This is a genomic window from Umezawaea beigongshangensis (assembly GCF_016464305.1).
Lineage (GTDB): Bacteria > Actinomycetota > Actinomycetes > Mycobacteriales > Pseudonocardiaceae > Umezawaea_A > Umezawaea_A beigongshangensis.
This window is the reverse complement of the sequence record NZ_JAEIOJ010000006.1, coordinates 1-230,686: the sequence shown is the minus strand read 5'-3', so window position 1 is coordinate 230,686 and position 230,686 is coordinate 1. Positions and strand designations below refer to the sequence as shown.

Sequence of the window (230,686 nt, the reverse complement as noted above, 5' to 3'; positions counted from 1 at the left end):
CTGATGGACCAGCAGCGGTGGGGCACGCACCTGCCGCACTACTACCGCAGCAAGGCCGCCGTCGAGCGGGCCGTGCGCGACGCGGGCTTCCCGCGCTGGACCGTGCTGCGTCCGGCCACGTTCATGGAGAACTTCGTCCGGCCCTCGTTCTACTTCGCCGGCGGAACCTCCGACCGGCTCCTCGTCGCCGTCGATCCCGACGTCCGGCTCCCCTTCGTGGCGCTGGACGACATCGGGGCGGCGGCCGCGGCCGCGTTCGCCGACCCGGAGCGCTTCCACCGCGTGGAACTCGAACTGGCCGGCGACGTCCTGAGCTTCCGCGACGCGGCGGTGGTCCTGTCCGAGGTGCTCGGCACGACCGTCGAACTGCCCGCCAGCCCGGAGCACGCTCGCGCGGAGGGGTTGATGGCCGAGTTCTCCCTGTCGCAGCAGCACATGAGCGCGCACCCGGCTCCCGCGCAGCCCGAGATGGCGACCGCGCTGGGACTGCCCACCACCAGCTTCCGCGAGTGGGCGAGGGCGACTCCGCTGAACTGAGAGAGCGGCCCGGCGTCGCACTCCGGCGGCGACCGTTCTCCTCCCGGCGCACGGCGACCGGGACGCCTCGGGAGGGGAACGCCGGACGGCTGAACGGTCGCGACCGCACGTCGCCGCGGCGCTGGACCACCTGGCGCACCTGCGCACGCGCTGCTGGGACTTCCCGGCGCGCGAGCCGACGGGCACGCGACCGCCCTCCTGCCCGTCGCCCTCGATCCCGAGGTGCTCGGGGAGCTGTTCGCCCGAGCACGGGGGAAGCACGACGTTCATGTCTCAATGTTGACATCAGGACATCGCGTGGTGCACGGTGGCGTCGTCACCGATCCGAGGGAGCGCTCCATGACCACCGGCCCCGCCGCCGACCACTCCGGCGCCGAAGACCCCCGTCCGAGGAGGGGGGTGCTGGTCACGGGCGCGTCGCGCGGGATCGGTCGCGCGGTCGCGGTGGCGTTCGCCGCACGCGGCGACCGCGTCGCGGTCCACCACGCGACCAACCGCGCGGACGCCGAGGAGACGCTGCGGCGGCTGAGCGGGGACGGACACGCGCTGGTCGCCGGAGACCTCGGCGACCCCGACGTGGCGCGGCGCGTCGTCGACGACGCCGTGCGGGCGCTGGGCGGGATCGACGTCCTGGTCAACAACGCCGCCGTCGCCCCCGGCCCGGCCAACCGGCACGACGTCGCGGAGGTGTCCTACTCAGACTGGCAGGATGCCTGGCACCACGCGGTGCGGGTCAACCTCCTCGGCGCGGTGAACGTGACCCACGGCGTCGCCCAGCACCTCGTCGCCCGCGGCGCGGCGGGCAGCATCGTCAACATCGGTTCCCGCGGCGCCTTCCGGGGCGAGCCCGACTTCCCCGCCTACGGCGCGACCAAGGCCGCGCTGCACGCCTTCGGCCAGTCGGTGGCGGTGGCGCTGGCGCCCCACGGGATCGCGGTGACGTCCGTGGCCCCCGGTTTCGTCGCGACCGAGCGGCAGGCCGACAAGCTGGCGGGCGCGGCGGGTGAGGAACTGCGGAGCCAGAGCCCCTTCGGCCGGGTGGGGACACCGGAGGAGGTGGCGTCCGCGGTGCTCCACCTGGCCTCGCCGGAGGCCGTGTGGTCGTCGGGCGCGGTGCTCGACCTCAACGGCGCGTCTCACCTGCGGACCTGACGGGGCCTGCGCGCCGCGACCGCACGACGCCGGACGGCGTGCTGCCGCGCCGGGAGCGGGTGTTCGTCCGGTTGTCCGCCGCGCACCGGTGAGCGACGGTCTCCGGACGGCAGCGGGTGTCGGACTCGGCCGGGCCGTCGGGCTCACGCGGCGCAGGAGCGCTCCTCCCGCACCGCCCGAGACCGGCCCCTCGTCAGGTCAGGGCGCGCAGAGCTGCCGCGGCATCGGCGACGCAGGCGGCGAAGTCGCGCGGCTCCTCCCCCTCGATCCAGCGCGCGAACGCGACGCGGAAGACCGTCACCGCGCTGTGGGCGGCGAGAGCGTCGGCGGGTTCGGCCACCCCTCGCGCGCGCAGCGCCCCGGTCGTCGTGTCGGCCAGTGCGGCGAGCTTGAGCAGTTCGCGCTCCTGGAGGCCGGGGTTGGCCGCGACGATCCGGGAGCGGCGCACGGCGTGGTCGCGCTGGTCCGCCAGCAGGCCGCCCGCCGCGACCATCCCGGCCAGTGCCGCGTCGAGCGGCGAGGAGTCGGCGGGTGCGGCCAGGATCGCGTCGTGCGCCGTCCGCTCCATGACCCCGGCCCCGTCGAAGAGGACCTCGCGCTTGTCGGCGAAGTGCCGGAAGAAGGTCCGCTCGGTCACGCCGGCACGCGCGGCGACGTCACCGGCGGTGGTCGGCTCGAAGCCGCGCTCGGCGAAGAGGTCCATCGCGGCGCGGATCATCCGCCCCCGTGCGTCCGGCTCCCAGCGACCCATGCCGAGAAGTGTAGTGATAACAGTCGCTGACATGCAGTGCTACTGTCGATGTCAGTCACTGACACAACCAGGAGGGCAGACCGCAATGCGCGTCTTCGTCACCGGTGCCTCCGGCTGGATCGGCTCGGCCGTCACCGACGAACTGCTCGCCCACGGCCACGAGGTCGTCGGCCTCGCCCGCTCCGACGCGGCGGCCGCCGCGCTGGAGGCCGCCGGCGCCACCGCTCACCGCGGCAGCCTCGACGACCCCGACGGCCTGGCCGCGGCGGCCGGGGCCGCCGAGGGCGTCGTCCACCTCGCCTTCAAGCACGACTTCTCCGACTACGCCGGTGCGAGCCGCACCGAGCACGCGGCCGTCAGCGCGATGCTCGACGCGCTGCGGGACAGCGGCCGACCGTTCCTGCTCGCCTCCGGGCTGGTGGTCGGCGTGACCGGACGCCCGGTGACCGAGGACGACCCGTCACCGCACCACGGCGTCGACTCGGTCCGCGGCGGCAGCGAGAACCTGGCCCTGGAGCACGCCGACCGCGGGGTCCGCCCGGTGGCGGTGCGCTTCGCCCCGACCGTGCACGGCGCGGGCGATCCGGGTTTCACCGCGACGCTGACGAGGATCGCGAAGGAGCGCGGAGCGTCCGGGTACGTCGGCGACGGCTCGACCCGCTGGGCGGCCGTGCACCGCTCCGACGCCGCACGGCTGGTCCGGCTCGCGCTGGAGGGGGCACCGGCGGGCGCTCGGGTGCACGCCGCGGCCGAGGAGGGCCTGCTCTCCCGCGACATCGCCGCCGCCATCGGCGAGCACCTGGGCCTGGACGCGGTGTCGGTCGCACCGGAGGACGCCGAGGCCCACTTCGGCTGGATCGGCCACTTCTTCGGCTCGGACGCCGCGGCGTCGAGCGCTCGCACGAGGGAGCTGCTCGGCTGGACGCCGTCCGGCCCGACCCCCTTCGAGGACATCGCCGCCGGGGCCTACCCGCTGCTCGGATGACGACGATCTTCTCGATCGTCCCGATACCCGGCTGCCGACCGTGTTCGCGAACCGGTCAGAACGACGAGGCGGCGTTCTCGGCACCGGGGACCACCCGCACCCGTCGGCCCGGCGGGGCTCGTCGGTCGCGTTCGCCACGTGGCAGTGGCACGGGAAGGGCTCTCCCCGGTTCTCGTGCGTCGTCGTGACGTGTCCTCACGCGTCGGCGGAGCGATCTCCGGAGCACGACGGCGTGACGAGCGTGACGCACCGCACTGACCGAACCGGTCGGTTTACCGACCGGTTCGGTCAGTGGCGCGGGTAGGCTCGAACCATGGCACGACCGATGCGGCAGCAGGTCGACGAGCAGATCCTCGACCACGCCGCCGGACTCTTCGCCCGGCACGGGTTCGACCACACGTCGCTCAAGAACGTCGCCGACGCCGTCGGCCTGTCCAAAGCGGGGCTGCTGCACCACTTCCCGAGCAAGGAAGCGCTCTTCGAGGCCGCCCGCGAGGCGTGCCACGCGCAGGGCGTGCGGGTGCTGGAGCAGGTGGACTCCCTGCCCCCCGGCCCGGCACGCGACCGGCGGGCGCTGGAACTGCTGACCGACGTCGCCCTGGACCGGCCGGGCCTGGTGTCCCTGGCGTTCGGGGCGGTCACCGCCCCGGAGCAGGACGTCCTCGGCGTCGGTGAGGTCATCGTGTCCCGCGTGTTCGCCTCCGGCCAGGACACCGGCGACGTCGAGCGGTCCATCCGCATCGTCGGCGCGCTGAGCGCGCTGGCCGTGCTCAGCCTGACCGCCGGTCACGCGGGCGAGAAGACCGCCTGGCGTCCCCACATCATCACCACCTGTCTCGACGCGCTCGGCCACGGCCGTCCGGGCCCGTCCTCGTCCGATTCCGCCCACGTGGAGGCTTGATCCTCATGGCTCGTCTGCTCTACCGGCTCGGCGCCGGGGCCCACCGGCACCGGCTCGCCGTCGTCCTGCTGTGGTTGCTGGTCCTGACCGGAACGGGCGTGGGGGCCGTCACGCTGTCCGGCGAGACCTCGGACTCCTTCTCCATCCCCGGACAGGAGTCCACCACGGCCCTGGACAAGATCGAGGAGCAGTTCGGTTCCAGCGGCGGCGCGACCGCCCGCGTGGTGATCGCGGCCCCCGACGGCCAGACGCTCACCACGCCGGAGAACGCGCAGACCCTCGGCGGCCTGGTCGGCGAGCTGGGCACGCTGCCCGGCGTGTCCTCGGCGAGCGACCCGCTCTCCCCGCAGGCGCCGACGGTCAACGCGGAGCAGAACACCGCCTACAGCACCGTCACCTACTCCGCGGGGGTGGGCGAGGTGACCGAGGAGCAGCGCACCGCGCTGCTGAACGCCGTCGACGAGGCGAAGAGCACCGGCCTCACCGTCGAGGTCACCGGTGAGGCCGTGCAGGCGCCGCCGCACGTCGGTGGTGTGACCGAGGTGATCGGTGTCGTCGTCGCGCTGCTGATCCTCGCGCTGACCTACGGGTCGCTGGTCACCGCCGGGATGAACCTGCTGACCGCCTCGATCGGCGTGGGCATCGGCGCACTGGGCGTCACCGTCGCCACCGGCTTCCTGGACCTCCAGTCCACCACCCCGATCCTGGCCACCATGCTGGGCCTGGCCGTCGGCATCGACTACGCGCTGTTCATCATCAACCGCTACCGCCAGGAGCTGCGGCGGGGCTCGGACGTGGGCACCGCCATCGGCACCGCCGTGGGCACGGCGGGCTCGGCCGTGGTCACCGCCGGCATCACCGTGGTCATCGCACTGGCGGGCCTGGCCGTCGTCGGCATCCCGTTCCTCACGCAGATGGGCGTCGCGGCCGCCGCGACGATCGTCGTGTCCGTCCTGATCGCCATCACCCTCGTCCCGGCCGTGCTGAGCTACCTGGGCCGCCGCGTCCTCCCGCGCGGGCAGCGCAACGCCCCCGCCGGTCCGGCGGACGCGCACGAGCGCGGCTTCCACCGCGGCTGGATCGGCGGGATCACCCGCAACCGCGTCGCGGCCCTGCTGCTGTCGGTCGTCGCCCTGGGCGTGATCGCGGTGCCCGCGGCCTCCATGCAGACCACGCTGGTGCAGACCCCGGCGGAGAACAGCACCCAGGCCCGCGCGGACCAGCTGATCGCGGACGGCTTCGGCGAGGGCTTCAACGGGCCCATCGTCGTGCTGTTCGAGGGCAGCGGCTCGGTCCAGGCGGCCACCGCGGCGAGCGGGTCGATCACCGGCCTGGACGACGTCGCACTCGTCACCCCGCCCGTCCCGAACCCCGGCGGCACCGCCGCCATGCTCACGGTGATCCCGGAGTCCGGGCCCACCAGCGAGGCCACCGTGGAGCTCGTCGGCGCCCTGCGCGCCCAGCTGGCCGACGTGGACGGCGCCGAGGCGTTCGTCACCGGCGCCACCGCGGTCAGCGTCGACGTGGCCGTGGCGCTCGACGACGCCCTGCCCGTCTACCTGGCGCTGGTCGTGGGCCTCGCCCTGGTGCTGCTGATCCTGGTGTTCCGGTCGCTGCTGGTGCCGGTGGTCGGCGTGCTGGGCTTCCTGCTCACCATCGGCGCGTCGCTCGGCGCGACGGTCGCGGTGTTCCAGTGGGGCTGGCTGGCCGGTGCGGTCAACCTCGACACCACGGGTCCGCTGATCAGCCTCACCCCGATCCTGGTGATCGGCATCCTGTTCGGCCTGGCCATGGACTACCAGATCTTCCTGGTGTCCCGGATGCACGAGGCGCACCACAGCGGCAGCTCGCCGCGCGACGCCATCACCACCGGTTTCCGGCAGGCCGCCCCGGTCGTCGTGGCCGCCGCGCTGATCATGTTCTCGGTGTTCGCGGGCTTCGTCCCGGCTGGCGAGCCGACCATCAAGTCCATCGCCTTCGCGCTGGCGATCGGCATCCTGGTGGACGCCTTCGTCGTCCGCATGGTCCTCGTCCCGGCGGCGCTGGCGCTGCTCGGCGAGAGGGCCTGGTGGCTGCCGGCGTGGCTGCGCTGGCTGCCCTCCCTCGACGTCGAGGGCACCGCGCTCGCCCCCACCTCGCACGACACCCCCGAGGTGCGGGAGGAGAAGGTCTCGGTGAACGCCGCGTCCTGAGCCGATCCGACCACGACGCCCGCCGCCCCGGTCGTACCGGGCGGCGGGCGTCGTGCTGTCCGGAGGGCGATCAGCTCGCGGGGAGGACGAACCCCTCGTCCCGCACGTACTGGTAGCCGACGCTCGTCTGGGCCGCGGCGCACGCGTCGGTCACGCACGTCGCGTTGTCCCCGCGCCCCCCGTGCCAGAACAGCCGCAGCGGGACCGTGCCGCCGCGCCGCGCGGGGTAGACGAAGCCCTCCTCGCGGAGCGGGGTGTAGCCCACCTCCAACTGCGACTGGACGCACTCCGGCGTCCCGCAGCTCACGACGTCGCCGCGCGCCTCGTTCCAGTAGATCTTCAGCGGCACCGCGCCGTCCGCGCCGGAGGTCGGCACCCTGCCCTCCACGCGGACCGGGGTGTACCCGGCACGGTGCGTTCCGAGACAGGTCTCGGTGACGCAGGTGGCGTTGTCCTGGAGGTCCGGGTTCCAGTACAACCCCAGGTCCGCGAACTCGGGCGGAGTCGTGGTCGTCGTCGTGGTGGTCGTGGTCGTCGTCGTGGTCGCCGTCGTCGTCGTGGTCCTGGGCGCGTTCGGGGTCGACGTGATCCCCGGCGTGCTCCCGCTCGCGGTGCCGGACGTCGGCCACCGCGACCAGACGACCGCCGCCGCGCCCACGAGCGCGACGACGGCCGCGCCCGCGACCACCGGCGCCACCCACCCCCGGCGCGCGGGCGGCGCAGCCGGGTCGTCGTCCCACGGCTGCCCGACTGCGGGGAGGATCGCGGTGGAGTGCGGCCCGGCCGCGGGAACCGCCTGCCGCACCGGCGGTGCGCCCTCGTGCGGGACTCCCGCGAACCGGGCGACCGCGGCGCGCTGGTCGTCGATCATCCGGTGCACCGCCGCGCTCCACGGGCGCACGGCGGGCGGGATCGGACGGGCCAGGTCGAGGACCTGTTCGGGGCTGGGCCGCCTGCGCGGGTCCTTCTCCAGGCACCGCTCCACGATCTGGCGCACGCGCGGCGGGAGCGGCGCGAGGTCGGGGCGGACGCCGACCACGTTGTAGAGCGTCTGCACCGTCGACGCGCCCGCGAACGGGCTGCGTCCCGTGCAGGCCGCGGCGAGCACCGACCCCAGGGAGAACACGTCACCGGCCGGTCCGGGCGTGCCGGAGTCGATCTGCTCCGGCGACATGAACCCCGGCGAACCGACCACCGAGCCCGCCGAGGTGACCTGACCGGCGTCGTCCACCGCCTTGGCGATGCCGAAGTCGATCACGCGGAGACCGTCGTCGGTCAGCAGCACGTTGGAGGGCTTGAGGTCCCGGTGGACCAGACCGGCCCGGTGGATCTCCAGCAGGGCCGTCGCGAGCCCGGCGGCCAGGCGCAGCGCCGACGCCTCGGGCAGCGGCCCGGCCGCCGTCACGGCCTCGTGCAGCGAGGGGCCGGGCACGAACACCGACGCCAGCCACGGCACCTCGGCGTCCGCGGCGGCCTCGACGACGGCAGCGGTGTAGGCCCCGGACACCCGCCGCGACGCCGCGACCTCGCGGCTGAATCGGGCACGGGACTCCTCGTCCCGCACCAGCGCGGCGCTGACGAGCTTGACCGCGACCAGCCGTCCGTCCGGACCGGCTCCGAGCAGCACCCGGCCCATGCCGCCGCGGCCCAGCTCCGCCAGGACCCGGTAGCGGCCGATGGTGACCGGGTCGGACGCCGCGAGCGGTTTCAAGGCAACCCCTTCGACGATCACCCCGCGGAATCCGCTCCGCCGAGATCGTGGATCACCCTATCGGCCGACCCGTTCCGTCCGGAGCACGGGCGGTGGGCCGATGAACCGGGCGCACCCGCCCCGCAGCACGTGGCCGGGCACCGCCTTCGCCGCGCTCGACCGTGCCGACGAGCCGACTCCGCACCTGACCGGCGCACTGTCCTCTCAGGACTGGCGGGAACGGGAGCGGCACCTCCCGCGCCTGCGAGACCGTCGCCGAGCCGCTGGACGGGACGGTCCGCCCCTGCCACGACCGGCCGTTCCTGGTCCTGGACGCCGCCCGGTTCGCCGACGCCCTCGTGGAGACGACCGGTGACCCGGACGTCCGGGCCCCGCCCCCGGTCGGCGCGGTCGACCAGTACGTCGACAGCACCGACCTCACCGACCGGGTGCACGCTGCTCGGCGTCGCCGCTGCATCGCGGGTCCGGCCTCGGCGACTGATGCGGCACGGCCGCGCTCACGCCAGTGAACCCGCCCGTCTGCCGAACACCGCGCCCGAGGTCAGGCCCGTGCCACCGGGGTAGTTCCCGCTGAACAGCCCGCCCAGCATCTCCCCGCACACGAACAGGCCGGGCAGCGGAGCGCCCGCGGTGTCCAGGACGCGGCCGGAGGCGTCCGCGTGCAGGCCGCCGAAGGTGAAGGTGATGCCGCAGGTGACCGGGAACGCGTGGTAGGGCGCGGTCTCCAGCGGGGAGGCCCAGTTCGACTTGGGCGGGTCGACCGCGGCGGAACGGCCGTCGAGCACCGCGAGGTCGAGCGGGACGTCGCGGTCGATCGAGGCGTTGAACTCCTCGACGGTGCGGCGCAGCGCCACCGGGTCGATCTTCGCGCCCTCCGCCAGTTCCTCCAGGGTGTCGGCGACGACGACCGACGCGCCGGGGAGGTCGTACTCCTCGGCGCGCAGCAGCGGCCTGGTGGTGGCGTCGAAGATCTGGAACGCGAGCCCGCCCGGCTGGGCGAGGATGCGCGCGCCGTACTTCGCGTAGGTGTGGTTGCGGAAGTCGGCGCCCTCGTCGAGGAAGCGCTCACCGCGCTCGTTGACCACGACGCCCAGCGGGTAGCCGCCGCGCGTGAGCTGGTTGGTGACCTCGCGGTTGCTCTCGTTGCCGGGGAACCAGGCGTCCCAGGCGACGCTGTGGCAGGTGCCCCAGTCGCCGTGGGTGGCAGCGCCTACCGCGATGGCGGCGGTGAGCATGTCCCCGGTGTTGAGCGGGGTGCCGCGCACCTTCGCCAGTTCCCAGCCCTCCCCCAGGTGCTCGCGGCGCAGCGCGGGGTCGGCCTCGAAGCCGCCCGCCGCGAGGACCACCGAGTCCGCGCGCACGACCCCGGTCCGGCCGCCGGTGTCGCGCCAGCTCACCCCGGTGATCGCCGAGCCGTCGCGCACCAGGTCGACCGCGCGGGTGCCGCGGCGGATCGTCACGCCCGCCTTCCGCGCCGCCTCGGTGTGCTGCTCGACCAGTCCTCTGCCGCCGCCGGTGCTGCCCACGGCCAGGCCGCCCCAGAACACCTGACGCCCCTCGGCGTCGCGGTAGGCCTGCCGCTCGTACATCAGCCGGAAGCGCAGCCCCTTGCCGTGCAGCCAGCGCAGCGCGTCCCGGCTGTCGGCGACGAGCACCTCGGTGAGCACCGGGTCGTTGCGGCCGGAGGTCACCCTGGCCACGTCCGCGGCGAACTCGGCGGGCGGGTAGGGGGGCAGCACGCTGCGGGCGTGCCGCTCGTCCGGGTCGAGCAGGCCGAGGAGGTCGGGCAGGCCGTCGTGCGCGATCCGGAACGCGCCCGCGGTGTAGTAGCTGTTGCCCCCGGCCTGCTCCGGTTCGCCCTTCTCCAGCAGCAGGACGCGACGTCCGCGCTCCGCGGCGGCGTGCGCCGCGCTGAACCCGGCGTTGCCACCGCCGGTCACGACGACGTCGAAGTGTTCGGTACCCGGCATCGGCCCTCCAGTGGTGCGCACGTCTGCATACCACTGTATACAACGCGGCACGTCCGACCTCGCCGGTCTCTCGGCGTGGTCGCCGCCAGCGGCTGCGAGCACGAGCGGTCGCGTCAGCGCACCGCCACCAGGACGTGGTCGTCCCCGCTCTGCCACACGACGCCGACCTCGCGGAAACCGGCCTGGCGCAGCACGTCCACGTGCTGTCGCCGGCTCAGCTGGTTGCCGCGGCCGCTGCCCTCGGCCGCCAGATCGGCTGGGGTGAACGCGCGCGCGAGTTCGGGGTCGGCGCGGGCTGCGGTCCACCAGGAGCCCCAGTCCTCGTGGGCCGTGACGCCCGCGCGTTCGGCACGCCGGTCGCGGACGGCGGCGGCCAGGTCGCGCAGCGCGGGCTGCTCGTCGTAGAGGTGGTCGCCGTTGACCAGCACGCCGCCGGGACGCAGAGCGGCGGCGACGTCGGCGTACACGGTGGCCAGCCGGTCGGGGTCCAGCCAGTGCAGGGCGGTGGTGGACACGGCCGCGTCCCACGCCCCGCCGGTGCCCAGCGACTCCGACCAGCCGGGCACGCCCAGGTCGCCGCGCACGTACTCGACCCGCTCCGGCCCCGTCGTGCGGGCCAGGCCCAGCAGGAACGGATCGGTGTCGACGCCGACGACGCGCGCGGTGGGGATGCGGGCGCTCAGCCGGGTCGTCAGCGAGCCGGGACCGCAACCCAGGTCGACGACGACGGGTTCGGCGACGGACCGGCACACGTGCTCCACGACGTCGCCGACGACCTGGAACCGCTCCTCGCGGTCGGCGATGTACCGCTCCTGCTGGCGGTCCCAGCGCTCGATCCACGTCGCCGCGGTCTCGCGGTCCAGTTCACGCACGTCCACCCGGATCTCCTCCTCCTGCTCCGACAACGCTGCGCAGAGCCGCGGCGTCGACCAGGGCCGCCGCGGCCGGCGAGCCCGGTGCGGACACCGGGTCGGCGGGACGGCCCCGGCCGGCGACGCGCCCGCGGTCGAGGACCACGATCTCGTGCGCCCGCGCGCAGACCGCGCGCAGGTCGTGGCTGACGAGCAGCACGGCGCGCCGGGTCGCGCGAGCAGCGCCCGCGGCGGGGCGGCGCGGCGCGGCTCAGCCCCTCGGGCGGCGGCTGCGCGACGGAGGTGTCGACGCCCGGCGCGACGCGAGCAGGTCCAGGGCGGCGGTGGCGATCAGCGGGTGGTGCAGAGGGTGCCGTCGAGGAAGTACGCCACCGGGCGCACGTTCGGTCCCTGGTAGGAACCCACGAACCCGGCCGTGGTCGACTCCCCCGGAGCCAGTGCCGCGTCGCTGGTCACCGTCACCAGGGCGCCGGTCTGGGACCAGGTGGCGTTCCAGCCGCTGGAGACCTGCTGCCAGGTGGTCGGCCAGGTGAAGGTCAGGGACCATCCCTCCACGGGTGCCGCGCCCGTGTTGGTGATCTCCAGGTCGGCGACGAAGCCGTTGCCCCAGTTGCCGCTCTCCCGGTGGCTCACCGCGCAGGACGACGTGGCGGGAGTGCCGGTGGTGAAGACCAGCGGCGGCGACGACCACGACTGCCCGCCCGCGTCGTCGCGGGCGATCAGGTTGACCGTGTACTCGGTGGCGGGGGCGAGGTTGGCCGCGGTGAAGGTGGTGCCGGTGGTCTCTCCCCACTGCTGACCGCCCGCGCCGTCGATCCGGTGCACCTCGTACTTCACCCCGGCGGGCGGAGCGGGCCAGCTCAGCACGGCCGAGCGGTCGGTGATCCGGTCCGCGGCCGGGCGAGCGGGTGCGGCCGGGCCGGTGGTCCCGGTCTCGGGTCGGAGCACGAGGGTGGTGATCGAGTACGGCGGCAGCGTCACCGCGGACGACGATCCCGCGGTCGTGGAGATGTCGGTGTCACCGTTGGCGTGCGTCAGCACGGTCGCACCGGCGGCGGCGGTGTAGCCGGTGTAGCGCAGGCCGGTGGTCCTGGCGGCGTCCGGGTGCTGGTTGACCAGCATCACCGCCAGGCCGCCGTCGGGGCGGCGGGCCGCGTGGGCGCGGACCAGCGGGTCGCTGGACGCGGCCGTGACGAACTGGTCGCCGGGGCGGACGAAGCGGGACAGCATCCGCAGGGCGTGGTACGGCGCGAACGGGGTGTTCAGCGCGGGCTCGCAGACGGTGCCGTCCTCGGTGCAGGTACCGCTGGAGAGCAGGCCGTAGTCGTCGTAGTCGAGGTGTCCCGCGATCTCCCGCACCCGGCCGACGCCGTTGTGGACGTTCCACCAGTCGACGGTGAACACGCCCCGGCCCAGCGCCGTCGCGTAGGCGTCGGCGGCGAACAGGGCGCCCGGCTGGGTGTTGCGGCCGTAGGAGGTGTTGACCTCGGTCAGGGCGATGTCCAGGTCCTTGCCGGCCAGCCGGCGCGACTGCTCGCGCACCAGGGCGATCTGGTCGGGCATTCGGTCGGTCTTGGCCAGCACCTGCGCGGCGGTGTCACCGGTGGGGTACCAGTGGACGATGCCGAAGTCGACCACGGGTCCGGCGATCGACAGCACGGTCTCGTTCCACGTCCCGGAGTCGCCCGCCGCGGTGATGCCGTCCGGCCACTCGCCGGGAGTGGTGAGCACCGCGCCGATCTTGACGGTGGGGTCGACGGCCTTCATGGCGGTGGCGTAGTCGCGGACCAGGGTGGCGTACTGGGCGGGGCTCTTGTCCGGGTGGTCGTCGGCTTCCCACGGCGAGCCGTAGTGGCCGTTGCCGTAGTTCTCGTTGCCGATCTCCCAGTGCTCGACGCCGTAGCCCTTCTCCACGTTGGCGTAGCGCACCCAGGCGGCGGCCTCCTCCGGCGTGCCCGTGCCGTAGTTGGCGGTGACGATCGCCCGTCCGCCCGCACGCCGCACGCCGCTCATGAAGGTGTCGAAGTCGGTGTCGGGAGCCACGTAGCCGCCGGGCGCGGTGTGGTCCTCCCAGTGGTAGATGTCGGAGTACGACCCGCCCGGGTAGCGCATGGCCCGCACACCGGCGTCGCCGAGCAGGTCGGCGACGGAGGCGGTGCCGAGCTGGGAGTCCCAGATGGCGTGGTTCACCCCGATCGCGGTGTCCCGCACGACCTCCAGGCCCGCCCTGGTGTTCACGGTGACGGCGACGGCCGGTTCCGCCTGCGCGGAGGAGCCGGTGGCGGGCACGGCCTGGACCACCAGCAGCGCGGCGAGCGCGGGCAGCACGACGAGACGCGATCTCATGGGACTCCTCATCGACGCCGACGAACGGGAGCGCTCCCAGAACTGTGCGCGGAGCCCGGCACCGCGTCAATCAGCGTGGCCGCGGGTGGCCATCGGACGGCGGCTGCCGGAAGCCGTGCCGGTAGCGCTGCGGGCTGGTGCCCAGCTCGCGGGCGAAGTGGGCGCGCAGGGCGTTGGCCGAACCGTGGCCGCTGCGCTCGGCCACCCGCGGCACGGACAGGTCGGTGGTCTCCAGCAGCTGCCGGGCCAGCAGCAGCCGGTGGTGGTGCAGCCAGCGCTGCGGGCTGACGCCCAGCTCGTCGGAGAACCGGCGGGACAGCGTGCGCACGCTCAGCGAGGCGTGCCGGGCGACGTCGGCCAGGGTCAGGGGTTCGGCGGCGTGCGCCTGCATCCAGGCGAGCGTGCCCGCCAGCGAGCCGCGCCCGTCGGGCACGCCGGTGGCGGCGAACTGCGCCTGATCGCCCTCGCGCACCGGCGCCATGACCACGGCGCGGGACGCGGCGGCGGCCACCGCCGCGCCGTGGTCGCGCGCCACCAGGTGCAGGCACAGGTCGAGCCCGGCGGCGACCCCGGCCGAGGTGAACACGCGGCCGTCCCCCACGAACAGCGCCTTCGCGTCCACCACGACCTCCGGGTGCCGCGCGGCCAGCTCGCGGGCCGCCGCCCAGTGGGTGGTGGCCCGCCGCCCGTCGAGCAGTCCGGCCAGCGCGAGCACGAACGCGCCGGTGCAGATCGACACGATGCGCGCGCCCCGCTCCGCCGCCCGGCGCAGGGTCGCGAGCACCTCCTCGTCGGCGCGGCCCGTGCGGGCGACGCCGGGAACCAGCACGGTGTCCGCGTCGTCGGCGTCGGCCAGGCCGTACGGCGCGCGCAGCTCGAAGTAGGTGCTGCCGCCCGCGGTCGCGTCCACCGACGGGCGGCTCCCGCACACCAGCACCCGGTAGGGCCGCGTGCCGTCGGCGAACTGCGCGGTGCCGAACACCTGGCACGGCGTCGCCAGGTCGAACCCGACGACGCCGTCCGGCGCGAGCACGGCCACGGTGTGCCGCTCAGACACCCGCACCCCCGGCCGGAGCACGCGCGCCGCGCCGGACGCAGCTCCAGTGGCACTCCCGCACGGGGCACGCGCACAGCGGGCGCAGGGCGAGCCGGGGCCGGCCGGTCGCGTCGACGTCCACCGCGGAGTCCACGCCGAACGTGGAGCGCAGGACGTCCTGCGTGAGCACGTCGCGCGGCGTGCCGGACGCGGTGACCCGGCCGCCGTCGAGCACGACCACGGTGTCGGCATAGGCGGCGGCCAGCTCCAGGCCGTGCAGCGCCGCCACGACCGTGACGCCCAGGCCCCGCACCAGTTCCAGGAACTCCAGCTGGTGCCGCACGTCCAGGTGGTTGGTCGGCTCGTCGAGCACCAGCAGCCGGGGCCGCTGCGCGAGGGCGCGCGCCAGCAGCACCCGCTGCCGCTCGCCGCCGGACAGCTCGGCCAGCGGCCGGGCGGCCAGCGGCGCCAGGCCGGTGCGGTCGAGCACCTCGGCCACCACCAGCCGGTCCTCGCGGTCGAGCCGGTCGAAGCCGCTCAGGTGCGGGGTGCGGCCCTGCGCGACGGTCTCCTCCACGGTGAACTCGAACCCGTCGTGCTGCTCCTGCAACAGCACCCCGGTCAGCCGGGCGGCCCGTCCCGCCGTCAGCCGCCACACGTCGGCGCCGTCGACCAGCACGCGCCCGGTCTCGGGTCTGCGGGCGCGGAACACCGTGCGCAGCAGGCTCGACTTGCCGCTGCCGTTCGGGCCGACCAGCGCGGCGAACGCGCCGTCGGCCACCGTCAGCGACACGTCGTGCAGCACCCGGCGCCCGCCCACCGACAGGGACACCCCATCCACCACCAGGCTCACGCGTCGCCTCCCAGCCGGTGCCCGCGGCCGCGCACGACCAGCAGGAACAGCGGGACGCCGAGGAACGCCGTCACCACGCCGATCGGCAGCTCGGCCGGTGCGATCAGCACTCGCGCCAGCACGTCCGCCCACACCAGGAACACCGCGCCGAGGACGGCCGCCAGCGGCAGGACCCGCCGGTGGTCCGCCCCGACGACCATGCGCGCCACGTGGCCGACGACCAGCCCGACGAAGCCGATGCCGCCGGACACCGCCACCGCCGTCCCGGTGAGCAGGGTCGCCAGCACGAGCAGCCACCGGCGCAGCCGGGGCGCGTGCACGCCGAGCGCCGCGCACGCGTCGTCGCCCAGCACCAGCACGTTGAGCCGCCGCGCCCTGGCCACCAGGACCGCGCACGTGCCGAGGACCACCGCGGCGGGCACGGGCAGCGCCGACCACTGCGTGCCGGACAGGCCGCCGAGCAACCAGAACACGATCTGCTGCTGCGCCGCCGCGTTGTTGGTGCGCGCCAGCAGGTAGGAGGTGACGCCGCTGAACAGGTGCGCGCACGCCACGCCGACGAGCACCAGGCGCAACGGGTGCAGCCGGCCGCGGTGGCGGGCGAGCGCGAGGACGAGGACCATCGCGACGGCCGCGCCGAGGAACGCCGCCGCGGGCACGGTCACCACGCCCAGCAGCGCGCCGCCGGAGGTCAGGGCGAGCACCGCGCCGACCGAGGCGCCGGACGACAGGCCCAGCAGGTGGGGGTCGGCGACCGGGTTGCGCACCACCCCCTGCACGACCGCGCCGGCGAGCGCGAGGCCCGCGCCGACCACGGCCCCGAGCAGCACGCGCGGGAAGCGGAAGCGCCAGACCACCAGGTCCGCCGTTCCCGGCGTGCCGCCGCCGCCGGTGAGCCGGTCGGCGAGGATGGCCGCCACCTGCCCGGCGGGCACGCCGACCGGGCCGATGCCGGTCGCGACGAGCACCGACACCGCGAGCACCGCGCACGCCGCCGCGAGCACGGCGAGGTGGGCCGGTGCGGCGCGGCGGTCCGCGGCGAGCGGCGCGGGAGCGCTGGTGGTCGTCACGGCGTCGTGGGGTGCAGCGCGGCGGCGAGCTGCTCCAGCCCGTCGACGTTGAGCGGGCCGGGGAAGCCGACGACGTACTGCGAGGTCGACACGATCCGGCCCTCCCGGACCGCCGTCGTGCTGGCGAGCAGCGGGTTGGCGCGCACCCGCTCGGCCAGCTCGGGGCCGGTGCTGCGGGCGAAGCTGAAGTCGGAGACGACCCAGATCAGCTCCGGGTCCAGCTCGACGACCTTCTCCGGCGAGACGTCGGCGTGCATGGAGGTGACGTCGTCGAAGACGTTGTCGCCCCCGGCCAGGTGGACGATCGCGTTGGGGATCGTGCCGCCGCCCAGCGCCTTCACCGGCTGCCCGGCCACCGGGTCGTCGGCCAGAGCCAGCACTCGTGGCCGTCGCCCGGTCCCGACCGCCGCGCCGACCGCGTCGACCCGTGCCCGCAGGTCGCGCACGGCGTTCTCCGCGCGCTCGGCGACGCCGAAGGCCCGGCCGGTGCGGGTGAGGAAGTCGTAGGTGGGGGTGAGGTCGGTGAGCAGCCGGTCGTCGGTGGTGCCGGGCAGGCACGCGGCCAGCCCCGTCGCCCCCATCGTCGCCAGGTCCGCGTCGGTGGGCGTGCCGGGCGCTCCGCCGAACGCGGGGAACCCGGTCACCACCACGTCGGGCCGCTGGGCGGCGACGACCTCCGTGCTCGGCAGGCGTTCGGCCAGCACCGGCACGCTCTCGGCGGCGGCCGCGTACGGCTCCGTGCCCACCCGCAGCGGTCCGGCGAACCCCGTGCCCACGATCCGGTCGGAGAGCCCGAGGTGCACCAGCGTCTGCGCCGCCCACCCGTCGACGGTCACGACCCGTCGCGGGTCGGCGGGGAACACCACGTCGCGGCCAGCGCAGTCGGCCACGACGGCACCCGCGGCGGCTCCGTCCCCGGCGGCCGCGCCGGTGCCGCACCCGGTCGGCACGAGCAGTGCCACCGCCGCGACCGCCACCAGCGACCACGTCCTGCGCGGGCTCATCGCGGCGACACCCCGTCACCGGCGCTCGCGGGCGCGTCGCGGCGCTCGTGCTCCATCACCCGCGCGACGCCCGCCGCGGTCTCGGCCCCGGCGTACCGCTCGACCAGGTGCAGGCCGAGGTCGAGGCCGGAGGTCACACCACCGGAGGTGACCCGGTCGCCGTCGTCGACCACCCGGCCCGGCACGACGCGCCCACCGGCGGCCTCCAGCTCGGCCAGTGCGAGGTGGTGCGTGGTGCACGGCCGCCCGTCGAGCAGCCCGGCCGCCGCCAGCAGCAGCGCTCCGGTGCAGACCGAGGCGAACACCAGTCCCGGCCGCTCGGCGGCGCGCAGCGCGCCGGGCAGCCGTCCCGACTCGATCTCGGCCCGCACTCCGGTGGCCGCGCCCCCGGCGAAGCCGCCGCCCGGCACGAGGACCACGTCGGCCTCCCCCGGTTCCCACCGGTGCACCGGACCGAGCGTCAGGCCCGCGCGGGTGTGCACACCGGGCCCCGGTTCGAGCGCCACGAGACGCGCCACGACGCCGGAACCCGCGCGGCGGCTCAGGTCGAGCACCTCCAGCGGTCCCACCACGTCCAGGTCGTCCACCCCGTCGAAGACGAGCACGTCCACCTTCGTCATGGCGTCGATGGTGGTCGGACGCGGCTGGCGGAAGAAGTGGCCAGCGGGTCAGCGTTCACCCGTTTCGCGCCACCGCTCGGGACGGATCTCAGGCTGTTGGAGGTCACGCACCAGTGGTCGGACGCGCACCGCGATCGGTTCCCGGCGGTTTCCGCACCGGTCGCCGACGGTCCACTGCGGACTCCCCCGCGGCGGACCTCTCCACCGCGCGACGGCCGACTCGCGGACGACGCCGGGCCGGCGCGACCGCCGGTGAGACGGTTCGTCCCGCGGGGTCGGCGGTGGCGTCGAGGGTGCTCGGCGATCCCGCGGACGAACGGCCCCGCCCTTCTCGACCACGTCGACGGGGCCCCTCACCACTCGCGGACGAGTGGTGAGGGGCCCCGCAGCGGTGCTCGATCAGCCGAACGAGCAGGTGGACCGGTACTCCTCGACCGTGAGACCGCGGCTCGGACCGGGGCACAGGAACTGCTCGTAGCGGGTGTCGTCGTCGACGAACCTCTTGAGCCAGGAGATGGTGTACTTGGCGATGGTGGTGTTCGACGAGTTCGGCGCGAAGTGGTCGGCCGAGTTCAGCTCCAGGTAGGCCTTGTCCAGAGTGGACGGCAGACCCGCGTAGAACGGCTCGGAGTGCGAGCTGACCGAGGCCACGGAGTCGTTCTCGGCGCCCACGACGAGCGTGGGGACCTGCACGTTCGACCAGGACTTCCTGGTGTTCCAGCCCGTCAGCGGGATCGCGGCCTGCAACGACGGCCGGTCGGCCGCGGCTTCCAGCGTGCCGCCGCCACCCATCGAGTGCCCCACGACGCTCAGCCGCGAGGGGTCGATCCGGGAGCGGACGCTGCTGGAGGTCGTCAGGTGGTCCAGCGCGGCCAGGAGCTGGTCGCCCCGGCTGGCGGGCTGGTCGTAGCGGGACAGGGTGTCGATCGTGAAGACCACGAAGCCCTGGGAGGCCAGGCGCGGGCCGAGCCACGCCATGCTCGACTGGCTCGCGGTGTAGCCGGGCGCGACGGCCACCGCGCCGAAGGTGCCGTCGGAGGTGCTGGTGGGGTAGTAGATCGTGCCACCGCCGAAGCCGCGGGCGGCCAGGGACGAGACGGTCGTCTGGGAGGTCGCGAACGGCCCCCTGGTCGCCTCGATGCTCGCCGTGGTGGGCGCGGGACCGCGCTCGTAGGGGTTGTCGGCGGCCGAGGCGGCGGGAGCGGACAGGGCCGTCGCGGTGACGAGGGCGCAGGCCGTTGCCCAGCGGAGGGCCACGGATGATCTCTTCACGCTGTTCTCCTGATTGTCACGGGGCGTGATGATGCGATTGCGGCGGCGGGTGTACTCCACAGTAGGAAGCGCCCGTTCGGTCGTCAATCCCCAGGGCCGTCCGGTCTCAGACGTGCCACCGTGTAGCGCAATTCGTTCTGCGGCACCGGTTTCGCTGACACTCGCTCGAGTGATGCCCGGCCCAGCGCGGACGGCCGCGCGCTCCGCTCTACCAGGACGGCGGGAGGACCGAACCGCTGAGCTTGCCGCCGGGACGGTGGACCACGCACATGACGTCTCGGTCGCCGTCGGCCCAGGTCTCCTCGGTCGGCAGCACGGGGTAGAAGTCCAGGCCGGACGTCGCGCGGTCGCCCCAGCGGCGGGTGAACTCCGCACCGCAGCCGGCACGGGCGAACTCGACCAGGCCCGTGCGGTCCCAGGGTCCGTCCTCGGCGTGCGCGAAGAGGTAGGACTGGTTGTCCGCCTGCTCGGCGCACGGCTTGTAGAGCACCACGGGTTCCCCGGCGGAGGGCAGGTAGGCCGGGTCGTCGAAGCACTCCCCGCCCTCGATGTCGAGGATTCCGGTGGTGGCGGCGGTGAGGAACGCGTCGTCCTTGACCGGCGGCGCGGCCGGTGGCGCGGCGACCGGGGTGAGCGCGGCCAGGCAGAGCAGCAGCACGCCCGTCAGCAGCGTCCCGCGGTGGCGCGCGGCCCGCCGGATCTCCGTCATCGACAGCCCCTCGCCTCGTCGGGTGCCCGGACGGGCGCGACATCGTAGGCAGCCCCGGACCAACGCACGACGCCCGCGGCGGCACGGCGGGGCGGACACCCGGTGAACGGACGGCGCTCCGGCGCGCGATGTCGTGCGAGGTCACGTGTTCACCTCCCGGCCAGCGGGCGGTCCGCTCCGCGCCCTCGGTGTTTCGTGTGCCGGTGCAGTAATTCGACCGCTTCCGCGCGTTCGCCGGCAGCGTGATCGAGTGTTCGAGGAGAGAACTCGACGTGAGCGACTTCGACAGACGCGGGTCCCTCCTCGGGTCCCGGCGAGGTGTGGTGACGGCGCTCGGCGCGGCCGTCCTGCTCGCCGGTGGCCTGGTGGTGGGTCCGGTCGCCCTGGGCGCGGACGACGTTCCGCCCGTGAAGCACCCGGCGGCTGAGCTGTACCGGCCCTCGCCGGTGCCCGACCGCCTCGTCCTCACCCCCACGACCACCCCGCACAGCACGCAGAAGGTGACGTGGCGCGCCGCGACCACGGCCCAGCACGCACAGGCGCAGATCCTGAAGGCTCCGCGCGCGCTCGGTGACGTGAAGCCGGCGGCGGGCGCGGTCAGCACGGTCAGGGCGGCATCGACGACCGCGGTGAACACGTCGCTGGGCTACCCGTCGACCTACCACACGGTGGAGTTCACCGGTCTCGAACCGGCCACCCGCTACACCTACCGCGTCGGCGACGGCGTCAACTGGAGCGAGTTCGCGGACTTCACCACCGCGGCGAGCGGCTTCCAGCCGTTCTCGTTCCTCTACTTCGGCGACGCGCAGAACTACATCGACTCCGCAGTGCCTCGCGTGTTCCGGCAGGCGTTCGCCGACCGCCCGCAGGCGAAGGCGATCGTGCACGCCGGCGACCTCATCGACTCCGCGAACAGCGAGGAGCAGTGGGGCCAGTGGCACGCGGCTGACGGCTTCGTCAACAGTCAGATCAACAACATCGCCGTGCCGGGCAACCACGAGTACAGCGGTGGCCTGTCCTCCTTCTGGCGTCCCCAGTTCCCCTACCCGGACAACGGTCCGGGCAACGCGCAGCTGAAGCAGACCGCGTACACGGTGGACTACCAGGGCGTGCGGTTCATCGGCCTGGACACCAACCACCAGAGCAACGCCGAGCTGATGGCGGCCCAGACCCGCTGGCTGGAGGGCCTGCTCGCGAGCAACCCCAACAAGTGGACCGTGGTGACGCTGCACCACCCCGTCTACTCCACGACGGGCACCCGCAACAACCCGAACGTGCGCGGGCAGTGGGCGCCGCTGTTCGAGGAGTACGGCGTGGACCTGGTGCTCCAGGGCCACGACCACAGCTACGGCCGGGGCAACCGGGTCGACAACCGCGAGTCCACCTCGGTGCACAACGGCGTCGCCTACGTCGTCTCGGTGTCCGGCGGCAAGATGTACCAGCTCAACGACGGGTCGAACTGGACGGGCAACGACGCGGAACTGCGCAGCAGCGCGCAGAACGCGCAGCTGTACCAGATGATCGACGTCGAGGCGGACACCATCCGCTTCGAGGCCCGCTACGCCGACGGCCAGCGCCACGACGGCTTCACCATCCGCAAGAACGACCGCGGTGAGCGGACCGTCAACGACGACCGCACGCCCGAGAACACCGTCGGTCAGCAGGTCGTGCTCGACCGCACGGAGGTGGAGCGCACGGGCGAGGTGGCGGTCTCCGCCCACGGCTACGACCCCGGCGAGCGGGTGGCGGTGCACCTCCGCGAGGAGGGCGACACCCGCGGCGGCCACCGCGACTTCCTGGGGTACCTCCAGGCCGACGAGCTGGGCCGTCTCCTCCACACGCTGCGACTGCCGCCGACCGCGAAGAAGAACGGCCGGTACGTGGTGCACCTGGAGAGCGAGCACCAGAAGATCACCAGCCCGGTCATCACGGTGACGAAGTAGCAGCCGAACCGGTCACGACCGGGTGCGGGCGCACGCCGCCCGCACCCGGTCCGCCCACCTGGAGAACCCGTGCTCATCCCGTTCCGACTCCTGGCCGGTACCGCGGTCGCCGCGCTCGCGGCGCTCCACGCCCCCGCCGCGGCCCTCGCGCACCCCTTCGGGCCGCCCTCCACGGCGCGCATCACCGTCGACGGCTCCGTGCTGTCGCTGACCTGGCTGGCCGCGGAGGACGACTGGGTGGCGCTCGGTCAGTCGCTAGGCGCGTTCGAGGACCCCGCCGCCGAGCGGGTGTCGACGGAGTTGACCGGCGAGCAGAAGCTGCGGCGCTCCGCCGCCGTGCACGACTACCTGCTGGAGCGGATCGCCGTGGCCCAGCGGGAACTCCCGTGCCCCGGTGAACTGGCCCCGCTCGACGGCCTGCTGTCCGCCGGAGCGCGGTTCACCTTCGAGTGCCCCGCGCCGGTGGTGGACGTGGACGTCACCCTGAGCGCACTGACCGACCTGAACGAGTCCTACCGCACGGTCCTGACGCCGGACACCCCCGCCACCCCGGCGCAGGCGCTGTTCACCGGCGAGCAGAGCACCGCGCGCCTGACCTTCTCGGGCACGTCCGGCGGTCTGCCGGCCCAGTTCGTGCCGCTGGCGGTCGGCACCGGTGCCGCCGCGCTGCTGGGCGCGGCGGTCCTGCTGGTCCGGCGGGCGCGTCGCACGGCGGTGACGTCGTGAGCGGGTTCGAGGACCGGCTGATCGCCCTGTTCGACAGCGGCGCGGTGTTCTGGGTGGCGCTCGTCGCCGCGCTGGCCGTGGGAGCCGCGCACGCGGTGGCGCCGGGTCACGGCAAGAGCGTCACCGCCGCGTACCTGGTCGGCACCAGGGGCCGCTACCCCGACGCCGTGCGCCTCGGCGTGATCGTCGCGATCATGCACACCTTCTCGGTGCTGGTGCTGGCCCTGCTCTGGGTGGGCGTGAGCGCGGGCATCGGCACGCAGACCGTCACCGCCTGGATGCAGGTGCTGGCCGGTGTCGTGGTGATCGGGGTGGGCGTGCACCTGGCGAGCACCCGCCTGCGCCGCCGCGTTCCCGCGGGCCACGGCCACGGACACGGGCACGGACACGGGCACGGGCACGGGCACGGCGATCCGGTGGACCCGTGGTCGCGCCGGGGCCTGACCGCGCTGGCCCTGTCCGGCGGCCTGCTCCCGTCCCCCTCGGCGTTCCTGGTGCTGGTGAGCGGCCTGCTGACCGGCCGGGCGGTGCACGCGGTGGTGCTGGTGCTGGCCTTCGGCGTCGGCATGGCGGCCACCCTGACCGCCGTGGGCGTCGTGACGATCAGGGGCTTCTCGGCGCTGACCACCCGCGCGGCGACCGGAGCGCGCATCGCCGCGTGGACCCCGGTGCTGGCCGGTTTCGCGGTCACGATCGGCGGCTGCGTCCACCTGTTCAGCGCGGTCGCGGTCCTGACGGCCTGATCGGTCGCGGGAACGCGGCCGAGCGCGGCCCATACGATCTGACCCCATGACGACTCTGGAGCCCGGTGCGGTGTTCCGCGGCGACCCGCCTCCGCGCGACGGGCCCTACCTGCTGGGACAGCGGGTGCGCTTCGACGAGCGGTCCTGGACGTCGCACCTGCCGGACGCCTCGCTGTGGCCCCGCGAGCTGGCCGGGCGGGACGAGGTGAGCCGCCGGACGCTGTTCACCGTGGCCCGCGACGCCGTGAACGAGCCGGGGGCGGCCAGGACCCTCGTGGCCGCGGCGGTGTGGCAGCACGCGCCGAAGTCGCGGTTCGCGGCCGTGCTCGGCCGGCTGGTGCGCGAGCCGGTCGGCCAGCACCTCGCCGCAGCCGTCCGCACGGCGCGCACGAGCCCGGCCGACGCGTTCGCCCAGCTCACCCGGAAGGGCGAGCTGGCGCTGCCGGAACTGACGGCCGACCTGTTCACGCCGGTGCTGCACTTCGCGGTGTACGGGGAGAGCGGGCCGCTGGTCCTGGACCGGTACGTCGTGACGGCGCTCAACGCGCTGCGCGGCACCGACTGGAGCCCCGACGGGCCGTGGTCGCCGGAGCAGTACGGCGACTACCTCGCGGTGGCGGCCGAGTGGGCCGCGGCGTGGGGTTCGGGAACCACGACGGACGTCGTGGAACGCACGTTGTCCGCGGCCGGACGGGCACTCGGCAGTGCGTTCGGGTGAGTGCGACCACCCGGTGCGGCAGTGGGCCGCCGACATCGTCGGCCGGCGCGACCGACCGATCTTCGGAGGTGGCCTCGACCGGCCTCGTCCGAGCAGGAGGAGACGCGATGAGCACGACGCGGCGCAGAGCACTGGTGACCGGTGAAGGTCGTGGCATCGGTGCGGCGGTCGCCGGGGCGCTGGCCGCGGACGGGCACGTCGTGGCGGTGCACTGCCGCGGCGACGTCGCGGCGGCGAAGGCCGTCGTGGCCGGGCTGCCGGGTGACGGGCACGTCGTGGTCAGCGGTGACGTCGCCGACCCGGTGGCCGTGCGGGAGTTCACCACCGCCGCGGTGGACGCGCTCGGCGGGATCGACGTGCTGGTCAACAACGCGGGCGTCTACACCGAGACGCCGCTGACCACCACGGACCACGAGCGGTGGCAGGAGGACTGGCGGCACGTCGTGGGCGTGAACCTGCTCGGCACGGCCAACGTCACCTGGTGCGTGGTGGACCACCTGCTGCACCGGCCGAAGGGCCCGGAGGGCGGGCGGATCATCACCGTCGGCTCCCGCGGGGCGTACCGGGGCGAGCCGGACGCGCCCGCGTACGGGGCGAGCAAGGCCGGTGCGCACGCGCTGACGCAGTCGCTGGCCGTGTCGCTCGCGCCGCACGGCATCGGCGTCGCCGCGGTGGCGCCGGGCTTCGTGGCCACGGACCTCGTGGGGCCGCTGCTGGCCGGGCCGCGCGGGGACGCGATCCGCGCGCAGAGCCCCTTCGGCCGGGTGGGCGAGCCGGACGACGTCGCCTCGGCGGTCGCGTGGCTCGCCTCGCCCGGCGCGCTCTGGGCCAGCGGGACGGTGATCGACCTCAACGGCGCGAGCCACCTCCGCTGAGCGGTCCTACTGGAGGTACTTCTCCACCTGCTCGACCGGCCGACTGTGCGCCTCGTCGGGGTTCTCGCCGAACTCGCTCTGGGCACGGCGCTGGCGCAGCAGGTCCCAGCACTGGTCCAGCGCCGCCTCGACACCCCGGAGCTGCTCCTTCTCGGTGGCCGGGTCGAGTTCGCCCGCCGTGGTGCGCGCCCGCAGGTCGCGCTCCAGCTCCACCAGTTCCCGGACTCGTCCGAGGATGTCCTGCTCGTTCACCCGCTGCTCCTCTCGTGCGGTCTGCTGCTCGCGCGCTCCGACGGCGACGAGTCGCAGCACCCCACCTTGCCGCAGGTCGGGCACATCCGCAGGCGGACGCGGTGGCGAGGCGTCCGCGCAGCTCCGCGGCGTGCGGAGTTCGACCGGTGCGAGATCGCGCGTGGTGCCGGAGCACCGCGGTGGAGCCGTCCCGCCCGTTTGAGGACGACGCCGCAGCGGGTATCGCAGCACCCGAGCGAACAACACTGCGGAGGGTGCGCGATGACGGGATCGGCGGCCGGGGCGGCGGAGGCCGGGAAGCGGGCCGCGCACAGCGCTCCCGTGAGACTGGCCGGACGGGTGGGCCTCGTGGCCTACGGGGTGGTTCACCTGCTGGTGGCCTGGCTGGCCGCGCAGGTCGCGCTGGGCGACTCGACCAAGGCGGACAAGACCGGCGCGTTGCAGACGGTGGCCGCGACCCCGCTGGGCGAGGTGCTGATGTGGGTGATCGCGATCGGCCTGGGCGCGCTGGTGCTGTGGCAGCTCGTCGAGGCCGGGTGGGGACACCGCGGGGTCAGCGGCGGGCGGCGGACGCTGCGCCGGGTGGTCAGCGCCGGTGAGGCCCTGCTCTACGGCGTGCTCGCCCACAGCGCGTGGGCCCTCGCGACCGGCTCGAAGGGGCCGTCGGACAGCGCGCAGTCCTCGCTGGTCGCGCGGGTGCTGGCGCAGCCGTGGGGCACGACCGCGATCACGCTGCTCGGGCTGTGCGTGGTCGGCGCGGGCGCCTTCCTCGTCTACCGCGGGGTGACCCGCGAGTTCACCAGGGAGCTGGACCTGCGGGACGCGAGCGCGTCGCTGCGCCGCACGGTCGTGCGGCTCGGCCAGATCGGCTGGATCGCCCTCGGCGTCGTCTACGGCACCGCCGGGGTGCTCGTGGTGGTGGCCGCCGTGAACTCCGACCCGGCGCAGGCCACCGGTCTGGACAAGGCGCTCAAGACGCTGGCGGGCCAGCCCGGCGGCGGACCGCTGCTGCTGGCCGTCGCCGCCGGACTGGCCGCGTTCGGCGCGTACGCGCTGCTGGACGCCCGCTTCCGCAAGGCGTGAGCCGATGACGAACCGGAGCGGCAACGAGGACGTCATCGGCACGTTCCACCACGACCTGGTGAACGACGTGTGGGAGTGGTCGGACGTGACCGCGACGATCCACGGCTACCGGCCGGGCGCGGTCACGCCGAGCACCGATCTGGTGCTGTCGCACAAGCACCCCGAGGACCGCGAGGACGCGGAGCAGCGGCTCGCGCGGGTGCGCGAGGACGGTGCGCCGTTCGGGCACCACCACCGCATCGTCGACGCGATGGGCAGGCAGCGGCGGATCGTCGTGGTCGGCGGTGGTCACCACGACGAGGCCGGGCGGCTGGTCGGCGTGCGCGGCTACGTCGTCGACCTGACCGAGGCGGCCGACCGGCTGGTGCAGGAGGAGATCACCGCGCGGGTGGAGGGCATCGTGGCCGACCGCGCGGTGGTCGAGCAGGCCAAGGGCGCGCTGATGCTCGTCTACGGCATCGGTCCGGACCTCGCGTTCGGCCTGCTGCGATGGCGTTCGCAGGAGAGCAACGTGAAGCTGCGCGAGCTGGCCGAGCAGCTCGTGCGGGACCTCCAGGACGGCGGGGCCGCGACGCACGACGCGCGGAAGAAGGTCAGCGACCTGTTGCTGACGCTGCACCGGCGCATGGCTCGCTGACCCGGCGTCCCCCGGCCACCACAAGTGTGGTCGCGCTCTCACGATTCGTCAAGAGTCCGGCTCTGGCACCTCCGGAAACACCGCTCGACCATCCACTTCGGACGGAGCTGTTGTCCGGTTCCTGTCCGGTCCCGTTCGCGTGCGGAAAGACTTCGGTCCGAACAGGATGTGCCGACTTCTGGTGGTACGTCCTCGATTCTCCGTCTCCCTAGCCTCGGGAGCGGGAGACCCTGACGGACCGGAACCCCGACGTCGCCGCCGCACGGCCGTGGCTCCGGCCGTTCTCCCGCGCCCTGCACAGGACAAGAAGGAGAACGACCGTGAAGCGCAGAACTGTTGTGCGGCTGAGCGCCCTGGCGGTGTTCGCGGCCGGTGTCGGCACCACCGCGGGCGTCACGAACGCGTCCGCCGGGCCGCTCGCCGATCCGGGCACCGAGCTCACCGCGGCGATGCAGCGCGACCTGGGACTCACCCCCGAGCAGACGCGGACGCGCCTGGCGCAGGAGGGCACCGCGATGCGGGTGTCCGCCGCGGCGACCGGGGCCGCGGGCGACGCGTTCGGCGGCACCTGGTTCGACGACACCAGGGGCGTCCTCGTCGTCGGCCTCACCGACACGTCGAAGGCGGACGCGGTGCGCGCGGCGGGAGCCGAGGTCGTCCCGGTCGCGGTGAGCGCCGCGACCCTGGACGCCGTCAAGGCCGGGATCGACGCGAGGACGGAGTCGGCACCGTCCGGCGTGCACAGCTGGCGCGTGGACCACAGGAGCAACAGCGTCGTCGTCACGGTCGGCGCGGACGCGAACGAGGCGGAGGTCCGAGCGTTCGTCGGCGACGCCGCCGAGACCGGCCCGGTCGTGGTCGAGAGGACCTCGCAGTCTGCGCCCAGGACGTTCGCGCCCGGCACGGTCGGCGGCGATCCCTACTACATCAACGGCAACACCCGCTGCTCGATCGGCTTCTCCGTCGGCGGCGGCTTCGTGACCGCGGGGCACTGCGGCGGCGTCGGCAGCAGCACCGTCGGCTGGGACGGCTCCGCGCAGGGCACGTTCGCCGGATCGTCCTTCCCCGGCAACGACTACGCCTTCGTCCGCACCGGCAACGGCTGGTGGCAGGCGCCCGTCGTGCTCGGCTGGGGCACCGTGTCCGACGTGATCGTGCGCGGCTCCAACGAAGCCCCCGTCGGCTCGTCGATCTGCCGGTCCGGTTCCACGACGCGCTGGCACTGCGGCACCGTGCAGGCCAAGAACGTGACCGTGAACTACGCGCAGGGCGCGGTGCACCAGACCACGCAGACCAGCGTGTGCGCCGAGCCGGGCGACTCCGGCGGCTCCTTCGTCACCGGCGACCAGGCGCAGGGCGTCACCTCGGGCGGATCGGGCAACTGCTCCAGCGGCGGCAGGACGTTCTTCCAGCCCGTCAACGAGATCCTGTCGGTGTACGGCCTGCGGCTGACCACCGGCTGACCTCGGGACGGCGCGCGGCCCGGCCCCTCGGCGCGAGGGACCGGGCCGCGCGTCGCGCGTGCCGGACCGTCAGCAGGAGCCGACGTCGTCGCGGTGGGTCACACCGCTCGCGCGGAGCTCGGCGGCGCGCTCGGCCGCCACGCCCGCGGTGACGACCTCGTTCTCGGCGTAGTACACCCAGTCGACCTGCTGCTCGTAGGTGCTCGTGCCACCGGTGTGCGAGGCGAGGTCGATGAACCACTGGTTGAAGTTCAGCGACATGTCCTGACGCGGGTACACGTCGAACTCACCGCTGCGGTCGTGGTCGGCCACCAGCTCGCCGTCGACGTAGTACCTGATGTGGCCGTCGGCGACCGTGGCGGACACGACGTGCCAGCCCGCCATCGATCCGGGCCTGCTGTCGGACTTGTTCTTCGCTGCCCACTCGGGGTTGTTCTGGTAGGTGTTGTAGGAGGTGAAGAAGTTCGTCGCGTCCGTCGTGCCCCAGCCACCGTTGGGCAGGTACTCGGAGAAGTCCAGCTCGCTGTAGATCGGGTCGTTGTCGTAGCGCAGCGGGCTGATCGTGTAGAAGGTCTGGTTCACCAGGTCCCCGTCGACACCGGTGACCGGCGCGTCGGAGAAGTGGATGCGGCTCGCGTAGGTGCCCTCGAAGAAGCGCTGCTCGCGCTGGCTGAACTCGGTCTGCGTGGTGCCCTCCGGCGTGCCGTCGGTGGAGGCGGCCAGTTGGGCGACGGGCTCGCCGTCGACCCTGGGGAACGTCAGGTTGTCCGCCTCCCAGCGGGCACCCGGGACACCGGGGCCGCCCTGGTAGTCGCGCACCGACCAGCCGTTGGCCGCGAACGCGGGATCGTCGTGCGCGGTGTAGGCGAAGTCGTCGAACAGCACACCACAGGCAGCGGTCGGCTGCGGGTCGCTGGCGGACGCGGCGGTCACTCCTGCCGCGGCGGTCGCCGCGGCGACGGCGGCGACCGCGACGGCGGCGGCCGTCGCTCGTGACTTGCGCATGGGGGACATCGTCTGCACTTCCTCGACTAGGGAACGGTTCTGCCGATCGACCGCCGCGCGCACGGCGTCGCGCACCGGGGCGATCACTGGTTCGTCGACGAACCGCCGTCCACAGTGGTCGGACGGTCCGGTGAAGTCAAGAGAACCGGATCACGGCACGAAGATCGGCGCGCGGCCCGCCGGACTCCCGGCCGGTCACGCAGGGTGTGCGAAGATTGCGCCGATGGCGGGTGTTCCGGCGGCGGCGAGGTGGCTAACCTGGGAGGTCGCACGTCCCGGCGTCGACCTCGGAGGGTGAGCGGCAGGTGGAGAACACCCACGCGGACCTGGACACGGCTCCCGACGTCCCCCCGGCCAGGATCAGCTCTTCGCGCAAGCGACTGCTGGCGGTCACCGGTGTGCTGGTCGTGCTGCTCGCGGCGGTGTTCTTCGTCGCCACGTCGGGCCCCGACGAGGGCACGCCGTTCCGCATGGTCGGGTCGGTCCAGCTCTTCGAGCCCGACCACGTCGAGCTGACGCCCTCGGGGTGCCGCGGCACCGGCGAGTTCGCCGACGTCGTGGAGAACACCCCGGTGACCGTGTACGACGACGCCGGCTCCCCGGTCGCCACCGGCCGCCTGGACTCCAGCGAGCCGGTGAGGGCCGACCGCGACGACCCGGCCTCCCCGGTGATCGAGTGCAGCTTCACGTTCGTGGTGGAGGACGTGCCGGGCGGCACGGGCGCGAAGGGCGGGCACTCCGGTCACGCCGCGCACGCGGCGCACGAGGGCGGTGACGCGGTCCTCCAGGTCGAGGTGGCCCGGCGCGGGAAGGTCGTCGTGGACACCTACACGGCCGAGGCCGGCCTGGTGTGCCTGACCGTGGTCGGCGACCCGGTGACCTGAGCGGACGTGAACGCCGTACGGGGCTCCCCGCCGTCCGTCGTGCGAAACGCGCGCAGATCTGGTGAGATGTGTGCCGTCGCGCTCTCCGAGCAGACGGGTGAGCGTCGGACGCGGAGCTGACGGCCTCCCGCTCGGGCGAGCGGGGCACCCGGACGGCACCGTCGTGGTGGTGGGGTCCGGCGATCGACCGGTGATGTGCACCGTCTGCGCCTCGGTGCGAATATCGAGCGGCGAGTTCGGGTACCACTGGGGAACAGGGCTGCGCCACGACGCCGATGATGTCTTGGGGATGTTGCGATGAGCGCGATCGACACCGGGTCCACCGGCGAGAGACGGTTCGGACTGGCCTCGTCGGTCCAGCACGTGTGGGACGAGTTCCCCGACGGCATCGAGTCCGGCCCGGCGTCGCGCATGCGCGCGCAGCTCGCCGAGGTGCTCGCTGGCTGCCACCCGGAGCAGGTCATGGACGCCCAGCTGGTGCTGTCCGAGCTGGTGGAGAACGCCTACGAGCACGGTCGGCGCCCCCTGTTCGCGAAGGTGACGGTGTCGCGGGGGCTGGCGCGGTTCGACGTGGCCGACACCTCCACGCGCACGCCGTGCGCGACCTGCGCGGAGCGTGCCCAGCACAACCACACGGGCGGCCGCGGGATGCTGCTGATCAGCAGCATGTGCCGCCGCTGGGGCGTCACCGTGACTCCGGGTGAGGGCAAGACGGTGTGGGCGGAGCTGGTCCTCGGCGACGGCGACGCCCGGTAGGCGTCCGCGCCGGTCCCGCCCCCGCGAGCCGCCGGGACGGGACCGGCGCGTCGGGCGAGGTGCAGCGAGGCGGTGAGGAGCAGCCCGCCGATCGCCACGAGCCCCGGCACGGCGGGACCGGGCAGATCCCGCCGGAGACCGGCCCCCGCCACACCGGCGCACGGACCGCAGTCGTCGGACGGACCCCGGGGCGAGCACGACCGGCGCAGCGGCGACGTCGAACGGCCGGCACGGGGGCCTCGGCGCCCGGTGGCGTCGTGGTCATCAGCCCGTGGAGCACTCCCGCAGCGCCCGCGGTACTCGATCGGGGTGGAGGCGACGCCGATCACCAGGGATTCCGTCTCGGCGGGGCCGTCGCCAGCGCGCGGACGGCACGGGGTCCGCTACTCGGCCAGCCAGGTGATCTGGCGGATCTTGTTCATCGCGTCGAGCGCGGCGACCTTGTAGGACTCCGCCAGCGTCGGGTAGTTGAACACCGCGTCCACGAGGTAGTCCACCGTGCCGCCGCAGCTCATCACGGCCTGTCCGATGTGGACCAGCTCGGTCGCGCCGGTGCCGAAGACGTGCACGCCCAGCAGGGAGTGGTCCTCGGGCGAGACCAGCAGCTTCAGCATCCCGTAGGAGTCGCCGATGATCTGGCCGCGCGCCAGCTCCCGGTAGCGGGAGATGCCGACCTCGAAGGGAATCCTGGCCTTCGTCAGCTCGTCCTCGGTGCGGCCGATGAAGCTGATCTCCGGGATGGTGTAGATGCCGATGGGCTGGGTCTCGCTCATCGCGCGCACCGGTTCGCCGCACGCGTGGTAGGCCGCGAGCCTGCCCTGCTCCATCGACGTCGCCGCGAGCGCGGGGAAGCCGATCACGTCGCCCACCGCGTAGACGTGCGGCGCGGACGTGCGGAAGTGCTCGTCCACCGGGATGCGGCCCCGGTCGTCGGCCACGATGCCCGCGCGCTCCAGGTCCAGGCCCTCGGTCATGCCCTGCCTGCCCGCCGAGTACATGACGGTCTCGGCCGGGATCTTCTTGCCGCTCTCCAGGACGGCCAGCGCGCCGCGCGAGTAGCGCTCCACCGACGCGACGGACTCCCCGAACCGGAACGTCACGGCGAGGTCCCGCAGCTGGTGCTTGAGCGCTTCGACCACCTCCTGGTCGCAGAACTCCAGCATCCGCTCGCGACGCTCCACCACGGTGACCTTCGTGCCGAGCGCGGCGAACATCGAGGCGTACTCGATGCCGATGACCCCGGCGCCCACGACCACCATCGACTGCGGCACCTGCTCCAGCTGCACGATGCCGTCGGAGTCGATCACGGTGCGGTCGTCGAACTCGACGGTGGCCGGACGGGCGGGTCGCGTGCCGGTGGCGATGACGATCTTCTCCGCGGTGACCTGCTTGGCCTGCCCGGTGCCGTCGTCGATCACGATGGTGTGCGGGTCGAGGAAGCGGCCGAGGCCGGGCAGCAGGGCCACCCGGTTGCGGGAGAGCTGGTTGCGGATGACGTCGATCTCCCGGCCCACGACGTGCTGCGTGCGCGCCGAGAGGTCGGCGATGGTGATGTCCTCCTTGACGCGGTAGCTCTGCCCGTACAGCTCGCGCTGGTTGAGCCCGGTGAGGTAGAGGACGGCCTCCCGGAGCGTCTTCGACGGCAGGGTGCCCGTGTTGACGCACACGCCGCCGATCATGTCCCTGCGCTCGACGACGGCGGCCCGCCTGCCGAGCTTGGCCGCGCCGATCGCGGCCTTCTGACCACCTGGGCCTGATCCGAGCACGAGAACGTCGAAGTCGTACATGGCGTCAGTGTGCACGGCCGGTGCGAGGAAGACACGCGTTCGGCGCGAACACGAACGCGGGGTGACCGGCACGTGACGTGCCGGTCACCCCGCGGTGCGGTGCTGCGTGCGTGCGCGTCAGCTCAGCGGGGGCTGCTGCTGCGGAGCCGCGTCCACGTCGCCGCGCCACGAGCCGGTCTCCTGACCGCGGCGCTCGTCCTCGATGAACTTCTTGAAGCGGTCGAGGTCGCCCTTGAGCTGGCCTCCGACCACACCGACGGCGGCACCGGCCTTCTCGAGGAGACTGTCGGGCTCGTAGTCCATCTGGAGGTGGACCCTGGTGGTGCGGTCGTCGAGGCGGTGGAACGTGACGACACCGGCGTGCTGCGGCCCGGTGGTGGAACGCCAGGCGACGCGCTCGTCGGGGTGCTGCTCGGTGATCTCGGCGTCGAACTCGCGCTCGACCCCGGCGACCGAGGTCTTCCAGTGGGTGTGCGTCGCGTCCGTCTGGGTGATGCTGTCCACTCCGGACATGAAGTGCGGGAACGACTCGAACTGCGTCCACTGGTTGTACGCGGTGGTCACCGGCACGGCAACGTCGACGGACTTCTCATAGGTGGGCACTGAACTACTCTCCTTCGAGGGTCGGACGATCTCGTGCTGGTCTTGCTGCACAACGGCTACCCGTGCTTCGGGGCAGCAAACCACTCCTCCCCCGTTCGTGGCCCGCGGACCGGAGGAGCGCCGCCGTGACGCGGAGTGGTCGATCTCGATCGCCGGGAGGTGAAAACCAGTCCACCTCTGACCGGTCCGTCTCCGTTAGGTTCGGACGATGTTCGCCGCTGAGCGTCGTCAGGTGATCCTGGAGCTGGTCCGCTCCAACGGTGCCGTGTCGTTGCGGGAGCTGGCCCGGATCGTGCAGGCGAGCGAGGTCACGGTCCGGCGCGACCTGCGACGACTGTCCGAGGAGGGTCTGCTCGCGCGCAAGCACGGCGGCGCGGTGGCGACCAACCGGACGTCGTACGAGCCGAGCTACACGGAGAAGGCGCAGGTCGCGAGCGACGAGAAGGACGCCATCGCGAGCCTGGCCGCCACCCTGGTCTCCGCTGGTGACGCTCTGGTCATCGGCGCGGGGACCACCACCCAGACGCTGGCCCGCAGACTCGTCCGGACGGGTGACCTGACGGTGGTGACCAACTCGCTGCTGGTCGCGCAGATCATGGCGCGGGCGCCGGGGGTCGAGGTGATGATGTCGGGCGGGATGCTGCGGGCGTCGATCTTCGCGATGGTCGGCAGCGTGGCCGAGGCGGGGATGGCCTCGCTGCGGGTGCAGCGGGCGTTCCTGTCGGGCAACGGCCTGACCGCGGCCCGCGGGCTGTCCACGCCCAACAGCATCGTGGCCGGGGTGGACCGGGTCATGGCCTCGATCGCCGACGAGGTGGTCGTGCTGGCCGATCACACGAAGATCGGTGTGGACACGATGCTCCAGACCGTGCCGGTGGACCGGATCACGCACGTCGTGACCGACGGCCACGCCGATCCGGCCGAACTGGAGGGCTTCAGGTCCAGGGGAGTGCGCGTCCTGGTGGCCGAGGTCGGTTAGTCCGGACAGCCCCGTCGACCGGGCGGACCCGATCGTTTTGCGAGTGCAAACCGGTCGGAAACGATCATTTCCCGACACTTTCTTGCAATGTCCGGTGGGACAGGACTCAAATGAGGTGCAGGTCACGCGGCCCGCCAGTCGCGTCGCACAGCCCCGAAGGAGTGGCTCATGCCAGCGCCTGCCCTGCTCCCCGCGCCCTCCCCGATCCCCTCCACCGGACCCGCCCCGGTCGTCGCCGGCTGCGCGAACCCCGAGGGCTGAGGGTGCGCCGCGCGACGCGGCGGCCCACGACCACGACCATCCGCCGATCGTGATCCGGGGCGCCCGCGACGAGGACCGGCCGGGGTCGCCGTCCGGCCTCACCGCACTCCAGCCCCGACGTCCGGCGAGCACCGCCGCACGCCCCGCAGCACCGGAGGAGAACGCATGAGATCACGCACGTCCGGCGCCGCGCTGCTCGCCGCAGCGCTCGCCCTGTCCACCGCGCAGGCGACGGCGCAGGCGGCTCCCCCGCCGCGGGCCTCGTGGACCGTCACCGCGCCGTCGACGACCGGGATCGCGGCCGTGGTGGAACTGGACCAGAGCACGGGCGTGCCCGCGCTGTCGGTGCAGCGGCGCGGGCGGGTGCTGCTGTCCCCGGCTCCGGTCGGCCTGCGCACCGCGGAGGCCGACCTGACCGCCGGGCTGCGCCTGGTGGGGCAGAGCAGGCGGACGATCTCCGAGCGCTACACGATGACGACGGGCAAGCAGCGCGAGCGGACGGTGCTCGCGGCGGAGGCGCGGTTCTCCTTCGCCACCGCGGCCGGCGCCCGGCTGGACCTGCTGGTGCGGGCCGCCGAGGACGGCGTCGCCTACCGCTACGCGCTGCCCGCGGCGGCGACCGTGCTGGAGGAGACCTCGGCGTTCACGCTGCCCGCCGACTCGACGGCGTGGCTGCTGCCCTACAACGTCAACTACGAGAACCGGCGCATCCGCACCACGGCCGCGGCGGCCGACACGGCCACCGACGACTTCGCCTACCCGGCGCTGTTCCAGGTGGGCGAGGACCACGTGCTCATCACCGAGTCCGACGTGGACGGACGCCACTCGGGCAGCAAGCTGCTGCACACCACCGGATCGGGCACCTACCGGGTGGCGCTGTCCGACGCGTCCGTGCGTTCGGACGGGCCGCTGGAGACTCCGTGGCGCACGATCGTCGCCGGGTCGCTGGCCACCGTGACCGAGTCGACGATGGTCGACGACCTCGCGTCGCCCGCGAAGTTCACCGACACGTCCTGGATCGCGCCGGGCAAGGTGGCGTGGTCGTGGCTCAGCGAGCACGACAGCCCGCGGGACTTCGAGCGGCAGAAGGACTACGTGGACTTCGCCGCCCGCCACGGCTGGCCCTACGTGCTCGTGGACGAGGGCTGGAGCGACACGTGGGTGCCGGAGCTGACCCGCTACGCGCGGGCCCGCGGCGTGGACGTGCTGCTGTGGTACCACTGGACCCGCCTGGACACTCCGCAGGAGCGCGACGCGGAGCTGTCGAGGGTCGTGGGCTGGGGCGTGAAGGGCGTCAAGGTCGACTTCATGGACTCCGACTCGCAGGAGCGCTACCGCTGGTACGACGCGATCCTCGCCGACACGGCGCGGATGCGCCTGATGATCAACTTCCACGGTTCGACCATCCCGCACGGCCTCGCCAGGACGTGGCCGCACGTGATGACGATGGAGGCGATCCACGGCGCCGAGCAGATGCCGCACCCGGACAACGACACCGTGCACCCGTTCACCCGCAACGTGGTCGGGTCGATGGACTTCACGCCGGTGTCGCTGGAGGTGGGTCCGAAGGTGTCCAGCGTGGCGCACGAGGTCGCGCTGCCCGTGGCCTACGAGTCGGGGTGGACGCACTTCGCCGACATGCCGGAGGCGTACGAGAAGTACCCGAACGCGCTGCGGTTCCTCGACCAGGTGCCGACGGTGTGGGACGAGACGCGGCTGGTGTCCGGCGACGTGAGCGGCACCGCGGTCCTCGCGCGCCGCGCCGGTGAGCGCTGGTTCGTCGGCGGCCTGTCGTCCGGGGACGCGCGCACGCTGTCCGCGCCGCTGAGCTTCCTCGGCGGCGGCCGGTGGCTGGTGGAGCTGGTGCGCGATCCGGTGTCCGGCGTGCGCGGCGACGTGCGGCGCACCTCGTCGGTGGAGACCTCGCGCTCGACGCTGTCGATCGGCGTGCCGCGCAACGGCGGGTTCGCCGCCGTCGCCTGTCCCGCACGACCGGGCCGGCAGACGTGCGACGAGCCGATCCCGCGGGTGGCCGAGACCTCGCTGACGCTCACGCCGCGTTCCGCGGACGTCGAGCGGGGAGGCGGCGTCGAGGTGACCGCCGAGTTCTCGGTGACCTCGGCGAGCACCGTGCAGGACGTCGTGCTGGCGCCCGCGGCCCCCGCGGGCTGGACGGTGAGCGGCCCGCCCGTCACCGCCGCGCGGTTGGGGCAGGGCGAGACGCTGCGCGGCACGTGGACCGCGACGGTTCCCGCCGACGCGCGCTTCGGTCCGGCGGAGCTGCCGGTCGCGGCGGACTTCCGCGATCCGGGGATGCCAGCGGGCAGGCAGGCCGTGCACGTCGCGGACGCCGTGGACGTGTTCGTGCCGCCCAGCGGGCAGGTCCACGTCAGCGACCTGTCGTTCGAGTCGGAGGTCAACGGCTACGGCCCGGTGGAGCGCGACAGGTCGAACAACGACCTGATCGGCGGCGACGGCAACCCGATCACGATCGCGGGCGTGACCTACGCCAGGGGTCTGGGCGCGCACGCGCCGTCGGAGGTGACCCTGCGGCTGGGCGAGAACTGCACGCGGTTCACCGCGGCGGTGGGCATGGACGACGAGACCACGGCGCAGGGCTCGGCGGTGTTCCAGGTGGTCGGGGACGGCGACGTGCTGCACGACACCGGCGTGCTGCGCACCGGCACGGCCGCGGTGCCGCTGGACGTGGACGTGACCGGGGTCGGGTCGCTGACGCTGAGGGTGACCGACGGCGGTGACGGCAAGAACCACGACCACGCCGACTGGGCCGACGCCCTGCTCACCTGCTGAGACCGAGCTGCCCGCGGGCCGAGGAGCCTCCGCCCGCGGGCAGCCGGTGAGCTGGCGCGTGCGGACCGGAGACGGCCGTGAACTCCGTGCCCGCCGCGTCCGCGCGCCCGCCCTCCGGTTCGACACCGCCGAACTGCCCGAGCAGGTCCGGTTGGGCGGAGTGCGGGTCGGCCGCGTTCGCCGTCACCCCGCCGGAACGGGCGTGGCGCTGGACGAGGCGCGGCCCGCGTCAGCGGGTCGGGAATCGTGGCTGCGGGCGTGCGGGGGTACAGCGGTGCGGGGCGCTCTCGCGCCGGGGGAGGTCAGGCCGCGCGGCCGCGCGGACGGCTCTGCGCGCCGGAACCGTTGCGCCACGGGGAACTCGTGGCCCAGCGTCGGCGGGGACGACGCGCGGCGCCGGTGGAGCGCGGAACGCCCACGAGGCGCGGACCGCCGCACACGTGTTCTGCGCTGCCGTCCTCGAAGTCCTCGGACGACCGGTTCTCGTGGTTCGCGTTCACGTTCTCGTCGGCCATGAACCGCGATTACCCGACCTCCCCGCGGCCGAAACGACGATTTTTCAGATCCTCGGCCGGACCGCCGTCAGCGGCGGTGCACGCTCGCCTCCCACGGACGCAGCACGCCCACGCGGCCGGGCGGCAGGTTGCCGAGGAGCAGTTCGGCGTCCTCCCAGCCCTCCGGCACCTCCACCGTCACGTCCTCGCCGGTGAAGTTGCCCAGGACCAGCAGCTCCACGCCCTCGTGGGCGCGGGTGAAGGCGTAGACGCGCTCGTCGTCGGGCAGCAGCAGCGTGAAGTCGCCGTGCACGACGACGGGCTCGGTGTGCCGCAGCTCGATCAGCCTGCGGTAGTGGTGGAACACCGAGTCGGGGTCCTCGCGCGCAGCGCGGGCGTTGATCTCCACGTGGTTCGGGTTCACCGCGATCCACGGCTCCCCCGCGGTGAACCCGGCGTGCGGGGAGTCGTCCCACTGCACGGGCGTGCGCGCGTTGTCGCGGCCCATCGCCCGCAGACCGGCCAGGACGACCTGCGGGTCCTTGCCGCCCGCGTCGACGGCATCGGCGTAGTGGTTGAGGCTCTCGATGTCGCGGAAGTCCTCCAGCGTCTCCAGCGGCGCGTTCGTCATGCCCAGTTCCTCGCCCTGGTACACGTAGGGCGTGCCCCGGTGCAGGTGCAGGACGGTGGCGAGCATCTTCGCCGAGCGCACGCGGTGCTCGCCGTCGTCGCCGAAGCGGGACACGATGCGCGGCTGGTCGTGGTTGTTCCAGTAGAGGCTGTTCCAGCCGACGTCGGCGAGCCCGGCCTGCCAGCGCGCGAGGGACGCCTTGAGGTCGGTCAGCCGCAGCGTCCGGACGTCGAACTTGTCCGCGCCGTGGTCGAGACCGACGTGCTCGAACTGGAACACCATGTCCACCTCGCCGCGCTCCGGGTCGGTGAACAGCCTGGCCTGCTCGACGGTGACGCCGGGCATCTCGCCGACGGTCAGCAGCTTCTCCTCGCGGCCGGCGAACACCTCGCGGTGCATCTCCTGGAGGAACTCGTGGACGCGCGGCCCGCACACGTAGTGCGGCGAGCCGTCGCCGAGCGGGCCGCCGCCCATGACCAGCCCGTCGGGCAGGTCCGGGTCCTTCGAGATCAGGTTGATCACGTCCATGCGGAAGCCGTCCACACCGCGGTCCAGCCACCAGCGCATCATCTCGTACACGGCACGCCGCACCTCGGGGTTCTCCCAGTTGAGGTCCGGCTGCTTGCGGGAGAACAGGTGCAGGTAGTACTCGTCGGTGCTCTCGTCGTGCTCCCACGCCGGGCCGGAGAAGAACGAGCGCCAGTTGTTGGGTTCACCGGCCGGTCCGCCCGACTCGACGCCCTCGCGCCCCGGCCGCCACCAGTACCAGTCGCGCTTGGGGTTGTCGCGGGAGCCGCGGGACTCCACGAACCACGGGTGCTCGTCGGAGGTGTGGTTGACCACGAGGTCCATGACGAGCTTCATGTCGCGCTCGTGCACCGCGGCGAGCAGCGCGTCGAAGTCGGCGAGCGTGCCGAACACCGGGTCGACGGCGGTGTAGTCGCTGATGTCGTAGCCGTTGTCGTCCTGCGGGGACGGGTAGATCGGCGACAGCCACACGACGTCCACGCCCAGCGCGGACAGGTGGTCCAGGTGCGCGACGATCCCCGGCAGGTCGCCGACGCCGTCCCCGTTCGAGTCGGCGAAGCTGCGGGGGTAGATCTGGTAGACGACAGCACTCTTCCACCAGGCGTCGGCGGTCATGGCTCTCCTCGTCGGCTCGGGGTCGATCTCCACGATCCTGCCACCGCGCGCCCACCGGCACGCACCACGCCGAGTTGAGCGTTCGGGCACCGCGAGTGGAGCGTTCGGGCACCGCGAGTGGAGCGTTCGAGCACCGCGGGGTCGTCGGACGGTCCCGCTGGAGTGGCGGCCGTGGCCGTCGACCTGTTCGCGGGAACACCCGTCAGCGACCACCCCGCGGCGCTGACCTGGTACGAGAAGCTGCTGGGCTCCCCTCCGACGTTCGTGCCCAACGACACGGAGGCGGTGTGGGAGCTCGCCGAGCACCGGTACGTCTTCGTCGAACTGCGTCCCGAGCACGCCGGGCACGCCCTGCACACGGTCTTCGTCGACGACCTGGACGCCCGCGTGGCCGGGGCGGCCGAGCGGGGCGTGGAGCCCGCGAAGCGGGAGACGTACTCCAACGGCGTGCGCAAGACCACCCACGTCGACCCGGAGGGCAACGAGATCGGGTTCGGCGGAGCCCCGCTCTGAGCTGGACCGCGGTCCAGCCCGGAGCGGGCTCGCGTCAGGGGCGGGCCGTGCAGTAGACGATCCGCTTCCCCTTGTGCTCGGTGACGGTCCACAACTGCTCGCGCCCCGGCCAGTAGGACAGGTCCTCGACCCCGATCGCCACGGCGTACTGCCAGCCGTCCACGGTCAGGACCCCGTTGCCCACCGCCGCTTGCAGGTAGCCCGGCCCGGAATCGCCGTTGCCCGTGCTGTTGAGGTACCAGCGGCCGTCTGTCGACACCGCGCCCTGCACCCTCGGTTTGGGCAGCCGGTGCGCGTCCGACGCCTGCCAGAAACCGAGGCCGTCGGTGTCCGGAGTGCCCACTTCCGAGTTGAGCGGCCACCGCGCCACCCGCCCGTTGAGATTCGTGTCGTTCTGGTTCGCGCAGTACTCACCGGAGATGAGGGCGTCCGGCTCGCGGCTGCGGTCCAGGGAGATGTAGGAGAACTTCTGCGGTCCGGAGGCGTTGCACTTGTAGTCCGGCGGGAACGTCGCCAGGCCACCGGGGTTCGTCCAGCCGTGGACCTGGGGCATCACGTAGCGGTAGCCGTAGCTGTAGTACGTGCCGTCGTGCCTGCCCACCTTGCCGGACGTGTCCACGTCGCCGTTGGACGCGGACTTGATGTCGAAGATGTAGCGCATGTCGAACACCCGGATGCCCCGGTTGGTGTCGGCCATGTAGAGGTAGTTGCCGTACCAGACGATGCCGCCAGCGTGCACGCTGGCGCCGTCACCGGCCTGCGGCGCGGTCACCGCCTCGTAGGACGGGTTGCCGGACGCGTTGGTGTAGGGGTAGACCAGCAGGACGTGCTGGTAGTTTCCCGTGTCGGTGTCCAAGAAGGACACCCGGACGCCCTTGGCGGGCGAGCTGCCCTTGTTGTACCAGCTCACGAGAATGGCCTGCTTCTCGCCCCAGAACTGGTCCGCCTGAGCGTCGGCGACCGTGGTGATGCCCTGCGGCACCCACTCCTCGGTGGCGACGTCACCGCTGTTGAAGCAGTACTTGTCCTCCACCGCGAGCTCGCTGGTGTCCAGTGCGACCGAGTCGCACTCCGAGCCCTTGGGCGCGTCGTCCCTGTTCGCCTGGAGCAGGATGTTCTGCACTCCCAGCTTGGGCAGCTGCGCGTCGAGCTCGGCGGTGACGACGCCCTGGTCGGCGTTGGTCGGCACCAGGCGGAAGTCCGTCAGCGACGGCGCGGTGGCCGCCGCCGCGGTGCCGGAGGTGACCACGCTCAGCAGGGACGCGGCCAGCAGGCCGCACAGCGCGAGCCGGGGCACGGCGTTCTTCTTCCTCATGCGTCTCCTCGTGTTCGAGCCGGAGCGGGTCCGGCCAGCCGACGCTAGTGAGGACGCCTGACGTCCGGCTGACACCGGGGAAGCGCGTTCCGCTCGTGCGCCGTGTCGATCTCGCGGTAGAAGGACAGGAGCGCGGCGGCGAGCCGGTCGGGCGCCTCCACCGCCACGTAGTGCCCGATGCCGTCGAACGTCGCGGTGCTCACGTCCGCGGCGACCTGTCGCAGCGCGCTCGCGGTGAACTCCCCCGAGCCGCCTCCGACGGCGAGCACGGGCACGTCGAGCGGGCGGGCCGCCAGGGCGCGGACGTCGGCTCCGTCGCGGAGCATCGACCGGTACAGCCCCGCCGCGCCTCGAAAGGCGCCCGGTCGCCGGTAGGAGCGGACGATCTCGTCCACGTCCTCGTCGGTGAACGCGCCGGGCGTCGCGCAGAGGGAGGGGATCGCGTACTCGGCGACGAACTCCCGCTCCCGTCCGGTGAGCAGCATCTCCGGCACGCCGGGCGCGGCGAGGACGCCGATGTGCCACGCGCCGCCGCGGGTGACGTCGCCCAGCACCTCCACGCCGAACCCGGGAAGACCGGTCTCGATCGCCGTGAAGCTGGCGACGAGTCCGGGGTGCTCGGCCGCGACGCGGAACGCGGTGGGACCGCTGACGTCCTGTCCGGTCAGGTGCACGGGGCCGAGGTCCAGCCGGGCGATCAGCTCGCCGAGGTCGGCCGCCGCGGTCGCGCTGTCGTGGTCCTCCTCCGCGGTGGCGGAGTCGCCGAAGCCGCGGAGGTCGACCGCGATCACGCGGTGGTGCGGGCTCAGCAGCGGGATCAGCCGGTGGAAGACCCACCAGGTCTCGGGAAAGCCGTGCACCAGCAGGACGGGCGAACCGGTGGTCCCGGCGGTGACGCAGTGCAGTTCGGTGCCGTTCAGGCTGATCAGGTGGTGCTCGATACCGGGAACGGTGGCACCGCGGGGTTCGACGTGCACGACATCTCCTCGCACAGGTGGACAAGCTACTTGTCGAATTGTAGAGGTAGACAAGCTACTTGTCCAATCACTGGTCGCCTACGATCCGGCCATGGCGCGATCCCGCGGTGCCGAGCTCGCCGTGCTCCTGCTCGGCGGCTTCCACACGATGGTGGACGACGTGCAGCTCGAACTGGCGCGTCGCGGACACGCCGGTGTCCGCCCGGTCCACGAGTTCGCCCTCCGCGCCGTCGACGCGGGAGCGGACACCGCCTCGGAGCTGGGCCGCCGGCTGTCGGTCACCAAGCAGGCCGCGGCGCAGACGCTCGCCGTCCTGGAGCAGCTCGGCTACGTGAGCCGGGAGACCGACCCCGAGGACGCGCGCCGCAAGCGGGTGCGGGTGACACCCCGCGGCCACGAGCTGATGACGGTGGGCGGCGCGCTCTTCGACGAGGTGCGCGACCGCTGGGCGGCGCAGGTGGGCGCCCCGGAGCTGGACGCGCTCCAGGCGCACCTGACCGCGCTCGTGCAGCGCCGGTCCTTCAGCGCCGACGACCTCGCGCGGTTCGACCGGGAGAGCTGACGACCCGGGCCAGCAGTGCCAGGGCTCGCGCGAGGCGGGCACTGGTCCCGGGGAAGTCCTCCAGCGCCCCGCTGATCCCGGCCAGCGCGATGCCGGTGCGCGCGCACGGGTGCCCCGCCGCGATGCGTGCCGTCGGCCGAGCACCACACGCCGGCACGGCCGGGGTGCGGGGTCCGGGCCCGGCTACCCGGTCCGGCAGACCAGTCGGGCGTCGCGCGGCGGGACACCGCTGCCCTGGAGACCGAAGCTCGTGGTGCCCGCAGCGGCGATCGTGCGGTTGTGCTCGACGTTCTCGGCGTGCACGGTCCGGCCGTTCTGCGTGATCTGGGCGTTCCAGGAGTTGCGCACCTCCTGCTCGTCGGAGAAGGTCCACTCCACGCTCCACCCCCTCACCGGCCGCTCCCCCGCGTTGGTCACGACGATCGTGGCGATGAAGCCGTCGTCCCACCGCTGGTGCACGGCCAGTTCCGCGGTGCACGTGGACGGCCCCACCGGAGGGGGCGTCACCAGGGGTGTCGTCCCGACGAGCGTGGGCGGGGGATCGGCACGCGCCTCCTGCCGGGGCAGCACGGCCAGCAGCACCCACCCCACGACGGCGGCGACGACCGCGCCCGCGACGCCGACGACCGCCAGCACCAGGGAGACCTTGAAGGCGAGCTGCGCTAGCGGTTGGCTCATGGAGGCGCTCCTCGTGGACGACCGGTACGGCGGTCACGTCCTGGATACGGAGCGGCGAGGCGGGCGGTTCAGTCCCCGCGGGCCTCCGGCGCGTCGTGCCGGAACTCCGTCACCGCCGGAGGGACCGGCCGTGATCGGGTCGCCGGGCGGCTCACGGGACCACCGGGTCGCGGTGAGCGTCCTCGCGCGGAGCGGCGCTCCACACCGTGGACGGTGAACGTCACCGGTCCGGTGGTCACCTCCAGGTCATCACCCAGTTGTTCATCTCATCGTGTGCTTCACCCGGTCACCACCTTGCGCGAGGTCCGCGCATCCGATCTCCGAGGTGGTGCAGCGGGGGCGCGGTTCGACCACGGACGAGGCTCGAAATAGCCCGAACGTGGTGCGCACCGATGCCTTGAACACCTCGTGAAGGGGTATCCCCAGCTGGAGCGACACCGTGTGCACCACGATCAACCAGACGAACGGCGGACCCCCCGATCACCCGCCGTCGCGTTCCCACCGGAGATCGGACTCCAACGACCACGCTGAGTATCAGTGCGGCGCAGGACACAGCTATCACTGTCCGCAACCACCACGGATGCCGGCGTCACTTTGGATTAATCGAGCACCCGGACGATGTAGCCCAAAGTGGTCAAGTCGGGTACAGAAGACCCACAGGCACCACGCTCGACTAGACCGTTAGAGTGACAAGGGCGCACGGTAGCTTGATAACGCGTCACGATCGCTCGGCGATTGCATCCCTTAGTAGGAAGCCTTCGTTGACACGTGAACGTCGTCACTGTGGGCAATCATGACAGTATGCCGGGAACGAACGGAGCAATCCGGGCGTTGCACACGGTGAGCACGAAGCCTGGGCCCCGGCCCTGAGCCGAGCGAAAGGACACCGCCATGGCCGACCGCGTTCTACGTGGGAGCCGGCTCGGAGCAGTCAGCTACGAGACCGACCGCAATCACGATCTCGCCCCGCGCCGGTCGGTGCGGTACGCCTGCCCCAAGGGGCACGACTTCGAGGTCCCCTTCTCCGACGACGCCGAGGTGCCCCCCACCTGGGAGTGCCGTCTGCACGGTGCCGAGTCGAAGATCATCGACGGTGTCGAGCCGGAGGCCAAGAAGGCCAAGCCGCCGCGCACGCACTGGGACATGCTCCTCGAACGCCGCTCCATCCCGGAGCTCGAAGAACTCCTCGACGAGCGCCTCGAAGTACTGCGGGGACGGCGCACACGCACCGCCTGAGCGCACCGAACGCACGAGACCGCCCGCCCGGACGCCACCGGGCGGGCGGTCTCGCGTCGTGCGCGACCGTCCGGTTCACCGCCGCCGGGCACGAACGGCAGCGGGCACGAACGGCAGCGGGCACGAACGGCAGCGGGCACGAACGGCAGCGGGGCCGTCGCCATGACGGTCTCCCGTCACCGCGACGGCCCCGGCCGCACGACCCCCGTCAGGACCCGACGGTCGTCTTCGGCTTCGACACCAGATCGCGCAACTGCGTCAGCCGTCGCCGGGCACCCCACTTGGTGACGCGCCACAGCGCCTCGCGCACGATGTTCCCGCTCATCTTCGACTGACCGATCTCCCGCTCCGTGAACGTGATCGGCACCTCCACCACCCGGTGGCCCAGCTCGATCACGCGCCACGCCAGGTCGATCTGGAAGCAGTAGCCCTGCGACGCCACCGTGTGCAGGTTCAGCTCGCGCAGCACGTCGGCGCGGAAGGCCCGGAACCCGCCGGTGATGTCCTTCTCCCGCGCTCCCAGCGCCAGCCGCGAGTACAGGTTGCCCACGCGCGAGATGAGCTGGCGGTGCACCGGCCAGTTCACCACGCTGCCACCGGGCACGTACCGCGAGCCGAGCACCAGCTCCGCGTCGTTCAGCGCGTCCAGCATCCGCGGCAGGTCCTCCGGCGCGTGCGACCCGTCCGCGTCCATCTCCACGACCACGCCGTAGCCGCGCTCCAGCGCCCAGCCGAAGCCCGCGACGTACGCCGCGCCCAGCCCCGCCTTCTCCGTGCGGTGCATCACGTGCACCCGCTCGTCGGCGGCGGCCATCTCGTCCGCCACGTCGCCGGTGCCGTCCGGGCTCCCGTCGTCCACCACGAGGGCGTGGACGTCGGGCAGCGCGACGTGCAGCCGCTTCACGATCGTCCCGATGTTGTCCCGCTCGTTGTAGGTCGGGATCACCACCAGCACCGGCCCGAGCTCGCGGTCAGGCTGCGCCTGCTGGTCCGTCATCCGTGTCCTCCTCGCCGACCGCCCTCGCTCGGGCGCCGGACGCGATCCTCGTCGTACCGGTCTCTTCTGCCGTTCTGACGCGCCTGCGACGCAGACCCGCGCCCGCTGCGAACACGAGCGCCAGAACTCCCGCCGCGGTCATCACCCGGTCGGGCCATGGTCCGAGGCGAGTGGCCAGCGTAGTCTCCCCGCGCAGCGGAAGGGTCGCGACCAGCGCATCAGGGGTGAACATCTCAGTCCTGCGGACGACCGACCCGTCCGGCCCCACGATCGCGCTGACCCCGCTCGTGGCCGCCACGACCACCGCCTTGCCGTGCTCCACCGCCCGCAACCGCGACATCGCCAGCTGCTGGTAGGTCATCTCCGTGTAGCCGAACGTGGCGTTGTTCGTCGGAATCGCGATCAGATCCGCGCCCGCCAGCACGCTGTCGCGCACCACGTCGTCGAACGCCACCTCGTAGCACGTGTCGATCGCGACCTTCGCCGCTCCCATCTGGAAGCCCTCCGGGTCGCTGCCCGGCTGGAAGTCGTTCGCCCGGTCCACCTGCGGGCTGAACGTCCGGAAGAACTCCCGGTACGGCATCGTCTCGCCGAAGGGCTGGAGCTGGCGCTTGGTGTACTCGTCGACCGGTCCCCGCTGCGGATCCCACAGCAGCACCGTGTTGCGCGGCAGCCCGTCCTCGCCGACCAGCACGGCGCCCACCGCGATCGGCACGCCGATCGCCCGCGCCGCCACGTCGATGCGCTCCGAGGCGTCCTGGTTGCGGTAGGGGTCGATGTCCGAGGAGTTCTCCGGCCAGATCACCAGGTCCGGCTGCGGCTCGCGCCCCGCCGCCACGTCGGCCGCCAGCTCCAGCGTCCGGTTCACGTGGTTGTCGAGGACGGCTCGCCGCTGCGCGTTGAAGTCCAGGCCCGCGCGGGGCACGTTGCCCTGGATCGCCGCCACGACGACCGTGCCGTCCGTGGGCGCGGTGTGCACCAGGCCGCTCGCCGCCAGCCCGGCGACCAGCGGCAGCACCGCGGCCACCGCGCCGGAGGCCACCGCGAGCAGGTGCGGACGGCGGTGCGGACCGCGTGCGACGGCGGCCAGCCCGAAGCCCGTCAGCGCCACCGCGAAGCCCACCAGCGGAGCTCCGCCGAGCGCGGCGAGCGGCAGGTACCAGCCCTCCGGCTGGCCGAACGCGAGCGACCCCCACGGGAACCCGCCGAACGGGAACACCCCGCGCAGCGCCTCGTCCGCCACCCACAGCAGCGCCATCCACAGCGGTGCGCCGCGCAGCCGCGACACCACGGCCATGCCCGTCGTGCCCAGCGAGACGAGCAGGGCGCACGCGAGGGCGAGCGGCAGCCACGCGATCAGCCCGACGAACTCGCCGGTCCAGCGCAGCAGCGGCACCGTGAACCCGAGCCCGAACAGCAGGCCGTAGCCGAACCCGGCGCGGGCGCGACGGTGGTGCAACACCCACCCGAGCAGCGCGAAGCCGAGGGGCGCGAGCCACCAGGCGGTGCGCGGCGGGAAGCTCAGGTAGACGAGGACACCGCCGCCGGCGGCGAGCACCGAGCGCAGCAGGAGGCCGCGCACGTCGCGGTGACGGGGTGCGGGCGGGGTGTCGGCGACCGGTTGTTCCGGTGCCACGGGAGTTGCGACCACTCGATGAGCGTACGAGTCGGACGTGAGGTGGCCGCATCGAGCCGGTCGGCGAACGGGAACTGGCTTCGGTCAACACTGAAGCTGTAGTGGTTTGCGAGGTGCGGGGCAGCGGTCCGGAGCTGTCCGCTCAGCTCGTCCTTCCGCCGATCAGGCCCGCGGGTCCGCGAGGCCGAGCGCGGCGCGCACGATCTCCAGCGCCTCTCCTGCGGGCATGCCCAGCTCCGCGGCGGTCGCGGCGTAGGAGCGCGCGGCGCTCAGCACCCGCTCCCTGCTCCGCTCCCCCGCCGCGCTGACGACCGTGCCCGCGCGACCGCGGGTCTCGACCAGGCCGGCCTCCTCCAGCTCGCGGTAGGCCCTGGCGACGGTGTTCACCGCGATGCCGAGGTCGGCGGCCAGCGCGCGGACGGTGGGCAGGCGGGTGCCCGCGGCGAGTTCGCGATCGACGATCCTCCGGGCGAACTGCGCGCGCACCTGCTCGTACGGCGGCACCGGCGAGTCGGCGTCCAGGGTGATCACGCGGACGATCCTCGCAGACGGGGGGCACTCCCCGCGCCCGGTGGCCCCGAGGCGGCGGCGCCGATCTCGGGGTGCAGGTCGGGGACGTCCCGGATGCGAGCACTCACCGGAACGCGGAGAGTGGAGGTATGACGATGACGAACTCGACGCTGAGCAGGCCCCGCCACAACCGCAGGATCGCCGGTGTGTGCGCCGGACTCGCCGAGCGCTGGGGAATGCGTCCCGGCACGGTGCGGCTGCTGTTCGTGCTGTCCTGCCTGCTGCCCGGTCCCCAGTTCGTGGCCTACCTCGTCCTGTGGGTGATGATGCCGTCCCGCTGACCGTCCGGGGGGGGAGAGGCGCGGGGGCTGCCGCGCCACCGCGTCACGGCCCCGCACCGCGGGAGGGCCGTGACGCGGCGCCGCCGTGTTCAGGCCGGGTTCGGGGCGACCACCGTGCCGGTGGCGCGGGTCACCACCAGCGGCGGGTCGAGCACGTCGGCCGCCGACGGTCCGCGCAGCGGCGCCGAGCGGCACACCACCCGCGCCTCGAAGGCGATCTCCCGCGACCGGTTGCCCACCCGCACCAGGGTCGCGGTCGCCTCGATCACGTCACCGGCGTGGACGGGCGCGATGAACTCCACCGAGCTGTACCCGGCGAACAGTCCCTCGTCGGCGTCGGTGTGGATCAGCAGCTCGGTGGCGACGTCGCCGAACAGGCCCAGCCCGTACGCCCCGTCCACCAGCGAGCCGCCGTAGTGGGCGTGCGAGTGCGGCACGTACCTCCGGTGCGTCACGGTGAACCCCTCGACCAGCGCTCCGCTCACGCGGCCACCCCTCTCCTCGTCCGGACCGCGTGCACGAGGTAGCTCGCCACCTCGCCGGGGGTCGTTCCCCGGCCGAACACGCGGTCGACCCCCAGTTCCCCGGCCATGAGGGGGTCGAAACGGGGACCGCCGGCCACCAGCAGCGGACGCCGGTCGCCCATCGCCTCGCGGAACGCCGCGGACATCTCCTGCGTGTTGAGCACGTGCGCGTCCCGCTGGGTCACGACCTGCGACACGAGGACCGCGTCGGCCTTCTCCGCGCGGGCGCTGCGCACGAGGTCGGGCACGGAGACCTGGGCGCCCAGGTTCACCACCCGCAGCTCCCGGTAGTACTCCAGGCCCTTCTCCCCCGCGAAGCCCTTGACGTTGAGGATCGCGTCGATGCCGACGGTGTGCGCGTCGGTGCCGATGCACCCGCCGACGACGACGAACTTCCGGCGCAGGAGCTTCTTCACGCTCGTGTTCACCTCGGCGGGCGACAGCAGCGGGTACTCCCGCTCCACGACGCGCACCTCGTCCAGGTCGACCAGGTGGCGCACCGAGCCGTAGACGACGAAGAACGTGAAGTCCTCGCCGATGGGGCTGGAGTGCACGACCATCGCCGGGTCGATGCCCATCCGGTTCGCGAGCTGCTGCGCCGCCCCGTCGGCGCGCGGGCCGTGCGGGATCGGCAGGGTGAACGACGTCTGGACCATGCCGTCGCCCGTGGTGTCGCCGTAGGGGCGCACGTACCTCTTGTCGCTCACGCTCCGGCCTCCAGCAGCTCCGCGGCCGGGTTGACGTAGTCCTCGGCCTTCTCCACCACGCCCTCGCTGCCCCTGCCGCGGTCGGCGGGACGCTTCATCAGCCCGAAGGTGCCGTCGGCGATGGCGTTGAGCAGCCCGTCGTCGACGATGCGCTCCAGCAGGTCCACGGCTTCGCCGAGCACCTGGTGCGCCCGCTTCACGATCAGGCCGTCCGGCGCGGGGCGGAAGTCCTCGGCCAGTCCACCGGCCGCGTTCAGCACGTAGCGCACGTTCTTCAGCGCCAGGTCGCGGTCGGCCAGCAGCGGTGTCACCACCGCCTCGGTCATCATGCCGACCAGCAGGATGCTCTGTCCGGTGAGGACCCCGGCGAGGTTGAAGAACCCGTCGAGCAGGTGGCCGCCGAACACGTCGCCGGTCATGTGCTTGGTCGGCGGCATCCACTTCAGCGGCGCGTCGGGGAACAGCTCGCGGGCCAGCAGCGCGTGCGCCAGCTCCAGCCGGAACGAGTCGGGCAGCGCCGGGTTGATCTCGAAGGCGTGCCCCAGGCCCAGCAGCGCGTCCGGCAGTCCTGCCTCGTGCGCGAAGTGCTCGTTGAGCAGCTGCGACACGGTCACGGTGTGCGCGGCGTCCACCGCGTCGGCCGTGGTGAGGTAGTTGTCCTCGCCGGTGTTGATGATGATGCCGGCGCGGGCGTGCACCTGGCGGGAGAACCGCTGGTCCACGAACGTGCGGATCGGGTTGATGTCGCGGAACAGGATGCCGTACATGGAGTCGTTGAGCATCATGTCGAGCCGCTGGAGTCCACCGAGGACGGCGATCTCCGGCATGCACAGCCCGGAGGCGTAGTTCGTCAGCCGCACGTAGCGGCCGACCTCCTTGGACACGCCGTCCAGCGCGGCCCGCATGATGCGGAAGTTCTCCTGCGTGGCGTAGGTGCCAGCGAACCCGTGGTGCGTGGCGCCCTCGGGGACGTAGTCCAGCAGGGACTGGCCGGTGGAGCGGATCACGGCGATGACGTCGGCCCCGGCGCGGGCGGCGTTGCATGCCTGCACCACGTCCTCGTCGATGTCGCCGGTGGCGACGATCAGGTAGATCCACGGTCGCTGCGGCGGGTCGCCGAGCCTGGCGACGAGCCGGTCGCGCTGGGCGCGGTTGCGGTCCACGGTCCGCACGCCCCTCGCCACGGCGGTGCGCGCGGCCCGCTCGGCGCGGTCGCGGTCCCGGCCGGTGGGCAGGACGTAGCGGACCTGTCCCGCGGCGGTGGCCTCGGCCAGCTCGGTGAGCGAGCCGAAGCCGCCGCCGCGCAGCGCGTGGAACGCGGGCAGCGCCACGCCGTGCTCCAGGCCGCAGTGCTCCCGCACGGTGTCGACCACGCGGTTGACCCAGGGCACGTCCCCCGCGCGGTGGGTGGAGTCGGCGCCGGTGATGCCGGCCAGTCTCAGGGTCGCCCGCTCGACCGCGACGGTCGTGTGCGCCTTCGCGATCGACACCACCGGTTCGGCCGCGCGCGCCGCCAGCCGTCTCGCCCTCGCGACGACGGCGGGATCGAGGTCGAGCAACCCCATGCTCACTCCCTTGAGAAGACGGTCTCCCCGCGCAGGACCGTGCGCAGGCAGGTCGGCAGTGCCGAGTCGGGCTCCAGCGGCGGCAGGCCGGGAACGCCGGAGCGCGGGTCGGTGGACCAGCGCTGCACGCGCGAGTCCGACGCGGCGACGACGAGGTCGTCGGCCTCCCACACGGCGTAGGTGGCGGGCGCTCCGGGCTGGAGCGTGCCGGTGAGCCCGTCGTTCACCCCGGCCGCGCGCCAGCCGCCGCGGGTGTGGGCGGTGAAGGCGGCGCGCGGCGACAGCCCGGAGCCGGGGGTGCGGTGGTGCACGGCGGCGCGCACGGCGGCCCACGGGTCGACCGGCGTGACGGGCGCGTCGGAGCCCAGAGCGAGCAGCACACCGGCCGAGGCGAGCTGGGCGAACGGGTTGAGCGCGGTGCCGCGCTCGACGCCCAGCCGCTGCGCGTACATGCCCGCGCTCCCGCCCCACTCGGCGTCGAACAGCGGCTGCACGGACGCGACGACGCCCCACGCGGCCAGGCGGGCCGCCTGCTCGGCGGAGACCATCTCCAGGTGCTCCAGCCGGTGCTTGGCGGAGGCCAGCGCCGGTGCGCCGAGGGTCTTCTCGGCGAGCGCGAAGCCCTCGACGACGGCCGTGACGGCGGCGTCGCCGATGACGTGGAACCCGGCCTGCAACCCGGCGCCGGTGCACTCCACCAGGTGCGCGGCGACGGCCTCCGCGTCGAGGTAGAGCGCGCCGGAGGTGTCGGCGTCGGCGTAGGGCGAGCACAGGGCGGCCGTGCGGGAGCCCAGCGCGCCGTCCACGAACAGGTCACCGGCGAGGCCGCGCGCGCCGAGGCGGCGGGCGGTCTCCACGGCGCCCGTCTCGCCCCAGTAGGCGACGACCTCGGGACCGCCGGTCAGGGCGAGCAGGTCGGCCAGGTCGTCCGCGCCGGAGATGTCGGGACCGGCGCACTCGTGCACCGAGGCGACGCCGCGGCTCGCGGCGTGGTCCAGGAACGCCCGCTGCGCCGCGCGCCGCCGCTCGGGCGTGACGGAGTCCTTGGCCGCCCCGCGCACGTGGTGGTGCGCGGCCCGGCTGAGCGGTCCCTGCTCCGACCAGCCGTCCGCGGTGCGCGCGCCCGGCGCGAGGTCCACCAGCGCGCTGGACACGAGGGCGGAGTGCACGTCGACGCGCGACAGGTAGACGGGGACGCCCCCGGCGGCCTCGTCCACCTCGGCGCGCGACGGCGGTCGTCCCTCGGGCCAGCGGGTCTCGTCCCAGCCGTGGCCCCACACGAGTCCACCGTGCACGGCGTGCTCCCGCACGGCGCGCAGGCACTCCCCCAGCGAGGCGCAGCGCGTCAGGTCGAGGCCGGTGAGCAGCAGCCCGGCGGACGTGGCGTGCACGTGGGCGTCGACGAAGGCGGGGGCGACGAACGCGCCCCGCAGGTCGACGATCTCGGCGTCGGGGTGCAGCGCCCGGCCGACGGAGTCCTGTCCGACCCAGACGACCACGCCGTCGGTGACGGCCATCGCGGTGGCACCTGAGGAGGAGTGGACGCGGCCGCCCAGCAGCAGTTCGGTCTTCACGAGCGGTCAGTCTGCCCGTGTTCGAACAGGGCGCGCACACCCGGTTCGGTGCGCAGCAGGTCGAGGGCGAACTCCGCGTGACCGGGCACGTAGCCGTTGCCCACCAGCATCTCCACGTCGGCCGCCAGCCCCTCGGCGCCCAGCGCGGCGGCGGAGAACGAGGTCGCCATGGAGAAGAAGACCACCGTGCCGCCGTCGGACGTGGCGAGGATCGCACCGTGCTCGCAGCCGGGCACGTCCACGCAGACGACCGTGACGTCCGCGGGCTCGCCGACGGCGTCGGCGACGGCGACCGGGTCGCGCGCGTCGGCGATCACGACCTCGTCGGCCAGCCCGGCGGCGCGCACGCGGGCGGCCTCCCGCTCGGTGGGCACGAGCGCGACGGTCCTGCTCGCTCCGGCACGGCGGGCGGCGGCCAGCGACAGCGAGCCGGACTTGCCCCCGCCGCCGAGCACGAGCACCGAGGGAGTCGCCCTGCGGCGCACGACGCGGTCGGTGAGGGCGGGTGCGCCGCAGACGTCCAGCACGGACAGCGCCAGCTCGTGCGGCAGGTCGTCGGGCAGGACGGCGGCGACGGAGCGTCCGAAGAGGACGGCCGTGCCCGTGCACGGGACCTGCTCGCCCCGGCCGTCCCAGTCGCGCAGGTCGTCGGTGATGCGCAGCGGCGTGAGGGTGAGGGAGACCAGCGTGGCGATCCGGTCCCCCGGCCGCAGGCCGAGCGGGGACTCGGGGCCGACCTCGCGGACGGTGCCGAGCAGCATTCCGCCGGAGCCGGTGACGGGGTTCTGCATCTTGCCGCGCCGCCGCACGATCGCGAGGACGGCCTCGCGCACGGCCGCGCCCTCGCCGTGCTGCTCGCGCAGCTGGCGGAAGGACGCGGCGTCGAGGTTGAGGCGTTCGACGTCGACGACGACCTCGTCCCGGTGCGGCCGCGGGTCCGCGTCCAGCCGCTCGGCCTGCTGCGGGAGCACCCCGGCCGGAGCGAGGACGCGGTGCAGACCGTACGGAGAGGACATGTGGAAATCCTTCGGTCGACGCGGCGATGTCGTGAACATGTTCACGCGCGACCGGAGACGGGCGCAAGTATTGATTGTTCAGCGCGAGCGCGCGTAGCGGGCCGGACTCGTGCCCAGCAACCGGGCGAAGTGCCGCGTCAGGTGGGACTGGTCGTAGAAGCCGACCTCGGTGGCGACCTCGGCGGGGCGCTGCCCGGCCAGCAGGAGGCGACGGGCCGCGTCGAGCCTGCGGCCGGTCAGGTAGCGGTGCGGCGGGATGCCGAACTCGGCGGTGAACGCGCGCACCAGGTGCGCGGGGTGGGCGTGCAGCAGCGCCGCCGCCTCGTCCAGGGCCAGTCCGTCGCGCACCCGCTCGTCCAGCAGGTCGCGCAGCCGCGCCGCCAGACCGGGCACTCCGCGCGGCGGCGGTTCACCCGCCCGGCGCAGCAGGTGCGCGCGGACCCGGTCGGCGACGAGGGCGAGACGGCTCTCCGCCTCCAGCTCCTCCCCGGCGTGCTCCAGCACGCCGTGCAACTGGTGCACGCGGCGGCGCAGCACCGGGTCGGGCAGGCCGGGCCGGTCCACGGCGGCGCCCACCAGGTCCTCGCCGAGCACCGAGGTGTCCAGGTAGACGACGCGCTTGCGGAAGCCGTCCGGCGTGGCGGCCCGGCCGTCGTGCGGCACGTGCGGCGGCAGGACCGTGACGGCGGGCCGCAGCGCGCCGTGGTGGTGCCGCTCCAGGTCGTAGGTGATCGCGCCGTCGTCGACCAGCAGCAGCGTCCACGCGTCGTGGGTGTGCGCCGGGTAGGCGTGGTCGGTGAAACGGGCGTGCAGGACCTCCACGACGCCGCTGACGTCGGGCTTCCACGCGGCGATCTCGGGCCGGCCCACGTGAAGAACGTACAAGACCCGAGCGGCCGGACGGGGCACGCTCACAGACGTGGAGTTCGAGAACGAGCAGGTCAGGTTCGACACGAAGATCGCCGTGCTGATCCGGGACGACCTGCAGACGTGGCAGCGGTTGAACGTGACGGCGTTCCTGGTCAGCGGCATCGCGGGCACGAAGCCCGAACTGCTGGGCGAGGACTACGCCGACGCGGACGGCACCGCCTACCTGCCGATGTTCGGGCAGCCGGTGGTGGTGCTGGAGGGGTCGAAGGAGGTCCTCAGCAGCGCGCACACCCGCGCTCTGAGTCGCGGCACGGCGCTGTCGGTGTTCACCGAGGACCTGTTCGGCACCGGTCACGACCGGGCCAACCGCGCGGCCGTGGCCGCGGTCCCGCGCGACCAGCTCGCCCTGGTCGGGCTGGCCCTGCACGGTCCCCGCAACGCGGTGGACAAGATCCTCAAGGGCGCTCGCATGCACCCCTGACCGGCGGCGCGACACCGGACGGCCCCGCGGCTCGCCGCGGGGCCGTCCGCGCGCGTCAGTGCTGGGAGCCGGGCAGCTGCCGCTGGTCGACGACGATCACCTCGGTCGGCCGCACGACCACCTCGCCGTCGACGACACCGCTCGTGGCACCGAAGCGCTGCCGGTGGCGCAGCGCGTCGGCGTTGCGCTGCGAGGAGCGCGCCATGCGGCGGCTGACCAACCGGCGGGTGGGCGGGAAGAGCAGGAACAGCGCGAGGACGTCGCTGAGGAAGCCGGGCAGCGCGACCAGGACACCGGCGGCGACGATCAGCACGCCGTCGGCGACCTCCTGGTGCGGCTCGCGGCGGTTGCGCACGGTTTCGGAGAAGGACCGGAGCGTGCGGGAACCCTCGCTGCGCAGCAGTGCGGAGCCCACCACCGCCCCCAGGATCAGCAGGCCGACCGTGGCGAGCAGACCGATCGACTGGCCGACGGACACCAGGACGGCGATCTCCAGGATCATGCCGACGACCAGGACAACGAAGACACCCATGCCCGGACAACGGACGAACCCCTCGAAACACTCCCGCGCCGAAATATTTACGTCCAAGTCGCCATCTGGCAGCATATCTTCAGGGCAACCTACCGGCAGGGAGTACGGATGACTGTGCTGTCCGAGGTCACACCCGCTACCGAGACGCTGGGCCGGGCCACGCGCCAGCCGTACGAGTACGTGCGCGGAGAGCTGGTCGAACCGGACTGGCGCCGCTTCCCCGGCTGGCGCGACGTGACCGAGGCGCAGTGGCGGGACCCGCAGTGGCAGCGCGTGCACTGCGTGAAGAACGTCAAGCAGCTCCGCGCCCTGGTGGGCGACCTGCTGACCGAGCGGTTCTACGACGAGCTGGCCGCCGACCAGGAGCAGCTGGCCACGATGTCGATGCTCGTCCCGCCGCAGATGCTCAACACGATGGTGCCCGCGGCCGATCTGCGTCCCGAGGCGTTCACCGAGGCGTTCTTCGCCGACCCGATCCGCCGCTACATGCTGCCGGTGCACGCCGACCGCGACCCGGTGTGGCCGAGCCACCCGCACTCGTCGCGGGACTCGCTGCACGAGGCGGAGATGTGGGTCGTGGAGGGGTTGACCCACCGCTACCCGACCAAGGTGCTGGCCGAGCTGGTGTCGACGTGCCCCCAGTACTGCGGGCACTGCACCAGGATGGACCTGGTCGGCAACTCCACGCCCCAGGTGCAGAAGCTGAAGCTGGCGCTGAAACCGGTGGACCGGCAGGACCGGATGATCGACTACCTGAAGCGCACCCCCGGCGTGCGCGACGTGGTGGTCTCCGGCGGCGACGTGGCGAACGTGCCGTGGCCGCAGCTGGAGTCGTTCCTGATGCGGGTGCTCGACGTCGAGACGGTCCGCGACGTGCGCCTGGCGACCAAGGCCCTCGCCGGCCTGCCGCAGCACTGGCTCCAGCCGAGGGTCGTCGAGGGTCTGGAGCGGGTGGCCCGCACGGCGGCCAGGCGCGGCGTGAACCTCGCGATCCACACCCACGTCAACCACGTGCAGTCGGTGACGCCGCTGGTCGCGGAGGCGGCGCGCACGGCGCTGGAGGTGGGCGTGCGCGACGTGCGCAACCAGGGCGTGCTGATGCGCGGGGTGAACGCGACGCAGAACGACCTGCTGGACCTGTGCTTCGCGCTACAGGGCGAGGCCAACGTGCTGCCCTACTACTTCTACCTGTGCGACATGATCCCCAACGCCGAGCACTGGCGCGTGGCGGTGTGGGAGGCCCAGGAGCTCCAGCACGCGATCATGGGCTACCTGCCCGGCTACGCCACCCCGCGCATCGTCTGCGACGTCCCCTACGTCGGCAAGCGCTGGGTCCACCAGCTCGCCGACTACGACCGCGAGCTGGGCGTGTCCTACTGGACCAAGAACTACCGCACCGGCATCGAACTCACCGACCCCGACGCCCTGGACCGCCGCTACCCGTACTACGACCCGATCTCCACCCTCCCCGAGGCCGGCCAGCGCCACTGGGCCGGACAGGCGTGACCCGGCCACCAGCGCGCCGCCGTGCGCGGGCGGCGTCGCCGTCCCTCCACCGGTGAACAGGCTCCCCACCTGGACCTCGGCGAACACGGTCAGCAGTGCTCGGCGGCAAGGGTCATACCCGTCGCGGCAGACGTGATCACGACCGAAGGCCCTGGTCAGAGCGGGTGGGAAGGGCTTCCTGCGCATCTCGCGCTTGCGGACGAGCCCGGTCGCGGCGGTGGCGTGCGACCGCCGCGACCGGGCTCCTCGTCCGGACGGCTCAACGGGTGAGCGACACGCGGGCGAAGTCGACCGGCACGTCGAGCGCCACGTTGATGTAGTTGGTGAACACGTTCAACGCGACGTGCGCGACCGTCTCGACGATCTCCTCCTGGGTCAGCCCGGCGTCGCGCGCGGCCTGCACGTCGGAGTCGGCGATCTGGCCGCGCTTCTCGACCAGGGTGGTGGCGAACGTCAGCACGGCGGCCGTGCGCGGGTCGTCCGACCTGCCGCTCTGCGCGTTGCTCATCTGCTCGGCCGTGGCACCGGCCTTCTTGCCGAGCACGGTGTGCGCGGAGAGGCAGTAGTCGCACCGGTTCTGGTCGGCGACGGCCACGGCGATCATCTCACCGGTCTTGGCGCCGAGCGCGCCGTTGCCGAGCGCGCCGAACTGGGCCCACATGCTCCGCAGCGCGGCCGGCGAGTGGGCGACGGCCTTGAACATGTTCGGCACCAGGCCGAAGGCGCCCTTGATCTGCGCGAGGGTCTCGGCGCGCTCGTCGGTGATCTGGTCGGGGCTGGTGAGCTCGATGCGGGACATGGTCGTTCTGCTCCTCGATGGTGATGGGGTGTGTCGGATCTGGGGTGCCGGCCGCGGGGAGCGGCTCCGCGTCGGGCGGTGCCGTGCTGGCGACCGGGTCGGGCAGCCGTACCGGGCGGTGCCGCGCCGGGAAACCCGCGGCAGCGAGCAGCGGTACGGCCCGACCGTGCGGATCAGGTGCAGGTGCCGTCGATCGTGCAGGCGGACGGCGGCACCACGCCGTCGAGCAGCGTCGTCACGGCCGAGGCCAGCGTCATGTCGTCGACGGGGCCGAGCTTCTGGGCGCGCAGCATGCCGTCGCGGTCGACGAGGACCGTGGTGGGCGTGCCCCGCATGCGGTAGCGGCTGAACGTGACCGGGGCCGGGTGCTCGCCGCCCACCGCGTCGACGCCGACCGGGAAGGTGATGCGGTACTCGTGCAGGAACGCCTTGAGGCTCACCGGGGTCATCGCCTCGTGGTGCTCGAACACCGTGTGCAGACCGACGACGGCCACCTCGTCGCCGAACGTCCTGGACAGCCGCACGGCCTGCGGCAGGGCGTGGCTCACGCAGCTGGGGCACAGCATCTGGAACGCCTCCAGCACCACCACGCGTCCGCGCAGCTGGGCCAGGTCCAACGGGTCGCCGTTGAACCACGCCGTCGTCTCCCAGGGCATCGCCGGCGACAGCACATCGCTCGACGGGGACACGAGCAGGGTCACGACGTCACCACGCCCGTCCGGCGTAGGGCTGCGACCACAGCGCGACCTGGAGGGTGACCGCCTTGAACCAGGCCTGGTGCATGGCGTCCACCTGCTCCTCGTCGTGCCCGGCGGCGGCCAGGAACGGGCGGATCGTCGCGGTGATGGGGTGGATGAACGCGATGACGTGGCGCAGCGGGATGTGCGGCACCGAGTCGGCGCGGTCGGTCCGGTTCTTCTTCGGCGCGGTGTGCCGCAGCGCGATCTCCTGCTGGTAGGCCAGCCAGCGCTCGTCATACGGGCGGGTGCACGTGTCGACGATCCACCGGCCGAAGCGGGCGCGGACCCGTGCGAGGTAGTCGCCGATCGGCTCGCCGTCCGGGGTGGAGAAGTAGGCCACGAGGTGCGGGTGCGAGCCGACGAATCCGTACCAGACGTCGAGGATCTGGTCGATCTGTCCACCGAGGACCTCACCGGCCGTGCGCAACGCCTCCTGGTCCGCCGGTCCGAAGAGGACGCTCGCCAGCAGTCCGTCGAGGTCGGCACGGGTGACCGGCGACGGCGCGAGGTCCGGGTCGTCGTGGGTGTAGCCGGGTGGTGGCTGTTCGGGAGACGTCATGTCGCTTCCTTCGAGATCGAAGAGGACTGTCGGGCCGCCGGTGGAACTCCTCGGCGAGGTGAGCACCAGTCTGCCACAAACTAGGTAGGACTCCTACTAACTTTTGCTCCGGGTGACCCACGTCTCAGCGCGGGAAGCACGTACCATCACCGTGAGAAGTCCTTACTCGCGAGGCGGACCGCATGACTGACACCGAGGGCACGGCCGGTCTCGACCGCCGGCTGGCCGACGCGCTCGAGCGGCTCGGGCACGGCATGCGATCGCTGGCGCAGCGCACGGCGCGGGAGCACGGGCTGTCGCCGTTGCAGCAGCAGGCGGTGCTGGCCCTGGCGCAGCACCCGCGAACCCGTCACGAGGTGGCGGCGCTGGCCGCGGAGTTCGACGTGACCACGCCGACGATGTCCGACGCGGTGACGGCGCTGGAGCGCAAGGGACTCGTGACGCGCTCCCCCGGCACGGACGGCCGCCGGCGGGTGCTGTCGCTGACCGTCACGGGAGAAGGAGCCGCACGTGGACTGTCCTCGTGGGACGATCCGCTGACGGACGCGCTCGCCGGGATCTCGGAAGCCGACCGCGCGACGACGCTGCACACCCTCCTCCGGGTCGTCGCGGACCTGCACCGCTCGGGCGTGGTGGGCGTGACGCACACGTGCACGACGTGCCGCTTCTTCGGCCGCGACGAGCACCCCGACCCGGCGGTGCCGCACCACTGCCACCTGCTGCGCACGCCGTTGCCGTTGGCCGGCCTGAGGACCGACTGCCCCGAACACGAACCGGCGGACGCGCCGGCGGGCCGGCGGAAGCGCACGCCCGCCGTGTGAGGCCGCTCAGCCGCGCAGGCGCGCGGTCTGGTCCTCGAGATGCCCGTCGGAGCGGCGGCGCAGCAGCTTCACCCACGACTCGGGCAGCACGTCCGCGTGCCGCAGCAGGTGCCGCGCGGCGGCGGTGTCGTCGCGGTCGATGTTCACCACCCGGTGCACCTCGGCCGCGGTGATCCCGTGCAGGGGCTCGCGGACGAGGACGAGCGGGTCGCCCGAGCCGAGGCGCCCCGGTGTCAGCACCCGGCAGTAGATCCCCGTGCGCCCCGTCCGCTGGGTCCGCACGGCCAGGTCCTCGACGTCGTGGTGCGCGGCGAGCCTGAAGCAGGGCCGGCGCGGCTGGCTCACCTGCAGCAGCACCGTTCCCACGGCGTAGACGGCGCCGATCAGCACGTCGCTCTCCAGCAGCCCCGACGTGGTGAGGTTCTCGCCGAACGCGGGCGTGGCGAGCTCACCGACCTCCTGCGCCCAGGCCGCGTAGTGCTCGACCGGGTGGAGCAGGACCGCCTTGTCCGGCCCGCCGTGGTGCACGCGGTCGCCCTGCTCGTCCCCGGCCAGCCCGAGCACCCCGACGTCCACGCGTCCCAGCACCGGCGTCTTCGCGATCGCCGTGGACACGGCGCGCCCGCGCCACGAAAACTGCCGCACGGCACCGGTGGACACGGTGACCACGCGCGCGTCGCTCATCGAGCCTCCTCCACAGCGGCGGCGGCGAAAGCCGCCCACCGTTCGAGCACCCGCACACCCGCGGACTCGACCACGTCGATCTCGGCCGGGGCGATCTTCCTGTCGGCGGGCAGGTACGGCGCGACCTCCGGCAGCTCCTGCGAGCCGATCTCGACGTGGAACTGCAACCCGTACGCCGTTCCCACCCGGAACGCCTGGTGCGCGTAGAGATCGGACCGCGCGAGCAGCTCCGCCCCCTCCGGCAGGTCGAACGTGTCCTCGTGCCAGTGCACCACGGGAATCCGCGATCCCGGCGGCGAGAACACCGGGTCGTCGGCCGAGGTGATCTCCACCGCGCCCGCACCGATCTCCGCGACCGGGCCGCGGCGCACGGTCGCTCCCAGCGCGGCGGCGAGCAGCTGCGAGCCGAGGCAGACGCCGAGGACCGGTTTGCCGAGTCGGACGCAGTCCGCGATCAGGCTCCGCACCCGGGCCAAGTGCGGGTGCTCGTGGTCGTCGAGCGCCCCCATCGGCCCGCCCATCACGACGAGCACGTCGAGCTGCGAGGCGGTGGGCAGCGCGTCGCCGAGGTCGGCACGCACCACGGACACCGTGCTCCCCACGGCGAACAGCGCCGGCGTGATGAGCCCCGGCCCTTCGAACGCAACGTGCTGGACGACCACCGAGCGCACGGACGACCTCGTTTCCTTGAACCGGTCCGGACTACTTGCCCGAGCGCGTCCAGCATGCCAGAGTATTCCTAGGAGTCCTAACTATCTGAATCCGAAGTTCCCCGGAGGTCCTCTTGCCCGCCGACGACGCGGTCGCCGCCCTGCGCGGCGCCTCGCTGAGGGTCACCAAGCAGCGGGTCGCCGTGCTGACGGCCCTGGAGCTCCACCCGCACGCCGACGTGGACCAGCTGGGACGGATCGTCCGCGAGGAGCTCGGATCCGTGTCCACGCAGGCGATCTACGACGTGCTGACGGCGTTGTCCGGGGCCCGGCTGGTGCGCCGGCTCGAAACCGGCCAGCGGGCCCGCTTCGAGCTGCGCCGCCACGACCACGACCACGTGGTGTGCCGGGGCTGCGGCGCGGTGGCCGACGTCGATCGGGCAGGCGACCCAGCACCCCCCGGGTACACGCGGACGCACGGCTTCCGCGTCGACGAGTCCGAGGTCCTGCACTGGGGTCTGTGCCCCGAGTGCCGCCCCGGCGTTCACCGAAATCGGAGAAGGTTCCCCTGATGACGTTCGAAGACGACACCACCCCGCTGACGACGGCGGCCGGTGCCCCGGTCGCCGACAACCAGAACAGCCTGACCGCGGGCAGCCGCGGCCCGGTGCTGCTGCAGGACCTGTGGCTGCTGGAGAAGCTCGCCCACTTCGACCGCGAGGTCATCCCGGAGCGGCGGATGCACGCGAAGGGCTCCGGCGCGTTCGGCACCTTCACGGTCACCGGCGACCTCACGGCCTGGACGAGTGCCGCGCTGTTCAGCGAGGTCGGCAACCGGTGCGAGATGTTCGTGCGGTTCTCGACGGTGGCGGGCGAACGCGGCGCCGCCGACGCCGAGCGGGACATCCGCGGCTTCGCGACCCGCTTCTACACCCCCGAGGGCAACTGGGACGTGGTCGGCAACAACACGCCGGTCTTCTTCTTCCGCGACCCGCTGAAGTTCCCCGACCTCGCCCACGCCGTGAAGCGCGACCCGCGCACCAACCTGCGCAACCCCGAGAACAACTGGGGCTTCTGGACGAACCTGCCCGAGGCGCTGCACCAGGTGACGATCGTGATGAGCGACCGGGGCATCCCGCGCTCGTACCGGCACATGCACGGCTTCGGCTCGCACACCTACAGCATGATCAACGCCGAGGGCGTCCGGCACTGGGTCAAGTTCCACTTCCGCACGCAGCAGGGCATCGAGAACCTGACGGACGAGCAGGCGGGCCAGCTGATCGGCCGCGACCGCGAGTCGCACCAGCGCGACCTCTACGACGCCGTCGAACGCGGTGAGTTCCCGGCCTGGAAGCTCTACGTCCAGGTCATGCCCGAGGCCGACGCCGCCGGGTACCGCTTCCACCCGTTCGACCTCACCAAGGTGTGGAGCAAGAAGGACTACCCGTTGATCGAGGCCGGTGAGATGCGTCTGGACCGCAACCCCGACAACTACTTCGCCGACGTCGAGCAGGCCGCCTTCACCCCGGCCAACGTCGTGCCCGGCATCTCGCTGAGCCCGGACAAGATGCTGCAGGGCCGGCTGTTCTCCTACGGCGACGCCGCCCGCTACCGCCTCGGCGTGAACCACCACCAGATCCCGGTCAACCACCCGAACGGCGCGCGGCAGGTCAACAGCTACCACCGCGACGGCGCGATGAGGGTCGACGGCAACCGGGGCGGCGTCCCCGGCGTCCAGCCGAACAACTTCGGCCGCTGGGCGGAGCAGCCCGCCCACGCCGAACCCGCGCTGGCCGTCGGAGCGGTCGCCGACCGGTTCGACTTCCGCGAGGACGACGACAACTACTTCCAGCAGCCGGGGGACCTCTTCCGGCTCATGACCGGCGAGCAGCGGCAGGCGTTGTTCGACAACACCGCCCGCTCCATCAAGGGTGCGCGGAGGGAGACCGTCGAGCGGCACGTCGAGCACTGCGGCAAGGCGGACCCCGCCTACGGCGAGGGTGTTCGCAAGGCGTGCGAGGCGATCGGCGCCCTGTGACGACCATGCTTCGAGGGTCGAGTGCGGCGCTCGCTCCGTGGGCGCCGCACTGGTGGGCGACATCCTCCCCGACGCCGAGCAGCGGCGGCCGCGAGCCGCCGCCGACGTCGCCGGGTCCGGATCGCGGGTGAGCGGTTCCCGGACGGGCCGGTCGGTGGACGCAGCGCCTCGACGGCGAGGCACAGCAGCAGGCCGGTTGGACAGGAAGATCCCGAGCAGGACCGTGGTGACGTCCTCGGGGGGGGGTGACGTCCGCGCGGAGCGCGCCCTCCCGCGCTCCGGCCTGGAGGAACGGCGCGACCACACCGCGCTCGGATGACCGGTCCGCCGGGGGCGCGGCCCCGGCTACTCGGTGACGCAGCAGATCCAGTACCGGCCGTCCTCGTGGTGCACGCCGTGCGTCTCGCTGGCGAAACCGGGGAACTGCTGGTCGTAGCCCTCCAGCGCACGCAGGTAGTCCAGCAGCGGGCTGTCGGAGGCGCCCACGCGCTCGCCGGGCACCAGCACCGGGATGCCCGGCGGGGTGGTGGTGACCTGGGTGGCCACCACCCGCCCCGCGAGGTCCGCGAGCCCCACCAGCTCGGTCCGGCCGCGGATGAAGCGCTGGTACGCCTCGGCGGGCGTCATGACCGCGACGGGCGGGACCGGGTCGGTGAACGCCTCGTTGAGCAGGGGGACGACCCGGCTCCCCACCAGGCGGTCGTGCATCTGCCGGCACAGCTCGGGCAACGTGAGGCCCGCGTACCTGTCGGGGTGCGCGCGCACCAGGTCCGGCAGCACCTCGCCGAGCGGCGCCCCGCGGTCGTGGAGGTGCTTGAAGTCCGTGAGGGCGTCCAGCAGCGTTCCCCACTTGCCCTTCGTGATGCCCATCGAGAACAGGACCAGGAACGTGTAGACGTCGGTCTTCTCCACGACGATCCGCCGCGTCTCCAGGTAGGCGGTCAGCACGCGGGCCGGCACACCGTACTCGGCCACCTCGCCGTGGGCGTCCACGCCGGGGCAGGTGATCGTCACCTTGACGGGGTCCACCATGCAGAAACCCGGTTCGAGACCGGCGAAGCCGTGCCACCGCGCGTCGGGTTCCAGGGTCCAGCACTCGGGCCGGGTGCGCAGCAGGTCCGGCGGTGCCGCCTCGAAGGCGATCCGTTCACCGGTGTCCGGGTCCACGACCTCGGTGGGCTGCCACACGCCGAAGAACCACGGCGGCCGGTCGACCTGCTCCGCCAGGCGCTGACCGAGGCGGACCACGGCCTGCCGGAACCTGATCGCCTCGGTGATGGCCTCGGTGGTCAGCCACTGTCCCGCGGGGCCGTCCATCATGCCGGCCGCCACGTCGCAGGAGGCGATCATCGGGTACAGCGGCGAGGTCGTGCCGTGCATCATGTACGTCTGGTCGAACCGGGAGCGGTCGAACGGGGCCCTGCCGCCCGACCTGACGTGGATCATCGCGGACTGGGACAGCGCCGCCAGCAGCTTGTGCGAGGACTGGGTGGCGAACACGGTGGGGCTCAGCGCCCGGTCACCCTCGACCGCCATCCCGTAGCGCCGGGCGTAGAGCGGGTGGAAGCGGCCGTAGGGGAACCACGCCTCGTCGAAGTGCAGGACCCTGGTCGACGGGCCGAGCAGCTCCTCCACGCGCACCGCGTTGTAGCACAGCCCGTCGTAGGTCGAGTTGGTGATGACCGCGTACGCCGGTTCGTCGTCGGCGGACCGCTCGGCGATCGGGGTCCGCGCGATCTGAGCACGCACCGCGTCGGCGGTCAGCCGTTCCGGCGGGACGGGACCGGTGATGCCGTAGCCGTTGCGGCTGGGCACGAGGTAGACCGGACGCGCACCGGCCAGCACGACGCCGTGGTTGATCGCCTTGTGGCAGTTGCGGTCGAGCAGCACCAGCTCGTCGCGCGCCACGACGCCGTGGACGATCATCCGGTTGGACGTCGAGGTGCCGTGCAGCACGAAGTACGTCTCGTCGGCCCCGAAGACGCGCGCGGCGTTGCGCTCGGCCTCGCCGACCGGGCCCGTGTGCTCGAACAGCGAGCCGAGCTCCGCCACGGAGACCGAGACGTCGGTGCGGAACAACCGCTCGCCGTAGAAGTCGTGGAAGGCCCGGCCGACCGGTGACTTCAGGAACGCGACCCCGCCCGCGTGGGCCGGGGTGTGCCACGAGTAGGCGTGGGTGTCGTCGAACCTGCGCAGTTCCCGGAAGAAGGGCGGCAGGACGTGCTCCAGGTAGTGCCGGGCGGCGAAGTCGACGCGGCCCGCGATGAAGTCCGGGGTGTCCTCCAGGAGCCAGATCCAGCCGTTGATCACCTCCGAGACCCACAGCGGCGCGTCGTCGTCGTAGTCGCCAGCGGTGAGCAGGAAGACGGGCAGCCGCGCGGAGAACCTGTCCAGCAGCATCCGCAGGACCCCGCCGTCGTCGGCCGGCCGCACCGTGCTCCGGACCAGCTCCCAGCTCACCACGGCGGCCGCGATGTCGGCCTGGGACCTGACCACCGAGGCGGCGTCGCCCGCGGAGTGGACCACCACCACCTCGTGTCCGCGCTCGCGGAGGTGGGCGCACACCTGCTCCACCTTCGCCGCGGGCACCGCACAGGTGTCCACCGCGCGTTCCGCGGCGATGAGCACGGTCGACCGTGTCACAGAACTGCCCCCTCGTCGGCCTCGGCGGACGTCCGCCGGTGCGAGAGTAGGAAGCTCCGGGTGGATCGAGCGCGGAAGCCACCGGAACGTGGCAGGAAGATCACCCGACGGAGTCGGGGGAGGACGGCGGGACACCGCCGACCCGTTCAGTCCTGTGTGGACCGCTCTGCTCGGCCGCGGCGGAGGAGGCCGCCGGGTGCGCGACTCCGGACGGCTCGGCTCCGTCCCCGGAACGTCCTCGACCACCCGCCGCCGAGCGGCGGGTGGTCGAGAGGAGTCCGTCGTGCCGGCCGAGTCGTCAGAAGAGCACCGCCACCAGCACCAGCAACAGGATCAGGGCCAGGACTCCGGCGATGATCGCGGGAATCATGCCGGCCGGCTTGCGGTAGTGGCTCTGCACCGTGGTGGTGCGGAACCAGCTGCCCGGCAGGCGGCGGCGGTGTCGTTCGACCCGAGGCATGTCTGCTCCCAACCGTCTTCGTTCCGTGCACCGGCGCCGGACCGACCAGCGCCATCGCGTCCCTGCGAGCACGACCACGGTTGAGCTACCCCGCGGCGAAGAATTCGACACATCTGTGCCAGCGTGTCACACCACGATCGGCCGGATGGCGGAACCACCCTTCCCCGTTCGGAGTCGCGCGCGGCCGTTCGGGTTCCGTCTCCGCCCGGTCGCCCGACCGCGGACGACGTGCGGCGCGGGGAATCGGCAGTGCGTTTCCGCGAACGTGACGGGGGTTGCGGTGCTGAGAGGTTCGGCCGTGCGGAAAGAGGACGACGCTCCTTCCCGCAGTGGTCCTCGGGCTCTCGCCGGTGCTGGCGGCCACAGGACACACCCGGTGCCCGGCCAGCAGGATGTGCGTCGTCAGCGGCACGAACGGCACGGGGACGATCGGCTGCTCCACCACCGGCGACGGCGATCTCGGTGACGGCACCGGCCCGCAGGGGCTGGACGACACCGCCGAGAACGCGTGGAACCGCCGCTCCGGGGAGCTGTGGTGCCTGTGGAGCGGGGCCGGTCACAGCGGGACCGGAGTCACCGTGGTCTCGTCGAGCCGGAGCGGGAACCTCGCGGCGGCCGACCGCGACCTGGCCAGCTCCGCCGGTCTTTGCCCGGCGCGACCGACGATCCGTCGGGCGGGGCGCGGGCCTGGAGGGCTCCGCGCCCCGCCACCGGGATCAGGTCAGCGCGTTCACCTCCAGCGCGGTGCGGACCGCCGATTCGAGGGCTCCCTCGATCCACGAGTGCTTGAGGGAGGTGTGCTCACCGGCGAAGTGCACCGGGCCCTCGGGAGTGGTGATCGACGGGTGCAGCTCGGTGAACTGCCGGGGCGTGAACACGGCCGCCTCCCCCAGCGCGTAGCGGTTGCGCAGCCAGCTCTGCGTCTGGCCGCGACCGGTGTAGAACACCTCGACCCGCTTGCCGTACACGGCCTGCACACCGCGCAGGGCGTAGCTGTAGCGCTCGTCGTCGTACAGGGAGTCCCAGCGCGACGCGTCGGCGGCCCAGCTGTAGCTGGCCAGGACGACGCCGCCCTCGCTGCCCTCCACGGGGTGCGACGGGAAGTAGACGAAGCGGTTGGGGTTGTCGGTGACCGAGCCGCCGCCGACCGTCCCGGCAGCGGGAACGTCGCTCTCCTGCCGGTAGCGCTCGTAGAGGCCCGGTTCGACCGCGTCCAGCTCGCGCTTCCAGTCCTCCTCGGTGAACTCCCACCAGCGCTTGCGGAACTCCAGCAGCACCTTGGTGGCGGAGTCGTAGTGCAGCTCGATCACGGCTCGCCGCTTGCCGTAGGACAGCTGCGGAGACGTCTCGACGTGGCGCAGCGCGGTGAAGGGCACCGTCACGATCGCCACGTCTGCGCCGAAGGACTCGGTCTCTCCCGGCGTGCCGGACACCGAGTCGTCGCCGCCGCTCTCGCCGACGGTCTCGATCCACACCCGGTCGCCGTGCTCGCTCACGTGCGGCGAGGCGCCGTCGTGCTCCGGGCTCCAGTGGTGCAGCCGGACCATCCGCCGGTTGGTCCGGACGACGTCGCGCAGCCGGTCGTACAGCGCGTAGGGCAGCACCGCCGTGCCGCCCTCGATCTCCCAGTACGTGGCGCCGGTGCTGACCAGGCTGCGGGTGAGGAAGCTGTGCATGAACGACAGCGGTGTCCGCGAGGTCAGGTTCTCCAGGGTGCCGATGGCGTCCACCGTGCGCACGTCCAGCCCGACGTGGTCGGTGAGGAAGCTGCCCATCGAGTGGTGGTCGAAGTCGTGGATGATCCGCGCCCAGCCCTCGATCCGCTCGCGGATCGGCTTGTCGACGCGGCCTCCGCCGGGCACCGGGGTCGAGTAGTGGTCGCGCACCGGGTCCAGCGCGGCGTCCAGCAGCGCGGCCGCCGTGGCGTTCGCCCTGGCGGCGGGGATTCCGAAGCCCCGGTTGATCGCTCTCGGGTCCGCCGCGTACTCGCCGCGGCGCGTCAACTGGCCGTTGGTGTGGATCCAGGTCCGCACGGCCTGGTCGGGCGGGCGGAAACCGGGCTGGTCCGGGCCGTTACGCCACTCCTCACCGGTGAAGGACCGGTAGACCACCGGCGGCACGACGCCGCGGCTGCCGGTGCCGGGAACGACGTCGACGTTGTAGAAGAGCCTGCGCTTGAGCCCCAGGTGGTCGATCAGTCCCAGGGTGAGCGGGTGGAAGTCGGGCAGCCGCATCGCGCCGGCCTCCGCGTACTGGCGGGGGTCGGCGAAGGGCGCCGTGCCGCTCTCCGGGCCGTTGCGGAAGGTCTTGATGCGGCCGCCGACGCGGTTGCCGTTGGCCTCGACCACGGTCACCTGGTGCCCGGCCTCCTTCAGCAGCAGCGCCGACGTGAGACCCGCGATGCCCGCGCCCACGACGAGGACGCGCTTGGGCGCGGTGGTCTTCGGCAGACCTCCGCCGAGCAGGATCTTCAGGTACGCCAGCTTCAGGTCCTCACCACCCGGCCCGACGAGGAGCAGTTCGCGGGCCAGCCGCAGGCACGTCTGCCAGTGCTCGTCGTCGGCAACGGCCTGAGCGCGACGGGGCACGGCGGGCGCGCCGGGCGCGGCGAGCGCCGTGCCGCTGGAGAGCACCGGGCCGGCGACCGGCGCGGCGGCGACGAGACCGGCGGCCGTCAGGAAGGAGCGGCGGCCGACGGTGCCCTCGGAGGACTGGGGGCGAGTAGTTTTCACGGTTCACATGAAAGCGATCGGGGTTGCCCCGGACGAGATGGTGCAACCTCCCTTCACCCGTGAGAGGGCCTCGTTCACCCCACGGTGAGGTGGTGCACGGGATCACCGCGTCACTTCTGTCCACTCCGGACCCGGACGACGGGCGGATCAGGTCCCCGCGGCGTCGTAGCGGGCCCGCGCCTCCTTCTGACTGGTCCCGGCGACGCTGGCGGTGCGGGCCGACGTGTCCCGCACCGAGGACGCCCGGTGGATCACCGGTGACGTGCTCCACGCCTCCGGCGGACAGCGCTGAGCGACGCCGCCGGACGGGTGGTTCCGGTGGCCGGAGCCGGACGGCGGACGCTCCCGGCCGGACCTGGCTACTGTGGAGGTGATTCGTCACCCGACTCACCGAGGCGATGCAGATGGACGTCAAGATCCCAGGACCGGACCACCCCATCACGATCGAGCCGACCGCGGCGCGGGTCGTGGTGCGGCTCGGCGGGCGCGTGATCGCCGACACGACGGCGGCGCTCACGCTGCGCGAGTCCTCGTACCCCGCGGCTCAGTACGTTCCGCTGGCCGACGTCGATCCCGCCGTGCTCAGGCCCTCCGAGACCACCACGTACTGCCCCTACAAGGGCACCTGCTCCTACTACGACCTCGTCACCGGGGACGGCGCGGAGATCGGCGACGCGGTGTGGACCTACCCCGCACCGCACCCGGCCGTCGCGGAGATCGCCGGGCACGCCGCCTTCTACCCCGACCGCGTCGAGATCACCGTGCACGACCGCGTCGCTCCCTAGGGAGGGTCGGGCGAGTCCTGGCCGGGGGTGCTCCGCCACCGCTCGGGCGGACGCACTCGGCGAACCCCGGACCTCCACCACGTCGACGACGATCCGTCGCGACGCTCGCGGCGGCCCGGTGGTTCGAGCGGGTTCGTCCGGGGGACGCGGAGAGCCGTCCGGCTCAGGCGGCGGGGAACTTCTCCACCCAGCGGCGCTGCCACGGCGTCTCGACCGCCCGGCGGTGGTGGTTCGCCCGCGCCCAGCCGACCGCCTCCCGCGACGGCAGCCCGGACAGGACGGCGAGGCAGGCGACGACGGTTCCGGTGCGCCCCACCCCGCCACCGCAGGCGACCTCGACCGCCAGACCGGCGCTCGCCCGCTCGTGCAGGGCCCTGATCTTCGCGATCGCGTCGTCGCGGTCGCGCGGCAGGAGGAAGTCGGGCCAGTCGATCCACTCGTGCGGCCAGGTCAGCAGGTGGTCGTGCTCGCGCCGCAGCCGAGCCGAGCCGAGGTAGAGGCCGAACTCCGGCCGCGGGCCGGTGGGCGCGGGGCTGCGCAGCCCCCGGCCGCGCACCGGGGAGCCGTCGGGCAGCTGGACGGCACCCGTCAGGGCGGAGGACGAGGTCACGTGCGGTCCCGTCGGTTCGGGCCCGGTCGGCACGCTCGTCAGAAGGCGTACCGAACGCGCAGGTACGGAGCGTGCTCGGCGATCAGGGCGAGCAGGTCGTCGAGCAGCGCGCGCTTGAGACCGGCACGATAGCGCACGTTGACGCCCCCGCCCTGGCTCCGCTTGCTCTCCTGGAGGTCGGGCCGCCACAGCACCTGCTCGGCCTTGGCGTGCCAGCCCAGGTTGACCTCGTGCAGCTCGCGGTTGTGCGTCAGCATGATCACCTCGGCGGCGAGCTGCGCGCGGGTGACCGGGTCGGTGGCGTCGCCGAGCGCGATCAGCAGTTCGCGCCAGTCCTCCAGCCAGCCGTCGTGCACGACGACGGGGCTCAGGTTCACGTGCACCTCGTACCCGGCGGCCACGAAGTCGTCCAGCACGGCCAGCCGCTCGCGGATCGGCGAGGTGCGGATGTCCAGCAGCTTGGCGGTGCGCTCGGGCATCAGGGAGAACCGGACCCTGGTGCGGCCGCGCGGGTCCCACTCCAGCAGATCGCGGTTGACGTGCTTGGTCGCGAAGGACGCCTTCGCCGTCGGCCGGTCGCGGAACAGCTCGACCAGGTCGCGCACGTTGTCGCTGATCGCCGCGTCGACCGAGCAGTCGGAGTTCTCGCCGATGTCGTAGACCCACGCGTGCTCGTCGCACTGGTCCGGTTCGGTCTTGGGCCCCTGCCGGGTGATGTGGCGGGACACGTACCCGGTGATCTGCTCGATGTTCGCGAACACCGTGATCGGGTTGGAGTACCCCTTGCGGCGCGGCACGTAGCAGTAGGCGCAGGCCATCGCGCACCCGTTCGCCGTCGACGGGGCGATGAAGTTCGCCGACCGGCCGTTGGGACGCGCCGTCAGCGACTTCTTCACGCCGAGGACCAGCGCCTCGGTCTTGATGCGCACCCACCGGCTCACGTTGGTCTCGTCGCCGTGCAGCTCGGGGATGCGCCAGTGGCTGTCCACCTCGACCCGCTCGGCGTCGGGGAACCTCTCCAGCACGGCGCGGCCGCGCGGGAGGGCCGCGGCGGCGGGCTCCAGGTAGATGCGGCTGGGCGCGAGCAGCGGTGGCGCGGGGCGGGCCGGGGCGGCGGTGTCGTCGTTCATCACCTCCAGTGTCCGGCCGGCACCGACGGTTTCGCTCGCCGAGCGGCCGGACGAGGCCGCGGAGCGGGTGCGGCGTCGCACCCGCTCCGCGTCAGGACCGGGGCAGCCGCAGGACGACCAGAGCGGCGACGACGGACGGCGCGGCGATCAGCAGCAGGCACCCGCCCAGTCCCAGCAGCCCCTGCAGGCCGCCCATGACGGCCGAGCCGGTACCGCCGCCGACCAGGAAGACCAGCGTCGCGACTCCCAGTGCCGCACCGCGCTGCTCCGGCGCGACGGCGTTCCCGGCCGCGGCGATCATCGCGGGCTGGCCGAAGGCGAAGGCCACCGCCACCACGCACACCCCGGCGCCCAGCAGCACCGCGGCCACGACGTGGTTCGGCACCACCACGCCGAGCGCGGCCACCAGCGAGGACACCGCGGACAGGGCCGCGGCGGTCGCCAGCGTCCTCGGCGCGCCCAGCCGCGTGAGCACGCGGCCCACCACGCGGGCGGCGAGCAGGCCGACCACCGCGCTCGGGACCAGCAGGGCGCCGATGGCCAGCGGCGACCAGCCGCGCTGCGCGAGCACCGCGGGGACGGCCACGAGCGTCCCGAACCAGGTCAGCGGGACCGCGGCCGCCGCGACAGCGGACGTGATCAGGACCCTCGACGTGGCCACCGGGCGGGGCAGGAACCCGTCGGGACGCCGCCGCACGTGCCGCAGCACCAGGGGCACGCCCAGCAGGAGCAGCACGGCGCCGACCACCGCGACGACGGGTCCCGCCGAGGGCGACTGCACCAGCAGCACCAGCCCGGCCGCGGTCGACGCCACCAGCACGGCCCCGAGGCCGTCGAACGTCCCGCCCGAACCGGTCCTCGGCGCGAGCCGCCACAGCAGCGGCAGGAACAGCAGGCCCAGCACCGGCAGCGCCATCGTCAGCCGCCACGTGCCGGCCAGCGCGAGCGCACCGCCGAGGAACGGTCCCAGCGCGCCGAACGCACCGGCCACCCCGGCCAGCCGCCCGAGCGCGCCGGCCCGCGCCGCGCCCTCGTAGCGAGCGCTGAGCAGCGCCGTGGCCAGCACCGGGATCGCCGCGGCCCCGACGCCCTGCACCACCCGGCCGGCGAGGAGCAGCGGGAAGGACGACGCCAGCGCGGACACCGCCGAGCCGACCGCCATGATCACCACGCCCGCCACCACGGGAGCGCGGACGCCGACCACGTCGGCGAGCCTGCCGTGCACGGCGGTGGTCACGGCCAGCGTGAGCACGTAGCCCGACAGCACCCACGCGGTCGTCGTGCCCGCCACGTCCAGGTCGACCCCGAGCGCGGGAAGCGCCACGGCCGCCGCGGACGCGCCGGAGCCCGCCAGCCCGTACAGGACGCCGAGCAGCAGCCCCGCCCGTGCCGCGCCCCCGTCGCGCGACGGGGGTGCTCCTGCGCTCTCCCTCGTCAGCACGTCGCCGTCGAGACGTCCGGTACCGGACACCGCCATCAGGACCCCGTTCCGCGCAGTCGCGCTCTCGCGTCGTCGGAACGCCCCTCGCCGGACGGTGCCGACGGCGGCGTCCCGCGTCACCGCGGAACAACGTCACACGAACGGGGGATCTTCCCCGGTGTGACGACGATCTGTGTCAGCGCTTGGCGCGCTGCACGACGACAGCGACGATCCACCCCAGAGCGGACAGCGCCGCGACACCGGTGCCTGCGAAGACGAGCAGCCCCGCACCGATGTTGGCGTCGACGGAGTTCCCCGCGCCGATCAGTCCGACGACGACGGCGAGCACACCGATCCCGACTCCGGCCAGGAGGACCTTCTGCGACGTGGGCACGCCGGGACCGTAGCACCGGTGATCGGTTCCCGGCCGGGCTGCGTCGGGGAGCGCAGCCGGACGAGCCGCGGCCGGCACGACGGGTCCGCGCGTCCAGCACGCGGTCCACCTCGTGCTGGCGCTGCTCGGCGACGCGCTGCTCCTGCCGGTGGCGGTCAGCGCGTTCGCGACCGGCCTCGCGCTGGCGGCGTGGACGCCGTGGGGGCTGCTGCGGCACCGGTGGGTGGTCGTGAAGCTCGTCCTCACGTCGACCGCCCTCGTGCTCACGCCGTTCGCGCTGCTGCCGGGCGTCCGCGCAGCGGCGGCGCTCACCGCGGCCACGCCCGCCGACCGGCTCGCCGATCTCGGCGGCGAGGCGTCGGGGCTGGTCGTGGCGTCGTCGGTGTCGCCGGCGACGTACCTCGCCTGCACGGCGCTGTCCGTGGTCAAGCCGTGGGGACGCACTCGTCCGGCCGCACGGGAATCCCGCTGACCCCCGCGCTGTTTCGCCGAGAGGCGCACCGATCACGGGTGCGCCTCCGACGGTGCGGAGAGGATCAGCGGTATGCCACTGAGCGGCGAGTACGAGCCCAGTCCCGAGGAGTGGGTGCGCAACCAGGTCGAGCTGTACGAGAGCTCCGGCGGCACGGAGGGCACGACCTTGGGCGGCATGCCCGTGATCGTGCTGACCACGAGGGGAAACAGGTCGGGCAAGATCCGCAAGTCGCCGCTGATGCGCGTCGAGCACGAGGGCAGCTACGCCGTCGTCGCCTCGATGGGCGGTGCGCCGAAGCACCCCGTCTGGTATCACAACGTGCGCGGTGAGCCGAGGGTCGAGCTCCAGGACGGCCCGGTCCGCAAGGACTACGTCGCGCGGGAGGTCACCGGCGACGAGAAGGCCGTCTGGTGGGAGCGCGCCGTGGCCGCGTACCCGGACTACGCCGACTACCAGCGCAAGACCGACCGCGAGATCCCGGTCTTCGTGCTGGAGCCCGTCGCCTCCTGATCACGAGCGCTGACGGGGTGGCCGGTTACCCCGTCAGCGCTTGCGGCGGACGCGGATGGCGGAGGCGTTGGTCGCGACCGCCTTCAGGCCGCGGTAGTCGGCGCCCAGGACGTCCAGCGCCGCACCGGCCCGGCGCAGCGCCGCGTCCTGCGCCGCCCGCTCGTCGCGCGCCGTCAGCCGCACCCGGTAGGAGAAGAAGTCCAGCGAGCGGTCGTAGGCGAGCGTGCCCTCGTCGGTCGTGCCCGAGGTCAGCACGTCGTGCTCGTCCGCGACGGCCAGCAGCGCCGCCCTGCGCCCGTCGTCGAGGCCGTCGAACCTGCCCCGCACGATCACCCGGTACACGTCGTCCTGCTCGCCCATCGGTCCACTCCTCACCCGCGCGGGTCGTTCCTCGCGCGGTCGCGGACACATCAGTAGCCGACGGCACCGCGGGACCGCACCCGAATATCGCTAGTCGACGGGGACGACGTGCGCGTCGGGCGGCGGTGACAGCCAGGCCGTCGACTCGCTGTCCCAGCCGCGCAGCCGCGCGATCCCGTGCGGCGTCGCCACGTCCACGTGCTCGGCCAGGACGAGCCCGCGCGCGGTGAGCCGCACGGCGTGGAAGTCGCGGGCGACGTCGGACCACGCGACGTGCGCGAGGCCACCCGGCGCCGGGCGCGGGTAGCGGGTGACCAGGTCGGCGTGGTCGCGCGCCGAGTCGATCGTGAACACGACCGCGCTCGCCTCGGTGAAGTGCAGCGCGTGCAGGCGGCGGCCGGGACCGAACTCGGCGCGCTCGCCCCACTCCCAGGCGCTGAGCCCGCTGGGCAGGAACGACGACGTCCACAGCGCGTGCGCGGGCTTCTCCCCCAGCACGGACCCGAGCGAGCCGTCCCCGGCGCGGAACGGCCGGATCAGCGGGTCGTCGGTGAACCACGCCTGCGGCGAGCGCAGCGCGGGGTTGGTGAACCAGCCGCGCACCAGGCGGGCGAGCACGGCGTCGGCGAGGCCGTCCAGCTCGGGAGCCCGCTGCGCCTCGAAGTACCCGCCCGCGTGCTGCTGCCGCAGCGCGTGCACGAGGTGGCCGTACAGGTCCTCGTCGCCGATCTCGTCCAGCGGCCGCCCCGCGAGCGCCCGGCACAGGTGCACGAGCGCCGGACTCTTCAGATCTGTGCGCATCTCCACGCGAGCCCCCCGGGTCGCCCACTCCTCGCCACCCGATCCTACGAGGGCGCGGCCGTCGCGGGCCCCTGCGGCCGGATCGTCGCGCCGAGCGGGGCGGCACACCGAGCGGGACGCCGATGCCGAGGCCACCGGGGTCCGGGTGAACACCTCCGGGTGAACGTGCAGAACCCCGAGACCGGAAAGAACGTCACCTTCCGGTCGAGATCGGTCCGGGCGCACGTGCCGCCGTATAGCGTGCGGTCGTGCAGATCCCCTGGAGAGCCGCTCCCCGCGCGGCCCTGTCCAGTCCGTTGACGCTGCTGGTCAGCGCGGCCACGACGCTGCTGCTGAGCTTCGTGGTCGCCGCCGCCGTGATGCACTCCTCCGCCTCCGGCAGCGCCGCCGTGGTCCACCAGGAGGGACGCCTGTGCGAGCAGAGCGCGCACCCGGTGCTCGACGGCGAGGGGTTCACCGCCGCGAGCGCGCAGCGCGCCGTGGACGTCGCGCGCGCCGAGTCCGGCGGGCGGGCCGTGCTGCCCGCGCTGTACACCGCGATCGTGCGGCCCGACTACGCCGGTCGCGCCACGTGGGCGCGCTTCGGCCACCGCGAGGGCGCCACCGACCACCTCACCGTGCTGGAGGGCGGCGGCCGGGACGGTCTGTGGGTGCCGGAGAGCATCGCGAGGACCGCCGGCGTGCGGCTCGGCGACCGCGGGGAGAACGGCGAGCTGCCGCCCGTCACCGCGATCTACGCCGACCTGAACGATCCGGTCGACCCGTGGTGGTGCTCGGAGCGGACCACCGTCGTGCGCAACCCGCTCGTCGGCGACGGCGAGGTGGCGTCGGTGATCTGGCTGCCGTCGGCCGAGTCGTTCCAGCAGCTCCCGGAGAGGCTCGCCGGGTCGGCGAGCCTCACGCTGCGCTTCCCCGCGGACCGCGTCCCGCAGACCGTGGACGAGGCCGAGGCGCTGCTCACCGGCGGCGAGGCCCTCCTGGACCGGATCACCGCGCAGGTGCGCGACGGACGGCTGACCAGGGGCTCCTACCTGGCCGGTCCGATCTCCGCGGCCCGGCAGACGGCCGCCAACGTGCGGTCGGCGATCCTGCCGCTCACGCTGATCAGCCTCCTCGTCGGCCTGGCCGGGCTCGGCACCGTCACCGTGCAGTGGGCGCAGCGCCGCCACACCGAGCTGCGGATGCTGTGGTGCCGCGGCTCCGGCCCGCTCGCCCTCGGCGGGCGGGCCGTGCTGGAGCTGGGCCTGCCGCTCGTCCTCGGCGGCGTGCTGGGCCTGGGCGCGGCACGGGCGCTGCTGCCGGTGTACTCGCCGTCCTCGGCGCTGGAGGAGGGGGTGACCGCCACCGCGGCGCTGGCGGTGCTGGGCGTGATCGCCGGGAGCACGCTGGTCGTGGTGCTGGTCGCGACGGCGCACACGCACCGGGAGTTCCAGTCGGCGCCGGAGGCCGCGCGCAGCCGCGCCCGGCGCGTGCTGGCCGCGGTGCCGTGGGAGCTGGCCACCGCGGCGCTGGCGTGGCTGGCGTGGCGGCGTCTGCTGGCCAGCGGCCTCGGCACGGACCAGAAGCTCGCCTCCCTGCCGCGGATCGACGCCGCGGCACTGGCGTTCCCGCTGCTGGTGGTGCTGACCACGGCACTCGTGGCCGCACGCCTCGTGCGGATCGCGCTGCGCCTGTCGCACCGGGCGGACCTGTGGCGCGCCCCGGCGGCGCAGCTCGCGCTGCGGCGGCTCGCGGCGACGGCCGGACCCGCGACGGGCGTGCTGCTGGTCGGTGCGCTCGCCATCGGCACGATCGCCGTGGGCACGAGCGTGGCGAACGCGCAGGGAGCCGCGCTCACCGAGAAGTCCGGGACGTTCGTCGGCGCCAGCAGCACCGTGCAGGTCAGCGTGGACATGGCCAGGGGCGGGGTCGAGATGCCGGCGGAGCTGCGCGGCACGACGACCCTCGTCGGCGTCAGCAGCACCGCGCTCGTCGTCGACCCGGAGACGTTCACCGACGGCGCGTGGCTGGGCGGGCACGATCCGGCCCGGCTCACGGCGCTGCTGAGGGGGCTCACCCGCACCGGCGACGCGGCGCCCGCGATCCGCCTGGGCCGCACACCGGAGCAGGGGGTCCGCCCGCCCGGCCTGCCGACGCTCGACCCGCGCGAGCGGCTCGACTCGTTCCCGAAGCTCGGCACCCGCGGCTACGTGGTCGCGCGGGGCTCGGTGCCCGCCGTCGACCAGGTCGGGTCGTGGCACCTGTGGTCGTCGCGACCGCTCGCGGAGCTGACCGCGCCGCTGCGGGCGGCCGGACTGCACTACACCAACGTCCAGGACCGCACGGCGGTCCTGGACGGCCTGCCGTTCCTGATGATCGAGTGGACGTTCGGGTTCGTCACCGCCGTCGGCGCCGTCCTCGCGGTGGTGGCGGCCACGGCGCTGCTGCTGGCGATCGAGGCGCGGCGCAGGCAGAACGCCGTGTCGGGGGCGCTGAGCGCGCGGATGGGGATGCGCTGGCGGACCCTGCTGGGCAGTCACCTGGTGGAGCTGGGCGCGCTGGCGCTCGTCGCGGTGGCCGTGGGCGGCACGGCCAGCGCGATCAGCACCGGGTTCGCGGTGCCCGAACTGGACCCGGCGCCGTGGCTGAACCCGTCACCGGTGCTGCCGGACCCGCTGCCGCTGCTGCTGACCACCCTCGGCGTCGCCGCGCTCGTCGTGGCCGTCGCCGCCTGGACCGCGCTGCGCACCGCCCGCGCCGCGCGCGTCGGAGAGCTGATCCGTGGCTGAGGACGGGGTGCTGAGGGCGACCGACGTGCGGGTGGAGTACCGCACGCCCGGAGGCACCGTGACGGCGGTCGGCGGGGTGTCGGTGACCGTGCCGCCGAGCGGCGTCACGGTGCTCGCCGGGCCGTCCGGGTCGGGGAAGTCGACGATGTTGCGGGTGCTGAGCCTGGTGGAGCGGCCGACCAGCGGCAGCGTCGTCCTGCACGGGCGGGAGACGGCCGGCCTGTCCTCGCGCCGGCGCAGGCGGCTGCGGCGCACGGAGATCGCCCTGGTGTTCCAGAACCCGTCGGACAACCTGATCTCCCACCTGTCGGTGGGCGAGAACCTGCGGGCGGCGGCGCAGGCGGCCGGGCAGCCGGACCGGACCGAGGAGCTGCTGACGCGGTTCGGCCTGCCGGACGTCGTCCGGTGGAGGACTCCGGCGCTGTCGGGCGGGCAGCAGCAGCGCCTGGCGTTCGCGTGCGCGCTGGCGCGCGGAGCGTCGGTGGTGCTGGCGGACGAGCCGACCTCGCAGCTCGACGCGCGCTCGGCCGACCTGGTGCTGGAGACGGTGAGCGACCTGGCCGGGCGCGGCGTCCCGGTGGTGGTCGCGTCCCACGACCCGCGACTGGTCGGCCTCGGGACGACGGTCCTCTCCCTGCGCGACGGCACGGTGATCGCGTGAGCGCCCTGGAGGCGGTCGACGTCCGCCGCTCCTTCTCCCACGCCAGCGGGCCGGTGGCCGTGCTGCGCGGGGTGTCGCTGTCGGTGGAGGCCGGGGAGCTCGTGACGCTGGCCGGGCCGTCCGGGTCGGGCAAGAGCGCGCTCGTGGCCGTGCTGTGCGGGTTCGAGCGGCCGGACTCCGGCGAGGTCCGGCTGGCCGGAGCCCCGCTGGCCGGGCCGCCGTCGTGGCGGACGTGCGCGGTGCTGCCGCAGGCGATGGGGCTGTCCGGCGAGCTGACGCTCGCGGAGAACGTGGCGCTGCCGCTGCGGCTGGGCCCCGGACGGCGGCGGAAGCTGGGGACGGTCGTGGACGACCTGCTGGCCGAGCTGGGCATCGACCACCTGGCCGACCGCTACCCGGCCGAGGTGTCGTTCGGGCAGCAGCAGCGCGCCGCGCTCGCCCGCGCGGTGGTCGTGGAACCGGTGGTCCTGCTGGCCGACGAGCCGACGGCGCACCTGGACCAGCGCAGCGCCCCGGCAGCCGTGGGCCTGCTGCGGCGGGCCGCCGACACCGGGTCCGCCGTGCTGGTCGCCACGCACCACGACGACGTGCACCGGGCCGCCGACCGCACCCTCGTGCTGACCGACGGGGTGATCGAGCACCGGGACGCGGTACCCCGCTCCTGACGGGCCGCTCACCGCTCCCACCGGCCGTCGCGCCGGTAAACTCGGGCCCGATGTCCTCCCTGGTCCGTCGATCGCTGGCACTGCTGCTCGTCGTCCCCCTGCTGACGCTGGTGGTGGTCGCGAGCGATCACCCGGTCCCGCAGAGGCGGGGGCCGGGCCTCGACGCGCCCACGGCCGTGGTGGCCATGGGCGACAGCACCATGTCCGGCGAGGGCGCGGGCGAGTACGAGCCCGGCACCGACGGCGAGAACGGGAACTGGTGCCACCGCTCGGCGCGCGCGGAGATCAACGCGACGGTCGTGCCGGGCGTGCAGCGGACCGTCAACCTCGCGTGCTCCAGCGCCAGTTCCACCGCCGTGAGCCTGACCGACCAGCTCCAGAACACCGAGCGGTCCCAGGCGGCGCGGCTGGCCGAGGTCGCGCGCACACACCGCGTGGTCGCCGTGGTGATCGCGGTGGGCGCCAACGACGACCCCCGGTTCTCCGAGGTGCTCGGGCGCTGCGTGCAGGCGTGGCTCGAACGCAGGGCCGACTGCCGCGACACCCTGGACTCGCAGTGGCCGCAGCGGGTGAGGGACATGGTGCCGAAGGTCGTCACCGCGCTCGCCGACGTGCGGACCGTCATGCGCGACGCGGGGTACCTCCCCAGCTCCTACGACCTCGTCGTCCAGTCCTACGCCTCCCCCGTCGCACCGGACGTGCCGAGGAACCTGCAGAACCTCGCCGGGTGCCCGGTGCGCGGCGGTGACGCCACGTGGGTGCGCGACACGGCGGTCCGCGAGCTGGCCGACGGGCTGCGCGAGGCGGCGAACACGGTGGACGCGCGGTTCCTCGACCTGTCGGGAGCCGGTGCCGGGCACGAGGCCTGCACGGGAGGGGACGACGCGAGCCGGGAGTGGTTCACCCGCCTCCAGGTCGACTGGAACGGCCTGCGCGACGAGTCGCGCGCCTCGCACGTGCTCCAGGAGTCGTTCCACCCCAACGAACGCGGGCACGCGGCCTTCGCGCAGTGCCTGAGCCAGTTCCTCGGCACCGCCGACCGCGCGGCGCGCTGCGTGGCCTCCGGGGACGGCCTGCGCGCCGAGCCGGAGGCCACGGCCGACTGACGGCCGGTTCCGGCGGGACGGCCACGACGCCGGGGGCGGGCGCGGGCACGCTCGTCGGTCGGACAGCGGACGCGGGCGAGCTTCTCGGAGATCGCCGGACGCGTTCGACGTCGTCCCCGCCGCGGAGCCGGGAGCGGAGGGGCCGTTCGGCGGGCGCTCCGGACGGGTTCCGGACACCACCGGGACCGCAGGGGCGGGCGCGTCCGGCGAGGTGGTGGCCGTCAGGGCCGGGAGCAGCGCGGTCCCGACCCTGCCCCCGGCACGCCGTGCGGAAGACGCTCCCGAACACGTGATCGACACCCCGGTTCAGCGCTTCACCCGTCCACGCGCTGCCGGGCCTCCCCCGCACTGACACCGTGAGGTGCACGCCGCAGTCCACCCGAGGAGTGTTGTGATGACCACGTCGACCAGGCCCGCCGACGCCGCTGGCACGTTCACCATCGGCGGTGACCTGCCCGTCAACCGGCTCGGCTACGGCGCGATGCAGCTGGCCGGTCCCGGCGTGTGGGGCGATCCGCGGGACCCGGACGAGGCGGTGCGCGTGCTGCGCCGTGCCGTCGAGCTGGGCGTGAACCTGATCGACACCGCCGACTCGTACGGCCCGTTCGTGGCCGACGCGCTGATCCGCCGGGCGCTGCACCCCTACCCCGACGACCTGGTGATCGCCACGAAGGTCGGGTTCACCCGGCAGGGGCCGGACCTCTGGACGCCCCTCGGCCGCCCCGAGTACCTGCGCCAGCAGGTCGAGCTGAACCTGCGCCACCTCGGCCTGGAGCGCATCGACCTGCTCCAGCTGCACCGCATCGATCCGAGCGTGCCTCTGGCGGACCAGATCGGCGAGCTGGCCGCCCTGCGCGACGAGGGCAAGATCCGCCACGTCGGGCTGTCCGAGGTGAGCGTGGACGACGTGCGCGCGGCGGGCGAGTTCGCCGAGATCGTCACCGTGCAGAACCTCTACAACCTCACCGCGCGGGACGCCGAACCGCTGCTGGAGCACGCGGAGGTCAACGGGATCGGCTTCATCCCGTGGTTCCCGCTCGCGACCGGCGCGCTGGCGAAGGAGGGCGGGCCGCTCGACGCCGTGGCGAAGGACCACGGTTCCACGCCGTCGCAGCTCGCGCTGGCGTGGCTGCTCATGCGCTCGCCCTGTCTGCTGCCGATCCCCGGCACGTCCTCCACGGCCCACCTGGAGATCAACGTGGCCGCCGCCGAGATCGTGCTGGACGACGCCGAGTACGCGGCCCTCACCGCCGTGGCCTGATCCGGCGGTGCCGGGCGGACGCAGGCCGGACGGTCCCGGACCACGTGGCGGACGCGGCGGGCGTCCAGCGGTCCACGACGGCGTCCCACCGCGACGGTCCGTCCACACAGGACCAATCAGCCCCGCCGCCGGCACCCGGAACACCTCGCGGACCGCCGCGCCGCCGGTGGCCGAACCTCAGTAGGCGCCGCCCAGCTTGCGGTGGTCCCACGTGGTCGTCCTCGTCGGCGCGAACCGCAGCCCCACCCGCTTCACCGCCTGCGCGCGCACGAACGCCGTCAGCTCCGGGCCCTCGGCACCGCTGTAGCGGGTGGCGACGGCGGTGCCGATCTGCACCACCTCGTCGAGGTCCTCGACGATCTCGACGTCGCACTCCAGGGTCGCTCCGCGCAGCGTCTCGTAGCTGTCGCCCGCCTCGACCTGGAGCGTCGCCAGCGGCGAGCGGCGCAGGTTCGCGACCTTCTGCGACCGGCCGTAGGTCCAGCCGTCGACCACGTCGCCGCGGCGCACGAACCACAGCGGCACGAGGTGGACCCGGCCGTCGGGGTTGACGGTGGCGACGGTGATCACGCGCTCCTCGTCCAGGAGGGCGCGCACCTCGTCCCGGTTCATCCTGATCTGCTCTCGGCGTGACACCCCCGAGACGGTAGAGCCGCCGCCGGGCGGTCGCCATGACCGCCCGGCGCGTCTTCCGGTGACCGAAGCGCTCAGGGGAACTCGTCGTCGAGCACGGCGTAGACGTACTGATCGCCCCACTCGCCCTTGAAGACCTCGTCGTGCCTGAAGTGCGCCTCGCGACGCATCCCCAGCCGCTCCATCACCGCGGCCGACGCGGTGTTGCGGGCGTCGCAGCGGCCGATCACGCGGTGCAGGCCCAGCACGCGGAAACCCAGGCGCAGCACGGCTGTCGCCGCCTCGGTGGCGAAGCCGTTGCCGTGGTGCTCGGGGTTGAACACGAAGCCGATCTCGCCCTGGCGGTGCCGCGCCGAGAGCCAGCCCAGGTTCACGTCGCCGATCACCTCCCCGCTGTCGCGGCGCACCACCGCCAGTCCCAGCACGTCGCCCTCGACGCGCGGCCACGTCGTGCGGGCGCGCAGGCGCAGGAACTCGGTCACCTCGTCGCGGGAGCGCACCTCGCCGTAGAGGTAGCGGACCACGTCCGGCCTGGACTGCCAGGCGTGCACGGAATCCAGGTCGTCCGGGACGAACGGCCGCAGCAGCAGCCGTTCGGTCTGCACGGGGTAGCGGGGACCGGGTGTGTTCGACGCGGGTCGCTGCACCCGTCGCACGCTACCGGGAAACCGGTGCGTTCAGACCGCGGGCGGACGGTCCTCGTAGGGCGTGGAGAGCACGACGGTGGTCCGGGTGGACACGTTGGCGACCTCGCGGACCTGCCGCAGCAGGTCCTCCAGACCCGACGGCGAGGCGACGCGCACGCGCAGCAGGTAGGAGGCGTCTCCCGCGACGGAGTAGCACGCCTCGATCTGCGGCAGGTGCTCCAGGCGCCTGGGGTAGTCGTCGGGCGCGGCCGGGTCGATCGGGGTGAGGGAGATGAACGCCGTCAGCGGCAACCCGATCTCGTCGCCGTCGAGCCGGGCCGCGTAGCCGCGCAGCACGCCGCGCTGCTCCAGCCGGCGCACCCGCTGGTGCACCGCGGAGACGCTCAGCCCGACCCGCTCGGCGAGATCGGTGAAGCTGCACCGGCCGTCGGCCGCCAGTTCGCGCAGGATGGACCTGTCGATCGGTTCCAGGGTGCTCACGCGGGCAACACCACCAGCTCGTGCGGACGGTTGTTGAGCGGTTCCACGCCGTCCGCGGTCACGACGACGATGTCCTCGATGCGCGCGCCCCAGCGCCCCGGCAGGTAGATGCCGGGCTCGACGCTGAACGCCATGCCCTCCTCCAGCGGCAGCGCGTTGCCGCCCACGACGTAGGGCTCCTCGTGCACGTCGAGCCCGATGCCGTGACCGGTGCGGTGCACGAAGAACTCGCCGAACCCGGCCTCGTCGATCACCCGGCGCGCGGCGGCGTCGACGGCCTCGGCCGGCACACCGGGGCGCACGGCGGCCACGGCGGCGGCCTGCGCGGCCTGGAGCACGGCGTAGGTGGCGGCCACCTCGGCGTGCGCGGGCTCCCCCACCGAGTACGTGCGGGTGGAGTCGGAGTTGTAGCCCTCCGCGACGGGGCCGCCGATGTCGACGACCACCACGTCACCGGCTTCGATCACCCGGTCGGACAGGCCGTGGTGGGGGCTCGCGCCGTTGGGGCCGGAGCCGACGATGACGAACTCGGCGACGGCGTGGCCCTCCGCGACGATCGCGGCGGCGATGTCCGCGCCGACCTCGGCCTCGGTGCGGCCGGGGCGCAGCCACTCGCCCACGCGCGCGTGCACCCGGTCGATCGCCGCGCCCGCCCGGCGCAGCGCCGCGATCTCGGTGGCGTCCTTGCGCATCCGCAGCTCGCGCAGCACCGGCCCGGCGAGCACCTGCTCACCGCCGATCGCGTCGCGCAGCGCGAGGGCGTGCAGCGCGGGGGTCGTGTCGGAGACCGCGACGCGGTCCCGCGCCGGCAGCGCTCCGGTCACCAGGCGGTGGGGGTCCTCGCCGTCGACCCACGTGACGACCTCGACGCCCAGCTCCTCGAAGGGGACGGACGCGTAACCGGGGTGCTCCAGCTTCGGCACCACCAGCACCGCAGTGCCGTCGGCCGGCAGCACCAGGCAGGTGAGCCGCTCGAACGAGGACCCTCCCACGCCCATCAGGTAGCGCAGGTCCGAGCCGGGCGTGACGAGCAGCGCGTCGACACCGGCCGCCGCGGCGGCGGACGCCGCGCGGGCCAGCCGCGCGCGCAGGGCTGTCGCGTCGGGGGAACCGGTGGTCGTCGTCGCCATGCGGACGAGCCTAGTACCTCCGTCCGCCGTCACGGGGACGACGACGGCCGCGTTCTGGCAGTCTGTGCGCCGTGAGCGCTCCCCTGGTCCTGCTGGACTCCGCCAGCCTCTACTTCCGCTCCTTCTACGCGCTGCCGGAGTCGATGACCGCGCCCGACGGCACACCGGTCAACGCCGTGCGCGGTTTCGTCGACACCGTCGCGCGGGTGATCACCGAGCGGCGCGCGGGGCGGCTCGTGGCGTGCCTCGACGCGGACTGGCGGCCGGAGTTCCGGGTGGCGGCGCTGCCGTCCTACAAGGCGCAGCGCGTCGCGCAGGACGCGGGCGACGGCTCGGAGCAGGTGCCGGACACGCTGACCCCGCAGGTGCCGATCATCCTCGACGTGCTCGACGCGGTGGGCATCGCGACCGCCGAGGCGTCGGGCTACGAGGCCGACGACGTGATCGGCGCGCTCGCGGCGCGCGAGACCCGCGACCCGGTGGAGGTCGTCACCGGCGACCGCGACATGTTCCAGGTCGTGCGCGACGAGCCCTCGACCGTCCGGGTGATCTACGTCGGCCGCGGCTGGAACAAGGCCGAGGTGCTGGGTCCCGCGGAGCTGGCGGAGAAGTACGCGCTGCCCGTGGCGAACGCGGGGTCGGCGTACGCGGACATGGCGGTGCTGCGCGGCGACCCGTCCGACGGCCTGCCCGGCGTGGCCGGGATCGGCGAGAAGACCGCGGCGAAGCTGATCAGCGAGTTCGGTTCGCTGGGCGCGCTGCTGGCGGCGGTGCACGACGGCATGGACCGGAAGCTGACCACCAGGGCGCGCAACGCCCTGATCGCCGGGGCCGACTACCTGGCGGTGGCCCCGGCGGTCGTGCGGGTGGCCGTGGACGCGCCCGTGGTGCTCGACCGGCCGGACGCCGTGCCCGCGAGACCCGCCGACCCCGACCGGCTCGCGGAGCTGACCCGGCGCTGGGGCCTGGGCAGCTCGGTGCCGCGACTGGTGTCCGCGCTGGAACGCCGCTGACGCGTCCCCGGTGCGCGGGAGCGCTCTCCCGCGCACCGGGGCCCGATCACCGGTCCCCCGGCCCGGCGTCCCGCCGGGACCGCCTCTCCGGGGCGCGGTGCGTCACCGGTCTAGAAGTACGTCCCGCACCAGGGCGAGCCGGGCACGGCGAACAGCCGGTCCGCGTGCGGCAGGGCCGCCGGGTCCACGACGCCGACCCGTCCGGCCGCCGCCAGGGCGGAGAACGTCACGTCGCCCAGGTACGCCGACGCCAGCACGTCCGCGGCGACGGTGAGCGCGGCGGGGGCGTCGGTGCGCGCGGCCCCGTCCGGGGTGACGCGGTAGGCGCCGGAGTTCTCCGGCAGGAACGCGTCGTGCACCCGCAGCACCACCGGCTCCGCCGCCGCGAAGCTCCGCGCGGCCAGCGCCGCCGGCACGTCGAGCAGCCGCAGCCACGTCTCGTCCTCGGAGCCGGTCACCGACACGGCACGCGGGTCGGTCAGCAGCCACTGGAGCGGCTCGTCGAGCGGCGCCAGGTGGACCACGACCTCGTCGACGAGGTCGACGCTGAGCAGGTAGCGCCACAGCCCGGCCCACGCGGCGGGGTCCGGCGCGTACAGGTACCGCACCCGCAACGTGCTGCGGTCGCCGTGGGGTGCCCGCTCGACCTTGTAGAACACGAAGCCGTCGTCCCGGCCGTCGTCGCCGGTGTGCACGACGACGCGGACGTTCTCCTTCGCCACGGCCGCGTCACCGGCGTTGAGCGCCCACCACCCGGGCCAGGGGGTGATCTCGCCGGGACGCACCGGGCCGCGGCGCTCGTGCACCGCGCGCGTCACCTGCTCCACCTCGTCCCGCGCCACCAGCCGGACCCGCCCGCCGAGCGGCGCGTCCGCGTGCACGACCGCGCGACGGCGGTCCACCTTCAGGTCGCGACCGCGCGTGGCGACGCCGTAGCCGAAGCGGCCGTAGATCACGCCCTCCGTGGCGCGCAGCGTCGCGGTGACGTCCCCGGCCTCCCGCGCCAGGCGGAACTGCTCGCGGACGAGCGCGCCGAGCACGCCGCGGCGCGTCCGGTCGGGTCGCACGCCCACCCGGCTCACCGCGGCCATCGGCAGGGTGCCTCCCGGCACGGCGAGCCGCGACGCCCACGAGCTCACCGTGCCGATCACCTCGTCGTCGCCGATCGCGCCGAGCACGCGGCCCGGCTCGAACGACCGCAGGACGCGCGTCCACTTCTCGGCGTCGACGGGCGGGTGGTGCAGCGTGGACAGGAACAGGTCGTGCGCCTCGCGGTAGCGGGACTCGTCCAGCACGCGGATCTCGAAGGGGGTGTCAGCGGTGGCCACGCCCCGATCTTGCCCGCCGGAGGGCCGTTCGCGCACGTCAGTTGTGCGACGAGGGGGCACCGCGCTGTCCGCGGTGCCCCCTCGTCGTCCGACCCGTGCGGGGATCAGCCCTCGGGCTGACCCACCTCGTACTCGCCGTCGTCGGTCTTGACCGTGATCTTGACCTTCTTGTCCTCGCCGCCCACCTTCGCGGTGCACTCGAAGGTCGCGCCGGGCTTGACCTCCTGCTCGGCGGGGCAGGTGGCCGACTCCACGTCGTCGATCTTGTAGTCGTTCTTGAGGATCGACACGACGCCGTTCTGCACGGACGTGGTGTCGAAGACCTTCGTCTTCAGGAAGCCGGGCGCGACGAACCCGGTGACCAGGAAACCGCCGACGAGCAGCACCACGAGGGCGACCACGACCCACAGGACCGCGCTGGACTTCTTCTGCGGCTGCTGCGGCTGCCCGTAGGGGTTCTGCTGCTGACCGTAGGCACCCGGGTACTGCTGCTGACCGAACTGGCCCGGCTGCGGCTGCCCGTACTGGTTCTGCTGCTGCGACGGGTCGTAACCGCCGTAGGGCTGCGGCTGCTGCTGCGGCTGCTGGCCCCACTGCTGCTGGTTCGGATCGGGCTGGCCGTAGCCGCCGGGGTTCTGGGCCGGGAACCCTCCGGACGGAGTGCCGCCGGGGTACCCGCCGCCGTAGGGCTGCTGGCCCCACTGCTGCGGATCGTTCCCTCCGGACGGTCCGTACGGGCTGCTCATGGTCGGCCTCCGGGTGTGGTATTTCAGAACTGGACGTCGGGCGCGATCAAACCACAGGATCACGCCCGCCACCCAGGCACCCCGCAAACCTTTCTCAGACCGTGGCCATGGCCACGACTCCCCTGCGCAGCGCGTCCACGGCCCTGCTCGCGGCCTGTCCGACCGGGTCCCTGCCGCCCACCACGTCGCGGATCTGGTCGAGCAGGTCGATCACCTGCCTGCACCACCGGACGAAGTCACCGGCGCCCAGTTCGTGCCCTCCGGCCTCGGCCGCGCCGAGCACCTTCTCCAGGGACTCGCCGCGCGCCCACCGGTACACCGGCCACGCGAAACCGGGGTCGGGCTGGCGGGTGCGGTCGAGGCGGTGCCTGCGCTCGTCGTCCTCGATCTCCACCCACAGCCGGGCCGTGGCGTCCAGGGCGTCGGTCACGGCGCCACCGGGCGGCCTGGTCTCGGTGGGGCCGTCGCGGCGCGCCTCGTACACCAGAGACGACACGACGGCGGCCAGCTCGGCGGGCTCCAGCCCCTTCCACGTGCCGTGCCGGATGCACTCCGCGGCGAGCAGGTCGGACTCGCTGTAGAGACGGGTCAGGCGCTGGCCGTGCTCGGTGACCTCCTCGCCGGGGCCCTTCTCGTCCGCGGTGAGGTACCCGCGCTCGCGCAGCAGCGCGCGGATGCGGTCGAACTCCCGCGCCAGGGAGTGGGTGGTGGCCGCGACCTTGCGCTCCACCTGCTCGGTCTCCGCCTTGAGCCGGTGGTAGCGCTCGGCCCAGCGGGCGTGGTCCTCCCGCTTCTCGCACGCGTGGCACGGGTGGGCGCGCAGGGCGCGGCGCAGCGCGCCCAGCTCGGCGTCGTCGTCCGGCCCACCGCGGCGGCGACGCGCGACCGGCGCCTGGATGCCGGTGTTGCGCACGGTCGACGCCAGGTCCCGGCGCGACTTCGGGGAGCGGACGTCCACCTGTTTGGGCAGCCGGACGTGCCCGAGGACCTCCACCGGAGCGGGGAAGTCCGCCGAGGACAACCTGCCCGACCAGCGGTCCTCGGTGACCACGAGCGGGCGCGCCTCGCCCAGCGGCTCGACACCGGGGTCGATGACGACGGCGAGCCCGGAGCGGCGGCCCGACGGCACGGCGATGATGTCGCCCTTGCGCAGCCGCTCCAGCGACTCGGCCGCCTCGGCCCGCTTGGCCGCGCTGTTCTGCTTGGACAGCGCCTTCTCCCGCTCGGACACCCGGCGGCGCAGCGACGCGTACTCGGTGAAGTCGCCGAGGTGGCACGTCATGGACTCCGCGTAGCCCTCCAGGGCCTCGCGGTTGCGCTCGATGCGGCGGGCCAGCCCCACCACGGAGCGGTCGGCCTGGAACTGGGCGAACGACTGCTCCAGCAGGTCGCGCGCCGCGGACGCGCCGAGCTGGTGGACCAGGTTGACCGCCATGTTGTAACCGGGGCGGAACGACGAGCGCAGCGGGTAGGTGCGCGTCGAGGCGAGCCCGGCGACCTGCTTGGGGTCGATGCCGGGCTGCCACAGCACGACGGCGTGCCCCTCGACGTCGATGCCCCGGCGACCGGCGCGACCGGTGAGCTGGGTGTACTCGCCGGGCGTGAGGTCGACGTGCGCCTCGCCGTTGTACTTGACGAGCTTCTCCAGCACCACGGTGCGGGCGGGCATGTTGATGCCCAGCGCCAGGGTCTCCGTCGCGAACACGACCTTGACCAGACCGCGGACGAACAGCTCCTCCACGGTCTCCTTGAACGCGGGCAGCAGACCGGCGTGGTGGCTCGCGATGCCGCGTTCGAGCGCCTCGCGCCACTCCCAGTAGCCCAGGACCACCAGGTCGGCCTCGGGCAGGTCGCCGGTCTTCTCGTCGATGATCCGCCGGGCCTGCTCGGCCTCCTCGGCGCTGTTGAGCCGCAGCCCGGCGCGCGCGGTCTGCGCGACGGCGGCGTCGCACCCGGCGCGGCTGAACACGAAGACGATCGCCGGGAGCAGCCCGGCCCCGTCGAGGCGCTGCACGACGTCGATGCGCGACGGCGGCTTGAACCCCGACGAGCGCGGCGCGCCCCGGCCCCGGTCGTTGCCGCGGCCGCGGTTGCGCGCCCAGGGCACGTGGAAGCGCGCCAGGTCCTCGGTGTGCCGCAGCAGCTGCGGGTTGATCCGCGCGCCGTCGAGGCCCTCGCCGACGAACAGGTCCATCATCCGGCCACCGGCGATCATGTGCTGCGACAGCGGCACCGGCCGGTGCTCGTCCACGACGACGGTCGTGTCCCCGCGCACCTCCACGAGCCACTCGCCGAACTCCTCGGCGTTGGACACCGTGGCGGAGAGGCCCACCAGCTGCACGTGCTCCGGCAGGTGGAGGATCACCTCCTCCCACACCGGGCCGCGGAAGCGGTCGGCCAGGTAGTGGATCTCGTCCATGACGACGTGCGCGAGCCCCTCCAGCGTCGGGGAGTTCGCGTAGAGCATGTTGCGCAGGACCTCGGTGGTCATGACCACGATCGGCGCGCTGCCGTTGACGGAGGTGTCACCGGTGAGCAGGCCGACGGACTTCGCCCCGTAGCGCGCGACGAGGTCCGCGTACTTCTGGTTGGACAGCGCCTTGATGGGCGTCGTGTAGAACGCCTTGAGCCCGCTGGTCAGCGCGAGGTGGACCGCGAACTCCCCCACCACCGTCTTTCCCGCGCCGGTCGGCGCGCACACGAGTACCCCGTGCCCGGACTCCAGCGCCTCGCAGGCGGTGCGCTGGAACGGGTCGAGGTCGAACGAGATGACCGAGAGGAAGTCGGCCAGCTTCGGATAGGCGGCACGGCGACGGGAGTCGGCGTAGGCCTGAGCGGGAGACCGAGTGGTACCTGACACCCCTCCAGGCTGTCACAGACCACCGACAACGGCGGGACGGATTTCGATCACGTCACAGCGGTGAGCGCTCCCGGCTCCGAGGTCACCGACAGGGGCAGTCGCCGCAGGCGCTCCCCGTCGGCGTAGCCGACCCAGCCGCCGTCACCGGCGAGGTGGACCGACCGGGCGCGCAGCACCCGCACCGCGGGGTGCTCGACGTGCCGTCCGCCGCGCAGGCGGGGCAGCATCCCCAGCAGCGGGCCGCGGCCCACCGCGGTCACCAGCGTGAGGTCGAGCAGGCCGTCCGCGGGGTCCGCGTCCGGGCAGACGGGGATGCCGCCGCCGTAGCTGGCCGTGTTGCCGACGGCCACCAGCACGGCCTCCAGCTCCAGCTCGTCGCGCTCGGTCCGCACGACGAGCCGGGCGGGACGCAGGCGCACGAGTTCGGCCAGGACCGCCAGGTCGTAGCGGCGCGGCCCGGCCGGCCAGCGCATCGCGTTCGCCCGCTCGTTCACCGCGGAGTCGAAGCCGGCGCACAGCACGGTGGCGAACCACGGCCCGCCCTCGACCCGGCCGAGGTCCGTCCTGCGCCGCGAGCCGGTGGCCAGGGCAGCGACGACGGCGTCCACGGCGGCCGAGGTGCCGGCGGGCATCCCGAGCGCGGCGGCGAGGTCGTTGCCGGTGCCCGCGGGCACGACGGCGAGGGCGACCGGTGTCTCGGCGCACGCCTGCACGGCCAGGTGGGCCGCGCCGTCACCGCCGAGGACGACCAGCACCTCCGCGCCGTCGTCCACGGCCCGCCGCGCCAGTGCCGCGGCACCCTCCGCGCTGTCGGCCACGTGCAGGTCGAGCCGGTCGAACGACGGACGCAGCCGGGCGGCGACCGTTCCGGCGACCCGCCCGGCCCTGCCCCGCCCGGAGGCGGGGCTGACCAGCAGCGCCCCGCGCATCAGGTCGCGTCGTCGTAGTCGACGCGCCGCGTCGTGGTCGTGGAGGTCGGTGCGGGTGCCGGCTCCTCGACGGCCGAGGGGGTGTAGTCGAAGGGTGCGGCCTCGTCGTCGGGGAGGGCGTCCCAGCCCTCGGCCCGGCGCTTCTTCGCCTCGCGCCGGTCGTGCACGCGGGAGATCTGGATGGCCAGCTCGAACAGGATCGCGAGGGCCACGGCCAGCGCCACCATCGAGATCGGGTCCGTGCCCGGCGTGGCGACGGCGGCGAAGATGAACAGCGCGAACACGATGCCGCGCCGCCACCTGGCGAGCTGCTCGTAGCTGACCACGCCGACCGCGTTGAGCATGACCACCACCAGCGGCAGCTCGAAGCTGACGCCGAAGATGAGCAGCAGGGCGAGGACGAAGTCGATGTACTCGCCACCGGACAGCGCCGTGAGGAACTGCTGGTCGCCGAAGCCGACCAGCACGCCCAGGCCCTGCGGCACCACGTAGAACGCGAGCGCCGCGCCCGCGGCGAACAGGATCGAGGCGATGCCGACGAAGGTCAGCGCGAACCTGCGCTCCTTGACGTACAGGCCGGGTGCGATGAACGCCCACACCTGGTAGAGCCACAGCGGGGCGCTGAGCGCCATGCCGGCCGCCACGCCGACCTTGAACTGGATCATGAACGCTTCGAACGGCTTCGTCTGGAGCAGCTGGCAGCGCACGGCGTCGTCGGACACCTGGGTCAGCCGGTCGCTCTCGGGGATGCCGCAGTAGGGCCTGATGACGATCTCGCCGAGGCTCCACAGGCCGAACGGGTGCCAGCCCCACCAGAGGAAGCCGAAGACCGTGCCGACCGTGATGAACAGCAGGGCGAGCCCGAGCCGGTGACGCAGGTCGTAGAGGTGGTCCTTCAACGACATCGTGCCGTCGGGATTGCTCCGACGGCTCGTCAGCTTGCGACGCTCCCGGCGCTCGGCCAGGCGCCGGAACGGACTTGCCCCCACCTCGCGGACCGCCTAACTCAGTTGGTGTGGTTCTTGTTGAACGGTGTCTGCTCGATCGGAGGCGCGACCTGCGGCTGCACCTGCTGCACCGGCGGCTGCTGCACCGGCGCCTGCTGGGCCGGCGGGAGCTGGGCGGGCGGCTGCTGCACCGGCGGCTGCGCGGTGGTGGCCTGCTGCTCGTCGTCGTCGCGCAGGCCCTTGGTCTCCGCCTTGAGGATCTTCGCCGACCGGCCGAGCGAACGAGCCATGTCGGGCAGCTTCTTCGCGCCGAACAGCAGAATGATCACCACTGCGATGATGATCAGCTCAGTTGCTCCGAGGTTACCCACGGTGGTCCTCCTGTCTCCCCCGCTCCGCGGATGGTACGCGGGGTGTGCCCTCTCGGGCCTCGTCCGAACGCCGTTGCGCGAGGGCGACGCGCAGCGCGGCGGACCGCGCCCTGATCATGCCCGCGTCGCCGCCGACCCTGTCCCCCACCACACTGCTTGCGGCGCTGAAGCGGCGCAAGGCCGCGTTGAGCCGGATCGCGACCACCAGGAGCGCGACCAGGCCGATGGCGGCCAGCGCCAGGGCGAGCGTGTACGGCACAGCACCAACCTACAGATCGACGGTGGACATCGGGTGACCGGAGGTGGGACGGCGGGTCGACGGCCGACGCACCGCGCACGTCATCGCAGGGCCGCGAGGCTCTCGGCCCTGGCCAGACCGGCCCTGGCGCGGCGGACCACCTCGGCGGCGAGCTCCGGCGGCTGCTCGACGCGCACCTCGCCGCCGAGACCGAGCAGCAGCCGCACCATCCACGAGGTGTCCGCGTAGCGCATGAGCACCCGCGCGCGGCCGCCGTCCAGCTCGGTCAGCTGGTCGACCGGGTAGTACTCGGCGACCCAGCGGGCGTCCGGCTCCAGCACGAGCACGGCCGTCTGCTGCGACGGGTCGGGCCGGAACAGGCCGCTGGAGGTGTCCGTGGGCGTGGCGTGCGACGGCGGGGCCGCCGCCTCGTCCAGCACCTCGGCGCGGTCGATCCGGTCGAGCCGGAACAGCCGCACGCCGTCGGCCGCGCGGCACCACGCCTCCAGGTAGCTGCGGCCCTCGACCAGCAGCAGCCGCATGGGGTCCACCGCCCGCTCGGTGATCTCGTCGCGCGACAGCGAGTAGTACCGGATGCGCACGGCGCGACGGCGGCGCACGGCGTCCTGGACGGCGTCCCTGATCTCGGCGGTCTCCTCGGCCTCGCGCACGGCCAGTCCGACCACGACGCCGGGCTGCTGGGCCTCGCCGACCGCGCTCTCGATCTTCGCGACGGCGCGCTGCACGGCGTCGGTGTCGACCACGCCGGGCGTGTCGGCCAGCGCGCGCAGCGCCACGAGCAGGGCCGTCGCCTCGGCCGCGGTGAGCCGCAGCGGGCGGCTCATGCCCGCGTCGAAGGAGACGGTGATCGTCTCGCCCTCGAAGGACAGGTCGATCAGGTCACCCGGCCCGTAGCCGGGCAGGCCGCACATCCAGAGCAGTTCGAGGTCCCGGCGCAGCTGCTTGGGCGTGACGCCGAAGTCGGCCGCGGCCTCCTCCACCCGGATGCCCGGCCTGGTCAGCAGGTACGGGACCAGTGCCAGCAGCCTGGGCAGCCGTTCGTTGGAGCTGTTCACGCGCCCACCTCCGAGCCCTCGGTCCCCGAAGCCGGGCGCAGCGCGCCCAGCAGGCGTTCTCCCACGGCCTTGGCGAGCACGTCGGGTTCGAGGACCACCACGTCGGGGCCGAAGCCGGCCAGCCACTTGGCCGCCGAGTCGGGGAACCTCAGCTCGATCTCCAGCAGGTCGCCCGGCTCGCCGCCGACGACCCGCTCGCCCACCACCACGGCCCTGCGGCGCAGCCCCTGGGCCCGGTCGCGCGCCACCCACACCCGCGCCGGTGCCGGCGGCGTCGCGGCGAACTCGGTCCGGGCGACGAAGCTCATCAGGTCGATGCCCTCCGGGCTGCGCACCTCACCGCGCTTGCCGACGGTCCGCACGCCGCCGACGACCCTGGACAGCCGGAAGCAGCGGGGCGCGTCGCGGTCGCGGTCGTGCCCGACGAGGTACCAGCGCCCCCGGTAGGCGACCACGCCCCAGGGCTCGACCGTGCGGGTGCGCACCTCCACCGGGGCCGGGCGGCGGTAGTCGAAGACCACGGCCTGACCGGCCTGCACGGCGGCGAGCAGCGGCGGGAACGCCGGTTCGCTGGTGCGGACCCTGGGCTCGACGGCGACGGAGGTGTCCTGGTCGACGTCGACGCCCGCCGCGCGCAGCTTGATCAGCGCGCCGTGCACGGCGCCGGTCAGCTCCGGGGAGTCCCACAGCCGCGCGGCCAGCGCGACGGCGGCGGCCTCGTCGGGTTCGAGGTCGATGTCGCCCAGCTCGTAGTCGCGCCGCGCGATGCGGTAGCCCTCCGCGACGTCGAAGGGGTTGGTGCGCCCGGTCTCCAGGGGCACGCCGAGGTCGCGCAGTTCGGACTTGTCGCGTTCGAACATGCGGAAGAACGCCTCGTCCGTCGGCGCGTCGGCGTACCCCGGAACGATGGCGCGGATGCGCTCGGCCGTCAGGTACTGGCGGGTCGACAGCAGGCAGAGCACGAGGTTGACGAGCCGTTCGGCGCGTGCGGTGGCCACGGGGGCACCCTAAACCCGACAGCGCCGCCGGTGTTCCGCGACGTGGCGCGAAGGGCCACGGCGCGCCGCGTCCGAGCCGAAGATCATCCGTTCAGGAATCCCGCGAGGTGCTCGACGAGGTCGGAGGGCGCGTCCTCGGCGACGTGGTGGCCGGAGTCGACGCCCGCCCCGCGCACGTCGTCGGCCCACTCCCGCCACACGCCCACGACGTCCCCGTACAGCTCGGCCAGGTCGTCGCGGGTCGCCCAGAGCACGAGCACGGGGCAGCCGATCCGCGTGCCCGCGGCGAGGTCGGCGTCGTCGTGCGCGCGGTCCACCCCGAGTCCGGCGCGGTAGTCCTCCAGCATGGCGTGCACGACGCCGGGGTCGTGCACCGCACGCTGGAAGTCGGCCCAGTTCTCCTCGCCCATCCGCTCCGGGGTGTCGCCGTACTTGGCGCGGTACCACTCGTCGGGGTCGGCGTTGATCACCCGTTCGGGGATCTCCGGCTGGGCGAAGAAGAACCAGTGCCACCACGCGGCCGCGAACCGGGCGTCGCAGCGGGCCAGGGCGGAGCCGATGGGCACGCCGTCCAGCACGGCCAGCCGCGTGACGGCCTCCGGGTGGTCCAGGGCGAGCCGGGTCGCCACGTACCCGCCCCGGTCGTGGCCGACGACGGCGAACCGGTCGTGGCCGAGCCGCCGCATCAGCTCCACGCAGTCCCTCGCCATCGCGCGCTTGGACTGCTGCGCGTGGTCGGGCTCGGTGGGCGGTGTGGACGACTCGCCGTACCCGCGCAGGTCGGGGCACACGACGGTGTGCCGCTGGGCGAGCAGGGGCGCGACCCGGTGCCAGGTGGTGTGGGTGCGCGGGTGGCCGTGCAGGAGCAGCACCGGCGGCCCGGAACCGCCGTGCCGCACCCGCAGCACGGCCTCACCCACGTTCACCCGGTCGAGGGCGAATCCGTCGAACACGGCAGGCGTCCGGGGTCAGAGCGAGGCGATCAGGCGTTCCACCCGCTCGTCCACCGCGCGGAACGGGTCCTTGCACAGGACGGTGCGCTGGGCCTGGTCGTTGAGCTTCAGGTGCACCCAGTCGACGGTGAAGTCCCGCCCGGCCGCCTGCGCCGCGGCGATGAAGTCGCCGCGCAGCTTCGCGCGGGTGGTCTGCGGCGGGGTGTCCTTGGCCGCCTCGATCTCGCCGTCGTCGGTCACCCGCTCCACCTGCCCCTTGCGCTGGAGCAGGTCGAAGATGCCCCGGCCTCGCCGGATGTCGTGGTAGGCGAGGTCGAGCTGCGCGATCCGCGGGTTGGACAGCTCCATGTCGTGCTTGACCTGGTAGCGCTCCATCAGGCGGTGCTTGATGGCCCAGTCGATCTCGCGGTCGATCTTGGACAGGTCCTGCGACTCGACCGCGTCCAGCGTGCGGCCCCACAGCTCGATGACCCGGTCGGCCATCGGGTCGGGGGTGCGCTTCGCGACGTGCTCGACGGCCCGCTCGAAGTACTCGCGCTGGATGTCCAGCGCGGACGCCTCCTTGCCACCGGCGAGGCGGACCGTGCGGCGGCCGGTCAGGTCGTGGCTGATCTCGCGGATCGCCCGGATCGGGTTGTCCAGGCTGAAGTCCCGGAACTGCACCCCGGCCTCGATCATCTCCAGCACCAGGTTGGCGCTGCCCACCTTCAGCAGCGTCGTCACCTCGGACATGTTCGAGTCGCCGACGATGACGTGCAGCCTGCGGTAGCGCTCGGCGTCGGCGTGCGGCTCGTCGCGGGTGTTGATGATGGGGCGGGAGCGGGTCGTCGCGCTGGAGACGCCCTCCCAGATGTGCTCGGCGCGCTGCGAGAGGCAGTACACGGCGCCGCGCGGGGTCTGGAGCACCTTGCCGGCGCCGCAGATGAGCTGGCGGGTCACCAGGAACGGCAGGAGCACGTCGGCGATGCGGGAGAACTCCCCGGCCCGCGCGACCAGGTAGTTCTCGTGGCAGCCGTAGGAGTTGCCCGCCGAGTCGGTGTTGTTCTTGAACAGGAAGATGTCGCCGCCGATGCCCTCGTCGGCCAGCCTGCGCTCGGCGTCGACGAGCAGGTCCTCCAGAATCCGCTCACCCGCCTTGTCGTGGGTGACGAGCTGGGCCAGGTCGTCGCACTCCGCCGTGGCGTACTCGGGGTGCGAGCCCACGTCCAGGTAGAGGCGCGAGCCGTTGCGCAGGAACACGTTCGAGGACCGGCCCCAGGACACGACCCTGCGGAACAGGTATCGCGCGACCTCATCCGGAGACAGCCGGCGCTGCCCGTGGAAGGTGCAGGTCACCCCGAACTCAGTCTCAATGCCGAAGATCCGCCGCTGCATCCCTCAACAGTAGGCGCTTTCGGCCAGTCTCTCAGTGATCCGAACGGGCGGCACGGTGGATCGGTACTACCGTTCGGGGTGTGATCAGGCGAGTGCGCAGGTCGGGAGCACGTGTCCACCGTTGGGACCAGGAGCTGGTCAGGCGCAGTGCGAACCTGCCGCTGACCTCGGCGGACACCTTTCTGCGGAGGTTGACGAAGTGCGCGAACCACAGCGTGCTGTGGTTCGGCGTGGCGGCGGTGCTGGCCGGTCGCCGCGGGGCCTCGCGGAGGGCGGCGCTGCGCGGTGTCGCGGCCATCGCGGGGGCCAGCGCGAGCGCGAACCTCATCGGCAAGACGCTGTTCCCGCGGCGCCGTCCCGCCGCCGACCTCGTGCCGGTGTCGCGGCGGCTGACCCGGCGGCCCACGTCGTCGTCGTTCCCCTCCGGGCACGCCGCGTCGGCCGCCGCGTTCACCACGGCCGTCGCGATGGAGTCCCCGAGGACCGCCGCCGCGATCGCGCCGCTGGCGGCGGCCGTGGCGTACTCGCGGGTGCACACGGGCGTGCACTGGCCCTCCGACGTGGCCGCCGGAGCGCTCGCCGGGGTGGGGGTGGGGCTCGCGACGCGGCGCTGGTGGCCGCTGGGCCGGGAGGAGCCCGCGTCGGCCCACGAGCACACCGAGCTGTCTGCGCTGCACGACGGCGAGGGGCTCGCGGTGCTGGTCAACCCCAGCGCGGGACTCGGCGAGGACGACTCGGCGGAGGCCGTCGGGCAGCGCTGGCCGAAGGCCGTCGTGGTCACGCGGGAGGTCGATCGCGACCTGGTCGAGCAGTTGCACGAGCTGATCGACGCCGCGGGCGCGCGGGCGCTGGGCGTGGCGGGCGGGGACGGGACGGTGGGCACGGTCGCGGCCGTCGCGGCGGAGCGCGGGCTGCCGCTGGTGGTGGTCCCGGCCGGGACGCTCAACCACTTCGCGCGCGACGTCGGCGTGCAGAGCCTGGACGACTCCGCCGAGGCGGTGGAGCGGGGCGAGGGCGTGCTGGTCGACCTCGCGACGGTGTCGGTCGACGACGGCGGCCTGCGCTGGTTCGTGAACACGGCGAGCCTGGGCGGCTACCCGGACATGGTGCGCACGCGGGAGAAGCTCCAGGACCGCTACGGCAAGTGGCCGGCGGCCGGGATCGCGATGGCGCGGGTGCTGGCCACCTCGCGACCGCTGCGCATGGAGATCAACGGCGAGCCGCACCTGGTGTGGATGCTGTTCGTCGGCAACGGGCCGTACCGGCCGAAGGGCTTCGCGCCGACGATGCGGCCGCGGCTCGACTCGGGCCTGCTGGACGTGCGCTACATCCGCGCCGACTGCCGCTTCTCCCGCAGCCGGTTCTTCCTCAGCGCGCTGCTGGGCTCCCTGAACAGCAGCCGCACGTACCGGCACCTGGAGACGCGGTCGCTGGACGTGCTGGTCGTGGACCAGGCGGTGGCCGTCGCGACGGACGGCGAGGTGGGGCCGAGCGGGAACCGCTTCTCGTTCCGGGCCAGGTCGGCGGCCCTGGGCGTCTACCGTCCCTGACGCCGCATCACCTGTTCGGGCGGGACGGCGTCGGCCGGGAGTGGTCGCCGGGCCTGTGACGACGCCGGTGGGCGTCCCCGCGCGGGGACGCCCACCGGCGTGCGGTCACTTCGTCGAGTCGTTCGGAGGCAGGTCCACGTCCACGACCGGACCGTCGGTCTCGACCGGCCGGTCGGTGGCCGGCGCGTCCGACGAGGGCAGCAGGGCCTCCAGCGCGGCGCCGCTGATGCGGCGGAACGCGCGGAGCGGACGGGCCCGCTCCAGGACCGCCACCTCCAGCTTGTCCAAACCCAGCAGCAGCGGCTTGTCCTTGTCCTTCTCGTTGCCGTTGGCGTTCGCGGTGCTGGTGCTGCCCGAGCTGAGCGCGCGCACGGCCACCGACACCGCCTCGGCCAGCGGCAGGCCGGGCGAGAACAGGTCCTTCAGCGCCGTGGCCGTCGCGTCGGCCTGGCCGCCCATGACGACGTACTCGGGCTCGTCGTAGATCGAGCCGTCGTAGGTGAGGCGGTACATCGTGTCCTCGGCGGCGGTGCGGCCGACCTCGGCCACGCAGATCTCCACCTCCAGCGGCTTGATCTGCTCGGTGAAGAACGAGCCGAGGCTCTGCGCGTAGACGTTGGCCAGCGACCGGCCGGTGACGTCGCTGGGGTCGTTCTGGTACCCGCGGACGTCGGCGAAGCGGATGCCGGCCTGGCGCAGGCTCTCGAACTCGCTGTACCTGCCGACCGCGGCGAACCCGATGCGGTCGTAGATCTCCGAGACCTTGTGCAGGGTGCTGGAGGGGTTCTCGGCGACGAACAGCACACCGTCGGCGTACGTGAGCACGACGACGCTGCGGCCCCTGCCGATGCCCTTCCTGGCGTACTCCGAGCGATCGCGCAGGATCTGCTCGGGTGAGGCGTACAACGGCATCGTCACTGTGGCGGCTCCTGACCTCGAAGTGGTGGGGTGGGGTACGGGGATCAGCCCGAGGGACGGGTCCGGCGACCCTCGACGACCGCTTCGGCGATGGCCGCCGCGCGCTCCTCGGGCAGGTGGACCGCGCCCTCGGCCGCCGTGATCGTGACGATCATCGGGTAGATCCGCCGCACGAGGTCGGGACCGCCGGTGGCCGAGTCGTCGTCGGCCGCGTCGTACAGCGCCTCGACGGCGGCACGGGCGGCGGCCTCGGCGTCCGAGTCGGGGTCGTAGAGCTTCTTCAGCGCCGACTTCGCGAACACCGAGCCGGAGCCGACGGACTGGTAGCCCGAGGTCTCCTCGAACCGGCCGCCGGTCACGTCGTAGGAGACGATGCGCCCGGCCCGGTCGGGGTCGGCGGCGTCGGGGTCGATGCCGACGAACAGCGGGAGCACGGCGAGACCGGCCATGGCCGCGTCGAGGTTGCCCCTGATCATCGCGGACAGCCGGTTGGCCTTGCCGTCCAGCGAGAGCGGGACGCCCTCGATCTTCTCGTAGTGCCGCAGCTCGACGGCGAACAGGCGCACGATCTCGATCGCGATGCCCGCCGTCCCGGCGATGCCGACGGCCGAGTGGTCGTCGGTGACGAAGACCTTCTTCATGTCCCGCTGGGCGATGACGTTGCCCATCGTCGCCCTGCGGTCACCGGCGATCAGCACGCCGCCCTTGAAGGTGGACGCGACGATCGTCGTCCCGTGGGGAGCCCGCACGACGCCCTCCGGATAGCTGCGGTTGCCCGGCAGCAGGTCGGGCGCGTGAGCGCGCAGGAAGTCGACGAACGACGAAGACCCCGGCGTGAGGTAGGCCGAGGGCAGCGACGAGTTCTGCATGTGTGGCTTGGTCTCCTGTCCCCGAGTGGGTGGTCAGCGGCGGACGGCCCCCGGCTGGGGACGACCGCTACTGGCCACCCTTCTGCACGTACGCGCGGACGAAGTCCTCGGCGTTCTCTTCCAGAACGTCGTCGATCTCGTCCAGGATCGCGTCGACGTCCTCGCCGAGCTTCTCCCTGCGTTCCTGACCTGCGGCAGCGCCGTCGGCGGCGTCGTCGTCCCCGTCGCCGCCGCCCTGACGCTGAACCTGTTCCTGGGCCATCTCGCCTCCCGGTCTCGGGCTTCACCACGAACACTACCCAGCGCCACCGACTTCCGTCGTCAGCCACTCGGGTCGGCGATCAGCCCCTGGTGAGCGCCTCCACCAGCTCCTCGGCGGTGTCCGCAGCCTCCAGCAGGGCTCCGACGTGCGCCTTCGTGCCGCGCAGCGGTTCCATGGTGGGGATGCGCACGAGCGACTCGCGGCCCAGGTCGAAGATCACCGAGTCCCACGAGGCGGCGGCCACGGACGTCGGGTAGCGCTCCAGGCAGCGACCGCGGAAGTAGGCGCGGGTGTCCTCCGGCGGCGCGGTGATGGCCGCGCGCACCTCCTCCTCGCTCACCAGGCGCTTCATCGAGCCGCGGGCGACCAGCCGGTTGTAGAGGCCCTTGTCCAGCCGCACGTCGGAGTACTGCAGGTCGACCAGGTGCAGGCGCGGCGCACCCCACTCCAGGCCGTCGCGGGAGCGGTAGCCCTCCAGCAGCCGCAGCTTGGCCACCCAGTCGAGGCGGTCGGCGCACTCGGCGGGGTCGCGGGCCAGCGCGTCGAGCACCTCGCCCCACGTGCGCAGCACGTCCAGCGAGGCGCGGTCGTCCGAGCCCTCCAGGAACGTCACGGCCCGGTCGAAGTAGCCGCGCTGCACGTCCAGGCCGGTGAACTTGCGGCCGCCGACCATCTCCACGGTGCGCTTGAGGGTCGGGTCGTGGCTGATCTGGTGCACGGCGCGCACCGGGTCGACCATGCGCAGGTCGTCGAAGCGCTCACCGGCCTCGATCATGTCCAGCACGATCGCGGCCGTGCCCACCTTGAGGTAGGTGGAGTACTCGGCGAGGTTCGCGTCGCCGATGATGACGTGCAGCCTGCGGTACTTGTCGGCGTCGGCGTGCGGCTCGTCGCGGGTGTTGATGATGCCGCGTTTGAGCGTGGTCTCCAGCCCGACCTCGACCTCGATGTAGTCGGCGCGCTGGGAGAGCTGGAACCCGGTCTCCTCGCCCGCGGCTCCCCTGCCGACGCGGCCGGAACCGGTGACCACCTGGCGGGAGGCGAAGAACGGCGTCAGCCCCGCGATGACGGCGGTGAACGGGGTGCTGCGCGACATCAGGTAGTTCTCGTGGGTGCCGTAGCTGGCGCCCTTGCCGTCGACGTTGTTCTTGTAGAGCTGCAGGCGCGGCTGACCGGGCACGGTGGCGGCCTTCAGCGCCGCCTCCTCCATGATCCGCTCCCCCGCCTTGTCCCAGATCACCGCGTCGCGCGCGGTGGTGACCTCGGGAGCCGAGTACTCGGGGTGGGCGTGGTCGACGTAGAGCCGGGCGCCGTTGGTGAGGATGACGTTGGCCGCGCCCAGGTCCTCCACGTCGGAGTCGCCGTGCCCGCCGGGTGCGCCCAGGTCGAAGCCGCGGGCGTCGCGCAGCGGCGACTCGACCTCGTAGTCCCACCTGGCCCGCCTGGCGCGCGGTATGTCCGCCGCCGCCGCGTACGCGAGGACGACCTGTGTCGAGGTGAGCACCGGGTTCGCCGTGGGGTCTCCCGGCACCGAGATGCCGTACTCGACCTCGGTTCCCATGATCCGCCGCATGTGCCCAAGCCTACGACCTCGGAGCGTCCGCGGGGCGATCCGCGAGCCGCGGATCGCGCCGGTGACCGCGCCGGGCGCGGTCACCGGCGCGTGGTCAGCCCGCGGCGAGCCCGGCGGCGGGCCGGACGCGCGCCGCCGTGCGGGCCGGGCCGACCGCCGAGAGGACGGCGAGCGCGACGACGACGGCGCCACCGGCCAGCAGCGGTCCGAGCGAGGACCACGGCAGGTGGAGCACGCCGAAGGACAGCATGAGCAGTTCCGAGCAGAGCAGGCCGTAGAGGCCGCCGCCGAGCACGCCGACCAGCGCCAGCAGCACCGCCTCGGCGACGACGCCGCCCTGCACGCCGCCCCTGGTGACCCCCAGCGCTCGGCGCAGCGCCAGCTCCTTGCGGCGCTCCTGCACGGAGATGGCCAGCGCGGTGCCGATGCCGGTCACGGCGACCGCCACGGACAGTCCGAGCAGCACCATCATCATGATCGTGGCCATGCCCAGGTAGCGGTCGTTCTCCTCCGACACCCCCGCGCCGGTCTCGACCTGCACGGTCGGGGCGTCGGGCAGGGCGGCGCGCACCGCGTCGCGGAAGGCCAGGGCGTCGGTGCCCTCGTCGAGCGCGATCCACGCGGTGGTGACCGGTCCGAGCCCGGTGTCCGGGAGCACGGCGTCGGCGCCCTGCAGGGCCGTGAAGGGCAGCGTGCCGGCGAAGGTGGCGGTGCGCGGTCCGCCGGGCAGCCCCCGCAGGGTGACCGGTTGGCCGAGCTGGGCACCCAGGTCCTGAGCCACGTAGTTCGCCAGCAGCACGGTGTCCGGCCCGAAGTCCTCCGCGGCGAAGCCCTGGGCCCGCGCCCAGGCACGCAGGTCGGCCGGGTCGGCACCGAGGACCAGTCCGAGCGAGTCGGGCTCGTCGCCGGTGATCTCGGCCTCGTGCAGGGCGACGTGCGCGGCGACGCCGGGCAGCTCCGCGACGCGCTCCGCCCGCGCGGGCAGCGGCCGGGGGCCGACGTCGGTGATCACGGCGTCGGGGCGGGGTTCGTTCTCGAACTGGTCGGCGAGGGACTGCGCGGAGGTGAGCAGCACCGCGCCGGAGGTCACCAGCGCGCTCGCCAGGACCAGCGGCACGGCCACCGACGCCGAGCGCTGCGGCACGCGCCGCACCTCGGCAGCGGCCAGCCGCCAGTGCGGTCCGCCGATCCGCGCGGCGACGGAGCCGAAGATCAGGCCCAGGGCCGGCACGACGACGGGCCCCAGGACGACGAAGAGCCCCGCGATGCCGAGGACGCTCGCCGCCAGGAGGAGGAAGATCGACGCGAGCGAGCCGCCCGCGAGCACGCCGAGCGCGGCCAGCGCCGCGGCGAGCACGACCAGCACGACGCCGAGGACGTTCCGCCGGCGGCGGACGGCCGCCGCCGGCGGCAGACCGTCGGAGGAGCGCAGAGCGGCCAGCGGCGACACCCTCGACGCCGCGAGTGCGGGACGGACCGCGGCGACGGCGCTGAGGACGGCGGCCACGACGACGCCCAGCACGACGTGCACCGGCTGGGGGGCGAGCGGTGGCCGCAGCTCCACGGCCCCGAACATCGCGGACACGCCCGTGGAGTCGAACAGCTGCCCGAGGAGCCGGCCGAGGGGTGCGCCCAGCAGCGCGCCGACCGCGCCCGCGGACACACCGGTGACCAGCGATTCGGCGAGGCTGCCGACGACGAGGGGCGCGCGGTTCGCGCCGAGGCAGCGCAGCAGCGCGGTCCGCCGCTGACGTTGCAGGTGCACGGCCCGGAACGTCGCCGACGCGACGAACACGGCCGTGGCCAGCGCGAGGACGCTGAAGGTCAGCAGCAGACCGGAGAGCGCGTCGGAGTCGTTGCCGCGGTCCTGCCCGCCGTCCGGTCGCAGGACCTCGTAGGCCGGGCCCGCGGCGGCCTGGACGGCGGCCGGGTCGCCGCCGAGCACGTGCAGCTGCGTCCGGGCGGGCTCCCGGTCGAGCGCGCGGGCCAGGTCGGGGCCGAGCACGAGCACGGGCTCGTCCACCATCCCGCCGCGCTTGGTGGTCCCGGAGACCACGACGTCGCGCGGCCGGCCCTCGGCGTCGGCGACGGCGACCACCGAGCCGGGGCGCAGGTCGTGCTCGTGGGCGGTGACGCGGTCGACCGCGATCTCGCCGTCGGCCCGCGGGGAGCGTCCCTCGGCGATCGGCACCCGGCGCAGGGCGTCCTCGTCCAGCTCGACGTCACCCGTGGCACGCCGCGGGCCCGCCCTGCCGTCGGCGAGGAGCAGGTCGACGCGGACCCGCTCCACGGGCAGGACCCGCCGCACGCCGGGAACCGCCCCGATCCGCGCGATCAGCGTCTCGTCCAGTTCGGCTTCGGCCGCGGCGCTGTCCGAGTGGGCGATCTCCACCACGGCGGTGACGGGCTCCGGCGCGACGGGACGGCCCGCCCCGGTGGCGGAGACCATCGCCGCGCTCAGCACGAGCGCGGCGACGAGACAGGCGATCCCGACCACCAGCGCGACTCCGGGCAGCAGGGCACGTCCGGGGTGGGCGCGGAACTCGGCCGTGCCGAGGCGCAGCACCGTCAGGGGGCTCAACTCTCATCTCCTCCGCGTGGTGTGGATCGCCACGACCGTAGGGAGGACGGGTGTGCTCGGACATCAGCCGAGGAGGGTGATCACCCCTACGACCGGGGGCTGATCCGGCCTACGCTCCGGGGGTGACAGCCGCGGAGGAACTGGTGGCCGTGTACGACGCCGAGGGCGCCGTGGTGGGCAGCGCGCCGCGCTGGCGGATGCGCGCGGAGGGCCTGTGGCACGCCGCCACGGGCGTGCTGGTGCGCTCGCTGGACGGGACGCGGGTGTTCGTGCACCGGCGCACCGGCACGAAGGACGTCTACCCGGGGCTGCACGACTGCCTGGCCGGTGGCGTCGTCGCCGCCGGGGAGACGCCGCAGCGGTGCGCCGAGCGCGAGGTGGCCGAGGAGCTGGGCGTGCGCGGGGCGCGGCTGGTGCCGCTGTTCCGGACCCGGTTCGTCGACCCGCCCGTGCGCTACCACGCGAGCCTGTTCGAGGTGCGCACCGACGGCCCCCTGTCGTTGCAGCCCGAGGAGGTCGCCGAGGGCTGGTGGACGGACCTGGACGAGCTGCGGGCGCGGGTCGCCGACCCGGCGTGGCCGATGGTGCCGGACGGCCGGGCGTTCACGGCCGAGTGGTTCCGCCGCCGTGACGCGGGTGAGGTCTGACCACCGGACCAGCACGATCGGAAATCAATCCGAAAATCGAAGTGATTCCACCTGAGCAACCGAGCCCATCCCTGCACCTCGCGATGACGCCGTGTCGCCCATTCTCGGTGTCTGATCAGCAGAAACCCTCCTCCCACTGAGACGAACAGTTTCGCGATACTTGCGGAAACCATTGACAGCGCTGCGCAGCCGGTTCAACACTGTCTGCGTCGACGGACCTCGCCGCCACCGTTGATCGGCCACCGCCAGGCCCGTCGGGCCGCACCACGCTGCCCGGCCTCCCGCCAGAGTCGACGAGGAGGAAGCATGATCATCGACGACGCCACCGCCCGGCCGCGGAACCGCAGAGGCGGGTTCGGCAGACTCGTCAGCCGCGCGTGCGTCGCGGCGCTGCTCGCCGCGGTGGCCCTGCCCGGCACCGCCAGCGCCGACACGACCATCACCACGAACCAGACCGGCAACCACAACGGCTACTTCTACTCGTTCTGGACCGACGGCGGCGGCTCGGTCTCCATGACCATGAGCAACGGCGGCAACTACCGCACCTCGTGGAGCAACACCGGGAACTTCGTGTGCGGCAAGGGCTGGAGCAACGGCAGCCGCCGGACCGTGAACTACTCGGGCAGCTTCAACCCGTCCGGCAACGGCTACCTGACCCTCTACGGCTGGACGGCGAACCCGCTCGTCGAGTACTACATCGTCGACAACTGGGGCGACTACCGGCCCACCGGCACGCACAGGGGCACGGTCACCAGCGACGGCGGCACGTACGACATCTACCAGACGAAGCGCTACAACGCCCCGTCCATCGAAGGTCCCAACAAGACGTTCGACCAGTTCTGGAGCGTCCGGCAGTCGAAGAGGACCGGGGGGAGCATCACCACCGGCAACCACTTCGACGCGTGGTCCCGCGCCGGGATGAGGCTGGGCAGCTTCAACTACTACATGATCCTCGCGACCGAGGGCTACCGGAGCAGCGGCAACTCCAACATCACGGTGAGCTGACCGGGGGCACGTCCGCGGCGCGGCGGCGCGCGAGCCGCCGCGCCGCGCCGCCGTGCTCAGCCCCAGGTGAGCGGATCGAGGTGGAGGTAGAAGCGCAGGCGGTCGGGGTCGAGGGCGGTGCCGTACCCCTCGGCGAACGCCGCGTCCGCCTCCCGCGCCCGATCCTCGTCCGACCACGTCTCGCGCGCGTTGGCGAGCAGCAGCGCCAGGTCGGCGTGGCGGTCGGCCAGCCCGAGGCGGCCCAGGTCGACGAACCCCGACACCTCCGAGGTCTCCGGGTCCAGGACGACGTTGGGCAGGCACAGGTCCCCGTGGCAGACGACCGTGTCGGCGAGTTCCTGCTCCCGTCGCAGCGGAACCTGCGGGAGCAGCCGGTCCAGCAGCTCGGCCGCGGGCGTGCCCTGCTGCTCCACGGGGAGGAAGTCCGGGTCGACGGCGTCGCGGGCCACGACGTCGCGGGCCGCCGCGACCACGGCGTCCACACCCCGGCGGAACGGGCACTCCGACGCGGGCAGCTCGTGCAGGAGGCGGACCGCGTCCGCGATGCGGCCCCAGGAGGCCCGCAGGTCCCGCGCCGACAGCTGATCCGCGGGCACACCGGGCACGGCGCTGGTCATCAGGCAGGCGCCCGCGTCACCGGAGCGCCAGTCGAGCACCCGCGGGCCCGGCACTCCGCGACCGCTCAGCCAGGCGATCCGGTCGCGCTCGCCCGCCAGGTCGGCCGCGTCCCGCGCGGGCACGCACTTGGCGTAGCGGGCGCCGTCCGCGCTGCGGAGGACGGTCGCCCCCGACTCGCCCGCGGTGACGGGCGTCCAGTCGTCACCGGCGCCGGGCAACACCGGTGACCTAGGCATTCGCGAGGCGCTGCGCGGCGGCGGTGGCCAGCCGCGCGGTGACCTCCCGCGCGCGGTCGGACGTCGTGTCCAGGCGCAGCACCACGGCGGTGCCGTCGGCGGCCAGCACGACGCCGCACGCCTCGCGGTCGCCGCCGAGGTCCTCGCACCACGCCCACCGCGAGTCCGCTCCGGACGCCGCTGGCGCCTCGGGGAAGCCGGTGACCGGGCAGGACGTCTCCCGGAGCCTGTCCACCACGCCGTCGTCGGCGAGGACCTGCTGCACGAGCCTGCTCAACCCGCTCTGACTGGTCGTGGTGATCTCGCGCCCGGAGGGCGAGGGCGGGAGCGTCGTCTGCCCGCAGACCGGGCCGACCGGCGCGGTGATCGGACCGGCGTTCCCGCCCACCGAGAGGCCGTCCGCGCCGAGCGTCGCGGCGGGCAGCGCCAGCGCGGCCGTCGTGGCGTCGGTGACGGTCGGCGGGGCGGAGGAGCGCGTCGCGCTGGCGGTGGCGCTGCGCGGGGCGGCGCTCGGGGAGGACGTCGTCGTGGCGACGGACGTCGTGGTCGTCGGTGGCGCGTCCTCGAACCGCTCGTCGAGCGGACGGGTGTCCAGGCCGCACCCGGCCACGACGGCACCCACCGCTGCGATCACGACAGCCACGTGCACGGAACGCACGACTCCCCCTCGGATCGGATTCGCCGCGAATCTAGCCGATCAGTTCCAGGCCAGCGACGCACGGGTCTCCCAGTACCGCGCCGCCGGTTCGGCGAGCGCCGGGAGGTCGCACCGGGCCGGGTCGACCCGTCCGGCGTCCAGATTGGACAGCAGCTGCTCCGGGCTGGCCGCGCCGGACAGCACGACGTCGGCCCACGGCTGGGCGAGCACGGCGGCCAGGGCGACGGCGTCCGGGCCGACGCCGTGCTCCGCGGCCAGGTCGCGGACGGCGGTCGGCGGGTCGACGGCGAGCCGCCCGTTGGCCAGGCCCTCCTTGACGAGCACGCGCACCCCGGCCGCGTGCGCCTCGGCGAGGGCGGGACCGGCCGAGGGCTCCAGCAGGTTCCAGGTGGACTGCACGGCGTCGAACAGCCTGCGTCCGCCGACCTCGATCTCCAGCGCGCGGCGCACGGCGTCGGCCTGCCGGGGCCCCGAGGTGGAGAACCCGAGCGGCACGCCGGTCGCCGCCAGCGCCTCCAGCAGCGGGCGGTCGGTGAACAGCGGGCTGTCGGGGGTGAGCGAGTGGACCTGGTAGAGCGCGACCGCGTCGCCGAGCAGCGCGCGGGTCTCGCGCCACTGGGCGGTGAAGCGGGCCAGCGAGTGCTCCTTGACCTCGTGCACCGGCGCGTCCGGACGCCAGTCCGCGACGTAGGCGTAGCCCCACTTGCTGGAGACGACCACGTCGTCGTGGCCGCGATCGGCGAGCCAGCCGCCGAGGAACTCCTCGGACAGGCCGTAGGAGCGGGCGGCGTCCACGTGCCGCACCCCGGCCGCGTGCGCGGTGTCGAGGACGGCCCAGCACGCCGCGCGCATGGACTCGACGTCGCGGGTGGACGGCAGCGCGTGCTCGCGGCCGAGGTTGATGTAGGCGGGGCGGCCGAGGGAGGCGAGACCGAGCGCGAAGCGGGACACGCCCCCACCGTAGGCGGAGGTGGCGGCGACGGCGCCACCACCACCTCCGCGCGCGGGTCAGAAGTCGTCGGCGCTGCGGATGCGCTCGCGCACCCACACACCGGCGGGCTTGAGCACGCCGGTGCCGCTGAACGACGAGCCGGAGCAGGTCCCCTCCTTGAAGACCGCGCCGGAGCGGAAGTCGTCGGAGAAGTTCCAGTTCACCCAGCTGATCTTCTTCGACCTCATCAGGTCCAGGTAGCGCTGCGCCATCGCGAAGTCGTCGCCGCCGTCACCGGTGTAGTCCTGGGTGCCGAACTCGGTGACGAACACCGGCAGGGCGTCGGCCGCCCGCGAGAGCGCCGACAGGTACTCCTCGCGGTGCGAGGCCGCGTAGAAGTGGAACGTGTACATGATGTTGGACGCCCTGATCGGGTCGCGGATCACGTCCTGCTCGCTGCCGCCGTCGGAGACGCCGAAGGAGGCCCAGCCGTGGGTGCCGACCAGGACCACGCCGTCGGGGTCCTGCGCCCGGATCACCGGGACGAGCTGCTCGGCGTAGCTCTTCACCGCCGACCAGGACACCTCGTTGGGCTCGTTGGCGATGTCGTAGACGATGTTGGTCTTGTCGCGGTGCCGCTGCGCGATCTCGGTGAAGAACGTCTTCGCGAGGGCGGTGTTGTGGTTGGGGTCCCCCGGTGAGAGCTGGTGCCAGTCGACCAGCGCGTACATCCCGCGCTCGGTGGCCTCCTCGACGTAGCGGTGCACCAGGTCGGTGAACTTGCGCGGATTCGTCTCGTAGCCGCCCTCCTGCACGTAGGTCGAGATGCGCAGGACGTCGGCCCGCCAGTCGGTCGCGAGCGCGTCGAGCGACGCGTCGGTCACGCACCGGGAGTACCACTGGGTGCCGTGCGTGCTCATGCCGCGCAGCTGGATCTGCTTGCCCGCGCTGTTGCACAGCTTGGTGCCGCAGACCCTCAGCTGCCCGTTGACCGCGGCCGGTGACCCGGCCGGCAGCGCGGCGGCGGCGACCACCGGTTCGGGCGCCGCGTGCGCGACGCCGAGCGTCGTGCCCGGCAGGACCAGGGACGCGGTCAGGGCGAGCACCGCGCGCAGGCGGAACGTGTGCCGTGCCATCCGGTTCTCCTCTCGAAGGGCTCGGCGGCGGACCAAATAGGCAAGGTTCCTTACTAATCGGCGACCGTAATGTCCGGCTCGTTCCGCCGTCAAGCGTCACGTCGCAGCAGCGCCGCTCCTCCGGCACCGAGGAACAGCACGAGGTACCCGGCGGCGACGGCCGCCGCGCCGAGCGGGGTCAGCGGCGCGCCCTCCACGTCACCGGACAGCTGCGGCACGAGGTAGGGCAGCGTCAGAGCCGCCCCGCGGACGTTCCACGGGTGCGGCAGCAGGTTCGCCACCACGGGCAGGACGAACAGCAGCACGGACACGCCCATCAGCGCACCGGCCGAGGAGCGCACCAGCGCGCCGAGCCCCAGTCCGACGAGGCCGACCACGGCCACCGACGCCGCACCGGCGAACACCGCGGGCAGCGCGTCGGCGAACGAGGCGAACGGCGCGATCGGCGCGGGTCTGCCACCGGTGATCAGCAGCGTCGACACGGCGCACGCCAGTGCGGTCACCAGCCCGAACAGCAGCGACACCGCGCCGACGACGACGGCCTTGGCCGCCAGGACCTCCGCGCGCCGCGGCACCGCCGTCAGCACGCTGCGGATCATCCCGGTGCCGTGCTCGGAGGCGATGCAGAGCGCGCCCACCACACCCGCGCAGATCTGCGCGTACGGGATCACGACCGTGCTCGGGTCGGCCGCGCCGAACAGCTCGCGCTCGGCGGGCGAGGAGCGGTCGTGGTCGGCGGTCATCAGGTACGAGATCAGCGCGCCGGAGGCGAGCGCCACCACGACCGAGGCGAACAGGGCGAGCGTGGAGCGGACGGTGCGGAGCTTCATCCACTCCGAGGCGACGGTGTCGATCACGAGGTCCTCCCGGAGTCGCGGTGCTCGGTGGTGTCACCGGTGAGTTCGAGGTAGGCGTCCTCCAGGGACGCGCCGCGCGGGGTCAGCTCGTGCACCGGGACGGACCGCTGCGCGGCGACCTCCGCGATGCGACCGGTGTCCAGGCCCCGCACCACGAGACCGTCGTGCTCCACGTCCACCTCCGCGCCCGCGCGGACCAGGGCGTCGGCCAGGTCCGCCGCGCGCGGTGAGCGCACGAGGACGTCGCGCCGGTGGCGGTCGGCCAGCTCGCGCACCGAGGACTCCAGGATCAGCCGGCCGCGGCCGATCACGATCACCCGGTCGGCGGTGAGCGCCATCTCGCTCATCAGGTGGCTCGACACCAGCACGGTGCGGCCCTGCGCCGCCAGGGAGCGCAGCAGGTCGCGGATCCACCGCACGCCCTCCGGGTCGAGGCCGTTGACGGGTTCGTCGAACAGCAGCACGGCCGGGTCGCCGAGCAGGGCCACGGCGATGCCGAGGCGCTGCCGCATCCCCAGCGACAGGGAGCGCACCCGCCGGTCCGCCACACCGCTCAGCCCCACCTGGCCGAGCACCTCCTCGGCCCGCGCGCGGCCGATGCCGTTGCTGCGCCCGAGGCACCGCAGGTGGTTCAGCGCGGTGCGTCCGCCGTGCGCGGCACCCGCGTCCAGCAGCGCGCCGACGACGAACGCGGGCCGCCGGATCGTGGCGTAGCGGCGGCCGTTCACCAGCGCCTCCCCCGAGGTGGGCGCGTCCAGACCGAGGACGGCGCGCATGGTCGTGGACTTCCCCGCGCCGTTCGGGCCGAGGAACCCGGTGACGTGGCCGGGTCGCACCTGGAAGGACAGGCCGTCGACGGCACGGGTGGCGCCGTAGCGCTTGGTCAGCTCTCTCACGTCGATCACGGGGACGACGGTGCCGTCCCCGCCGCCGCGGCGGATCGGCGCGCGGTCCGGTTCTCGATCTCGGACCGGAGTCCGAGGCGGCCGCCGCTCCCCGCGGCTACGGTCGGAGCGTGCTCTCCCGCGTGCCCGCCAACGCCCACCTGGTCGCGATGGACGCCGTCGCCGCACTGGTCATCGGCTCGATCATCGCGTACTCGCTGGTGGACCTGTCCCCGCGACCGCTGTGGGTCGCGGTGCACGTCGCGCTGGTCGTCGCCGTGCCGCTCGTCCTGCGCCGCCGCGCTCCGATCCGCGTGCTGCTCGTCGTGGTGGTCGCCACGGTCGTCCTGACGGGCACCGGCGTCCTCCCGCTGGACGCGCTGGGCGCACCGCTGACCGCCGTCGCGTTCGCCGTCTACACCGCGGGGCTCGTCGTGGCGTCGGTGTGGCCGCTGCTGTTCGCGGTCGGCGGGATGTTCTTCGTCGTGCTGGTGCGTCAGCTCGTCGAGCGCTCGCGGTCGGTGCTGGATCTGGTGTACTTCCTGCTGGTCACCGGTCTGGTGCTGGGCGTGACGTGGGTCGCGGGCTGGACCTCGCGGGTGCGCCGGGCCTACGTGGCGCGCGCGCAGGAGCAGAGCGCCGAGCAGGCGCTCGCCGAGGAGCGGCTGCGCATCGCCCGCGAACTGCACGACGTGGTGGCGCACGGGCTGACCGTCATCACGGTGACCGCCTCCACCGCCAACCACGTGGCGGAGGACGATCCGGAGGAGGCGCGGCGCGCGCTGCGGGTCGTGGAGACCACCGGCCGCGAGGCGCTGGCGGAGATGCGGCACCTGCTGGGTGTGCTGCGGTCGCCGGGGTCGCTGCCGGAGCTGGGCCCGGCGCCGGACCTGAGCGGGCTGGCCGAGCTGGCCGAGCGCGCCGCCGCGGCGGGCGTGCGGGTGCGGCTGGACGTCAGCGGGGACGACCCGCCGGAGGGGGTGGCGCTGTCGGTGCACCGGATCGTGCAGGAGGCGGTGACCAACGTGGTGCGGCACGCGGCGCCCGCGCGCTGCGACGTCGTCGTGCGCAACGAGGGGGGCGTGGTGCGCGTCGACGTCACCGACGACGGCCCCGGCGGTGACGACCTCACCGGCGGACACGGTCTGCTGGGGATGCGGGAGCGGGTCGCGGTGTACGGCGGGTCGTTCTCCGCCGGGCCGCGGCCGGACGGCGGTTTCGCGGTGTCGGCGACGCTGCCCCACGGGAGGCGTCGTGATCCGGGTCGGGATCGCGGACGACCAGGCTCTGCTGCGCGGCAGCTTCCGGCTGCTGGTGGACAGCGCGCCCGACCTCACCGCGGTGTGGGAGGCGGCAGACGGGCAGGAGGCCGTGGAGCTGGCGCGCGCCGACCCGCCTGACGTGGTCCTGATGGACGTGCGGATGCCCCGGTTGGACGGCATCGGCGCCGCGGCCCGGATCTGCGCGGACTCCGACGTGCGGGTGCTGATCCTCACGACGTTCGACCTCGACGCCCACGTGTACTCGGCGCTGCGGGCGGGGGCGAGCGGGTTCCTCCTCAAGGACACCCGCCCGGCCGAGCTGCTCGACGCCGTCCGGGTCGTGGCCGCCGGGGACGGGCTGCTGGCGCCGTCGGTGACCCGCCGGTTGATCACCGAGTTCGCCGCCAGGCCCGCTCCCCCGCCGGCCCGGTCCCTGGCCGGGGTGACCGAGCGCGAGCGGGAGGTGCTCGTGCTGATCGCGCGCGGCCTGTCCAACACCGAGATCACCCGGGAGCTGCACGTGAGCACCGGGACGCTGAAGACCCACATCGGTCACCTGCTCGCCAAGCTGCACGCCCGCGACCGGGCGCAACTGGTGATCACGGCCTACGAGGCGGGGCTGGTGTCGGCGGGCTCGCCGCGCTGACACCGGCCCCGCGCCTCGGTTCGCCGGCTCGGTCGCGGCTCGCTCGCGGGCGCGGCGGTCCCAGAAGCTCGGCATCGGCGTGGCCGTGGTCCCGTCCCCCGTCACCGTGGTGGACGGCGTGCCGATCGCCTCCAGCGGCGAGCCCGACGAGAACGCCCTGCTGGCCGCGGTCTCGACCGGGTCACGGTCCACGCCGGGATGAATACCCGAACCGCACTCGGGTATCCCGCTGGCATGGGAAAGCACAGCCCTCGGGCGGACGCGGCGGTGACGGTGCACGACCTGCTGCTGCGCGCCATCGCGGCGGGTGAGTCGCTGCCGTTCGCCACCTGGCCCGACGAGGACGCCGACAGCGGCGCGTGGGACGACGCCGTCCTGCGCCTGTCCGGCACCCTGCTGCCCACCTGATCTTCCCCCGACACGCTCCGGGCCCGCCACCGCGATGCGCGGTGACGGGCCCGGAAGCGCGGGACTACAGGTACTGACCGGTGTTGGAGGCCGTGTCGATCGCCCGGCCCGACTCCTGGTTCTTGCCGGTGACGAGGGTGCGGATGTAGACGATCCGCTCCCCCTTCTTGCCGGAGATCCTGGCCCAGTCGTCCGGGTTGGTCGTGTTCGGCAGGTCCTCGTTCTCGGCAAACTCGTCCACGATCGCGTCCAGCAGGTGCCGGACGGACAGACCGGGCTGCTTGGTGTCCAGCAGCTGCTTGATCGCCGCCTTCTTCGCCCGGTCGACGATGTTCTGGATCATGGCTCCGGAGTTGAAGTCCCGGAAGTACAGGACCTCCTTGTCACCGTTGGCGTAGGTGACCTCCAGGAACCGGTTCTCCTCCGACTCCTCGTACATGCGCTCGACCGTGTGCTGCACCATGCCCTCGATGCACGCCTTCGGGTCGCCGCCGAACTCCACCAGGTCGTCGGCGTGGATCGGCAGGTTGGGCGTCAGGTACTTGTTGAAGATGTCCTTCGCGCCCTCGGCGTCCGGCCGCTCGATCTTGATCTTCACGTCGAGGCGGCCCGGCCGCAGGATCGCCGGGTCGATCATGTCCTCGCGGTTGGACGCGCCGATGACGATGACGTTCTCCAGGCCCTCGACGCCGTCGATCTCGCTGAGGAGCTGGGGCACGATCGTCGTCTCCACGTCCGAGGAGACGCCGCTGCCGCGGGTGCGGAAGATCGAGTCCATCTCGTCGAAGAACACGATCACGGGGGTGCCCTCGGACGCCTTCTCCCGAGCGCGCTGGAAGATCAGCCGGATGTGCCGCTCGGTCTCGCCGACGAACTTGTTGAGCAGCTCGGGGCCCTTGATGTTGAGGAAGTAGGACTTCGCCTGCTTGCCGGTCTCGCCGCGGGCCTCCAGCACCTTCTTGGCCAGCGAGTTCGCCACCGCCTTGGCGATGAGCGTCTTGCCGCAGCCGGGAGGGCCGTAGAGCAGCACGCCCTTGGGCGGGCGCAGCTCGTACTCGCGGAACAGGTCGGCGTGCAGGAACGGCAGCTCCACGGCGTCGCGGATCTGCTCGATCTGCCGGGAGAGGCCGCCGATGTCGCTGTAGTCGACGTCGGGCACCTCCTCCAGCACCAGGTCCTCGACCTCCGCCTTGGGGACCCGCTCGTAGGCGAACCCGGCCTTGGAGTCGACCAGGAGGGAGTCGCCCGCCTTGAGCGGCGAGTCGGCGAGGGGGTCCGCGAGCCAGACGACCCGCTCCTCGTCGGCGTGACCGACGACGAGCGCGCGCCTGATGGAGCCCTCGACCTCGTCGGTGAGCACCTCGCGCAGGGTGCACACCTCGCCGGTGCGTTCGAAGTCGCCGGACTCGACGACGGTGAGCGCCTCGTTCAGGCGGACGGACCGGCCGCGGACCAGCGACGACGACTCGACGGCCGGCGACACCGCCACCCGCATCCTGCGACCGGAGGTGAAGACGTCGACGGTGCCGTCCTCGAACGCGGTGAGGAAGACGCCGTACCCGCTGGGCGGCTGCGCGAGGCGGTCCACCTCCTCGCGCAGTGCGAGGAGCTGGCTGCGTGCTTCTCGGAGGGTGTCTATCAGCTTGGTGTTGCGCTCGGTGAGCTGGCTCACGCGCTCCGACGCCTCGGCCAGTCGCTGCTCCAGCAAGCGGGCGTGTCGTGGTGACTCCGTCAGCTTGCGGCGGAGCAGCGCGATCTCGTCCTCCAGGAACCGGATCTGCGCGGTCAGCTCAGCAGAGTTCTTGCCGTTGTTCAGCTCGCCACCCTCGTCGGGCTGGCTGCCGGGACGGTCGTGCTGCATGTCGGCACCCTCCTCCCGTGTTCGTACGCATCACGGTACCGGCGATCACCGACAAAAGCGGTGACCCTCAACGGAAGTGCCCGCTCCGGGCGGCGTGGCAGGTGCGCGCACCCCCGCGGGGAGGGATCGACTGCTCCATCTCGGTGTCAGGGGGAACGCACCACCCGCTACCGTGCGTCCAGTACGAGTCCACCGGCGTGTTTCGTGGAAGTGTCCACGCCACCAGCGGCAAGTTCTAGGAGAACGTGATGTCCGTCCCGCCGCAGCAGCCCGATCCCCGTGGCCAGCAGCCCGGCCAGTTCGGAAACCAGCCCGGACAGTTCGGCCAGCAGCCCGGACAGGAGCAGCAGCCCGGCGGCTACGGGCAGCCGACCGGCGGTTTCCCACCCGCCGGTCCCCCTCCCCAGCAGGGTGGCGGCTACGGCCCGCCCTCCGGCGGCTTCCAGCAGCCTCCCGGTCAGCCGGGCCAGTTCCCCCAGGGCCAGCCGGGCCAGTACCCGCAGGGCCAGCCCGGTCAGCCGGGCCCGTACGGGCAGCAGCCCTACGGCCAACCGGGTGGTTTCGGCGACCCGTACGGCACGCCGAAGAAGAAGAGCCCCCTGCCGTGGATCCTCGTGGGTGTCGCGGTCCTCGTGGTGGCCGTCGGCGTGATCCTGTTCCTGACCCTCGGCGGCAAGGGCAACAGCAGCGCTCGGGGCGCGGCGGAGTCGATGGTGGCCCAGCTGAACAAGGGCCCCGACGCCGACCGCGAGGCCATCAAGAACCTCACCTGCAAGGAGGACCTGGACAAGCTGAACGACCTGGAGGAGCAGCTCAAGTCCCTCGACATCGGCGCTCAGGAGGGTGCTCCGGACTCCGCGAAGGACATCCGCGCCGAGTTCTCCCTGGGTGAGATCACCGAGAACGGCGACACGGCCACCGGCAGCATGACCGTCAAGCTCGTCAACGTTCCCGACGAGCTCAAGGACATGATGCCCGAGACCGAGAACCAGCAGGACATCAAGCTGGTCAAGGAGGACGACGGCTGGAAGGTGTGCGGCAGCTTCTGACGCCGTCCGACCGGGCTTCCCGAGGGGGTCACCGCTGCTGCGGTGACCCCCTCGGCCGTCTGCTCAGCCCTTGCTCGGCCTGCGCTGCGGGCGCGGCGGCGTGACGCCGTCGGCGAGCCTGCGCGTGGTCAGCAGGAAGGCCGTGTGCCCGATCATCCGGTGCTCGGGGCGCACGGCCAGTCCCACCACGTGCCACGGGCGCACGAGGGTCTCCCAGGCCTGCGGCTCGGTCCAGTGCTGCTGCTCGCGCAGCGCCTCGGTCACCCTGGAGAGCTGGGTCGTGGTGGCCACGTAGACCACGAGGACGCCACCGGGGATCAGGCTCCGCGCGATCGTCGGCAGCACCTCCCACGGCGAGAGCATGTCGAGGACGACCCGGTCGACCTCACCGGTGTGCTCGGTGACGTCGCCGACGGTCAGCGACCAGTTGCCCGGCCGTTCGCCGAAGAACTGCTCGACGTTGCGGATCGCGTGGTCGGCGTGGTCCTGGCGCACCTCGTAGGAGGTGACGCTGCCCTTCTCGCCCGTGGCCCGCAGCAGCGAGCAGGTCAGCGCGCCCGACCCGGCTCCGGCCTCCAGGACCCGCGCTCCGGGGAACACGTCGCCGTACATGACGATCTGGGCGGCGTCCTTGGGGTAGATCACCTGCGCGCCGCGCGGCATGGACAGGACGTAGTCGGCGAGCAGGGGACGCAGCGCGAGGAACGACGTGCCGCCCACCGAGGCGATCACCGACCCCTCCGGCTGGCCGATCAGGGAATCGTGGGCGAGGGCGCCCCGGTGGGTGTGGTACTCCTTGCCCGGTTCCAGCACGATCGTGTAGTGCCGGCCCTTCGGGTCGGTCAACTGCACCCGGTCACCGGGACGGAACGGACCACTGGCGGTGCTCACCGCGGAAAACCTCCTGGACGTGCGCAGACATCGGCGCACGATGGTCGCAGGTTGGTGAGCGCGCACGCACACCGGCCGGGGTTCGCCCGCGGCCTCCCGCCCGCTGCGGCGTCGCGCACCCGCCCGGCGGCACCGGTTCCGCCGGTGTGCTCCGCGTTCGGCCGAACCCCTTTGCGAGACGCTTCGGTGCAGTCATCATGTCGGATGTCCTCCGCTCGGGAGCGGGTGGCACGGGGGGGGATCGTGCATGGAGTTTCGCGTACTGGGACCGGTCGAGGTCGCCGTCGAGGGTGGTCCGATCCCGGTGGGTGGTCCCAAGCCGCGCACGCTGCTGGCACTGCTCGCCGTCCAGGCCGGACGCGTCGTCCCGGCCGAGCAGCTGATCGACGCCGTCTGGGGCGAGGAACCGCCGGAGTCCGCCCGCGCCGCGGTGCACACGTACGTGTCGGCGCTGCGCCGGGCGCTCGCCGAGGACGTCATCGTGCACGGGACCGGCGGTTACCGGCTGGACGTCGAGCACGAGCGGATCGACCTGCACGTCTTCACCCGCGAGGTCTCCGCCGGCAAGCGGGCCGCCGCGGCGGGGCGGCCGGACCGGGCCGCGGCGCACTTCCGCACCGCCCTCCAGCAGTGGCGGGGCGCGGCGCTCGGCGGCGCGCGGGGCCGGTGGGCCGAGACCGAGCGCACCAGGCTCGGCGAGCTGCGGCTCGCCGCCCTGGAGGAGTGCGTCGACGCCGAGCTCTCGCTGGGCCGGGGCGGGTCGATCGTGGACGAACTGGCCTCGGCGATCGCCGAGCAACCGCTGCGGGAACGCCTGCGCGCCCAGCTCGTGCTCGCGCTGCACCAGGCGGGACGGCGGGCCGACGCCCTCTCCGCCTACCAGGAGGCCCGCCGCGTGCTGCTCGACGAGCTGGGGCTCGACCCCGGCCCGGTGCTGCGCCAGGCGCACGACCACGTCCTCACCAGCGCGCCCGCGCCCCGGTCCCGGCCGGAGGCCGTCGGAGCCCCCTCCCCCGCGCCGGAGGCACGGGTCGCGGCCAGGCCCGGTCAGCTGCCGTTCGACATCGCCGACTTCACCGGACGCACCGTCGAGGTCGCCGCGCTGATCCGGCGGCTGTCGGAGGAGGCGACGAGCTCCCGGCTGTGCGCGGTCTACGGCAAGCCCGGCGCGGGCAAGAGCACCCTCGCCGTGCACGTGGCGCACCGCGTGCGCGCCGAGTTCCCCGACGGCCAGCTCTACGCGTCGCTGCGCGGTGTGCGGACGGTGCGCTCCGACCCCGCCGAGGTCCTCGCGGGGTTCCTGCGCGCGCTGGGCGTCCCCGACACCTCGATCCCCGCCGAGCCGGCCGAGCGCGCGCAGCTCTACCGCACGGTGCTCGCCGACCGGCGCGTCCTCGTCGTGCTGGACGACGCGTTCGACGAGCGGCAGGTCCGGCCGCTGCTGCCCGGCGGGCACCGGTGCGCGGCGCTGGTCACCAGCCGCGAGCGCCTCGGCGCGCTGGGCGGAGCGGCGCAGCTGGACCTGCACGTGCTCGGCGACGCCGAGGCGCTGCAACTGCTGGACAGGATCGTCGGCGACGGCAGGGTGGCCGCGGAACCGGCGGCGGCCGGGGAGATCGTGCGGTTGTGCGGGCACCTGCCGCTGGCGGTGCGCATCGCCGGGGCGCGGCTCGCCGCTCGCGCGCGGTGGCCGTTGCAGCGGCTCGCCGACCGGCTCGTGGTGCAGCACCGCGTGCTCCAGGAGCTGACGATCGGCGACCTGGAGGTGCGGGGCAGCCTCGCGCTGAGCTACGACGAGCTGGGTGAGCGCGAACGCACCGCGCTGCGCAAGCTCGGGCTGCTGGACCTGTCCTCGTTCGGCGGCTGGGTCCTCGCGCCGCTGCTCGGCTGCGACGCCCACGAGGCCGAGGAGGTCGTGGAACGCCTCGTGGACGCCCAGCTGCTCGACGCCCACGCGGTCGACGTCGGGGGGCCGCGGTTCCAGATCCACGACCTGACCCGCGCCTTCGCCCGCGAGCGCGGCGAGCAGGAGGAAACCGACTTCCGCGAGGCGGCCACGCGCGTCGCGGAGTGCTGGCTGGCGCTGGTCGAGACGGCGGGCAGCCGCATGCCGCACGCGACGTTCGACGCGGTCACCACCGTCGACCCCCACCTGGACGCGCAGCAGGTCGACGAGGTCCTGGCGGACCCGGCGGCGTGGTTCGACGCGGAGCAGACCGGGCTCGTGGGCGTCGTGGAGCGGGTCAGCGAGCTGGACCTGGCCGACGTCGCCACGCGGCTGGCGGCGGCGCTGTGCTCCTCGCGGTTCTCGGTGCGCAACCTGTTCGGCCAGTGGTGGCGCACGCACTCCGCAGCCCTCGCCGCGGCACGCCGGGCCGGTGACCGCGCGGGTGAGGCCCGGCTCCTCGCCGGCCTGGGCTGGCTGCGCTACGAGCAGGACCGCTTCGACGAGGCCGCGGCGTACTACGAGCAGGCGCTGGAGCTCGGCGACGACCCGCGCTTCCGGGCGATGACCCGGCTGTCGCTGTCGACCGTGCAGCGCGAGCACGGCCAGCTCGCCCGCGCCCGCGAGTCGCTGGACCTGGCGCTCGCCGAGCTGAGCGAGCTGGACGAGCCGCGTGCCGTCGCACAAGCGCTGCACGGGCTCGGCCGGGTGCTCACCGAGCAGGGCGAGCTGGACGCGGCGCTCGACGCGTGCGAGCGGGCCGCCCTGGCGTACGAGAAGATCGGCGACGACCGCGACCACGCCATCGCGCTGCGCTCGGTCGGCATCGCGCACCGGGCGGCCGGTCGGCTGGAGGAGGCGGCGCGGTGGTGCGAGGAGGCCGTGGACCTGCTGTGCCGCATCGACGACCCGCTCATGTCGGCGTACGCGGTGCAGGCGCTCGCGAAGGTGCGGGTGCGCCAGGGCCGGGGCGACGAGGTGCGCGAGCTCCTGGTCGAGGGCCTCGCGACGTGCAACGAGATGCAGGACGGGTTCGGCCAGGCGCTGATGCGCCGCACGCTGGGCGAGCTGGAACTCGCCGCGGGGAACCCCGGCGAGGCGTCGCGGCACCTGGAGCACGCCGTGCAGTGGTGGAACGCCCTGTCGCTGCCGGTGTGGAGGGCCAGGACGCTGCGGGACCTCGCGTCGGCGCACGACGCGCTCGGCGACGCGGCGAGCGCGCGGGCGACGTGGGACGAGGCGCTGGCGATCTTCCACCTGCACGGCAGCCGCGAGGCGACCGAGCCCGGCAGGACGGCTCACACCGCGCTGAAGAACGGCCTTGAGGTTTCTTTCAGACCGTGACGCGAACCTGGTGCCGGACCGGAACGGGGCCCACGCACCAGGGAGCAGCACCATGAAGGCTCAGAAGGTCGCCACCGCGCTCTTCGCCGCCGCGAACCCGGACGAGCAGGCGTGCAGCACGAACAGCCTCGGCTGCGTCGGCGGCACCAGCCGCAGGGACTCCCCGGTCGAGCACGCCTCCGGCCCCGGCCGGGTCGGCCAGCACGTCGCGGGCCAGCGGATCTCCGCGCTCGTCAGCCCGGTCGGCCTGACCGGCCCGGCCCACGACGGCGCGTCTCGGCGTCCGGTTCGACGACACCCCGGTGTCGGTCGAGGAGGGCGGCGTCGAGGAGGGCGGTGTCGAGAAGGGCGGCGTGCACGGCTGCCGGGTCGAGCAGACCCGCGCCGTCGCCGAGTTCCGGCCCACGCACCACCGGTCCCGCGTCGCGCGGGCGGTGCCGCGGCCGTGCCCGGAGGCACCCGGCGTCCCCCTCCCACCGCACCTCACCACGAGGAGTTCGACATGACGTTCTCGGCGAAGCAGGCGTTCGGCGCGGCGCTGATCGCGAGCATCGCCTTCACCGGCCCGACCGGCCTCACCGGCACCGCGCAGGCGGGCGAGCTGCCCTCCGGCGCTCACCGCATCGGTGTGCTCAGCGGCGGCAAGCTCCTGCTCAAGGAGGGCGACCTCCACGAATCGTGGGTCGAGCAGGTGGGGGGAGGTGTGCAGAAGTTCGAGATCGCCGGCGACCGGATCGGCGTGCTCACCGGTGACGGGAAGCTGTTCGTGAAGGAGGGGCACCTCAGGGAGGGCTGGAACGAGCAGGCGCACGGCGTCCGCGACTTCCGGCTGGCGGGCGACCGCGTCGGGGTGCTGCGCGGCGACACCACCGTCGCGGTGAAGGACGGCGACCTGAACGCCACCTGGATCGAGCAGACCAGCGGCGTGCGGGACCTGGAGCTGACCCCGGACCGCGTCGGCGTGGTCCTCGACGACGGCAGGGCCACCGTCAAGGAGGGCGGCCTGCACGAGGGCTGGGTCGACCAGGCCGGTGGCGTCGCGGACCTGGAGCTGTCCGCGGACCGGATCGGCGTGCTGCGCACCGACGGCACGGTGGCGGTGAAGGAGTCGAACCTCCGGTCCAGCTGGACCGAGCAGATCGACGACGTCCGGGAGCTGGAGCTGTCCGGCAGCACGATCGGCGTCGTCACCGGCGGCGGACTCGCCACGATCAAGGAGGGCGACCTCCACGCGGCGTGGGTGGAGCAGACCTCGGGCGCGACCGACCTCCAGATCGCGGGCGACCGCATCGGCGTCGTGCTCACCGACGGCACGCTGACCGTGAAGGACCGCGGGTTCCACGGCTCGTGGGTGAACCAGCACGGCGGGGTCCAGCAGTTCCGCCTGGCCGCCGCGACCTCCGCGCGGGACGGTCAGCACGTGTCGCTGGCCGACGTCGTGAGCATCTACGGGGCGGCGTACGGCACGGACGCCGTCGCGGCCGGTCTGCCGAGCCTGAACGCGGAGATGCAGGCGGCGGGCATCACGTCGCCGACCCGCAAGGCCGCGTTCCTCGCCACCCTGAAGCACGAGAGCGGCTTCCGCTTCCACGCCGGCGAGGCGGGCGACGACGGCACCCACCGCGGTCGCGGCTCCGTCCAGCTGACCGGTGACGTCAACCACCGGGCCGCCGGGAACAGCCTCGGCCACGACTTCCCGAACCGCCCGGAGGGCGCGGAGTCGCTGGCGCGGAGCGCCAGGACCGCCCACTGGTACTGGACGGTCGCGCGCAACGTCAACGCCGCCGCGGACGCCTACGACGTGGGTGGCGCGGGTCGTGCGACCGGCTACTCCCACGCCCCGGACCCGGCCGAGTCGCTGAACCGCTGCACCGACTACAAGAAGGCGCTGGCGCACTTCAACGGCGGCGGCCTGCCCGTGCCGGAGGCCACCATCACGTGCGCTCGCTGACGATTCCCACGGCACGGCCGCGGTCCCCGGGGGGTGACCGCGGCTTTCGCCGTTCTCCGGCCACCACCGCGGACGAGATCCTCCGCCGCGCCGCGTCCTGGCTGGGCGTGCCGTACAGCCAGGACGCGGCGCACACGAACGAGTTCGGCACGTACCGCACGGACTGCTCGGGCTTCGTGGCGATGGCCTGGGGACTGCCGCCGGGTCCGCGCGGTGGCCCGAACACGGTGGACCTGGCCGCGACGAGCGTGCCGATCGCGAAGGACGACCTGCGCGCGGGCGACGTGCTGATCGACGCGAACGGCGACCGCAGGACCCGCCACGCGACCCTGTTCGTCGCCTGGGCGGACGCCGCGCGCACGCGCTACTGGGCGTACGAGCAGTGCGGCGGGACGGGCGCGGTCCACCGGGTCCTCCCCTACCCGAGCGGCGGCTACCGCCCGTACCGCCACCCCGGAGCACGGCCCCCGTGACGGGGGGTTCAGCGGGTGATCGGACGCCCGTCCAGCGCGGCGCGCAGGTCGTCGCGGCGCAGCACCCCGGCGGGGCGGCCCTCGGTGTCGACCACGAGGAACTGCCACGCGGCGGTGCCCCGCACCCGCTCCACGACCTCCTCGCCGGTCTCGTCGGACAGCAGCACGGTCTCCGGCCGGATCGGCTCGGCGGCCTGCTCGGCCGGTGCCTGCGGCGAGCGCTCGGCGAGCCGCCGCGCGACCTCCTGGTCGAGCAGCCCGGCGGCGACGCCGTCGGCCCGCACCAGCACCACGCCGCGACCGGCCGACGCGGACAGGGCCCCGGCGACCGGGCTCTCCGCCGGCAGTTGCAGCACGGGACGCACCAGGTCGGACAGGGAGATCCCCTCCGGCCAGCCGCGCCGCCGGTCCGCGGCCAGCTCACCGCTCGCCCCCACCACCACGAACCACGCGGTGAGCAGGCACACGCCGAAGCGCAGCCAGCGGTCGTCGCTGCCCTGCACGACGCCGACCAGCGCCCACACCAGCAGCAGCCCCGCCACGACCCAGCCGCCGAACACGGCCGCGCGCGTTCCGGTGGCGCGGGTGCCGGTGATCGCCCAGACCCCCGCGCGCAGGATGCGTCCGCCGTCCAGCGGCAGGCCGGGCAGGAGGTTGAACACGGCGACGGCGGTGTTGGCGGCGGCGGTCTGCGCGACCAGCAGCCACACGACGTTGCCCGGCGGCAGCGCGACGGCGCCCGCGGAGAAGATCAGCGCCAGCACCACCGACACCGCGGGACCGGCCACGGCGACCGCGCCCTCGTGCGAGGGCCTGCCCGGCGTGCGCACGACCTCGGACACGCCGCCCAGCAGGAACAGCCGCAGCCTGCGCACGGGCAGGCCGAGGCGCAGCGCCACCAGGCAGTGGCCCAGCTCGTGGGCGAGCACGGACAGGCCGAGGAACAGCGCGAAGAAGGCGGCGACGACGAGACCGGTCAGCCCGCTCGTGCCGGGCAGCAGCTCGCCGACCAGCGGGGCGTAGAACGCCACGACCACGATCGAGCCCAGCCACCACGACGGCGCGAGCTGGACCGGAACGCCCGCGACGCGGAACAGCGGCAGCCCGCCGTCCCGGTCGGTCCGCCTCCGCCAGTTCGTGGTGGTCGGCACAGCGGCAGCCTAGGGCCCGACGTGTGGGAACACCGTGACCCGCCACGCCGTGACCGGGGGTGTCGGTGCCCTGGCCTAGGGTCTGGGGCATGTCGGACACCGTGCAGACGTCGGCCGCGCCCCGGAGCGGACGGCCCGTCCGCAGACCCGCGTTGTCGCCGTCGCGCGCGGGCGACTTCAAGCAGTGCCCCCTGCTCTACCGCTTCCGCGCAGTCGACCGCCTCCCGGAGAAGCCCACCAGGGCTCAGGTGCGCGGCACGGTCGTGCACGCCGTGCTGGAGGAGCTGTTCGGCCTCCCGGCGGCGGAGCGGGTGCCCGAGCGGGCGCGGGAGCTGCTGGAGCCCGCCTGGCGGAAGCTGGCCGCCGCGCGCCCGGAGTTCGCCGAGCTGTTCGCCGGTGAGGACGACCCCGAGCTGGCCGAGTGGCTGCGCTCCTCGGAGGGGCTGCTCGACGGCTACTTCGGCCTGGAGGACCCGCGCCGGTTCGAACCGGAGGCCTGCGAGCTGCTGGTCGAGTCGGAGCTGCCGTCCGGTGTGCTGCTGCGCGGCTACGTCGACCGGATCGACGTGGCCCCCACCGGCGAGATCCGGGTGGTCGACTACAAGACGGGCGCCGCGCCGCGCGAGATCGGCGAGGCCAAGGCGCTGTTCCAGATGAAGTTCTACGCGCTCGTGCTGTGGCGGCTGCGCGGCGTCGTGCCGCGCCAGCTCCGGCTGATGTACCTGGCCGACCGCCAGGCGCTCGCCTACACGCCGGACGAGGGTGAGCTGCGGCGCTTCGAGCGGACGCTGGAGGCGATCTGGGACGCGATCCTGCGCGCCGGCCGCACCGGCGACTTCCGCCCGAACCCGTCGCGGCTGTGCGACTACTGCGACCACAAGGCGCGGTGCCCGGCGTGGGACGGCACTCCCCCGCCCTACCCCGGCTGGCCGGAGCCGGACGCCGCGGTGGAGACGCCGCTCGACCGGGCCGACTGATGAGCGGCGCCTTCTACCTGCCCGTGGGGGACGGCGTTCTCCGGTCGACCGCGCGCACGGCGGGCCCGTGGTCCGAGCGGAGCCAGCACCTCGGCCCGCCGTCCGCGCTGCTCGTGCGCGCGCTGGAGCGGTGCGCCCCGCGCGAGGGCACCGTGCTGTCGCGGGTGGCGTTCGACGTGCTCGGCCCGGTGCCGGTGGCCGAGCTGACGGTGCGTGCCGAGGTGCTGCGGCCGGGCCGCTCGGTGGAGCTGCTGTCGGCGGAGCTGGCCCACGAGGGCCGTCCGGTCCTGCGCGCGAGCGCGTGGCGGATCAGCGGCGCGGACACCTCGGAGGTGGCCACCCCCGCCGGACCGCCGCTCCCGCCGCCGCGGGAGTGCGGGCCGATGGAGATCCCCCCGGCGTGGAGCGGCGGCTACCTGGGCTCGGTGGAGTGGCGCAGCGTGTCGGGCGGGGTGTTCCGGCCCGGCGACGCGGTGGTGTGGGCACGCGCGTCGGCCGACCTCGTCGAGGGCGAGGAGATGACGCCGTTGCAGCGGTTGTTCTCCGTGGTCGACTCGGCCAGCGGCGTGTCGTCCCGGCTCGACATCGGCTCCTGGTACGTGATCAACACCGACCTGGTGGTACACCTGCACCGGCAGCCGAGGGGCGAGTGGACCGCCCTCGACGCCAGCACCGCGATCGGCGCGGACGGCGTCGGCCTGGCCACGAGCACGGTGCACGACGCGTCCGGCCCGGTGGGACGCAGCGCCCAGTCGCTGTTCGTCCGGGAGCGCGGACCGGCGACCCCCTGATCGTTTGCCGTTCGGTCAGGCGGGTACCAGCCACCCATGCGCATCGGGAACACGGACGTGGGTTTCGTCGGCGGTCGGACGGGCTGCCTGACGATGCTCGTCGTCTCAGTCCTCCTCTCCGTCCTGCTGACCGTGCTGCTCAACGTCCTGCTGTGAGCCCGGCCGCCCACGAGACCGATCACGGGACGCTGAGCGTGCGCTGGACGGACGTCGGCGGGCTCCCGGTCCGCAGCCTGGTCGCCGGGCGGCGGCGCGCGCCGGAACCGGAGGTGGTCGTGGTGCCGGGGCTCGGCGCCCTCGGCTACCTGCTGGACACCGTCGCCGGGTGCGGCGCCCGGACTCGGTCCCACCTGCTCGACGTGCCCGGATTCGGGCACCGGGGCCCGCGGGCGCCCGCGCGGATTCCCGCCCTGGCCGGGGTGGTGGCGGGGTGGCTGGACGCGGTGGCGGACGCGCCGGTCGTGCTGGTGGGTCACTCCACGGGTGCGCAGGTGGCCCTGCGGGTCGCCGCCGAGCACCCCTCCGCCGTCGCGTCGCTGGTGCTGCTGGGGCCGACGTTCCCGCCCTCGCTGCGCGGCGTGCCCGCCCTCGTCGGCGCGTTCCTGCGCACCGCGCCGCACGAGCGCCTGCGGGAACTGCCGTCTGTGCTGCCGTACTACGCGCGCGGCGGTCCGCTGGCGCTGGCGCGGATGATCCGCTCGGGCCAGCGGGACGAGCCGGAGGCGGTGATCGAGCGGGTCTCGTGCCCGGTGCTGGTGGTGCGCGGGAAGCACGACGCGTGCTCACCGCGGTCGTGGACCGAACGGCTGGCCGCGGCTGCGGGAGGACGGGCCGTGACCGTGCCCGGCGCGCACGCCTTCCCGCACGGGCGCGGCGGCTTGACCAGCGCGCTGATCGCCGGAGCGCCGCGGAGCTCCTGACCCGGTCAGCGACGCTCCACCCGGCCGCGAGCGGTCACGTCCAGGCACGCGGCGACGGTGCCGACGAGGATGCCGAGGAACAGCAGGGGGAAGAAGCCCGCGCCGGCGCCGGCGCAGATCAGGACGAGGGCCAGCACGTGCGTCGACCAGCGGACCAGCGTGCTGCGGCGCGCGGCGCGGGGCGTGTCCCCGATGCGGCCGGCCCACTCCGGGTCGGTGGCCCAGCACCCTCGCGAGATCGCGCGCAACCGCCGCTCTTCACCCCTGGTGAGCACCATGGTGGTCTCCTCGCCGAGGAGCGGGTACGCCCCGCTCGTCGGCGAGGCGTACCCGTCGGACGGCCGGTGAACCGTCCCGCTCCGGACGGCACCGGAACGGGGGAGGGGACCGTGCTCAGAGGCGGCAGGAGCGGATGTCCGACGCGAGCACGGCCTTCGCGCCGACCGCCGACAGCTCGTCCATGATCTGGTTGGCGTCCTTGCGCGGCACCATCGCCCGCACGGCCGCCCAGTTCTCGTCCGCGAGCGGGGCGACCGTGGGCGACTCCAGACCGGGCGTGATCTCGATGGCCCGCTCCAGCAGGTCGCGCGGGCAGTCGTAGTCCAGCATCAGGTACTGCGACGCGAGCACCACGCCCCGGAGACGACCGGTGAGCTGCTGCTTCGCCGCCGAGTCCGCGGCGTCGGCGCGGTGGATCAGCACCGCCTCGGACGTGCAGATGACGTCGCCGAAGGGCACCAGGTCGTGCTGGCGCAACGTGCGACCGGAACCGACCACGTCGGCGATCAGGTCGGCCACGCCGAGCTGGATGGAGATCTCCACCGCGCCGTCCAGGCGGATCACCCGCGCTTCGACGCCGTGCCGGGCGAGGTCCTGCTTGACCAGGTTCGGGTACGCCGTGGCGAGCCGCTTGCCCTGGACGTCGGCCACCGTCCACTCGGTGTCCTTGGGCCCGGCGTAGCGGAAGGTGGAGCCGCCGAAGCCCAGCCGGAGCCGCTCGGCGACGTCGGCGCCGGAGTCGAGCATCAGGTCGAGACCGGTGATGCCGAGGTCCAGCTCGCCCCGGCCCACGTAGATCGCGATGTCCTTGGGGCGGAGGAAGAAGAACTCGACGTCGTTGGCGTTGTCGATGACGGTCAGGTCGCGCTGCTCGTTGCGCTGCCGGTAACCGGCCTCGACGAGCATCTCGGAGGCGCGCTCGGAGAGCGCACCCTTGTTCGGAACGGCCACGCGCAGCATGGGAGGTCTCCCGGTCACAGGTACTTGTAGACGTCGTCCAGGGCCAGGCCGCGGCCCAGCATCAACACCTGCAGCCGGTAGAGGAGTTGCGAGATCTCCTCGGCCAGCCGCTCGTCGGACTCGTGCTCGGCGGCGATCCACACCTCACCGGCTTCTTCGAGCACCTTCTTGCCCTGCGCATGGACGCCGGCCTCCAGTGCGACGACGGTGCCGGACCCCTCTGGCCTGGTGCGCGCGCGTTCGCTGAGTTCCGCGAACAGCTCGTCGAAGGTCTTCACGGGTGCTGATCCTCCCATCCGCCGAACGGGGGCACCGCAGCCGGGGCGTCCCGTCCCACCTGACGGGCACGCCACCACCACACGTTCGGGTGCTGTTCGCGTCCCGGACGGTCGTGCGGGGGCGTGCGTTCGGCAGACGGCCGGGGTCGGCGCGCGTGGTGGTCGCGCGCCGACCCCGGCCCCGCCCGATCAGCGCGGCGCCTCGGCCCCGTCCTCCTGCTGGACCTGGGCCCGGACGGGAGGCGCGGGCCGCGGGGCGAGGACGCTCGGCGAGTCGGGCTGTCCCACCGGCTCCGAACCGATCGAGGTGAGCAGGGACAGCAGCGCGGCGAGCCCGGCGGTGGACAGCGCGGTCGACCACGGCGCTGTCAGCAGGCCGAGCCCTCCCGCGCCGAGGACGGCGGCGAGGGTCTGGGCGAAGGTCTTGACGGCCCGCTCCAGGGCGGCCCTCCAGAACGCGGCGGTGTACACGGCATCGCTCCCCTGCGGAGCCGGAGTGGTCTGATGTGGGGGAAGAGCCGCGGGAACGGGCGGAGATACTCCGCGCCGACCCGGAATTCCGGAGGCTCGCGACCAGTGGGGGGACGCACGACATGTCGGAGTTCGCGGACGTGCTCGCGACGCTGCGCCGCATCCGCGGCATCAGCCCGTTCTTCGTCCTCGACGTGGGTCGTCCCGGTCCGGACTGGCTGCCGGGCGAGGCCGTGCTGGAGGGGCCCGCGCTGCCGGGCGTGCTCGACGCGATCGGCGCCCGCTACCGCACGGACGAGCGGCGGGTGGCCGCGTCGCTGTTCTTCCTGAGCTGGACGGCCCGGCTGCTGTGTCCCGTCGTGGGCGCGGCGGTGGTCGACGGCCGCGTGCTCGACGTGCGCCCGCAGAACCTGTGGTGGCGCTACGACGACACCGCGGGGCTGGCCGTGCGCCTGGCCGAACCCGCGTTCGGGCCGGACGTGCCGGAGGCGCTGGCGCCGGTCGTGGCCGCGGTGCGGTCGGTCGTGCCGGTCGCCGCGGGCCTGCTGTGGGGCAACGCGGCCTCGTCGATCGCGGGCGCGCTGCGGACCGTCGTGCGGACCGGGACGGCGACGCGGGAGGAGTGCGAGCGGTGGGGCTCGCGGCTGCTGTCCGCACCACCGCTGACCGGGGCTGGCGAGTTCCTGGACCTCCCCGGCGACCTGTTCTTCCGCCGCCGCAGCTGCTGCCTGTACTACCGGCTCGACGGCGGTGGCACGTGCGGGGACTGCTCCCTGCCGCGCGGGTGACCCGGACGGCCGGTCGCGCGGCCGCCGCCTCACGACCTCAGCGAGGCCAGCACGTCGAGGTCCACACCCACCAGCGACTCGCGGAAGGTCCGGCGCTCACCGGGCTCCACGGGCACGTCGCACGGCACCACCAGCACCGCGCAGCCCGCCGCCACCGCCGCGGCCACGCCCGTGGGCGAGTCCTCCACCGCGACGCAGTCCACCGCGTCGACCCCCAGCGACCGGGCCGCCCTCAGGTACGGCTCGGGCAGCGGCTTGTTGTGGCCGTCCACCTCGTCGCCGCACACCGTCACGTCGAACAGGTCGCGGCCGATCGTGTCCAGCGCGACCTCGGTCAGCGAGCGCTCGGTGGAGGTCACCAGCGCCATCGGCACGCCCGAGGCCCGCACGGCGTGCAGCGCGTCCCGGGCGCCGTCCCGCCACGGCAGGCCCGCGCGGAACACCTCCTCGGTGCGGCGGGCGATCCACGCCGCCGCGTCCACCAGCTCCTCCGCCGTGGGCACGACGCCCAGGTCGCCGTAGAGCAGCGCCAGGGTCTTCGGCACGTTCGTGCCCACCATCGCCTGCCGCGTGGCGAGCGTCAGCGTCCCGCCCTGCTTCTCGGCGAACTCGTACAGCGGGACGTCCCACAGCTTCTCGGAGTCCAGCAGCGTGCCGTCCATGTCCCACAGCACGGCCGCCGGGCGCGTCGTCCCGCTCATGCGTTGAAGTACTTCGCCTCGGGGTGGTGCGCCACGAAGGCGTCCGTGGACTGCTCCGGGTGCAGTTGCAGCTCCTCGGACAGCTCGACGCCGATGCGACCCGGCTGGAGCAGCTCGACCACCTTCGTCCGGTCCTCCATGTTCGGGCACGCGCCGTAGCCCAGCGAGTAGCGGGCGCCGCGGTAGCCGAGCTTGAAGAACTCCTCCACGTCCTCGGGGTCCTCCTGCGCGACGGTGGCGCCGCCGGAGAAGGCCAGCTCCTCGCGGACGCGCCGGTGCCAGTACTCGGCGAGCGCCTCGGTGAGCTGCACGCCGAGGCCGTGGACCTCCAGGTACTCGCGGTAGGAGTCCTTGGCGAACAGCTCGTTCGCGTAGTCCGCGATCGGCTGGCCCATCGTGACGAGGTGGAACGGGATCACGTCGACCTCACCGGCCTCGACCGCCGCCTCGCGGGGACGCCAGAAGTCCGCCAGGCACAGCCGCCGGTCCCGGCGCTGGCGCGGGAAGGTGAACCGGGTCCGCTCGGGGGCATCGGGCGCCGGCTCGGACAGGATCACCAGGTCGTCGCCCTCGGACACGCACGGGAAGTAGCCGTAGACGACGGCGGCGTGCGCGAGCACGCCCTCGGTGGCCAGGCGCTCCATCCAGTAGCGCAGCCGCGGGCGGCCCTCGGTCTCGACCAGCTCCTCGTAGGTGGGGCCGGTGCCGCGGGAGCCCTTGAGGCCCCACTGCCCCATGAACGTCGCGCGCTCGTCGAGCATCGCCGCGTAGTCGCCGACGGGGATTCCCCTGACCACGCGGGTGCCCCAGAACGGCGGCGTCGGGATCGGCACGTCGGTGGCCACGTCGGAGCGCGCGGGCACCGGCAGGGCGGCCTCCTCGGCCTCCTGCTTCGCCCTGCGCTCGGCGGCGATGCGCAGCGAGCGCTCGCGGCGTGCCCTGCGCTCGGCGGCCTTCGCCTCGGCCTCGGGGTCCACGTGCGGGCTCTCCCCGCGCTTGGCCGCCATGACCGCGTCCATCAGCCGCAGGCCCTCGAAGGCGTCGCGGGCGTAGCGGACGTCGCCGAGGTACGTCTCGGTCAGGTCGTTCTCCACGTAGGCCCTGGTGAGAGCCGCGCCGCCGAGCAGCACGGGCCACCGCGCGGCGACACCGCGCGAGTTCATCTCCTCCAGGTTCTCCTTCATCACGACCGTGGACTTCACCAGCAGGCCGGACATGCCGATGGCGTCGGCGCGGTGCTCCTCCGCGGCGTCGAGGATCGCGGTGATGGGCTGCTTGATGCCCAGGTTCACGACCTCGTAGCCGTTGTTGGACAGGATGATGTCCACGAGGTTCTTGCCGATGTCGTGCACGTCGCCCTTGACGGTGGCCAGCACGATGCGGCCCTTGCCCTCGTCGTCGGCGCGCTCCATGTGCGGTTCGAGGTGCGCCACGGCGGTCTTCATGACCTCGGCGGACTGGAGCACGAACGGCAGCTGCATCTGGCCGGAGCCGAACAGCTCGCCGACGGTCTTCATCCCGGACAGCAGCGTGTCGTTGATGATCTCCAGCGCCGGGCGCTCGTCCAGCGCGGTGTCGAGGTCGGCCTCCAGACCGTTGCGCTCGCCGTCCACGATGCGCCGCTCCAGGCGCTCGAACAGCGGGAGCTTCGCCAGCTCCTCGGCGCGGCTGGCCCTGTTGGAGGACGCGGTGACGCCCTCGAACAGCGACATCAGCTTCTGGAGCGGGTCGTAGCCCTCGCGGCGGCGGTCGTAGACGAGGTCGAGCGCGACGGCGCGCTGCTCGTCGGGGATGCGCGCCATCGGGATGATCTTGGAGGCGTGCACGATCGCGGTCGACAGCCCCGCCTGCACGGCCTCGTGCAGGAAGACCGAGTTGAGCACCTGCCGGGCGGCGGAGTTGAGGCCGAACGACACGTTCGACACCCCCAGGGTGGTCTGCACGTCCGGGTGGAGCTTCTTCAGCTGCCGGATGGCCTCGATCGTCTCGATCGCGTCCTTGCGGACCTCCTCCTGTCCCGTGGTGATCGGGAAGGTCAGGCAGTCCACGACGATGTCGCTGGCGCGCATCCCCCAGTCGCGCACCAGGGCCTCGATGGTGCGGGTCGCGATGGCGACCTTCCTCTCCGCGGTGCGGGCCTGGCCCTCCTCGTCGATGCACATCACGACGACGGCGGCGCCGTGCTCGGACACCAGCTCCATCGTGCGCTGGAACCGGGAGCCGGGGCCGTCGCCGTCCTCGTAGTTCACCGAGTTGACGGCGCAGCGGCCACCCAGGCGCTCCAGCCCGGCCTGGATGACCTCCGGCTCGGTGGAGTCGAGCACGATCGGCAGGGTCGAGGCGGTGGCGAGCCGCCCGGCCAGCTCGTCCATGTCGGCCGCGCCGTCGCGCCCCACGTAGTCGATGCACAGGTCCAGCAGGTGGGCGCCGTCGCGGGTCTGGTCGCGGGCGATCTCCACGCAGTCGTCGTAGCGCCGCTCCAGCATCGCCTCGCGGAACGCCTTGGAGCCGTTGGCGTTGGTGCGCTCGCCGATCATCAGCACCGACGCGTCCTGCTGGAACGGGACGGCCTGGTAGAGCGAGGACACCCCCGGCTCGGGCCGGGGCTTGCGCGGCACGGCCCCGAGGCCCCGCACGGCCTCGGAGACCTGCCTGACGTGCTCCGCGGTGGTGCCGCAACAGCCGCCGACCAGCCGCACGCCGAACTCGGTGACGAACCCGGACAGCGACTCGGCCAGCTCCTCCGGGCTCAGCGGGTACACCGCGCCGTTCGGGCCGAGCTGCGGCAGACCGGCGTTGGGCATGACCGACAGCGGGATGCGCGAGTGCTTGGCGAGCTGGCGCAGGTGCTCGCTCATCTCGGCGGGGCCGGTCGCGCAGTTGAGCCCGATCAGGTCGATGCCGAGCGGTTCGAGGGCGATCAGGGCCGCGCCGATCTCCGTGCCCAGCAGCATCGTGCCGGTCGTCTCCACCGTCACCTGGGCGATGATCGGGATCTGCCGGCCCTCGACCTTCATCGCGCGCTTGGCGCCGATGATCGCGGCCTTGGTCTGGAGGAGGTCCTGCGAGGTCTCGACGATCACCGCGTCGGCCCCGCCGGCGATCAGACCGGCGACCTGCTCGACGTAGGCGTCGCGCAGTCGCGCGTACGGGGCGTGCCCCAGCGTGGGCAGCTTCGTGCCGGGGCCGACCGAGCCCAGGACGAAGCGCGGCTTGTCCGGGGTGCTGAACTCGTCGGCGACCTCGCGCGCCAGCGAGGCGCCCAGTTCCGACAGCTCGCGGATGCGGTCCTCGATGCCGTAGTCCGCCAGGTTCGGCAGGTTGGCCCCGAAGGTGTTGGTCTCCACGGCGTCGGCGCCGACCTCCAGGTAGCCCCGGTGCACCCCCCGCACGACGTCGGGTCTGGTCACGTTGAGGATCTCGTTGCACCCCTCGTGACCTGCGAAGTCGTCGAGCGTGAGCTCCACGGACTGGAGCATCGTGCCCATCGCGCCGTCGGCGACGACGACGCGGTCTTCGAGGGCGGCCAGGAGCGGGGACGTGGCACGATCCAGCATGTGCCAAGCCTACGGCCATCCAGCTCCGAGATTGGTCGTAGGCTGACCAGGTGACCGATCCGGACCAGAGCTCCACGACACCCTCCGACTCGCCGAAACCGCTCTCGGGAGCGATCATGGTCGCGGCGTTCGAGGGCTGGAACGACGCTGGCGACGCCGCCAGCACCGCGATCGAGCACCTTCAGCTCACGTGGGACGCCAAGCCGCTCGCCGACCTCGACCCGGACGACTACTACGACTTCCAGGTGACGAGGCCCACAGTCCACCTGGTGGACGGCATCACGCGCCGGGTCGAGTGGCCGACGACCAGGCTGACGGTGTGCCGGCCGCCCGGCTCCTCGACCGACATCGTCCTCGTCCACGGCATCGAGCCGAACATGCGGTGGCGGAACTTCGCGGCGGAACTCGTCGGCCACGCCGAGGCGCTGGGGATCACCACGGTCGTCACGCTGGGCGCGCTGCTCATGGACACCCCGCACACCCGGCCGGTCCCGGTCACGGGCACCGCCTACGACGCGGCCTCCGCGTCGAAGTACGGGCTGGAGACCTCCCGCTACGAGGGCCCCACCGGCATCGTCGGCGTCTTCCAGGACGCGTGCGTGCAGGCGGGCGTCCCGGCGATCTCGTTCTGGGCGGCGGTGCCGCACTACGTGTCGCAGGCGCCGTCCCCGAAGGCGACGCTCGCCCTGCTGCACCGCGTGGAGGAGGTCCTCGACGTGGAGGTGCCGCTGGGCGCGCTGCCCGAGCAGGCCGAGGAGTGGGAGCGCACCGTCAGCGAGATGGCGGACGAGGACGAGGACGTGCGCAACTACGTGCGGGCGCTGGAGGAGCGCGGCGACGCCGAGATCCAGCTCACCGAGACCAGCGGTGACGCCATCGCCGCCGAGTTCGAGCGCTACCTGCGCCGCAGGGGGCAGGGACCGGGTCGCGGCCCGACGGGGATGTAGGCGACCGCCCCGCGCACCCGGCCGGGTGCGCGGGGCGGCTTCCGCCGGCACCGGGAGGCGTCAGCGCGCCGGTGCCGCCGCGGGCCGGTCGGCGGTCCGCCGCAGGGCCACCAGCACGACGATCCCCGCCAGCAGGTAGAACCCGGCCTGCGCGTCGAGCACGGCGATCAGCCCGAGCGGGGCGACGAGCGCGCCGCCGAGCAGCACCCCCGCCGCCTGGAGGGCGTCGAACAGGGTGAAGGCGCTGCTCATCACCCGTCCGCGCACCTCGTCGGCCGTGTGCTCCTGGAGCACGGTCAGCAGCGCGCTGATCCCGGTCAGCCCCGGTGCGCCCATCGCGGCGCACAGCAGGACGTACCAGCCGAGCGCGGTGGTGACGTGCGGGCCGTTCCAGACGAGCGCCGTGATCGCGGCGAAGGCGACGAGCGATCCGCCGAGCACGACCTCGGAGCGCCACCGGCGGACGATCGCGCCGAGCGCCGCACCGGCCGCGAGCGCGCCCACCGCCTGCACGCCGCGCAGCAGGCCGACCTCGGTCCCCCCGCCGCCGAGCCGGTCGGTGACGAACACGACGAACAGCACCGCGAACACGCCCTGCGCCACGGCCATGAGACCGAACGCCAGCAGCGCCACCCGCAACGCGGCGCTGCGGCGGATCTCGCCGAGCCCGTCGAGCCACGCGCGCAGCGCCGGTGCGCGCTCGGGCCGGGCGCGCTCGGGCCGGGCGCGCTCGGGCCGGGCCTGCGCGCGCAGGGGCCGGGCCAGCAGGGCCGCGGCGAGGCCGAACGAGGCCACGTTCACGACCAGCACGCCCGGCAGGCCGGTGAGGCCGAGCAGCAGGCCGCCGAGGGAGGCGCCCACGAGGCGGGCGAGGTTGTTGCCCAGGCCCACGAGACCGTTGGCCGCCAGCACGTCGGCCCGGTCCACGAGGGTGGGCAGCAGGGCGTTGCGGGCGGGTTCGACGAGCGCGGCGAGAGCGGACTGCGCGGCGATCACCAGGTTGACGAGCAGCAGGTCCTCGGCGCGGTCAACGGCCAGCAGCGGCAGCAGCGCGAGCCCCTGGGCGACCATCGCCCACAGCACCAGCCGTCGCCGGTCCCAGCGGTCGGCGAGCACACCGGCGACGGGCCCGAGCAGCACGCCGGGCAGCAGTCCGAGCACGAGCGTCGCCGCCGTCGCGGTGGCGGAACCGGTGAGCTGCAGGACGACGACGGGCAGGGCGATCCGCAGCCCCCAGTCCCCCGTCTCGGCCACGAGACCCGCGATCCACAGCCGCCGGAACGCGGGCGCCGCCAGCGGTCCGCGCATCACCCCTCCACCAGCGGGAACGCCTGCACGCCGACCCGGACGACCGCCGCGTCCTCCGGCGCGTCCGGCCGCAGCGGCGCGAGGTAGGGGCGGAGCAGGTCGTCGACCTGCTCCATCAGCCGGGTCAGCTCGGCCGGAGCGACCCGCAGGCCGTAGACCTGGTGGGCCGAGGCGAGGAGCCACTCGCGGGAGAACTCCTCCTGGCGGTCGAGGAACGCGCGCATCTGCCGGTGGTCCTCCGCGAGGCCGAGGGCGAGCAGCGCCTCCTGCGCGGTCCGCACGGCGGGGTCCTCGTCGAAGGCGCCGGTGTCGAAGCCGACGGCCGTGGCCCGCCACGGTCGTTCCCGCCCGTCCCCGCCCTCGGTCCGCTCGACGAAGTCGAACCTGGCGAGCTGCCGCAGGTGCCAGCTGCAGTTGGAGGCGCTGGAACGCACGGCGGCCGCGCACTCGCTGGCGGTGCGCGGCCCGTTGACCAGCAGGTGCCGGAGCAGGGCGAGGCGCAGCGGGTGGGTCAGGGCCTTGAGCGCCTCCACGTCGTGGACGCGGCGCGGCTTCGGGTGGCTCACGGTCCTCCACTCTGAAAGACTTCTTTCGAAGTTTTTCTTTCAGAGTCGCACCCGCCCCGGCCACCGTCAAGCCCCCGGCCGGGGTCCGCCGGGCTCGCCACCGTCGAACGAGCCCGGCGAATTCGCAGAACAACGTTCGAACGAACGTCGAAGACATTCACGTACTTGACGCGTTCCATCATTCAACTGAAACGCGACAAAATGGTTGACCGCGCATTGCCTCCTCATTAACGTCGTCGCCGCACGACGTCGCCACGACAACCGCTGCCACACCGTCGCCCGTCCTTGCACAGACGGACGGCCGTCCTCGTGCTCTTTTCCGCGCGGAACGGCCGCACTTCTTCCGGAGGTAGAAGATGTCTCGCACCACCAACGGAGCGCGACGAGCACGAGCGCCGTGGCGCACGGCTCTGCTGTCGGCCGTCGTGGTCGCCGGTGCCGCCGTCGGCGCACCGAGCGCCACCGCGGCGCCGTTCGACCTCGCCGGGTGGGCCACCCAGGGCGGTGGCACCACCGGCGGCGGCAACGCCTCGCCCGTCACCGTCTCGACCTCCGCCGCGCTGATCAGCGCGATGCAGTCGTCGAGTCCCGCGGTGATCCGCGTGTCCGGCACGATCGCGCTGTCCACGAGGTCGAAGGTGGCCGCCAACAAGACGATCGTCGGCGTGGGGTCCAACGCCGCGATCACCGGCAACGGCCTGAACATCTCCAAGGTCTCCAACGTGATCGTCCGCAACATCGCCTTCCGCGACTGGTCGGACGACGCGATCAACGTCGAGTACTCCACCCGCGTGTGGATCGACCACAACTCGTTCGCCAACGGCAGCGACGGCGCGGTCGACATCAAGCGCGCGTCCGACCACGTGACCGTGTCGTGGAACAAGTTCACCGACCACAACAAGACGATGCTGCTCGGGCACGACGACGGCAACGGCGGAGAGGACCGCGGAAAGCTGCGCGTCACCTACCACCACAACTGGTTCGACGGCACGCAGCAGCGGCACCCGCGGGTGCGCTTCGGCAATCCCGTGCACGTCTACAACAACTACTACGGTGGAGTGACGGACTACGGCGTCGCCTCGACGATGGAGGCGGGCGTGCTGGTCGAGGGCAACTTCTTCGAGAACACCGACGACCCGTTCCACCGCGGTGAGGGCGATTCGCCCGGCGCGAATCTCGTCGCGCGCAACAACCACTTCGTGAACTCGGGTTCGGGCGACGCGGGCGGTTCCGTGGCCGCGATCCCCTACTCCTACGCGCTCGACGCGGCCAGCACGGTGAAGTCCGTGGTGACCAGCGGGGCGGGCACCGGGAAGATCTGATCCCGCGGTCGGCGGGGGAGGTGGGGCCGCGGTGGCCCCACCTCCCCCGCCGTCATCCGACGTCGCGCCGCCGGAACGTCCACACCCCGGCGACCACCAGCACCGCGGCGATGCCCGTCACCCACAGCAGCGGCGCCGCCGTCACCTCGTTCCCCGGCACCCTCGGCAGGTGGGTGAAGGGCGAGAGCTCCACCAGCCACTCCGGCAGCTGGAGCAGCGCCCCGAGCTGACCGATCACCAGGAAGGCCGTGAGCGCGGCCCACGCCAACGCGGTCAGCCGCGGCACCGCGCCGAACAGCAGGACCGCCAGACCGCCGACGAACCACGCGCCCGGCACCTGCACGAGAGCGCCGGCGAGCACGCGCGGGAGCTGCCCGGCCACGTCACCGCCGGCGATGCCGTGCACCAGTCCGGCGCAGAGCCCGGCGGCGGTCAGCAGCAGGGCCGATCCGCCGAACGCCGGCAGCAGGTGGCTCGTGATCCAGGAGGTCCGGGTGACGCCCGTGGCCAGGACGGGTTCGGCACGCAGGTCCGTCTCCTCGACGCGCAGCCGCAGCGCGGCCTGCACCGCGTACGCCGAGGCCACGATCCCCAGGACGCCCGTCGCGAGCGCCAGGTAGGAGTCGACGAGACCGCCGACGCCGCCGAGCTGCTCCAGCAGCCGCACCGTCTGCGGCGAGTCGGCCACGAGGTCCCCGATCCCGCCCGCCACCGATCCGACGGCCGCGCCGCCCAGCGCGGCACCGGCCGTCCAGCCCACCAGCGAGCCGCGCTGCAAGCGCCAGGCCAGGCCGAGCGGTCCGCGCAGCGAGCCGCCCGCCGACGCGCGCCCTGGACGCGTCGGCAGCAGACCGGCGCCGACGTCGCGCCGCGCCGCGAGCGCGAACGCGGCGGCCGAGACGACCAGCGTCGCCACGAGCGGCAGAGCGAGCACCTCCCAGCGCTCGTCGGCGAAGGACCGGACCTGCTGCGCCCAGCCGAGCGGTGACAGCCAGGACAGCCAGGTCGCCTCCGACGAGTCGCCCACCGCACGCAGCAGGTAGGCCGCGGCGAGGACGCAGGACGCGGCGCCGCTGGCCGTGCGGGCGTTCTCGGTGAGCTGTGCCGTGAGCCCGGCGACGGCGCCGAAGACGCACCCCGTACCGGCCACGGCCAGCCCGAGCGCGCTCGCCCCCGCCGCGCCGAGCCCCAGGCCCAGCAGGCCGAGCGCGCACAGCAGGCCGATCACGGCGTTCGCGCCGAGGAGCAGCAGCAGGCCCGCGGCGAGCGGCGCGCGCCGGCCCACGACGCCCGCGCAGACCAGTTCCACCCGTCCGGCCTGCTCCTCGGCGCGGGTGTGCCGCACGACGAGCAGCACGCTCATCACCGCCACGAGCAGCGCGGCGAAGAAGCCGACGCGCCAGGCCACGACGCCACCGATCTCGCCGAGTCCGAAGGGCGGCCCCACCATCGCCCGGTAGGCGGGGTTGCCGCCCACCCCGGCGGCGAGCTGCGCCCGCGACTCCGGCGTGCCGTAGAGCTCGGCGACGCTGGACGCGCCGCCGACGGTGATGCCCGCGATCGCGAGCACCCACACCGCGAGCCGCACGCGGTCCAGCCGCAGGGCCAGCCGCAGCAGCGCCGCGGTGCCGAGGGTTCCGCCCCTCATCGCGCGCCCACCCGTTCGTGCTCGTAGTGCCGCAGGAACAGCTCCTCCAGCGTGGGCGGCCGGCTGGTCAGGCTGCGCACGCCGGAGTCGACGAGCCGGCGCAGGACGGCGTCGAGGTGGTCGGTGTCGACCTCCAGGCGCACCCTGCCGCCGTCGACGTGCAGGTCGTGCACGCCGGGCAGGCCGGCGAGGCCGCGGGGCGGGGCGGCCAGGTCGGCGCTGATGCTGGTGCGGGTCAGGTGGCGCAGTTCGGCCAGCGTGCCGGTCTCGACGGTGCGGCCGGCGCGGATGATGCTCACGCGGTCGCACAGCGCCTCGACCTCGGCGAGGACGTGGCTCGACAGCAGCACCGTGCGTCCGCGGGCGCGCTCCTCGTTCACGCAGTCCTGGAACACGGCCTCCATCAGCGGGTCGAGGCCGGAGGTGGGCTCGTCGAGCAGGAGCAGCTCGACGTCCGAGGACAGCGCCGCGACCAGGGCGACCTTCTGCCGGTTGCCCTTGGAGTAGGTGCGGCTCTTCTTGCGCGGGTCCAGCTCGAAGCGCTCCAGCAGCTCGTCGCGGCGCGTGGTGTCCAGGCCGCCGCGCAGCCTGCCGAGCAGGTCGATCACCTCCCCGCCGGTGAGGGTGGGCCACAGGCTGACGTCGCCGGGCACGTGGGCGAGGCGGCGGTGCAGCGCGGCGGCGTCGCGCCACGGGTCGCCGCCCAGGAGGCGGGTCTCACCGCCGTCCGCGCGCAGCAGGCCCAGCAGCACCCGGATGGTCGTGGACTTCCCCGCGCCGTTCGGGCCGAGGAAGCCGTGGACCTCTCCGGTGCGGACGGTCAGGTCGAGACCGTCCAGCGCACGCGTCGGCCCGAAGGTCTTCACCAGGCCGGACGCGGAGATGGCGTCTGTCATGCCCCCGAAGCTACACTTCTTTCACAATTTCGTGAAGTTAAGAAATCCGATAAGCTCGCCCGCCGAGACGAGCTGTCAGACGAGGAGCGGGTGCCCGTGCCGGAGGCGAGCGAGCGGACCGACCAGGACGAGGCCGTGCTGCGGTTCGTCGAGCGGTTCTCGACGCTCTTCAGCGAGGCGGGCGTGCCGAAGATGGCCGCACGCGTCTTCGTGGCGCTGGTGTCGTCGCACGAGGGCCGTCTCACGTCGGCCGACCTCGCGGAGATGCTCAAGATCAGTCCGGCCGCGGTGTCCGGCGCGGTCCGCTACCTGACCCAGGTCGACCTGATCGCCCGCGACCGCGAGCCGGGATCGCGGCGCGAGGTGTACCGGGTGTTCGACGACCTCTGGTACGAGACGATCTTCCGCCGCGACCAGATGCTGCTGCGCTGGCAGAACGCCCTCGACGAGGGCGTGACCGTCCTCGGCGAGGACACGAGGGGCGGTCGCCGTCTGGCGGAGATGCGCGCGTTCTTCGAGTTCGTCCACGAGGAGCTGCCCCTCGTGATGGACCGCTGGCGCACCTACCGAGCATCCCGCTTCCCCCCGAGTTGAGCGTTCCAGCACCGCGAGTTGAGCGTTCCAGCACCGCGAGTGGAGCGTTCGCGTCCGGTCCGACGGGCGCGCGCCACGTACCGTTGACGACGTGAGCACCGCATCATCACCGACCCTCGCCCTGGACGACCAGTTCGCCCGCGCGCTCCCGGAGATGGCACTCCCCTGGCAGGCGGAACCGGTCGACGAACCGCGCCTGCTCGTGCTCAACGAGCCGCTGGCCGCCGAACTCGGCCTGGACGCCGACTGGCTGCGCAGTCCGGAGGGGCTGCGCCTGCTCGTCGGCAACCACGTCCCCGACGGCGCCAACCCGGTGGCCCAGGCGTACGCGGGGCACCAGTTCGGGAACTACTCCCCGCGTCTGGGCGACGGCCGCGCCCTCCTGCTGGGCGAACTCGTCCACGCCGACGGCCGCCCGCGCGACCTGCACCTCAAGGGCTCGGGGCGCACGCCGTTCGCCCGCGGTGGCGACGGCCTGGCCGCGGTCGGCCCGATGCTGCGCGAGTACCTCGTCAGCGAGGCGATGCACGCCCTGGGAATCCCCACGACCCGTTCCCTGGCCGTGGTGGCGACCGGGCGCACGGTGCACCGCGAGACGCCGCTGCCCGGAGCCGTGCTCGCGCGGGTCGCGAGCAGCCACCTGCGGGTCGGCAGCTTCCAGTACGCCCGCGCCACCGGCGACGTCGACCTCCTGCGCCGGCTCGCCGACCACGCGATCGCCCGCCACCACCCCAGCGCCGCGGACGCCGAGCACCCCCACCTCGCGCTGTTCGAGGCCGTGGTCGCCGCGCAGGCGTCGCTGGTGGCCCGGTGGATGCTCGCCGGCTTCGTCCACGGTGTCATGAACACCGACAACACGACGATCTCGGGCGAGACCATCGACTACGGGCCCTGCGCGTTCGTGGAGGCGTACGACCCGCACACCGTCTTCAGCTCCATCGACCAGCAGGGGCGCTACGCCTACGGCAACCAGCCGCTCGTGATCCAGTGGAACCTCGCCCGGCTCGCCGAGGCGCTCCTCCCGCTGCTCGCCGACGACCAGGAGCAGGGGGTCGAACTGGCGACCGCCGCGCTCGTCGCGTTCGGCGATCGGTACGACAGCGCCTTCTCGTCGGGGATGCGGGCCAAGCTCGGCCTGCCCGCCGGGCTCGCCGACGACGTGGCCTCGCCGCTGGTCGACGACCTGCTCGCCCTCCTGCGGGCGAACCACGTCGACCACACGTCGTTCTACCGCCGCCTCGGCAGGGCCGCCCGCGGCGACGCCGAGCCCGTGCGCGAGGTGTTCCTGGACCTGGCCGCGATCGACGAGTGGATCATCCGGTGGAGGGCGTTGGGCCCGGACGCCGACGCGGTGGACCGGGTGAACCCCGTCCACGTCCCCCGCAACCACCTCGTCGAGGAGGCCCTCGCCGCCGCCACCGGAGGGGATCAGGAGGCGTTCGCACAGCTCCTGGACGCGGTGCGCGCCCCCTACGAGGAACGCCCCGGCTTCGAGCGCTTCGCCGCCCCCGCCCCGGAGGACTTCAGCGCGACCTACCGGACCTTCTGCGGGACCTGAGTCCACCGTTCGCGCACCGCGAGCGGGGCGTTCGGGCGCGGTGCCGCTGAGCGCGCCCGCCCGACGCCGACCCCGGTGGTGGTCGCGGTGACGCTGCGGGACACGGCGCTGGACGCTGCCGAAGCCGGGGCGGGTCGCTCCCGAGCTTGACCCTGACGTGCGGGTCAGGGGTTAGCGTCCCCGCGCCGTGCGGACGACCGCGCGGTTCGCCGACCCGCAGAGGACCACGTCGTGCCCGCACTGCCCACCGTCTCCCGCGAAGTCCGTCTCGCCGTCGCACCCGACGGACCGGCCACCTCGGCCCACCTCGCCGTGGTCGAGGTCCCCCCGCCGGTGCCGGGGGACGGCGAGGTGCTCGTCGCGAACCGGCACTTCCTGGTGTTCGCCGCGCTGCTGCGCACGATGATGAGCAGCGGCGTGCAGGAGCACGGCGGAATCCGGCCCGGCGACGTGCTGCCCGGACCCGCGATCGGCGAGGTGATCTCCGCTCCCGAGGACAGCGGACTGCGTCCCGGCGACCTGGTCTCGCACGGGCGGGGGTGGCGCGAGCACGTCGTGCTCCCCGTCGCGGAGTGCTCGCCGCTGGGGGACGACCTGCCCGACCCCGTCGCGCACCTGTCGCAGGGGTGGTCGGCCTACGCGGCGCTCACCAGGGCGGTCGAGGTGCGTCCCGGTGACACGGTGTTCATCACCGGCGGGGCCGGTGCGCTCGGCGCGCTGGCCGGTCAGATCGCCCGGCTGCTCGGTGCGGGGCGCGTGATCGGCAGCACCGGTTCCCCGGCCAAGGTCGAGCGGATGCTCTCGGAGCTGGGCTACGACGCGGTCGTGGTGCGCGGGGCGGAGCCGGTGGCCGAGCAGTTGGCGAAGGCCGCTCCGGACGGCGTGGACGTCCTCGTCGACACCGTCGGCGGTGAGCAGTTGCGGGCCGCCGTCGCGCAGGCGCGACCGCACGCGCGCTTCGTGGTGGTCGGTGTGCTGTCCGCGCAGCTCGCGGAGCACGCCGACGCCGACGCACTCGTGGAGGTCGACCTGGCGCCGATCGTCCTGCGGCGCGTGCAGGTGCGCGGCTTCAACGCCGCTGACCACCCCGACGCGCTGCCGGAGTGGACCGAGCGCTTCGGCGGCTGGCTGCGCTCCGGGCAGATCACGTTCCCGCACGTCCGCGTCGACGGAATCGACCGTGCGCCGCTGGCGTTCGACGAGGTGATCGCCGGACGCCACCTGGGCGCCGTCGTCGTCGACCTGTAGGGGGACCGGATGCGGATCGGTGATGCGGCGGCAGCGGCGGGCACGACGCCCCGCGCACTGAGGTTCTACGAGCAGCGCGGACTCCTGCCCCCGTCGTGGCGCACCACGTCGGGGCAGCGGGAGTACGAGCCGGAGGACGTGGCCAGGGTCCGGATCGTCCGCGAGATGCTGGCGCTGGGCCTGACCGTCGAGGACGTCGCCGCTCTCGCGGAGGGCCTGCACGTGTTCGAGGGCGACGCGCTGCCGGAGCAGGAGGTTCCCGAACACGCCCGCACCCCCGCCGCCGCGGACGTGTTCGGGAACCGGCTGGCCGCGCTGGACGCGGAGATCGCCCGGCTGACCCGGCTGCGCGAGCGGATCGCCACCTGCCACGCCCAGCTCGCGACCGCGCCGACGCCGGACTGAACCCGGCGCCGATGAGCCTCAGAGGGTCACGGGCAGTGCCGCCAGCCGCCAGGTGCCGGGATCGGGCGCGCGCACCACGTCCTGCGGGGCGACGGCGAGCGCCAGGTCCGGGAACCGGCGCAGCAGTGCCGTGAGCGCGACCTCCGTCTGCACCCGCGCGAGCGGGGCCCCGAGGCAGAAGTGCGGGCCGTGGGCGAAGCCGACGTGTCCCGGCGCGCTCGGGGCGCGGGTGACGTCGAGGCGGTCCGGGTCGGCGAAGGCGCGCGGGTCGCGGTTGGCGGAGGCGAGCGCGGCGACGACCGGTTCGCCCTCGCGGACCAGCACACCGCCGATCTCGACGTCCTCCCGCGCGTAGCGGGGGATCGCGAGCAGCTGCGGCCCGCACCAGCGGATCAGCTCCTCGACCGCGCCGGGCACGAGACCGGGGTCGTCGCGCAGGGCGGCGAGCTGGTCGGGGTGCGACAGCAGCGCCTCCACGCCGTTCGCGATCAGGTTCGTCGGGGTCTGCCCCGCGAGGACGAGGTGCCAGACGAGGGTGACCAGTTCCGCGTCCTCCACACCGCCGGCCCGGAGGAGGGCCGAGAGGACGTCGTCGCCCGGTTCGGCGCGACGCCGCTCCACCGCCGTCCGCGCGCCGTCCACGATGGCGGGCACGGCCTCCGCGAACCGCGCTCCGTGCCCCGACACCACGGCCGTGCCGTACTCGCGCCACCGCGGGCGGTCGGCGGCGGGAACGCCGACCAGCTCGCAGATCACGTCCGTCGGCAGCGGTCGCGCCAGGTGCGCCAGCAGGTCGACCACGCCGTTCTCCGCGTGGTCCGGCAGGTCGTCGAGCAGGGCGTCGACGAGGGGCTCGATCCGCGGCCGGAACTCGGCGGCGCGGCGCGCGGTGAACGCCGGTGACACCAGCCTGCGCAGCCGGGCGTGCTCCGGCCCGTCCATCTCCTGCATGGTCCGCAGGTACGGCGCGCAGTGCTCGGGCACGTCGAGCGGCAGGTAGCTGGTGGAACCGGGTCCGATCCGGGAGTCGCCCAGCACCGCGCGCACCTCCTCGTACCGGGTGACGACCCACATCGGCGGAAATCCGGGTCCCGTCATCCGGGCCAGGGGTGAGCGTTCTCTGGCCCTGGCGTGCGCGGTGAACGGGTCGCGCAGGACATCGGGGTCGGTCAGGTCGATCACGGGCACACCGCTCGTGTCGTCGGTCATGACGGCTCCTCAGTCGGATGATGTGAACACATGATGACATCATGTGAATGACGACGTTATCTTGGAGCGGAACGGGCGACGACAGCGGGACGGGGAGCGCCGATGGCCAGGCTCACCAGGGCGGAGACGCAGGAGCGCAACCGCGCCGGGGTGCTGGCCGCCGCGCGGGAGGAGTTCGCCGAGCACGGCTTCCGCGACGCCAAGATCGACGTCATCGCCGAGCGGGCCGAGCTCACCCGCGGCGCGGTGTACTCCAACTTCCCCGGCAAGCGCGCCCTCTACTTCGCCGTCCTGGCGGAGAACGCCGAGCGCGCGCCGGTACCGCCCAGCACCGAGCCGGGACGCACGGCGCGCGAGGCGCTGGGCGCGTTCGCCCGCGCCCTGGTCACCCGGCTCCCCCTCGCCACGGACGAGCAGTACGGCGCGGCCCGGCTCGGGGTGGACCTCATGCCCGAGGTCGTCGCCGACGAGCGGATCCGCCGCCCGTTCGCGCAGTTGATGAAGCTCGACGCGGTCCTGCTCGGGCTCGCCCTCGAACGGCTGGACCCGCCGCGCGACCCGCGCGGCCGGATGGTGCGGGTGGCCGAGGCCGCGCTGACCACGCTGCACGGCGCGAGCCAGCTCGCCGCCGCCGCGCCCGAGTTCGTCGAGCCCTTCGACGTGATCAGCGTGTGCGAGCAGCTCGCCGACCTCGACCTGGGCGACCGGTGGCCACCGCGACCGATGGCGCCGGACGCGCGCTTCGTGGACGAGCCGTGGTCGCCACCGTCCTGCGTGGACCTGCTGCGCGGCGAGACCGTGCACCCCACCGGTGACGGCGTGGTCGCGGTCCTCGGGCTGCACCGGCTCGCCGCGGTCGAGGAGGCGGTGCGCGCGGCCCCGCCGGGCTCCGAGGTCACCGCGGTCCTCGTCACGAACGACCCGCACGAGCTGATGCCGCTGACCCGGCTGATGATCGCCGACCTGCGCAACGGCCTGCGCCGGGCGTTCCCGCCGTCGGCGCTGCCGCGCCTGCACGTCGTCTGCGACGGCGCGGGCCTCCTCGCCGCGGCGGCCGGCGCGCACGCGGTCAGCGACGCCACCGAGACCGCCGTCCGCGTGAAGGCGGGCCGGATCGTGGTGCGGGCGGAGGGCTTCGGCGCGTGCCACACGGCGGCCACGGCCGATCCGACGACCGCTCGCGCGGCCGAACCGGCGGCGCCGCACCGGACCCGCAACGCCGACAGCGCGCCGTGAGGGCGCGGCACCCCGCCTCCCCCCGACCGGGCGGTCGGCGAGTCCGACGACGGCGAGGAAGAGGAGGGCACGGCGACGTGGTGACGCCGCCCGGTCAGACCCGGACGACGAACTTCACCTCGACCAGCTGCTCGGGGAAGGCCAGGCGAGGCGTGCCGAGCATCGTGCTCGCCACCTGCGGGTCCGGTCGGCCGTACGCCTCCTTGCGCACCGGTCCGGCCACGGCCAGCAGAGCGTCGCAGTCGAGCGCGTAGACGACCTCCTCCACGACGTCGTCCAGCGACGCGCCGAACCGCGCCAGCAGCTTCGCCGCGTTGGCGTAGGACTGTCGCAGCTGCTCGCCCGTGTTGCTGAAGTCGGTCACCCTCCCGTCCTCGTCGACCGGAGCGGGGGCGACGAGCCGCTCCCCGTCGTGCGCCAACTGACCGGAGAGGTAGATGGTGTCGCCGTGCCTGACCGCCTGCACGTAGCCGTAGGACACCTCCCACGGAACCCCGTGGCTCTCGGTCCGCCTCACTCCGCTCATCCCGCTCCCCTCGTCACAGCACCCGTCGTGCCAGTAGCTCGACGCTATCGGGGCAGGTCAGGGGGGACCACCGCCGCTCGTGCCGATGTTGGAAAGGATCGTGCCACCACGGGTGGTGCCCGGATCGTCGCCGCCTGCACGAGCGCGCGATCCTCCCGCCGCACGACCGGCCTTGACCTCCAGGATGGTGGAGGTATCAGGGTTGTGCGCATGACCTCCACCGCGCACAGCCTCGACCTCGATGCCATCAGACAGGTCGTCGCCACCGTCGAGCACGCCCAGGCCGAGGAGCTCGTGGACGAGTTCGTCGCCCTGTTCCGGGAGGACGCCGTCTGGACCACCGGTCACGGCAAACGACTGACCGGCCGCGCCGAGATCGCCGCCTTCACGGCCGCGGTCCTGCCCGGCGCCATGACGGACCTCGTGCCGAGCTACGAGGTGGTGCACGTGCTGTTCGTCCGCCCGGACGTCGCCGCCGTGAAGGTCCGCCAGCGGTACTTCACCCGCGACGGGCAGCCCGCCGAGGGCGGCAAGGAGGGCAGTCCGCTGTACGTGATGTCGAAGGAGGACGGCCGGTGGTTGCTGACGGCCTGCCAGAACACCGAGGTGCTCGCCTGAGTTCCGCACGAGGAGCGCGCTCGTGACCGACCTGCCGCTGCGCGACGCCTCCGGCGACGTCCTGCTGGACGTCCGGTTCGCCGCCGAGTCCGAGGTGACGGCGCTGGCCGACCCGGACGAGATCGACACGGTGGGTCGTCACTCAGCAGAGTTCGAGGGGCCGCGGTCGCCGTGCTATCGGGGCAGGTCAGGGAGGACCACCGCCGCTCGTGCCGATGTTGGAAAGGATCGTGCCGCCCCGGAGACCACGTACCCTGACCGACGGGAACCGGCGCGGGAACGAGGGCGGACAGTGCGGTCGGAGGATGCTGAGAAGGTGGCCGTGATCCTCCTGCCGCCACGGGTGCTGGCGCTGGACCTCAGCATCGCCGAGCACGTGCTGAACGCCCATCCCGGATACCGCGTGCTCGTCCGCGGAGATCGGGGTTCCGGCGCGACCGCCGGAGCGGCGCACTCCCTCGCGGACGTGGAGTGCGCGGACGTCGTCGTGGTCCCGAGCTACGAGCACCCGCACCTCCCCGTCCCGGACGACCACCTGGAGGCGTTGCGCGCGGCCGCCGACCGCGGTGCCCGGATCGTCGCGGCCTGCACGGGCGCGTTCGCGCTCGCGGCGAGCGGAGTGCTGGACGGGAAGAGCGCGACGATGCACTGGCGGCACACCGACGAGTTCCGCGCGGCGTACCCCGCGGTCGACGTCGTGGACAACCGGGTGTTCGTCGAGGACGGAGCGGTGCTGACGTCCGCGGGGTCGGGCGCGTTCATCGACGCCCTCCTGCACGTGATCCGGGCCGACTTCGGCGCCGCGGCCGCCGACGAGGTGGCGAAGGACGTCGTCTCCTCCCCCGCCCGCGGTTCGGCCGAGCCGCAGTACGTGGACGTCGTCGTCCCGCCCCGCGCCAGCCTGCGCGCGACCAGGGAGTGGGTGGTGGACAACCTCGGGTCGGCGATCACCGTGCAGCGCATGGCGGACCGGAGCACGCTCCCGCGGCGGACGTTCGTCCGCCACTTCGAGCGGGAGACGGGGATGCCCCCGATGCGCTGGGTCGTCCTCCAGCGGGTCCTCGCCGCGCGCCGGCTCCTGGAGACCTCCGACTGGTCCGTCGAGCGGATCGCCGGGGCGACGGGGTTCGGCACCTCCGCGAACTTCCGGAGCCTCTTCCGCCGTGAGGTGGGCACGACCCCGTCCGCCTACCGGAAGGCGCACGTCCGACGGTGACCTCGTGACCGACCTGCCGCTGCGCGACGCCTCCGGCGACGTCCTGCTGGACGTCCGGTTCGCCGCCGAGTCCGAGGTGGCGGCCCTGGCCGAGCGCGTCCCCGTGCCGCTGTCGCTGGTCGTCGTCGTGCTGGGAGACCCCGTGCTCGGCGACGCCGTGCTGCTGGTGTTCGACCGGCACCGGCGGCGCTGGGAGCTGCCCGGCGGCACGCGCGAGGCCGGGGAGACGCCCCGCGCCGCGGCCGTGCGGGAACTGGCCGAGGAGACGGGAATCCGGACCACCGACCTCGACTTCGCCGCGATCGTCGAGTTCGACCTGCGGCAGCCCTCCCGCCACGAGGGCGCGGCGGTCTACCGGACCGACCTGCGGGCGGTGCCGCGACTGCTCGGCGACGACGAGATCGGCGGCTTCCGGTGGTGGGACCCGCGCGTTGCGCACGGCGACGACGTGCACCCGTTCGACGCGGAGATCGCCCGGCGCGTCGTGTCCCACCGGGGCTGATGAGACGCTGCCGGAACCGGCCGAGATCACCACGTTCGGTCGTCGCACGGTTACAGTCGGATGCTTCCGACCCCGCGGGAGGATCGACGATGATCAGCAGAGTTCGAGGGGCCGCGGTCGCCGTCTGCGCGGCTCTGGCGCTCAGCACGGGAGCCGCCGCGGTCGTGCGCGCCGAGACGCCGCCGGTTCCCGACGCCGGGATCGCGGCCGAGGACTGGGTGGGCACCTGGGGCGCGGCGGCGGCGGGGCCCGTGCCCGGCACCGAGAACGGCTACCCGGACCGCTCCATCCGCAACGTCGTCCACAGCAGCGTCGGCGGGACGTCGGCCCGCGTGCGGCTGTCCAACGTCTTCGGCACCGGCCCGCTGCTGGTCGGCCGCGCCTCGATCGCCGTCGCGGCCGGGAGCGGCACCGCCGACGCCGTGCCGGGCACCGTGCGCGAGCTGACCTTCGGCGGACGCGCGTCGGTGACGATCCCCGCCGGGGCCGAGGTGCAGAGCGACGCGGCGGCGCTGGCGGTTCCCGCCGACGCGGACCTGCTGGTCACGACGTACACGCCCACGCCGTCCGGGCCGGTCACGTTCCACCCTGCGGCGAGCCAGACCTCCTTCTACGCCACCGGCGGCGACCACGCGATGGACACCGCGGGCACGGCCTACGACCAGCGCACCTCGGTGTGGCACTACGTCACGGAGGTCGCCGTGCGCGGCTCGCGGGCGACCGGCACGGTGGTGACGCTCGGCGACTCCATCACCGACGGCGTGGGGTCCACGGCGGGCACGAACCAGCGGTGGCCCGACCTGCTGGCCGACCGGATGAAGCGGGCCCCGAACAGGCTCCGCCACGGTGTCGTCAACGCCGGGATCAGCGCGAACCGGCTGCTGCTCGGAGGTCCCGGCTACGCCGGGCGCAACGCGCTGGCCCGGCTGGACGACGACGTGCTGACCGCGACCGGCGTGCGCACGGTCGTCGTCCTGGAGGGCATCAACGACATCCAGCAGGACCCGCACCAGACCGATCCCGAGCAGATCGTCGCGGCGTACCGGCAGATCGTGGCGCGGGCGCACGCGCAGGGCGTCCGCGTGCTGGGCGGCACGATCACGCCGTTCAAGGGCTGGCGCGTCTACGACGAGACGCTGGAGGCGACCCGCCTGGCGGTCAACGAGGCCATCCGCACCGGTGGGGTGTTCGACGGGGTGGTGGACTTCGACGCGGCGATCCGCGACCCGCGGGACCCGCTCGTGATGCGGGCCGAGTACGACTCCGGTGACCACCTGCACCCCGGTGACGCGGGCTTCCGGGCGATGGCCGACGCCGTGGACCTCGCGCTGCTGCGGTAGGACGCGACCGCGTCCCTCCCACCCACCCAGTGTCGGACCGTTGGCCAAAGACCGGTGGCCCGTGGCCACTTCGGGCGCAATACCCGCTCGAAGGACGGGGAAGGCGGTCGACCGCCACTAGCGTGCCGTCATGCACCTGCGTCGCGACTCCACGGCACGCACCCGGCAGCTCGGCGACGAACTGCGGGCCAAGCGCCAGGCCGCCGAGCTGAGGGGAACGGAACTGGCCGCCCGGCTGAACTGGTCGCCCGCGAAGATCCACAAGCTGGAGAGCGGCGAGCGCGGCACGTCCGACGTCGACGTGGCCCTGTTCCTCACCCACTGCGGCGTGACGGGCGCGGAGCTGGACCGGCTGCTGACGCTGAACCGGGAGACCGGCCGCGCCGCCTGGCTCCAGCTGGAGGGTGCGGAGCAGGTCAGGCGAACTCGCACCCTGGCGGCGGAAGAGGCTCGCGCCACGACCATCACCGCCTACCACTGCCTGCTGATTCCAGGACTCCTGCAATCGCGCGCCTACGTCGAGCACATCGGCAACGGCCCTCCCGACAGTCGTCTCCGCAGGCAGGACGTGCTGTACCGCCCCGATCGTCCTGACGCCTCCTTCTTCATCGACGAACAGGTCCTGCGTCGTCCCATCGGTGGATCGCAGATCATGCACGACCAGCTCATGCACCTGCTGTTCGTTCCAGCGGAGGTCCGGATCGTGCCTGTGGGCCACCAGACGAACGGCGGCATCGAATTCGGCAACTTCGTACTCCTGGACGACGCGGACGGTCGTTCAGTCGTCTACCTGGAGTCGAAGGTGGCGAACGTCTTCCTCGAAGAACCCGGACACGTGGCTCTCTACCGGGAGACCGCCCACGAGCTGTCCGAGATCGCGCTCGATGCGGGACAATCCAGGGCGTTCCTGACCCGCCTGGCTGACGAGTACGGGGTGCCACATGACCGAGCTGACCTGGCGCAAGAGCAGCCGTAGCGGCAGCGACGTCGACAACACCGACTGCGTGGAGGTGGCCCTCGGCGAGACCACCGCGCGCGTGCGCGACTCCAAGCACCCGCACGCGGTTCTCGCCTTCTCCCCCGCCACCTGGCGGGAGTTCCTGGCCCGGTTGCGCTGAGGTCTCAGCAGACCGGCTGCGACGTCTCCGGCGCCGAGGACGAACCGGCCAGCGGCGGTTCTGCTGCCGTCGCCTCGTCGTGCGCCCGGTCCCTCAGGACGGTCGCCCGACCCTGGCGACGAGTTCGTTCACCGCCACCAGGTCGAGGAACGCGAACACCTCGACCACCCGCGAGCCGCGGAACCTCATGATCCAGCAGTAGTTGTTGTGGTAGGCGACGCCGTCGAGAGCGACCGCGTCCGCGTCGAACATCGCGACGACCGTGTCCCGGTCGGCCCACAGGCGCAGCGGCGTCATGTGCAGGGACGTCCTCAGCCGGGTCAGGACCGGCGCGGCGCCCTCGTCCAGGAACTGCTCCTTCCCGTGGTAGGTCCTGCCGTTGACGATCGTCCACACGACGTCGTCGGCGAGGATCTCGTAGAAGCTCCCCCCGCTGTTCTGCCGCGCGAACGCGCGGCGCACCGCCGCCGTGTTCCTCCGCGTGTCCTGCTGATCCCCGCCACCCCCGTCGGCGAGAGCGGCGGGTGCGAGCGCCAGGCCGCTCGCGATCGACACGGCGGCGATGAATCCGCGCCTGTTCCGAGCATCCACGTTCGACTCCTCACGTCGGTCCCCGGATTTCATCGTGGCCGGACACGGGGACGCGGAGGGAGGCTCTGGCACACCCGGGAGCGGCACACACCCGCCGGGGGGGGTGCCGGGCTCCCCGTCGTCGAACCCGTCGTCCAGCGGGGACACCGCGCACGGCCAGCGCCGTGATCAGCTCCGGATCGACGCGGGACGCATGTCGGTCCAGTTCTCCTCGACGTACGCCAGGCACGCGTCGCGGGTGTCCTCGCCGAACACGCGGGTCCAGCCCTCCGGGACGTCGACGAACGACGGCCACAGGGAGTGCTGCTGCTCGGCGTTGACGAGGACGAAGAAGCGGCCCTGCGGGTCCTCGAACGGGTTGGTCATGACTCGGTCCTCCCGGCGATCGGTGTGGTGGGGTCGGTGACGGCCAGTTCCAGCAGGTCGCGCAGGTCCGCGGCCAGGCGCTGCGCCGTCGAGCGGTCGAACAGGTCGGTGGCGTAGATCAGGTAGCAGTGCACGGGTCCCGCGCCGCGCGGTTCGTAGAAGCTGAACGTCAGGTCGGAGCGGGTGCGGCCCACGGGGACGGCGACCAGTTCGCCGTCGCCGCCCTCCAGGTCCGCCAGCCGCGCCTGCTCGTGGTGGATCACCACGACCTGCGGCGCGCTCGCCAGTCCGGCGCGGACCACCGAGTCGAACGGCAGGTCCTGGCGGTCGAACGCGCTCAGGTCGGTCTCGCGCACCCGCGCCAGCAGCTCGGCGAAGCTCGGAGCACCGGCGGTGTCGGTGCGCAGCAGGACGGTGTTGACGAAGCAGCCGACGAGGTTCGCGAGCGCCTCCTCCGTGCGACCGGCCACGAAGGTGCCGATCGGCAGGTCCGTCCCCGCGCCCTCGCGGGTCAGCAGGGCGGCGAGCGCGGCCTGCACGACCATGAACATCGACGTGCCGGTGTCGCGGGCCAGCCCGTCGATCGCGCTGTGCAGCTCGGCGGGCAGCACCAGTTCCACGAGGTCGGCGCGGTGCGTCGGCGTCTCCGGGCGCGGGCGGTCGAACGGCAGCGCCAGCTCGCGGGGCAGACCGCTCAGCGTTCGCCGCCAGTGCTCCAGCTGGCCGTCTCCGACCTCGTCGAGCACCCGCTGCGCCCACACCGCGTAGTCGGAGTAGGCGACCGGCAGCGGCTCCCACTCGGGCGCGCGTCCGGCGGCCCTGGCCTCGTAGGCGGTGTTGAGGTCGCGGAACAGCGGCACGACCGACCACTCGTCCACGCCGGTGTAGTGCATGGTCAGCAGCAGCGCGCGCTCCCCGCCGGGTGCGGTGAGCAGCCGGGCGCGCAGCGGCGGTCGTGCCGACAGGTCGGTGTCCTCCCCCGCCAGCTCCAGCAGCGCCGCGTCGAGGTCGGCGACGTCCAGCCGCTCCAGCACGGGCGCGTCCACGAGCCGCTGGTGCGGGTCGAGCACGGTGCGCAGCGGTTCGTGCCGCTCCACCACGTCGGCCAGCGCGGCGGCGAGCACGTCCGCGTCCAGGCCGGGAGAGCGCAGCGCGAGCGCGTGGTCGTGGCCGGGGTGCTCCCGCCGCAGCGCCCAGCGGTGGCGCTGCGGCGGCGACATCGGCAGCTCGGCCGGGCGCGGCACCGCGACCAGCGGCGGCCGGGCCGTGCGACCGCCGGAGAGCTGTCCGGCGAGCGCGGCCACGGTCGGCGCGTCGAACACGTCGCGCACGGACAGCTCCACGCCGAACACCGAGCGGATGCGGCCCAGCAGCCGCATCGAGGACATGGAGTGCCCGCCGAGCGCGAAGAAGTTGTCGTGCACGCCGACCCGCTCCAGGCCGAGGATCTCGGCGAAGAGCGCGGCCACGGCGTGCTGCTCGGGCGTCACCGGCAGCTCGTCGCCGGCGAGCGCCGACCAGTCGGGCTTCGGCAGCGCCGCCCGGTCGAGCTTGCCGTTGGGCGTCAGCGGCAGCGGCCCGTCGAGCAGCAGCACGGTCGCGGGGACCATGTGCTCGGGCAGCTGCTCGGCGACGTGGCTGCGCAGCACGGCCGGATCGACCTCGGAGGCCGCGACGGCGTAGCCGACGAGGCGGACGACGTCAGCAGTCCGGTCTGCCAGCACGGCGGCCTGGGTGATCGCCGGGTGCCGGGTCAGGGCCGCCTCGACCTCTCCCAGCTCGACGCGGAAGCCGCGGATCTTGACCTGCGTGTCGACCCGGCCGAGGAAGTCCAGGTTGCCGTCGGCACGCCACCGGGCGCGGTCGCCGGTGCGGTACATCCGCGAACCGGGCGGGCCGAACGGCGACGCGACGAACCGCCCGGACGTCAGGGCCGCGCGGCCGAGGTAGCCGCGCGCCAGGCCGCGGCCACCGACGTACAGCTCGCCGACGACACCGGGCGGCACCGGCCGCAGCCGGTCGTCCAGGACGTGCACGGTGGTGTTGGGGTCGGGCACACCGATCGGCACGGCGGTGTTCCAGCCGGGCCGGGCCCGCCACAGCGTGGAGTTCACCGTGGCCTCGGTGAGGCCGTAGGCGGCGAGCAGGTTCAGCCGTCCCGCCCAGCGACCGATCACGTCCGGCGGCACGGTCTCGGTGCCGACGAGGACCGTGGAGTCCTCGGGCAGCTCGCACTCCGGCGGCAGCGCCGAGACCAGCGACGGCGGCAGGATCATGTGGGTGATCCGCCGCTCGCGCAGGAAGTCCGTCAGCGCCGGGCCCGCGACGCGCACCTCGTCCGGCGCGAGCACGAGCCGTCCGCCGACGGTCAGCGCCATCGTCAGCTCGAACACCGCCACGTCGAAGCCGACGGAGGCGAACTGGAGCACGCGGCTGTCGGGCGTGAGACCCATCCGGTCGATCGCGGTGGCCGCGAGGCTGCCGATGCCCTCGTGCGGCACGACGACGCCCTTGGGTCGCCCGGTCGACCCGGACGTGTAGATGACGTAGGCGGCCGAGTCCAGCCCGGCCGGGCCCGCGTCCACGTCGGACTCGGCCAGACCCGCCAGCTCCTCGGCCACGGCGGGATCGTCCAGCAGCACGCGGGCCGCGCCGTCGACCGGCGGCACGCGCTCGTCCTCGGTCAGCGTCGTGACGACCACGCGCGCGGCGGAGTCGCCGATCATGAAGGCGATCCGGTCGCGCGGGTGGGTCAGGTCCAGCGGCAGGTACGCGGCGCCGAGCTTGAGCACCGCGAGGACCGTCGCCACCATCTCCACCGACTTCGGCACGGCGATGCCGACGACGCTCTCCCGCTCGACCCCGCGCACGGCCAGCAGCCGGGCGATCCGGTTCGCGCGGGCGTTCAGCGCCGCGTAGGACACCGAGCGGGAGCGGTCGACGACGGCGACCTCGTCCGGGCGCGCGGCCACGACGTCGGCGAACAGCGCGGGCAGCGTCTTCTCCGGCACCTCGCGCTCGGTGGCGTTGAACTCGGCGACCACGCGCTTGCGCTCGTCGTCGGCCAGCAGCTCCACGTCGCCGATCGGCGCGGCCGGGTTCGCGACCACGGCCGCGAGCAGCCACACCAGCCGCTCTCCCAGCCGGGTCGCGGTCTCGCGGTCGAACAGGTCGGTGGCGTACTCCAGGCGGCAGCTGATCCGCTCGTCGTGCTCGGTGAAGCTGAAGACGAGGTCGAACTTGGCGGTGCGGGTGTCGACGTGCTCGGGCAGCACCTCCAGCCCCGCGAGGCGCACACCGCCGCCCGTGCGGTGGTGGTGGCCGACCATCACCTGGAACAGCGGGTTGCGCGCCAGCGAGCGGATCGGGTTGATCCGCTCCACGACGGCCTCGAACGGCACGTCCTGGTGGGAGAAGGCGGCGAGCGCCGTGTCCCGCACGCGCGCCACCAGGTCGGTGAAGCTCGGGTCGCCGGACACGTCGGTGCGCAGCACGAGGGTGTTGACGAAGAACCCGACGAGGTCGTCCAGCGCCTCGTCCGTGCGACCGGCGATCGGTGCGCCCAGCGGGAGGTCGTCGCCCGCGCCGAGCCGGTGCAGCAGCGCGGCCACGGCGGCGTGCAGCACCATGAACGCGCTGGCGCCGGTGGAGCGGGTCAGCCCGCGCACCCCGGCCGCCACGCCGGGCGGCAGCTCCACCTCCACGTCCTCGCCCCGGAACGTGGGCCGGGCGGGCCTGCCGCGGTCGGTGGGCAGCTCCAGCTCCTCCGGAGCGCCCGCGAGCGCCCTCTGCCAGTGGTCGAGCTGCCGGGAGGCGAGGCTGCGCGGATCGGCCGGGTCGCCGAGCAGTTCGCGCTGCCACAGCGAGTAGTCCGCGTACTGCACGGGCAGCGGCTCCCACTCCGGGGCGGCGCCGCGGCGGCGGGCGGCGTAGGCGTCGGCCAGGTCGCGCAGGAACGGGCGGTCGGACCACTCGTCGGTGGTGATGTGGTGCAGCAGCAGGACGACGACGTGCTCCTCCGGCGCCACGCGCAGCACGGTGACCCGCAGCGGCGGCTCGGTGGCGAGGTCGAACGGGCGGCCCACGGCGTCGCGCACGAGCGCGGCGACCTGGTCGTGCTCGGCGTCGCGCACCTGCACGACGGGTGCGGCGGCGGGCACGACGCGCTGGAAGGGGACGCCCTCGCGCTCGCCGAAGACCGTGCGCAGCGCCTCGTGCCGCGCGGTCACGTCGCCGAGGGCGGCACGCCAGGCGTCCACGTCCAGCTCCCCGCGCAGCCGGAACACCAGCGGGAAGTTGTAGGCGGCGGACGTGCCCTCCATCTGCCCGATGACCCACAGGCGAGCCTGCGCGAACGACAGCGGCAGCTCGGCGGGACGCTCGGCGGCGGCGACCAGGCGCGGGCGGACCACGCCGGCGGACGCCTCGGCGCGGGCGGCCAGCCCGGCGACCGTGGGGGCCTCGAACAGGTCGCGGATGGCGAGTTCGGCCGCGAGCGCGGTCCGGGCGCGGCTGATCAGCCTGGTGGCGAGCAGGGAGTGCCCGCCCAGGTCGAAGAAGTCGTCGTCCACGCCCACGCGCGGCACGCCGAGCGCGTCGGCGAACAGCCCGCACAGCACCTCCTCGGCGGGGGTGGCCGGTTCGCGCGAGGCCGTGCCGCCGGTGATCTCCGGCGCGGGCAGGGCGGCGACGTCGAGCTTGCCGTTCACGGTCAGCGGCAGGTGGTCCACGGCCACGACCGCGGCGGGGACCATGTAGTCGGGCAACCGTCCGCGCAGCGAGTCGCGCAGCCGCGCCGGATCGGCGTCGGAGACCACGTAGCCGACCAGGCGCTTGACCCCGCCGGGGCCGGGCAGCACGACGACGGCCGCGTGGGACACGGCGGGGTGCTCGTCGAGCGCGGCGGTGATCTCCCCCAGCTCCACGCGGTGACCGCGGATCTTGACCTGGTCGTCGGTGCGGCCGAGGAAGTCGAGGTTGCCGTCCGGGCGCATCCGCACGAGGTCGCCGGTGCGGTACATCCGGTCGCCCGCCTCGCCGTACGGGTCGGCGACGAAGCGCTCGGCGGTCAGCCCGCGCCGCTCGTGGTAGCCGCGCGCCAGGCCGATCCCGGCGACGTACAGCTCGCCCGGCGCGCCGGGCGGGGTGGGGCGCAGCTGCCCGTCCAGCACGTAGGCGCGGGTGTTCCAGATGGCCCGGCCCACCGTCGGCGTCGCACTGTCCTCGGTGGACGCTCCGAGGGTGTTGATCGTGTACTCGGTGGGCCCGTAGAGGTTGTAGCCCCGCGTGCCGCCGGTCTCGCGCAGCCTGCTCCACACCGCGTCGGGCACGGCCTCGCCGCCGAGCAGCACCAGCGCGGGCACGTGCCCGTCGAGCAGGCCCTCCTCGATCAGCAGGTGCGCGTAGGTGGGGGTCACGTTGACGACGTCGATCAGGTTGGCGTCGCAGTAGGACACCAGCGCTTCGGCGTCGCGCCGCAGCTCCTCGTCGCACACGTGCACCTCGTGGCCCTCCACGAGCCACAGCAGCTCCTCCCACGACATGTCGAACGCGAACGACACGGTGTGGGCGATGCGCAGCCGCCGCCCACCGGCCGCGGCGACGGCCGGGGCGAAGATCGCCTCCTGGTGGTTGAGCTGCATGTTCGTCAGGCCCCGGTACGGGGTGACGACGCCCTTGGGGCGGCCGGTGGAGCCGGAGGTGTAGATGACGTAGGCCGGGTGCTCCGCGCGGCCGGGCACGGTGCGCGCGAACAGCGGGCGCTCGTCGTCGGTGATCTCCCCGCCCGGCAGCGCGGCCAGCTCGGCGAGCGTCGCCGGGTCGTCCGCGCACAGCGCGTCGGCGGTGAACGACGGTGCGACCGCGGTGGTCGTCACCAGGCACAGCGGCGCGGTGTCGTCGATCATCAGCTGCAACCGGTCCACCGGGTGGTCCAGGTCCAGCGGCAGGTAGGCGGCTCCGGTGCGCAGCACGGCGAACAGCGCCACGACCATCTCGATCGAGCGGGGCAGCGCGAGCGCCACCACCCGCTCCGGCTCCGCGCCGCGCGCCAGCAGCAGCCGCGCGAGCCGGTTGATCCGCTCGTCCAGCTCGGCGTGGGTGAGCCGCTGCTCGCCGAACACCAGGGCGGTCCGCTCCGGCGTGCGGGCCGCCTGAGCGGCGAGCAGGTCGGCGATCGTGTCCGGCACGACGGGGTTGCGGCTGGCGTCCCACTCGGCCTCGACGCGGGCGCGCTCGGCGGCGGGCAGCAGGTCGAGCGCGCCGACGGGGGCGTCCGGGTCGGCGATCAGCGCCTCCAGCGCCGTGGTGAAGCGCGCCAGCACGGTGGCCGCCGCGGCGGCGTCGAAGCAGTCCGGCCGGGCGGCGAGCGTCACCCGCAACCGCGAGCCGGGCGTGACGATCAGCGTCAGCGGGAAGTGCGTTCCGTCCACGTTGGACAGGGCGGCCACGCCGTGCCGGGCGCGGAACCGCGCGAGCCGGTCCTCGCCGTCCGCGCCGCGCAGCACGAACAGCGTGTCGAAGAGCTGGCGGTGCCCGGTCGCGCGCTGGAGCTCGCCGAGACCCGCGTACTCGTGCGGGATGAGCGCGGCGCGCTCGGCCTGCGCGCGCCGCAGCAGCTCCAGCACCGGTTCGCGCGGGTCGAGGGTCACCCTGGTGGGCACGGTGTTGAGGAACATGCCGATGACGTCCTCGACGCCGGGGATCTCGGTGGGACGCCCGGCGACGGCGGTGCCGAACACGACGTCCGAGCGCCCGGTGAGGCCGGAGAGCACCATCGCCCAGGCGGCGTTGAGCACGGTGTTGAGGGTGAGGCCGCGGCGGCGGGCGGTGTCGCGCAGCCGGTCGGTCTGCTCCCGGCTCAGCAGCACGTCGTGGTCCTCGGGGATGACCGGTTCGCGCGACCGGCCGGCCGGTGCGACGAGCGTCGGCTCCTCCAGCCCGGCCAGGGCCGTGCGCCAGGCGTCCAGTGCGGCGGCCGAGTCCTGCCGGTCGATCCAGCGCAGGTAGTCGCGGTAGGAGCCGGGGGCGCGCAGCGCGGAGTCGTCGCCACCGCTGGCGTACAGCTCGAACAGCTGCTCCAGGAACAGCCACGCCGACCAGCCGTCCCACAGCACGAGGTGGTGGGTCACCACCAGCCGGTCGGTGTCGCCGAGCCGGATCAGCAGCAGGCGCAGCAGTGGCGGCGCGGCCAGGTCGAAGCGCTGGTCGCGGTCCTCCGCGAGCAGGTCGGCCACGCGCTCGTCCCGCTCGCGGGGCGCGAGGGCGGACAGGTCGACCTCGCGCAGCGGCACCTCGGGCGCGGCCACGACGAACTGCACCGGCTGCGGCAGGCCCTCGCTGGTGAACCCGGCGCGCAGGCCGGGGTTGCGGGCCAGCAGGGCGCGGGCCGCCACGCGCAGCCGCTCGGCGTCCAGCCGGCGGGTGAGGTCCACGGTCTCCTGCGACAGGTAGACGTCGAGCGCGGAGTCGTCGTAGCTGGCGTGGAAGTACAGGCCCTCCTGCAACGGCGAGAGCGGCCACACGTCCTGCACGGGCGCCCCGGCGAGCCGCTCGATCCGGTCGAGGTGCTCCTGCTCCAGCCGGACGGCCGTGCGGTCGAACCGGGTCGGGTCGGCCGGGGTGAGCCCTCGCGCGGCGCGGCCGGACAGGGCGCGCACGGCGTCGGCGAACCGCTCGGCGAGGTCGGCCGGGCCGTGCCAGCGCACGTGGTCGGCGCGCAGGTCGACACGCACCGGGTGCGGACCGGTCACGTGGGAGCCGAGCAGCACGCGCGGCGTGGCGAGCTGGGCGAACAGCGGCGCGGCCTGCGGGTCGAGGTGGCGCAGCAGGCCGTGGCCCACCCCGCCGTCCGGGGCCGAGGTCAGGGCCTCGTGGGCGGTCGTGATCGGATCTCCCGCGCCGAGCCGCACGGGCTGGAGCACGGCGAGGGGACCGACGGTCCTGGCCAGGTCGGCGCTGTCGCGGCCGGAGCGCTGCACGTCCACCAGCACGTCGGCGTCCACGGCGGTCCGCAGCGCGGCCAGCGCGGTCTCGGTGTCCACGTCCGGCAGGTCGAGCCGCAGGTCCACCGGGTCGCCGTCCAGCGCGGGGTCCGCTCCGGGAGCGAGGACGGCCGCCCACGTCTCCAGCTCCGCCAGGCGCGTCCGGGCCTGGTCGGCGAGCCCGTGGGCGGCGGTCCGCAGGGAGGTCGGGACCGGCGGCAGTGGCGCGCCGGCCAGCGCGGTCGCGAAGTCCTCCAGCAGGACCTTCCAGGACCACGGGTCCACCGCGAGGTCGGAGGCGACGAGCCGGACGAGGCCGGGCTCCACGACGGCGGCGAACACCGCTCCGGTCTCCGGGTCGAGCGTCACCTCTCCCCCGGCACGCACCTCGGGGACGACCGCGCCCACCGGCAGCACCTCCGTCGACCACAGGACCGACGCGACGCGGGTCAGCCGCAGCCGCAGCGCGCCGTGGTGGTCGGCCAGCGCCCGGACCGCCCGCGTCACCGCGTCGAGGTCGGCGTCGGTCTCGACCACGCGGGAACTCGTCCCCGGACCGCCGCGCTCGCGCAGCCGGTGCACGGCGGGGGTCAGCGGCAGGTCGCCCACCCCGTCCTGGTCGGACACCCCGTCCTGGTCGGACACCCCGTCCTGGTCGGACACCGTGTTCTGGTCGGACACCGTGTTCTGGTCCGACACCGTGTTCTGGTCCGACACCGCGACGAGCGCGGCGAGCGCGGCGGGAGTGCGGTGGGTGAAGACGTCGCGCGGGCCGACGTCCAGCCCGGCCGCGCGGGCGCGGCTGGACACGGCGATGGAGGACAGGCTGTCACCGCCCAGCACGAAGAAGTCGTCGTGCGCGCCGACGCCCGGCAGGCCCAGCACGTCGGCGACGATGCCGCACAGCACCCGCTCGGCGTCCCCGGCGGGTTCGACCGGCGCGGTGGCGGCGGGGGCGGGGGCGGGCAGCGCCGCCACGTCGAGCTTGCCGCTGGGGCTGAGCGGGAACTCCGCCAGCGCGACGAACGCGCTGGGCACCACGGCGGCGGGCAGCACGTCCGCCACCCCGGCGCGCACGGCGTCGACGTCCACCGACGACGGCAGCAGGTAGGCCACGAGCCGCCCGTCGCGGGCGACGACGGCGGCGCGGTCGACGCCGGGCTGCGCGGTCAGCGCGGCCTCGACCTCGCCGAGTTCGACGCGGTTGCCGCGGACCTTGACCTGCCGGTCGGTGCGGCCGAGGTACTCCACCACGCCGTCCTCGCGCCGCCGCACGAGGTCGCCGGTGCGGTACATCCGCTCGCCCGGTGCCCCGAAGGGATCGGCGACGAAGCGCTCCGCCGTCAGGGCCGGGCGGTGCAGGTAGCCGCGGGCGAGCTGCACCCCCGACAGGTACAGCTCGCCCGCGACACCGGTGGCGACGGGCCGCAGCGCGTCGTCCAGCACGTGCAGGCGGGTGTTCCAGACCGGCCGCCCGATCGGGACGGCGGCCTCGTCACCGCCCTCGAACGAGAACCGGGTCACGTCGACCGCGGCCTCGGTGGGGCCGTAGAGGTTGTGCAGCGGCACACCGGTCAGCTCGCGCCAGCGGGCCGCGACGGCGCCGGTCAGCGCCTCGCCGCTGCTGAACGCGCGGCGCAGGCTCCCCGCCCAGCCCCGGTCTCCCGCGACCTCGGGGACGGACAGGAACGCCGCGAGCATCGACGGCACGAAGTGCAGGGTGGTGACGCCGCAGCGCCGCACCAGGTCGGCCAGGTACGCGGGGTCGTGGTGGCCGTCGGGCTTCGCGACGACGACGGCCGCGCCCCGGCACAGCGGCCAGAAGAACTCCCACACCGACACGTCGAAGCTCGACGGCGTCTTCTGGAGCACGCGGTCGGAGGCGTCGAGCGGGAAGGCGTCCTGCATCCACGCCAGCCGGTTGACGATCGCGCGGTGGTCGACCAGCACGCCCTTGGGACGGCCGGTGGAGCCGGAGGTGTAGATCAGGTAGGCGGCGTCGTCCGGGCGCACGTCCCGCGCCGGCACGTCGGCCACCTGCTCGGCGTCCTCGACGTGCAGCCGCTCCAGGCCGTCGACCCGCGGCAGCACGACGTGCGCCGCCGTGACCACGACGCGCGCGGCGGAGTCGGTGAGCAGGAACTCCACCCGCTCGGCGGGCAGGCCGGTGTCGATCGGGAGGTGGGCGGCCCCGGCGCGCTGCACGGCGTGCAGCGCGATCACCAGGTCGGCCGAGCGGGGCAGGGCCACGGCGACGACCACGTCCGGCCCGGCGCCGCGCGCCCGCAGCCGGGCGGCGAGCGCCGCCACGCGCGCGTCGGTCTCGGCGTAGGTCAGCTCGGTGCCCTCGAACAGGATCGCGGGAGCGTCGGGCGTGCGGGCGACCTGCTCGGCGAACAACCGGGGCAGCGTCGTCGCGGCGACCGGGTGGGCGGTGGCGTTGGCGTCGGCCTCCTGGTCGCGCTCGGCGTCGGTGCGCACGTCCAGGGCGGCCACGGGCGTGTCCGGATCGGCGACGATCGCGCTCAGCAGCCGCTCGAAGCGCTGCGCCACGAGTCGCACCGCGGCCGGGCCGATCCGGGCGGCGTCGTGCTTGAAGCGCAGTTCGAGCCGGTCACCGGGCAGGACGACGAGCGCCAGCGGGTAGTGCACGGCGTCGCGGACCTCGCTGGAGACGACCTCGAACGCGCCCGCGACCTCACCGGTCGCCGGGAAGTTCTCGACCACGACGAGCGTGTCGAACAGGTCGCCGTGGCCGACGGCGCGCTGCACGTCGGCCAGGCCCACGTGCTGGTGCTCCAGCAGTTCCGACCGGTCGTGCTGGAGCTGCCGGAACACCTCGGCGGCGGGCGTTCCCGGCCGCCAGGTCGTCCGCACGGGCAGCGTGTTGACGAACAGGCCCACGGCGTCGCCGATGCCGTCGACCTCGTGCGGCCGTCCGGAGGAGGTGCTGCCGAACACGACGTCGGCGCGGCCGGTGAGCGCGCCGAGCAGCAGGCCCCACGCGCCGTGCAGCACGGTGCCGGTGGTGAGACCGCGCTCCCGCGCGCACCGGGCGAGCCCGGCGGTGAGCTCCTCGGACAACCGCACGCGGAGCTGTTCGGGCCGTGCCGGAGCCGGCGGGGCGTCCACGAGCCGGGTCGGACCGTCCACACCGGACAGCGCGGTGCGCCACGCGGTGAGCGCGGTGTCGCGGTGGCGACCGGCGAGCCAGGAGAAGTAGGCGCGGTGGGTCGTGCTCTCCTCGCCCCCGGCGCCGGAGAGCAGTTCGCGCAGCAGCACGGCGATCGACCAGCCGTCCACGACGACGTGGTGCACGGTGAGCAGCAGGCGGAACCTCGTGCCGTCCAGGCGCAGCAGCACGCAGCGCAGCAGCGGCGGGCGGCCGAGGTCGAAGCCCCGCGCCCGCTCGCGCTCGGCGATCTCGGCGGTGCGGGCGTCCTGCGCGGCGGCGTCGAGCCCGCTCAGGTCCACGTCCTGCCACGGCAGCTCCACCCGGTCGGCGACGAGCTGCACGACCCGGTTGTCCGCGCGCTGGCGGAACGCGGCGCGCAGCAGCGGGTGCCGGTCCAGCAGCGACTGCCACGACGCGCGCAGCCCGGCCGGATCGATCCGGCCGGCCAGCTCCAGGGTCTCCTGCACGACGTAGGTGTCGTCCTCGTCGAAGGCGGCGTGGAAGAAGAGGCCCTCCTGCAACGGCGACACCGGGAGCACGTCGGCGAGGCCCGGCAGCTCCGCGCGGAACCCGGCCAGCTCGGCGTCGTCCAGCTCCACCAGGGAGAACGGCTCGACGACGGCGGGAGGGTGCGCCGCGGCAGAGGCCGCAGAAGCGGCAGAGGCAGCAGTGGCGGCAGAGGCCAGCGCGGCCACCGTGCGCAGCCGGAAGACGTCGCGGGGACTGATGTCGAGCCCGGCGCGGCGGGCGCGGGTGACCAGCCCCATCGCGACGATGCTGTCCCCGCCCAGCTCGAAGAACCCGTCGTGCACCCCGACCCGCTCCAGGCCGAGGACCTCGGCGACCAGTTCGGCGAGCACGCGCTCGGCCTCGGTGGTCGGCGGGGCGTCACCGCTCACCGCGGTCCAGTCGGGGTCGGGCAGCGCGGCGCGGTCGAGCTTCCCGTTGGGGGTCAGCGGCAGCGGAGCGTCGTGCACGACGACCGCCGTGGGCACCATGTGCTCCGGCAGGCTCCTCGCCGCGTGGGCGCGGACCGCGGCGGTGTCGACGTCGCCGACGACGTGCGCGACGAGGCGCGCGACCCTCCGGTGATCGGCGCGCACCAGGACGGCGGCCTGCGAGATCGCCTCGTGGGCCATGAGGACGCTCTCGACCTCGCCCGGTTCGATGCGGAAGCCGCGGATCTTGACCTGGCCGTCGGACCGGCCGAGGAAGTCCAGGTTCCCGTCGCGGCGCCAGCGCGCCCGGTCGCCGGTGCGGTACATGCGGCTGCCGGGGGTGCCGAACGGGTCGGCGACGAAGCGCTCGGCGGTCAGCGCGTGCCGGCCGAGGTACCCGCGCGCCAGGCCGCGGCCCGCGACGTACAGCTCGCCCTCCACGCCCACGGGCACCGGGCGCAGCGCGGAGTCCAGCACGTAGCAGCGGGTGTTGGGGTCGGGCACGCCGATCGGCACGGGCCCGGACCAGTCCGGCCGGGCGTGCCACAGCGTGGAGTTCACCGTGGCCTCGGTCAGGCCGTAGGCCGCGACGACGCGCATCCGGCGTGCCCAGCGGGCGATCAGCTCGGACGGCACGGTCTCGGTGCCCACGACGAGCACCGCGCCCCGCGGCAGGTCGCAGTCCTGCGGCAGCGCGGCGACCAGCGACGGCGGCAGGATCATGTGGGTGCCGCCGTGCTCGGCGACGTACTCGGTGAGGGCCGCGCCCGCGACGCGGCGCTCCGCCGGCACGACGATCACCCGACCGCCGACGCACAGCGACATCACGAGGTCCCACACCGCCACGTCGAAACCGGCGGACGCGAACTGCACGATCCGGCTCTGCGCGGTGACGCCGATCCGGTCGGTCGCGGTGGCGATCAGGCTGCCGATGCCCTCGTGGGTGACGACGACACCCTTGGGCGTGCCCGTGGACCCGGAGGTGTGGATGACGTAGGCGGCCTGGTGCGGTCCGATCCGGACGTCGAGGTCCGCGCCGTCGAACGGCTCGCTCTCGGCCAGCCGCACGACGTCGACCGGCGGCAGCTCGCGCGCCAGCTCGTCGTCGGAGACCACCAGGCGCGCGCGGGCGTCGGCGAGCGCGAACGCCAGGCGTTCGCGCGGGTGGCCGGTGTCCAGCGGCAGGTAGGCGGCACCGGCCTTCATCACCGCGAGCAGCGCCACGACCAGGTCCGCGGAGCGCGGCAGGGCGACGCCGACGACGTCCTCCGCCGCGACGCCGCGCGCGCGCAGCAGCCGGGCGGCCCGGTTGGCGGCGGCGTTCAGCTCGCCGTAGGTCAGCGTCCGCGACTCGCACACGACGGCGACGGCGTCCGGGGTCTGCGCGGCACGTGCCTCGAAGGCCGCGGTCCAGGTGACGTCCCGCACCGGGCGCTCCGCTCGCCCCAGGTCGAGCACGTGGGCGCGCTCGTCGGCGGTGAGCAGGTCGATCGTGCCGACGGCGTCGTCCGGTCGCCGCGCGAGGAGGTCGAACACGGCGAGGAGGCGCCGCTCGTGCGCGGCGAGCGCGTCGGCGTCGCAGCGGGCCGCGTCGGCGCGCAGCTCCACGGTCAGGCGGCCGTCCGGCTGCTCGACCACGGAGACGGCCAGGTCGTCGACCGGACCGAGGGCGAGGGCGTGCTCGGTGAGCACGTGGTCGCGGAAGCGCACGCCGTCCCCGGCGCTCAGGACGTTCACGCCGGGGCCGACGAGTTCCCGGACGCCGTCGGTCGTCCCCAGCTCGCGGGCCAGCTCCTCACCGCGGTGGCGGCTGTGCGGCAGCACCTCCCGCACGCGGCGCGCGACCTCGGCGACCAGGTCGGCCGAGGTGGTCTCCGGACGCGTCGCGACGCGCAGCGGCAGGACGTTGGCCACCATGCCGGGCACCGTCCGGGCGTCGGCGTCGAGCCGGGCGGTCACCGGCAGGCCGACGACCACCTCGGTCGCGCCCGTGACGCGGTGCAGGTAGGCGGCGACCGCGGCCACCACGACGCGGGAGAGCCGCGTGCCGCACCTCCGCGCCAGTGCGCGGTGCGGCGCCACGCGCTCCGCGCTCAGCTCGACCCGCCGCCGTTCGAGGCGGGCGGGCTGCCCGGCCGAGCGCTCGACCAGGCGCACCGGCTGGAGCCGGTCGGCGAACGCGTCGTGCCAGAAGGCGCGGTCGGCGGCGAACCGCTCCGAGGCCCGGTACTCCCGGTCGCCGTCGACCAGCGCGGACAGCGGCCAGTGCACCGGCTCGGTGGACCCCGAGTACAGCTCGCCGACGCGCCGGGTGACGAGGGCGCTGCCCCTGCCGTCCAGCACGAGGTGGTGGTAGCGCCGGAACCACAGCACGCGATCCGGGGCCACGCGCAGCACCGCCTGGTGGAAGAGCGGATCGCGGGCGAGGTCGACGACCCGCCCGAGGTCCGCCCGCATCCACTCCTGCGCGGCGGCGTCCGGGTCGGACTCCGCCGAGAGGTCGAGCACGGTCACCGGCGCGGACACCGGAACCCGTCGCTGGAAGGGCGTTCCGTCGTGCTCGCCGAAGCGGACGTGCAGGCACTCCGCCTCGGCGACGGCACGGCGGATCGCGGGAAGCAGCGCGCCGAGGTCGACGTCGCCGCGGATCTCCAGGCACCAGCCGACGTTGTAGACCGGGTTGTCCGGCTCGATCCGCTGAGCGAGCCAGACACCGCTCTGCGCTCCGGTCAGCGGCAGCACACCATCACCACGGGACATCTCCACGAACACCTTTCAAGCCGTTGTGCGGGTGCTCCGCGGTCACTTGGTCTTCGCCGCGATCAGCGGCACCGCCTGGTCGATGGCGTAGGGGACGCTCAGCACGGTGTTGAAGGAGATCGCCGCGCCGATCGGCGGGGTCGAGTAGCTCAGGAAGACGTCGCGGCCCTCCTGGACGACCTTCAGCTTCTGGTAGAGCTGCTCGTTCTTGATGCGGTCCTCGGACCCCTGGTCGGAGGTGACCCACACCAGCTTGTCCGCGTCGAGCACCTCCAGCTTCTCCGCGCCGAACTCGACCACGTTGGACTGCGGGTCCACCAGGGCCTCGATCGCGTCGGGCAGGGTGAAGCCCAGCTCGCTCAGGAAGACCATCTTCGGGTCCTGCGGCTGGAACACCGAGTAGACGCCGGGCTTGAAGCTGTCGGCGACGACTCCCGTCTGCCGCGCCCACTCGGGGTGCTCGGCGCGGACCGCGGCGAACTTCGCGTCGATGTCGGAGATCAGCTCCTCCGCCTCGGCCGACTTGCCCAGTGCCGTGCCGATGCGCTCGGTCTGGTTCTGCCACGGAGCGCCGTAGAGCGGGTACTCCTTCGGCTGCGCCACCACGGGGGCGAGCTGCGACAGCGTGTCGTACTGCTCGCGGTTCATGCCGGAGTACTGGGCGATGATCAGGTCGGGCGCGAGGGCGGCGATCTTCTCCGCGTTGTACTCGTCGCGCTCGCCGACGATCTCGGGCCGCGTGTCGCCCCACAGCGGCTGCTGCCACGGGAACGAGCCGAAGGGGCGCTCCTTGAACCAGTCCACGACGCCGACCGGCTTGACGCCGAGCGCGAGGACGGCCTCGTGGTCGGACAGGCCGAGCGTGACGACCCTCTTCGGCTCGGCGGGGATCTCCGTCGTGCCGTGGACGTGCTCGACGGTCACCGGGAACGCGCCCGGCGCGGGTGCCGGAGCGTCGCTCGGCGCGGGGTCGCCGCTGCCGCCACCGCACGCGGCCAGCGCCAGCGCGGCCACCGCGGTGATCGCGGCGAGCCGCGCCCCTCTGGACGATCTGGACATCTCCATCCCCTTCACGAGCCGTGAGTTGTGTTCGTGCGACCGGATTCGAGGCACACCGCGCGCGGTCCGGCGCCGCAGGGCCACGACACGGTTCAGAGAGCGGCGTACTGCGCCTGAGCCGGGACGACCGCGGACCTGCTCGCGATCACCGAGTCCAGGATCTCCCCCACCCGGACCGCGGTGTTGGACAGCAGCGAGGACGTGATGCCGTGCGTGTGCTCGGTCCCGCCCTGGAGGTAGACACCGCTGCGGACGTGCGGCGCGGTGGCGATCCGGTAGTCCCTGCCCACCCGCAGCCGGCCGAACTCGTCGCGCTCGCAGCTCGCCGCCAGCTCGCCGAGCAGCGCGGTGGGGTCGGCGGGGCGGTAGCCGGTGGCGCACACCACGGCGTCGGCGTCGAGCACCTCGCGCTCGCCGGTGGCCAGCGACTCCACCACGACCCGCACGCCGTCCGGCGTCTCGACGATCTCGGCGGGCCGGGACACGTTGATCAGCCGCAGGCGCTGCGCGCCCAGCACCTTCTCCCGGTAGGTCCTGCGGTACAGCTCCTCGATCAGGTCGTTGTCCACCACGGCGTAGTTGGTGTTGCCGTGGTAGGCCATGAGCTTGCGCTTGACGACCTCCGGCGCGCCGTAGAACTCGTCCACCGCGGCCGGGTCGAAGATCCGGTTGGCGAAGGAGCTGTCGTCGGCCGGGCTGTAGCCGTAGCGGGCGAACACCGCGCACACCTCGGCGCCGGGGAAGCGCTCGTGCAGGTGCGCGGTGACCTCGGCGCCCGACTGCCCGGCGCCGATCACCACGAACCGCCGCGGGGAGGCGTCGCCGAACGCGGCCAGCCGGTGCAGGAAGTCGCGGTTGTGCCAGATCCGCTCCCCCTCGCGCACGCCGTCGGGCAGGTGCGGGGTGAGTCCCGTCGCGAGGACCAGGTTGCGCGCGCGGCGCACGACCTCCTCGTCTCCCGAGCGGGCGACGACGTCGAAGTGCACGACCTCGCCGTCACGGGTGACCGGCCGGACCTCGACCACCTCCTGCTCGTAGGAGACCAGGTCGTCGACCTTCGCGGCGGCCCACTCCAAGTAGTCGTGGAACTCGGCGCGCAGCGGGAAGAGGTTCTTGTGGTTGATGAAGTCGATCAGCCGGTCGCGCTCGTGCAGGTAGGACAGGAAGCTGAACGCGCTGGTGGGGTTGCGCATCGTCACCAGGTCCTTGAGGAAGGACACCTGCATGGTGGCGTCGTCGAGCAGCATCCCGCGGTGCCAGCCGAAGTCGGCCTGCCGCTCCAGGAAGTGCGCCGTGACCGGTTCCGCCGCCTGCGCGTTGTGCTCGGCCAGCGCGATCGCGAGCGCCAGGTTGGACGGACCGAAGCCGATGCCGATGAGGTCGTGGAGCGGCACGTCGGCGTCGGGCAGTACCTGTGACATCGCGGTCCCATCGTGCGGCGGAAGCAGAATTAAGGTGACCCTAACCTAACTTCTCACCCGCTCCGCTACTGCTTTCGGGGGTGATCTACGCCGCGTCCGGAGGCTCGATTCTTAGACTAGCCTCACCTAACGTTTCGTTGAAGAACCGCTTCGACCGGAGGTGCGCGTGCCCGCAGGACCCACGGGCCGGGAGGTCCTGCGCCGGGCCGTCACGGGCCAGCGACGGCACGTCGTGGCCGGATCCGTCCTCGGCGCGGCCCACCAGACCGGCGAGGCGCTGGTGCCGGTGATCGTCGGCGTCGTCATCGACGAGGCCATCAGCACCGGTGCGTCCGACCGCCTCGCGCTGTGGCTCGGCGTGCTGGCCGTGGTGTTCGTGGTGCTCTCGCTGAGCTTCCGGCACAGCATCCGCAACGCCGAGCGCGCCTCGCACCTGGCCGCCCACCAGATCCGCGCCGAGCTGACCGCGCGCGTGCTGCACCCCGGCGGCGGAGCCGAGACCGGCCGCCTCTCCGGCGAGCTGACCGACGTGGCCTCCGCCGACGCGCAGCGCGTCGGCGCGGTGAACCTCGCGCTGCCGACCGCGACCGCCGCCGTCACGGCGCTGCTCGTCGGCGCGGTGTCGCTGCTGCGCGTCTCGATCCCGCTCGGGCTGCTGGTCCTCGTCGCCGCCCCCGGCCTGCTGGGCCTGGCGCACCTGCTCGGCAAGCCGCTGGAGCGGCGCAGCCACGCCGAGCAGGAGCGCGCGGCGCACGCCTCCGGCATCGCCACCGACCTCGTGTCGGGCCTGCGCGCGCTCAAGGGCATCGGCGCGGAGGCCGCCGCCGCCGACCGCTACCGCGTCACCAGCCAGGAGTCGATGGCCGCCGCGATCCGGGCCGCCCGCTCCCGCGCCTGGCTCGACGGCTCGATGCTCGCCGTGACCGGCGTCTTCCTGGCCCTGGTCGCCCTGGTCGGCGGGCGTCTCGCCGCCGCGGGCGACATCACCGTGGGCCAGCTCGTCACCGCCGTCGGACTCGCGCAGTTCCTGCTCTGGCCGCTGTCGATCTTCGCCTGGGTCAACGGTCTGTTCGCGCAGGGCCGCGCCTCGGCCCGGCGCGTGGCCGAGGTGCTCGCCGCCGCTCCCGCCGTGAGCGGCACGGGCGGCGCGCTGCCCTCCCCCGTGCGCGGGAGCGTCCGGCTGCGCGGCGTGTCGCACGGAACGCTGCGCTCGGTGGACCTGGAGGTCGCGCCCGGAGAGCTGCTCGGCGTCGTCGCGCACGACCCGGCCGACGCGAGCGCGCTGCTGCGCTGCCTCGGCCGCGAGGTCGACCCCGAGGCGGGAACCGTGGAGCTGGACGGTGTTCCGCTGTCCACGGTGGACCCGGCCGACATCCGCACCGCCGTCGTCGTCGCGGCCCACGACGCCGACCTGTTCGAGGGGACGCTGGCGCAGAACATCGGCACCGGCGACGTCGCGCCCGCCGTGCAGGCCGCCGCCGTGCACTCCGTCGCCGCCGCGCTGCCCGACGGGCACGACACGCTCGTCTCCGCGCGCGGCCGATCGCTGTCGGGCGGGCAGCGGCAGCGCGTCGCGCTCGCCCGCGCGCTGGCCGCCGCGCCCCCGGTGCTGGTGCTGCACGACCCGACCACCGCCGTCGACGCCGTCACGGAGGTCGAGGTGGCGGCCGGCATCCGGCGGGTGCGGGACGGCCGCACGACCGTCGTGGTCACCACGAGCCCGGTGCTGCTGTCGACCACCGACCACGTCGTGCTGCTCGCCGGGGGCGGTGTCGTCGCGCGGGGCACGCACGCCGAACTCGTCCGGGACGACGAGACCTACCGCGCCGCGGTGCTGAGCTGAGTCGGGAGACACGTCGTGAACCGCGAGATCCTGCCCGTCGCCACCGGGACCCGCACCAGGCGGGCCGTGCGCGAACTCGTCCGCCCGCACCGCGCGCTCGCGGTCGCCGGGTTCGGCACCCTCGTCGTCGGCACCGCCGTCGGACTGCTCACCGCGCCCCTGCTCGGCCACGTCGTGGACCTCGTCGCGCAGGGCCGCGCCGCCGACGCCGTCACGCTCCCGGTGGTGCTGCTCGCGATCGTCGCCGTCGTGCAGGGCGTCGCGTCGGCGGTCGGCGTGTCGCTCGTGGCGCGGCTGGGCGAGAGCGCCCTGGCGCAGCTGAGGGAGCGGTTCGTCGACCGCGCCCTGCACCTGCCGCTGGACCAGGTCGAGAAGGCCGGTTCCGGCGACCTGACCGCGCGCGTCACGCGTGACGTGCAGGTCATCGCCGAGGCCGTGAGGACCGCGCTGCCGGTCGTGGCCCGCTCCGCGCTGACCATCGTCATGACCTTCGGCGCGCTGGCCCTGCTGGACTGGCGCTTCCTGCTCGCCGCGCTGCTGGCCGTTCCCGTGCAGCTGCACACCGTCCGCTGGTACGCCGGGCGGGCCATCGCCGTGCACGGCGAGCAGCGGGTGGCCGTGGGCGCTCAGCAGCAGCAGCTGCTCGACACCATCGGCGGCGCGTCGACCGTGCGCACGTTCCGCCTCGCCGACGAGCACGTGGCCCGCGTGCGCCGCCGCTCCAGCGCGGCGGTGGACCTCGCGATGCGCGGGATCGCCCTGCTGACCCGGTTCTACGGGCGGCTCAACGTCGCCGAGTTCATCGGCCTGGCCGCGGTGCTGATCACCGGCTTCGTGCTGGTGGGCAACGGCGGCGCGACGATCGGCACGGCCACCGCCGCCGCCCTGTACTTCCACGGCCTGTTCAACCCGATCAACGCGGCGCTCGCGCTGGCCGACGACGCGCAGGCCGCCACGGCGAGCACGTCGCGCCTCGTCGGCGTGATCGACCAGCCGCTCCCGCCGGCCCCCCGCGTGGTGCCCGCCCCCGTGGACGGCTCGGTGAAGGTCGCGGGCGTCGGCCACTCCTACGTGCCCGGCCACGACGTGCTCAGCGACGTGGACCTGCACCTGGTCTCCGGCGAGCGCGTCGCCCTGGTCGGCGCGAGCGGAGCGGGCAAGACGACGCTGGCGAAGACGATCGCCGGGGTGCACCCGCCCACCCGCGGGTCCGTGGCGCTCGGCGGCGTCGACCTGGACGACCTGGGACCCGACGGCGTGCGGCGCACCGTCGCGCTGATCACCCAGGAGGTGCACGTCTTCGCCGGGCCGCTGGTGGAGGACCTGCGCCTGGCCCGTCCGGCGGCCACGGAGGCCGAGGTCACCGCCGCGCTGGACCGCGTCGGCGCGCTGGCGTGGGCGTCCGCCCTGCCCGAGGGGCTGGCCACGGTGGTCGGCGAGGGCGGGCACCGGCTGACCGTGGCGCAGGCCCAGCAGCTTGCGCTGGCCAGGCTGGTGCTGGCCGACCGCCCGGTGGCCGTCCTGGACGAGGCGACGGCCGACGCGGGCAGCGCGGGCGCGCGAGTCCTGGAGCAGGCGGCGACCCGCGCGCTGGAGGGCAGGACAGCCCTGCTGGTGGCCCACCGCCTGACCCAGGCGGCGACGGCCGACCGCGTGGTGGTCCTGGACGCGGGCCGGGTGGTGGAAACGGGCACCCACGCCGAACTGCTGGCCGCAGGAGGCCGCTACGCCGCCCTCTGGCAGGCCTGGTCGGGCACCCGCCCCACCCGCCAGTCGCCCGTTGCAGCACCGCGAGTGGAGCGTTCGGGCACCACGAGTTGACCGCTCCAGCACACCCGGACGCGCGAACGCGCGACTCGCCCTGCCCGAACGCTCAACTCGCCCTGCCCGAACGCTCAACTCACCGTGCTTGAACGGCCGGACCGGCGATCGGCGGGGCTACCGCTCCTCGCGGCTGGCCCGGATCGTGTCGCGGTACCACAGGGCGCTGCGCTTCGGCGTCCGCGTCTGCGTCTCGTAGTCCACGCGCACGATGCCGAACCGCTTGTCGTAGCCGTAGGCCCACTCGAAGTTGTCCATGAGCGACCACGCGAAGTACCCGCGCACGTCGGCACCGGCCGCCACGGCGCTGCCGACGGCCCTGATGTGGTCCGCGATGTACTCCACGCGCGGCACGTCGTCGACGAAGCCGTCCGCGTCGGCGCTGTCCTCGAACGCCGCGCCGTTCTCGGTGATCACCATCGGCAGGCCGGGGTAGTCGCGGCTCAGGCGCACCAGCAGGTCGGTGAAGCCCTGCGGGACGATGTCCCAGCCCATTGCCGTGACCGGCAGGCCGGACTCGACGATCCGGTCCTCGTGCGGCGCGTCACCACCGGCGTGGACGTGCGACGAGTAGTAGTTCACGCCCAGCACGTCCAGCGGCGTGGAGATGATCTCCAGGTCGCCGTCCCGCACGGGCAGCACGGCGCCGCGCTCCGCGATGTCGCGGACGACGTCCTCCGGGTAGTGGCCGTGCACCAGCGGGTCCAGGTAGATCCTGGTGCTCAGGCCGTCGGCGCGGCGGGCCGCGTCCACGTCCCGCGCCGCGTCGGACGCCGGGTAGGCGGTCGCCATGTTGAGGGTGATGCCCAGCTCGAAGTCCGCGGACGCCGCCGCGCGCAGCGCCTGCCCCGCGAGGCCGTGGCCCAGCAGCAGGTGGTGCACGGCGCGCATCGCGTCGGGGAAGTTCGTGCGGCCCGGCGCGTGCAGGCCCTGGTCGTAGCCCAGCACCGCGGAGCACCACGGCTCGTTGAGCGTCGTCCAGGTGCGGACGCGGTCGCCCAGCGCGTCGTGCACGAGGCCCGCGTACTCGGCGAACCGGTGAGCCGTGTCGCGCTCCGGCCAGCCGCCCGCGTCCTCCAGCTCCTGCGGCAGGTCCCAGTGGTAGAGGGTCACCCAGGGCGCGACGCCCGCGGCGAGCAGTTCGTCCACCAGCCGGTCGTAGAAGCCGACCCCGGCGGCGTTCACCGGTCCCCGGCCGCCGGGCTGCACGCGCGGCCAGGAGACGGAGAACCGGTAGGAGTCGACGCCGAGGCTCCGGATCAGCTCCACGTCCTGCGGCATCCGGTGGTAGTGGTCGCAGGCGACGTCGCCGTGCTCTCCCAGGTGCACCGCTCCCGGCACCCGCGCGAACGTGTCCCAGATGGACGGTGTTCGGCCGTCCTCCGCGGCGGCTCCCTCGATCTGGTAGGCCGACGTGGCCACCCCCCAGAGGAAGTTCGCCGGCAGCTCCGCGGTCACGTCCGCGGTGGCGGCGTCTTCTCGTTGGCCCGCGATCGTCATGTCGCTCCCACTCCTGATCTTCTCCTCGGGGACGTCGTGTGCAACCAGCAGGCGGCGCTGCGGTGCTCGCCCAGTGGCACGAGCGCCGGCGTGTCCTGGTCGCACGGGTCGAAGGCGCTGGGGCAGCGCGGGTGGAACGGGCAGCCGGACGGCACGTGCCGCAGGTCGGGCGGCGAGCCGGGGATGCCGGTGAGCGGCCTGCGTTCCCCGTGCAGGGCGGGGAACGAGTTGAGCAGGCCGCGGCTGTAGGGGTGCGCGGCGGCGCGGTAGATCTCCCGCGCCGGGGCCTGTTCCACGACGCGGCCCGCGTACACGATGGCGATGCGGTCGGAGAACTCCACCAGCAGCGAGATGTCGTGGGTGATGAACACGACGGCGAAGCCGAGCTGCTCGCGCAGCCGCATCATCTTCTCCAGGATCTGCCGCTGCACCACCACGTCCAGCGCCGTGGTCGGCTCGTCCATGACGACGATCTCCGGCTCCAGGGCCAGCGCCATCGCGATCATGACGCGCTGCCGCGTCCCGCCGGAGAGCTGGTGCGGGTACGCGGAGAGCCGGTCGGCCGAGATGCCCACCAGGTCCAGCAGTTCCCGGCTGCGCTCGGTGCGGCGCGCGGCCGTCATGTCGCGGCGGTGCGCCCGGAACACGTCGCCGAGCTGCTGCTCCACCGTGGAGACCGGGTTGAGCGAGTTCATCGCCCCCTGGAACACCACGGACACCTCGCTCCAGCGGAACGCGCGCAGCTCCTTCGGCGTCAGGCCCAGCACGTCGACCGGGCCGTCGGAGGAGGACCGCCGCCCGTGGTAGAGCACCTCGCCGGAGGTGATGACGCCGGGCGGCGGGAGCAGCCGCGTCATCGCGTGGGCGAGGGTGGACTTGCCGCTGCCGCTCTCCCCCGCGAGGCCGAGCACCTCGCCCCGTTCCAGGGTGAGGTCCACCGAGCTGACGGCGTGCACGGCGTCGTCGCCCTGCCCGTAGTCGACGGACAGGTCGCGGATCTCCAGCACGGTCACGACCGGTCTCCTCCCGTGCGGACGACCGGCGTGAAGCCGGCCCTCGTGCGTGCCCCCTTCTCACCCCTCACCCTGCCGGATGTGCGCAGCCTCGGGTTGACGAACTCGTCGATGCCGAAGTTGATCAGCGACAGTGCGGTGCCCAGCAGCGCGATGCTCAGCCCGGCCGGGACGAACCACCACCACGCGCCCTGCGCGAGCGCCTGGTTGTTCTGCGCCCAGAACAGGACCGTGCCCCAGTTCCAGTTGGAGATGTTCGCGACGCCGATGAACGACAGCGTGATCTCGGAGAGCACGGCGAAGATCACCGTGCCGACGAAGCCGGAGGCGATGACGGCCGTGAGGTTCGGCATCACCTCGAACACGATGAGCCGCCAGGTGTGCTCACCGGTCGCGCGGGCGGCCTCGACGTGGTCGCGCTGGCGCAGCGAGAGCGTCTGCGCCCGCAGCACGCGCGCTCCCCACGCCCAGCCGGTCGCGCTGATCGCGAGCGCGATGACCAGGTCGCTGGCGTCGGGCAGGAACGACACCACGATGATGATCAGCGGCAGCGCCGGGACGACGAGGAAGACGTTGCTCAGCGCGGAGAGCACCTCGTCGGCCGTGCCGCCCAGGAAACCGGCGGTCACGCCGACGACCACCGAGAGCACCGTGGCGATCAGGCCGGCCACCAGGCCCACGACGAGCACGCCGCGGGTGCCGACGAGGATCTGGGAGAAGACGTCCTGCCCGGTCTGCGTCGTGCCGAACGGGTGGCGCATCGACGGCGGTCGCAGCAGGTCGGGTCCCATCGCGGACGGGTCGTACGGCGCGATCCACGGACCGATCGCCGCGATCAGCACGAAGAAGCCCAGGACGCCCAGGCCGGTCCCGGTCTTGGGGTTCACGCGGAAGCGCAAGTCAACTCACCTTCCTGGTGCGCGGATCGAGCAGCAGGTACACGACGTCGGCGAGCAGGTTCGCCACGAGCACCGCCAGGGTGATGATGAGGAAGATGCCCTGCATGAGCGGGTAGTCCTTGGCGTTGACCGCCTGGAACAGCACGAAGCCGATGCCGGGGTAGGAGAACACCATCTCCACGAGCAGGGTGCCGCCGACGATGAAGCCCAGCGACAGGGCGAAGCCCGACACGCTCGGCAGGACCGCGTTGCGCGCCGCGTAGCGCAGCATCACCCGGCGCTCCGGCAGGCCCTTGGCGTGCGCGGCCACCACGTAGTCCTCCGACGACACCGTGACCATCATGTTGCGCATCCCGAGTACCCAGCCCGCGACGGAGCTGACGACGATCGTCACACCGGGCAGCACGGCGTGGTACAGGGCGCTGCCGACGAACTCGGCCGTGAAGCCCGGCACCACGCCCGGCGCGTAACCGCCCGCGGCGGGGAACGCCCGGAGGTTCACCGCGAACACGGCGATGGCGATGAGGCCCAGCCAGAAGTACGGGATGGCGGAGAAGAACGTGGTGACGGGCAGCAGGCCGTCCAGCCACGACCCGCGCCGCCAGCCGGCGTACACGCCGATCAGCGTGCCCAGGACGAAGCTGATGACCGTCGTGACGCCCATCAGCGACAGCGTCCACGGCAGGCTCTGCGCGACGACGTCGGTGACGGTCGTCGGGAAGAACGTGAACGACAGGCCGAGGTCGCCCCGGAAGAGGTTCTCCCAGTACTTCCAGTACTGGGTCGGCAGGCTCTCCCCGGCGTCGAGCCCGAACAGCACGTGGAGCGACGCGATGGCGTCCGCGCTGAGCCTGCCCTGGAAGCGGGTGATCATCGTCTGCACCGGGTCGCCCGGCAGCATCCGGGGCAGCACGAAGTTGATCGTGATGGCGGCCCACGCCGTCACCAGGTAGAAGGCGGCTCGCCGCAGCAGGAAGGTCACGACGACGCCTCCAGCTCCGGGATCGGCTCGGCCGAGCCCTCCACGCCCTCGTAGAGCCAGCACGCCGCCCAGTGCCCGTTCCCCAGCTCGAAGCGCGGCGGCGTGCTGGTGCCGCACCGCTCCACCGCCCTCGGGCAGCGCGGGCTGAACCGGCAGCCCTCCGGCGGGTCGATCGGGCTCGGCGGCTCGGCCGCCGTCTCCAGGACCGGGCGACCCGCCGCGACGTCCGCGCGCTCGGGGTGCGGCGCGGAGGCGATCAGCAGCTGGGTGTACGGGTGCGCGGGCTTCTGGGTGACGGTCTCGCTGTCGCCGCCCTCCACGACCCGTCCCGCGTACATCACCAGCGTGGTGTCGGCGAAGTAGCGCGCGGAGGCGATGTCGTGGGTGATGTAGAGGATCGCCAGGCTCAGGCGCTCCTCGAGGTCCCGCAGCAGGTTCAGCACGCCGAGCCTGATGGAGACGTCGAGCATCGACACCGGCTCGTCGGCGAGCAGCACCGCCGGACAGCTCGTGCGGGTACTTGTCGACGAAGCGGGCCGCCGGGGCCAGCTGCACGCGTTCCAGCAGCGACTCCAGCGCCTGCTCCAGCTCCGCGCCCCGCAGCCGTCCTCCGTGGATGCGCAGCGGCCGGGTGAGGTGGTACCGGACGGTGTGCACCGGGTTCAGCGACGCGAACGGGTCCTGGAAGACGAGCTGCACCGAGCTGCAGTACTCCCGGAACCTCCGGCCGCGCCGCACGGCGGTCGGCTCGCCGTCGAGCAGGATCTCACCCGACGTCGGCGGGTACAGCTGGGCGAGCAGCCTGGCGACGGTGGACTTCCCCGAACCCGACTCCCCGACGAGCGCGGTCACCTCTCCCCGGCGCAGTTGCAGCGTCACGCCGTCGACCGCGTGCACGGCCCTGACCCGCCGGGTGAGCACGTCGCGCCCGCGGCGCGCGAGCGGGAACAGCTTGCTCACCCCGCGCGCCTCCAGCACCACCTCGCCGCTCATCCGTTCGCCGGCTTCAGCTTCAGGACGATCTGCAGGGCGTTGGGCTGCGTCGGCTGCGGCGGCGCGTAGGGGTCCTCCGGGCTGGGCCAGCCGACCCAGTGCTTCTGGTTGTACTCCGCGCCCAGCGGACCGGCGGAGGTCGGCACCATCGGCACCTGCTCGACCATGATCTTCTGCAACGTCGCCAGCGCGGTGGCGCGAGCGCCGTCGTCGAGCGCCGCGGCGTAGTCGGCGAGCGCCTGCGTCGCCTCGGCGTCGTCGAACCGGCCGAAGGTGCTGGCCGCGACCTCGCCCACGGGCTTGTTCTGGCTGCCGTCCATGACGTTGGAGTAGATCTCGTACGGCGTCGCGCCGGTGTTGGTCCACCGCATCGAGGCGTCGAACTCGCCCGAGGTGAAGTCGGTGGTCCACTGCTCGACGGTCTGCGTCCGGACCTCGGCGGTGATGCCGAGCTGCTTGACGCTGTTCTTGACGATGTCGAGATCGGTCAGGTAGTCGGACCAACCGGCCGGGTTGGTGAGCGTGAAGGTCACCGGGTCGCCGGACCCGTCCTTCAGCACGTCGCCGTCGAGGGTGTACCCGGCGGCGGCGAGGCGCTGCTTCGCCCTCTCCACGTCCACGACGTGCTTGGCGTCGGCGAACTCGGGCGCGAGGAACGAGTCACCGGCGGGCGAGGGCAGGCCGGTGAGACTGTCGATCTTCGGGTAGAGCTTCGACTCGCCCTGCACGAAGATGGTCTCGCGGTCGATCACGTCGTTGACGGCCCGGCGCACCGCCACGTCGTCGAACGGGGCCCTGGAGGTGTTGAACCACAGACCGTGGATGCCGAGGCCCGAGGGGTACCAGAGCTTGTGGTTCGCGGGGTCCTCGGCGATGAACAGGCGCTCGTAGTTCGGCATGAACACGTAGGACCACTGGCTCGTGCCGTTGGCCAGGGCGGTGGTCTGCGCGCTGTTGTCGTTGTACGAGGTGTACTGGAGCTCCGGCACCTCCGGCAGGTCCTGCCAGTACTGGTCGCGCACGGTCAGCGCGACCGTCTGCGGCGTGAACGTCTTCAGCGCGTACGGGCCGGTGCCGACGGGCTTCTCGTCGGTGAACGTCGCCGGGTCGGGCACCTTCGACCAGACGTGCTCGGGCACGACGGTCGTCTGGAAGATCTTCCACTGGTTGACGAACTGCGGCTTGGTGAAGGTCACCTCGGCGGTGTCGTCACCGGTCGCCGTGGCCGAGGCGACGGGCAGGCCGTTGAAGTTGAGCGCCGTCACGTCCCGCAGGAGGGTGAACGTGTACGCCACGTCGGCGGCCGAGAACGCCTCGCCGTCGGACCACGTCACGCCGGAGCGCGTCGTGAAGGTGATCTTCGTGTAGTCCGGGGACCACTCCCAGCTCTCCGCGAGCCAGGGGGTCGGCTCCTCCTCCGGCTTGATCATGTTCAGCTGGGCGAGCGTCTCGTAGATCATGTAGCGGTAGCCCAGGGAGGAGCTCGCCGACGTCGGCAGGAACGGGTTGTTGTTGTTGGTCTGGGGCCCGTTCGGCATGCCCACGGTCAGGACGTTCGGATCGGACGCGGCGGTGACACCACCGCCCGAGCACCCCGCGAGCACGAGCGTCGCCGCTGCGACGACGCCGAGCAGAGCGCGCGTTGACCTGTGATGACGACGCATTCCTTCTCCCGAGGTAGGAGTGCGAGAGAGCGCTCTCGCACGCGGACGTGCCCGAAGAACCGGCCTGACGGACGGCACGGGATGCGCTGGCGGGGCTTACCGGTCGGACGGGGTGTGACCGATCAGGGCGCGGATCTCCGCACCACGAGCGAGGTCGGCAGCACCAGCGGAACGTCCCGCACGGCGTTGCCGGTCAGGTGGTCGAGCAGCAGGCGCGCGGCCGTCGCTCCCATCTGGTGCAGCGGCTGGCGCACCGTGGTCAGCGACGGCTCGGTGTGCGCCGCCGTCGGCACGTCGTCGAACCCGATCACCGCCACGTCGTCGGGCACGAGGCGTCCGCTGTCGCGCAGCGCCCGCATCACCCCGATGGCGGACAGGTCGTTCTGGGCGAACACGCCGTCGAAGCGCAGGCCGGTGCCGAGCAGCCCGACCGTCGCGGCCACGCCTCCTCCTGTGGTGAAGTCGCCGTCCACCACCAGCTTCGGGTTCAGCCGGACGCCCGCGGCGTCGAGCGCGTCGCGGAACCCGTCGAGCCGGTCCCCGACGCACCCGAAGTGCCGCGGCCCGGTGACGACGGCGAAGCGCGAACGACCACCGGCCAGCAGGTGGCGCGCGGCGCTCCACCCGCCCTCGCGGTTGGTGGTCGCGACGCTCGGGAACCGGGGGTGCGTCCCGCGGTCGTCGATCATCACGACGGGCAGGCCCGCCGCGTGGAGCTTGGCGATGTAGTTCGTGGTGTGGGGCGGTTCGACGACCAGGAGCCCGTCGAACGCGTTGGCGGAGACGTGACTCGCGAACTGCGCGAGCGACTCGGCGCCGCGGTTGACGGTGTAGAGCAGCATCCCGTACCCCTCGGCCTCCAGGGTGTCCACGACGCCCTGGAGCACCTCGCCCATCCACGGCCACGTCATCGACGGGACGAGCATGCCGACGGTGCGGGTGTTGCCCCTGGCCAGACCCGCCGCGCGGGCGCTGGGCACGTAACCGATCTCCTCGATCACCTGCCGGACCCGCCGGGCCGTGGACGCGTCGACGTCCGGCTTGGCGTTGAGGACGCGGGAGACCGTCGCCTTGCTCACCCTGGCCCGCAGGGCGACCTCGGCGATGGTGACGCGCACGGGAACTCCTCGTCCACTGCGGTGGGACCACACCCCGGAACCGGTCTGGGCACCGGTTCCACAGGAGCGGTGTGATGCAGTTAACAGCGAGGAAGCGAGAGCGGTCAACACTCGTGCCACAACGAATCGGCACACTCCGTGAGAGCGCGATCATCGTTGGTGCTCGGCGGAATCCGCTCTCAGGCGGCCGACCTGCGCCGGTGTCTCAGCGAGTGGCCGCCCCCGGAGGTCACCAGCCGCGCGGCGGACAGCACGGCGGCCAGGGTGGGCAGCCACCGGGACAGCGGGTCCGGTTCGGCCATCCACCCCACCGCGCGCCCGCCGACCGTCGTCGGCGGCAGCAGCACGCAGCGGTGGGTGTTGAGCACCAGCGCGCCGGGCGGGCCGCCGCCCTCCGGCACCACGACGCCGTCCCCGTCGGAGATGAAGACCCAGGACGGTCGCGCGGCGGGCACCCGCACCACCGGGCACCGGCAGTCCCAGCCGGCGAGGACCGCGATCATGGCGGAACCCCAGCACTCGGGCACGGCGAGCGCCGCCAACCCTCCCAGGAGCGGCAGGCGCACGACCCCTCCCTCGGCGACGACCCGCCACCCCAGCGACCGGTAGTCGTCGAACGGCGCGGACATGACGCTTCCCCTTCCGCCGTGATCCGTGTCACTACCGTGTATCACGTATCGCACGTCGGCGGGGTTCACGTACGCCGACCGGTCGCCGAGGGCGGACGAGCTGCTCGGAGGCCGGGCCGGGGGGAATCAGACGGGTTGCAGGGGCGCGTGCGGCTCGGCGGGCAGGACGACGTCCACGGAGTCGCCGGGGCGGACCTCACCACCGGTGCGCACCACGGCCATGATCCCGGCCTTGCGGATCAGCGCACCGTCGGCGTCGCGGTCCAGCACCGCCTCCAGCAGGCCGTCCTGGAACCGGTCGAGCTGCACGCACGGGTTGCGCAGCCCGGTCACCTCCACCACGGCCTCCCCGCCCAGGCGCAGCAGCGTGCCGGCGGGCAGCCCGAGCAGGTCGACCCCCGCGGTGGTGACGTTCTCGCCGAGCTGCCCCGGCTGCACGACGAACCCCGCCGCGCGCAGCTCGTCGTGCAGCTCGGCGTGGATCAGGTGCACCTGGCGCAGGTTCGGCTGCGTCGGATCGCGGCGCATCCGCGAGCGGTGCTTCACGGTCTCCCCCAGGTGCACGTCGCCCTCGACGCCCAGCCCGGCCAGCAGCCGCACGACGTCGGCGTTCGGCTTGTGGAAGGTGTACTGCGCACTCCGGCTCACGGCCGTCACGGTCCCCACTGTTCGACCGTACCTCCCGCGAGCCCGATCGCTCAGGAACCGGCGGCGGCGGCCAGCTCCACGTCCAGGCGCTCGCGGCGGATGCGCTGGTCGATGTACAGCAGCACGGTGACGGCGGCGGAGAACGGCGTGACCAGGAACGAGGCGACGACACCGCCGAGGGACTCGACGACCAGCGGCCCGACGCCGTACTCGACGCCCGCGACGAGCGCCGTGAACACCGACTGCACCAGCACGGACACGACGACCGTGAGCAGGGTCGTCAGCGCCAGCACGCCGAACACCCGCCACCACGCGCCGCGCACCAGGTCCCGCGACCGCTGCAACGAGTGCTTGACCGTCGTCTGCTCCAGCACCAGCGCCGTGGACGCCAGCGACACCAGCACGCCGATCCACACGCCGGGCACCACGCACAGCAGCGCGCCCACGAACACCACGACCGTCGTGACGACCGTCAGTCCGAGCAGGCCGGGCAGCCGGGGCTTGAGCTCGCGCCACCCCTCGCCGAGCCCGATCGTCCTGCCCAGCACGGCCTTGCTCACCAGGACGGTGAGGATTCCGGACAGCACGACCTGGCTGATCAGCCCGACGAACACACCGGCCGTGCCCAGGAACAGCAGGTCCCCGAGCGCGTCGAGGACCACCGACGGGTCGGGCTCGTTCGGGTCCAGGGTGGCGAGCGCGGCGACGTCGTCGGTGAAGGGCAGCGACAGGAGCAGGGTCAGCAGCTGGGACACGACCGCGACCACCAGCGAGACCACCGCGATCGGCTTCAGGTGCGAGCGGACCGCGGCGACGGCGCCGGAGAACAGGTCGCCGACGTCGAGCGGTCGCAGGGGGATCACACCGGGCTTCGGTGCCTCGCCCCACTGGGGCGCTCCACCGGTCGGGTAGGTCATCGTGTCGCTCCCCCGCGAGATCCGTGTTCGGAAAGTGTCCGTGATTGTGCCTGGTCGCCGGGCTCCGGCTCCTCGTCGGGGTGCGGTACGCGGGAGGTGCGCACCACGGGGAAGCCTCCGGAGCTACCCTCGGGTGTCCTGCTCCGCCTTCCGATGCGCGCCACGAGGTCATGGTCGATCCCTTCGGGCACGAAGCACTGCTCTACCACGACACCACCGAGCTCCTCGCCGGCACCACCACCTTCCTGAGCGAGGGAGTGGAGGCCGACGACGCCCTGCTGGTGGTGACGCCCGAACCAGGGCTGTCGCTGCTGCGCGAGAAGCTGGGCCGGCTGGGCGAGCGGGTGACGTTCCTCGACATGTCCGAGGTCGGCCGCAACCCCGGACGCATCCTGCCCGGTGTGCTGATGGCGTTCGCGGCCTCGAACGCCGACCGGCGCGTGCGCGTGGTGTCCGAGGCCGTGTGGAAGGGGCGCTCCGAGGCGGAGTACCCGGCCTGCGTGCAGCACGAGGCGCTGATCAACTCCGCGTTCGCCGGACGGCGCGCGACCATCCGGTGCCCCTACGACCTCTCCTCCCTGGACGAGCGGGCCGTCGCCGACGCCGAGCGCACCCATCCCGTGCTGGTCGAGCGGAACCGCTCCCGCGTCAGCGCCGCCTACGACGCCGCGGCCGCCGTCGCCGAGCACGACCAGCCGCTGCCTCCGCCACCGGGCGGCGTCGTGGCGCACCCGTTCGAAGCTCGGCAGCTCGCCGCGATGCGGCACCTGGTCTTCCAGCACGCGCTCGACAGCGGTCTGGCGCAGAACGTCGCGGAGGACCTCGTGCTCGCGGTGAACGAGCTGACCACGAACAGCGTCGTGCACGCGACGGGCGGCGGTGTGCTGCGGATCTGGTCGGAGGACGACGCCGTGGTGTGCGAGGTCCGCGACAACGGCACCTTCGGCGATTCCCCGGCAGGTCGCATACCGCCGTCGCCCAGCAGCAGCTTCAGCGGCTACGGCCTGATGATGACCAACATGCTGTGCGATCTGGTGCGCATCCACACCTCCCCCGAGGGCACGGCGATCCGCGTCCACGTGCGCCGCTGATCCAAGATCACCCGAGCGGCACGGAAATCACCCGTTCGTCGCTGACAGGTGGCACCGTGTCACAACGTCGTACCGCTCCCCCGGTCTCGCCGACGACGCGGCCGGGAAGCCCGCGGCACGACGTCCGTCCACAGTCGACTCCCGCGCGCGCCCCCGTCCGTCACCACGACCGGTGATCTCGCCCGCGCGGCGGCACGCCGCGGAGCGCGCAGGCGATCCACGTCCGGGCACCTCCGGGTGGTCGTCGTTCCCGGTGTGCCCCGAATCGTTTGTCCCCCACCGACCCGGGGCACACCCGTCTCATGACGAACACGGTCGTGCTGGACGTCGACGGGACCCTCGTCGACACCAACTACCACCACACGGTCGCGTGGCTGCGCGCGTTCCGGTCGATCGACCTGACCGTGCCCGCGTGGCGCGTGCACCGCGCCATGGGCATGGGGGGCGACAAGCTGGTGGGTCACGTGGCGGGCGACGACGTGGAGGACGAGCACGGCGACCGGCTGCGCGAGGCGTGGGAACGCGAGTTCGAGCCGGTGCTGAAGGAGGTCCAGCTCCTCGACGGCGCACGTGAACTGCTGAGCGCGATCGGCGAGCGCGGCTGGACGGTCGTCCTCGCCAGCTCGGGCAAGCAGGCCCACGTCGAGCACTACGTCGACCTGCTCGGCGCGCACGACCTGACCAGGACCAGTTCCGACGACGTGTCGGACAGCAAGCCGGCCCCCGACCTCCTGCGCGTGGCGCTGGACCGCGCCGGCGGCGAGGCCGCCGTCGTGATCGGCGACTCCGTGTGGGACTGCCGGGCCGCGGACAACGCGGACCTGGTCTGCGTGGGACTGCTCACCGGCGGGTTCGGTGAGGACGAGCTGCGCGCGGCGGGCGCTGCGGACGTCTGCTCGACGCTCGACCAGCTGCGCGGGCGGCTGGACGAGCTGCCCTTCTCCCCCGTCTAGCCACACTCTGCCGTCTTACGGAGGCGATCTCTCGTGCGCATCGGTTACACCCTCATGTGCGAGCAGTCAGGAGCCCGCGCGCTCGTGGAGCACGCGGCGTCGGCCGAGCGGGCCGGCTTCGACTTCGAGGTCATCAGCGACCACTACTTCCCGTGGCTCGTGGAGCAGGGGCACGCGCCCTACGCGTGGAGCGTGCTCGGCGCGGTCAGCCAGGTCACCGAGCGGGTGGACCTGATGACCTACGTGACCTGCCCGACCATGCGGTACCACCCGGCCGTGGTGGCGCAGAAGGCCGCGACCGTGCAGGAGCTGTCGAACGGCCGGTTCACGCTGGGGCTGGGAGCCGGGGAGAACCTCAACGAGCACGTCGTCGGCCGCGGCTGGCCACCGGTCAACGTGCGGCACGAGATGCTGATCGAGGCGGTGGACGTGATCTCGGCGCTGTTCGACGGCGGCCACGTCAACCACGCGGGCAAGCACTTCCGGGTGGACTCGGCGAAGCTGTGGGACCTCCCGGCCACCAGGGTGCCGATCGGCGTCGCGGTGTCCGGCTCGCAGTCGGTGCAGCTCTTCGCGCCCCGCTCGGAGGTGATGATCTCCACCGAGCCGAAGGCCGAGCTGTCGCAGGAGTGGGACCGCGTGTCCGGGGGGAAGAAGTCCCGCAAGGTCGGCCAGCTCCCGGTGTGCTTCGACACCGACCGGGACGCCGCCGTGGCTCGGGCCCACGAGCAGTTCCGCTGGTTCGCGGGCGGTTGGAAGGTCAACTCCGAGCTGCCCGGCCCGGCCGGTTTCGCCGGGGCCACCCAGTTCGTGCGGCCCGAGGACGTCGCCGCCAGCATCCCGTGCGGTTCCGACGTGGCCCCGATCGTGGACGCGGTGCGGGAGTTCCGCGACGCCGGGTACACGGATCTGGCGCTCGTGCAGATCGGGGAGAAGCACCAGCGGGCGTTCCTGGAGTTCGCGACCAGCGAGCTGCTCCCGGCTCTGCGGACCCTCTGAAGCCGTCCCCCTGACGGGTGGTGCCGAGTCGGCACCACCCGTCAGTCGTCCTCCTTGTTCTTGCCCTTGGCCTTGCCCTTGCCCTGGTTCTCCTCGGTGATCTGCGGCGGCGCGGGCTCGACCGGGGCGGGCTGCTCCACCACGACGGGCGGCGGGGCCTGCTCGACGACGGTGACGGGCGGCGGGGCGGGCTGCGGGGCCGCGGTCACCTCGGAGGTCTCCCCCACCGGGTCCACGACCTGCGTCGTCTCCCCGACCGGGTCGACCACCGGCGTCGTCTCCCCCACCGGGTCGACCACCGGCGTCGTCTCCCCCACCGGGTCCACGACCTGCGTCGTCTCCGGCTGGTCCTTCGCGCCCGACTCGCCCGTGGCGGGCGGCGACGAGCCGATCACCCCGCTCAGGCCGAGCACGAGCACGGTGCCGGCCGCCGCGGTGGCCCCGGCCAGCAGCAGCCCGGCACGCCGGGCACGCCGCGGCGGCACCTCCAGGTCGGCGGTGACGTCGAGCCGCGCGCCCACCGGGTCGGCCAGCGCGAGCGCGGCGAGACCGGTGCTGGTTTCGACGGCGGTGGCCAGCACGTCGGCGCACTCCGCGGCGGAGGGACGCATCGCCGGGTCGGAGTCGGTCATCGCGGTCAGCAGCTCGGGCCACGGGTCGGGCAGCTCGGTGGGCACGGCCGGGGGACGGCTCAGCCGGGCCAGCGCCGACTCCGCGTCACCACCGGGGTACTCCGGCCGGCCGGTCAGGCACTCCAGCAGCACGAGCCCGAGTCCGTAGACGTCGGCCGGGCCACCGACCTGGACGCCGCGGAGCTGTTCCGGGGCGAGATAACCGGCCGTGCCGACGAGGAAGCCCGATCCGGTGAGCCGGGTGGCGTGGGCCTGGAGCGCCAGACCGAAGTCCGCGAGGTACGCCTGACCGCACTCGTCGTCCAGGAGCACGTTCGACGGCTTCACGTCGCGGTGCACCACGCCCCTCGAGTGCACGTGGGCGAGCGTCCGGGCGACCTGGCAGCCGACGCGCGCGACGAACTCCGGCTCCAGCGGCTGGTACATGCGGGAGCGCAGCGTGCCGCCGCCGATCGCCTGCATGACGTAGAAGGGGCGGCCCTGGTGGGAGCCCGTGCCGTAGACCGCGACGACGCCGGGAGCGCTGAGGCTCCGCAGCACCTGCGCCTCGCGGTCGAGGCGGACCTGGTCCGCGGGGGCCGCCTTCGTGGCGAACACCTTCACCGCGACGTCGCGGTCCACGACGACGTCCCGCGCGAGGTAGACCTCGGCCATCCCGCCCGATCCGAGAAGGCCGAGGAGCCGGTACCGCCCCGCCACGACCTGCCCGGTCAGCTCACCGTCCCACACCTCGTCCATCTTCCGGATCCTCCACTGCGCCACCACGGACCGGTCCCCTGCGCAGCCGGACGGCTACTCACCGGAGTCAACCACACTGCTGAGGTCTTGCTCGTGTACCCGGCCCGGCAATGCACCAAACCCAGCGTCAGGCCGCTCGGAGCACAGCGGACCGCGCCGTTCGGAGCAGGCGCGCGGCCCCCGCGAGACAGGGACCACACCCGCGGCCACCCCCCGGCACGCGGTGCTGGGACGGTCGGCTCGCCGTGCCCGAACGGGCAACTCGCGCGCGGTCAGGGCACGCGGGGGTGGGGGTGGAAGAGCAGGTGGTCGTCCGTCGCGTCGACCCGCACCTCCTCGCCGGGGCTCACCTCACCGCGCAGGATGCGCTGGGCCAGGACGTTGTCGACCTCCCGCTGGATGGTGCGCCGCATGGGCCGGGCGCCGAACTCCGGCTCGTGACCGTGCGCGGCCAGCCAGTCCACGGCGGCCGGGGTGAACTCCAGCTCCACGTCCTGCGCGCGGGCGCGGCGCACGGTCCGCTCCAGCAGCAGCACGGTGATCTCCCGCAGCTGCTCGTCGGTGAGCCGCCGGAACACGATGATCTCGTCGACGCGGTTGAGGAACTCGGGCCGGAACTGCTCGCGCAGGCGGCGCAGGACGCGCTCCCGCAGCGGCTGGTCGGGGTTGTCCCCGCCGGAGCCGAAGCCGAGCTCGCCACCGGTGGACCTGGTGATCAGGTCGGAACCGATGTTGCTGGTCATGACCACGACGGTGCTGGAGAAGTCGACCGTGCGGCCCTGCCCGTCGGTGAGACGGCCGTCGTCGAGGAGCTGGAGCAGCAGGTTGAACACGTCGGGGTGCGCCTTCTCGACCTCGTCGAGCAGCACCACGGAGTACGGGGTGCGGCGCACGGCCTCGGTGAGCTGCCCGGCGTCGTCGTGGCCCACGTAGCCGGGCGGGGCGCCGACCAGGCGGCTGGCCGTGTGCCGCTCGCCGTACTCGCTCATGTCCAGCCGGATCATCCGGTCCTCGCTGCCGAACAACGCCTCCGCCAGCGCCCGCGCCAGCTCCGTCTTGCCGACGCCGGTGGGCCCGAGGAACAGGAACGAGCCGGTCGGCCGGTTCGGATCGCCCAGGCCCGCCCGCGAGCGGCGCACCGCGTCGGCCACCGCCGTCACGGCCTCCTCCTGCCCCACGACGCGCTGGTGCAGGTGCTCCTCCAGCCTGGCCAGCCGGTCGCGCTCCTCCTCGGTGAGCTGGCTGACCGGGATGCCGGTGTTGCGGGCGACGACCTCGGCGACGTCCCGCACGTCCACCTCCAGCACCCCGTTCGAACGGCCCTGCTGGCGTGCCCCGTCCATCCGCGCGCGCAGCTCGTTCAGCTCGTCGCGCAACGCCGAGGCGCGCTCGTACTGCTCGTCGGCGATGGCCTGGTCCTTGTCCCTGCTCAGCGCCTCGGACCGCTGTTCGAGGTCGCGGAGGTCGGCGCTCGGCCGCAGCGCCTGCATCCGCTTGCGGGCGCCCGCCTGGTCGATGACGTCGACGGCCTTGTCGGGCAGGTAGCGGTCGGCGACGTAGCGGTCCGTCAGCTCCACGGCGGCGATCAGCGCCTTCTCGGTGAACCGCACCTGGTGGTGCGCCTCGTACCGGTCGCGCAGCCCCAGCAGGATGTCGACGGCGTCGGCCACCGTCGGTTCGGGTACCACGATCGGCTGAAAGCGCCGGGCCAGTGCCGGGTCCTTCTCGACGTGCTTGCGGTACTCGTCCAGCGTGGTCGCCCCGATGACGTTCAGCTCACCGCGGGCCAGCGCCGGTTTGAGGATGTCGCCCGCACCGGCCGAACCGTCGCTGCTCCCCGCCGCGACGACCGTGTGCAGCTCGTCGACGAAGAGCACCAGCTCCGAGGAGTGCGTCCGCACCTCCTCGACCAGCTTGCTCATCCGCTCCTCGAAGTCGCCCCGGTAGCGGGTGCCCGCGACGACGCCCGTCAGGTCGAGCTGGACGACGCGGCGTCCGCGCAGCACCTCGGGCACGTCGCCCTCGGCGACGCGCTGGGCGATGCCCTCCACGACCGCGGTCTTGCCCACCCCGGCCTCGCCGATCAGCACCGGGTTGTTCTTGGTCCGCCTGGCCAGCACCTCGATGGTCTGCTCGATCTCGTCGGCCCGGCCGACGACCGGGTCCAGCTCCCCCCGGCGGGCCATCTGCGTCAGGTCGCGCCCGAACTCGTCCACGGTGGGCGTGCTCGACGACCGCACCGGCGCCTGCTGGGGCTGCTGGGTCTGCTGACCGCTCGGCGCGCGCCGCTCCAGCACGGCCCGGCTGAGCCGGTCGGGGGTCGCGCCCGCGTGCCGCAGCACCCGGCCGGCCTCGCACTCGGCGTTGGAGGCCAGCGCGAACAGCACGTGCTCCGGCCCGATGTAGGAGGAGTCCAGCGCCCGCGAGATGCGGTGCGCGTCCAGCAGCGCCCGCTTGGCCGACGGGGTGAGCAGGGGCGGGCGGCCGGTCGCCGCACCGGCGGGCTGGAACGCCTCCACCCGGTCGCGCATCAGGTCGGGGTCGACGTGCGCGCCGCGCAGCAGCTCGGCGGTGACCGGGAGCTGCGTCGCCGCCCACAGCAGGTGGTCGGCGTCCACGTCCGGTGAGCCGAGTTCGACGGCGCGGCTCACCGCCAGTGACACGAGCTGGCGGGCCTGGTCGCTGAGGAGCTGGTTGATGTCGACGCGGTAGAACTCGCCCCGTCCCCCGGCGCTGCTGCCGAGGAAGTGGGCGAGGAAGTCGTCGAACGACCCCGTGAAGCCGGTCATCGTCTCCTCCGGGTGACGTCGGGACTGAGCCTTGCGTCCCGAGTGCCTCCTGCCGGAGGCGCCAAACGCGTATTCCCGATGTGAGGAACGAAATATCTGTTGGCGAGACGGCCGGGAGCGACCTAGATTCGGAGGTACACAAGAGAGGAGGTGGTCCGGAGTTGTATAGCTACGGGACTCGTGAGGTGGCTGTCCGCTAGGACCGTCCGCAGGAACCTTTCTGGGCGTGCCTGGCGAATACCAGGCAGCCACCCGGCTCCGTCGTTCTGAACGCAGTCCGGTTCGGCCCGCTCCGGCGGGAAGTGGCGCGGAGCTGTCACAGCACGGAGCGAGGGCCCCGATCGCGGTCGCGATCGGGGCCCTCGTCGTGCGTGGGGCGGGCGGTCACTTGTCGCGGAACGCGTCCTTGACCTTCTCCGCGGCCTGCTTCAAGGAGCCCTTGGCCCGCTCGGCCCTGCCCTCGGCCTGCCACTGCTCGTTGCCGGTGGCCTCGCCGATGGTCTCCTTCGCCCGACCCTTCAGCTCCTCGCCCTTGTTCTGGACCTTGTCGTCGGCGCCCATCGCCAACTCCTCTCATCCGCTGTCGGGTTCTCACAGCGGGTAACCGTCCGTGCCGTTCGTCAAACGTCCCGCCGGTGACCGCGACGCCTGAGTTGTGCCGGTCGCCACCTGCTCATTACGGTGATCACGACAAGCGGTTGAAAAGCCAGCCGCAAGCCACGGGATCACCGGCACGTCGCCGGAGACCCCGGTCGCGAGAGACGAAGGCGCACGCCGTCGTCGCGCAGTGGGCTTGCAGCAGATACCGCTGACGTCCCGTGCACCCTTCTCTCTCGTGCCGTGTCCACCGTGCGAGAGAGGAGCCCGACCGTGGTCGGGGAGGACGGCCGAGGCAGATCGCTGACCGCGCGCGTCGCGCAGTTGGAAGCCGAGATCGCCGGGCTGCGCAAGGCGCTGGAGACCCGCACCGTCATCGGGCAGGCCACCGGCCTCATCGCGGCCGTGCTGGAGTGCACGCCGCAGGACGCCTTCAACCTGCTGGTGCGCATGTCGCAGCACCAGAACGTGAAACTGCACATCGGGGCCCGCCGACTGGTCGCCGCGTTCGAGACGACGCACCGCGGCGACCAGTCGGACCCGGACGCGGTGCTCGGTCAGCTGCTGTGGGAACGCCTCGTGGAGGCGTCGAACAGCACGAAGGACTCCGCGGGGACCTGAATCCCCGAGTCCGCGGGAGTCGCGCCGCCCCGGTCGAGCAGCACCTCACCGATCTCGTCCTCCAGCGGCACCGTCACCGCACCGGCGCTCAGGTTGCACACCAGCCGCAGGTCACCGCGGTGCAGCACGATCCACGAGTCGTCCGGAGCGGCGTGCACCTCGAAGCCGTCCAGCCGGGGGTCGGCGAGTTCCGGCCGCGTCCGGCGCAGCGCGACGAGGGACCGGTACAGCTCCAGCACCTCGCGGTGCCCCGGCTCGTCCCGCTCGGCCCACACCAGCCGCGACCGCCGGACCGTCTCCGGGTCCATCGGGTCGGGCACCTCCGCCTCGCCCCAGCCGTGCCGCCCGAACTCCCTGCGCCGGCCCGTCCGCACGGCCTCCGCCAGCTCCGGGTCCGGGAAGGAGGCGAAGAACTGCCACGGCGTGCTGGCCGCCCACTCCTCCCCCATGAAGATCATCGGGGTGTACGGCGAGCAGAACACGATCGCCGCACCGCAGGCGAGCAGGCCCTGCGACACCGTGGCGGACAGCCGGTCGCCGGTGGCGCGGTTGCCCACCTGGTCGTGGTTCTGCAGGTAGGCCAGGAAGCGGTGGCCGGGCGTCCGCGCGGTGTCCACCTGCCTGCCGTGCGTGCGCCCGCGGAACGACGACCACGTGCCCGCGTGGAAGAACGCCTCGCGCAGCGTGCGGGCCAGCGCGCCGGGCGCGGCGAAGTCCGCGTAGTAGCCGTCGGTCTCCCCCGACAGCGCCACGTGCAGGCAGTGGTGCAGGTCGTCGGACCACTGGGCGTGCAGGCCGAAGCCCCCCGACTCGCGCGCCGTGATCAGCCGCGGGTCGTTGAGGTCGGACTCGGCGATCAGCGTCAGCGGGCGGCGCACGGCGGCGGACAGCGCCTCCACCTCCACCGCCAGCTCCTCCAGCAGGTGCGTGGCGCGCCGGTCTGCCAGCGCGTGCACGGCGTCCAGCCGCAGGCCGTCCACGTGGAAGTCGCGCAGCCAGCCCAGCGCGTTGTCGATCACGTACCGGCGGACCTCGTCGGAGTCGGGACCGTCGAGGTTCAGGCCGGGGCCCCAGTCGTTCTGCCCGGCGAAGTACGGGCCGAAGCGGTCGAGGTACGCCCCGGACGGGCCGAGGTGGTTGTAGACGACGTCCAGCACGACGGCGAGACCTCGCGCGTGGCAGGCGTCGACGAACCGCTTGAAGGCGTCCGGACCGCCGTAGGGCTCGTGCACGGCGCCCCACAGGACGCCGTCGTAGCCCCAGCCGTCGGTGCCGTCGAAGGAGTTCACCGGCATGACCTCGACGTGGCTCACACCCAGTTCGACCAGGTGGTCGAGCCGGTCGAGCGCGGAGTCGAGGGTGCCCTCGGGGGTGAACGTGCCCACGTGCAGCTCGTAGATCACCGCGCCGGGCAGCGCGCTTCCCCGCCACGTCCGGTCGGTCCACGGGAACGCCCCGTGGTCGTAGACGCGGGACGGCGCGTGGACGCCGCCGGGCTGCCACGCCGAGCGCGGGTCGGGCAACGGGGTGTCGTCGTCGCCGAGCAGGAACGCGTAGTCGGTCCCGCTCACCTCCGCGCGCCACCAGCCGCCGCTGCCGCGGGTCATCTCGTGGTCGGTGCCGTCGACGCGGCCCCGGACGCGCTCGTGCGCCGGGGCCCAGACCGTGAAGCTCACAGATCTCCTCGCACGAGCAGGGCCACGGGGTAGCGGTCGAGCAGTCCGGCCAGGGCCGGGCAGTCGCCGTCGACCTCGCGGCCGGTGATGACGTCGGTCCACGTCCCCGGCCCGGCGGGCAGCGGCAGGACGGTGTCGCCCCACCCGCCGCGGGCGTCGAGGCCCACGGGCAGGCGCGTGACGACGGTGACGAGGCCGGGCGAGCGGCTGAACGCGAGCGCGTGCCGGGCCGCCTCGCCCTCCGCGCGCAGCGGGCGGTAGCCGGAGAACAGCTCCGGCCGCTCGCGGCGCAGCAACAGCGCCCGGTGCACGACGAGCAGCTTCGCCGCGCCGCTGTCGTCGACCGGCGGCAGCTCACCGGCGGTGACCCGGTCGAGGATCGCCCGCCGCGCGTCGTGGTCGACCGGCCTGCGGTTGTCCGGGTCGACCAGGGACAGGTCCCACAGCTCGGTGCCCTGGTAGACGTCGGGGACACCGGGCGAGGTGAGCTGGAGCAGCTTCTGCCCCAGCGAGTTGGACCACCCGGCCGGGGTGACCCGCGAGACGAACCGCTCGACCTCGCCCGCCAGCTCCGCGTCGCCGAGGACCTCGTCGGGCCACGCCGCGACGGCGCGTTCGAACTCCTCGTCGTGGTCGACCCACGTCGTGCGGACCTTGGCCTCCTTGGATGCCTTGTCCAGGTAGTCGCGCAGCCGGTCGGGGCCGATCGGCCACGCGCCGACGAGCGTCTGCCACGCGAGCAGGTCCAGCGTGGGCTCGGGCAGGCCGCGTCGCGCCGACCACCGGCGCACGGCCTCGCCGAACTCCTCCGGCACCTCCGAGAGCACGGCCAGCCGGGCGCGCACGTCCTCGGAACGCTTGGTGTCGTGCGTGGTCAGCGTCGTCATCGTCGCGGGCCACCCGGCGTCGCGGGCGGCGGCGAGGGCGTGGAACTCGTCCACGCCGACGCCGAAGCGGTCGGGCGAGCCGCCGACCTCGTTCAGCGCGGCGAAGCGGCTGTAGCGGTAGAACGCGGTGTCCTCGGTGCCCTTGGCGACGACCATGCCGGACGTCTGCTGGATGCGGGTGGCCAGCTCACCGCGCGGGTCCTCGCGCACCTGCCGGTCGAGCGCGTCGAGCGCGGGCGCCAGGTCGGGACGCGCGGAGCGCACCCGCCGGATCGCCTCGGCCCAGTGCGCGCCGCCCTCGGGCAGGTACGACCGGTACACCGGGAACGCGATCATGACCTCGGCCACGGCCGCGCGGGCGGACTCCTCGTCCACCCCCCGCACGAGCGCGGCGATGCGGCGCACCTCGGCCACCAGGATGGTGTCCGTGACGAGCCTGCGGGTCTCCTCCTGCACGGCGTGGAAGTCGGTGGACACACCGAGCTTCTCGGCCAGGTCGGTGAACTCCTGCTCGGCCGCCGCGTCGACGAACACGCCGCTGATCTCGCGCAGCGCGTCGTAGCCGGTGGTGCCGTCCACCGGCCAGCTCGCGGGCAGCTCCTCGCCGGGGTGCAGGATCTTCTCCACGACCAGCCACGCGCCGGGAGCGGCCTCGCGCAGCTGCCGCGCGTAACCACCGGGGTCGGCCAGACCGTCCGGGTGGTCCACGCGCAGGCCGGTGACCTCGCCGGAGGCGACCCACCGCAGCACCTCGCGGTGCGTGGCCTCGAACACCTCCTGCTCCTCGACGCGCGCGGCGGCGAGGGTGGTGATGTCGAAGAAGCGCCGGTAGTTCAGCTCGGCGTTGCCGCGCCGCCAGGAGACCAGCTCGTAGTGCTGCCGGTCGTGCACCTCGCGGGCCGTCCCGCCGCCGGTGCCGGGCGCGACGGGGAAGCGGTGGTCGTAGTAGGTGAGCTCGTCGCCGTCGACCGCCAGGTCGTCCAGCGCCGCGTCCTCCTCGCCCAGCACGGGCAGCAGCAGCCGCCCGCGCGACCAGTCGACGTCGAAGTAGGCCGCGTGCGCCGACTCCGGCCCGTGCTTCAGCACGTCCCACCACCACGGGTTGACGTGCGGGACCTCGACGGACAGGTGGTTGGGCACGATGTCCACCACCAGGCCCAGACCGGCCTGCTTCAGCAGACCGGCGAGCACGGCGCGCTGCTCCTCACCGCCCAGGGCGGGACGCGCCCTGGTCGGGTCGACCACGTCGTAGCCGTGGGTCGAGCCGGGCGCGGCGTCCAGGACCGGCGAGGCGTAGAGCGCGCCCACGCCCAGCCGGTCCAGGTAGTCGACGAGCCCGGCGGCGTCGGCGAAGGTGAACTCGGGACGGAACTGGATGCGGTACGTAGAACTGGGGATCGTCATTCCTCGTCCTGCTCGACGCGTTGCAGCACGACCAGCGACCGTGCCACGAGGTTCAGCTTGCCGCCGGCCGGGACGGTGTCGCCGCCCACCTCGGAGGAGACCTCACCGGTCGCGGTGTCGACCACGACCTCCCACTGCTGGCCGTAGTCCCCGCCCGGCAGGGTCATCTCGATGTCCTCGTAGTGGGCGTTGAACCCGATGAGGAACGAGTCGTCCACGACCCGCATGCCGCGCTGGTCCAGGTCCGGGATGCCCTCGCCGTTGAGGAACACGACGATGGCCTTGCCGAAGCCGTCGTCCCAGTTCTGCTCCTTCATCTCCTCGCCGGACGGCGTGAACCACGCGATGTCGCGCAGCTCCTCGTCCTTGCGGATCGGCTTGCCGGCGAAGAAGCGGCGGCGGCGGAACACCGGGTGCTGCTTGCGGAACTCGGTCAGCGCCGAGGTGAAGTCGATGAGGTCCTTGTTCTCCTCGGCGAGGGACCAGTCGACCCACGACAGCTCGGTGTCCTGGCAGTAGGCGTTGTTGTTGCCCTGCTGGGTGCGTCCCATCTCGTCGCCGTGCAGCAGCATCGGCACGCCCTGCGACAGCAGCAGCGTCGCCAGGAGGTTGCGGCGCTGCCGCTCGCGCAGCGCGACGACCTCCGGGTCGTCCGTCGGGCCCTCGACGCCGCAGTTCCACGACCGGTTGTCGTCGGCGCCGTCGCGCCCGCCCTCGCCGTTGGCGTCGTTGTGCTTGTCGTTGTAGGACACGAGGTCGGTGAGGGTGAACCCGTCGTGCGCGGTGACGAAGTTGATCGACGCGTACGGCCGGCGGCCGTCGTGCTTGTAGAGGTCGGACGAGCCGGTGATGCGCGAGGCGAACTCGCCCAGCGTCGAGGGCTCGCCGCGCCAGAAGTCGCGGACGGTGTCGCGGTACTGGCCGTTCCACTCCGTCCACAGCGGCGGGAAGTTTCCGACCTGGTAACCACCGGGGCCGACGTCCCACGGCTCGGCGATCAGCTTCACCTGGCTGACGACCGGGTCCTGCTGGACCAGGTCGAAGAACGTCGCCAGCCGGTCGACGTCGTAGAACTCGCGCGCGAGGGCGGCGGCCAGGTCGAACCGGAAGCCGTCGACGTGCATCTCGGTCACCCAGTACCGCAGCGAGTCCATGATCAGCTGCAACGTGTGCGGGCTGCGCACGTTCAGGGAGTTGCCGGTGCCGGTGTAGTCCATGTAGTACGTCGGGTCGTCCTCGACGAGCCGGTAGTACGCCTGGTTGTCGATGCCGCGCATGGACAGCGTGGGGCCCAGGTGGTTGCCCTCGGCGGTGTGGTTGTAGACCACGTCGAGGATGACCTCGATGTTCGCCTCGTGCAGGGCGCGGACCATGCCCTTGAACTCCTGGACCTGACCGGCCTGCTCCGGCATCGCCGCGTAGGCGTCGTGCGGGGCGAAGAAGCCGATCGTGTTGTAGCCCCAGTAGTTGCGCAGGCCCTTCTCGGTGAGTCCGTGGTCGGTGACGAACTGGTGCACCGGCATCAGCTCGATCGCCGTCACGCCGAGGCTCTTGAGGTGCTCGATGATCGCCGGGTGCGCCAGGCCCGCGTAGGTGCCGCGCAACCGGTCGGGGATCTCCGGGTGGTTCATCGTGAGGCCCTTGACGTGCGCCTCGTAGATGACCGACTCGTTGTAGGGCGTCCTCGGGGGACGGTCGTTGGCCCAGTCGAAGAACGGGCTCACCACGAGCGAGTGCGGCACGTGGGCCGCCGAGTCGGCGTCGTTGCGCTCGTCCGGCGAACCGAACCTGTAGCTGAACAGCGACTCGTCCCAGTCCACCTCGTGCGAGATGGCCTTGGCGTAGGGGTCGATCAGCAGCTTGTTCGGGTTGCAGCGCAGGCCCTGTGCGGGGTCGTACGGTCCGTGCACCCGGTAGCCGTAGCGCTGGCCGGGTCCGATGCCGAGCAGGTACCCGTGGTGCACGAAGCCGTCGACCTCGGGAAGGGTGGTCCTCGTCTCCTCGCCGTTCTCGTCGAACAGGCACAGCTCGACGCGTTCGGCGACCTCAGAGAAGAGGGCGAAGTTGGTGCCGACACCGTCGTAGGTGGCGCCGAGCGGGTAGGGCGTTCCGGGCCAGGGCCGCACGTGTTCTCCTCAGGCGGTCACTCGGCCGCGCCAGCGGCCGGGGGACTCAAGACGTACCCGCGCGAGAGGCGCGGGAATCACTCCACGCCGTGAGCTAGGTCGCCTCCGTGCAGAGCGTGCGAGCGGGCGAGCTGACCCCGCGCCGCCACCAGGAGGATGCGGGCCTCCGGAAGTTCGGAGTACCTCAGGTGCTCCGCCGCGGCCTCCGCGCACGCGAGCGCCTGTTCCAGGGCGTTGTCGGCGACCAACCGCGCTTCACCGGTGGACCTCAGCGCGGCGCGCAGCGCCTCCTCGGCCTGCGCGGCCCCGGAGACCGGATCTGCCAGGACGGCCGGGCGGATCGAGGAGAGGACCTGCTCGACCGTGAGCTCCAGCGCCTCTGTCGGGTTCTGCGTGCGAAGAGCAGAACTCATGGGTACGCCACCTCCAAACCGGGAAACGATCTTCGTCGGGTGACGCCGATCACGATACTCCGCACGGCTGCTGCCAGCGGTGACGCACGCGTTTCCACCCATCGGCCTCACCCGTCGGTGTGACGTGGGAGGGGACGAGCGGCTCGCAGGGGGGCGACGGCGCTGCGCACCCGCTCGTCGGCGAAGAACTCGTCGACGGTCGCGGGCAGCGGAATGCGCCAGTTCGGGTACTGGTCGGTCGTGCCGGGCAGGTTGGGCTGCCTGCTCTCGTCCAGCAGGTCCGCCGGCGAGGTCAGCACGAGCTTCGACGCGGAGGAGGCGAGGAGCGCGTGCAGCGCGACCAGGAGGTCATCGGTCGGCACCCCCTCCCGGCGCAGCAGTTCCACCAGTGCCCGGCGTTCTGCCCCGGCCGCCTCGTATTCCCGCTCGGGTGGGCCGTCAAACATGCCCAGGTCAGCTCGCACCCGGACGTGTTCGGCCGTCAGCCAGCCCGCCACCGTGGGCAGGTCGTGGGTGGAGATGCTCGCCATCGCGTCCGGGTCCCAGTTCTGCGGCGCGACGAACGGCTCGCCCGGCGCCCGCCAGTCGCGCTGGAACCACAGCACGGCGGAGCTGAGCAGACCGCGCTCGTGCATCGTCCTGGTGACCTCGGGCTCCACCGTGCCCAGGTCCTCCCCCACCACGACCGCGCCTGCGCGGTGCGCCTCCAGCGCGAGCACGCCGACCATCGCCTCGGCGTCGTAGTGGACGTAGGTGCCGCGCGACGGGGGCTCGCCCGGCGGGATCCACCACAGCCGCCACAGTCCGGCGACGTGGTCGACGCGGATGCCGTCTCCGTGCCGCAGCACGCTGCGCACCACGTCGCGGAACGGCGCGTAGCCGAGTTCCGCCAGCCGGTCGGGCCGCCACGGCGGCAGGTTCCAGTCCTGTCCCTGCTGGTTGAACGCGTCGGGCGGCGCACCGACGGTCACGCGGGAGGCGAACACGTCGCGCAGCGCCCAGGTGTCCGCGCCGCCGGGGTGCACGCCCACGGGCAGGTCGTGCACGACGCCGACGGACATGCCCGCCTCGCGCGCGGCGCGCTGCACGCCGTCGAGCTGGACGTGGCACAGCTCCTGGAGCCAGGCGTGGAAGGAGACCCGGTCGGCCAGCTCGGCGGTCGCGGCGGCCACCTCGGGGCTCGCCGGATCGCGCAGCGCCCGCGGCCACTCGCGCCAGTCCGGCCCGTGCGCCTCGGCCAGGGCGCAGAACACGGCGAACGCGCGCAGCGCCGGGTCGGCGTCGAGGTCGACCGGCTCGGGGTGGTGCGGCCACAGCAGTTCCAGGGCGGCGCGCTTGGCGTCCCACACGGCGTCGTAGTCGATCAGGTCGGTGCCCGCGGGGACCGCCAGGGCGAGCACGCGGGCCCGGAGGTCGTCGTCGGCGCGGGCGAAGGCCTCGGTGTCCTGCACGCGCAGGTACAGCGGGTTGGCGAAGCGGCGGCTCGCCGGGGAGTAGGGGGAGCGCTCGACGGGGTGGGTGGGGCTGATCGCCTGGACCGGGTTGACCAGCAGCACACCCGCGTCCAGCTCCTCGGCGGAGCGGCGGACGGTCGTGGCGAGGTCGCCGAAGTCGCCCATCCCCCACGACTGCGCCGAGCGCAGCGAGTAGAGCTGGAGCATCAGCCCCCAGGCCGGGGGCGCCTCGGGCAGCCGGTCCGGCACCACGGCCAGCACGACGTCCTGGTCCCCCACGACGAGCCGGTGCCAGCCGAGCGGCAGGTCGGCGGGGACCGAGCCGTCGACCTCGCGGGTCCCGCCGTCCTCCAGGTGCACCGCACCGGCGCCCGGCAGGTCGTGCTTCGTGCCCTCGCGCAGCACGAGCGTGGGCGGCAGCACCGCCCTCGCCCGCGCCTCGCGCAGCGCGGCGAGTTCGCGGGAGACGGCGTCGGGTGTCGAGGCGTCGACGTCGAACTGGGCGAGGACCGCCACGACGACGTCCTCGTCGACCTCCACCTCGCGCTGGTCTGAGTTCTCGTAGCGGGTGGCCACCCCGCACGCTTCGGCTAGGGCGACGAGGTCCTGATCCACGTCCTCAGCATCGTCGCCGCCGCTGGCCCGCGCCACACGGGAGCACGGCGGGCACGCGAGGGCCGCAGGCTGGACGGGGTGCCGGTGGGCGAGATCACAGGTCGGCGATCAGCCGACGGCCCCGGTGGAGTCCCGGACGACGAGGTGCTGCGGCAGGGGCCGGACGACCGCGTCGGAGCGGCCCGCGCGCACACGGGCCAGCAGGTCCTCCACCGCCCGCTCGCCGTGCTCGCGCTCCGCGCCCTCCACGGCCGTCAGCCCCACCGCCCTGGTCAGCTCCTTGCCCTCCAGGCTCACGATCGACACGTCCGCCGGCACCTCGCGCCCGTCGCGGCGCAGCCGCAGGAACACGCCCAGCGCGGCCTCACCGCTGGAGCTGATCACCGCGGTCGGCAGCCGCTCGGCGTCGAGCAGCACGTCCACGACCTGCTCACCGCCGATGACGGTCGGCGAGCACCACACCGTCCACTCCGGGCGGACCGCCAGCCCCTGCGCGGTGAGGACCTCGTCGTAGGTCTCGTCCACTCCCTCCGGCAGCACGAGCGCGATGTCGTGGTGGCCCAGTCCGATCAGGTGGGCGGCGGCGAGGCGCAGCGCCTCGGTCAGGTCTCCGTCGGCGACCGACACCACCGGCACGCCGAGTCCCGCCAACGCTTGCGCCTCGCCCTCGTCGGGGGTCACCGACAGCAGCAGCACGCCGTCCACCCGTCTGCCGAGCGGCATCTCCTCGAAGAACCCGGCACGCGCCGCGGCGTCGCCCAGGACGTAGAGCAGCACGTCGTACCCGGCCTGGCGCAGCGCGCCCTCCGCACCGGCGAGGACCTCTCCCCTGCCGACGTCCGAGGCCAGCACGGCGATGGCGTAGCGGCGGCCGCCGGCCAGGCTGGAGGCGTCGCGAGCGATGGCGTAGCGCATCCGCTTCGCCACCTCGGTCACGTTCCGCCGCGTCGCCTCGGACACCCCGGGTTCGCCCCGCAGCGCCCGCGACACCGTCGCGGCCGACACCCCGGCGGCCCGTGCCACGTCGGACATGCTCGTCACCGTCGACCCACCTCCGTCATCCGAGAGTATGCAGAACCGAGTCCCCCCGGCGTGGAGCACGGGTGTCCGGTCACAGCGCGTGTGCGAAGCTGCGCCGGTGGACACGACGGAGTGGGAGCGGCGGGTCGCGCTGCTGTGGGCGAGCTCGGACGAGCAGCGCGAGGAGGACTTCCTCGCGCGAGTGGCGGAACTGGCCGAGCAGGCACCGGGGAGCGACGGCGCCGGGACCTTCGAGCGGGCGGCCGCGTTCGACTCGACCGGCCACCCCGACCTCGCGGTGCCGCTGTACCGGCAGGCGCTCGACCTGGGGCTGACCGGCGAGCGGCGCCGCCGCGCCGTGATCCAGCTCGCCAGTTCCCTGCGCAACCTCGGCCGGCCGGAGGAGAGCGTCGCGCTGCTGACCGCCGAGCTGACCGGGGAGTCCGACCACCTGGACGACGCGGTCCGCGCCTTCCTGGCCCTGGCCCTCGTCGACGTCGGCCGCGAGCGGGAGGCGGTGTCGCTGGCGCTCGGCGCGCTCGCACCCCACCTGCCCCGCTACCAGCGCTCGCTGGGGAACTACGCCCGGCAGCTCGTGGAGTCCTGAGGTCCTCCTCGCGGGCCGTGCGGATCGGCGACCGCGTCACCGAGAGGTGCGCCGTCGCCCTCGCCGAGCGGCCTCGCGGACCGGGCGCACGAGATCCACGTCGCGGCGCAGGCGCGCCCCGCGGTGCTCGCGCGCGCGGGCGCGCGCGAGCACTGAGGTCGGTGACGCCGCACCCCTGCGCCGAGCGCTCGGGACGTGCGCCCCCTTCCGCTCGGGCCCGGAGGCCCGCCTCGCGGTGCTGGAACTCGCGACCCGGGGGTCAGGCTCCTGGTGCCAGGCGGCGCACCAGGTCGAACTGGTCCGCGCCGGTGGGCAGCAGGGCGATGACGGGCGTGTCGACGCCGTTGCTCGCGTACCGCGCCACCCGCTCCCGGCACTGCTCGACGCTGCCGTGCACCACGAGGTCGTCCACGACCTCGTCGGGCACGGCGGCCGTCGCGGCCTTGCGGTCACCGGCGGCCCACGCCTCGTGCATCGGCCGCAGGGCGTCGCCGCGACCGAGCCAGTCGTGGAACGCGGCGTAGGCGGGAACGGTCAGGTAGCTGCTGATGAGCATCCGGCCGAGCGCCCTGGCGGCGTCGGCGTCCTCCGTGGGGCACACGAAGATCCGGGCGGCCAGTTCGGCGGCCGGCCCGAGTTCGGCGCGGACGCGCGGGACGTCGTCCGCCCCGAGCCAGTTGGTGATCGCGCCGTCGGCCTCCTGCGCGGCCAGTCGGAGCATCCCCGGCCGCAGGGCGGCCAGCAGGATCGGGACGCGCTGCGCCGGCGGGCGCTCCAGCTTGAAGCCCTTCACGGCGAACGTGTCGTAGGACTCGGTGACCTTCTCCCCCGCGAGCGCCGCCCGGAGGAAGCGCAGGGTGTCGCGCGTGCGCTTGAACGGCTCGGTGAACTCGGCGGAGTTCCAGCGGTTCACGATGACCGGCGACGAGGAGCCGATGCCGAGCACGAACCGCCCGCCGGTGACCTCGGCCGCGGTGGCCGCGCTCATCGCGAGCAGCGCGGGCCCGCGGGTGTAGACGGGGACGATGGCGGTGCCGGTGCGGATGTCCGGCGACCACTGGGCCGCCAGCGCGAGCGGTGTGAACGCGTCGGTGCCCGCGGTCTCGGCCGACCACACGTCGGTGCAGCCGAGTTCGGCGAGTTCGGCGACGAGCGCCCGGTGCTCCAGCACGGGCACTCCGGTCAGCGGCACGGTGATTCCCCAGCGGCCCACGAACACCCTCCAGAGTCGACTGGCGGCCACCCTACCCGAGGTACCGACCAGTCGGTATGCATGAGGAGACCCCGGTCTCCGCAGTGGTACGCGGAGACCGGGGTCTTGTCGTGCGAGGCGTCAGAGAGCGATCCCGCGGGCGGACAGCCAGCCCACCGGGTCGATCTTCTCCGAGCCGTTCAGCCACACCTCGAAGTGCAGGTGGGGCCCCGTGGACTGGCCGCGGTTGCCCATGGTGGCGATCTGCTGGCCGGCCTGCACCCGCTGGCCCTGCTGCACCGTGGTCTCGTTCACGTGACCGTAGATCGTGATGGTGCCGTCGTCGTGCTGCACGCGGACCCACAGGCCGAAGCCGCTGGCGGGACCCGCCTCGACCACGACGCCGTCCATGACGGACAGGATCGGCGTGCCGATGGAGTTCGCGATGTCGACGCCGTAGTGCGTGGTGCCCCAGCGAGCGCCGAAGCCGGAGGTGAAGCTGCCCTCTGCGGGCTTGACCGCCGTCGGACGCGCGACCTCGGCGACCGGCTGCGCGACGGCCGCCTGCTCCGTCGCGACGGCCGCTTCCGCGGTGGCCGCAGCCTCCCGCTCGACCTGCTGAGCGGCCTCCTGCGCCTCCCTCTGGACGGCCGCCTCGACGGCCGCCTTCTCCTCGGCGGCCTTCTGCCGGGCGGCGTAGCGGTCCTGAGCGATCTTGAGGGCCTGCGTGTAGTGCTGCTGCGCGTAGAGCTGCTCGGCGTGGACGAGACGCGCGGCCTCGAAGCCGGGGTGCACCACGTGCACGGTCTGCACGCCACCGTCGTTCACCGGGCCGCTGGAGACGGCTCGCACGGTGGCGGAGGACAGCGCGGCGGAGAGTTCCACACCGCCCGCGAGGGGAGTGCCGGAGCGGAAGTCCGTGGAGCCACCGGCAGAACCGGTGGCGGTGACGACCGCGCCCGCCGCCACGACAACTGCGGCGACCTTGCCTGTGAGAGGGTTCCTGCCAGCCTCGACTCGGTGCGCGCCACGTCGGCCGTGAGGCCTCGGGGATGACGTGAACACGCTCCGGCCGGGGGCACATCTGTGCCGAGCCAAGAGTGTGCCTTTCTGCATCGGGGGAGTCAGAACAGGTCTCCCGGCGGGGGATCCGGGTGGCGTCGCTTCGGGGGCAACACCGTGTCTCTTCAGTGACCTGTCCGTGACATGCAGGGCAAAACGTAACCTGGAGTGACCAGAAAAGGCAACAGCCACTTCTCAAACTGGGACTCTTCGTGAGATAACCCACTGATCGCTACGGAGCGTGTTCGAGTACGTGCGGGTCTCGTTGTTCACCGTTACCGAAGGCGGACAACACGCCGTCCGAGCAGATCGTCGATGAAGTAGACCAATCCTGTCGACTTGGTTCAGACCACCGCTCTCACCAGGGCGAATGCCGGAGTGCGGGGCCCCGAACGACGTCGACCCCGCCGACGGGAGTCGGCGGGGTCGACGGACGAGCGGGTCCAGCGGGTGACTACCTGTACCTCGGGTTCACCGGAGGCAACTGCGCGACCTCCTTGCCCTCGTGGAGCACCTTCATGGTGTTGAACCACGTCGGCGCGGCCGTCTGACCACCGAAGATGCCGTTCGCGTCGTTGTTGCCGCAGAGCCTCGGCGGGTTGCCACTGCAGATGACCTCGGGCGACGCGCCGTCGGTGTACGTCATCACGGCACCGGAGTACTGCGGCGTGGCGCCCATGAACGCCACCGACCAGTGGTTCTCCGTCGTGCCGGTCTTGCCCATCATCGGCCGGTTCCACCCCGCCGCGGTCGCGGCGGCGTGCGCGGTGCCGTTGGGCGCGGTGTCCCGGGACAGGGCGTTGACCATCGCGTCCGCGATCTCCGGCGACACGGCCTGCTCGCACGCCTCCTCCTGGAGCTGCACGGGCTGGCCGTTGCGGTCGAGCACCTGCTCCACGGGGGTCGGCGGGCACCAGGTGCCGCCGCTGGTCAGGGTGGCGGAGACGTTGGCCAGCTCCAGGATGCTGGTGGAGCCGGGGCCGAGGGTGAACGAGCCGCTGTTGTTCTGCTTGAACTGCTCGCCCTGCGAGAGCCCGTTGGACCCGTCCAGCGGGAAGCCCCCCTCGTTGACGCCGCCGAGGGTCTCCCGCAGGCCGAGCCGGTAGGCCATGTCGACGACGTTGTTCAGGCCCGCCTTCTCCTCCAGGATCACGAAGCCGGTGTTGGGGGACCTCGCCAGCGCGTCGGTCAGCGACATCTTGGCGGGGTACTCGCCGGAGTTCTTGACCGTGTACCCCTTGTTGCCGTTCTTGTAGACCGACGACGTGTGGGTGGCCGGAACGTCGATCTGCCGGTCGATGCCGGTGACGCCCTTCTCCAGGGCGGCGGCGGCGGTGAAGACCTTGTAGGTCGAGCCCGCGCCGAAGCGGGTCACCTCGGCCGGGATCGAGTAGGCGCTCTGCCCCGCCTCGGCGTTGTTGCCGAAGTCGCGGTTGGCGGCCAGCGCCCGCACGCGGTGCTTGTCGGTGCCGGGCTGCACGACGGAGATCGCGTTGGCGATGCCCTCCGCGGTCTTCGGCACCTGCTTCTCGGCGGCGTCCTTGGCGGCGTTGGTGGCGACGGGGTCCATCGTCGTCTTGATGGTGTAGCCGCCCTTGCGCAGCATGTCCACGGTCAGCCCGTGGCTGTCGAGGTAGTCGATCAAGTAGCGGCAGAAGAACCCGTAGCGCGGGCCGTCACCGGCGCCGACGCAGCCGTTGGGCAGCAGCTTGAGGTCGTCGACGACGCCCAGGGGCTCCGCCTTGAACTTCTCGGCCTCCTCCTTCGCCCGCTCCTGGTCGCTGCCGAAGGAACCGTTCTCCAGCATCTTGTCGATCACGATGTTGCGGCGCTTGATCGCGTCCTCGGGGGCCTGGCCGGGGTTCAGCGCGGTCGGCTGGTTCGCCACGGCGGCCAGCAGAGCGGCCTGCGGCACGGTCAGCTCGTCCGGGGTGGTGTTGAAGTACGCCTTGGACGCGGCGCCGATGCCGTAGGTCTGGTTGCCGAGCGGCACGATGTTGAGGTACCCGGTGAGGATCTCCTCCTTGCTCATCTGCTGCTCCAGCTGGAGCGCCACCCGCGCCTCGCGCAGCTTGCGGCCGATGGTCGCCTCGGTCGCCTTCTGCCATGCCTCCTCGCCGCCGTCGCCGACGACGAACGCCATGTAGTTCTTCACGTACTGCTGGGTGAGCGTCGAGGCGCCCTGGGAGGCCTCGCCGTCCACACCGGCCTTGGCGGCGGCACGCATCATGCCCTGCCAGTCCACGCCGTCGTGGTCGAAGAACCGCTTGTCCTCGATGGCGATGATCGCGGCCTTCATGGTGTCCGCGATGCCCTCGTACTCGACGGGGATGCGGTACTGGTCGTAGACGTAGGCGATCGGGTCGCCGTTCATGTCCTGGATCGTCGTCACCAGGGGCAGTTCGCCCTTGGCGAGCTCACCGGAGGTCTGGTCGACGGTGTCGGCGGCTCTGTTCGAGGCGAGCCCGACGCCGCCCACGACGGGGAACAGGACGGCGGCGAGGAGGACGCCCGCTGTCACGCACAACCCCAACAACTTCAACAATCCGGACGCGCGTGCGGCGAACACGAAGACCGCAACCCCTTCCCACTGGAACACGTATGGCAGAACACTGCTCACAGACAAGGTCGCGCGGGACCCCCGCCAGGTTGCCTCGAGGACCGAACCGGTTCGTGTGAGGTCGACCGCGCCCCCCGAAGCTACCCCGCGAGCGGTCGGGGCCCGGTGAGGGGTGCGTGTGATCCACGTCAGCTCCCGTCCGCGCGCCGGAGAGGATCAGCGCGGCAGCCGCAGCCCGATCGTCGCGCTGGCCCTGCGCACGTCCGCGGGGGCGTGCGCGGGCAGCAGGTCGTCCAGGAAGCCGTAGCCGCGCAGCTCCTCGTCCCCGCGCCGGCTGACCGTCCTCCACCAGGCGGCGATGTCGCCCCAGCCCGGCGCGGACAGCGATCCGCCGAAGTGCTGCACCGACAGCGCGGCACAGAGGTTGGCGAAGCGCACGCGGTGGGCGAGGGGCCACCCGGCCAGGGTGCCCACGACGAAGCCCGCGCCAAACACGTCCCCCGCACCGGTCGGGTCGAGGGCCGCCACGTTCAACCCCGGCACGTCGACGGACTCGCCCGTGGTGGCGTCGACGGCCACGGCTCCCCTGCCGCCCCTGGTGACGACCACCACGGGGACGTGCTCGGCGAGGACGGCCGCGGCGGCCTCCGGGGAGTCGGCGCGCGTGTAGCGCATGGCCTCCACGTGGTTGGGCAGGAACACGTCGTACCCGGAGAGCTGCTCCAGCAGGGAGGACGCCCACACCTCGGTGCGGTCCCAGCCGACGTCGGCGAACATCAGCGCGCCCTGCTCCTTGGCGGTGCGCACCCACGCCTCCTCCTCCGGCTGGACGTGCACGAAGCACGCCCGCGTGCGCGGCGGAGGCGCCAGCAGCTCGTCGGCCGACACGGGCGGGCGGTGGCCGTGGGTGACCATGCTGCGGTCGCGGTCCATCGCCATGGAGACCGTGACCGGCGAGTGCCAGCCGTAGAAGCGGCGGCAGCAGCTCAGGTCGACGCCCTCCTGGTCGGCGAGGACCTCCCAGCAGAAGTCGCCGTAGACGTCCTCGCTGAACGCGGCGGCGAGCGCGGTGCGCAGGTGCAGCCGGCTCAGCGCCACCGCGAGGTTGGCGATGCCGCCGGGACACGAGCCCAGCCCCTCCGCCCACACCTCGGTACCGGCGGCCGGCGGGCGGGGCAGGCCCGTGAAGACGATGTCGAGGAACACGGTTCCCGACAGCAGGACGTCGAACGCCGGCTGGTCGGGCCCCGGCCTGTCGGAGGCGGCGGTCATCCTCACACTCTGCCAGCAGGGGTCGGCCGCGTTCGAGCGATCACCTCTCCGCGGCGAGCATCTGCCTGATCCTCACCAGCGCCCGGTGCTGGGCGACCCGCACGGCGCCGGCCGTGGAACCGACGGCGGCGGCGGTCTCCTCGGCGGACAGCCCGACGGCGACGCGCAGCACGAGGATCTCCCGCTGCCGGTCGGGCAGCCGGTGCAGCAGGTGCACGACCTTGGAGATCAGCTCACCGTTGAGCGCGCGCTGCTCGGGACCGTCCTCGGTGCTGGGGGCGTCGGGCAGCTCCGGCACGACCTCGGCCCTGCTGCGCACCGCGCGGCGTCGCGCGTCGGCCACCTTGTGGGCGGCGATGCCGTAGACGAAGGCCAGGAACGAGCCCGGCTCGTAGTGGTAGCTGGACAGCGACGACACCACGGCCAGGCAGACCTCCTGGGCGATGTCCTCGGCGGAGACGAGGGTGCGCTCGCGGCTGCCGACCCTGCCCCGGCAGTAGCGCAGGACGAGCGGCTGGATGGTGCCGAGGAGCTCCCCGGCGGCTCGGCGGTCGCCCGAGAGCGCGAGTCCGACCAGGTCGGCGAGGTCCGCGCCGGCGATCCAGTTGGCGCTCGGCTTCGGGGGGTCCGCCCCCTGACCGGACTCCTCGTCGGCGTTCGCGCCCGACACCAGGCGGATGCGACGCACCCCGTGGCCGCTCGGCTCGACGTCGACGGCGTCCCGGTCGGCTCGCAGCGGTTGAACCATCCCGGCGACCTCCTCACGTGCGGTGTCCTGTGCCCGGCGGCACCGGCCCACTGAAGAGGAGACGCCAGCGGGCCAGCTGATACCGGTGTCTCAATAGCTGATCACGCAGTCCTCACGGTCGGGTGGTTCGGCACCCGATCGGGGGCCGATCACAGCCGTTCGGCGCAGTGGTCGTCGTACCGCGCCGAACGACCGGCCCCGCGTCCGTTCCGGCGCCCCCGGAGAGCGGCAGCGCGCCCACCGGTCCGCACCACGGCCTTCCGGTGCCCCGCTGCGGACGGCGCGATAGGTTCGCCGGGTGATCGAGCAGCTCAGCGTCCCGACCCCCGCCGGTTCCTTCGACGCCATCGCCTCGGGACCGCGCGACGGCCGGCCCGTGCTGCTGCTGCACGGCTTCCCGCAGGCGTCCGTGGCGTGGGAGGACCACGTCGCCCTGCTCGGGTCGACCGGTCACCGGGCGGTCGCGCCGGACCAGCGGGGGTACTCCCCCGGTGTGCGTCCCGAGCGGGTCGCGGAGTACGGGATCGACCAGCTCGTGGGCGACGTGGTCGCGATGGCCGACGCGCTGGGCTGGGACCGCTTCGACCTCGTCGGGCACGACTGGGGCGGCGCGGTGGCGTGGTGGACCGCCGACGCGCACCCGGAGCGGCTGCGGTCGCTGCTGGTGGTGTCCACGCCGCACCCCGCCGCGCTGTCCGAGGCGCTCAAGACCGACGAGGACCAGTTCCTGCGCTCGGGCTACCTGACGGAGTGGCGGCAGACCCGCGTCACCGAGCGCCGGATGCTGGAGAACGACGCGGAGGCGCTGCGCAGGCTGTTCGAGTGGAAGGTGCCGCCGAGCCGCGTCGACGAGTACGTGCGCCGGTTGTCCGAGCCGGGAGCGCTGACCGCGGCGCTGAACTGGTACCGCGCGGGCCGTCCCGGCGGGAAGATCGGCGCGATCGAGGTGCCCACCGCGTACGTGTGGAGCACGGAGGACGTCGCGTTCGGCTCCACGGCCGCTCTGGGCACGGAGAGGTGGGTGAGCGGGCCGTACCGGTTCGAGATGCTCCAGGACGTGTCGCACTGGGTGCTGGAGGAAGCGCCGGAGGCGCTGGCGACGGTGCTCCTCGAACACCTCTTCGCCCACTAGTGGACACCACCGCGGGCCTGCTGCTCGCCGCCGGAGCTGGGCGCCGGTTCGGCTCGCCCAAGGCGCTCGTGCGCCACCGCGGCGCGCTGTTCGTGGAGAGCGCCGCGCGCGTGCTCGCCGACGGCGGCTGCTCCCCCGTGCTCGTCGTCCTCGGTGCGGCGGCCGACCGGGTCCGCGCGGAGGCCGCGCTCGGCGACGCCGTGCCGGTGGACAACCCGGACTGGGCCAGCGGCATGGGCTCCTCGCTGCGCGCGGGTCTCGCGGCGCTAGCGGGCACCGGTGCCACCGCCGCGGTCGTGCTGGCCGTGGACACCCCCGGCGTCACGGCGGAGGCGGTCGGCCGCCTGGCCGCCCTCGCGACGCCGGACGCGCTGGCGCGGGCCACCTACGACGGAGTCCCCGGCCACCCGGTCCTCCTCGGACGCGCGCACTGGGCGGGGGCGGCGGCGCTGGCCGTCGGGGACGCGGGAGCGCGGGAGTACCTGCGCCGGCACGCCCCGCTGGACGTGCCCTGCGAGGACGTGGCGGACGGATCGGACGTGGACCGCCCCGAGGACCTGCCTCCCACATGATCAGATCCCGATGATCCAATCCGGGTGATCAGGTCGGGCGCAGCGTCCGCGCGCCGAGGACGATTCCCAGGCACAGCACGGGAAGCAGCGTCAGGGCGGCGGTCAGGGACGTGGCGTGGCTGAGGAACCCGATCAGCGGCGGGCCGAGGAGGAACCCGGTCCAGCCCGCCGTGGCGACACCCGCGATGGCCTGTCCCGCGTGGGACTCCGACCCGGCCGCGGCCGCGCTGAACGCGATCGGGACGATGCAGGCGATGCCGAGCCCGAACAGGCCGAACCCCGCGAGCGCGGGCCAGAACCCACCGGCCAGCAGCGCGGCGCCCAGCCCGAGCGCGCCGAGCGCGGCCAGCACCCCCACGACCGCTCCCGGCCCGAACCGCGCCACCCAGCGGTCGCCCAGCGCGCGGCCGACGAACATCGCACCGGCGAAGACCGCGTAGCCCAGTCCGGCGCTCCCCGCCGCGACGCCGACGGCGTCCCGCAGGTACACGGCCGCCCAGTCGCCGACCGCGCCCTCGCACAGCAGCCCGGCGAACGTGATCGCGCCGAGCAGCAGCACCCGGCGGTCGCGCCACGGCAGCGCCAACCGGTGCTCCTCGACGGCGTGGTCGCCGCCGAGCATCAGCCGCGACAGCGGCCACGCGACGAGCGCGACCACCACGCCGAGGACGACCATCTGGGCGGCCAGGCCCGCACCGGCGGCGACGGCCAGCGCGCCCAGCCCGACACCGACGAACCCGCCGAAGCTCCACCAGGCGTGGAAGCTCGACAGGATCGGCCTGCCGCACCGCTGTTCGACGGCGACGGCCTGCGCGTTCATCGCCACGTCGAGCGCGCCCTGGAAGGCGCCCCACAGCGCGAGCGCGCCGAACAGCGCCGGTCCGGAGGGGGCGAGGCCGAGCAGCGGTGAGCACGCGGCGTAGACGAGGAGGGTCGCGAGGACGACGCGCCTGCTGCCCAGCCGCGCCACCGCGCGACCGGCCACCAGCATCGCGCCGACCGATCCGACGGGCGCGCCGAGCAGCGCGAGGCCGAGCGTGCCGTCGTCGAGTCCCAGCGCGGCCTTGACCACGGGGACGTGCGGGGTCCACGAGGCGAAGACGGCGGCGTGGACGGCGAACACGACCGCGGTGACGACGCGGGCGGTGCGCACGGACGCGACGTCGGCGCGCGGGGCGGGAGCGGGCTCAGACAAGGCGCACCTCGACCCCGGCGTCGCGCAGCTGCGCCACCTCGGCCCCGGGTGCGTCCCCGTCGGTGACCAGGACGTCGATCCGGTCGACGGAGCACACCCGGCCGAAGGCGGTGCGGCCGAACTTGGAGCTGTCCACGGCGGCGACGACGCGCGCGGAGGCCGTGATGGCGGCCTGCTTCACCGCGCCCTCGGCGAGGTCGTGGGAGGACACGCCGTCGCGGACGCTCAGCCCGCAGCTCCCGAGGACCATCGTGTCGAAGCGCATCACCCGGAAGGCGTGCTCGGCGAGCGGGCCGACGAACGCCTGCTCGCCCGAGCGGACGTCCCCGCCGGGCAGGACGAGCCGCACGTGCTCGGCGGCGCGCAGCACGTCCGCGCCGAACAGCGACAGCGCGAGCACGGTCAACCGCCGGTCGACGACGTTGCGCGCGACCTCCAGGGTGGTGGTGCCGCTGTCCAGGACGACGGTCTCACCGTCGTCGATCAGCTCCGCCACGGCCGCGCCGATGCGCCGCTTGGCGTCGAGGCGCTGCCTGCTGCGCGCGGAGAAGGGCGTCTCCTCGCCGGTGAGCATCCCGACGGCCGCGCCGCGGACCCGGCGCAGCAGTCCCTCGCGCTCCAGCAGGTCGAGGTCGCGCCGCACGGTCATCTCGGAACAGCCGGTCAGCTCGGCGAGGGCTCCCACGCCGACCCGCTGCCCCCGGCGGAGGCTCTGCACGATCAGCTCGTGCCGTTTCGCAACATCCACCTGTTCATACGAACACAAGACCTGTTCGTTCAGCAATGCGCTCATCGGGGCCGATCCCCTTCCCCGGTCCGGGCGCATCGGGTATCACTGGCGATCACACGTGTCCACGACGAGAACGAGGAGGCCAGCTGCATGACGGCCGAAGCAGCGACCGGGTCCGACTACGGGAACGTGGTGCGGACGCACCTCACCAGGGTCGAGCAGCACAACGCCGCCGCGCTCGACGACGTCGCCGAGCTCGTGCTCGCCAGCGTCCAGGCGGACGGGCTCGTGCTGACCGCCGGTGCGGGTCACTCGCTCGCGGCCGTCGCGGAGACCTTCTACCGGGCGGGCGGACTGGCCTGCGTGCGGCCCGTCTACCACCCGGAACTGCTGCCGATGCACGGCGCGGTGAGCAGCACGTCAGCCGAGCGGCGGACCGGGCTCGCCGCGCAGGTGCTCGGCGAGGCGGGTCTGGCGGCGCACGACCTGCTGATCGTCTTCTCCACCTCCGGGGTGAACCCCTACCCGGTCGAGCTGGCGATCGAGGCCGCGAACGCGGGGTGCCCGGTGGTGGCGGTGACGTCGGTGGCGGCCAGCGCGAGCGCCCCCCGCCGCGCGGGCACCACCCTGGCGGAGAACGCGACCGTGGTGCTGGACAACCTGGTGCCGCCGGGGGACTCGACCTACCCGGTCGGGGCGCCGGTGACGGCGGCGGTGTCCACCCTGGCCACGACGTTCCTGTGGAACCTGGTCATGGTGCGGCTGCTGGACAAGGCGAGCGGGGCCGGCGTGCAACTGCCCCTGTGGCGCAGCGCGAACGTGGAGGGAGGCGACGCGGCGAACGCCGAACTGCTGCGCCGCTACCAGACGCGGGTGCCCCAGCTCGGCTGAGCACGGGACGCACGGCGGTCGCGAGTCGCGGTTCTCGCGACCGCCGTGCGGAGCGGTCAGGGCTTGAGCAGGATCTTCACCGCGCCGTCGCGCTTCTTCTGGAACGTCTCGTACGCCTCCGGCGCCTGCGCCAGCGGCACGTGGTGGGTGGCGAACCCGTCCACGCCCAGCGGGTCGGCGTCGGTCAGCAGCGGCAGGATGTCGTTCACCCAGCGCCACACGTTGGCCTGGCCCATGCGCAGCTGGATCTGCTTGTCGAACATGGTCAGCATCGGCATCGGGTCCGCCGCGCCGCCGTACACGCCCGACAGCGAGATCGTCCCGCCCCGGCGCACGATCTCGATCGCCGAGTACAGCGCGCTCAGCCGGTCCACTCCCGCGCGCTTGATCATTCCGGCCGCGAGCGCGTCGGGCAGCAGCCCGGCCGCGTGCTGGGCGAACTTCCCGCCGGGCGAGCCGTGCGCCTCCATGCCGACCGCGTCGACCACCGAGTCGGGTCCCCGGCCGTCGGTCATGTCCTTGATCACGTCGACCAGGTCGTCACCGTGCTCGCGCAGGTCGAGCACGTCCACACCGTTGGCGCGCGCGCGTTCCAGCCGCTCGGGCACCAGGTCGACGCCGATGACCCGCTGCGCGCCCTGGTGCTTCGCGATGCGGGTGCACATGTCGCCGATCGGTCCCAGTCCGAGCACGGCGATGCTGCCGCCGGGCGGGACCGCGGCGTACTGCACGGCCTGCCACGCGGTCGGCAGGACGTCGGAGAGGTAGACGAACCGGTCGTCCGGCGGGCCGTCCGGCACCTTGATCGGCAGCGTGTTGCCGAAGGGCACCCGCAGGTACTCGGCCTGGCCGCCGGGGACCTGGCCGTAGAGCTTGGTGTAGCCGAACAGGGCCGCTCCGGTGCCCTGCTCGCGGACCTGCGTGGTCTCGCACTGGGAGTGCAGTCCGTCGCTGCACGTGTGGCACGTGCCGCAGGAGACGTTGAACGGGATCACCACGCGGTCGCCGGGCTTCAACTGCGTGACGCCCGGTCCCACCTCCTGCACCACGCCCATCGGCTCGTGCCCCAGGATGTCGCCCTGGTCCAGGAACGGCCCGAGCACCTCGTACAGGTGCAGGTCGGAACCGCAGATCCCGCTGGAGGTGATGCGAACGATCACGTCCGTGGGGTCCTTGATCACCGGGTCGGGGACGTCGTCCACCCGAACGTCGCGCTTGCCGTGCCAGGTCAACGCCTTCATGCACACCTCCGCCGTCGGTTCTGCTCGTTCCAGCGGTACCCGCTCAGCGCGTCGCTACGCTTCGAACGGCACGGCTCATCACCGGGCCGTGCTCTCGCGGGGGACGAGATCGGCGTGCGGAGCAGAGCGAGACGCGGGGTGCTGGTCGGCGGAGGGCTCGCCGCCACGGCGCTGATCGGCCCGGGGGCCGCGGTCGTGCGGGGTGAGGGCCCTGCGCTCCGGGACGGGCGAGGCGAGCGGCTCGCGGTCGCCGCGCTGCCCGCGACCGCCGCGCGCTTCGGCATCGCGAACGCCGGGTCGTCGGCACCGGCGGTGCCGACGACGGCGACGTTCCTCTCCGGGGTCAGCTGACCGGGCTCACCGGCGTCAGCGGCGGGGTCGGCTGGACGGAGACGGCGGGCCGCTCGTCGAACTGGGTGTGGTACAGCTCGGCGTAGCGGCCCTGCGCCGCCATCAGCTCGGCGTGCGTGCCGCGCTCCACCACCTCGCCGTGCTCGACGACGAGGATCGCGTCGGCGGCGCGGATCGTGGACAGGCGGTGCGCGATGACCAGGGCGGTGCGTCCGCGCAGCGCCTCGGTCAGCGCCGCCTGCACGGCCGCCTCGGACTCGGAGTCCAGGTGCGCGGTCGCCTCGTCGAGGATGACCACGCGGGGCCGCGCGAGCAGCAGGCGCGCGATGGTCAGCCGCTGGCGCTCGCCGCCGGAGAGCCGGTAGCCCCGCTCCCCCACGACCGTGTCCAGGCCGTCGGGCAGGGACTCGATCAGCTCCCGCAGCCGGGCGCGGGTGAGCGCGTCCCACACCTCGTCGTCGGTGGCCTCCGGGCGGCCGTAGACGAGGTTCGCCCGGATCGTGTCGTGGAACAGGTGGCCGTCCTGCGTCACCACGCCGACCGCGCCGCGCACGTCGTCGAAGCCGAGTTCGCGAACGTCCACACCGGACAGCCGGATGGCACCGGAGTCGACGTCGTACAGGCGCGGCACGAGCGAGGCGATCGTCGACTTGCCCGCGCCGGAGGAGCCGACGAGCGCGACGAGCTGGCCGGGTTCGGCGCGGAAGCTGATGCCGTGCAGCACCTCCTCGCCGCCGCGGGTGTCGAGCGTCGCGACGGACTCCAGCGACGCCAGGGACACCTTGTCCGCCGCCGGGTAGGCGAAGCGCACGTCGGAGAACTCCACCGACACCGGCCCCTCGGGCACGCGGCGCGGCCGTTCGACCTCGGTGATCGTGGGCGGGAGGTCGAGCACCTCGAAGACCCGCTCGAAGGACACCAGCGCCGTCATGACGTCGACCCGCGCGTTGGCGAGCGCGGTCAGCGGCGCGTACAGGCGGGTCAGCAGCAGCGCGAGGGACACGACCGTGCCCGCGGCGAGGTGACCGGTGATCGCGAGGTAGCCGCCGAGGCCGTAGACGAGCGCTTGGGCGAGCGCGGACACCAGCGTGAGGCCGGTCATGAACCAGCGGGTCGCCATGGCGTTGCGGATGCCGATGTCGCGCACGCGCAGCGCGCGGTCGCCGAACTCCTCGGCCTCGGCGCGCGGGCGGCCGAACAGCTTCACCAGCGTCGCGCCCGGCGCGGAGAACCTCTCGGTCATCGTCGTGGTCATGGCGGCGTTGAGGCCGGACGCCTCGCGCTGGAGGTCGGCCATGCGGTTGCCCATGCGGCGGGCCGGCAGCACGAACACCGGCAGCAGCAGCAGCGCCAGTGCCGTGACCTGCCAGGACAGGGTGAACATCACGCCGAGCGAGAGCACGAGCTGGATGACGTTGGCCACGACGCCGGAGAGCGTGGACGTGAACGCCCGCTGCGCGCCGATCACGTCGTTGTTGAGGCGGCTGACGAGCGCGCCGGTGCGGGTGCGGGTGAAGAACGCGACGGGCATCTTCTGCACGTGCTCGAACACCGCGCGCCGCAGGTCGTAGATCAGGCCCTCGCCGATGCGGGAGGACTGCCACCGCTCGACCAGCCCGAGCGCGGCGTCCACGATCGCGATGAGCGCGATGACCACCGCCAGCCACACGACGACCGAGGCGGCCTTCCCGCTCACGATGGCGTCGACCACCCGGCCGGCGAGCACCGGAGTGCTCACCGCCAGGACCGACGACACGACCGTCAGCAGCAGGAACACCACGAGCTTCCTGCGGTGCGGCTCCGCGAACCGCAACACCCTGCGGAACGTGCCGGCCCGCACCCCCTTCGGGGCGTCGGCGGTCTGCATCGCCCCGCGCATCAGCATCCAAGCACCGTCCACGCCCACCCCAACGCCCAAACCCCGCAAGACCTTCCCACCCCACGAGTTGAGCGTTCGAGCACCGCGAGTGGAGCGTTCGAGCACCACGAGTGGAGCACCGGCGACGAGGCCGATCCGGACGACACGCGCGAACGCTCACCTCAGCGTGCTCGAACGCTCAACTCGTGGTGCCTGAACGCTCAACTCGGGGCTGTTGTCAGGACTTGGCGGACAGCTCGGCCAGGCGACGGACCTGGGCGGCGCGCTCGGTGGCGAGCTGCTCGGTCTCGCCCGCGCCGTCGGCCGCGGCGGCGAGGATCGCCAGGGTCTCGCGGACGGCGCCGGGCACCGGGGCCAGGACGCGCTCGACCAGGGCGTCGACCGCCGCGTCGAGCTCGTCGGGCGCGACGACGGCGTTGGCCAGGCCCATGCCCAGTGCCTCGTCGGCGGGCACCCGGCGGGCCGTGACGCACAGGTCGACGGCGCGCGAGTAGCCCACGAGACGCACCAGCGGCAGCGTGCCCCCGAGGTCGGGCACGAGGCCGAGCGAGGTCTCGGCCATGCACAGCTGGGCGTCCTGCGCGAGAACACGCAGGTCGCACGCCAGCGCGAGCTGGAACCCGGCACCGATGGCGTGCCCCTGAACGGCCGCGATCGTGAGTCGGCTCGGGTCGCGCAGCCAGCGGAACCCCTCCTGGTACTCCGCGATCCGCGCGTCCACGACGTGCGCCGCGTCGCGCGCGATCTCCAGCAGGCCGGGCTCGCCGTCCACCGGCTGCCCGGTGAACATCCGCCGGTCCAGTCCGGCGGAGAACGCCCTGCCAGAACCCCGGACGACCACGACGCGGACGTCCGGGTCCAGCTCCTGACCGATCGCGCGCAACGCCTGCCAGGTGGCGGGTGTCTGCGCGTTCAGCACGTCGGGCCGATCGAGGGTGATCGTCGCGCGCGGTCCGTCCACGACGAGCCGCACTCCTCCGCGGTCGAGCAGCGCGGTGTCGACGTCCGGTGCCGGCACGGCACACCTCCGGGAGCTGGCGGATGCCACTGCGATCAGCGGCACGCTTCAGTTACCGGAGAGTAGCTCACTTCTTCTTCGTGCGGGTGGCACCACCGCGACCGCGGAGTTGCACACCGGATTCGGACAGAACCCGGTGCACGAAGCCGTAAGAACGACCCGTGGATTCGGCCAACGCCCGGATGCTCGCGCCCTTTTCGTACTTCTTCTTCAGGTCAGCGGCCAGCTTGTCCCGTGTCGCGCCGGTGATCCGCGCGCCCTTCTTCAGGTCAGCCACCATGTCCCGCCTTCCGTCCGAGCAGGTCGGGCCGTTGCGGCCCCTGTCGTCGCAATGATCGAACAGGAACGACCGGAACGCCAGGTGATCAAGCAAAGAGATCGATGAACGGTCGATTTGACCACGCTCAGTGGATCATTAATCGCGGACCGTAGCGCGCACCTGCTTCCCTGGCCACGCCACGAGGAATCAGGCCAGTTGCACGAGTTCCAGGTAGTCCGGCGACCAGTGGTCCTCGGTGCCGTCGGGCAGCAGGATCACCCGCTCGGGTTCGAGCGCCTCGACCGCGCCGGGGTCGTGGGTGACCAGGACGACGGCGCCCTGGTAGCGGCGCAGCGCGTCGAGCACCTGCTCGCGGCTGGCCGGGTCCAGGTTGTTGGTGGGCTCGTCGAGCAGCAGCACGTTCGCCGCGCTGGAGACCAGACCGGCCAGCGCCAGCCGGGTCTTCTCACCGCCGGACAGGGTGCCGGCGGGCTGGTCCAGCTGCTCACCGCTGAACAGGAACGTGCCGAGCAGGGACCGCAGCTGCTGCTCCTGCGTGTCCGGGGCGGCGTGCCGGATGTTCTGCCACACGCTCGCCTCGTGGTCGAGCGTCTCGTGCTCCTGCGCGAAGTAGCCGAGCTTCAGGCCGTGACCGGGGACGACGGACCCGCTGTCCGCCTTCTCCATGCTGCCCAGCAGCCGCAGCAGAGTCGTCTTGCCCGCGCCGTTGAGGCCGAGCACGACCACCCGCGAGCCGCGGTCGATCGCCAGGTCCACGCCGGTGAAGATCTCCAGCGACCCGTAGGACTTGCTCAGCCCCTCGGCGGTCAGCGGCGTCTTGCCGCACGCGGCGGGCTCCGGGAAGCGGATCTTCGCGACCTTGTCGGCCTGCCGCGTCTCGTCCAGGCCCGCGAGCAGCTTCTCCGCGCGCTTGGCCATGTTCTGCGCCGCGACCGCCTTGGTGGCCTTCGCGCGCATCTTGTCGGCCTGCGCCATGAGGGCACCGGCCTTCTTCTCGGCGTTCGCGCGCTCGCGGCGACGACGCTTCTCGTCGGCGGCGCGCGCGTCGAGGTACTTCTTCCAGCCCATGTTGTAGATGTCGACCTCGCCGCGCGTGGCGTCGAGGAACCACACCTTGTTCACGACGTCGTCGAGCAGTTCGACGTCGTGGCTGATCACCACGAGCCCGCCCTCGTGCGAGCGCAGGAAGCCGCGCAGCCACGCGATCGAGTCGGCGTCGAGGTGGTTGGTCGGCTCGTCGATCAGCAGGATCGTGCTGGACTTGCCGCCCGCGCCGGCCTCGGAGGCGGCGAACAGGATGCGGGCCAGCTCGACGCGGCGGCGCTGACCACCGGACAGCGTGCGCAGCGGCTGCGCCAGGATGCGGTCGGCCAGGCCGAGGTTGGAGCAGATCCGCGCGGCCTCGCTCTCGGCGGCGTACCCGCCGAGCGAGGAGAAGCGCTCCTCCAGGCGGCCGTAGCGGCGCACGGCGGTGTCCAGCTCGTCGGCGTCGACGAGTTCGGCCATCGCCGTCTGCGTCTTCTCCATGTCGCGCACGATCGCGTCGAGCCCGCGGGCCGAGAGCACGCGGTCCTTGGCGATGACGGACAGGTCTCCCTCGCGCGGGTCCTGCGGGAGGTAGCCGAGCTCGCCGGTGCGGCGGACGTCACCGCCGTAGGGCTGGCCCTCACCGGCCAGCACGCGCAGCGAGGTGGTCTTCCCGGCGCCGTTGCGGCCGACCAGGCCGATGCGGTCGCCCGCCTGGACGCGCAGGGTGGCACCGGACAGCAGGATGCGCGAACCCGCGCGCAACTCCAGATCGGTTGCGGTGATCACGAGATGACTCCGTAGACGAGGTTGTGGTCGTGGACGCGGCGCGCGACCGGTCGCAGGGCGACGGGCGCGGGGCACGACTCACTCCAGGAGCACGATCACTCCCCCAGTCTACGGGAGAGGGGCGAACGGATTTCCCCGCACTGGATACCGACCGGTCGGGATGCTTTGATGCGGGCATGACCCAGGACTTCACCGGCCGGTCGGCGCTGATCACCGGAGCCAGCCGCGGCATCGGCTACGGCATCGCCCGCGAACTGCTCACCCGCGGCGCGTCCGTCACCATCACCTCCCGCAAGCCCGAGTCCGTGACCGCGGCTGCCGAGCAGCTCGCCGCGGACACCGGCGTCGACCGGGCGCGGGTGCTGGCCGTGCCCGGCAACGCCGGGGACGGCGCCGCGCGCGAGGAGGCGGTGCGCCGCACCGTCGAGGAGTTCGGCAGCCTCGACGTGCTGATCAACAACACCGGCATCAACCCGGTGTTCGGCTTCCTGCCCGACGCCGACCTCGACGCCGTGCGCAAGATCTTCGACGTCAACGTGGTCGGGACGCTGGGCTTCGTCCAGCTCGCCTGGAAGGCGTGGATGGCCGAGCACGGCGGCGCGATCGTCAACATCGCCTCGATCGCCGGTCTGCGCTCCAGCGGCGTGATCGGGGTCTACGGGGCCAGCAAGGCCGCGCTGATCCGGCTCACCGAGGAGCTGGCGTGGCAGCTGGGCCCGAAGGTCAGGGTCAACGCCGTCGCTCCCGCCGTGGTCAAGACGAAGTTCGCCGAGGCCCTCTACACCGGGCGCGAGGAGGAGGCGGCGAGCCAGTACCCGATGAAGCGCCTGGGCACGCCGGAGGACGTGGCGGCGCTGGTGGCGTTCCTGGCCTCCGACGCGGCGGCGTGGATCACCGGCGAGACCGTCCGGGTCGACGGCGGCCTCCTGGCCACCGGCACCGCCGGGTAGGTCGCGCCCGGCACGTGGAGCACGACCTCAGGTCTCGCGGACGACGATCTCCACGGCTCGCGCCCGCAGCGCCGCCTCGTCCAGCACCGCCCTGCGCGGTTCGGCGACGTCCAGCACCCGCTGCGACGCCCTGGCGAACACGGGCGCGAGCCTGCGGTCCTCGCGCAGCACGTCCAGCGCCTGACGGTCACCGCCGAGGACCACCTCGTCCAGCTCCCGCACCCGCGGCAGCAGCACCCGGACGGCGTCGGCGGCCGCGGCCTGGAGCGCCACCCTGGCCTGCCCCTCCCGGCGGCGCGCGAAGCGCTGCTGGGACCAGCCCCCGGCCTTGTTGCGGCCGTGCACCTGCCTGCTGTCGGTGGTCGACACCTCGACCACCCCGTCCGCGGCGACGCCGATGCTGTGCCCGCCGAGGCGCACCAGCAGCAGGCCGATGCGCCGCGGCGCCAGCGCGCGCTGCACGAGCGCGTCCACGGCGAGCCCGTCGGCACGGGCGTCGGGCAGGTCGGTCACCGTCGTGGCGGTCGCGCCGTCGCAACCTGTGACGACGAGCACACCACCGGTCGTCACCGTGTCGCGGACACCGCCGTGACGCTCCGTGAACCGGCCGAACCACCCGGCCAGCCGTTCCGGCTCCACCTCCACGGCCCGTCCCCCGCCGGAGACGGCCCGCACGCGACTCACGGACCCACCTGCGAGTTCGCCGGTCCGCACGACGCCCGTGCGCGCTGCACCACTTCCCCTGCGGCGGTCATCCGAACACAGTAGGACCCCCGCGTCGTCACGGCGAGTGCGTCCCTCGTCTCGTTGCGCGTTGTTACCGGCCGGTTCAGAGTGGATGAAGGGACACCGCCCATCACTTGACAGATTCGTGAAGCACGATTGAACTCTTGACCCGAACGGGTTAACCAGTGACTCCACCCGGCCTGTCCAGATCTCCACAACGGCCGGTATGGTCACTGGGGCGTGATCCAATGACAGCGGGGAGTCACCATGACGAACGCTGCCGGTCGACCGAACTTGTCCGTCGAAGAAGTCGATTCAACGGGCCACGGCAGCCTCACCCAGCTCCTGACCACCGGGCCCTTCCCGGAGGCCCTGCGAGCGGCGATCAAGGCAAGTCGGCTCAGCCTCGACCGGATCCAGCACCGGTTGGCGCTGCGTGGAGTCACGATCAGCGTCGCGACGCTGAGCTACTGGCAGTCCGGCCGCCGACGCCCGGAACGCCCCGAGTCGCTGGAGGCGCTGCGCCACCTGGAGACCGTGCTCGGCGTGCCCCAGTCGGGACTGTCCGCGCTGCTCGGTCCTCCCCGGCCGCGAGGCAGGCGCTGCCGTCCGACGACGATGATGCCGATCGACGCGCTGTGGGCGCGGCGCGAGCGCGTCGCCGGTCTGCTCGCGCAGATCGACACCACCTCCGACGTCAAACTGGGCCGCATCAGCCAGCACGACCGCGTCGAGATCGCCGCCAACGGCGGTCAGCGCTCGGTGTGGGTGCGGCAGATCCTGCGCGCCGAGCAGGACGGGCCCGACCGGTGGGCGCTGGTCTTCGAGAACGAGGACGCCGACCACCTGCCGGACCTGGGCAACCTGCGCAACTGCCACCCCGGCCGCGTCGTGCGCGACGACGAGGCCAACATCATGGTGGCGGAGATGATGTTCGACCGCCCGCTGACGCGCGGTGAGACCGTCATCATGGAGTACCAGCTGATCCACCGGGGCCCGAACCACATGCCCGGCAGCAACTCCTTCGCCCGCAAGTTCCGGCTGCCGGTGCGGGAGTACGTGATCGAGGTGCGCTTCGACGAGTCGAACCTGCCCGCCCGCTGCCAGCAGTTCAGCGTGCCCGCCGGCGACGACGCGCCGTCCCGCCGCAGGAACCTGGCCCTGGACGGTGCGCACGGCGTGCACGCCGTGGCGCTGGGCTTCGGCCCCGGCGTGTTCGGCGTCCGCTGGGAGTGGCCCGAGTAGGACCCGGTCGCACGGAGACCGACGAGGAGCCCGCCGGGACCGAGAAGGTCCCGGCGGGCTCCTCCCGTGCGTGACCGCGTCAGGCGGCGTAGCCCGTGGTGTGCAGCGACACCGAGCGGACGAAGCCCGCGTCACCGGTGGCGACGTCCACCGCCGAGAACGTCCAGTCGCCGTCGACCGGCTCGCTCAGCAGCGTGCTCAGCGGCGCCCCCGTGGGCCGGAACGAGCCGGTGAACGGCGCGTTCGCCCCGGTGACCGACGAGAACGACGCGCTGGCGGAGTCGGTGAACACCGTCTGGCACATGTTCTTGCCGCTGCCGCCGTTGCGCTGGAACAGCACGACGCTGGCGCCCGACGGCGAGGTGAGCTTGCCCACCAGGTCGCCGACGTAGCTGTGCGCGAGCCCGACCGTCGTGGAACCCGCCGTGCTGCTGCACCGGGTGCCGTCGATCGACAGCGCCAGGCTCGACGCCTGGCCGACACCGCTGACCGGGATGGTGACGGTCGCGCCCAGCGAGCTGTTGTCCGGGATCGGCACCGGCGCACCCGCGTAGGCGAAGCTCGTCACCTCGGTGGACGGCCGCCCCACCACCAGCGAGAACCGCGTGCTCGTCGGCGACAGCGACCCGGCGAACGTCAGCCGCGCGTCGATCCGCACGGGCAGGCCGAGCGCCGCCGCGGCCGGAACGGCGATCTTGAACGTGTTCACCGCGGTCTGACCCACGTCGATCGTGCCGTAGGACTTGGCGCGCGGCGCGATCGTCACGCCAGGAGCCGGCGTGCTGAGCACGAGGCTCGTGGACGTGGACGCCCCGTCACCGGTGTTGGTCACCGGCACGGTCAGCGTCGCCGTGGTGCCGGGCTTGAGGTACGGGCTGCCGTCGGAGTCGTTGCGCAGCGTCGGCGCACCGGCCTTCGGCAGCGGCTGCGGGCTGGCGCCCGTGTGGGACAGCACCCGGTCGGCCAGCACGACACCCGCGCCGGAGCGGTTGTCGACGCCGGGGGCGACGACGTCCACGGCGGTCGAGGTGAGCGCCTCGCGCACCTCGGCCGGGCTCAGTCCGGGATTGCCGGACAGGATCAGCCCGGCGATGGCGGCGGCGTTCGGCGCGGCGGCCGACGTGCCGTAGAACGGGTTGAAGCCGGGCACGCTGGTCTGCACGCCGTCGGCTGCGGTGATGTCGGGCTTCTGCCTGACCTCCTCGCGCGGGCTGCCGTCGGGCGCGAAGAACGTGCGTCGCGGACCGTCGGAGCTGAACCTCTCCAGCTCCGTGGCCGCGCTGAACGTGCCGGGGTACGGGCCGACCGGGTTGGCCGGGTCACCGGGCTCCAGCGAGCGCGGGAACGCCGTGGCGGCCGGTGCCGCGGCGACGCTGATCGCGCCGTTGGCCGCCGAGTGACCGCGGGTCACGCCGGGCGTGACGAACTTCCCGAGCCCGTCGGCGGTGTCGGTGAAGCGACCCCGGTAGGTCGTCAGGTCGAGGTACCGGCCCTCACCGCGGAACTTCACGATCGAGATCCGCTGGCCGCCAGCGGTGGTGGTGAGCCGCTCGTACGGGTCCTGCGTGCCGTTCTGGACGCCCTGGCTGAACGCGACCACGTTGCCGGCCGAATCCGTGGCGTACAGGTCGTAGTCGTTGGTCGACCGGCCCAGCGGATCGGCCCAGAACAGCGTCACCGGCGCGGCGGACGCGCTCGCCGTCAGCGGGTTGACCGCCTGCACGCGCGCCGGGTCGGGGTCGAAGTCGTGGGCCGTGCCCGCGAACTTGCCCAGGGCCGCGCCGGAGTCCGACCACTGGCCCTCCCAGTGCGCGGCGGTGCCGTCGACCACGTTGCCCTGGTTGCCCGCCGAGGAGAAGTACACCGCGCCGTCGGCGGCGACCGCGTCCACGGAGCGGGCGATGGGACCGTCCTGGAACGGGGACTCGTTGTAGTACAGGACGTCGTCGACGATCACGTCGCACCCGAGGCTGAAGCGCAGCGCGCGGATGTTGTCCGCGAAGCTCGCGTCACCGTTGAACGCGGTGGCGAAACCCAGCTCCGCGTTGGGGGCGAGGTCGTGCAGGATCTCCAGCATCGCCGTGCCCTCGTCGCCCTCGCCCTCCTGCCCGGCCAGCACGTCGACGGCGGGCAGCTCACCGGAGGCCTGCGACACCGCGAGCGAGTCGACGCCGTCGGACAGCGCGCACAGCTTCACGCCCGTGCCGGTCACGCGGAACTGCTGGCGCGCGGTGTCGGCGGCGTGCGCGCGGTCGCTCTCCGCGGTCCGCACCGCCTGCGCCACGACGTCCCGCGCCTGCCGCGTCCGTGCCTCGACCTCGCGGTCGGTGTCCTCCTTGGACGGTGCGCGCTCCGCCGTGCCGTTCTGCGCGGGCACGTGCTGGGTCTGGGCGTCGGACGCGGCCTCGACGCGCTTCACGTCGCTCTGCGCGGCCAGCGTCGTGAGCGCCGACAGCGGAACCTGCGCGCGCACGGTGACGCCCTCGGCGGACACCGAGCGGACGGCGCCCTTCGCCCTCGTGATCGCGGCGAGCAGACCGTCGGTGACCTCGTGCGCGCGCACGTCGACCAGCACGGTGTCCTGGTCGAGCACCTTCACACCGGTGGTGACCGCCGGCAGCGTCGACCGGGCCCGCCGGTCGGAGCGCAAGCGGCGCTCCACGACCAGCGAGGCGTCCACCTTCGCCTCGGCGCCGGACGTCGAGGTCTTGATCCGCTGGAGCGCCGCGATCTGCGCCGCGGTGCGGTCGCTGACCCCCTCGTTCGCCCCGGGCGGATCGGCGGCCGCGGGTGCGGTGGCACCGAGCAGTGCCACGAGGATCGCCGCCCCGGCAGCGGTCAGAGATCTGGAACGAGCTCTTCGGACTGGTGAGCGCACAGGCGTCTCCCCCGTATCGGCGTGCCCCGACTCACGCGACCAGCGGCTGGATGTCTCCGGCCGCCGCGTCAACGTATGGTCACCGGTCGAGCACCGTCAGCAGCCTTTCGGCCCAGTTCCCAGACTCCGGACGCCATCACAGTTCACAGAACTCCCCGCGCCGGAGGGGCCCGCGAGAACACCCGTCCCCACGAGCCGCTCCGGTCCCGCCGGACCGGCTCACGCCGTGCCGTTCGCTCGCGCACCGCCACCGCTTCGTCCCGTGTGGACGGTCGACGGGGCGCGGTCGCTCGGCGTCGTCGCGGTGATCGTCTCGACCGCCGGTTCCACGACGCCCCGCACGGCCGGGCGCACGGCCGGACCGGTCACCGCACCGGGCGGAACCAGGGCTCGGATCGTGGCCCCGGCGGCGGAGACGGGGCGGACGGCGCAGCGCGCGGAGGTTCTCCCAGCACCGTCCGCGCGCACCCGCTCCCCCCCGCTCGGTCAGAGCACGAAGGCGTCCGTCCAGAGCTGTCCCGTGCGGCCGGAGAGCGCGTCGAGCAGCGCGGCGGCCTGGTTGTCGGTCAGGGACGAGACGAAGTCGACCACCGCACGTCCCCGCGCGAGCCCGCGCACCGCGTCCGGGCCGGTCGGCACCTCCCCCGTCGCACCCACGAGCACCTCCGGGTCGGTCCTGGCGAGCCCGCCGTACTCCGACTCGGCCAGCTCCACGAGGTCGTGCAGCCGACGGGGCAGCCGATCGGCCTCGTGCCGGTCGGTGACCCACTGTTCGAGCGCCTCGACCAGCGCGCTGAGCAACCTGGCCTGACCGCGCTGGTGCAGGGCGAGATCGGGACGCAGCAGCACGAAGCGGCGGTGCACGAACTTCAGCACCTGCACCTCGTGCCACTGCCGGGTCGCCAGCAGCACGTGCCCGGAGCGCGTCGTCGGCTCCTCCGTCACCCCCACCGCGTCCACCAGCCGCCTGGTCCAGCGGGAGGTGAACCAGGCGACGGTCTGCTCCGCCTCCACCGACCCGTCGAACGGCACGGCGAGCAGCCCGTCCACGAGGTCCGCCCCGACCTTCGCCACGGCCGCGGCGAACGCGTCGTCGTCCACCGCCCAGGAGTCCTTCGCGTGCAGGCGACGCCGCAACAGCTCCAGCGACCGGCCCGGCTTGCGCTGCTGCGCCAGCAGGTCCGCCTCCGACGTCCCGGCCAGCTCCGTCGCCTGCCGCTGCCAGGTGCCCAGCTCGGCGGCCACGGCAGCGTGCTGGAGCACGCCGACGCGGTGGAAGTCCTCCAGGTCGTGGATCGCGTAGGCGATGTCGTCGGCCGTGTCCATCACCGACGCCTCGACGGTCTGCTGCCACGACTCGACCCGCCCGGTGAAGGGCGCGCGGGCGTGCAGGACGTCGTCCAGCTCGGTGACGTAGGCGGAGAACTTCGCCGACCCCGTGCCGGGAGCGTCGATGGGCTCCGCCGCGCCGCGCGGCGGGACGGACAGCGTCCGCGGGTGCGGGTCCGGGGTGGACAGCCGGGTCCACGGGTACTTCAGCATCGCGGCCCGCACCGCGACCGTCAGGTCCAGACCGAGCGACGCGGGACCGCGCACGTCGGTGGTCGTGACGATCCGGTAGGACTGCGCGTTGCCCTCGAAGCCGTCGACGAGCCCGAAGCGGTGCCGGGCGATGCGGTCGAGGACCTGCTCGCCCAGGTGCCCGAACGGCGGGTGCCCGAGGTCGTGGGCGAGCGACGCCGCCTCCACGACGTCCGGCTCCAGCCCACCGAGCTTCTCCAGCAGACCGGCGAGTTCGGCACGGGCGCAGAGCCGCTCGGCGATGGCACGCGCCGCCTGGGCCACCTTCAAGCTGTGCGTGAGCCGGTTGTGCACGAGCAGACCGGAACCGGTGGAGCTGACGACCTGGGTGACGCCGGCGAGGCGGGAGAAGAACGGCGAGCTGGCGACCCGGTCGCGGTCGACCCGGAACGGGCTGGACGCCAGGTCTGCGGACACCGGGGTGTCACCGACTCCACCGGAACGACGGGCTGCACGTGGATCAGCGGACTCGTGGTGCATGGGAGGCACGGTAGTTCATAGAACGCAAAAAAGCCCTCTGGGGGACTCCACGAATGGAGTCCCCCAGAGGGAATGATTGTCCGGCGGTGACCTACTCTCCCACACCCTCACGAGTGCAGTACCATCGGCGCAGGAGGGCTTAACTTCCGGGT

The 230,686-nt window shown here is 73.3% G+C and carries 204 protein-coding genes, 1 rRNA gene and 2 pseudogenes (1 of these 207 cut by a window edge); 78 read left to right on the top strand and 129 right to left on the bottom strand.

Annotated features, from left to right (window positions below):
- On the top strand, positions 1-537 hold the 3' portion of the coding sequence (locus IMZ35_RS17155) for an NmrA/HSCARG family protein (RefSeq protein ID WP_199442105.1). The gene continues 372 nt to the left of window position 1, outside the view; only the last 537 of its 909 coding nucleotides appear in the window; its start codon lies beyond the left edge, outside the window; it ends in the stop codon at positions 535-537.
- A gap of 339 nt (positions 538-876) precedes the next feature.
- On the top strand, positions 877-1,689 hold the full coding sequence (locus IMZ35_RS17150; RefSeq protein WP_199442104.1) for an SDR family NAD(P)-dependent oxidoreductase: 813 nt from the start codon (positions 877-879) through the stop codon (positions 1,687-1,689).
- A gap of 193 nt (positions 1,690-1,882) precedes the next feature.
- Here IMZ35_RS17150 and IMZ35_RS17145 read toward each other — a convergent pair whose 3' ends face one another.
- A complete protein-coding gene (locus tag IMZ35_RS17145; protein ID WP_199442103.1) occupies positions 1,883-2,440 on the bottom strand; it encodes a TetR family transcriptional regulator in 558 nt (185 codons plus the stop codon).
- Between the two features lie 85 nt (positions 2,441-2,525).
- On the opposite strand from IMZ35_RS17145, the gene IMZ35_RS17140 reads away from it, so the two are divergent.
- From IMZ35_RS17140 to IMZ35_RS17130, 3 genes are all read left to right on the top strand, one after another.
- Complete coding sequence (locus IMZ35_RS17140; RefSeq protein WP_199442102.1) at positions 2,526-3,425, top strand: SDR family oxidoreductase; 900 nt, start codon at positions 2,526-2,528, stop codon at positions 3,423-3,425.
- A gap of 313 nt (positions 3,426-3,738) precedes the next feature.
- Entirely contained in the window at positions 3,739-4,326 is a 588-nt protein-coding gene (locus tag IMZ35_RS17135; protein ID WP_199442101.1) for a TetR/AcrR family transcriptional regulator, read from the top strand.
- Positions 4,327-4,331: 5 nt separating this feature from the next.
- On the top strand, positions 4,332-6,518 hold the full coding sequence (locus IMZ35_RS17130; protein WP_199442100.1) for an MMPL family transporter: 2,187 nt from the start codon (positions 4,332-4,334) through the stop codon (positions 6,516-6,518).
- A 70-nt stretch (positions 6,519-6,588) separates the two neighbouring features.
- Here IMZ35_RS17130 and IMZ35_RS17125 read toward each other — a convergent pair whose 3' ends face one another.
- The 12 genes from IMZ35_RS17125 to IMZ35_RS17070 all read right to left on the bottom strand — a co-directional run bounded on the left by IMZ35_RS17125 (position 6,589) and on the right by IMZ35_RS17070 (position 19,981).
- On the bottom strand, positions 6,589-8,229 hold the full coding sequence (locus IMZ35_RS17125) for a serine/threonine-protein kinase (RefSeq protein ID WP_199442099.1): 1,641 nt from the start codon (positions 8,227-8,229) through the stop codon (positions 6,589-6,591).
- A 497-nt stretch (positions 8,230-8,726) separates the two neighbouring features.
- Positions 8,727-10,199 carry an FAD-dependent tricarballylate dehydrogenase TcuA gene (tcuA, locus tag IMZ35_RS17120; protein ID WP_199442098.1) on the bottom strand — a complete coding sequence of 491 codons (1,473 nt, stop codon included), beginning with the start codon at positions 10,197-10,199 and terminating at the stop codon, positions 8,727-8,729.
- Positions 10,200-10,312: 113 nt separating this feature from the next.
- Positions 10,313-11,077 (bottom strand): class I SAM-dependent methyltransferase, encoded by a 765-nt coding sequence (locus IMZ35_RS17115; RefSeq protein ID WP_307868261.1) that lies wholly within the window; start codon positions 11,075-11,077, stop codon positions 10,313-10,315.
- On the bottom strand, positions 11,064-11,270 hold the full coding sequence (locus IMZ35_RS17110) for a hypothetical protein (RefSeq protein ID WP_199442097.1): 207 nt from the start codon (positions 11,268-11,270) through the stop codon (positions 11,064-11,066). Before IMZ35_RS17110 ends, IMZ35_RS17115 begins: the two co-directional genes overlap by 14 nt.
- Positions 11,271-11,401: 131 nt before the next feature.
- The gene (locus IMZ35_RS17105; protein WP_229372284.1) at positions 11,402-13,417 is read right to left on the bottom strand and encodes a cellulose binding domain-containing protein; all 2,016 of its coding nucleotides are present in this window, start codon (positions 13,415-13,417) and stop codon (positions 11,402-11,404) included.
- A gap of 70 nt (positions 13,418-13,487) precedes the next feature.
- Positions 13,488-14,474: a GlxA family transcriptional regulator gene (locus IMZ35_RS17100; protein WP_199442095.1), complete on the bottom strand. Its 987-nt coding sequence runs from the start codon at positions 14,472-14,474 to the stop codon at positions 13,488-13,490.
- On the bottom strand, positions 14,467-15,306 hold the full coding sequence (locus IMZ35_RS17095; RefSeq protein ID WP_199442094.1) for an ABC transporter ATP-binding protein: 840 nt from the start codon (positions 15,304-15,306) through the stop codon (positions 14,467-14,469). The genes IMZ35_RS17100 and IMZ35_RS17095 overlap by 8 nt, the downstream gene beginning before the upstream one ends.
- Positions 15,303-16,376, bottom strand: coding sequence for a FecCD family ABC transporter permease (locus tag IMZ35_RS17090; protein WP_199442093.1), 1,074 nt, complete (start codon positions 16,374-16,376; stop codon positions 15,303-15,305). The genes IMZ35_RS17095 and IMZ35_RS17090 overlap by 4 nt, the downstream gene beginning before the upstream one ends.
- The gene (locus tag IMZ35_RS17085) at positions 16,373-17,380 is read right to left on the bottom strand and encodes an ABC transporter substrate-binding protein (RefSeq protein ID WP_199442092.1); all 1,008 of its coding nucleotides are present in this window, start codon (positions 17,378-17,380) and stop codon (positions 16,373-16,375) included. The genes IMZ35_RS17090 and IMZ35_RS17085 overlap by 4 nt, the downstream gene beginning before the upstream one ends.
- Positions 17,377-18,000, bottom strand: a complete 624-nt coding sequence (locus IMZ35_RS17080) for a DJ-1/PfpI family protein (protein ID WP_199442091.1) — start codon at positions 17,998-18,000, stop codon at positions 17,377-17,379. The genes IMZ35_RS17085 and IMZ35_RS17080 overlap by 4 nt, the downstream gene beginning before the upstream one ends.
- Positions 18,001-18,399: 399 nt before the next feature.
- Complete coding sequence (gene bdeA, locus IMZ35_RS17075; RefSeq protein WP_438816880.1) at positions 18,400-19,305, bottom strand: bis(hydroxyethyl) terephthalate hydrolase; 906 nt, start codon at positions 19,303-19,305, stop codon at positions 18,400-18,402.
- Positions 19,306-19,480: 175 nt separating this feature from the next.
- A complete protein-coding gene (locus tag IMZ35_RS17070; RefSeq protein WP_199442090.1) occupies positions 19,481-19,981 on the bottom strand; it encodes a hypothetical protein in 501 nt (166 codons plus the stop codon).
- A gap of 272 nt (positions 19,982-20,253) precedes the next feature.
- On the opposite strand from IMZ35_RS17070, the gene IMZ35_RS17065 reads away from it, so the two are divergent.
- From IMZ35_RS17065 to IMZ35_RS17045, 5 genes are all read left to right on the top strand, one after another.
- The gene (locus IMZ35_RS17065) at positions 20,254-21,924 is read left to right on the top strand and encodes a purple acid phosphatase family protein (protein ID WP_199442089.1); all 1,671 of its coding nucleotides are present in this window, start codon (positions 20,254-20,256) and stop codon (positions 21,922-21,924) included.
- Positions 21,925-21,993: 69 nt separating this feature from the next.
- On the top strand, positions 21,994-22,650 hold the full coding sequence (locus tag IMZ35_RS17060; RefSeq protein ID WP_199442088.1) for a hypothetical protein: 657 nt from the start codon (positions 21,994-21,996) through the stop codon (positions 22,648-22,650).
- Positions 22,647-23,393: a hypothetical protein gene (locus tag IMZ35_RS17055; protein ID WP_199442087.1), complete on the top strand. Its 747-nt coding sequence runs from the start codon at positions 22,647-22,649 to the stop codon at positions 23,391-23,393. The genes IMZ35_RS17060 and IMZ35_RS17055 overlap by 4 nt, the downstream gene beginning before the upstream one ends.
- Positions 23,394-23,439: 46 nt before the next feature.
- The gene (locus IMZ35_RS17050; RefSeq protein ID WP_199442086.1) at positions 23,440-24,111 is read left to right on the top strand and encodes an 8-oxoguanine DNA glycosylase OGG fold protein; all 672 of its coding nucleotides are present in this window, start codon (positions 23,440-23,442) and stop codon (positions 24,109-24,111) included.
- Between the two features lie 107 nt (positions 24,112-24,218).
- Positions 24,219-24,986: an SDR family NAD(P)-dependent oxidoreductase gene (locus IMZ35_RS17045; RefSeq protein WP_199442085.1), complete on the top strand. Its 768-nt coding sequence runs from the start codon at positions 24,219-24,221 to the stop codon at positions 24,984-24,986.
- A 6-nt stretch (positions 24,987-24,992) separates the two neighbouring features.
- Here IMZ35_RS17045 and IMZ35_RS17040 read toward each other — a convergent pair whose 3' ends face one another.
- Positions 24,993-25,238 carry a DUF2630 family protein gene (locus IMZ35_RS17040; protein WP_199442245.1) on the bottom strand — a complete coding sequence of 82 codons (246 nt, stop codon included), beginning with the start codon at positions 25,236-25,238 and terminating at the stop codon, positions 24,993-24,995.
- Between the two features lie 261 nt (positions 25,239-25,499).
- Between IMZ35_RS17040 and IMZ35_RS17035 the strand changes: the two genes are divergently transcribed.
- The 3 genes from IMZ35_RS17035 to IMZ35_RS17025 all read left to right on the top strand — a co-directional run bounded on the left by IMZ35_RS17035 (position 25,500) and on the right by IMZ35_RS17025 (position 28,421).
- Complete coding sequence (locus IMZ35_RS17035; protein ID WP_199442084.1) at positions 25,500-26,321, top strand: DUF1206 domain-containing protein; 822 nt, start codon at positions 25,500-25,502, stop codon at positions 26,319-26,321.
- Positions 26,322-26,325: 4 nt separating this feature from the next.
- A complete protein-coding gene (locus tag IMZ35_RS17030; protein WP_199442083.1) occupies positions 26,326-26,958 on the top strand; it encodes a PAS and ANTAR domain-containing protein in 633 nt (210 codons plus the stop codon).
- A 320-nt stretch (positions 26,959-27,278) separates the two neighbouring features.
- Positions 27,279-28,421 (top strand): S1 family peptidase, encoded by a 1,143-nt coding sequence (locus IMZ35_RS17025; RefSeq protein WP_199442082.1) that lies wholly within the window; start codon positions 27,279-27,281, stop codon positions 28,419-28,421.
- Positions 28,422-28,490: 69 nt separating this feature from the next.
- Here IMZ35_RS17025 and IMZ35_RS17020 read toward each other — a convergent pair whose 3' ends face one another.
- Positions 28,491-29,426 carry a glycoside hydrolase family 16 protein gene (locus IMZ35_RS17020; RefSeq protein WP_229372282.1) on the bottom strand — a complete coding sequence of 312 codons (936 nt, stop codon included), beginning with the start codon at positions 29,424-29,426 and terminating at the stop codon, positions 28,491-28,493.
- Between the two features lie 305 nt (positions 29,427-29,731).
- On the opposite strand from IMZ35_RS17020, the gene IMZ35_RS17015 reads away from it, so the two are divergent.
- Both IMZ35_RS17015 and IMZ35_RS17010 read left to right on the top strand, forming a co-directional pair.
- On the top strand, positions 29,732-30,310 hold the full coding sequence (locus IMZ35_RS17015; protein WP_199442080.1) for a hypothetical protein: 579 nt from the start codon (positions 29,732-29,734) through the stop codon (positions 30,308-30,310).
- Between the two features lie 297 nt (positions 30,311-30,607).
- Complete coding sequence (locus tag IMZ35_RS17010) at positions 30,608-31,066, top strand: ATP-binding protein (protein WP_199442079.1); 459 nt, start codon at positions 30,608-30,610, stop codon at positions 31,064-31,066.
- A gap of 383 nt (positions 31,067-31,449) precedes the next feature.
- On the opposite strand, the gene sthA is transcribed toward IMZ35_RS17010, so the two are convergent.
- A complete protein-coding gene (gene sthA, locus IMZ35_RS17005) occupies positions 31,450-32,853 on the bottom strand; it encodes a Si-specific NAD(P)(+) transhydrogenase (protein ID WP_199442078.1) in 1,404 nt (467 codons plus the stop codon).
- Between the two features lie 117 nt (positions 32,854-32,970).
- The gene (locus tag IMZ35_RS17000; protein ID WP_199442077.1) at positions 32,971-33,456 is read right to left on the bottom strand and encodes an SRPBCC family protein; all 486 of its coding nucleotides are present in this window, start codon (positions 33,454-33,456) and stop codon (positions 32,971-32,973) included.
- Between the two features lie 208 nt (positions 33,457-33,664).
- On the opposite strand from IMZ35_RS17000, the gene IMZ35_RS16995 reads away from it, so the two are divergent.
- Together IMZ35_RS16995 and IMZ35_RS16990 are read left to right on the top strand one after the other, a co-directional pair.
- Positions 33,665-34,435 (top strand): DeoR/GlpR family DNA-binding transcription regulator, encoded by a 771-nt coding sequence (locus IMZ35_RS16995; RefSeq protein WP_199442076.1) that lies wholly within the window; start codon positions 33,665-33,667, stop codon positions 34,433-34,435.
- A 426-nt stretch (positions 34,436-34,861) separates the two neighbouring features.
- Positions 34,862-37,507 (top strand): NPCBM/NEW2 domain-containing protein, encoded by a 2,646-nt coding sequence (locus IMZ35_RS16990; RefSeq protein WP_199442075.1) that lies wholly within the window; start codon positions 34,862-34,864, stop codon positions 37,505-37,507.
- Here IMZ35_RS16990 and IMZ35_RS16985 read toward each other — a convergent pair.
- The 3 genes from IMZ35_RS16985 to IMZ35_RS16975 all read right to left on the bottom strand — a co-directional run bounded on the left by IMZ35_RS16985 (position 37,497) and on the right by IMZ35_RS16975 (position 39,775).
- Complete coding sequence (locus tag IMZ35_RS16985; RefSeq protein WP_199442074.1) at positions 37,497-37,694, bottom strand: hypothetical protein; 198 nt, start codon at positions 37,692-37,694, stop codon at positions 37,497-37,499. The two genes, IMZ35_RS16990 and IMZ35_RS16985, sit on opposite strands and share 11 nt — an antisense overlap.
- Before the next feature lie 115 nt (positions 37,695-37,809).
- Entirely contained in the window at positions 37,810-38,022 is a 213-nt protein-coding gene (locus IMZ35_RS16980) for a hypothetical protein (protein ID WP_199442073.1), read from the bottom strand.
- Positions 38,023-38,089: 67 nt separating this feature from the next.
- Positions 38,090-39,775 carry a glycoside hydrolase family 13 protein gene (locus IMZ35_RS16975; RefSeq protein WP_199442072.1) on the bottom strand — a complete coding sequence of 562 codons (1,686 nt, stop codon included), beginning with the start codon at positions 39,773-39,775 and terminating at the stop codon, positions 38,090-38,092.
- A gap of 171 nt (positions 39,776-39,946) precedes the next feature.
- On the opposite strand from IMZ35_RS16975, the gene IMZ35_RS16970 reads away from it, so the two are divergent.
- Entirely contained in the window at positions 39,947-40,288 is a 342-nt protein-coding gene (locus IMZ35_RS16970) for a VOC family protein (RefSeq protein WP_199442071.1), read from the top strand.
- 34 nt (positions 40,289-40,322) lie between these two features.
- Here the strand turns inward: IMZ35_RS16970 and IMZ35_RS16965 are convergent, their stop codons facing one another.
- Together IMZ35_RS16965 and IMZ35_RS16960 are read right to left on the bottom strand one after the other, a co-directional pair.
- Entirely contained in the window at positions 40,323-41,603 is a 1,281-nt protein-coding gene (locus IMZ35_RS16965; protein WP_199442070.1) for a hypothetical protein, read from the bottom strand.
- 44 nt (positions 41,604-41,647) lie between these two features.
- Complete coding sequence (locus IMZ35_RS16960; protein ID WP_199442069.1) at positions 41,648-42,580, bottom strand: alpha/beta fold hydrolase; 933 nt, start codon at positions 42,578-42,580, stop codon at positions 41,648-41,650.
- Between the two features lie 91 nt (positions 42,581-42,671).
- Between IMZ35_RS16960 and IMZ35_RS16955 the strand changes: the two genes are divergently transcribed.
- Complete coding sequence (locus tag IMZ35_RS16955) at positions 42,672-43,142, top strand: MarR family winged helix-turn-helix transcriptional regulator (protein ID WP_199442068.1); 471 nt, start codon at positions 42,672-42,674, stop codon at positions 43,140-43,142.
- A gap of 183 nt (positions 43,143-43,325) precedes the next feature.
- Here the strand turns inward: IMZ35_RS16955 and IMZ35_RS16950 are convergent, their stop codons facing one another.
- Positions 43,326-43,820 carry a cellulose binding domain-containing protein gene (locus IMZ35_RS16950; protein WP_199442067.1) on the bottom strand — a complete coding sequence of 165 codons (495 nt, stop codon included), beginning with the start codon at positions 43,818-43,820 and terminating at the stop codon, positions 43,326-43,328.
- Between the two features lie 891 nt (positions 43,821-44,711).
- Between IMZ35_RS16950 and IMZ35_RS16945 the strand changes: the two genes are divergently transcribed.
- Positions 44,712-45,056, top strand: a complete 345-nt coding sequence (locus IMZ35_RS16945) for an RNA polymerase-binding protein RbpA (RefSeq protein WP_199442066.1) — start codon at positions 44,712-44,714, stop codon at positions 45,054-45,056.
- Positions 45,057-45,264: 208 nt separating this feature from the next.
- On the opposite strand, the gene IMZ35_RS16940 is transcribed toward IMZ35_RS16945, so the two are convergent.
- The 3 genes from IMZ35_RS16940 to IMZ35_RS16930 all read right to left on the bottom strand — a co-directional run bounded on the left by IMZ35_RS16940 (position 45,265) and on the right by IMZ35_RS16930 (position 48,220).
- Positions 45,265-46,053: a polyprenol monophosphomannose synthase gene (locus tag IMZ35_RS16940; RefSeq protein WP_199442065.1), complete on the bottom strand. Its 789-nt coding sequence runs from the start codon at positions 46,051-46,053 to the stop codon at positions 45,265-45,267.
- Positions 46,028-47,704, bottom strand: coding sequence for an apolipoprotein N-acyltransferase (gene lnt, locus IMZ35_RS16935; RefSeq protein WP_307868257.1), 1,677 nt, complete (start codon positions 47,702-47,704; stop codon positions 46,028-46,030). Before lnt ends, IMZ35_RS16940 begins: the two co-directional genes overlap by 26 nt.
- A gap of 147 nt (positions 47,705-47,851) precedes the next feature.
- The gene (locus IMZ35_RS16930; protein WP_199442064.1) at positions 47,852-48,220 is read right to left on the bottom strand and encodes a GntR family transcriptional regulator; all 369 of its coding nucleotides are present in this window, start codon (positions 48,218-48,220) and stop codon (positions 47,852-47,854) included.
- A 134-nt stretch (positions 48,221-48,354) separates the two neighbouring features.
- Between IMZ35_RS16930 and IMZ35_RS16925 the strand changes: the two genes are divergently transcribed.
- Positions 48,355-48,540 carry a PspC domain-containing protein gene (locus IMZ35_RS16925; protein WP_199442063.1) on the top strand — a complete coding sequence of 62 codons (186 nt, stop codon included), beginning with the start codon at positions 48,355-48,357 and terminating at the stop codon, positions 48,538-48,540.
- 89 nt (positions 48,541-48,629) lie between these two features.
- On the opposite strand, the gene kal is transcribed toward IMZ35_RS16925, so the two are convergent.
- The 6 genes from kal to IMZ35_RS16895 form a co-directional block, all read right to left on the bottom strand.
- On the bottom strand, positions 48,630-49,025 hold the full coding sequence (gene kal / locus IMZ35_RS16920; protein ID WP_199442062.1) for a 3-aminobutyryl-CoA ammonia lyase: 396 nt from the start codon (positions 49,023-49,025) through the stop codon (positions 48,630-48,632).
- Positions 49,022-49,771 (bottom strand): lysine 5,6-aminomutase subunit beta, encoded by a 750-nt coding sequence (gene kamE / locus IMZ35_RS31780; RefSeq protein WP_307868256.1) that lies wholly within the window; start codon positions 49,769-49,771, stop codon positions 49,022-49,024. The genes kal and kamE overlap by 4 nt, the downstream gene beginning before the upstream one ends.
- Positions 49,768-51,336 (bottom strand): lysine 5,6-aminomutase subunit alpha, encoded by a 1,569-nt coding sequence (gene kamD / locus IMZ35_RS16910; RefSeq protein ID WP_199442061.1) that lies wholly within the window; start codon positions 51,334-51,336, stop codon positions 49,768-49,770. Before kamD ends, kamE begins: the two co-directional genes overlap by 4 nt.
- A gap of 2 nt (positions 51,337-51,338) precedes the next feature.
- Positions 51,339-52,853, bottom strand: coding sequence for an amidohydrolase (locus IMZ35_RS16905; RefSeq protein ID WP_199442242.1), 1,515 nt, complete (start codon positions 52,851-52,853; stop codon positions 51,339-51,341).
- A gap of 53 nt (positions 52,854-52,906) precedes the next feature.
- On the bottom strand, positions 52,907-53,926 hold the full coding sequence (gene kdd / locus IMZ35_RS16900) for an L-erythro-3,5-diaminohexanoate dehydrogenase (RefSeq protein ID WP_199442060.1): 1,020 nt from the start codon (positions 53,924-53,926) through the stop codon (positions 52,907-52,909).
- A gap of 78 nt (positions 53,927-54,004) precedes the next feature.
- Complete coding sequence (locus IMZ35_RS16895; protein ID WP_307868254.1) at positions 54,005-54,796, bottom strand: AraC family transcriptional regulator; 792 nt, start codon at positions 54,794-54,796, stop codon at positions 54,005-54,007.
- A 49-nt stretch (positions 54,797-54,845) separates the two neighbouring features.
- Between IMZ35_RS16895 and IMZ35_RS16890 the strand changes: the two genes are divergently transcribed.
- The gene (locus IMZ35_RS16890; protein WP_307868252.1) at positions 54,846-55,277 is read left to right on the top strand and encodes a DUF2000 family protein; all 432 of its coding nucleotides are present in this window, start codon (positions 54,846-54,848) and stop codon (positions 55,275-55,277) included.
- Positions 55,278-55,332: 55 nt separating this feature from the next.
- Here the strand turns inward: IMZ35_RS16890 and IMZ35_RS16885 are convergent, their stop codons facing one another.
- Positions 55,333-55,809 (bottom strand): FxsA family protein, encoded by a 477-nt coding sequence (locus IMZ35_RS16885; RefSeq protein WP_199442057.1) that lies wholly within the window; start codon positions 55,807-55,809, stop codon positions 55,333-55,335.
- A 108-nt stretch (positions 55,810-55,917) separates the two neighbouring features.
- Between IMZ35_RS16885 and IMZ35_RS16880 the strand changes: the two genes are divergently transcribed.
- Positions 55,918-57,315, top strand: a complete 1,398-nt coding sequence (locus IMZ35_RS16880; protein ID WP_199442056.1) for a KamA family radical SAM protein — start codon at positions 55,918-55,920, stop codon at positions 57,313-57,315.
- A gap of 259 nt (positions 57,316-57,574) precedes the next feature.
- Here IMZ35_RS16880 and IMZ35_RS16875 read toward each other — a convergent pair whose 3' ends face one another.
- From IMZ35_RS16875 to IMZ35_RS16865, 3 genes are all read right to left on the bottom strand, one after another.
- Entirely contained in the window at positions 57,575-58,114 is a 540-nt protein-coding gene (locus IMZ35_RS16875; RefSeq protein ID WP_199442055.1) for a carboxymuconolactone decarboxylase family protein, read from the bottom strand.
- Between the two features lie 173 nt (positions 58,115-58,287).
- A complete protein-coding gene (locus IMZ35_RS16870; RefSeq protein ID WP_199442054.1) occupies positions 58,288-58,815 on the bottom strand; it encodes a TlpA disulfide reductase family protein in 528 nt (175 codons plus the stop codon).
- Positions 58,816-58,819: 4 nt separating this feature from the next.
- Positions 58,820-59,413 carry a protoglobin domain-containing protein gene (locus IMZ35_RS16865; protein WP_199442053.1) on the bottom strand — a complete coding sequence of 198 codons (594 nt, stop codon included), beginning with the start codon at positions 59,411-59,413 and terminating at the stop codon, positions 58,820-58,822.
- A 182-nt stretch (positions 59,414-59,595) separates the two neighbouring features.
- On the opposite strand from IMZ35_RS16865, the gene IMZ35_RS16860 reads away from it, so the two are divergent.
- Positions 59,596-60,234, top strand: a complete 639-nt coding sequence (locus tag IMZ35_RS16860) for a MarR family winged helix-turn-helix transcriptional regulator (protein WP_199442052.1) — start codon at positions 59,596-59,598, stop codon at positions 60,232-60,234.
- A 6-nt stretch (positions 60,235-60,240) separates the two neighbouring features.
- Here the strand turns inward: IMZ35_RS16860 and IMZ35_RS16855 are convergent, their stop codons facing one another.
- Positions 60,241-60,918 carry an MOSC domain-containing protein gene (locus tag IMZ35_RS16855; RefSeq protein ID WP_199442051.1) on the bottom strand — a complete coding sequence of 226 codons (678 nt, stop codon included), beginning with the start codon at positions 60,916-60,918 and terminating at the stop codon, positions 60,241-60,243.
- The gene (locus IMZ35_RS16850) at positions 60,915-61,580 is read right to left on the bottom strand and encodes a type 1 glutamine amidotransferase (RefSeq protein ID WP_368857017.1); all 666 of its coding nucleotides are present in this window, start codon (positions 61,578-61,580) and stop codon (positions 60,915-60,917) included. The genes IMZ35_RS16855 and IMZ35_RS16850 overlap by 4 nt, the downstream gene beginning before the upstream one ends.
- A 122-nt stretch (positions 61,581-61,702) precedes the next feature.
- On the opposite strand from IMZ35_RS16850, the gene IMZ35_RS16845 reads away from it, so the two are divergent.
- Both IMZ35_RS16845 and IMZ35_RS16840 read left to right on the top strand, forming a co-directional pair.
- Positions 61,703-62,140: a Fur family transcriptional regulator gene (locus IMZ35_RS16845; protein ID WP_199442049.1), complete on the top strand. Its 438-nt coding sequence runs from the start codon at positions 61,703-61,705 to the stop codon at positions 62,138-62,140.
- Positions 62,140-63,606: a catalase gene (locus tag IMZ35_RS16840; protein WP_199442048.1), complete on the top strand. Its 1,467-nt coding sequence runs from the start codon at positions 62,140-62,142 to the stop codon at positions 63,604-63,606. Before IMZ35_RS16845 ends, IMZ35_RS16840 begins: the two co-directional genes overlap by 1 nt.
- Positions 63,607-63,951: 345 nt before the next feature.
- Here IMZ35_RS16840 and IMZ35_RS16835 read toward each other — a convergent pair whose 3' ends face one another.
- On the bottom strand, positions 63,952-66,249 hold the full coding sequence (locus tag IMZ35_RS16835; protein WP_199442047.1) for an Orn/Lys/Arg family decarboxylase: 2,298 nt from the start codon (positions 66,247-66,249) through the stop codon (positions 63,952-63,954).
- Positions 66,250-66,547: 298 nt separating this feature from the next.
- The gene (locus tag IMZ35_RS16830; protein WP_199442046.1) at positions 66,548-66,709 is read right to left on the bottom strand and encodes a hypothetical protein; all 162 of its coding nucleotides are present in this window, start codon (positions 66,707-66,709) and stop codon (positions 66,548-66,550) included.
- Positions 66,710-67,038: 329 nt separating this feature from the next.
- On the opposite strand from IMZ35_RS16830, the pseudogene IMZ35_RS32095 reads away from it, so the two are divergent.
- A pseudogene (locus IMZ35_RS32095) lies at positions 67,039-67,269 on the top strand (peptidase inhibitor family I36 protein); the annotation flags it as partial.
- A gap of 156 nt (positions 67,270-67,425) precedes the next feature.
- On the opposite strand, the gene IMZ35_RS16820 reads toward IMZ35_RS32095, so the two are convergent.
- A complete protein-coding gene (locus IMZ35_RS16820; protein WP_199442045.1) occupies positions 67,426-69,441 on the bottom strand; it encodes an FAD-dependent oxidoreductase in 2,016 nt (671 codons plus the stop codon).
- A gap of 398 nt (positions 69,442-69,839) precedes the next feature.
- On the opposite strand from IMZ35_RS16820, the gene IMZ35_RS16815 reads away from it, so the two are divergent.
- Complete coding sequence (locus IMZ35_RS16815; RefSeq protein ID WP_199442044.1) at positions 69,840-70,226, top strand: DUF427 domain-containing protein; 387 nt, start codon at positions 69,840-69,842, stop codon at positions 70,224-70,226.
- Between the two features lie 163 nt (positions 70,227-70,389).
- On the opposite strand, the gene IMZ35_RS16810 is transcribed toward IMZ35_RS16815, so the two are convergent.
- The 4 genes from IMZ35_RS16810 to IMZ35_RS16795 form a co-directional block, all read right to left on the bottom strand.
- The gene (locus IMZ35_RS16810; protein ID WP_199442043.1) at positions 70,390-70,836 is read right to left on the bottom strand and encodes a phosphatase domain-containing protein; all 447 of its coding nucleotides are present in this window, start codon (positions 70,834-70,836) and stop codon (positions 70,390-70,392) included.
- A gap of 38 nt (positions 70,837-70,874) precedes the next feature.
- Entirely contained in the window at positions 70,875-71,966 is a 1,092-nt protein-coding gene (locus IMZ35_RS16805; protein ID WP_199442042.1) for a spore photoproduct lyase family protein, read from the bottom strand.
- A 91-nt stretch (positions 71,967-72,057) separates the two neighbouring features.
- Complete coding sequence (locus IMZ35_RS16800; protein WP_199442041.1) at positions 72,058-73,443, bottom strand: MFS transporter; 1,386 nt, start codon at positions 73,441-73,443, stop codon at positions 72,058-72,060.
- Between the two features lie 139 nt (positions 73,444-73,582).
- Entirely contained in the window at positions 73,583-73,780 is a 198-nt protein-coding gene (locus IMZ35_RS16795) for a hypothetical protein (protein ID WP_199442040.1), read from the bottom strand.
- 112 nt (positions 73,781-73,892) lie between these two features.
- Between IMZ35_RS16795 and IMZ35_RS16790 the strand changes: the two genes are divergently transcribed.
- Both IMZ35_RS16790 and IMZ35_RS16785 read left to right on the top strand, forming a co-directional pair.
- The gene (locus IMZ35_RS16790) at positions 73,893-74,252 is read left to right on the top strand and encodes a hypothetical protein (RefSeq protein WP_199442039.1); all 360 of its coding nucleotides are present in this window, start codon (positions 73,893-73,895) and stop codon (positions 74,250-74,252) included.
- Between the two features lie 72 nt (positions 74,253-74,324).
- Positions 74,325-74,765 (top strand): nitroreductase family deazaflavin-dependent oxidoreductase, encoded by a 441-nt coding sequence (locus IMZ35_RS16785; RefSeq protein WP_199442038.1) that lies wholly within the window; start codon positions 74,325-74,327, stop codon positions 74,763-74,765.
- A gap of 33 nt (positions 74,766-74,798) precedes the next feature.
- On the opposite strand, the gene IMZ35_RS16780 is transcribed toward IMZ35_RS16785, so the two are convergent.
- Positions 74,799-75,125: a DUF6204 family protein gene (locus IMZ35_RS16780; protein ID WP_199442037.1), complete on the bottom strand. Its 327-nt coding sequence runs from the start codon at positions 75,123-75,125 to the stop codon at positions 74,799-74,801.
- A gap of 90 nt (positions 75,126-75,215) precedes the next feature.
- The gene (locus tag IMZ35_RS16775) at positions 75,216-75,926 is read right to left on the bottom strand and encodes a hypothetical protein (RefSeq protein WP_199442036.1); all 711 of its coding nucleotides are present in this window, start codon (positions 75,924-75,926) and stop codon (positions 75,216-75,218) included.
- Positions 75,927-76,174: 248 nt separating this feature from the next.
- On the opposite strand from IMZ35_RS16775, the gene IMZ35_RS16770 reads away from it, so the two are divergent.
- From IMZ35_RS16770 to IMZ35_RS16750, 5 genes are all read left to right on the top strand, one after another.
- Positions 76,175-78,694, top strand: a complete 2,520-nt coding sequence (locus IMZ35_RS16770; protein WP_199442035.1) for an ABC transporter permease — start codon at positions 76,175-76,177, stop codon at positions 78,692-78,694.
- Entirely contained in the window at positions 78,687-79,355 is a 669-nt protein-coding gene (locus tag IMZ35_RS16765) for an ATP-binding cassette domain-containing protein (RefSeq protein ID WP_199442034.1), read from the top strand. Before IMZ35_RS16770 ends, IMZ35_RS16765 begins: the two co-directional genes overlap by 8 nt.
- On the top strand, positions 79,352-80,020 hold the full coding sequence (locus IMZ35_RS16760) for an ABC transporter ATP-binding protein (protein ID WP_199442033.1): 669 nt from the start codon (positions 79,352-79,354) through the stop codon (positions 80,018-80,020). Before IMZ35_RS16765 ends, IMZ35_RS16760 begins: the two co-directional genes overlap by 4 nt.
- 50 nt (positions 80,021-80,070) lie before the next feature.
- Positions 80,071-81,126 carry a GDSL-type esterase/lipase family protein gene (locus tag IMZ35_RS16755; protein ID WP_199442032.1) on the top strand — a complete coding sequence of 352 codons (1,056 nt, stop codon included), beginning with the start codon at positions 80,071-80,073 and terminating at the stop codon, positions 81,124-81,126.
- A gap of 394 nt (positions 81,127-81,520) precedes the next feature.
- A complete protein-coding gene (locus IMZ35_RS16750) occupies positions 81,521-82,387 on the top strand; it encodes an aldo/keto reductase (RefSeq protein ID WP_199442031.1) in 867 nt (288 codons plus the stop codon).
- 177 nt (positions 82,388-82,564) lie between these two features.
- On the opposite strand, the gene IMZ35_RS16745 is transcribed toward IMZ35_RS16750, so the two are convergent.
- The 4 genes from IMZ35_RS16745 to IMZ35_RS16730 form a co-directional block, all read right to left on the bottom strand.
- Positions 82,565-83,023 (bottom strand): TIGR03618 family F420-dependent PPOX class oxidoreductase, encoded by a 459-nt coding sequence (locus tag IMZ35_RS16745; protein WP_199442030.1) that lies wholly within the window; start codon positions 83,021-83,023, stop codon positions 82,565-82,567.
- A gap of 71 nt (positions 83,024-83,094) precedes the next feature.
- Positions 83,095-83,667: a GNAT family N-acetyltransferase gene (locus IMZ35_RS16740; RefSeq protein WP_199442029.1), complete on the bottom strand. Its 573-nt coding sequence runs from the start codon at positions 83,665-83,667 to the stop codon at positions 83,095-83,097.
- A 30-nt stretch (positions 83,668-83,697) separates the two neighbouring features.
- Positions 83,698-84,147 carry an Lrp/AsnC family transcriptional regulator gene (locus tag IMZ35_RS16735; protein WP_199442028.1) on the bottom strand — a complete coding sequence of 150 codons (450 nt, stop codon included), beginning with the start codon at positions 84,145-84,147 and terminating at the stop codon, positions 83,698-83,700.
- A complete protein-coding gene (locus IMZ35_RS16730) occupies positions 84,144-85,277 on the bottom strand; it encodes a M24 family metallopeptidase (RefSeq protein WP_199442027.1) in 1,134 nt (377 codons plus the stop codon). The genes IMZ35_RS16735 and IMZ35_RS16730 overlap by 4 nt, the downstream gene beginning before the upstream one ends.
- A 71-nt stretch (positions 85,278-85,348) precedes the next feature.
- Here IMZ35_RS16730 and IMZ35_RS16725 point away from each other — a divergent pair, with 71 nt between their 5' ends.
- Entirely contained in the window at positions 85,349-86,290 is a 942-nt protein-coding gene (locus tag IMZ35_RS16725; RefSeq protein WP_199442026.1) for a 5'-3' exonuclease, read from the top strand.
- 110 nt (positions 86,291-86,400) lie between these two features.
- On the opposite strand, the gene IMZ35_RS16720 is transcribed toward IMZ35_RS16725, so the two are convergent.
- From IMZ35_RS16720 to pafA, 11 genes are all read right to left on the bottom strand, one after another.
- On the bottom strand, positions 86,401-87,618 hold the full coding sequence (locus IMZ35_RS16720) for a GNAT family N-acetyltransferase (protein WP_199442025.1): 1,218 nt from the start codon (positions 87,616-87,618) through the stop codon (positions 86,401-86,403).
- Positions 87,619-87,722: 104 nt separating this feature from the next.
- Positions 87,723-88,364 carry a DUF4333 domain-containing protein gene (locus tag IMZ35_RS16715; RefSeq protein ID WP_199442024.1) on the bottom strand — a complete coding sequence of 214 codons (642 nt, stop codon included), beginning with the start codon at positions 88,362-88,364 and terminating at the stop codon, positions 87,723-87,725.
- A gap of 94 nt (positions 88,365-88,458) precedes the next feature.
- Complete coding sequence (locus tag IMZ35_RS16710; protein ID WP_199442023.1) at positions 88,459-91,224, bottom strand: DEAD/DEAH box helicase; 2,766 nt, start codon at positions 91,222-91,224, stop codon at positions 88,459-88,461.
- A 47-nt stretch (positions 91,225-91,271) separates the two neighbouring features.
- Complete coding sequence (locus IMZ35_RS16705) at positions 91,272-92,153, bottom strand: diacylglycerol/lipid kinase family protein (RefSeq protein ID WP_199442022.1); 882 nt, start codon at positions 92,151-92,153, stop codon at positions 91,272-91,274.
- Positions 92,153-93,142: a twin-arginine translocase subunit TatC gene (gene tatC, locus IMZ35_RS16700; RefSeq protein WP_438816878.1), complete on the bottom strand. Its 990-nt coding sequence runs from the start codon at positions 93,140-93,142 to the stop codon at positions 92,153-92,155. The genes IMZ35_RS16705 and tatC overlap by 1 nt, the downstream gene beginning before the upstream one ends.
- Positions 93,143-93,159: 17 nt before the next feature.
- The gene (gene tatA / locus IMZ35_RS16695) at positions 93,160-93,429 is read right to left on the bottom strand and encodes a Sec-independent protein translocase subunit TatA (RefSeq protein WP_438816877.1); all 270 of its coding nucleotides are present in this window, start codon (positions 93,427-93,429) and stop codon (positions 93,160-93,162) included.
- A gap of 34 nt (positions 93,430-93,463) precedes the next feature.
- Positions 93,464-93,730 (bottom strand): bacteriophage holin, encoded by a 267-nt coding sequence (locus tag IMZ35_RS16690; RefSeq protein ID WP_199442020.1) that lies wholly within the window; start codon positions 93,728-93,730, stop codon positions 93,464-93,466.
- 80 nt (positions 93,731-93,810) lie between these two features.
- The gene (locus IMZ35_RS16685) at positions 93,811-94,785 is read right to left on the bottom strand and encodes a helix-turn-helix transcriptional regulator (protein ID WP_199442019.1); all 975 of its coding nucleotides are present in this window, start codon (positions 94,783-94,785) and stop codon (positions 93,811-93,813) included.
- Positions 94,782-95,783 (bottom strand): helix-turn-helix transcriptional regulator, encoded by a 1,002-nt coding sequence (locus IMZ35_RS16680; protein WP_199442018.1) that lies wholly within the window; start codon positions 95,781-95,783, stop codon positions 94,782-94,784. The genes IMZ35_RS16685 and IMZ35_RS16680 overlap by 4 nt, the downstream gene beginning before the upstream one ends.
- A gap of 83 nt (positions 95,784-95,866) precedes the next feature.
- Entirely contained in the window at positions 95,867-96,736 is an 870-nt protein-coding gene (locus tag IMZ35_RS16675) for an alpha/beta fold hydrolase (protein ID WP_199442017.1), read from the bottom strand.
- Between the two features lie 15 nt (positions 96,737-96,751).
- Positions 96,752-98,110 carry a Pup--protein ligase gene (gene pafA / locus IMZ35_RS16670; protein ID WP_199442016.1) on the bottom strand — a complete coding sequence of 453 codons (1,359 nt, stop codon included), beginning with the start codon at positions 98,108-98,110 and terminating at the stop codon, positions 96,752-96,754.
- Positions 98,111-98,190: 80 nt separating this feature from the next.
- On the opposite strand from pafA, the gene IMZ35_RS16665 reads away from it, so the two are divergent.
- Positions 98,191-99,660, top strand: coding sequence for a bifunctional phosphatase PAP2/diacylglycerol kinase family protein (locus IMZ35_RS16665; RefSeq protein ID WP_199442015.1), 1,470 nt, complete (start codon positions 98,191-98,193; stop codon positions 99,658-99,660).
- Positions 99,661-99,765: 105 nt separating this feature from the next.
- Here IMZ35_RS16665 and prcA read toward each other — a convergent pair whose 3' ends face one another.
- The 5 genes from prcA to IMZ35_RS16640 all read right to left on the bottom strand — a co-directional run bounded on the left by prcA (position 99,766) and on the right by IMZ35_RS16640 (position 105,863).
- Positions 99,766-100,578: a proteasome subunit alpha gene (prcA, locus tag IMZ35_RS16660; protein WP_199442014.1), complete on the bottom strand. Its 813-nt coding sequence runs from the start codon at positions 100,576-100,578 to the stop codon at positions 99,766-99,768.
- Positions 100,579-100,622: 44 nt separating this feature from the next.
- Positions 100,623-101,447, bottom strand: coding sequence for a proteasome subunit beta (gene prcB, locus IMZ35_RS16655; protein WP_199442013.1), 825 nt, complete (start codon positions 101,445-101,447; stop codon positions 100,623-100,625).
- Positions 101,448-101,514: 67 nt separating this feature from the next.
- Positions 101,515-101,709: a ubiquitin-like protein Pup gene (locus IMZ35_RS16650; protein ID WP_199442012.1), complete on the bottom strand. Its 195-nt coding sequence runs from the start codon at positions 101,707-101,709 to the stop codon at positions 101,515-101,517.
- Positions 101,710-101,788: 79 nt separating this feature from the next.
- Positions 101,789-103,282 carry a depupylase/deamidase Dop gene (gene dop / locus IMZ35_RS16645; protein WP_199442011.1) on the bottom strand — a complete coding sequence of 498 codons (1,494 nt, stop codon included), beginning with the start codon at positions 103,280-103,282 and terminating at the stop codon, positions 101,789-101,791.
- A 94-nt stretch (positions 103,283-103,376) separates the two neighbouring features.
- Complete coding sequence (locus tag IMZ35_RS16640) at positions 103,377-105,863, bottom strand: FtsX-like permease family protein (RefSeq protein ID WP_229372277.1); 2,487 nt, start codon at positions 105,861-105,863, stop codon at positions 103,377-103,379.
- Between the two features lie 122 nt (positions 105,864-105,985).
- On the opposite strand from IMZ35_RS16640, the gene IMZ35_RS16635 reads away from it, so the two are divergent.
- Positions 105,986-106,510 (top strand): NUDIX hydrolase, encoded by a 525-nt coding sequence (locus IMZ35_RS16635; protein WP_307868248.1) that lies wholly within the window; start codon positions 105,986-105,988, stop codon positions 106,508-106,510.
- A gap of 306 nt (positions 106,511-106,816) precedes the next feature.
- A complete protein-coding gene (xynA, locus tag IMZ35_RS16630; RefSeq protein ID WP_199442010.1) occupies positions 106,817-107,515 on the top strand; it encodes an endo-1,4-beta-xylanase XynA in 699 nt (232 codons plus the stop codon).
- Positions 107,516-107,571: 56 nt separating this feature from the next.
- Here xynA and IMZ35_RS16625 read toward each other — a convergent pair whose 3' ends face one another.
- The 6 genes from IMZ35_RS16625 to IMZ35_RS16600 form a co-directional block, all read right to left on the bottom strand.
- Positions 107,572-108,369, bottom strand: a complete 798-nt coding sequence (locus tag IMZ35_RS16625) for an APH(3'') family aminoglycoside O-phosphotransferase (protein WP_199442009.1) — start codon at positions 108,367-108,369, stop codon at positions 107,572-107,574.
- Complete coding sequence (locus tag IMZ35_RS16620) at positions 108,362-109,003, bottom strand: hypothetical protein (protein ID WP_199442008.1); 642 nt, start codon at positions 109,001-109,003, stop codon at positions 108,362-108,364. The genes IMZ35_RS16625 and IMZ35_RS16620 overlap by 8 nt, the downstream gene beginning before the upstream one ends.
- Before the next feature lie 63 nt (positions 109,004-109,066).
- A complete protein-coding gene (locus IMZ35_RS16615; protein ID WP_199442007.1) occupies positions 109,067-109,978 on the bottom strand; it encodes an aldo/keto reductase in 912 nt (303 codons plus the stop codon).
- 57 nt (positions 109,979-110,035) lie between these two features.
- Positions 110,036-111,094, bottom strand: a complete 1,059-nt coding sequence (locus IMZ35_RS16610; protein WP_199442006.1) for a glycoside hydrolase family 5 protein — start codon at positions 111,092-111,094, stop codon at positions 110,036-110,038.
- 89 nt (positions 111,095-111,183) lie between these two features.
- Entirely contained in the window at positions 111,184-111,951 is a 768-nt protein-coding gene (locus IMZ35_RS16605) for an ABC transporter permease (RefSeq protein ID WP_199442005.1), read from the bottom strand.
- Positions 111,948-112,856, bottom strand: a complete 909-nt coding sequence (locus IMZ35_RS16600) for an ABC transporter ATP-binding protein (RefSeq protein WP_199442004.1) — start codon at positions 112,854-112,856, stop codon at positions 111,948-111,950. Before IMZ35_RS16600 ends, IMZ35_RS16605 begins: the two co-directional genes overlap by 4 nt.
- A gap of 110 nt (positions 112,857-112,966) precedes the next feature.
- Between IMZ35_RS16600 and IMZ35_RS16595 the strand changes: the two genes are divergently transcribed.
- The 4 genes from IMZ35_RS16595 (at position 112,967) to IMZ35_RS16585 (ending at position 115,151) form a co-directional block, all read left to right on the top strand.
- Positions 112,967-114,235, top strand: coding sequence for a sensor histidine kinase (locus IMZ35_RS16595; protein WP_307868245.1), 1,269 nt, complete (start codon positions 112,967-112,969; stop codon positions 114,233-114,235).
- Positions 114,123-114,743, top strand: a complete 621-nt coding sequence (locus tag IMZ35_RS16590) for a response regulator (RefSeq protein WP_229372349.1) — start codon at positions 114,123-114,125, stop codon at positions 114,741-114,743. The genes IMZ35_RS16595 and IMZ35_RS16590 overlap by 113 nt, the downstream gene beginning before the upstream one ends.
- Positions 114,744-114,822: 79 nt before the next feature.
- Entirely contained in the window at positions 114,823-114,945 is a 123-nt protein-coding gene (locus tag IMZ35_RS31430) for a hypothetical protein (protein WP_267877159.1), read from the top strand.
- Positions 114,946-114,977: 32 nt separating this feature from the next.
- The gene (locus IMZ35_RS16585) at positions 114,978-115,151 is read left to right on the top strand and encodes a hypothetical protein (protein ID WP_199442002.1); all 174 of its coding nucleotides are present in this window, start codon (positions 114,978-114,980) and stop codon (positions 115,149-115,151) included.
- Positions 115,152-115,215: 64 nt separating this feature from the next.
- Here IMZ35_RS16585 and arc read toward each other — a convergent pair whose 3' ends face one another.
- The gene (gene arc, locus IMZ35_RS16580; RefSeq protein ID WP_199442001.1) at positions 115,216-117,012 is read right to left on the bottom strand and encodes a proteasome ATPase; all 1,797 of its coding nucleotides are present in this window, start codon (positions 117,010-117,012) and stop codon (positions 115,216-115,218) included.
- A gap of 248 nt (positions 117,013-117,260) precedes the next feature.
- Here arc and IMZ35_RS16575 point away from each other — a divergent pair, with 248 nt between their 5' ends.
- Positions 117,261-118,061, top strand: a complete 801-nt coding sequence (locus IMZ35_RS16575; protein WP_199442000.1) for an Rv0361 family membrane protein — start codon at positions 117,261-117,263, stop codon at positions 118,059-118,061.
- A 63-nt stretch (positions 118,062-118,124) separates the two neighbouring features.
- On the opposite strand, the gene IMZ35_RS16570 is transcribed toward IMZ35_RS16575, so the two are convergent.
- Complete coding sequence (locus IMZ35_RS16570) at positions 118,125-118,952, bottom strand: tRNA (adenine-N1)-methyltransferase (RefSeq protein WP_199441999.1); 828 nt, start codon at positions 118,950-118,952, stop codon at positions 118,125-118,127.
- A gap of 247 nt (positions 118,953-119,199) precedes the next feature.
- On the opposite strand from IMZ35_RS16570, the gene IMZ35_RS16565 reads away from it, so the two are divergent.
- From IMZ35_RS16565 to IMZ35_RS16550, 4 genes are all read left to right on the top strand, one after another.
- On the top strand, positions 119,200-122,241 hold the full coding sequence (locus tag IMZ35_RS16565) for an AfsR/SARP family transcriptional regulator (RefSeq protein ID WP_199441998.1): 3,042 nt from the start codon (positions 119,200-119,202) through the stop codon (positions 122,239-122,241).
- Between the two features lie 302 nt (positions 122,242-122,543).
- Positions 122,544-122,747, top strand: coding sequence for a hypothetical protein (locus IMZ35_RS16560; protein WP_199441997.1), 204 nt, complete (start codon positions 122,544-122,546; stop codon positions 122,745-122,747).
- Positions 122,744-124,192: a hypothetical protein gene (locus IMZ35_RS16555; protein WP_199441996.1), complete on the top strand. Its 1,449-nt coding sequence runs from the start codon at positions 122,744-122,746 to the stop codon at positions 124,190-124,192. Before IMZ35_RS16560 ends, IMZ35_RS16555 begins: the two co-directional genes overlap by 4 nt.
- 107 nt (positions 124,193-124,299) lie before the next feature.
- Entirely contained in the window at positions 124,300-124,665 is a 366-nt protein-coding gene (locus tag IMZ35_RS16550; RefSeq protein ID WP_199441995.1) for a hypothetical protein, read from the top strand.
- A gap of 8 nt (positions 124,666-124,673) precedes the next feature.
- On the opposite strand, the gene IMZ35_RS16545 is transcribed toward IMZ35_RS16550, so the two are convergent.
- Positions 124,674-125,816 carry a site-2 protease family protein gene (locus IMZ35_RS16545; RefSeq protein WP_199441994.1) on the bottom strand — a complete coding sequence of 381 codons (1,143 nt, stop codon included), beginning with the start codon at positions 125,814-125,816 and terminating at the stop codon, positions 124,674-124,676.
- Between the two features lie 89 nt (positions 125,817-125,905).
- Between IMZ35_RS16545 and IMZ35_RS16540 the strand changes: the two genes are divergently transcribed.
- The 3 genes from IMZ35_RS16540 to IMZ35_RS16530 all read left to right on the top strand — a co-directional run bounded on the left by IMZ35_RS16540 (position 125,906) and on the right by IMZ35_RS16530 (position 128,504).
- Entirely contained in the window at positions 125,906-126,793 is an 888-nt protein-coding gene (locus tag IMZ35_RS16540; RefSeq protein ID WP_199441993.1) for a RecB family exonuclease, read from the top strand.
- Positions 126,793-127,584: a thioesterase family protein gene (locus IMZ35_RS16535; RefSeq protein ID WP_199441992.1), complete on the top strand. Its 792-nt coding sequence runs from the start codon at positions 126,793-126,795 to the stop codon at positions 127,582-127,584. Before IMZ35_RS16540 ends, IMZ35_RS16535 begins: the two co-directional genes overlap by 1 nt.
- A gap of 152 nt (positions 127,585-127,736) precedes the next feature.
- The gene (locus tag IMZ35_RS16530; RefSeq protein ID WP_199441991.1) at positions 127,737-128,504 is read left to right on the top strand and encodes an alpha/beta fold hydrolase; all 768 of its coding nucleotides are present in this window, start codon (positions 127,737-127,739) and stop codon (positions 128,502-128,504) included.
- A 5-nt stretch (positions 128,505-128,509) separates the two neighbouring features.
- On the opposite strand, the gene IMZ35_RS16525 is transcribed toward IMZ35_RS16530, so the two are convergent.
- From IMZ35_RS16525 to IMZ35_RS16510, 4 genes are all read right to left on the bottom strand, one after another.
- Positions 128,510-128,782 (bottom strand): DUF3040 domain-containing protein, encoded by a 273-nt coding sequence (locus IMZ35_RS16525; RefSeq protein ID WP_199441990.1) that lies wholly within the window; start codon positions 128,780-128,782, stop codon positions 128,510-128,512.
- Between the two features lie 115 nt (positions 128,783-128,897).
- Entirely contained in the window at positions 128,898-129,743 is an 846-nt protein-coding gene (hisG, locus tag IMZ35_RS16520; RefSeq protein ID WP_199441989.1) for an ATP phosphoribosyltransferase, read from the bottom strand.
- A gap of 14 nt (positions 129,744-129,757) precedes the next feature.
- On the bottom strand, positions 129,758-130,021 hold the full coding sequence (locus IMZ35_RS16515; protein ID WP_199441988.1) for a phosphoribosyl-ATP diphosphatase: 264 nt from the start codon (positions 130,019-130,021) through the stop codon (positions 129,758-129,760).
- Positions 130,022-130,210: 189 nt separating this feature from the next.
- Positions 130,211-130,492 carry a holin gene (locus tag IMZ35_RS16510; RefSeq protein ID WP_199441987.1) on the bottom strand — a complete coding sequence of 94 codons (282 nt, stop codon included), beginning with the start codon at positions 130,490-130,492 and terminating at the stop codon, positions 130,211-130,213.
- 122 nt (positions 130,493-130,614) lie between these two features.
- Between IMZ35_RS16510 and IMZ35_RS16505 the strand changes: the two genes are divergently transcribed.
- The gene (locus tag IMZ35_RS16505; protein ID WP_199441986.1) at positions 130,615-131,280 is read left to right on the top strand and encodes a (2Fe-2S)-binding protein; all 666 of its coding nucleotides are present in this window, start codon (positions 130,615-130,617) and stop codon (positions 131,278-131,280) included.
- A 29-nt stretch (positions 131,281-131,309) separates the two neighbouring features.
- Here the strand turns inward: IMZ35_RS16505 and IMZ35_RS16500 are convergent, their stop codons facing one another.
- Positions 131,310-131,981: an HAD family hydrolase gene (locus IMZ35_RS16500; RefSeq protein WP_199441985.1), complete on the bottom strand. Its 672-nt coding sequence runs from the start codon at positions 131,979-131,981 to the stop codon at positions 131,310-131,312.
- Positions 131,978-135,538: a methionine synthase gene (metH, locus tag IMZ35_RS16495; RefSeq protein ID WP_199441984.1), complete on the bottom strand. Its 3,561-nt coding sequence runs from the start codon at positions 135,536-135,538 to the stop codon at positions 131,978-131,980. The genes IMZ35_RS16500 and metH overlap by 4 nt, the downstream gene beginning before the upstream one ends.
- A 50-nt stretch (positions 135,539-135,588) precedes the next feature.
- Here metH and IMZ35_RS16490 point away from each other — a divergent pair, with 50 nt between their 5' ends.
- Positions 135,589-136,485, top strand: a complete 897-nt coding sequence (locus tag IMZ35_RS16490; RefSeq protein WP_438816876.1) for a PAC2 family protein — start codon at positions 135,589-135,591, stop codon at positions 136,483-136,485.
- Between the two features lie 60 nt (positions 136,486-136,545).
- Here IMZ35_RS16490 and IMZ35_RS16485 read toward each other — a convergent pair whose 3' ends face one another.
- Entirely contained in the window at positions 136,546-137,793 is a 1,248-nt protein-coding gene (locus IMZ35_RS16485; RefSeq protein WP_199441983.1) for an MFS transporter, read from the bottom strand.
- The gene (locus IMZ35_RS16480) at positions 137,793-138,359 is read right to left on the bottom strand and encodes a winged helix-turn-helix domain-containing protein (protein WP_199441982.1); all 567 of its coding nucleotides are present in this window, start codon (positions 138,357-138,359) and stop codon (positions 137,793-137,795) included. Before IMZ35_RS16480 ends, IMZ35_RS16485 begins: the two co-directional genes overlap by 1 nt.
- A gap of 356 nt (positions 138,360-138,715) precedes the next feature.
- Here IMZ35_RS16480 and IMZ35_RS16475 point away from each other — a divergent pair, with 356 nt between their 5' ends.
- Positions 138,716-139,681: a pectate lyase family protein gene (locus IMZ35_RS16475; protein WP_199441981.1), complete on the top strand. Its 966-nt coding sequence runs from the start codon at positions 138,716-138,718 to the stop codon at positions 139,679-139,681.
- A gap of 52 nt (positions 139,682-139,733) precedes the next feature.
- Here IMZ35_RS16475 and IMZ35_RS16470 read toward each other — a convergent pair whose 3' ends face one another.
- The gene (locus IMZ35_RS16470; protein WP_199441980.1) at positions 139,734-141,329 is read right to left on the bottom strand and encodes an ABC transporter permease; all 1,596 of its coding nucleotides are present in this window, start codon (positions 141,327-141,329) and stop codon (positions 139,734-139,736) included.
- Positions 141,326-142,225 carry an ABC transporter ATP-binding protein gene (locus IMZ35_RS16465; RefSeq protein ID WP_199441979.1) on the bottom strand — a complete coding sequence of 300 codons (900 nt, stop codon included), beginning with the start codon at positions 142,223-142,225 and terminating at the stop codon, positions 141,326-141,328. Before IMZ35_RS16465 ends, IMZ35_RS16470 begins: the two co-directional genes overlap by 4 nt.
- Before the next feature lie 96 nt (positions 142,226-142,321).
- Between IMZ35_RS16465 and IMZ35_RS16460 the strand changes: the two genes are divergently transcribed.
- From IMZ35_RS16460 to IMZ35_RS16445, 4 genes are all read left to right on the top strand, one after another.
- Positions 142,322-142,819, top strand: coding sequence for a GbsR/MarR family transcriptional regulator (locus IMZ35_RS16460; RefSeq protein WP_199441978.1), 498 nt, complete (start codon positions 142,322-142,324; stop codon positions 142,817-142,819).
- Between the two features lie 91 nt (positions 142,820-142,910).
- Entirely contained in the window at positions 142,911-144,377 is a 1,467-nt protein-coding gene (locus tag IMZ35_RS16455; RefSeq protein ID WP_199441977.1) for a protein adenylyltransferase SelO, read from the top strand.
- A 231-nt stretch (positions 144,378-144,608) separates the two neighbouring features.
- Positions 144,609-145,625 (top strand): MDR family NADP-dependent oxidoreductase, encoded by a 1,017-nt coding sequence (locus IMZ35_RS16450; protein WP_199441976.1) that lies wholly within the window; start codon positions 144,609-144,611, stop codon positions 145,623-145,625.
- Between the two features lie 9 nt (positions 145,626-145,634).
- Positions 145,635-146,030 carry a MerR family transcriptional regulator gene (locus IMZ35_RS16445; RefSeq protein ID WP_199441975.1) on the top strand — a complete coding sequence of 132 codons (396 nt, stop codon included), beginning with the start codon at positions 145,635-145,637 and terminating at the stop codon, positions 146,028-146,030.
- Between the two features lie 18 nt (positions 146,031-146,048).
- Here the strand turns inward: IMZ35_RS16445 and IMZ35_RS16440 are convergent, their stop codons facing one another.
- On the bottom strand, positions 146,049-147,239 hold the full coding sequence (locus IMZ35_RS16440) for a cytochrome P450 family protein (protein WP_199441974.1): 1,191 nt from the start codon (positions 147,237-147,239) through the stop codon (positions 146,049-146,051).
- Between the two features lie 102 nt (positions 147,240-147,341).
- On the opposite strand from IMZ35_RS16440, the gene IMZ35_RS16435 reads away from it, so the two are divergent.
- Positions 147,342-148,475: a TetR/AcrR family transcriptional regulator gene (locus IMZ35_RS16435; RefSeq protein ID WP_199441973.1), complete on the top strand. Its 1,134-nt coding sequence runs from the start codon at positions 147,342-147,344 to the stop codon at positions 148,473-148,475.
- A gap of 94 nt (positions 148,476-148,569) precedes the next feature.
- On the opposite strand, the gene IMZ35_RS16430 is transcribed toward IMZ35_RS16435, so the two are convergent.
- Positions 148,570-149,001, bottom strand: coding sequence for a Rid family hydrolase (locus tag IMZ35_RS16430; protein WP_199441972.1), 432 nt, complete (start codon positions 148,999-149,001; stop codon positions 148,570-148,572).
- Positions 149,002-149,211: 210 nt separating this feature from the next.
- On the opposite strand from IMZ35_RS16430, the gene IMZ35_RS16425 reads away from it, so the two are divergent.
- The 6 genes from IMZ35_RS16425 (at position 149,212) to IMZ35_RS16400 (ending at position 153,795) form a co-directional block, all read left to right on the top strand.
- Positions 149,212-149,619 carry an SgcJ/EcaC family oxidoreductase gene (locus tag IMZ35_RS16425; protein WP_199441971.1) on the top strand — a complete coding sequence of 136 codons (408 nt, stop codon included), beginning with the start codon at positions 149,212-149,214 and terminating at the stop codon, positions 149,617-149,619.
- Positions 149,620-149,935: 316 nt separating this feature from the next.
- On the top strand, positions 149,936-150,835 hold the full coding sequence (locus IMZ35_RS16420) for a GlxA family transcriptional regulator (RefSeq protein WP_199441970.1): 900 nt from the start codon (positions 149,936-149,938) through the stop codon (positions 150,833-150,835).
- A 4-nt stretch (positions 150,836-150,839) separates the two neighbouring features.
- On the top strand, positions 150,840-151,337 hold the full coding sequence (locus IMZ35_RS16415; RefSeq protein WP_199441969.1) for an NUDIX domain-containing protein: 498 nt from the start codon (positions 150,840-150,842) through the stop codon (positions 151,335-151,337).
- Positions 151,338-151,426: 89 nt separating this feature from the next.
- A complete protein-coding gene (locus tag IMZ35_RS16410; protein ID WP_199441968.1) occupies positions 151,427-152,677 on the top strand; it encodes an SGNH/GDSL hydrolase family protein in 1,251 nt (416 codons plus the stop codon).
- Positions 152,678-152,807: 130 nt separating this feature from the next.
- Positions 152,808-153,653 (top strand): helix-turn-helix domain-containing protein, encoded by an 846-nt coding sequence (locus IMZ35_RS16405; protein WP_199441967.1) that lies wholly within the window; start codon positions 152,808-152,810, stop codon positions 153,651-153,653.
- The gene (locus IMZ35_RS16400; protein ID WP_199441966.1) at positions 153,619-153,795 is read left to right on the top strand and encodes a DUF397 domain-containing protein; all 177 of its coding nucleotides are present in this window, start codon (positions 153,619-153,621) and stop codon (positions 153,793-153,795) included. The genes IMZ35_RS16405 and IMZ35_RS16400 overlap by 35 nt, the downstream gene beginning before the upstream one ends.
- A gap of 93 nt (positions 153,796-153,888) precedes the next feature.
- Here IMZ35_RS16400 and IMZ35_RS16395 read toward each other — a convergent pair whose 3' ends face one another.
- From IMZ35_RS16395 to IMZ35_RS16375, 5 genes are all read right to left on the bottom strand, one after another.
- On the bottom strand, positions 153,889-154,386 hold the full coding sequence (locus IMZ35_RS16395; RefSeq protein ID WP_199441965.1) for a nuclear transport factor 2 family protein: 498 nt from the start codon (positions 154,384-154,386) through the stop codon (positions 153,889-153,891).
- Between the two features lie 168 nt (positions 154,387-154,554).
- Positions 154,555-154,752: an MbtH family protein gene (locus IMZ35_RS16390; protein ID WP_199441964.1), complete on the bottom strand. Its 198-nt coding sequence runs from the start codon at positions 154,750-154,752 to the stop codon at positions 154,555-154,557.
- Positions 154,749-169,607 carry a non-ribosomal peptide synthetase gene (locus IMZ35_RS16385; protein WP_199441963.1) on the bottom strand — a complete coding sequence of 4,953 codons (14,859 nt, stop codon included), beginning with the start codon at positions 169,605-169,607 and terminating at the stop codon, positions 154,749-154,751. The genes IMZ35_RS16390 and IMZ35_RS16385 overlap by 4 nt, the downstream gene beginning before the upstream one ends.
- A 42-nt stretch (positions 169,608-169,649) precedes the next feature.
- Positions 169,650-170,666 carry an iron-siderophore ABC transporter substrate-binding protein gene (locus IMZ35_RS16380; RefSeq protein WP_199441962.1) on the bottom strand — a complete coding sequence of 339 codons (1,017 nt, stop codon included), beginning with the start codon at positions 170,664-170,666 and terminating at the stop codon, positions 169,650-169,652.
- Between the two features lie 92 nt (positions 170,667-170,758).
- A complete protein-coding gene (locus tag IMZ35_RS16375; RefSeq protein ID WP_199441961.1) occupies positions 170,759-172,087 on the bottom strand; it encodes a lysine N(6)-hydroxylase/L-ornithine N(5)-oxygenase family protein in 1,329 nt (442 codons plus the stop codon).
- 166 nt (positions 172,088-172,253) lie between these two features.
- Between IMZ35_RS16375 and IMZ35_RS16370 the strand changes: the two genes are divergently transcribed.
- A complete protein-coding gene (locus IMZ35_RS16370; protein ID WP_199441960.1) occupies positions 172,254-173,930 on the top strand; it encodes an ABC transporter ATP-binding protein in 1,677 nt (558 codons plus the stop codon).
- Between the two features lie 15 nt (positions 173,931-173,945).
- Positions 173,946-175,751 carry an ABC transporter ATP-binding protein gene (locus IMZ35_RS16365; protein WP_199441959.1) on the top strand — a complete coding sequence of 602 codons (1,806 nt, stop codon included), beginning with the start codon at positions 173,946-173,948 and terminating at the stop codon, positions 175,749-175,751.
- A gap of 117 nt (positions 175,752-175,868) precedes the next feature.
- Here the strand turns inward: IMZ35_RS16365 and IMZ35_RS16360 are convergent, their stop codons facing one another.
- The 11 genes and pseudogenes from IMZ35_RS16360 to IMZ35_RS16315 form a co-directional block, all read right to left on the bottom strand.
- On the bottom strand, positions 175,869-177,251 hold the full coding sequence (locus tag IMZ35_RS16360) for a GH1 family beta-glucosidase (RefSeq protein WP_199441958.1): 1,383 nt from the start codon (positions 177,249-177,251) through the stop codon (positions 175,869-175,871).
- Positions 177,248-178,264 carry an ABC transporter ATP-binding protein gene (locus IMZ35_RS16355; protein ID WP_199441957.1) on the bottom strand — a complete coding sequence of 339 codons (1,017 nt, stop codon included), beginning with the start codon at positions 178,262-178,264 and terminating at the stop codon, positions 177,248-177,250. The genes IMZ35_RS16360 and IMZ35_RS16355 overlap by 4 nt, the downstream gene beginning before the upstream one ends.
- Positions 178,261-179,163: an ABC transporter permease gene (locus IMZ35_RS16350; RefSeq protein WP_199441956.1), complete on the bottom strand. Its 903-nt coding sequence runs from the start codon at positions 179,161-179,163 to the stop codon at positions 178,261-178,263. Before IMZ35_RS16350 ends, IMZ35_RS16355 begins: the two co-directional genes overlap by 4 nt.
- A gap of 1 nt (position 179,164) precedes the next feature.
- Positions 179,165-180,145: an ABC transporter permease gene (locus IMZ35_RS16345; RefSeq protein WP_199441955.1), complete on the bottom strand. Its 981-nt coding sequence runs from the start codon at positions 180,143-180,145 to the stop codon at positions 179,165-179,167.
- A complete protein-coding gene (locus IMZ35_RS30715; RefSeq protein WP_307868315.1) occupies positions 180,142-180,642 on the bottom strand; it encodes an oligopeptide/dipeptide ABC transporter ATP-binding protein in 501 nt (166 codons plus the stop codon). The genes IMZ35_RS16345 and IMZ35_RS30715 overlap by 4 nt, the downstream gene beginning before the upstream one ends.
- A 46-nt stretch (positions 180,643-180,688) precedes the next feature.
- Positions 180,689-181,138, bottom strand: a pseudogene (locus tag IMZ35_RS30710) (ATP-binding cassette domain-containing protein); the annotation flags it as partial.
- Positions 181,135-182,802, bottom strand: coding sequence for an ABC transporter substrate-binding protein (locus IMZ35_RS16335; protein WP_199441954.1), 1,668 nt, complete (start codon positions 182,800-182,802; stop codon positions 181,135-181,137). The gene IMZ35_RS16335 and the pseudogene IMZ35_RS30710, both read right to left, overlap by 4 nt.
- 122 nt (positions 182,803-182,924) lie before the next feature.
- Positions 182,925-183,920 carry a LacI family DNA-binding transcriptional regulator gene (locus IMZ35_RS16330; protein WP_199441953.1) on the bottom strand — a complete coding sequence of 332 codons (996 nt, stop codon included), beginning with the start codon at positions 183,918-183,920 and terminating at the stop codon, positions 182,925-182,927.
- A gap of 179 nt (positions 183,921-184,099) precedes the next feature.
- Positions 184,100-184,549 (bottom strand): hypothetical protein, encoded by a 450-nt coding sequence (locus tag IMZ35_RS16325; protein WP_199441952.1) that lies wholly within the window; start codon positions 184,547-184,549, stop codon positions 184,100-184,102.
- A 126-nt stretch (positions 184,550-184,675) separates the two neighbouring features.
- The gene (locus tag IMZ35_RS16320) at positions 184,676-185,197 is read right to left on the bottom strand and encodes an MOSC domain-containing protein (protein ID WP_307868236.1); all 522 of its coding nucleotides are present in this window, start codon (positions 185,195-185,197) and stop codon (positions 184,676-184,678) included.
- Positions 185,198-185,247: 50 nt separating this feature from the next.
- Complete coding sequence (locus IMZ35_RS16315; RefSeq protein WP_199441950.1) at positions 185,248-186,114, bottom strand: YciC family protein; 867 nt, start codon at positions 186,112-186,114, stop codon at positions 185,248-185,250.
- A gap of 170 nt (positions 186,115-186,284) precedes the next feature.
- Between IMZ35_RS16315 and IMZ35_RS16310 the strand changes: the two genes are divergently transcribed.
- The 3 genes from IMZ35_RS16310 (at position 186,285) to IMZ35_RS16300 (ending at position 189,157) form a co-directional block, all read left to right on the top strand.
- The gene (locus tag IMZ35_RS16310; RefSeq protein WP_199441949.1) at positions 186,285-187,205 is read left to right on the top strand and encodes a sensor histidine kinase; all 921 of its coding nucleotides are present in this window, start codon (positions 186,285-186,287) and stop codon (positions 187,203-187,205) included.
- A 302-nt stretch (positions 187,206-187,507) separates the two neighbouring features.
- A complete protein-coding gene (locus tag IMZ35_RS16305; RefSeq protein ID WP_199441948.1) occupies positions 187,508-188,158 on the top strand; it encodes an HAD family hydrolase in 651 nt (216 codons plus the stop codon).
- Between the two features lie 33 nt (positions 188,159-188,191).
- Positions 188,192-189,157 (top strand): LLM class F420-dependent oxidoreductase, encoded by a 966-nt coding sequence (locus IMZ35_RS16300; RefSeq protein WP_199441947.1) that lies wholly within the window; start codon positions 188,192-188,194, stop codon positions 189,155-189,157.
- Between the two features lie 41 nt (positions 189,158-189,198).
- On the opposite strand, the gene IMZ35_RS16295 is transcribed toward IMZ35_RS16300, so the two are convergent.
- The 3 genes from IMZ35_RS16295 to IMZ35_RS16285 all read right to left on the bottom strand — a co-directional run bounded on the left by IMZ35_RS16295 (position 189,199) and on the right by IMZ35_RS16285 (position 193,877).
- Positions 189,199-190,527: a serine/threonine-protein kinase gene (locus IMZ35_RS16295; protein WP_199441946.1), complete on the bottom strand. Its 1,329-nt coding sequence runs from the start codon at positions 190,525-190,527 to the stop codon at positions 189,199-189,201.
- Positions 190,528-190,799: 272 nt separating this feature from the next.
- Positions 190,800-193,316, bottom strand: a complete 2,517-nt coding sequence (locus IMZ35_RS16290; RefSeq protein WP_199441945.1) for an ATP-dependent Clp protease ATP-binding subunit — start codon at positions 193,314-193,316, stop codon at positions 190,800-190,802.
- A 384-nt stretch (positions 193,317-193,700) separates the two neighbouring features.
- Positions 193,701-193,877 carry a CsbD family protein gene (locus tag IMZ35_RS16285; RefSeq protein WP_199441944.1) on the bottom strand — a complete coding sequence of 59 codons (177 nt, stop codon included), beginning with the start codon at positions 193,875-193,877 and terminating at the stop codon, positions 193,701-193,703.
- Positions 193,878-194,186: 309 nt separating this feature from the next.
- Here IMZ35_RS16285 and IMZ35_RS16280 point away from each other — a divergent pair, with 309 nt between their 5' ends.
- Positions 194,187-194,534: an ANTAR domain-containing protein gene (locus IMZ35_RS16280; protein WP_199441943.1), complete on the top strand. Its 348-nt coding sequence runs from the start codon at positions 194,187-194,189 to the stop codon at positions 194,532-194,534.
- Here IMZ35_RS16280 and treZ read toward each other — a convergent pair.
- The 6 genes from treZ to IMZ35_RS16250 form a co-directional block, all read right to left on the bottom strand.
- Positions 194,471-196,210 carry a malto-oligosyltrehalose trehalohydrolase gene (treZ, locus tag IMZ35_RS16275; RefSeq protein ID WP_199441942.1) on the bottom strand — a complete coding sequence of 580 codons (1,740 nt, stop codon included), beginning with the start codon at positions 196,208-196,210 and terminating at the stop codon, positions 194,471-194,473. The genes IMZ35_RS16280 and treZ overlap by 64 nt on opposite strands.
- The gene (treY, locus tag IMZ35_RS16270; protein WP_199441941.1) at positions 196,207-198,501 is read right to left on the bottom strand and encodes a malto-oligosyltrehalose synthase; all 2,295 of its coding nucleotides are present in this window, start codon (positions 198,499-198,501) and stop codon (positions 196,207-196,209) included. Before treY ends, treZ begins: the two co-directional genes overlap by 4 nt.
- Positions 198,498-200,627 carry a glycogen debranching protein GlgX gene (gene glgX / locus IMZ35_RS16265; RefSeq protein WP_199441940.1) on the bottom strand — a complete coding sequence of 710 codons (2,130 nt, stop codon included), beginning with the start codon at positions 200,625-200,627 and terminating at the stop codon, positions 198,498-198,500. The genes treY and glgX overlap by 4 nt, the downstream gene beginning before the upstream one ends.
- Positions 200,628-200,704: 77 nt before the next feature.
- Complete coding sequence (locus IMZ35_RS16260; protein ID WP_199441939.1) at positions 200,705-201,040, bottom strand: hypothetical protein; 336 nt, start codon at positions 201,038-201,040, stop codon at positions 200,705-200,707.
- 107 nt (positions 201,041-201,147) lie between these two features.
- Complete coding sequence (gene malQ, locus IMZ35_RS16255) at positions 201,148-203,109, bottom strand: 4-alpha-glucanotransferase (RefSeq protein ID WP_199441938.1); 1,962 nt, start codon at positions 203,107-203,109, stop codon at positions 201,148-201,150.
- Between the two features lie 108 nt (positions 203,110-203,217).
- A complete protein-coding gene (locus IMZ35_RS16250) occupies positions 203,218-204,141 on the bottom strand; it encodes a LacI family DNA-binding transcriptional regulator (protein ID WP_199441937.1) in 924 nt (307 codons plus the stop codon).
- Between the two features lie 106 nt (positions 204,142-204,247).
- Here IMZ35_RS16250 and IMZ35_RS16245 point away from each other — a divergent pair, with 106 nt between their 5' ends.
- On the top strand, positions 204,248-204,736 hold the full coding sequence (locus IMZ35_RS16245) for a tetratricopeptide repeat protein (protein ID WP_307868233.1): 489 nt from the start codon (positions 204,248-204,250) through the stop codon (positions 204,734-204,736).
- 259 nt (positions 204,737-204,995) lie between these two features.
- On the opposite strand, the gene IMZ35_RS16240 is transcribed toward IMZ35_RS16245, so the two are convergent.
- From IMZ35_RS16240 to shbA, 5 genes are all read right to left on the bottom strand, one after another.
- Positions 204,996-205,949 (bottom strand): LLM class F420-dependent oxidoreductase, encoded by a 954-nt coding sequence (locus IMZ35_RS16240; RefSeq protein WP_199441935.1) that lies wholly within the window; start codon positions 205,947-205,949, stop codon positions 204,996-204,998.
- A 120-nt stretch (positions 205,950-206,069) separates the two neighbouring features.
- Positions 206,070-206,897, bottom strand: a complete 828-nt coding sequence (locus IMZ35_RS16235; protein WP_307868231.1) for a M23 family metallopeptidase — start codon at positions 206,895-206,897, stop codon at positions 206,070-206,072.
- Positions 206,898-207,444: 547 nt separating this feature from the next.
- Entirely contained in the window at positions 207,445-209,511 is a 2,067-nt protein-coding gene (locus IMZ35_RS16230; protein WP_307868230.1) for a transglycosylase domain-containing protein, read from the bottom strand.
- 255 nt (positions 209,512-209,766) lie between these two features.
- A complete protein-coding gene (locus IMZ35_RS16225) occupies positions 209,767-210,822 on the bottom strand; it encodes a carbohydrate kinase family protein (RefSeq protein WP_199441933.1) in 1,056 nt (351 codons plus the stop codon).
- A 40-nt stretch (positions 210,823-210,862) separates the two neighbouring features.
- Complete coding sequence (gene shbA, locus IMZ35_RS16220) at positions 210,863-211,570, bottom strand: RNA polymerase sigma factor ShbA (protein WP_199441932.1); 708 nt, start codon at positions 211,568-211,570, stop codon at positions 210,863-210,865.
- Between the two features lie 298 nt (positions 211,571-211,868).
- On the opposite strand from shbA, the gene IMZ35_RS16215 reads away from it, so the two are divergent.
- Positions 211,869-212,702 (top strand): alpha/beta fold hydrolase, encoded by an 834-nt coding sequence (locus tag IMZ35_RS16215; RefSeq protein ID WP_199441931.1) that lies wholly within the window; start codon positions 211,869-211,871, stop codon positions 212,700-212,702.
- Positions 212,702-213,274, top strand: coding sequence for a nucleotidyltransferase family protein (locus IMZ35_RS16210; protein ID WP_307868227.1), 573 nt, complete (start codon positions 212,702-212,704; stop codon positions 213,272-213,274). Before IMZ35_RS16215 ends, IMZ35_RS16210 begins: the two co-directional genes overlap by 1 nt.
- A 28-nt stretch (positions 213,275-213,302) precedes the next feature.
- On the opposite strand, the gene IMZ35_RS16205 is transcribed toward IMZ35_RS16210, so the two are convergent.
- Positions 213,303-214,469 carry an MFS transporter gene (locus IMZ35_RS16205; protein ID WP_229372269.1) on the bottom strand — a complete coding sequence of 389 codons (1,167 nt, stop codon included), beginning with the start codon at positions 214,467-214,469 and terminating at the stop codon, positions 213,303-213,305.
- The gene (locus IMZ35_RS16200) at positions 214,462-215,217 is read right to left on the bottom strand and encodes a DeoR/GlpR family DNA-binding transcription regulator (RefSeq protein ID WP_307868226.1); all 756 of its coding nucleotides are present in this window, start codon (positions 215,215-215,217) and stop codon (positions 214,462-214,464) included. Before IMZ35_RS16200 ends, IMZ35_RS16205 begins: the two co-directional genes overlap by 8 nt.
- Positions 215,218-215,349: 132 nt before the next feature.
- On the opposite strand from IMZ35_RS16200, the gene IMZ35_RS16195 reads away from it, so the two are divergent.
- On the top strand, positions 215,350-216,090 hold the full coding sequence (locus IMZ35_RS16195) for an SIS domain-containing protein (RefSeq protein ID WP_199441929.1): 741 nt from the start codon (positions 215,350-215,352) through the stop codon (positions 216,088-216,090).
- Positions 216,091-216,146: 56 nt separating this feature from the next.
- On the opposite strand, the gene IMZ35_RS16190 is transcribed toward IMZ35_RS16195, so the two are convergent.
- Positions 216,147-217,331 carry a zinc-dependent alcohol dehydrogenase gene (locus IMZ35_RS16190; protein ID WP_199441928.1) on the bottom strand — a complete coding sequence of 395 codons (1,185 nt, stop codon included), beginning with the start codon at positions 217,329-217,331 and terminating at the stop codon, positions 216,147-216,149.
- A 114-nt stretch (positions 217,332-217,445) separates the two neighbouring features.
- On the opposite strand from IMZ35_RS16190, the gene IMZ35_RS16185 reads away from it, so the two are divergent.
- Positions 217,446-217,682 carry a hypothetical protein gene (locus IMZ35_RS16185; RefSeq protein ID WP_199441927.1) on the top strand — a complete coding sequence of 79 codons (237 nt, stop codon included), beginning with the start codon at positions 217,446-217,448 and terminating at the stop codon, positions 217,680-217,682.
- Here IMZ35_RS16185 and IMZ35_RS16180 read toward each other — a convergent pair.
- The 4 genes from IMZ35_RS16180 to IMZ35_RS16165 form a co-directional block, all read right to left on the bottom strand.
- On the bottom strand, positions 217,675-219,582 hold the full coding sequence (locus IMZ35_RS16180; RefSeq protein ID WP_199441926.1) for an ABC transporter ATP-binding protein: 1,908 nt from the start codon (positions 219,580-219,582) through the stop codon (positions 217,675-217,677). The genes IMZ35_RS16185 and IMZ35_RS16180 overlap by 8 nt on opposite strands.
- A gap of 196 nt (positions 219,583-219,778) precedes the next feature.
- Positions 219,779-220,579 (bottom strand): enoyl-CoA hydratase/isomerase family protein, encoded by an 801-nt coding sequence (locus tag IMZ35_RS16175; protein ID WP_199441925.1) that lies wholly within the window; start codon positions 220,577-220,579, stop codon positions 219,779-219,781.
- Between the two features lie 67 nt (positions 220,580-220,646).
- Entirely contained in the window at positions 220,647-220,856 is a 210-nt protein-coding gene (locus IMZ35_RS16170; protein ID WP_015103570.1) for a helix-turn-helix domain-containing protein, read from the bottom strand.
- Positions 220,857-221,045: 189 nt separating this feature from the next.
- Positions 221,046-222,674 (bottom strand): ABC-F family ATP-binding cassette domain-containing protein, encoded by a 1,629-nt coding sequence (locus IMZ35_RS16165; RefSeq protein WP_199441924.1) that lies wholly within the window; start codon positions 222,672-222,674, stop codon positions 221,046-221,048.
- Positions 222,675-222,850: 176 nt separating this feature from the next.
- Here IMZ35_RS16165 and IMZ35_RS16160 point away from each other — a divergent pair, with 176 nt between their 5' ends.
- Positions 222,851-223,624 (top strand): SDR family oxidoreductase, encoded by a 774-nt coding sequence (locus tag IMZ35_RS16160; protein WP_199441923.1) that lies wholly within the window; start codon positions 222,851-222,853, stop codon positions 223,622-223,624.
- A 27-nt stretch (positions 223,625-223,651) separates the two neighbouring features.
- On the opposite strand, the gene IMZ35_RS16155 is transcribed toward IMZ35_RS16160, so the two are convergent.
- Positions 223,652-224,308, bottom strand: a complete 657-nt coding sequence (locus IMZ35_RS16155; protein WP_199441922.1) for an acVLRF1 family peptidyl-tRNA hydrolase — start codon at positions 224,306-224,308, stop codon at positions 223,652-223,654.
- Between the two features lie 309 nt (positions 224,309-224,617).
- Here IMZ35_RS16155 and IMZ35_RS16150 point away from each other — a divergent pair, with 309 nt between their 5' ends.
- A complete protein-coding gene (locus IMZ35_RS16150) occupies positions 224,618-225,595 on the top strand; it encodes a helix-turn-helix domain-containing protein (RefSeq protein ID WP_199441921.1) in 978 nt (325 codons plus the stop codon).
- A 79-nt stretch (positions 225,596-225,674) separates the two neighbouring features.
- Here IMZ35_RS16150 and IMZ35_RS16145 read toward each other — a convergent pair whose 3' ends face one another.
- The 3 genes from IMZ35_RS16145 to rrf form a co-directional block, all read right to left on the bottom strand.
- A complete protein-coding gene (locus tag IMZ35_RS16145; RefSeq protein WP_498063211.1) occupies positions 225,675-228,410 on the bottom strand; it encodes a S8 family serine peptidase in 2,736 nt (911 codons plus the stop codon).
- Positions 228,411-228,959: 549 nt separating this feature from the next.
- On the bottom strand, positions 228,960-230,534 hold the full coding sequence (locus tag IMZ35_RS16140; RefSeq protein ID WP_199441920.1) for a deoxyguanosinetriphosphate triphosphohydrolase family protein: 1,575 nt from the start codon (positions 230,532-230,534) through the stop codon (positions 228,960-228,962).
- Positions 230,535-230,612: 78 nt separating this feature from the next.
- Positions 230,613-230,686 (bottom strand): 5S ribosomal RNA (rrf, locus tag IMZ35_RS32265); the annotation flags it as partial.

Bases quoted from the DNA above. Each gene is read 5' to 3' on its own strand.
- IMZ35_RS17150 (WP_199442104.1), top strand. From the start codon at position 877: ATGACCACCGGCCCCGCCGCCGACCACTCCGGCGCCGAAGACCCCCGT.
- IMZ35_RS17145 (WP_199442103.1), bottom strand. From the start codon at position 2,440: ATGGGTCGCTGGGAGCCGGACGCACGGGGGCGGATGATCCGCGCCGCG.
- IMZ35_RS17140 (WP_199442102.1), top strand. From the start codon at position 2,526: ATGCGCGTCTTCGTCACCGGTGCCTCCGGCTGGATCGGCTCGGCCGTC.
- IMZ35_RS17135 (WP_199442101.1), top strand. From the start codon at position 3,739: ATGGCACGACCGATGCGGCAGCAGGTCGACGAGCAGATCCTCGACCAC.
- IMZ35_RS17130 (WP_199442100.1), top strand. From the start codon at position 4,332: ATGGCTCGTCTGCTCTACCGGCTCGGCGCCGGGGCCCACCGGCACCGG.
- tcuA (WP_199442098.1), bottom strand. From the start codon at position 10,199: ATGCCGGGTACCGAACACTTCGACGTCGTCGTGACCGGCGGTGGCAAC.
- IMZ35_RS17105 (WP_229372284.1), bottom strand. From the start codon at position 13,417: ATGAGATCGCGTCTCGTCGTGCTGCCCGCGCTCGCCGCGCTGCTGGTG.
- IMZ35_RS17085 (WP_199442092.1), bottom strand. From the start codon at position 17,380: ATGAGCCCGCGCAGGACGTGGTCGCTGGTGGCGGTCGCGGCGGTGGCA.
- IMZ35_RS17080 (WP_199442091.1), bottom strand. From the start codon at position 18,000: ATGACGAAGGTGGACGTGCTCGTCTTCGACGGGGTGGACGACCTGGAC.
- IMZ35_RS17070 (WP_199442090.1), bottom strand. From the start codon at position 19,981: ATGACGGAGATCCGGCGGGCCGCGCGCCACCGCGGGACGCTGCTGACG.
- IMZ35_RS17050 (WP_199442086.1), top strand. From the start codon at position 23,440: ATGACGACTCTGGAGCCCGGTGCGGTGTTCCGCGGCGACCCGCCTCCG.
- IMZ35_RS17045 (WP_199442085.1), top strand. From the start codon at position 24,219: ATGAGCACGACGCGGCGCAGAGCACTGGTGACCGGTGAAGGTCGTGGC.
- IMZ35_RS17035 (WP_199442084.1), top strand. From the start codon at position 25,500: ATGACGGGATCGGCGGCCGGGGCGGCGGAGGCCGGGAAGCGGGCCGCG.
- IMZ35_RS17030 (WP_199442083.1), top strand. From the start codon at position 26,326: ATGACGAACCGGAGCGGCAACGAGGACGTCATCGGCACGTTCCACCAC.
- IMZ35_RS17020 (WP_229372282.1), bottom strand. From the start codon at position 29,426: ATGCGCAAGTCACGAGCGACGGCCGCCGCCGTCGCGGTCGCCGCCGTC.
- IMZ35_RS17010 (WP_199442079.1), top strand. From the start codon at position 30,608: ATGAGCGCGATCGACACCGGGTCCACCGGCGAGAGACGGTTCGGACTG.
- sthA (WP_199442078.1), bottom strand. From the start codon at position 32,853: ATGTACGACTTCGACGTTCTCGTGCTCGGATCAGGCCCAGGTGGTCAG.
- IMZ35_RS16995 (WP_199442076.1), top strand. From the start codon at position 33,665: ATGTTCGCCGCTGAGCGTCGTCAGGTGATCCTGGAGCTGGTCCGCTCC.
- IMZ35_RS16990 (WP_199442075.1), top strand. From the start codon at position 34,862: ATGAGATCACGCACGTCCGGCGCCGCGCTGCTCGCCGCAGCGCTCGCC.
- IMZ35_RS16980 (WP_199442073.1), bottom strand. From the start codon at position 38,022: ATGGCCGACGAGAACGTGAACGCGAACCACGAGAACCGGTCGTCCGAG.
- IMZ35_RS16975 (WP_199442072.1), bottom strand. From the start codon at position 39,775: ATGACCGCCGACGCCTGGTGGAAGAGTGCTGTCGTCTACCAGATCTAC.
- IMZ35_RS16965 (WP_199442070.1), bottom strand. From the start codon at position 41,603: ATGAGGAAGAAGAACGCCGTGCCCCGGCTCGCGCTGTGCGGCCTGCTG.
- IMZ35_RS16955 (WP_199442068.1), top strand. From the start codon at position 42,672: ATGGCGCGATCCCGCGGTGCCGAGCTCGCCGTGCTCCTGCTCGGCGGC.
- IMZ35_RS16950 (WP_199442067.1), bottom strand. From the start codon at position 43,820: ATGAGCCAACCGCTAGCGCAGCTCGCCTTCAAGGTCTCCCTGGTGCTG.
- IMZ35_RS16945 (WP_199442066.1), top strand. From the start codon at position 44,712: ATGGCCGACCGCGTTCTACGTGGGAGCCGGCTCGGAGCAGTCAGCTAC.
- IMZ35_RS16940 (WP_199442065.1), bottom strand. From the start codon at position 46,053: ATGACGGACCAGCAGGCGCAGCCTGACCGCGAGCTCGGGCCGGTGCTG.
- IMZ35_RS16925 (WP_199442063.1), top strand. From the start codon at position 48,355: ATGACGAACTCGACGCTGAGCAGGCCCCGCCACAACCGCAGGATCGCC.
- kamD (WP_199442061.1), bottom strand. From the start codon at position 51,336: ATGGGGTTGCTCGACCTCGATCCCGCCGTCGTCGCGAGGGCGAGACGG.
- IMZ35_RS16905 (WP_199442242.1), bottom strand. From the start codon at position 52,853: ATGGCCGTCACCGACGGCGTGGTCGTCTGGGTCGGACAGGACTCCGTC.
- kdd (WP_199442060.1), bottom strand. From the start codon at position 53,926: ATGTCCTCTCCGTACGGTCTGCACCGCGTCCTCGCTCCGGCCGGGGTG.
- IMZ35_RS16885 (WP_199442057.1), bottom strand. From the start codon at position 55,809: ATGGGTGTCTTCGTTGTCCTGGTCGTCGGCATGATCCTGGAGATCGCC.
- IMZ35_RS16880 (WP_199442056.1), top strand. From the start codon at position 55,918: ATGACTGTGCTGTCCGAGGTCACACCCGCTACCGAGACGCTGGGCCGG.
- IMZ35_RS16875 (WP_199442055.1), bottom strand. From the start codon at position 58,114: ATGTCCCGCATCGAGCTCACCAGCCCCGACCAGATCACCGACGAGCGC.
- IMZ35_RS16865 (WP_199442053.1), bottom strand. From the start codon at position 59,413: ATGACGTCTCCCGAACAGCCACCACCCGGCTACACCCACGACGACCCG.
- IMZ35_RS16860 (WP_199442052.1), top strand. From the start codon at position 59,596: ATGACTGACACCGAGGGCACGGCCGGTCTCGACCGCCGGCTGGCCGAC.
- IMZ35_RS16855 (WP_199442051.1), bottom strand. From the start codon at position 60,918: ATGAGCGACGCGCGCGTGGTCACCGTGTCCACCGGTGCCGTGCGGCAG.
- IMZ35_RS16840 (WP_199442048.1), top strand. From the start codon at position 62,140: ATGACGTTCGAAGACGACACCACCCCGCTGACGACGGCGGCCGGTGCC.
- IMZ35_RS16830 (WP_199442046.1), bottom strand. From the start codon at position 66,709: ATGCCTCGGGTCGAACGACACCGCCGCCGCCTGCCGGGCAGCTGGTTC.
- IMZ35_RS16815 (WP_199442044.1), top strand. From the start codon at position 69,840: ATGCAGATGGACGTCAAGATCCCAGGACCGGACCACCCCATCACGATC.
- IMZ35_RS16805 (WP_199442042.1), bottom strand. From the start codon at position 71,966: ATGAACGACGACACCGCCGCCCCGGCCCGCCCCGCGCCACCGCTGCTC.
- IMZ35_RS16800 (WP_199442041.1), bottom strand. From the start codon at position 73,443: ATGGCGGTGTCCGGTACCGGACGTCTCGACGGCGACGTGCTGACGAGG.
- IMZ35_RS16785 (WP_199442038.1), top strand. From the start codon at position 74,325: ATGCCACTGAGCGGCGAGTACGAGCCCAGTCCCGAGGAGTGGGTGCGC.
- IMZ35_RS16780 (WP_199442037.1), bottom strand. From the start codon at position 75,125: ATGGGCGAGCAGGACGACGTGTACCGGGTGATCGTGCGGGGCAGGTTC.
- IMZ35_RS16775 (WP_199442036.1), bottom strand. From the start codon at position 75,926: ATGCGCACAGATCTGAAGAGTCCGGCGCTCGTGCACCTGTGCCGGGCG.
- IMZ35_RS16755 (WP_199442032.1), top strand. From the start codon at position 80,071: ATGTCCTCCCTGGTCCGTCGATCGCTGGCACTGCTGCTCGTCGTCCCC.
- IMZ35_RS16750 (WP_199442031.1), top strand. From the start codon at position 81,521: ATGACCACGTCGACCAGGCCCGCCGACGCCGCTGGCACGTTCACCATC.
- IMZ35_RS16730 (WP_199442027.1), bottom strand. From the start codon at position 85,277: ATGGCGACGACGACCACCGGTTCCCCCGACGCGACAGCCCTGCGCGCG.
- IMZ35_RS16715 (WP_199442024.1), bottom strand. From the start codon at position 88,364: ATGAGCAGCCCGTACGGACCGTCCGGAGGGAACGATCCGCAGCAGTGG.
- IMZ35_RS16705 (WP_199442022.1), bottom strand. From the start codon at position 92,153: ATGCGCGGGGCGCTGCTGGTCAGCCCCGCCTCCGGGCGGGGCAGGGCC.
- pafA (WP_199442016.1), bottom strand. From the start codon at position 98,110: ATGCAGCGGCGGATCTTCGGCATTGAGACTGAGTTCGGGGTGACCTGC.
- prcB (WP_199442013.1), bottom strand. From the start codon at position 101,447: ATGCAGAACTCGTCGCTGCCCTCGGCCTACCTCACGCCGGGGTCTTCG.
- IMZ35_RS16650 (WP_199442012.1), bottom strand. From the start codon at position 101,709: ATGGCCCAGGAACAGGTTCAGCGTCAGGGCGGCGGCGACGGGGACGAC.
- dop (WP_199442011.1), bottom strand. From the start codon at position 103,282: ATGCGGCGGATCATGGGAACCGAGGTCGAGTACGGCATCTCGGTGCCG.
- xynA (WP_199442010.1), top strand. From the start codon at position 106,817: ATGATCATCGACGACGCCACCGCCCGGCCGCGGAACCGCAGAGGCGGG.
- IMZ35_RS16625 (WP_199442009.1), bottom strand. From the start codon at position 108,369: ATGCCTAGGTCACCGGTGTTGCCCGGCGCCGGTGACGACTGGACGCCC.
- IMZ35_RS16610 (WP_199442006.1), bottom strand. From the start codon at position 111,094: ATGGCACGGCACACGTTCCGCCTGCGCGCGGTGCTCGCCCTGACCGCG.
- IMZ35_RS16585 (WP_199442002.1), top strand. From the start codon at position 114,978: ATGGGAAAGCACAGCCCTCGGGCGGACGCGGCGGTGACGGTGCACGAC.
- arc (WP_199442001.1), bottom strand. From the start codon at position 117,012: ATGCAGCACGACCGTCCCGGCAGCCAGCCCGACGAGGGTGGCGAGCTG.
- IMZ35_RS16575 (WP_199442000.1), top strand. From the start codon at position 117,261: ATGTCCGTCCCGCCGCAGCAGCCCGATCCCCGTGGCCAGCAGCCCGGC.
- IMZ35_RS16565 (WP_199441998.1), top strand. From the start codon at position 119,200: ATGGAGTTTCGCGTACTGGGACCGGTCGAGGTCGCCGTCGAGGGTGGT.
- IMZ35_RS16555 (WP_199441996.1), top strand. From the start codon at position 122,744: ATGACGTTCTCGGCGAAGCAGGCGTTCGGCGCGGCGCTGATCGCGAGC.
- IMZ35_RS16540 (WP_199441993.1), top strand. From the start codon at position 125,906: ATGTCGGACACCGTGCAGACGTCGGCCGCGCCCCGGAGCGGACGGCCC.
- IMZ35_RS16535 (WP_199441992.1), top strand. From the start codon at position 126,793: ATGAGCGGCGCCTTCTACCTGCCCGTGGGGGACGGCGTTCTCCGGTCG.
- IMZ35_RS16525 (WP_199441990.1), bottom strand. From the start codon at position 128,782: ATGGTGCTCACCAGGGGTGAAGAGCGGCGGTTGCGCGCGATCTCGCGA.
- hisG (WP_199441989.1), bottom strand. From the start codon at position 129,743: ATGCTGCGCGTGGCCGTTCCGAACAAGGGTGCGCTCTCCGAGCGCGCC.
- IMZ35_RS16505 (WP_199441986.1), top strand. From the start codon at position 130,615: ATGTCGGAGTTCGCGGACGTGCTCGCGACGCTGCGCCGCATCCGCGGC.
- IMZ35_RS16500 (WP_199441985.1), bottom strand. From the start codon at position 131,981: ATGAGCGGGACGACGCGCCCGGCGGCCGTGCTGTGGGACATGGACGGC.
- metH (WP_199441984.1), bottom strand. From the start codon at position 135,538: ATGCTGGATCGTGCCACGTCCCCGCTCCTGGCCGCCCTCGAAGACCGC.
- IMZ35_RS16485 (WP_199441983.1), bottom strand. From the start codon at position 137,793: ATGCGCGGACCGCTGGCGGCGCCCGCGTTCCGGCGGCTGTGGATCGCG.
- IMZ35_RS16475 (WP_199441981.1), top strand. From the start codon at position 138,716: ATGTCTCGCACCACCAACGGAGCGCGACGAGCACGAGCGCCGTGGCGC.
- IMZ35_RS16470 (WP_199441980.1), bottom strand. From the start codon at position 141,329: ATGAGGGGCGGAACCCTCGGCACCGCGGCGCTGCTGCGGCTGGCCCTG.
- IMZ35_RS16465 (WP_199441979.1), bottom strand. From the start codon at position 142,225: ATGACAGACGCCATCTCCGCGTCCGGCCTGGTGAAGACCTTCGGGCCG.
- IMZ35_RS16445 (WP_199441975.1), top strand. From the start codon at position 145,635: ATGCGGATCGGTGATGCGGCGGCAGCGGCGGGCACGACGCCCCGCGCA.
- IMZ35_RS16440 (WP_199441974.1), bottom strand. From the start codon at position 147,239: ATGACCGACGACACGAGCGGTGTGCCCGTGATCGACCTGACCGACCCC.
- IMZ35_RS16435 (WP_199441973.1), top strand. From the start codon at position 147,342: ATGGCCAGGCTCACCAGGGCGGAGACGCAGGAGCGCAACCGCGCCGGG.
- IMZ35_RS16430 (WP_199441972.1), bottom strand. From the start codon at position 149,001: ATGAGCGGAGTGAGGCGGACCGAGAGCCACGGGGTTCCGTGGGAGGTG.
- IMZ35_RS16425 (WP_199441971.1), top strand. From the start codon at position 149,212: ATGACCTCCACCGCGCACAGCCTCGACCTCGATGCCATCAGACAGGTC.
- IMZ35_RS16410 (WP_199441968.1), top strand. From the start codon at position 151,427: ATGATCAGCAGAGTTCGAGGGGCCGCGGTCGCCGTCTGCGCGGCTCTG.
- IMZ35_RS16405 (WP_199441967.1), top strand. From the start codon at position 152,808: ATGCACCTGCGTCGCGACTCCACGGCACGCACCCGGCAGCTCGGCGAC.
- IMZ35_RS16400 (WP_199441966.1), top strand. From the start codon at position 153,619: ATGACCGAGCTGACCTGGCGCAAGAGCAGCCGTAGCGGCAGCGACGTC.
- IMZ35_RS16390 (WP_199441964.1), bottom strand. From the start codon at position 154,752: ATGACCAACCCGTTCGAGGACCCGCAGGGCCGCTTCTTCGTCCTCGTC.
- IMZ35_RS16385 (WP_199441963.1), bottom strand. From the start codon at position 169,607: ATGTCCCGTGGTGATGGTGTGCTGCCGCTGACCGGAGCGCAGAGCGGT.
- IMZ35_RS16380 (WP_199441962.1), bottom strand. From the start codon at position 170,666: ATGTCCAGATCGTCCAGAGGGGCGCGGCTCGCCGCGATCACCGCGGTG.
- IMZ35_RS16375 (WP_199441961.1), bottom strand. From the start codon at position 172,087: ATGTCACAGGTACTGCCCGACGCCGACGTGCCGCTCCACGACCTCATC.
- IMZ35_RS16360 (WP_199441958.1), bottom strand. From the start codon at position 177,251: ATGACGATCGCGGGCCAACGAGAAGACGCCGCCACCGCGGACGTGACC.
- IMZ35_RS16335 (WP_199441954.1), bottom strand. From the start codon at position 182,802: ATGCGTCGTCATCACAGGTCAACGCGCGCTCTGCTCGGCGTCGTCGCA.
- IMZ35_RS16325 (WP_199441952.1), bottom strand. From the start codon at position 184,549: ATGTCCGCGCCGTTCGACGACTACCGGTCGCTGGGGTGGCGGGTCGTC.
- IMZ35_RS16315 (WP_199441950.1), bottom strand. From the start codon at position 186,114: ATGACCTACCCGACCGGTGGAGCGCCCCAGTGGGGCGAGGCACCGAAG.
- IMZ35_RS16310 (WP_199441949.1), top strand. From the start codon at position 186,285: ATGGTCGATCCCTTCGGGCACGAAGCACTGCTCTACCACGACACCACC.
- IMZ35_RS16305 (WP_199441948.1), top strand. From the start codon at position 187,508: ATGACGAACACGGTCGTGCTGGACGTCGACGGGACCCTCGTCGACACC.
- IMZ35_RS16295 (WP_199441946.1), bottom strand. From the start codon at position 190,527: ATGGACGAGGTGTGGGACGGTGAGCTGACCGGGCAGGTCGTGGCGGGG.
- IMZ35_RS16290 (WP_199441945.1), bottom strand. From the start codon at position 193,316: ATGACCGGCTTCACGGGGTCGTTCGACGACTTCCTCGCCCACTTCCTC.
- IMZ35_RS16285 (WP_199441944.1), bottom strand. From the start codon at position 193,877: ATGGGCGCCGACGACAAGGTCCAGAACAAGGGCGAGGAGCTGAAGGGT.
- treY (WP_199441941.1), bottom strand. From the start codon at position 198,501: ATGACGATCCCCAGTTCTACGTACCGCATCCAGTTCCGTCCCGAGTTC.
- IMZ35_RS16260 (WP_199441939.1), bottom strand. From the start codon at position 201,040: ATGAGTTCTGCTCTTCGCACGCAGAACCCGACAGAGGCGCTGGAGCTC.
- IMZ35_RS16250 (WP_199441937.1), bottom strand. From the start codon at position 204,141: ATGTCCGACGTGGCACGGGCCGCCGGGGTGTCGGCCGCGACGGTGTCG.
- IMZ35_RS16225 (WP_199441933.1), bottom strand. From the start codon at position 210,822: ATGACCGCCGCCTCCGACAGGCCGGGGCCCGACCAGCCGGCGTTCGAC.
- shbA (WP_199441932.1), bottom strand. From the start codon at position 211,570: ATGGTTCAACCGCTGCGAGCCGACCGGGACGCCGTCGACGTCGAGCCG.
- IMZ35_RS16195 (WP_199441929.1), top strand. From the start codon at position 215,350: ATGACGGCCGAAGCAGCGACCGGGTCCGACTACGGGAACGTGGTGCGG.
- IMZ35_RS16190 (WP_199441928.1), bottom strand. From the start codon at position 217,331: ATGAAGGCGTTGACCTGGCACGGCAAGCGCGACGTTCGGGTGGACGAC.
- IMZ35_RS16160 (WP_199441923.1), top strand. From the start codon at position 222,851: ATGACCCAGGACTTCACCGGCCGGTCGGCGCTGATCACCGGAGCCAGC.
- IMZ35_RS16150 (WP_199441921.1), top strand. From the start codon at position 224,618: ATGACGAACGCTGCCGGTCGACCGAACTTGTCCGTCGAAGAAGTCGAT.
- IMZ35_RS16140 (WP_199441920.1), bottom strand. From the start codon at position 230,534: ATGCACCACGAGTCCGCTGATCCACGTGCAGCCCGTCGTTCCGGTGGA.